This is a genomic window from Curtobacterium sp. DN_7.5, assembly GCF_022655355.1.
Lineage (GTDB): Bacteria > Actinomycetota > Actinomycetes > Actinomycetales > Microbacteriaceae > Curtobacterium > Curtobacterium luteum.
Map to the genome: position 1 here is coordinate 510,808 of NZ_CP093378.1, position 225,032 is coordinate 735,839.

General features: G+C 72.2%; 224 protein-coding genes, 1 tRNA gene and 1 pseudogene (2 of these 226 only partly in view). 120 read left to right on the forward strand and 106 right to left on the reverse strand.

The annotated features are described in order from the left end of the window. Positions 1-671, forward strand: partial view of a PTS fructose transporter subunit IIABC gene (locus MON03_RS02425; RefSeq protein ID WP_242090299.1) — the 3' end only. It extends 1,459 nt beyond the left edge of the window; the window shows 671 of its 2,130 coding nt (coding positions 1,460-2,130); its start codon lies off the left edge, out of view; its stop codon occupies positions 669-671. Between the two features lie 205 nt (positions 672-876). Here MON03_RS02425 and MON03_RS02430 read toward each other — a convergent pair whose 3' ends face one another. Beyond that, positions 877-2,595, reverse strand: coding sequence for a beta-N-acetylhexosaminidase (locus MON03_RS02430; protein ID WP_242090300.1), 1,719 nt, complete (start codon positions 2,593-2,595; stop codon positions 877-879). A gap of 48 nt (positions 2,596-2,643) precedes the next feature. Between MON03_RS02430 and MON03_RS02435 the strand changes: the two genes are divergently transcribed. Then, the gene (locus MON03_RS02435) at positions 2,644-3,774 is read left to right on the forward strand and encodes an ROK family transcriptional regulator (protein ID WP_242090301.1); all 1,131 of its coding nucleotides are present in this window, start codon (positions 2,644-2,646) and stop codon (positions 3,772-3,774) included. 51 nt (positions 3,775-3,825) lie between these two features. Then, positions 3,826-4,611: a DedA family protein gene (locus MON03_RS02440; RefSeq protein WP_083882147.1), complete on the forward strand. Its 786-nt coding sequence runs from the start codon at positions 3,826-3,828 to the stop codon at positions 4,609-4,611. A gap of 4 nt (positions 4,612-4,615) precedes the next feature. Here MON03_RS02440 and MON03_RS02445 read toward each other — a convergent pair whose 3' ends face one another. Next, positions 4,616-4,819, reverse strand: coding sequence for a hypervirulence associated TUDOR domain-containing protein (locus tag MON03_RS02445; RefSeq protein ID WP_022904363.1), 204 nt, complete (start codon positions 4,817-4,819; stop codon positions 4,616-4,618). 196 nt (positions 4,820-5,015) lie between these two features. On the opposite strand from MON03_RS02445, the gene MON03_RS02450 reads away from it, so the two are divergent. Further along, the gene (locus MON03_RS02450; RefSeq protein ID WP_049976596.1) at positions 5,016-6,068 is read left to right on the forward strand and encodes a serine/threonine-protein kinase; all 1,053 of its coding nucleotides are present in this window, start codon (positions 5,016-5,018) and stop codon (positions 6,066-6,068) included. Positions 6,069-6,168: 100 nt separating this feature from the next. Further along, positions 6,169-6,792: a phosphoribosylanthranilate isomerase gene (locus MON03_RS02455; RefSeq protein ID WP_242090302.1), complete on the forward strand. Its 624-nt coding sequence runs from the start codon at positions 6,169-6,171 to the stop codon at positions 6,790-6,792. A gap of 108 nt (positions 6,793-6,900) precedes the next feature. On the opposite strand, the gene MON03_RS02460 is transcribed toward MON03_RS02455, so the two are convergent. Both MON03_RS02460 and MON03_RS02465 read right to left on the reverse strand, forming a co-directional pair. Continuing rightward, positions 6,901-7,659: an HAD-IIB family hydrolase gene (locus tag MON03_RS02460; protein WP_242090303.1), complete on the reverse strand. Its 759-nt coding sequence runs from the start codon at positions 7,657-7,659 to the stop codon at positions 6,901-6,903. Between the two features lie 181 nt (positions 7,660-7,840). Beyond that, positions 7,841-8,428: a nitroreductase family protein gene (locus MON03_RS02465; RefSeq protein ID WP_022904361.1), complete on the reverse strand. Its 588-nt coding sequence runs from the start codon at positions 8,426-8,428 to the stop codon at positions 7,841-7,843. A gap of 81 nt (positions 8,429-8,509) precedes the next feature. Here MON03_RS02465 and MON03_RS02470 point away from each other — a divergent pair, with 81 nt between their 5' ends. After that, a complete protein-coding gene (locus tag MON03_RS02470; protein ID WP_242090304.1) occupies positions 8,510-9,433 on the forward strand; it encodes an AEC family transporter in 924 nt (307 codons plus the stop codon). Positions 9,434-10,007: 574 nt separating this feature from the next. Here the strand turns inward: MON03_RS02470 and MON03_RS02475 are convergent. Beyond that, positions 10,008-10,271 (reverse strand): hypothetical protein, encoded by a 264-nt coding sequence (locus MON03_RS02475; protein ID WP_242090306.1) that lies wholly within the window; start codon positions 10,269-10,271, stop codon positions 10,008-10,010. Between MON03_RS02475 and MON03_RS17460 the strand changes: the two genes are divergently transcribed. Beyond that, the gene (locus MON03_RS17460; RefSeq protein ID WP_502798704.1) at positions 10,153-10,443 is read left to right on the forward strand and encodes a four-helix bundle copper-binding protein; all 291 of its coding nucleotides are present in this window, start codon (positions 10,153-10,155) and stop codon (positions 10,441-10,443) included. The two genes, MON03_RS02475 and MON03_RS17460, sit on opposite strands and share 119 nt — an antisense overlap. Before the next feature lie 44 nt (positions 10,444-10,487). Here MON03_RS17460 and MON03_RS02485 read toward each other — a convergent pair whose 3' ends face one another. Next, positions 10,488-10,736, reverse strand: coding sequence for a hypothetical protein (locus MON03_RS02485; RefSeq protein ID WP_022904358.1), 249 nt, complete (start codon positions 10,734-10,736; stop codon positions 10,488-10,490). A 152-nt stretch (positions 10,737-10,888) separates the two neighbouring features. After that, a complete protein-coding gene (locus tag MON03_RS02490) occupies positions 10,889-11,725 on the reverse strand; it encodes an exodeoxyribonuclease III (RefSeq protein WP_242090311.1) in 837 nt (278 codons plus the stop codon). Between the two features lie 76 nt (positions 11,726-11,801). Between MON03_RS02490 and MON03_RS02495 the strand changes: the two genes are divergently transcribed. From MON03_RS02495 to MON03_RS02515, 5 genes are read left to right on the forward strand one after another with little or no spacing between them, the layout of a single operon-like run. Beyond that, positions 11,802-12,245 carry an Asp23/Gls24 family envelope stress response protein gene (locus MON03_RS02495; protein WP_031273832.1) on the forward strand — a complete coding sequence of 148 codons (444 nt, stop codon included), beginning with the start codon at positions 11,802-11,804 and terminating at the stop codon, positions 12,243-12,245. Then, positions 12,242-12,433, forward strand: coding sequence for a DUF2273 domain-containing protein (locus MON03_RS02500; protein ID WP_022904355.1), 192 nt, complete (start codon positions 12,242-12,244; stop codon positions 12,431-12,433). The genes MON03_RS02495 and MON03_RS02500 overlap by 4 nt, the downstream gene beginning before the upstream one ends. Continuing rightward, entirely contained in the window at positions 12,430-12,801 is a 372-nt protein-coding gene (locus tag MON03_RS02505; protein WP_242090313.1) for a hypothetical protein, read from the forward strand. The genes MON03_RS02500 and MON03_RS02505 overlap by 4 nt, the downstream gene beginning before the upstream one ends. Next, positions 12,798-13,421, forward strand: coding sequence for a hypothetical protein (locus MON03_RS02510; protein WP_242090315.1), 624 nt, complete (start codon positions 12,798-12,800; stop codon positions 13,419-13,421). Before MON03_RS02505 ends, MON03_RS02510 begins: the two co-directional genes overlap by 4 nt. Further along, entirely contained in the window at positions 13,418-14,014 is a 597-nt protein-coding gene (locus MON03_RS02515; RefSeq protein ID WP_242090317.1) for a hypothetical protein, read from the forward strand. The genes MON03_RS02510 and MON03_RS02515 overlap by 4 nt, the downstream gene beginning before the upstream one ends. A gap of 247 nt (positions 14,015-14,261) precedes the next feature. On the opposite strand, the gene MON03_RS02520 is transcribed toward MON03_RS02515, so the two are convergent. Together MON03_RS02520 and MON03_RS02525 are read right to left on the reverse strand one after the other, a co-directional pair. Continuing rightward, the gene (locus MON03_RS02520) at positions 14,262-15,620 is read right to left on the reverse strand and encodes a M23 family metallopeptidase (RefSeq protein ID WP_242090319.1); all 1,359 of its coding nucleotides are present in this window, start codon (positions 15,618-15,620) and stop codon (positions 14,262-14,264) included. Between the two features lie 63 nt (positions 15,621-15,683). Next, positions 15,684-17,342, reverse strand: a complete 1,659-nt coding sequence (locus MON03_RS02525; protein ID WP_242090322.1) for a hypothetical protein — start codon at positions 17,340-17,342, stop codon at positions 15,684-15,686. A gap of 98 nt (positions 17,343-17,440) precedes the next feature. Between MON03_RS02525 and pyrE the strand changes: the two genes are divergently transcribed. Then, positions 17,441-17,992, forward strand: coding sequence for an orotate phosphoribosyltransferase (gene pyrE, locus MON03_RS02530; protein WP_242090323.1), 552 nt, complete (start codon positions 17,441-17,443; stop codon positions 17,990-17,992). Then, complete coding sequence (locus MON03_RS02535; protein ID WP_242090325.1) at positions 17,989-20,241, forward strand: septum formation family protein; 2,253 nt, start codon at positions 17,989-17,991, stop codon at positions 20,239-20,241. Before pyrE ends, MON03_RS02535 begins: the two co-directional genes overlap by 4 nt. A 153-nt stretch (positions 20,242-20,394) precedes the next feature. Here the strand turns inward: MON03_RS02535 and MON03_RS02540 are convergent, their stop codons facing one another. Continuing rightward, complete coding sequence (locus MON03_RS02540) at positions 20,395-21,348, reverse strand: aldo/keto reductase (protein ID WP_242090327.1); 954 nt, start codon at positions 21,346-21,348, stop codon at positions 20,395-20,397. Positions 21,349-21,454: 106 nt separating this feature from the next. Between MON03_RS02540 and MON03_RS02545 the strand changes: the two genes are divergently transcribed. Together MON03_RS02545 and MON03_RS02550 are read left to right on the forward strand one after the other, a co-directional pair. Then, entirely contained in the window at positions 21,455-22,099 is a 645-nt protein-coding gene (locus MON03_RS02545) for a HEAT repeat domain-containing protein (RefSeq protein WP_022904345.1), read from the forward strand. A 341-nt stretch (positions 22,100-22,440) separates the two neighbouring features. Next, positions 22,441-23,745: a calcium:cation antiporter family protein gene (locus tag MON03_RS02550; protein WP_242090329.1), complete on the forward strand. Its 1,305-nt coding sequence runs from the start codon at positions 22,441-22,443 to the stop codon at positions 23,743-23,745. A 161-nt stretch (positions 23,746-23,906) separates the two neighbouring features. Here the strand turns inward: MON03_RS02550 and MON03_RS02555 are convergent, their stop codons facing one another. Beyond that, positions 23,907-24,596, reverse strand: coding sequence for a metal-dependent transcriptional regulator (locus MON03_RS02555; RefSeq protein WP_022904343.1), 690 nt, complete (start codon positions 24,594-24,596; stop codon positions 23,907-23,909). Positions 24,597-24,619: 23 nt separating this feature from the next. On the opposite strand from MON03_RS02555, the gene MON03_RS02560 reads away from it, so the two are divergent. Further along, on the forward strand, positions 24,620-25,498 hold the full coding sequence (locus tag MON03_RS02560; protein WP_242090331.1) for a CPBP family intramembrane glutamic endopeptidase: 879 nt from the start codon (positions 24,620-24,622) through the stop codon (positions 25,496-25,498). A 118-nt stretch (positions 25,499-25,616) separates the two neighbouring features. Here MON03_RS02560 and MON03_RS02565 read toward each other — a convergent pair whose 3' ends face one another. After that, positions 25,617-26,414, reverse strand: a complete 798-nt coding sequence (locus tag MON03_RS02565; protein WP_022904341.1) for an HAD-IIA family hydrolase — start codon at positions 26,412-26,414, stop codon at positions 25,617-25,619. Positions 26,415-26,598: 184 nt separating this feature from the next. Here MON03_RS02565 and MON03_RS02570 point away from each other — a divergent pair, with 184 nt between their 5' ends. The 6 genes from MON03_RS02570 to MON03_RS02595 all read left to right on the forward strand — a co-directional run bounded on the left by MON03_RS02570 (position 26,599) and on the right by MON03_RS02595 (position 31,393). Then, the gene (locus tag MON03_RS02570; protein ID WP_242090333.1) at positions 26,599-27,276 is read left to right on the forward strand and encodes a TetR/AcrR family transcriptional regulator; all 678 of its coding nucleotides are present in this window, start codon (positions 26,599-26,601) and stop codon (positions 27,274-27,276) included. Positions 27,277-27,421: 145 nt separating this feature from the next. Next, positions 27,422-27,676: a hypothetical protein gene (locus MON03_RS02575; protein ID WP_031273824.1), complete on the forward strand. Its 255-nt coding sequence runs from the start codon at positions 27,422-27,424 to the stop codon at positions 27,674-27,676. A 313-nt stretch (positions 27,677-27,989) separates the two neighbouring features. Then, positions 27,990-28,499 (forward strand): hypothetical protein, encoded by a 510-nt coding sequence (locus tag MON03_RS02580; RefSeq protein WP_242090336.1) that lies wholly within the window; start codon positions 27,990-27,992, stop codon positions 28,497-28,499. Further along, positions 28,492-29,256 carry an ABC transporter ATP-binding protein gene (locus MON03_RS02585; protein ID WP_242090339.1) on the forward strand — a complete coding sequence of 255 codons (765 nt, stop codon included), beginning with the start codon at positions 28,492-28,494 and terminating at the stop codon, positions 29,254-29,256. The genes MON03_RS02580 and MON03_RS02585 overlap by 8 nt, the downstream gene beginning before the upstream one ends. Continuing rightward, positions 29,244-30,677 (forward strand): hypothetical protein, encoded by a 1,434-nt coding sequence (locus MON03_RS02590; RefSeq protein ID WP_022904336.1) that lies wholly within the window; start codon positions 29,244-29,246, stop codon positions 30,675-30,677. Before MON03_RS02585 ends, MON03_RS02590 begins: the two co-directional genes overlap by 13 nt. A 53-nt stretch (positions 30,678-30,730) precedes the next feature. Beyond that, the gene (locus MON03_RS02595; protein ID WP_242090340.1) at positions 30,731-31,393 is read left to right on the forward strand and encodes a TrmH family RNA methyltransferase; all 663 of its coding nucleotides are present in this window, start codon (positions 30,731-30,733) and stop codon (positions 31,391-31,393) included. 8 nt (positions 31,394-31,401) lie between these two features. On the opposite strand, the gene MON03_RS02600 is transcribed toward MON03_RS02595, so the two are convergent. The 5 genes from MON03_RS02600 to MON03_RS02620 form a co-directional block, all read right to left on the reverse strand. Then, positions 31,402-32,562, reverse strand: coding sequence for a PP2C family protein-serine/threonine phosphatase (locus tag MON03_RS02600; protein ID WP_242090342.1), 1,161 nt, complete (start codon positions 32,560-32,562; stop codon positions 31,402-31,404). Positions 32,563-32,616: 54 nt separating this feature from the next. Beyond that, positions 32,617-33,639 (reverse strand): LacI family DNA-binding transcriptional regulator, encoded by a 1,023-nt coding sequence (locus MON03_RS02605; protein ID WP_242090344.1) that lies wholly within the window; start codon positions 33,637-33,639, stop codon positions 32,617-32,619. Positions 33,640-33,871: 232 nt separating this feature from the next. Next, the gene (locus MON03_RS02610) at positions 33,872-36,106 is read right to left on the reverse strand and encodes a YhgE/Pip domain-containing protein (protein WP_242090346.1); all 2,235 of its coding nucleotides are present in this window, start codon (positions 36,104-36,106) and stop codon (positions 33,872-33,874) included. A 1-nt stretch (position 36,107) separates the two neighbouring features. Further along, positions 36,108-36,794: a P-loop NTPase family protein gene (locus tag MON03_RS02615; RefSeq protein WP_242090348.1), complete on the reverse strand. Its 687-nt coding sequence runs from the start codon at positions 36,792-36,794 to the stop codon at positions 36,108-36,110. Further along, complete coding sequence (locus MON03_RS02620; protein WP_242090350.1) at positions 36,791-37,444, reverse strand: TetR/AcrR family transcriptional regulator; 654 nt, start codon at positions 37,442-37,444, stop codon at positions 36,791-36,793. Before MON03_RS02620 ends, MON03_RS02615 begins: the two co-directional genes overlap by 4 nt. 160 nt (positions 37,445-37,604) lie before the next feature. On the opposite strand from MON03_RS02620, the gene MON03_RS02625 reads away from it, so the two are divergent. From MON03_RS02625 to MON03_RS02650, 6 genes are all read left to right on the forward strand, one after another. Continuing rightward, the gene (locus MON03_RS02625; RefSeq protein ID WP_242090352.1) at positions 37,605-41,261 is read left to right on the forward strand and encodes a S8 family peptidase; all 3,657 of its coding nucleotides are present in this window, start codon (positions 37,605-37,607) and stop codon (positions 41,259-41,261) included. 75 nt (positions 41,262-41,336) lie between these two features. Next, a complete protein-coding gene (locus MON03_RS02630; RefSeq protein ID WP_022904330.1) occupies positions 41,337-41,507 on the forward strand; it encodes a hypothetical protein in 171 nt (56 codons plus the stop codon). 184 nt (positions 41,508-41,691) lie between these two features. Then, a complete protein-coding gene (locus MON03_RS02635) occupies positions 41,692-42,984 on the forward strand; it encodes an adenylosuccinate synthase (protein ID WP_031273819.1) in 1,293 nt (430 codons plus the stop codon). A 2-nt stretch (positions 42,985-42,986) separates the two neighbouring features. Further along, a complete protein-coding gene (locus tag MON03_RS02640; protein ID WP_175328768.1) occupies positions 42,987-43,544 on the forward strand; it encodes an arsenate reductase/protein-tyrosine-phosphatase family protein in 558 nt (185 codons plus the stop codon). Between the two features lie 393 nt (positions 43,545-43,937). Continuing rightward, a complete protein-coding gene (locus MON03_RS02645; protein ID WP_242090355.1) occupies positions 43,938-44,267 on the forward strand; it encodes a hypothetical protein in 330 nt (109 codons plus the stop codon). A gap of 157 nt (positions 44,268-44,424) precedes the next feature. Next, positions 44,425-44,757: a hypothetical protein gene (locus MON03_RS02650; protein ID WP_022904327.1), complete on the forward strand. Its 333-nt coding sequence runs from the start codon at positions 44,425-44,427 to the stop codon at positions 44,755-44,757. Positions 44,758-44,892: 135 nt separating this feature from the next. Here the strand turns inward: MON03_RS02650 and MON03_RS02655 are convergent, their stop codons facing one another. From MON03_RS02655 to MON03_RS02665, 3 genes are all read right to left on the reverse strand, one after another. Continuing rightward, entirely contained in the window at positions 44,893-45,621 is a 729-nt protein-coding gene (locus MON03_RS02655) for an SOS response-associated peptidase (protein WP_242090356.1), read from the reverse strand. Positions 45,622-45,802: 181 nt separating this feature from the next. Then, the gene (locus MON03_RS02660; RefSeq protein ID WP_242090357.1) at positions 45,803-47,395 is read right to left on the reverse strand and encodes a GMC family oxidoreductase; all 1,593 of its coding nucleotides are present in this window, start codon (positions 47,393-47,395) and stop codon (positions 45,803-45,805) included. Continuing rightward, positions 47,392-48,750 (reverse strand): alpha/beta hydrolase, encoded by a 1,359-nt coding sequence (locus tag MON03_RS02665; RefSeq protein ID WP_242090358.1) that lies wholly within the window; start codon positions 48,748-48,750, stop codon positions 47,392-47,394. The genes MON03_RS02660 and MON03_RS02665 overlap by 4 nt, the downstream gene beginning before the upstream one ends. Before the next feature lie 91 nt (positions 48,751-48,841). Here MON03_RS02665 and MON03_RS02670 point away from each other — a divergent pair, with 91 nt between their 5' ends. Then, positions 48,842-49,456, forward strand: a complete 615-nt coding sequence (locus MON03_RS02670; protein ID WP_242090359.1) for a hypothetical protein — start codon at positions 48,842-48,844, stop codon at positions 49,454-49,456. A 2-nt stretch (positions 49,457-49,458) separates the two neighbouring features. Here the strand turns inward: MON03_RS02670 and MON03_RS02675 are convergent, their stop codons facing one another. Further along, a complete protein-coding gene (locus MON03_RS02675; RefSeq protein WP_242090360.1) occupies positions 49,459-50,127 on the reverse strand; it encodes a hypothetical protein in 669 nt (222 codons plus the stop codon). Between the two features lie 31 nt (positions 50,128-50,158). Between MON03_RS02675 and MON03_RS02680 the strand changes: the two genes are divergently transcribed. Further along, positions 50,159-50,551, forward strand: coding sequence for a YchJ family protein (locus MON03_RS02680; RefSeq protein ID WP_242090361.1), 393 nt, complete (start codon positions 50,159-50,161; stop codon positions 50,549-50,551). On the opposite strand, the gene MON03_RS02685 is transcribed toward MON03_RS02680, so the two are convergent. Continuing rightward, positions 50,538-51,407, reverse strand: a complete 870-nt coding sequence (locus MON03_RS02685) for a shikimate dehydrogenase family protein (protein ID WP_242090362.1) — start codon at positions 51,405-51,407, stop codon at positions 50,538-50,540. The two genes, MON03_RS02680 and MON03_RS02685, sit on opposite strands and share 14 nt — an antisense overlap. Positions 51,408-51,461: 54 nt before the next feature. Between MON03_RS02685 and MON03_RS02690 the strand changes: the two genes are divergently transcribed. Beyond that, on the forward strand, positions 51,462-52,469 hold the full coding sequence (locus MON03_RS02690; RefSeq protein ID WP_242090364.1) for an iron-siderophore ABC transporter substrate-binding protein: 1,008 nt from the start codon (positions 51,462-51,464) through the stop codon (positions 52,467-52,469). 160 nt (positions 52,470-52,629) lie between these two features. Here the strand turns inward: MON03_RS02690 and MON03_RS02695 are convergent, their stop codons facing one another. Beyond that, positions 52,630-52,947, reverse strand: coding sequence for a DUF1304 domain-containing protein (locus MON03_RS02695; RefSeq protein WP_350355074.1), 318 nt, complete (start codon positions 52,945-52,947; stop codon positions 52,630-52,632). Between the two features lie 152 nt (positions 52,948-53,099). Here MON03_RS02695 and MON03_RS02700 point away from each other — a divergent pair, with 152 nt between their 5' ends. The 3 genes from MON03_RS02700 (at position 53,100) to MON03_RS02710 (ending at position 55,189) form a co-directional block, all read left to right on the forward strand. Then, on the forward strand, positions 53,100-53,420 hold the full coding sequence (locus tag MON03_RS02700) for a chorismate mutase (protein ID WP_242090365.1): 321 nt from the start codon (positions 53,100-53,102) through the stop codon (positions 53,418-53,420). Further along, the gene (locus MON03_RS02705; RefSeq protein WP_242090366.1) at positions 53,417-54,568 is read left to right on the forward strand and encodes a lactonase family protein; all 1,152 of its coding nucleotides are present in this window, start codon (positions 53,417-53,419) and stop codon (positions 54,566-54,568) included. The genes MON03_RS02700 and MON03_RS02705 overlap by 4 nt, the downstream gene beginning before the upstream one ends. A 207-nt stretch (positions 54,569-54,775) precedes the next feature. Continuing rightward, the gene (locus MON03_RS02710; RefSeq protein ID WP_175328757.1) at positions 54,776-55,189 is read left to right on the forward strand and encodes a GNAT family N-acetyltransferase; all 414 of its coding nucleotides are present in this window, start codon (positions 54,776-54,778) and stop codon (positions 55,187-55,189) included. Between the two features lie 19 nt (positions 55,190-55,208). Here the strand turns inward: MON03_RS02710 and MON03_RS02715 are convergent, their stop codons facing one another. From MON03_RS02715 to MON03_RS02730, 4 genes are read right to left on the reverse strand one after another with little or no spacing between them, the layout of a single operon-like run. Then, positions 55,209-56,129: a 2-hydroxyacid dehydrogenase gene (locus MON03_RS02715; RefSeq protein ID WP_242090367.1), complete on the reverse strand. Its 921-nt coding sequence runs from the start codon at positions 56,127-56,129 to the stop codon at positions 55,209-55,211. A gap of 58 nt (positions 56,130-56,187) precedes the next feature. Continuing rightward, positions 56,188-58,590, reverse strand: a complete 2,403-nt coding sequence (purL, locus tag MON03_RS02720; protein WP_502798705.1) for a phosphoribosylformylglycinamidine synthase subunit PurL — start codon at positions 58,588-58,590, stop codon at positions 56,188-56,190. Between the two features lie 17 nt (positions 58,591-58,607). Next, the gene (gene purQ, locus MON03_RS02725; protein ID WP_022904800.1) at positions 58,608-59,303 is read right to left on the reverse strand and encodes a phosphoribosylformylglycinamidine synthase subunit PurQ; all 696 of its coding nucleotides are present in this window, start codon (positions 59,301-59,303) and stop codon (positions 58,608-58,610) included. Positions 59,304-59,307: 4 nt separating this feature from the next. Beyond that, entirely contained in the window at positions 59,308-59,559 is a 252-nt protein-coding gene (locus tag MON03_RS02730; RefSeq protein WP_022904799.1) for a phosphoribosylformylglycinamidine synthase subunit PurS, read from the reverse strand. A gap of 145 nt (positions 59,560-59,704) precedes the next feature. Between MON03_RS02730 and MON03_RS02735 the strand changes: the two genes are divergently transcribed. Then, positions 59,705-60,319 (forward strand): PadR family transcriptional regulator, encoded by a 615-nt coding sequence (locus MON03_RS02735; RefSeq protein ID WP_242090369.1) that lies wholly within the window; start codon positions 59,705-59,707, stop codon positions 60,317-60,319. Beyond that, complete coding sequence (locus tag MON03_RS02740; protein WP_242090370.1) at positions 60,316-61,938, forward strand: DHA2 family efflux MFS transporter permease subunit; 1,623 nt, start codon at positions 60,316-60,318, stop codon at positions 61,936-61,938. Before MON03_RS02735 ends, MON03_RS02740 begins: the two co-directional genes overlap by 4 nt. A 143-nt stretch (positions 61,939-62,081) precedes the next feature. On the opposite strand, the gene MON03_RS02745 is transcribed toward MON03_RS02740, so the two are convergent. Together MON03_RS02745 and MON03_RS02750 are read right to left on the reverse strand one after the other, a co-directional pair. Then, complete coding sequence (locus tag MON03_RS02745) at positions 62,082-62,900, reverse strand: cytochrome c oxidase assembly protein (protein WP_242090371.1); 819 nt, start codon at positions 62,898-62,900, stop codon at positions 62,082-62,084. A 141-nt stretch (positions 62,901-63,041) separates the two neighbouring features. Beyond that, the gene (locus tag MON03_RS02750; RefSeq protein WP_242090373.1) at positions 63,042-64,346 is read right to left on the reverse strand and encodes an acyltransferase family protein; all 1,305 of its coding nucleotides are present in this window, start codon (positions 64,344-64,346) and stop codon (positions 63,042-63,044) included. A 181-nt stretch (positions 64,347-64,527) separates the two neighbouring features. Between MON03_RS02750 and MON03_RS02755 the strand changes: the two genes are divergently transcribed. Continuing rightward, entirely contained in the window at positions 64,528-65,052 is a 525-nt protein-coding gene (locus MON03_RS02755) for a Fur family transcriptional regulator (RefSeq protein WP_229728025.1), read from the forward strand. A gap of 104 nt (positions 65,053-65,156) precedes the next feature. Continuing rightward, positions 65,157-66,683: a catalase gene (locus MON03_RS02760; RefSeq protein WP_277927270.1), complete on the forward strand. Its 1,527-nt coding sequence runs from the start codon at positions 65,157-65,159 to the stop codon at positions 66,681-66,683. Positions 66,684-66,782: 99 nt separating this feature from the next. Here MON03_RS02760 and MON03_RS02765 read toward each other — a convergent pair whose 3' ends face one another. Beyond that, positions 66,783-67,349 (reverse strand): GNAT family N-acetyltransferase, encoded by a 567-nt coding sequence (locus MON03_RS02765; protein WP_242090374.1) that lies wholly within the window; start codon positions 67,347-67,349, stop codon positions 66,783-66,785. A 34-nt stretch (positions 67,350-67,383) separates the two neighbouring features. Beyond that, on the reverse strand, positions 67,384-68,253 hold the full coding sequence (locus MON03_RS02770) for a VOC family protein (RefSeq protein ID WP_502798685.1): 870 nt from the start codon (positions 68,251-68,253) through the stop codon (positions 67,384-67,386). A gap of 109 nt (positions 68,254-68,362) precedes the next feature. Here MON03_RS02770 and MON03_RS02775 point away from each other — a divergent pair, with 109 nt between their 5' ends. Genes MON03_RS02775 through MON03_RS02785 form a run of 3 tightly spaced genes read left to right on the forward strand, consistent with a single transcriptional unit; the run spans position 68,363 to position 70,376 of the window. Further along, complete coding sequence (locus tag MON03_RS02775; RefSeq protein ID WP_242090378.1) at positions 68,363-68,887, forward strand: hypothetical protein; 525 nt, start codon at positions 68,363-68,365, stop codon at positions 68,885-68,887. Beyond that, positions 68,884-69,513, forward strand: a complete 630-nt coding sequence (gene lepB, locus MON03_RS02780; RefSeq protein WP_242090380.1) for a signal peptidase I — start codon at positions 68,884-68,886, stop codon at positions 69,511-69,513. Before MON03_RS02775 ends, lepB begins: the two co-directional genes overlap by 4 nt. Before the next feature lie 53 nt (positions 69,514-69,566). Then, a complete protein-coding gene (locus MON03_RS02785; protein WP_242090382.1) occupies positions 69,567-70,376 on the forward strand; it encodes a helix-turn-helix transcriptional regulator in 810 nt (269 codons plus the stop codon). A gap of 57 nt (positions 70,377-70,433) precedes the next feature. Here MON03_RS02785 and MON03_RS02790 read toward each other — a convergent pair whose 3' ends face one another. The 5 genes from MON03_RS02790 to MON03_RS02810 are packed head-to-tail and all read right to left on the reverse strand — an operon-like array spanning position 70,434 to position 74,432. After that, a complete protein-coding gene (locus tag MON03_RS02790; protein ID WP_148286083.1) occupies positions 70,434-70,760 on the reverse strand; it encodes a hypothetical protein in 327 nt (108 codons plus the stop codon). A 9-nt stretch (positions 70,761-70,769) separates the two neighbouring features. Further along, on the reverse strand, positions 70,770-71,396 hold the full coding sequence (locus MON03_RS02795; protein ID WP_175328747.1) for a response regulator transcription factor: 627 nt from the start codon (positions 71,394-71,396) through the stop codon (positions 70,770-70,772). Beyond that, positions 71,393-72,637 (reverse strand): sensor histidine kinase, encoded by a 1,245-nt coding sequence (locus MON03_RS02800; protein WP_242090384.1) that lies wholly within the window; start codon positions 72,635-72,637, stop codon positions 71,393-71,395. The genes MON03_RS02795 and MON03_RS02800 overlap by 4 nt, the downstream gene beginning before the upstream one ends. A gap of 53 nt (positions 72,638-72,690) precedes the next feature. Beyond that, positions 72,691-73,512, reverse strand: a complete 822-nt coding sequence (locus MON03_RS02805; protein ID WP_242090386.1) for an ABC transporter permease — start codon at positions 73,510-73,512, stop codon at positions 72,691-72,693. Next, positions 73,509-74,432, reverse strand: a complete 924-nt coding sequence (locus tag MON03_RS02810) for an ABC transporter ATP-binding protein (protein WP_242090388.1) — start codon at positions 74,430-74,432, stop codon at positions 73,509-73,511. Before MON03_RS02810 ends, MON03_RS02805 begins: the two co-directional genes overlap by 4 nt. A 161-nt stretch (positions 74,433-74,593) precedes the next feature. Between MON03_RS02810 and MON03_RS02815 the strand changes: the two genes are divergently transcribed. Continuing rightward, on the forward strand, positions 74,594-75,790 hold the full coding sequence (locus MON03_RS02815) for a PP2C family protein-serine/threonine phosphatase (RefSeq protein ID WP_242090390.1): 1,197 nt from the start codon (positions 74,594-74,596) through the stop codon (positions 75,788-75,790). A gap of 48 nt (positions 75,791-75,838) precedes the next feature. Here the strand turns inward: MON03_RS02815 and MON03_RS02820 are convergent, their stop codons facing one another. Beyond that, positions 75,839-76,711: a phosphoribosylaminoimidazolesuccinocarboxamide synthase gene (locus MON03_RS02820; protein ID WP_022905141.1), complete on the reverse strand. Its 873-nt coding sequence runs from the start codon at positions 76,709-76,711 to the stop codon at positions 75,839-75,841. Continuing rightward, positions 76,708-77,976: a phosphoribosylamine--glycine ligase gene (gene purD / locus MON03_RS02825; RefSeq protein ID WP_242090392.1), complete on the reverse strand. Its 1,269-nt coding sequence runs from the start codon at positions 77,974-77,976 to the stop codon at positions 76,708-76,710. Before purD ends, MON03_RS02820 begins: the two co-directional genes overlap by 4 nt. 144 nt (positions 77,977-78,120) lie before the next feature. Here purD and MON03_RS02830 point away from each other — a divergent pair, with 144 nt between their 5' ends. Continuing rightward, on the forward strand, positions 78,121-78,483 hold the full coding sequence (locus MON03_RS02830; RefSeq protein WP_031274612.1) for a sterol carrier family protein: 363 nt from the start codon (positions 78,121-78,123) through the stop codon (positions 78,481-78,483). 15 nt (positions 78,484-78,498) lie between these two features. Here MON03_RS02830 and MON03_RS02835 read toward each other — a convergent pair whose 3' ends face one another. Then, the gene (locus MON03_RS02835; protein WP_242090394.1) at positions 78,499-79,281 is read right to left on the reverse strand and encodes a DUF4184 family protein; all 783 of its coding nucleotides are present in this window, start codon (positions 79,279-79,281) and stop codon (positions 78,499-78,501) included. A gap of 344 nt (positions 79,282-79,625) precedes the next feature. Continuing rightward, positions 79,626-82,226, reverse strand: coding sequence for a helix-turn-helix transcriptional regulator (locus MON03_RS02840; RefSeq protein ID WP_188889163.1), 2,601 nt, complete (start codon positions 82,224-82,226; stop codon positions 79,626-79,628). Between the two features lie 126 nt (positions 82,227-82,352). On the opposite strand from MON03_RS02840, the gene MON03_RS02845 reads away from it, so the two are divergent. Continuing rightward, complete coding sequence (locus MON03_RS02845; RefSeq protein ID WP_148286313.1) at positions 82,353-82,748, forward strand: hypothetical protein; 396 nt, start codon at positions 82,353-82,355, stop codon at positions 82,746-82,748. Between the two features lie 78 nt (positions 82,749-82,826). Here MON03_RS02845 and purF read toward each other — a convergent pair whose 3' ends face one another. Then, positions 82,827-84,284 carry an amidophosphoribosyltransferase gene (gene purF, locus MON03_RS02850; protein WP_242090396.1) on the reverse strand — a complete coding sequence of 486 codons (1,458 nt, stop codon included), beginning with the start codon at positions 84,282-84,284 and terminating at the stop codon, positions 82,827-82,829. 70 nt (positions 84,285-84,354) lie between these two features. Between purF and purM the strand changes: the two genes are divergently transcribed. Further along, on the forward strand, positions 84,355-85,458 hold the full coding sequence (gene purM / locus MON03_RS02855; RefSeq protein ID WP_242090398.1) for a phosphoribosylformylglycinamidine cyclo-ligase: 1,104 nt from the start codon (positions 84,355-84,357) through the stop codon (positions 85,456-85,458). A 369-nt stretch (positions 85,459-85,827) separates the two neighbouring features. On the opposite strand, the gene MON03_RS02860 is transcribed toward purM, so the two are convergent. Further along, entirely contained in the window at positions 85,828-86,043 is a 216-nt protein-coding gene (locus tag MON03_RS02860; RefSeq protein ID WP_022905133.1) for a DUF3073 domain-containing protein, read from the reverse strand. A gap of 160 nt (positions 86,044-86,203) precedes the next feature. Between MON03_RS02860 and MON03_RS02865 the strand changes: the two genes are divergently transcribed. Next, positions 86,204-87,325, forward strand: a complete 1,122-nt coding sequence (locus MON03_RS02865; protein ID WP_242090400.1) for an FAD-dependent oxidoreductase — start codon at positions 86,204-86,206, stop codon at positions 87,323-87,325. Between the two features lie 201 nt (positions 87,326-87,526). Here MON03_RS02865 and MON03_RS02870 read toward each other — a convergent pair whose 3' ends face one another. The 4 genes from MON03_RS02870 to MON03_RS02885 all read right to left on the reverse strand — a co-directional run bounded on the left by MON03_RS02870 (position 87,527) and on the right by MON03_RS02885 (position 91,514). Further along, on the reverse strand, positions 87,527-87,967 hold the full coding sequence (locus MON03_RS02870) for a DoxX family protein (RefSeq protein WP_242090401.1): 441 nt from the start codon (positions 87,965-87,967) through the stop codon (positions 87,527-87,529). Between the two features lie 120 nt (positions 87,968-88,087). Then, complete coding sequence (locus tag MON03_RS02875; protein WP_031274603.1) at positions 88,088-88,366, reverse strand: DUF3072 domain-containing protein; 279 nt, start codon at positions 88,364-88,366, stop codon at positions 88,088-88,090. 93 nt (positions 88,367-88,459) lie between these two features. Next, positions 88,460-89,215 (reverse strand): hypothetical protein, encoded by a 756-nt coding sequence (locus MON03_RS02880; RefSeq protein WP_242090403.1) that lies wholly within the window; start codon positions 89,213-89,215, stop codon positions 88,460-88,462. A 37-nt stretch (positions 89,216-89,252) separates the two neighbouring features. Beyond that, positions 89,253-91,514: an APC family permease gene (locus tag MON03_RS02885; protein WP_242090405.1), complete on the reverse strand. Its 2,262-nt coding sequence runs from the start codon at positions 91,512-91,514 to the stop codon at positions 89,253-89,255. A 130-nt stretch (positions 91,515-91,644) separates the two neighbouring features. Here MON03_RS02885 and MON03_RS02890 point away from each other — a divergent pair, with 130 nt between their 5' ends. Next, positions 91,645-92,433 (forward strand): MerR family transcriptional regulator, encoded by a 789-nt coding sequence (locus MON03_RS02890; RefSeq protein WP_242090407.1) that lies wholly within the window; start codon positions 91,645-91,647, stop codon positions 92,431-92,433. A 140-nt stretch (positions 92,434-92,573) separates the two neighbouring features. Here the strand turns inward: MON03_RS02890 and MON03_RS02895 are convergent, their stop codons facing one another. From MON03_RS02895 to yczE, 3 genes are all read right to left on the reverse strand, one after another. Next, positions 92,574-93,155 (reverse strand): PadR family transcriptional regulator, encoded by a 582-nt coding sequence (locus MON03_RS02895; protein ID WP_242090409.1) that lies wholly within the window; start codon positions 93,153-93,155, stop codon positions 92,574-92,576. Beyond that, positions 93,152-94,000, reverse strand: coding sequence for a DUF4097 family beta strand repeat-containing protein (locus MON03_RS02900; RefSeq protein ID WP_242090411.1), 849 nt, complete (start codon positions 93,998-94,000; stop codon positions 93,152-93,154). The genes MON03_RS02895 and MON03_RS02900 overlap by 4 nt, the downstream gene beginning before the upstream one ends. Before the next feature lie 80 nt (positions 94,001-94,080). Beyond that, complete coding sequence (gene yczE, locus MON03_RS02905; RefSeq protein WP_242090413.1) at positions 94,081-94,749, reverse strand: membrane protein YczE; 669 nt, start codon at positions 94,747-94,749, stop codon at positions 94,081-94,083. Positions 94,750-94,809: 60 nt separating this feature from the next. On the opposite strand from yczE, the gene yczR reads away from it, so the two are divergent. From yczR to MON03_RS02920, 3 genes are all read left to right on the forward strand, one after another. Beyond that, entirely contained in the window at positions 94,810-96,252 is a 1,443-nt protein-coding gene (yczR, locus tag MON03_RS02910; RefSeq protein WP_242090415.1) for a MocR-like transcription factor YczR, read from the forward strand. A 107-nt stretch (positions 96,253-96,359) separates the two neighbouring features. Next, positions 96,360-97,016, forward strand: coding sequence for a DUF6518 family protein (locus MON03_RS02915; RefSeq protein WP_242090417.1), 657 nt, complete (start codon positions 96,360-96,362; stop codon positions 97,014-97,016). Positions 97,017-97,050: 34 nt separating this feature from the next. After that, positions 97,051-100,509, forward strand: a complete 3,459-nt coding sequence (locus MON03_RS02920) for an efflux RND transporter permease subunit (protein WP_242090419.1) — start codon at positions 97,051-97,053, stop codon at positions 100,507-100,509. A gap of 79 nt (positions 100,510-100,588) precedes the next feature. On the opposite strand, the gene MON03_RS02925 is transcribed toward MON03_RS02920, so the two are convergent. Next, entirely contained in the window at positions 100,589-100,831 is a 243-nt protein-coding gene (locus MON03_RS02925) for a hypothetical protein (protein WP_175327383.1), read from the reverse strand. A 354-nt stretch (positions 100,832-101,185) separates the two neighbouring features. After that, entirely contained in the window at positions 101,186-102,235 is a 1,050-nt protein-coding gene (locus MON03_RS02930; protein WP_022903331.1) for an alpha/beta hydrolase, read from the reverse strand. Positions 102,236-102,351: 116 nt separating this feature from the next. On the opposite strand from MON03_RS02930, the gene MON03_RS02935 reads away from it, so the two are divergent. Together MON03_RS02935 and MON03_RS02940 are read left to right on the forward strand one after the other, a co-directional pair. Further along, entirely contained in the window at positions 102,352-103,206 is an 855-nt protein-coding gene (locus MON03_RS02935) for a PPK2 family polyphosphate kinase (protein WP_022903332.1), read from the forward strand. 270 nt (positions 103,207-103,476) lie between these two features. Then, positions 103,477-105,561, forward strand: coding sequence for a DEAD/DEAH box helicase (locus MON03_RS02940; RefSeq protein ID WP_242090421.1), 2,085 nt, complete (start codon positions 103,477-103,479; stop codon positions 105,559-105,561). Positions 105,562-105,634: 73 nt separating this feature from the next. Here the strand turns inward: MON03_RS02940 and MON03_RS02945 are convergent, their stop codons facing one another. Then, positions 105,635-106,144 carry a mycothiol transferase gene (locus MON03_RS02945; protein WP_242090423.1) on the reverse strand — a complete coding sequence of 170 codons (510 nt, stop codon included), beginning with the start codon at positions 106,142-106,144 and terminating at the stop codon, positions 105,635-105,637. 10 nt (positions 106,145-106,154) lie between these two features. Next, the gene (locus MON03_RS02950; protein WP_242090425.1) at positions 106,155-106,670 is read right to left on the reverse strand and encodes a MarR family winged helix-turn-helix transcriptional regulator; all 516 of its coding nucleotides are present in this window, start codon (positions 106,668-106,670) and stop codon (positions 106,155-106,157) included. 257 nt (positions 106,671-106,927) lie between these two features. On the opposite strand from MON03_RS02950, the gene MON03_RS02955 reads away from it, so the two are divergent. The 4 genes from MON03_RS02955 (at position 106,928) to MON03_RS02970 (ending at position 112,961) form a co-directional block, all read left to right on the forward strand. Next, complete coding sequence (locus tag MON03_RS02955; RefSeq protein ID WP_022903336.1) at positions 106,928-107,527, forward strand: M73 family metallopeptidase; 600 nt, start codon at positions 106,928-106,930, stop codon at positions 107,525-107,527. Between the two features lie 45 nt (positions 107,528-107,572). Further along, complete coding sequence (locus MON03_RS02960; RefSeq protein WP_242090428.1) at positions 107,573-108,736, forward strand: S24/S26 family peptidase; 1,164 nt, start codon at positions 107,573-107,575, stop codon at positions 108,734-108,736. 71 nt (positions 108,737-108,807) lie between these two features. Then, positions 108,808-109,971 carry a metallophosphoesterase family protein gene (locus MON03_RS02965; protein ID WP_175327390.1) on the forward strand — a complete coding sequence of 388 codons (1,164 nt, stop codon included), beginning with the start codon at positions 108,808-108,810 and terminating at the stop codon, positions 109,969-109,971. Then, the gene (locus tag MON03_RS02970) at positions 109,971-112,961 is read left to right on the forward strand and encodes an AAA family ATPase (RefSeq protein ID WP_242090430.1); all 2,991 of its coding nucleotides are present in this window, start codon (positions 109,971-109,973) and stop codon (positions 112,959-112,961) included. Before MON03_RS02965 ends, MON03_RS02970 begins: the two co-directional genes overlap by 1 nt. Before the next feature lie 123 nt (positions 112,962-113,084). Here MON03_RS02970 and MON03_RS02975 read toward each other — a convergent pair whose 3' ends face one another. Both MON03_RS02975 and MON03_RS02980 read right to left on the reverse strand, forming a co-directional pair. Then, a complete protein-coding gene (locus tag MON03_RS02975) occupies positions 113,085-113,261 on the reverse strand; it encodes a hypothetical protein (RefSeq protein ID WP_022903036.1) in 177 nt (58 codons plus the stop codon). Continuing rightward, positions 113,258-114,052: a class E sortase gene (locus MON03_RS02980; protein WP_242090432.1), complete on the reverse strand. Its 795-nt coding sequence runs from the start codon at positions 114,050-114,052 to the stop codon at positions 113,258-113,260. The genes MON03_RS02975 and MON03_RS02980 overlap by 4 nt, the downstream gene beginning before the upstream one ends. 94 nt (positions 114,053-114,146) lie before the next feature. Between MON03_RS02980 and MON03_RS02985 the strand changes: the two genes are divergently transcribed. After that, on the forward strand, positions 114,147-114,596 hold the full coding sequence (locus tag MON03_RS02985; RefSeq protein WP_242090434.1) for a GNAT family acetyltransferase: 450 nt from the start codon (positions 114,147-114,149) through the stop codon (positions 114,594-114,596). Positions 114,597-114,726: 130 nt separating this feature from the next. Here the strand turns inward: MON03_RS02985 and MON03_RS02990 are convergent, their stop codons facing one another. Further along, on the reverse strand, positions 114,727-115,704 hold the full coding sequence (locus tag MON03_RS02990; RefSeq protein ID WP_242090436.1) for an EamA family transporter: 978 nt from the start codon (positions 115,702-115,704) through the stop codon (positions 114,727-114,729). Between the two features lie 36 nt (positions 115,705-115,740). On the opposite strand from MON03_RS02990, the gene MON03_RS02995 reads away from it, so the two are divergent. From MON03_RS02995 to MON03_RS03020, 6 genes are all read left to right on the forward strand, one after another. Beyond that, a complete protein-coding gene (locus MON03_RS02995; protein ID WP_242090439.1) occupies positions 115,741-116,880 on the forward strand; it encodes a CPBP family intramembrane glutamic endopeptidase in 1,140 nt (379 codons plus the stop codon). Between the two features lie 10 nt (positions 116,881-116,890). Then, on the forward strand, positions 116,891-118,732 hold the full coding sequence (recQ, locus tag MON03_RS03000; RefSeq protein ID WP_175327396.1) for a DNA helicase RecQ: 1,842 nt from the start codon (positions 116,891-116,893) through the stop codon (positions 118,730-118,732). A gap of 105 nt (positions 118,733-118,837) precedes the next feature. Beyond that, a complete protein-coding gene (locus MON03_RS03005; protein ID WP_242090441.1) occupies positions 118,838-119,584 on the forward strand; it encodes a lysophospholipid acyltransferase family protein in 747 nt (248 codons plus the stop codon). A 103-nt stretch (positions 119,585-119,687) separates the two neighbouring features. Continuing rightward, positions 119,688-119,954 (forward strand): hypothetical protein, encoded by a 267-nt coding sequence (locus MON03_RS03010; RefSeq protein WP_242090443.1) that lies wholly within the window; start codon positions 119,688-119,690, stop codon positions 119,952-119,954. Between the two features lie 10 nt (positions 119,955-119,964). Continuing rightward, entirely contained in the window at positions 119,965-120,945 is a 981-nt protein-coding gene (locus tag MON03_RS03015) for a M23 family metallopeptidase (RefSeq protein WP_242090446.1), read from the forward strand. 65 nt (positions 120,946-121,010) lie between these two features. After that, positions 121,011-121,853 carry an NAD(P)-dependent oxidoreductase gene (locus MON03_RS03020; RefSeq protein ID WP_242090448.1) on the forward strand — a complete coding sequence of 281 codons (843 nt, stop codon included), beginning with the start codon at positions 121,011-121,013 and terminating at the stop codon, positions 121,851-121,853. Positions 121,854-121,974: 121 nt separating this feature from the next. Here MON03_RS03020 and MON03_RS03025 read toward each other — a convergent pair whose 3' ends face one another. Together MON03_RS03025 and MON03_RS03030 are read right to left on the reverse strand one after the other, a co-directional pair. Next, entirely contained in the window at positions 121,975-122,187 is a 213-nt protein-coding gene (locus MON03_RS03025) for a hypothetical protein (RefSeq protein ID WP_022903235.1), read from the reverse strand. A 9-nt stretch (positions 122,188-122,196) separates the two neighbouring features. Continuing rightward, positions 122,197-122,727 carry a MarR family winged helix-turn-helix transcriptional regulator gene (locus tag MON03_RS03030; protein ID WP_175327400.1) on the reverse strand — a complete coding sequence of 177 codons (531 nt, stop codon included), beginning with the start codon at positions 122,725-122,727 and terminating at the stop codon, positions 122,197-122,199. Between the two features lie 131 nt (positions 122,728-122,858). Between MON03_RS03030 and MON03_RS03035 the strand changes: the two genes are divergently transcribed. Further along, positions 122,859-123,749 (forward strand): alpha-E domain-containing protein, encoded by an 891-nt coding sequence (locus tag MON03_RS03035; RefSeq protein WP_242090451.1) that lies wholly within the window; start codon positions 122,859-122,861, stop codon positions 123,747-123,749. Positions 123,750-123,860: 111 nt separating this feature from the next. Here MON03_RS03035 and MON03_RS03040 read toward each other — a convergent pair whose 3' ends face one another. Further along, positions 123,861-125,198 carry an MFS transporter gene (locus tag MON03_RS03040; RefSeq protein ID WP_502798686.1) on the reverse strand — a complete coding sequence of 446 codons (1,338 nt, stop codon included), beginning with the start codon at positions 125,196-125,198 and terminating at the stop codon, positions 123,861-123,863. A 5-nt stretch (positions 125,199-125,203) separates the two neighbouring features. Continuing rightward, positions 125,204-125,635: a MarR family winged helix-turn-helix transcriptional regulator gene (locus MON03_RS03045; RefSeq protein WP_175327402.1), complete on the reverse strand. Its 432-nt coding sequence runs from the start codon at positions 125,633-125,635 to the stop codon at positions 125,204-125,206. Positions 125,636-125,766: 131 nt separating this feature from the next. Here MON03_RS03045 and MON03_RS03050 point away from each other — a divergent pair, with 131 nt between their 5' ends. Next, a complete protein-coding gene (locus MON03_RS03050) occupies positions 125,767-126,519 on the forward strand; it encodes an SDR family NAD(P)-dependent oxidoreductase (protein ID WP_022902264.1) in 753 nt (250 codons plus the stop codon). Positions 126,520-126,605: 86 nt separating this feature from the next. Here MON03_RS03050 and MON03_RS03055 read toward each other — a convergent pair whose 3' ends face one another. Genes MON03_RS03055 through MON03_RS03065 form a run of 3 tightly spaced genes read right to left on the reverse strand, consistent with a single transcriptional unit; the run spans position 126,606 to position 129,034 of the window. Further along, positions 126,606-127,556 (reverse strand): acetamidase/formamidase family protein, encoded by a 951-nt coding sequence (locus MON03_RS03055; RefSeq protein ID WP_242090454.1) that lies wholly within the window; start codon positions 127,554-127,556, stop codon positions 126,606-126,608. Positions 127,557-127,615: 59 nt separating this feature from the next. Beyond that, entirely contained in the window at positions 127,616-127,885 is a 270-nt protein-coding gene (locus MON03_RS03060) for a hypothetical protein (protein WP_242090456.1), read from the reverse strand. A 12-nt stretch (positions 127,886-127,897) separates the two neighbouring features. Beyond that, a complete protein-coding gene (locus MON03_RS03065) occupies positions 127,898-129,034 on the reverse strand; it encodes an inorganic phosphate transporter (RefSeq protein ID WP_242090458.1) in 1,137 nt (378 codons plus the stop codon). A gap of 99 nt (positions 129,035-129,133) precedes the next feature. Between MON03_RS03065 and MON03_RS03070 the strand changes: the two genes are divergently transcribed. Beyond that, the gene (locus MON03_RS03070) at positions 129,134-130,003 is read left to right on the forward strand and encodes an alpha/beta hydrolase (RefSeq protein ID WP_242090460.1); all 870 of its coding nucleotides are present in this window, start codon (positions 129,134-129,136) and stop codon (positions 130,001-130,003) included. 71 nt (positions 130,004-130,074) lie between these two features. Next, a complete protein-coding gene (gene lplAB / locus MON03_RS03075) occupies positions 130,075-131,124 on the forward strand; it encodes a lipoate-protein ligase LplAB (protein WP_175327407.1) in 1,050 nt (349 codons plus the stop codon). Positions 131,125-131,137: 13 nt separating this feature from the next. Here lplAB and MON03_RS03080 read toward each other — a convergent pair whose 3' ends face one another. After that, positions 131,138-131,848 carry a TetR family transcriptional regulator gene (locus tag MON03_RS03080; protein WP_242090463.1) on the reverse strand — a complete coding sequence of 237 codons (711 nt, stop codon included), beginning with the start codon at positions 131,846-131,848 and terminating at the stop codon, positions 131,138-131,140. Between the two features lie 82 nt (positions 131,849-131,930). Here MON03_RS03080 and MON03_RS03085 point away from each other — a divergent pair, with 82 nt between their 5' ends. Then, on the forward strand, positions 131,931-132,545 hold the full coding sequence (locus MON03_RS03085) for a GNAT family N-acetyltransferase (RefSeq protein WP_242090465.1): 615 nt from the start codon (positions 131,931-131,933) through the stop codon (positions 132,543-132,545). 190 nt (positions 132,546-132,735) lie between these two features. Beyond that, the gene (locus MON03_RS03090) at positions 132,736-133,053 is read left to right on the forward strand and encodes a hypothetical protein (RefSeq protein WP_022902257.1); all 318 of its coding nucleotides are present in this window, start codon (positions 132,736-132,738) and stop codon (positions 133,051-133,053) included. A 29-nt stretch (positions 133,054-133,082) separates the two neighbouring features. On the opposite strand, the gene MON03_RS03095 is transcribed toward MON03_RS03090, so the two are convergent. After that, positions 133,083-133,370 carry a GNAT family N-acetyltransferase gene (locus tag MON03_RS03095; RefSeq protein WP_022902256.1) on the reverse strand — a complete coding sequence of 96 codons (288 nt, stop codon included), beginning with the start codon at positions 133,368-133,370 and terminating at the stop codon, positions 133,083-133,085. 69 nt (positions 133,371-133,439) lie between these two features. On the opposite strand from MON03_RS03095, the gene MON03_RS03100 reads away from it, so the two are divergent. Continuing rightward, the gene (locus MON03_RS03100) at positions 133,440-134,315 is read left to right on the forward strand and encodes a DNA-methyltransferase (RefSeq protein ID WP_022902254.1); all 876 of its coding nucleotides are present in this window, start codon (positions 133,440-133,442) and stop codon (positions 134,313-134,315) included. Positions 134,316-134,336: 21 nt separating this feature from the next. On the opposite strand, the gene MON03_RS03105 is transcribed toward MON03_RS03100, so the two are convergent. The 8 genes from MON03_RS03105 to MON03_RS03140 all read right to left on the reverse strand — a co-directional run bounded on the left by MON03_RS03105 (position 134,337) and on the right by MON03_RS03140 (position 143,398). Next, the gene (locus tag MON03_RS03105) at positions 134,337-136,814 is read right to left on the reverse strand and encodes an MDR family MFS transporter (RefSeq protein WP_242090467.1); all 2,478 of its coding nucleotides are present in this window, start codon (positions 136,812-136,814) and stop codon (positions 134,337-134,339) included. Between the two features lie 165 nt (positions 136,815-136,979). Further along, positions 136,980-138,599: a phosphoglucomutase (alpha-D-glucose-1,6-bisphosphate-dependent) gene (gene pgm / locus MON03_RS03110; protein ID WP_242090468.1), complete on the reverse strand. Its 1,620-nt coding sequence runs from the start codon at positions 138,597-138,599 to the stop codon at positions 136,980-136,982. A gap of 142 nt (positions 138,600-138,741) precedes the next feature. After that, positions 138,742-139,008: a hypothetical protein gene (locus MON03_RS03115; RefSeq protein WP_242090471.1), complete on the reverse strand. Its 267-nt coding sequence runs from the start codon at positions 139,006-139,008 to the stop codon at positions 138,742-138,744. 43 nt (positions 139,009-139,051) lie between these two features. Then, positions 139,052-139,714, reverse strand: a complete 663-nt coding sequence (locus MON03_RS03120; protein ID WP_022902250.1) for a class I SAM-dependent methyltransferase — start codon at positions 139,712-139,714, stop codon at positions 139,052-139,054. Then, the gene (locus MON03_RS03125; RefSeq protein ID WP_242090472.1) at positions 139,711-140,346 is read right to left on the reverse strand and encodes a TIGR04282 family arsenosugar biosynthesis glycosyltransferase; all 636 of its coding nucleotides are present in this window, start codon (positions 140,344-140,346) and stop codon (positions 139,711-139,713) included. The genes MON03_RS03120 and MON03_RS03125 overlap by 4 nt, the downstream gene beginning before the upstream one ends. Beyond that, on the reverse strand, positions 140,343-141,146 hold the full coding sequence (locus MON03_RS03130; RefSeq protein ID WP_242090474.1) for a glycosyltransferase family 2 protein: 804 nt from the start codon (positions 141,144-141,146) through the stop codon (positions 140,343-140,345). Before MON03_RS03130 ends, MON03_RS03125 begins: the two co-directional genes overlap by 4 nt. Before the next feature lie 360 nt (positions 141,147-141,506). Continuing rightward, the gene (locus MON03_RS03135; protein WP_242090476.1) at positions 141,507-142,574 is read right to left on the reverse strand and encodes an NAD-dependent epimerase/dehydratase family protein; all 1,068 of its coding nucleotides are present in this window, start codon (positions 142,572-142,574) and stop codon (positions 141,507-141,509) included. After that, positions 142,571-143,398 carry an MTAP family purine nucleoside phosphorylase gene (locus MON03_RS03140; protein WP_242090478.1) on the reverse strand — a complete coding sequence of 276 codons (828 nt, stop codon included), beginning with the start codon at positions 143,396-143,398 and terminating at the stop codon, positions 142,571-142,573. The genes MON03_RS03135 and MON03_RS03140 overlap by 4 nt, the downstream gene beginning before the upstream one ends. Positions 143,399-143,526: 128 nt before the next feature. On the opposite strand from MON03_RS03140, the gene MON03_RS03145 reads away from it, so the two are divergent. The 7 genes from MON03_RS03145 (at position 143,527) to MON03_RS03175 (ending at position 149,400) form a co-directional block, all read left to right on the forward strand. Then, positions 143,527-144,771 carry a molybdopterin molybdotransferase MoeA gene (locus tag MON03_RS03145; RefSeq protein ID WP_277927271.1) on the forward strand — a complete coding sequence of 415 codons (1,245 nt, stop codon included), beginning with the start codon at positions 143,527-143,529 and terminating at the stop codon, positions 144,769-144,771. After that, positions 144,772-145,245, forward strand: a complete 474-nt coding sequence (gene moaC, locus MON03_RS03150) for a cyclic pyranopterin monophosphate synthase MoaC (protein WP_242090483.1) — start codon at positions 144,772-144,774, stop codon at positions 145,243-145,245. Beyond that, positions 145,242-145,754, forward strand: coding sequence for a MogA/MoaB family molybdenum cofactor biosynthesis protein (locus tag MON03_RS03155; RefSeq protein WP_031272311.1), 513 nt, complete (start codon positions 145,242-145,244; stop codon positions 145,752-145,754). The genes moaC and MON03_RS03155 overlap by 4 nt, the downstream gene beginning before the upstream one ends. Then, positions 145,751-146,191 carry a molybdenum cofactor biosynthesis protein MoaE gene (locus tag MON03_RS03160; RefSeq protein ID WP_031272310.1) on the forward strand — a complete coding sequence of 147 codons (441 nt, stop codon included), beginning with the start codon at positions 145,751-145,753 and terminating at the stop codon, positions 146,189-146,191. Before MON03_RS03155 ends, MON03_RS03160 begins: the two co-directional genes overlap by 4 nt. Positions 146,192-146,225: 34 nt before the next feature. Continuing rightward, on the forward strand, positions 146,226-146,807 hold the full coding sequence (locus MON03_RS03165; protein WP_242090484.1) for a hypothetical protein: 582 nt from the start codon (positions 146,226-146,228) through the stop codon (positions 146,805-146,807). A gap of 113 nt (positions 146,808-146,920) precedes the next feature. Continuing rightward, on the forward strand, positions 146,921-147,319 hold the full coding sequence (locus MON03_RS03170; protein WP_049976494.1) for a PLD nuclease N-terminal domain-containing protein: 399 nt from the start codon (positions 146,921-146,923) through the stop codon (positions 147,317-147,319). Positions 147,320-147,477: 158 nt separating this feature from the next. Further along, a complete protein-coding gene (locus MON03_RS03175; RefSeq protein ID WP_242090487.1) occupies positions 147,478-149,400 on the forward strand; it encodes an ABC-F family ATP-binding cassette domain-containing protein in 1,923 nt (640 codons plus the stop codon). Between the two features lie 32 nt (positions 149,401-149,432). Here the strand turns inward: MON03_RS03175 and MON03_RS03180 are convergent, their stop codons facing one another. From MON03_RS03180 to MON03_RS03190, 3 genes are all read right to left on the reverse strand, one after another. Continuing rightward, positions 149,433-150,026: a hypothetical protein gene (locus tag MON03_RS03180; RefSeq protein WP_242090489.1), complete on the reverse strand. Its 594-nt coding sequence runs from the start codon at positions 150,024-150,026 to the stop codon at positions 149,433-149,435. 56 nt (positions 150,027-150,082) lie between these two features. After that, positions 150,083-150,514 (reverse strand): VOC family protein, encoded by a 432-nt coding sequence (locus MON03_RS03185; protein WP_242090491.1) that lies wholly within the window; start codon positions 150,512-150,514, stop codon positions 150,083-150,085. A gap of 71 nt (positions 150,515-150,585) precedes the next feature. Beyond that, positions 150,586-151,080 (reverse strand): MarR family winged helix-turn-helix transcriptional regulator, encoded by a 495-nt coding sequence (locus MON03_RS03190; RefSeq protein WP_022902239.1) that lies wholly within the window; start codon positions 151,078-151,080, stop codon positions 150,586-150,588. Positions 151,081-151,174: 94 nt separating this feature from the next. On the opposite strand from MON03_RS03190, the gene MON03_RS03195 reads away from it, so the two are divergent. Beyond that, a tRNA-Gln gene (locus MON03_RS03195) sits at positions 151,175-151,246 on the forward strand. Positions 151,247-151,490: 244 nt separating this feature from the next. Here the strand turns inward: MON03_RS03195 and MON03_RS03200 are convergent. The 5 genes from MON03_RS03200 to MON03_RS03220 form a co-directional block, all read right to left on the reverse strand. After that, positions 151,491-152,525: a hypothetical protein gene (locus tag MON03_RS03200; protein ID WP_242090493.1), complete on the reverse strand. Its 1,035-nt coding sequence runs from the start codon at positions 152,523-152,525 to the stop codon at positions 151,491-151,493. Beyond that, positions 152,522-153,532 (reverse strand): IS110 family transposase, encoded by a 1,011-nt coding sequence (locus MON03_RS03205; RefSeq protein ID WP_242090495.1) that lies wholly within the window; start codon positions 153,530-153,532, stop codon positions 152,522-152,524. Before MON03_RS03205 ends, MON03_RS03200 begins: the two co-directional genes overlap by 4 nt. Before the next feature lie 345 nt (positions 153,533-153,877). Further along, a complete protein-coding gene (locus MON03_RS03210) occupies positions 153,878-154,687 on the reverse strand; it encodes an SDR family oxidoreductase (protein ID WP_242090497.1) in 810 nt (269 codons plus the stop codon). Between the two features lie 81 nt (positions 154,688-154,768). Then, positions 154,769-155,518 carry an SDR family NAD(P)-dependent oxidoreductase gene (locus MON03_RS03215; RefSeq protein ID WP_242090500.1) on the reverse strand — a complete coding sequence of 250 codons (750 nt, stop codon included), beginning with the start codon at positions 155,516-155,518 and terminating at the stop codon, positions 154,769-154,771. Continuing rightward, positions 155,518-156,468, reverse strand: a complete 951-nt coding sequence (locus MON03_RS03220) for an SDR family NAD(P)-dependent oxidoreductase (RefSeq protein ID WP_295787010.1) — start codon at positions 156,466-156,468, stop codon at positions 155,518-155,520. Before MON03_RS03220 ends, MON03_RS03215 begins: the two co-directional genes overlap by 1 nt. A gap of 63 nt (positions 156,469-156,531) precedes the next feature. Between MON03_RS03220 and MON03_RS03225 the strand changes: the two genes are divergently transcribed. From MON03_RS03225 to MON03_RS03280, 12 genes are all read left to right on the forward strand, one after another. Further along, on the forward strand, positions 156,532-157,113 hold the full coding sequence (locus tag MON03_RS03225) for a TetR/AcrR family transcriptional regulator (RefSeq protein WP_042726335.1): 582 nt from the start codon (positions 156,532-156,534) through the stop codon (positions 157,111-157,113). A gap of 219 nt (positions 157,114-157,332) precedes the next feature. Then, complete coding sequence (locus tag MON03_RS03230; RefSeq protein WP_242090502.1) at positions 157,333-157,632, forward strand: recombinase family protein; 300 nt, start codon at positions 157,333-157,335, stop codon at positions 157,630-157,632. Positions 157,633-157,928: 296 nt separating this feature from the next. After that, positions 157,929-158,210 carry a barstar family protein gene (locus MON03_RS03235; RefSeq protein ID WP_083881889.1) on the forward strand — a complete coding sequence of 94 codons (282 nt, stop codon included), beginning with the start codon at positions 157,929-157,931 and terminating at the stop codon, positions 158,208-158,210. 135 nt (positions 158,211-158,345) lie between these two features. Continuing rightward, positions 158,346-158,570 carry a hypothetical protein gene (locus MON03_RS03240; protein WP_148286035.1) on the forward strand — a complete coding sequence of 75 codons (225 nt, stop codon included), beginning with the start codon at positions 158,346-158,348 and terminating at the stop codon, positions 158,568-158,570. An 89-nt stretch (positions 158,571-158,659) separates the two neighbouring features. Beyond that, entirely contained in the window at positions 158,660-158,905 is a 246-nt protein-coding gene (locus tag MON03_RS03245) for a hypothetical protein (protein ID WP_022902230.1), read from the forward strand. 155 nt (positions 158,906-159,060) lie between these two features. After that, positions 159,061-159,357 (forward strand): hypothetical protein, encoded by a 297-nt coding sequence (locus MON03_RS03250; RefSeq protein ID WP_242088516.1) that lies wholly within the window; start codon positions 159,061-159,063, stop codon positions 159,355-159,357. 35 nt (positions 159,358-159,392) lie between these two features. Beyond that, on the forward strand, positions 159,393-159,833 hold the full coding sequence (locus MON03_RS03255) for a hypothetical protein (protein WP_148286033.1): 441 nt from the start codon (positions 159,393-159,395) through the stop codon (positions 159,831-159,833). 95 nt (positions 159,834-159,928) lie between these two features. Next, a complete protein-coding gene (locus MON03_RS03260) occupies positions 159,929-160,468 on the forward strand; it encodes a hypothetical protein (RefSeq protein ID WP_242090505.1) in 540 nt (179 codons plus the stop codon). An 852-nt stretch (positions 160,469-161,320) separates the two neighbouring features. Continuing rightward, complete coding sequence (locus MON03_RS03265) at positions 161,321-164,167, forward strand: aminotransferase (protein ID WP_242090507.1); 2,847 nt, start codon at positions 161,321-161,323, stop codon at positions 164,165-164,167. Between the two features lie 170 nt (positions 164,168-164,337). Beyond that, positions 164,338-164,757: a BLUF domain-containing protein gene (locus MON03_RS03270; RefSeq protein ID WP_242090510.1), complete on the forward strand. Its 420-nt coding sequence runs from the start codon at positions 164,338-164,340 to the stop codon at positions 164,755-164,757. Between the two features lie 208 nt (positions 164,758-164,965). Beyond that, a complete protein-coding gene (locus tag MON03_RS03275) occupies positions 164,966-165,607 on the forward strand; it encodes an AmiS/UreI family transporter (protein WP_242090512.1) in 642 nt (213 codons plus the stop codon). Positions 165,608-165,632: 25 nt separating this feature from the next. Further along, a complete protein-coding gene (locus MON03_RS03280; RefSeq protein WP_242090514.1) occupies positions 165,633-166,856 on the forward strand; it encodes an acyl-CoA dehydrogenase family protein in 1,224 nt (407 codons plus the stop codon). A gap of 116 nt (positions 166,857-166,972) precedes the next feature. On the opposite strand, the gene MON03_RS03285 is transcribed toward MON03_RS03280, so the two are convergent. Next, on the reverse strand, positions 166,973-167,551 hold the full coding sequence (locus tag MON03_RS03285; RefSeq protein ID WP_242090515.1) for a TetR/AcrR family transcriptional regulator: 579 nt from the start codon (positions 167,549-167,551) through the stop codon (positions 166,973-166,975). A 77-nt stretch (positions 167,552-167,628) separates the two neighbouring features. On the opposite strand from MON03_RS03285, the gene MON03_RS03290 reads away from it, so the two are divergent. Next, positions 167,629-168,516 (forward strand): NAD-dependent epimerase/dehydratase family protein, encoded by an 888-nt coding sequence (locus MON03_RS03290; RefSeq protein ID WP_022902220.1) that lies wholly within the window; start codon positions 167,629-167,631, stop codon positions 168,514-168,516. Positions 168,517-168,633: 117 nt separating this feature from the next. Here the strand turns inward: MON03_RS03290 and MON03_RS03295 are convergent, their stop codons facing one another. Continuing rightward, a complete protein-coding gene (locus tag MON03_RS03295) occupies positions 168,634-170,097 on the reverse strand; it encodes a cation:dicarboxylate symporter family transporter (RefSeq protein WP_022902219.1) in 1,464 nt (487 codons plus the stop codon). 191 nt (positions 170,098-170,288) lie between these two features. Here MON03_RS03295 and MON03_RS03300 point away from each other — a divergent pair, with 191 nt between their 5' ends. Both MON03_RS03300 and MON03_RS03305 read left to right on the forward strand, forming a co-directional pair. Further along, positions 170,289-171,992: a sensor histidine kinase gene (locus MON03_RS03300; RefSeq protein ID WP_242090517.1), complete on the forward strand. Its 1,704-nt coding sequence runs from the start codon at positions 170,289-170,291 to the stop codon at positions 171,990-171,992. After that, the gene (locus MON03_RS03305) at positions 171,989-172,669 is read left to right on the forward strand and encodes a response regulator (RefSeq protein ID WP_242090519.1); all 681 of its coding nucleotides are present in this window, start codon (positions 171,989-171,991) and stop codon (positions 172,667-172,669) included. The genes MON03_RS03300 and MON03_RS03305 overlap by 4 nt, the downstream gene beginning before the upstream one ends. A 158-nt stretch (positions 172,670-172,827) precedes the next feature. Here the strand turns inward: MON03_RS03305 and MON03_RS03310 are convergent, their stop codons facing one another. After that, on the reverse strand, positions 172,828-173,850 hold the full coding sequence (locus MON03_RS03310; protein WP_242090521.1) for an LLM class flavin-dependent oxidoreductase: 1,023 nt from the start codon (positions 173,848-173,850) through the stop codon (positions 172,828-172,830). A gap of 396 nt (positions 173,851-174,246) precedes the next feature. Here MON03_RS03310 and MON03_RS03315 point away from each other — a divergent pair, with 396 nt between their 5' ends. Continuing rightward, positions 174,247-175,194, forward strand: coding sequence for a TerC/Alx family metal homeostasis membrane protein (locus tag MON03_RS03315; protein ID WP_242091500.1), 948 nt, complete (start codon positions 174,247-174,249; stop codon positions 175,192-175,194). On the opposite strand, the gene MON03_RS03320 is transcribed toward MON03_RS03315, so the two are convergent. Then, positions 175,111-176,445 carry a lipopolysaccharide biosynthesis protein gene (locus MON03_RS03320; RefSeq protein ID WP_242090523.1) on the reverse strand — a complete coding sequence of 445 codons (1,335 nt, stop codon included), beginning with the start codon at positions 176,443-176,445 and terminating at the stop codon, positions 175,111-175,113. The genes MON03_RS03315 and MON03_RS03320 overlap by 84 nt on opposite strands. A 378-nt stretch (positions 176,446-176,823) precedes the next feature. Next, on the reverse strand, positions 176,824-178,494 hold the full coding sequence (locus MON03_RS03325) for an HAD family acid phosphatase (RefSeq protein ID WP_242090525.1): 1,671 nt from the start codon (positions 178,492-178,494) through the stop codon (positions 176,824-176,826). A 245-nt stretch (positions 178,495-178,739) separates the two neighbouring features. On the opposite strand from MON03_RS03325, the gene MON03_RS03330 reads away from it, so the two are divergent. The 4 genes from MON03_RS03330 (at position 178,740) to MON03_RS03345 (ending at position 184,144) form a co-directional block, all read left to right on the forward strand. Then, positions 178,740-179,381 carry a hypothetical protein gene (locus MON03_RS03330; RefSeq protein ID WP_242090528.1) on the forward strand — a complete coding sequence of 214 codons (642 nt, stop codon included), beginning with the start codon at positions 178,740-178,742 and terminating at the stop codon, positions 179,379-179,381. Positions 179,382-179,542: 161 nt separating this feature from the next. Continuing rightward, positions 179,543-180,220, forward strand: coding sequence for a response regulator transcription factor (locus tag MON03_RS03335; RefSeq protein ID WP_242090530.1), 678 nt, complete (start codon positions 179,543-179,545; stop codon positions 180,218-180,220). Beyond that, complete coding sequence (locus tag MON03_RS03340) at positions 180,213-182,048, forward strand: HAMP domain-containing sensor histidine kinase (protein WP_242090532.1); 1,836 nt, start codon at positions 180,213-180,215, stop codon at positions 182,046-182,048. Before MON03_RS03335 ends, MON03_RS03340 begins: the two co-directional genes overlap by 8 nt. An 89-nt stretch (positions 182,049-182,137) precedes the next feature. Then, entirely contained in the window at positions 182,138-184,144 is a 2,007-nt protein-coding gene (locus MON03_RS03345) for a potassium transporter Kup (protein WP_242090533.1), read from the forward strand. Positions 184,145-184,208: 64 nt separating this feature from the next. Here MON03_RS03345 and MON03_RS03350 read toward each other — a convergent pair whose 3' ends face one another. From MON03_RS03350 to MON03_RS03355, 3 genes are all read right to left on the reverse strand, one after another. Continuing rightward, complete coding sequence (locus MON03_RS03350) at positions 184,209-185,084, reverse strand: DUF808 domain-containing protein (protein ID WP_031273742.1); 876 nt, start codon at positions 185,082-185,084, stop codon at positions 184,209-184,211. A 149-nt stretch (positions 185,085-185,233) separates the two neighbouring features. Continuing rightward, on the reverse strand, positions 185,234-185,359 hold the full coding sequence (locus MON03_RS17355; RefSeq protein WP_268239146.1) for a hypothetical protein: 126 nt from the start codon (positions 185,357-185,359) through the stop codon (positions 185,234-185,236). A gap of 75 nt (positions 185,360-185,434) precedes the next feature. Then, the gene (locus MON03_RS03355) at positions 185,435-185,647 is read right to left on the reverse strand and encodes a hypothetical protein (protein ID WP_022904157.1); all 213 of its coding nucleotides are present in this window, start codon (positions 185,645-185,647) and stop codon (positions 185,435-185,437) included. 63 nt (positions 185,648-185,710) lie between these two features. On the opposite strand from MON03_RS03355, the gene MON03_RS03360 reads away from it, so the two are divergent. Then, a complete protein-coding gene (locus MON03_RS03360; RefSeq protein ID WP_175327309.1) occupies positions 185,711-185,974 on the forward strand; it encodes a hypothetical protein in 264 nt (87 codons plus the stop codon). Positions 185,975-185,977: 3 nt separating this feature from the next. Here MON03_RS03360 and MON03_RS03365 read toward each other — a convergent pair whose 3' ends face one another. The 4 genes and pseudogenes from MON03_RS03365 to MON03_RS03380 form a co-directional block, all read right to left on the reverse strand. After that, positions 185,978-186,412, reverse strand: coding sequence for a VOC family protein (locus tag MON03_RS03365; protein WP_242090534.1), 435 nt, complete (start codon positions 186,410-186,412; stop codon positions 185,978-185,980). Continuing rightward, positions 186,409-186,882, reverse strand: a complete 474-nt coding sequence (locus tag MON03_RS03370) for a VOC family protein (protein WP_242090535.1) — start codon at positions 186,880-186,882, stop codon at positions 186,409-186,411. The genes MON03_RS03365 and MON03_RS03370 overlap by 4 nt, the downstream gene beginning before the upstream one ends. Before the next feature lie 177 nt (positions 186,883-187,059). Next, positions 187,060-187,659 (reverse strand): TetR/AcrR family transcriptional regulator, encoded by a 600-nt coding sequence (locus MON03_RS03375; protein ID WP_022904161.1) that lies wholly within the window; start codon positions 187,657-187,659, stop codon positions 187,060-187,062. Positions 187,660-187,749: 90 nt separating this feature from the next. Further along, a pseudogene (locus MON03_RS03380) lies at positions 187,750-189,914 on the reverse strand (MDR family MFS transporter). A gap of 119 nt (positions 189,915-190,033) precedes the next feature. Between MON03_RS03380 and MON03_RS03385 the strand changes: the two are divergent. The 3 genes from MON03_RS03385 (at position 190,034) to MON03_RS03395 (ending at position 194,288) form a co-directional block, all read left to right on the forward strand. Further along, positions 190,034-190,510 (forward strand): MarR family winged helix-turn-helix transcriptional regulator, encoded by a 477-nt coding sequence (locus MON03_RS03385; protein ID WP_022904162.1) that lies wholly within the window; start codon positions 190,034-190,036, stop codon positions 190,508-190,510. A 207-nt stretch (positions 190,511-190,717) separates the two neighbouring features. Then, positions 190,718-192,589 carry a DEAD/DEAH box helicase gene (locus tag MON03_RS03390; RefSeq protein WP_242090536.1) on the forward strand — a complete coding sequence of 624 codons (1,872 nt, stop codon included), beginning with the start codon at positions 190,718-190,720 and terminating at the stop codon, positions 192,587-192,589. A 379-nt stretch (positions 192,590-192,968) separates the two neighbouring features. After that, the gene (locus tag MON03_RS03395) at positions 192,969-194,288 is read left to right on the forward strand and encodes a fibronectin type III domain-containing protein (protein ID WP_242090537.1); all 1,320 of its coding nucleotides are present in this window, start codon (positions 192,969-192,971) and stop codon (positions 194,286-194,288) included. Positions 194,289-194,360: 72 nt separating this feature from the next. Here the strand turns inward: MON03_RS03395 and MON03_RS03400 are convergent, their stop codons facing one another. Both MON03_RS03400 and MON03_RS03405 read right to left on the reverse strand, forming a co-directional pair. Then, entirely contained in the window at positions 194,361-195,992 is a 1,632-nt protein-coding gene (locus MON03_RS03400; RefSeq protein WP_242090539.1) for a ParB/Srx family N-terminal domain-containing protein, read from the reverse strand. 171 nt (positions 195,993-196,163) lie between these two features. Further along, positions 196,164-197,156 (reverse strand): NAD-dependent epimerase/dehydratase family protein, encoded by a 993-nt coding sequence (locus MON03_RS03405; RefSeq protein ID WP_242090541.1) that lies wholly within the window; start codon positions 197,154-197,156, stop codon positions 196,164-196,166. A gap of 125 nt (positions 197,157-197,281) precedes the next feature. On the opposite strand from MON03_RS03405, the gene MON03_RS03410 reads away from it, so the two are divergent. From MON03_RS03410 to opgC, 4 genes are all read left to right on the forward strand, one after another. After that, the gene (locus MON03_RS03410; RefSeq protein WP_242090543.1) at positions 197,282-198,010 is read left to right on the forward strand and encodes a TetR/AcrR family transcriptional regulator; all 729 of its coding nucleotides are present in this window, start codon (positions 197,282-197,284) and stop codon (positions 198,008-198,010) included. 141 nt (positions 198,011-198,151) lie between these two features. Next, positions 198,152-200,176, forward strand: coding sequence for a glycosyltransferase (locus MON03_RS03415; RefSeq protein ID WP_444880182.1), 2,025 nt, complete (start codon positions 198,152-198,154; stop codon positions 200,174-200,176). Further along, entirely contained in the window at positions 200,173-200,580 is a 408-nt protein-coding gene (locus MON03_RS03420; protein WP_242090546.1) for an ATP-binding protein, read from the forward strand. Before MON03_RS03415 ends, MON03_RS03420 begins: the two co-directional genes overlap by 4 nt. Beyond that, positions 200,577-203,072, forward strand: a complete 2,496-nt coding sequence (opgC, locus tag MON03_RS03425; protein WP_242090548.1) for an OpgC domain-containing protein — start codon at positions 200,577-200,579, stop codon at positions 203,070-203,072. Before MON03_RS03420 ends, opgC begins: the two co-directional genes overlap by 4 nt. A gap of 210 nt (positions 203,073-203,282) precedes the next feature. Here the strand turns inward: opgC and MON03_RS03430 are convergent, their stop codons facing one another. From MON03_RS03430 to MON03_RS03450, 5 genes are all read right to left on the reverse strand, one after another. Beyond that, positions 203,283-204,401, reverse strand: a complete 1,119-nt coding sequence (locus MON03_RS03430; protein ID WP_277927272.1) for a Gfo/Idh/MocA family protein — start codon at positions 204,399-204,401, stop codon at positions 203,283-203,285. Then, positions 204,398-205,192 (reverse strand): ThuA domain-containing protein, encoded by a 795-nt coding sequence (locus tag MON03_RS03435; RefSeq protein ID WP_242090550.1) that lies wholly within the window; start codon positions 205,190-205,192, stop codon positions 204,398-204,400. The genes MON03_RS03430 and MON03_RS03435 overlap by 4 nt, the downstream gene beginning before the upstream one ends. Before the next feature lie 43 nt (positions 205,193-205,235). Continuing rightward, entirely contained in the window at positions 205,236-206,123 is an 888-nt protein-coding gene (locus tag MON03_RS03440; protein WP_242090551.1) for a carbohydrate ABC transporter permease, read from the reverse strand. Continuing rightward, positions 206,120-207,091: a carbohydrate ABC transporter permease gene (locus tag MON03_RS03445; RefSeq protein ID WP_229727932.1), complete on the reverse strand. Its 972-nt coding sequence runs from the start codon at positions 207,089-207,091 to the stop codon at positions 206,120-206,122. The genes MON03_RS03440 and MON03_RS03445 overlap by 4 nt, the downstream gene beginning before the upstream one ends. A 63-nt stretch (positions 207,092-207,154) precedes the next feature. Next, positions 207,155-208,387: a sugar ABC transporter substrate-binding protein gene (locus MON03_RS03450; protein ID WP_175327673.1), complete on the reverse strand. Its 1,233-nt coding sequence runs from the start codon at positions 208,385-208,387 to the stop codon at positions 207,155-207,157. Positions 208,388-208,571: 184 nt separating this feature from the next. On the opposite strand from MON03_RS03450, the gene MON03_RS03455 reads away from it, so the two are divergent. Continuing rightward, positions 208,572-209,582, forward strand: a complete 1,011-nt coding sequence (locus tag MON03_RS03455) for a LacI family DNA-binding transcriptional regulator (protein ID WP_175327696.1) — start codon at positions 208,572-208,574, stop codon at positions 209,580-209,582. Between the two features lie 125 nt (positions 209,583-209,707). On the opposite strand, the gene MON03_RS03460 is transcribed toward MON03_RS03455, so the two are convergent. Beyond that, positions 209,708-209,863 carry a hypothetical protein gene (locus MON03_RS03460; protein WP_175327674.1) on the reverse strand — a complete coding sequence of 52 codons (156 nt, stop codon included), beginning with the start codon at positions 209,861-209,863 and terminating at the stop codon, positions 209,708-209,710. 161 nt (positions 209,864-210,024) lie between these two features. Continuing rightward, positions 210,025-210,471, reverse strand: coding sequence for a MarR family winged helix-turn-helix transcriptional regulator (locus MON03_RS03465; protein ID WP_022903060.1), 447 nt, complete (start codon positions 210,469-210,471; stop codon positions 210,025-210,027). A 122-nt stretch (positions 210,472-210,593) separates the two neighbouring features. Here MON03_RS03465 and MON03_RS03470 point away from each other — a divergent pair, with 122 nt between their 5' ends. Beyond that, positions 210,594-211,565, forward strand: coding sequence for an AraC family transcriptional regulator (locus MON03_RS03470; protein ID WP_242090552.1), 972 nt, complete (start codon positions 210,594-210,596; stop codon positions 211,563-211,565). Positions 211,566-211,599: 34 nt separating this feature from the next. Further along, positions 211,600-212,499, forward strand: a complete 900-nt coding sequence (locus MON03_RS03475) for an NmrA family NAD(P)-binding protein (protein ID WP_022903061.1) — start codon at positions 211,600-211,602, stop codon at positions 212,497-212,499. Between the two features lie 37 nt (positions 212,500-212,536). Here the strand turns inward: MON03_RS03475 and MON03_RS03480 are convergent, their stop codons facing one another. After that, positions 212,537-212,890 (reverse strand): hypothetical protein, encoded by a 354-nt coding sequence (locus MON03_RS03480; protein ID WP_022903062.1) that lies wholly within the window; start codon positions 212,888-212,890, stop codon positions 212,537-212,539. Between the two features lie 88 nt (positions 212,891-212,978). Between MON03_RS03480 and MON03_RS03485 the strand changes: the two genes are divergently transcribed. Further along, positions 212,979-213,938 (forward strand): helix-turn-helix domain-containing protein, encoded by a 960-nt coding sequence (locus MON03_RS03485; RefSeq protein ID WP_175327677.1) that lies wholly within the window; start codon positions 212,979-212,981, stop codon positions 213,936-213,938. Positions 213,939-213,956: 18 nt separating this feature from the next. Here MON03_RS03485 and MON03_RS03490 read toward each other — a convergent pair whose 3' ends face one another. Next, positions 213,957-214,994, reverse strand: a complete 1,038-nt coding sequence (locus MON03_RS03490) for a LacI family DNA-binding transcriptional regulator (RefSeq protein WP_175327678.1) — start codon at positions 214,992-214,994, stop codon at positions 213,957-213,959. Positions 214,995-215,141: 147 nt separating this feature from the next. Here MON03_RS03490 and MON03_RS03495 point away from each other — a divergent pair, with 147 nt between their 5' ends. The 4 genes from MON03_RS03495 (at position 215,142) to MON03_RS03510 (ending at position 220,953) form a co-directional block, all read left to right on the forward strand. Continuing rightward, the gene (locus tag MON03_RS03495) at positions 215,142-216,437 is read left to right on the forward strand and encodes an ABC transporter substrate-binding protein (protein WP_242090553.1); all 1,296 of its coding nucleotides are present in this window, start codon (positions 215,142-215,144) and stop codon (positions 216,435-216,437) included. 3 nt (positions 216,438-216,440) lie between these two features. Then, positions 216,441-217,457 carry a carbohydrate ABC transporter permease gene (locus MON03_RS03500; RefSeq protein ID WP_242090554.1) on the forward strand — a complete coding sequence of 339 codons (1,017 nt, stop codon included), beginning with the start codon at positions 216,441-216,443 and terminating at the stop codon, positions 217,455-217,457. Beyond that, positions 217,454-218,329, forward strand: a complete 876-nt coding sequence (locus MON03_RS03505; protein ID WP_242090555.1) for a carbohydrate ABC transporter permease — start codon at positions 217,454-217,456, stop codon at positions 218,327-218,329. The genes MON03_RS03500 and MON03_RS03505 overlap by 4 nt, the downstream gene beginning before the upstream one ends. Before the next feature lie 206 nt (positions 218,330-218,535). Further along, positions 218,536-220,953, forward strand: a complete 2,418-nt coding sequence (locus MON03_RS03510) for a beta-glucosidase family protein (protein ID WP_242091502.1) — start codon at positions 218,536-218,538, stop codon at positions 220,951-220,953. 67 nt (positions 220,954-221,020) lie between these two features. Here the strand turns inward: MON03_RS03510 and MON03_RS03515 are convergent, their stop codons facing one another. Then, positions 221,021-221,980, reverse strand: a complete 960-nt coding sequence (locus tag MON03_RS03515; protein ID WP_022903078.1) for an AraC family transcriptional regulator — start codon at positions 221,978-221,980, stop codon at positions 221,021-221,023. A gap of 227 nt (positions 221,981-222,207) precedes the next feature. Further along, a complete protein-coding gene (locus MON03_RS03520; RefSeq protein ID WP_242090556.1) occupies positions 222,208-222,960 on the reverse strand; it encodes an alpha/beta fold hydrolase in 753 nt (250 codons plus the stop codon). A gap of 51 nt (positions 222,961-223,011) precedes the next feature. Between MON03_RS03520 and MON03_RS03525 the strand changes: the two genes are divergently transcribed. The 5 genes from MON03_RS03525 to MON03_RS03545 form a co-directional block, all read left to right on the forward strand. Further along, positions 223,012-223,467: a MarR family winged helix-turn-helix transcriptional regulator gene (locus MON03_RS03525; RefSeq protein ID WP_242090557.1), complete on the forward strand. Its 456-nt coding sequence runs from the start codon at positions 223,012-223,014 to the stop codon at positions 223,465-223,467. Between the two features lie 13 nt (positions 223,468-223,480). Beyond that, complete coding sequence (locus tag MON03_RS03530) at positions 223,481-224,119, forward strand: immunity protein CdiI family protein (RefSeq protein WP_502798706.1); 639 nt, start codon at positions 223,481-223,483, stop codon at positions 224,117-224,119. 179 nt (positions 224,120-224,298) lie between these two features. After that, a complete protein-coding gene (locus tag MON03_RS03535; RefSeq protein ID WP_022903074.1) occupies positions 224,299-224,508 on the forward strand; it encodes a hypothetical protein in 210 nt (69 codons plus the stop codon). Next, complete coding sequence (locus MON03_RS03540; RefSeq protein ID WP_242090561.1) at positions 224,505-224,681, forward strand: hypothetical protein; 177 nt, start codon at positions 224,505-224,507, stop codon at positions 224,679-224,681. The genes MON03_RS03535 and MON03_RS03540 overlap by 4 nt, the downstream gene beginning before the upstream one ends. Before the next feature lie 13 nt (positions 224,682-224,694). After that, positions 224,695-225,032: the 5' portion of a TetR/AcrR family transcriptional regulator gene (locus MON03_RS03545; protein ID WP_242090563.1), read on the forward strand. Its footprint extends 268 nt past the window's final position; the window shows 338 of its 606 coding nt (coding positions 1-338); it begins with the start codon at positions 224,695-224,697; the stop codon falls past the right edge of the window.

The window sequence follows — 225,032 nt, forward strand, 5'->3', positions numbered from 1 at the left end:
TCGTGCTCGGTGGTCCGATCGCCTGGGTCATGACGCAGCTCACCGCGTGGCTGAACTCGCTGTCCGGTGCCTCGGCGATCCTCCTCGGCATCATCCTCGGCCTGATGATGGCGTTCGACCTCGGTGGCCCGGTGAACAAGGTGGCGTACGCGTTCGCCGTCGCAGGCCTCGGTGCGGGTTCGGCCACCAACGTCGTCCCGTTCGAGATCATGGCCGCCGTGATGGCCGCGGGCATGGTCCCGCCGCTGGCCCTCGCCCTCGCCTCGACCGTGCTCTACCGCAAGGGCTTCACGAAGCCGGAGCGCGAGAACGGCAAGGCTGCGTGGCTCCTCGGTGCGTCGTTCATCTCCGAGGGAGCGATCCCGTTCGCCGCGGCCGACCCGCTGCGGGTCATCCCGGCGTCGATGGTCGGCGCCGCGGTGACGGGCGCGATCTCGATGGCCGCCGGTGTGACCTCGCGAGCCCCGCACGGTGGCATCTTCGTCTTCTTCGCCATCGGGAACATCGGGATGTTCGTCGTCGCGCTGCTCGCCGGCACGATCGTCTCGGCACTCGTGCTCGTCGGGCTGAAGAAGTGGGTGCGGCGTCGTCCGGTGGACGAGGCGGCGGCCTCCAGCGAGGCAACGGTCGCGGCCGAGACGGTCGGGCAGCGCGCGCCGGTCGCGGCGTAGTCGTCCGGACGTGACGACCCCGCGTCACGTCCCCACCTGACGGACGGGAGGCACGGTGCCAGCTGGCACCGTGCCTCCCGTCCGTCGTCGGGTGCGGTACGCGCGCGACGCGCGAGCGTGTCGGTCGCAGGACGTGTCGCCCGGGCGGTGAACCGGGCGGCGGGTCGTGCGACCGGCGCGGACCTGCGCGGCAGGCCGCCCGCGCTCACTCCACGATGTTCGAAGTCACCGCGTCGATGTAGGCCGCGCGCTCTTCGCGCGAGTGCGGCCGCCCCGGCACGCCCGGCCGCTGCTCCCACGGGAACGGGCCCGCCTCGTGCCGGTACTCGATCCCCATCGCCTCGAGTCGCGCCGTGTGCTCGGCCAGGCGTCCGCGGAACTCTGCCACGTCGCGCGGCCCGGTCGTGTCCGCTGACCAGAGCGCCTCGGCCAGCGCCGCGACCCGGGGGAAGAGCTGGTAGTCGAGCTTCCGCGCGGTGTCGACGTGCTCGGTCCACATGTTGCCCTGGCCGCCGATGACGTGCGCGCGCTCGGCGTCGGTCAGCCCCGACGGCACGGGGTCGAACGCGAACACGTCGTCGACGCCCAGCACGATCGACACCGGGATCGGCTCGGTGGGCAGGTCGCTCTGCCGGTAGTCGAGGTAGGCCTGGTCGTCGGGTGAGGAGATCACGTCGTGACCGCGCTTTGCCGCCGTCCGCGCTCCGGTCAGGCCACGCCAGGACAGCACCGTCGCCGACTGCGAGAGCGTGCCGCCCTCGAGGATCTCGTCCCACCCGAAGGCCCGCCGACCGTGCGACTCGACGTGTGCCGCGAGCCGGCCGATGATCCACGCCTGGAGCTGTTCCTCGTCCGCGAGGCCGAGCTCCCGGATGCGCTCCTGGGTCCGGGGGTCCTGCTCCCACTGCACCTTCGGGCACTCGTCGCCGCCGATGCCGATGTACGGGCTCGGGAAGAGCGCGACGACCTCGTCGAGGACGTCCTGGAAGAACGCGATGGTGGACTCCTCCGCGTTGAGGACGTCGTCCGCGATGCCCCACTCCGTCCAGACCTCCACCGGGCGGTCCGGGTGCACGCCGAGCTCCGGGTACGCGGCGAGCGCGGCCCGGACGTGCCCGGGTGTCTCGATCTCCGGCACCACGGTGACGAACCGGTCGGCCGCGTAGGCGACGATCTCGCGGATGTCGTCCTGCGTGTAGTAGCCGCCGTGTGGTCGTCCGTCGAACTCCGCGGGGCGGAGCGCACCGTCGGCGTCCGGCACGTGGGCACCGACCTGGGACTCGCGGCGCCACGAGCCGACCTCGGTCAGGCGCGGGTAGCGCAGGATCTCGATGCGCCACCCCTGGTCCTCGGTGAGGTGGAAGTGCAGCCGGTTGATCCGGTGCGCCGCGAGCTGGTCGACCACGCGCATGACCTCGTGCTTCGTGCGGAAGTGTCGGCAGACGTCGAGCATCACGCCGCGCCACGCGAAAGCCGGGGCGTCCTCGACCACGACGGCGGGGACGGTCCAGGGTCCGGTCCCGACCCGTCCGCGTCGGTACACGTCGGCGGGCAGCGACTGCAGCAGGGCCTGCACGCCGTAGAACACGCCCGCCGCCGAGCCGCCGAGCACCTCGACCCGGTCGGGTGTCACGGTGAGGCGGAAGGCTTCGCTCCGGTCGTCCGGGGCGGTCTCGGGGCCGGTCGGCAGGCCCACGACCTCGGCCGGGGAGGCGACGCGGAGGGAGACGACGTCCGGCCCGGTGTGACGCTCGGCGTCGCGCGCCGGCAGGCCGGTGGAGCCCCGGAGGGTCTGCTGGAGGTACAGTCGCACCGACTCCGTCCCGGCGTCGGCCGCGATGCGCGTCGCCGGGGTGAACTCGAAGGCGCCGGGTCCCGCTTCGGAACGGCGCGGTCGGGGGATGAGCATGTCGGAGTCCACCATTCCTCAACGGTCTTTCGTAATATGGAGGCTATGGCCGTGGAAGAGACCGTGTCAACGCTCCCGAGCACCGTGGTGGGGACGACGCCCGGCGTGCTCCGGCTCATCAACTCGCGCGCCATCCTCGACGAGCTCTTCCGCGAGGACGCCTCCCGCACCGTGACGGAGCTGAGCCGTGCGGTCGGGTTGTCCCGTCCGACGGTGGAGGCGGCGCTCGCGGACCTCGTCGACGAGGGCTGGGTCGCCGAGGCGGAGGCCATCGCGACCCCGAACAAGGCCGGGCGGCGCGCCAAGCGGTTCGCGGCGGACGCCTCGGCCGGTGCCGTCCTCGGCGTCGACCTCGGGCTGCACGGCATCGTCGGGCTCCGGGCCGACCTCCGCGGTGCCACGACGGCTCGGGTCGAGGAGCACTACGCGGACCTCACCTCCGCGGACCAGGCGTGGGCGAGCGTGCAGGACGTCGTGCAGCGACTGACCGACGGTGTCGATCCCGACCGGGTCCTCGCGGCGACGTTCGGCGTGCCCGCGGTCGTCGACCGGTCCGGGGCGATCGACTACACCGTCGCCGTGCCGCAGTGGGTGGAGTCGCGGGTGCCCGGGCGCATCCAGGACCTCTTCCCGGGTGCCGCCACCTTCTTCGACAACGACGCCAAGCTCGCCGCGACGGCCGAGGCCATGTGGGGTCGCTTCCGCGGCGTCGACGACGCGCTCTACCTCGTGATGGGGCGGCAGATCGGTGCGTCCTACCTCGTCGACGGCTCGCTGGCGCGGGGTGCCCGCGGTGCGGCGGGCGAGATGGGCGGCCTGGCATCGACGGGGTGGCCGACCGCTCCGGCCCGACTGGAGGCACGGATCGCCGCCGACACGGACCTCGAGTCGGTCTTCGCGGCGGCCGGGCGCGGGGACGCCGAGGCGGTCGCGGTCGTACGCGCCTTCGCGGAGGACGTGGTGCCCGGGGTCGTGCAGCTCGTGACGACGCTCGACCCGGAGGTCGTCGTCGTCGGTGGCGAGGTCCTGCCCGCCGCCGAGGTCTTCGCCGCGGCGCTCCAGGACCTCGTGTCGCCCCGGCTCCGGCACCCCGTCGCGGTGACACCGTCCACCGTCGGCCGTGACGCCGTCGCCCGCGGCGCGCTCGCCCGGTCGCTCACGCACGTCCGGACGTCCCACATGGGACTCGGTTGACATCCAGGTCGCGCGCCGGACTCTGACAGGGCGCTCAGGGATGATCGGAGCATGACGACTGCCCTGACCCGCCCCGTGGCGGCCGCCGACCCCGAGATGGGCGGGCTCTCCGGGCTCGTCCTGCAGCTCATCGACGCGCTCGGGGAGTGGGGCGTCGCACTGATGCTCTTCGTCGAGACGGTGTTCCCGCCGATCCCGTCGGAGGTGATCCTGCCGCTCGCCGGGTTCCTCGCCGGCGCGGGGCAGATGAACCTCGTCCTCGTGCTCGTCGCCGCGACGTTGGGCTCCTACCTCGGCGCGCTCGTGCTCTACTGGCTCGGCGCGGTCATCGGGTTCGAGCGGACCGTCCACCTGCTCGGCAAGCTGCCGCTGGTCGACGAGGACGACTTCCGGAAGGCGGCCGACTGGTTCCACCGGCACGGCAGGAGTGCGGTGTTCTTCGGCCGGTTCGTGCCGATCGTGCGCAGCCTCATCTCACTGCCCGCCGGAGCGGACCGGATGCACCTCGGCACGTTCTCGGTCTTCACGATCATCGCGAGCGGGATCTGGAACGGCGCGCTGGTCCTGCTCGGCGCCGCGTTCGGGACGCAGTACGAGCGGGTCGAGCAGTACACCGAGTGGATCGACCGCGTGCTCTACGTCGCGATCGTCGTCGTCGTCGTGACGTTCGTGGTGCGCCGGGTCCGACGGATCCGGGCCGAGCGGGCCGGTCGCGCGACGCAGCCCGACGGCGCCGGGCGGGTCGAGCGTGCCGGGCGGGTCGAGCGTGCCGGGCGGGTCGAGGGCGCCGGGCGGGGTGGGCGTGGACGACGCCGCGCCACCCCGGCCGGCGACTGAGCCGTCACGCCTTGGTGAGCGACGACTCCTTGTGGGCGGCCTTGCTGCCCGACTTCTCCGACTCGACGATCCAGTAGGGGTCGTCGTCCTTCGGCTTGAAGTCCTGACCGTCGAACGTGAAGTCCTTGGTCTTCTTCTCGACCAGCTTGCCGGTCGTCTTGCCCTGCGAGGTGTTCCAGTGCACCTCGTCGCCCTTCGACAGCGCCATCGTGTCCTCCTTGCGCGTGAACGCTCATCCGTTGCAGCAGTGCCTACACCCGGCGCATCGGCGTGATCACAGGGAAGTACGGGGTGTCACGATGTCGTAACGGGGCCGCGGTCCGTCTCGCGGGCGCGTACCGTACTCGGTGAGTCACCATGTCGGCAACTGCCGCGTTCCCGGCTCCCGACAGAACGACGTGCACATGACCCTGCTGGACAGCCCCCGGGCGGAGACCGTCCTCGCCGGACGGTACCGGCTGGTCCGGCTCATCGGCACCGGCGGCATGGGCACCGTGTACGAGGCCCGGGACGAGCACACGTACCGGCTCGTGGCGGTCAAGCTGTTCGCGACGCCCGACACCATGACGACGGCCGACCGCGTCCGGCAGGAGCGCGAGATCCGGCTGCTGAGCATGCTCTCGCACCCCGGGCTCATCCCGCTCTACGACGCCGGGACCCACGAGTTCGAGGACGGCCCGCACCGGTTCATCGTGATGGAGCTCATCGCCGACACGACCCTGTTGCGCCGACTCGCCGAGGGGCCGCTGCACAACTACGAGGTGGCCGACCTCGGCGCCCAGCTCGCCGACGCGCTCGCGTACGTGCACTCCCGGGGCATCGTCCACCGTGACGTCAAGCCGGCGAACATCCTCATCAGCGACGAGGGCTCGTCCGGCTTCGCACGCACGGTCAAGCTCACCGACTTCGGCGTCGCGCACTTCGTCGACGGCTCCCGACTGACCAACGACGGCACGATCATCGGTACGGCGGCGTACCTCAGCCCCGAGCAGGTCGCCGGCGAGCCGATCGGCTTCGCGACCGACGTCTACTCGCTCGGACTCGTCCTGCTCGAGGCGCTGACCGGCAAGCAGGAGTACTCCGGCACCCTCATCGAGGCGGCGCTCGCGCGACTGCGTCGTGACCCCGAGGTCCCGGACGGCGTCGCGTCGGAGTGGCGGGACCTGCTCGAGCGGATGACCCACCGCGATCCCGCCCGCCGCCCGACCGCGGTGGCCGTGGCGAACGCCCTGCGCGGCGGCTCGACGCAGATCACCGGCCCGTTGCCGCTCGGCCCGGACCGCGAGCGCCACAAGCACGCGCACAAGCTGCACCGCGCGGCGCACCGGCACGCCAAGCGAGGCACGTTCTCGGCGACGAAGCGCTGGCGTCGGCGGAACGTCCTCATCGCGTCGTGCACGACGGTCGCCGTCATCGCAGCGTGCGCCGCGTCGTACGTGGTCGGCGCGTCGCACTGATCGGGCCGGCCCCCACCGGCGCCGTACCGACGGCCGCCGCCCGCGCCGTGCTGCACCGACCCGGCGGAACGGGCCGGTGCTCCCTGGCAGGATGGACGGCATGACCGATCAGCGCTGGATCAAGATCTGCGGCCTCTCCACCCCCGAGACGGTGGACGCCGCCGTGGACGCCGGTGCCGACGCGGTCGGGTTCGTCTTCGCGGCGGGCAGCCCCCGCACGGTGACGGCTGACCTCGCCAAGGAGCTGGTCGAGCGCGTGCCCGAGGGCGTCGACGCCGTCGGGGTCTTCCGTGACCAGCAGATCGACGAGATCGTCGGCATCGCCTCCGCGGTCGGACTCACCACGCTGCAGCTCCACGGCGGCGAAGCGGCCTCCGACTTCGCCCGGGCGCGCGACGCCGGGTTCTTCACCATCCGGGCCGTCAGCGCCGAGGACTACCTCCGCGAGACCCCCGAGCAGCGCGCCGCGTACGACCACGACCTGCTGCTGCTCGACGCCGCGGTGCCGGGGAGCGGTCGGCTGGTGGACCCCGCGACGATCGCGGGCGGGGTCGACGAGGCCTGGATCCTCGCGGGCGGACTCACGCCCGCGAACGTGGTCGCCGCGGTCGAGGCGCTCGATCCGGACGGTGTCGACGTGTCGAGCGGCGTCGAGTCCGAGCGCGGGGTGAAGGACGAGGCGAAGATCCGCGCCTTCGTCGAGGCGGTCCGCAGCATCCCCTGACGACGGGCCTCGCGCCGAGTCGCGGGCTCGTGTACTGGGCGCGACCCGACGACGGACGGGAGGCGCGGCACCAGCCGGCACCGCGCCTCCCGTCCGTCTCGGTGCGCGTCAGCGCAGCGTCGGGACGAGCTCCGTCAGGAACGCGTCGGTGTCCTCCCAACCCTCGACCGCGTGGCAGGGGACGCCGAGCGCCTTCACCGGGTAGTCGTTGCCCTCGGGGTCGAGCCGGTCGCCGACGAACAGCATGTCCTCGAGCGCGATGCCCGTGATCTCGGCGAGCCGGCGCATGCCGTACGCCTTGTCGATCCCCTTCCGGGTGATGTCGATGCTCGTCGAGCCGCCGGAACGGACCTCGAGGTCGGGGAGCTGCTCCTGGACCAGACGACGGAGGTGGTCCTTCTTCTCGCCGGTCGGGTCCCACTGCTTCTTGACGTCGACCGGGGCGGCCTGGCCGAGCGCCGAGAACGTGATCTGCGAGCCGCGGTCCTCGAGGATGTCGCCCCAGGTCCGCTCCTCCCAGTAGCCCGCCTGCTTCGCCTGCTCCTCGATCGCGGCGAGGGCACGGGTCTTCTGCTCGTCGGTGAGGTCCTCGGCGTACTGCAGCGCCCAGTCGTCGTCCTGCCACCGGTAGTAGCGCGTCCCGCAGGTCGGCAGGAGGTGGAGGTCGTCGAGCGTGAGGTCCTCGCGGTCACGGAGCGGGGTCACGAGCTGCTGCTCGAACTGGTGGAAGTTGCCGCCGGAGATCACGGCGACCGGCACGACCTCGAGCAGGGACGCGAAGGTCTCGAGCATGCGGGGGTCGAGCGGCGACTTCGACGGGGCGAGGGTGTCGTCCAGGTCGAAGGCGACGAGGCGGGGCGTGGTCATGTGCACGATCCTGCCAGAGCCGCGCCGACGAGACGCCGGGTGCGACGGGTGTCGGCTCAGGGCCGGTGCGACGCCGGCACCCGGTCGCGGGCGTCCGTGATGTCCGTGTACCCGTGTCCGTACATGCCACGCGGCCGCACCCCTGGACCCGGGGTGCGGCCGCGCACGGTGGACGCGGGGCTCACTCCTTGACGAGCACGACCTCGTCGAGCGGCAGCCGCGTGCGCGGGGCGACCTCGCGCTCCGCAGCCTTGTCGTCGAGCTGCGACGGGTCGGTCACCGTACCGATCGCCGACACCGTGTACGGGAGGAAGCGCTCCGGCAGGTCGAACGCCGCGCGGAGACCGGCCGCGTCGATGCCCGCCATCTGGTGGACGTGCAGTCCCTCGGCGTGCGCCTGGACCGTCAGCGCCGCGAGGGACTGGCCGAGGTCGTACTGCGCGAACGGACGCTCGTCGCCGTCCTCGGTCACGGTCTCGAGCACCCCGACCACGAGGGCGCTCGCACGGAAGGCCCACGCGGCGTTGAAGCCGAGGAGGTTCTCGTTGATCTTCCGGAAGGTCTCGGTGCCGCGGCGTCCCGCGATGAAGCGGCGGGGCTGGTGGTTCATCGCGGACGGTGCCCAGCGAGCAGCCTCGAGCAGGGCGTCGAACGGTGCGTCGTCGATCGTGGCGCTCTCGTCGTAGGAGCGCGGGCTCCACCGTTCCTCGAGGAGCGGCACGAGGGGCTGGCTGGAGTCGGTCGAGCGGGTGAGCGTCTGCGAGGTCATGGTGCGTGCAACGGTATCCGGCGCGGACGCATTTCCGGGCTGAACGACGTCACATGAAGCCGGGGTGCCAGGATGGTCGGGATGGGTGGCGTGTTGACCGGGTTCGCGATCATCGGCGCGATCATCGCCGCCGGGTACGTCGTCGGGCGCACCGGGCTGCTCGGGCAGCACGCGCAGTTCGTGATGGGGCGCCTGGCGTTCTTCGTGCTCATGCCGTGCCTGCTGTTCCACACGATCGCGACCGCCGACATCGCCTCACTGCTGTCCCCGATGCTCTGGGTGTCGCTCGTCAGCGCGCTCGTCGTGGCGCTCGGGGCGGCGCTCGTCTTCCGGCTGGTGCTCCGCCGTCCGGTGGCGACGACCACGGTGGGCGCACTGGCGTCGAGCTACGTGAACGCGAACAACATCGGCCTGCCCGTGGCGGTGTACGTACTCGGACAGGCCACCGCGGTCGTGCCGGTGATCCTGCTCCAGCTCATCGTGCTCGCACCGATCGCCCTGACCGTCCTCGACACGGCCACCGCGGGCGCGGGGAGCCTCGCGCGTCGGATCGCCGGGCCGTTCCGGAACCCGATCATCATCGCGTCGCTCGTCGGCCTGGCGTGCTCGGCGCTGCACGTCGAGCTGCCCGCTCCCGTGCTCGAGCCGTTCTCGCTCGTGGGAGCTGCCGCGGTGCCGGTCGTCCTGCTGTCCTTCGGCATGAGCCTGCACGGTGCGACGCCGCTGCGGGACCCGTCGATCCGGACGGACGTCCTCGTCGCCTCGGCGATCAAGCTCGTGGTGATGCCGACGGTGGCGTTCGTCCTCGCCCGGTCGGTGTTCGGGCTCGGCGACCAGGACGTGTTCGTGCTGACGACGCTCGGGGCGCTGCCGGCCGCGCAGAACGTGTTCAACTACGCGCAGCGGTACGGGGCGGCCGTGCCGGTGGCGCGGGACGTCGTGCTCCTCACGACCGTCGGGTCCGTGCCGGTGCTCGTCGCGATCGCGGCGCTGCTGCACCCGTAGGCCGCTGCGCCGCGCAACGCGCGCGTGTGCGCGCGCGCGCGCATGGTGCGGCGGCGCGTGCGCATGGTGCGAGGTTGAGCACACGGTGCGGGGGTTTGTTCCTCGCACGGTGTGGGGAAGCTCGCACGGTGCGGACTGGAGGTGCGTGGCGGGGTCGCACCGTGCCTCCCGTCGGGTGGTGGGCGCGGATGCGCCGGGGGCGAGCGGGTGCTGCGGACGGTGCGAGGTTGCGCACACGGTGCGGGGGTTTGTTCCTCGCACGGTGTGGGGAAGCTCGCACGGTGCGGACGGGAGGTGCGTGGCGGGGTCGCACCGTGCCTCCCGTCGGGTGGTGGGCGCGGATGCGCCGGGGGCGAGCGGGTGCTGCGGACGGTGCGAGGTTGCGCACACGGTGCGGGGGTTTGTTCCTCGCACGGTGTGCGGAAGCTCGCACGCTGCGGACGGGAGGCGCATGGCGGGGTCACACCGTGCCTCCCGTCGGGTGGTGGGCGCGGACGCGCCGAGAGCGAGCGGGTGCTGCGGACTCTTCACGCGCTCGTAGGCTGCGCCGCGGACGGCGCGCGTACCGTGGCGGTCACGACCACGAGGAACGGGAGACCACGATGGACACGATGGCGATGATGAAGACCATGTCGACGGACGCGATGCCGATGGCGATGGACATGGAGATGATGCAGGACACGATGATGGCGATGAACGCCGCGTCGATGGCCGCGACCATGTGCTCCGCCTCCGACATGCGCACGGGCGGCGAGATGGCCACCTGCGCGGCGATGTGCTCGAACACGGCGATGCTCGCGGACACCGGCATGCGCATGATGATGCGTCCGATGGGCATGGACGCCGAGGCCATGCGCACGATGCTCGCCGCCTGCGTGGCGATGGGCACGGCGTGCGCAGCGGAGTGCCGGCAGCACGCGGACATGGACGAGTCGTGCCGCTACTGCGCGATGGCGTGCGACGAGATGGTCGCCAAGTGCCGGGCGATGATGGACGCGATGCCCGTCTGACGACGTGACCCCCGCGTTCGGCGGGCCGTGCTCAGCCGAGGCGGTCAGGCGGCCCGAGCGGTCGTGCGGACCCCGCCGGAGCTGAGGAGCTCAGCCACCGGATGGTGGGCGACCGGGGCCCCGACGGACGCGAGGGCGTCGGCGTCCGCCACCCGGAGCCGGGTCACCGCGCCGTCGAGGAACGCGACGACGAGGTGAGCCTCGTGCGCCTCGACGACGATGCCGTCACGCCACGCGGCGGGGTTGGCGTCGGCCATGACGCGCTGGATCGGGAGGACGGTCGTGCGGGACATGGCTTCACCTGCTCTCGAGAGCGGCGACGGTGCGTCGCCGGTGCAGGAAACCTACGTCCGCCCCGGGCCGTCGACAACGGCGGCGGACGCCGGGCGTAACAGAGCAGCACGCGGTGCGGTGTCGCTGTGCTCCGAGCGGTGCCGCTCGGGCGTCAGAAGATCATCGGCCGGTCGTCGTCGAGCGAGGTGTCCAGGTCGAGGTCGACCGACACCGGCACGTGGTCGCTCGGCGCGTCGCCCTTGCGCTCGTTGCGGTGGATCGCGGCGTCGGTCACCACGTCGGCGAAGGCCTGGGAACCGAGCACGAAGTCGATGCGCATGCCCTCGTTGCGGGGGAAGCGGAGCTGCTTGTAGTCCCAGTACGTGTAGCCGTCCGGCACGATCGGCCGGACGACGTCCTGCAGCCCGCGCTCCTCGAACGCACGGAACGCGGCGCGCTCGGGTTCGCTCACGTGCGTGGCGCCCTCGAACACCCGCACGTCCCAGACGTCCTGGTCGAGCGGCGCGACGTTCCAGTCGCCCATGAGCGCCAGCGGCAGTTCCGGGTCGTCGGACAGCCACTCCGCGGTGCGGTCGGCGAGCTGCGCGAGCCAGTCGAGCTTGTACGTGTAGTGCGGGTCGCCGAGCTCGCGACCGTTCGGCACGTAGAGGCTCCAGAGGCGGACACCGTCGACCGTGACGCCGATCGCGCGGGCCTCGACGGGGAGGTCCGGGCCCTCGTGGCCCTTGAGGAAGCCGGGCTGCCCGGGGAAGTCGCGCGCGACGTCCTCCATCGGCAGCCGGCTGGCGAAGGCGACGCCGTTCCACTGGTTCAGGCCGTGCGCCTCCACCTGGTAGCCGGCCGCCTCGAACGCCTCGGTCGGGAACTGCTCCGGCTTGCACTTGATCTCCTGCATGCCGAGGACGTCGACGTCCTCACGCACGAGCCAGTCGACGATCCGCCCCACTCGGGTGCGGACGGAGTTCACGTTCCAGGTCGCCACGCGCATGGTCCGAACCTACCGGTCCCTCCCCGGCCGGATGGTGTTCGCTGGGGTGCACCACCGGATCAGATCGGAGACCACCATGGCACCCACCACGGACCGCGTCGACGGGCCCACCACCGGCTCGCCGACGACGCAGGTCACCACCAAGGGCAGGACGATCATCGACGACGCGGTCGTCGCGAAGGTCGCCGGCATCGCCGCCCGCGACGTGCCCGGCGTGCACGCCCTCGGCGGCAACGCGGCCCGGGCGTTCGGCGCGATCCGCGACGCCATCGGTTCCAGCGCCCTCGGGCAGGGCGTCCGCGTCGAGGTGGGTGAGACGCAGGCCGCGGTCGACGTCACCATCGTCGTCGAGTACCCGGTCCCGATGATGGAGGTCGCCTCGGCCGTCCGTGCTGCCGTGACCACCGCCGTCACCGACCTGGTCGGGCTCGAGGTCACCGAGGTCAACGTGGCGATCAACGACGTCGAGATCCCCGGACTGCCCGCCGCGACCGAGGACGCCGAGGGCCGCGTGCGATGAACGCCACCGTGGTCGGCGCCGGGGTCGGCGCCGTGCTCGCGATCGTCGCCGTCACGCTCGGCTTCTGGGCGTTCGTGGTGGTGGCGGTCGCCATGCTCGTCGGGGCCCTGGTGGGTCGGATCGTGAGCGGCGACCTCGACGTCCGCCGCCTCGCCGACGTCCTCCGCGGACGCCGGAGCTCGTCGTGAGTCACGCCGTCGTCGCCGGCGGTCCCGGCAGCGGCGGCGTCGTCCCCGGTTGGGACCGCATCGGTTCGGCCGCGCTCGTGCACACGGCCCAGGCCGTCGCCGCCGAGGCGCTCCGCGCGCCCCTCCGGGACGTTCGCGCCCGGGTCACCGGCGACGGGCGCGGTTCGCTGTCGGTCGAGGTCACCGCCCCGCTGCGCGTCCCCGTGCTCGGCTCCGGCGCGGTGCCGACCGAGCCCGTGCTCGTCACCACGCACCGCGCCCGGGGCACCATCGCGGACCGGGTCCACGCCATCACGGGACGCCAGGTCGACCGGGTCGACGTCACCTACGCCTCGTCGGTCGTCGACGTCCCCCGGAGGGTCCGGTGAGCGCCGCCGCTCCACGCGACGTCGACGTGCCGCGCGCCGCCCCGGACGACCGGATCCACCGCCGCGTGCTCCGTCGCGAGACGACGGCGTCCCGCTCGGGGACCGTCGTCGTCGCGATGCTGCTCGTCGTACTCCTCGCCGCCGTCGTGGTGGTCGCCGCGTCGGCCGTCCTGCTCGGCCAGGGGGTGCTCGGCGTCGACCCACGCGCGGTCGTCGACGCGGCTGCGCGGGCGCCCGGCGGGCTCGACACGACCGTCGTCGTCACCGTCGGCGCCGTCGTCGCGGTCCTCGGGCTGACCCTGCTGCTCCGGGGTCTCCTGCCGAAGCGCCTGCCCCGGCACACGATGCCGTCCGAGCGGCTCGCGGTCATCGTGGACGACGAGGTGCTCGCCTCCGCCGTGGCCCGCGCCGCCCGCTCGGCGACCCGGCTCGGACCCGACGCGGCCGTCGGCACCGTCGGGCGCCGGACCGTGGACGTGGTCCTCCGCCCGGCCGCCGGCGTGGACGTCCCCGTGCTCGACGCCACCGACGCCGTGCAGCGCGAGCTCGACGCCGTCGCCGCACAGCCGACCGTCACCGCGCACGTCCGTGTCCAGCCGACCGGGAGGGTGGACGGGTGAACGCGACGAACCGTGTCCTCGGACGCATCGCCCTGGTGCTCGTCGGGCTCGCCCTGCTGGGCGTCGGGGTCGTGACCGTGCTCGTGCCGACCGTCCCGGCCGTCGCGGCGGTGTGGCAGGACGTCGCCCGGGCGGGGCTCGCCGATCTCGGCCCCGGAGTGGCACGGCAGGCCTCGATCGCGGCGTGGACGGCGCTCCTCGGCGGGGCCGTCGTGCTCGGCGTCCTCGCCCTCGTGGTGCTCAGCACGCTCGGCGGCGGGCGGACCGGCACGGTCGTCGAGGACGACGGCGGCGCGGACGGTGTCGCCGGCTCCGTGCGGATCGAGGCCGCGGCGGTCCAGCACGCGCTGTCCTCGGCGATCGGCGACCTGCCCCAGGTGGCCTCGCTCGCGGTCGACGTCTACCGGGTCCGGGGGCGTCGGGCCGTCCGCATCCGTGTCCGGCCCCGCCGGGGTGCGGGACCGCGGGAGCTCACCGAGCGTGTCGAGGCCGTCGTCGCGGACCTCGACGCGGTGCTCGGGGAGCGGCTGCCCGTGCTGCTCGAGATCGCGCGTGGGGGAGCGGGGTCGGGGAAGCCGGACCGCGTGCACTGACGCCGGTGCCGGTGCGGTGGCGCCTGCCGGTGCCGGTGCCGGTGCCGGTGCGGTGTGCTGGCGCACAACCGAAAGCACCCCGAACCACGCGATCACGCGGTTCGGGGTGCTTTCCGTTGTGCGAGCGCGGGCGCGGGCGCCCGCGCGCGCGGCCGGGCGCGGGCGCGAGCGCGCGGCGACGGGGCGCTGCCCGCGCGCGCGGCCGCCCGCGCGCGGCGGCCGCCCGCCGCCTGCGCGCGGCGCTCGGCTAGAACGCGACGCCGCGGGCCGCGAAGAACGGCACCGGGTCGGTGGTGGTCCCGCCCGTGTGCACCTCGATGTGCGAGTGGCAGCCCGTCGAGTTGCCGGTCGACCCCACGAGCGCGATGAGCTGTCCGGCCGAGACCTGCTGGCCGGGCGACACCCGGAACCCGCCGTTCACGATGTGGCCGTAGGCGGTCTGGTAGCCGCCCGCGTGGGAGATGCGGACGTAGTTGCCGTAGCCGCCGTACCACCCGACGTAGTCGACCGTGCCGGCAGCCGCCGCGACGATCGCACTCGAGCACGCACTCCCGAGGTCGACGCCCTCGTGGAAGATCACGCCGCCGTGGATCGGGTGCACCCGGTACCCGTACGGGCTCGTGATCCAACCGCTCGCGGGCCGCACCCAGCCGGTGCCGGAGCCGGACCCGGCGGAGCCACCGGACGACCCGCCGCTCGACCCGCTCGACCCACCCGACGAACTCCCGCTCGACCCGCCGCCGCTGTTCGCCGCGGCTGCCCGCGCGCGTTCGGCGGCCGCGGCGCGCTCGGCTGCTTCACGCGCTGCCTTCTCCTCCGCGGCCTTGCGGACGGCCTCGCCCTTCGCGAACTCCTTCTCGGAGCGGACGCGCCCCGAGGTCAGGGTCGCGAGCTGCGCGTCGAGCCTCGCCTTGTTCGACTGCTGTTCGTCGTAGGCCGTCTGCACTCGGTCGGACGCCGCCTGCGCCTCGTCCATGCGGTCCTGCGCCGCCTGCGCGAGCTCGTCGAGCTTCTCCGCGGCGCGGTCGGCCTGCGCGGTCAGCGACCGGGCCACCGCGGCGTCGGCGGTCGCCGCGGCCTCGACCCGTTCGGCCTGCTCCGACAGCTTGCTCAGGGCGCCGAGGTTGTAGAGGAGGTCGGAGGCGTCCTCGGTGCTCCCCACGACGGAGGCGGTGACGTCCGCACCGCCGGAGCGGGCCATCTGCGCGGCGAGCTGGCCCGCCTGTGCGGCGCTCTGCTCGGCCACCTCCGCGTGCTCATCGGCATCGGCGCGGAGGCGCTGCTCGCGTTCGGCTGCCTGCTGGGCTGCGGTCTGGGCGTCGTAGAACTCGTCGCCGAGCCGCTCCGCCTCGTCCTGCGCCGCCTCGAGGTCGGCGGACAGCCCGTCGATGATGCCGCGGATCCGGGTGATCTGGCCCTGCTTGTCGGACTCCTTGCCGCGGGCGGCGAGGACGTCGTCCCACGAGGGGTACGTCTTCGCCTGCGCTGCCGGGGCGTCCAGCACGACGGTGCCCACGAGTCCGGCGAGCGCCAGGCCGGTCACGGCGAGACGGAGCGGGAGGACCGGGAGCCGGCGGGCGGGACGGTGGCGGGTGGCGCGGGTCACGGTGGCGAGCCTATACATCCGTACAGGCAGGACCGGCTGTCGGCGCGCCGCTGTGGACGACTCTCAGAAGCCGCGGTCCCGGAGCGTCTGCTCGGCGCTCTGCACCACGCGGTCGCGGAGCACGGCCGCCCCGGTGGTCCCCGCGTAGTCGTAGACGTCGAAGCCCGTGCAGTGGGTGATCGACGCGGGGCTCCCGAGCGAGTCCTCCACAGCCCGGGTCCACACGTCCCCGGACCCGATGACGACGAACGTCGGCCGTGCCCCGCGGTACGCGCCGAGGTCGACGAGCCAGGGGTAGGTGTCGAACGTGTCCCGGACCTGCAGGAGTTCGACGTTCGGGGCGGCGTACGTCGCGAGCGGCCGCACCGTCCAGAACTGGCCGACGCCCGTGACGTCCCGCCCGGCCGCCCACCGGTCGAGGCAGCGGGCAGCGGTGTAGCGCGCGTCCGTGACCGTCCGGACCGTGCCCGGGACGGCCGCGACCCCGGCGACGAGCACCGCCGCCGCGCCGATCGCGAGGACGGTCCGCACCGCCCGCGACGGTCGGTGCACCCGTGTGGCGCGGACCGCGGTGCGGGTGAGCTCGGCGACCGCGACGATCGCGAGCAGCGGCGCGGTGACGATCGGCTCGAGGTAGCGCGGGGTCTCCGATCCGGCGACGACGACCCCGACGGACACCGCCACGACCGTCACCAGCGGCAGCACCGTGGCGACGAGGACCGTCCGTGCGGTCCGGACCCGCCACGCCCACACGGTGCCGCCGACGGCGAGCAGCACGCCGACGAAGAGCAGCAGCAGCCCGGCGTCGCCCGCCGCGGATGCCGCACGGTCGTCGGTGAGCTGCGCGAAGAACGCCAGGGTGTCGACCGCACGGGACGGGTGCACGTACGTCGCGGGGTCGAGGGAGACGAACGGGCGCAGCGGGATCCGGACGAGGTACCCGGCCACGGAGCCGACCACGAGGACCGACCCGAGCAGCAGCGACGGCCGCCACGGCACCCGGCGCGCGAGCGCGAGCAGCACCAGCGTCACGATCACCGGCCCGGCCGACCACGGGACGTACAGGGGGTTCGACGCCGTCGTCAGCGCGGCGACGAGCCCGAGCGTGACGAGGACGGGCACGGACGCCCGGCCGGTCCGCACCGCGCGGAGCACGAGCACGGCCGTGCCGAGCATGGCGAGCACCGCGCCGTAGTAGTAGGTGGTCGTGAGCAGCAGGGAAGCGAGCTCGAGCGAGGTCGCCGTCGCCGTCGACTCCGTGAGCACGAGCGCCGTCACGAAGGCGAGCGCGAGCGCGGCGACCGCGATCCGTGCCGGGCGCCCGGCGGCTGGCATGAGCTCGTTCGCCGCCGCACGGAGGAGCGCGTACACGGCGAGCAGCACCAGCAGGCCGTTCAGCGCGAGCGCCTGCTGCGGCGTCGCGGTCACGACCGAGCACAGGAGGTAGACGGGCAGCTCGGGGAAGAAGAACAGCGCGGGGGACATCGCCCACTCGAAGGGCTGCCCGGCGTCGAGCGAGCGCCGGACCAGCGGCAGGAGCACCGAGTCGCCGTCGTACCAGAGGAGCGCGACGCGCGGCGTCGCGATGACGTGCCGCAACGCGATGACGGACAGGGCCAGCGCGACCAGCGCGCCCAGTGCCTCCCGGCCGACCGCGACCCACCTGCCCGCGGGGGCCGCGCGCCCGGCCTCGACTGCGGGCGACGGTGCGGAGCGGGACATGCTCCGGAGCGTACCGAGGCGGGCTCGGCGCAGGCCTCCCGGCGTGCAGCGGGCGATCAGCAGCGGCGTACCACCCCGACCGGCTACTCTGGTGCGCTGTGACGGACGTGCGTGCCCAGTTGATCGACCACATCAAGGCCGATGCCGTGTTCCACGGCGACTTCACCCTGACGAGCGGGAAGCAGGCGTCGTACTACATCGACCTGCGCAAGGTGAGCCTCGACCACCGGGTCGCGCCGCTCATCGGACAGGTGATGACCGACCTCATCGCCGAGGTGCCGGACGTCGCCGCCGTGGGTGGGCTGACCATGGGTGCCGACCCGATCGCGAGCGCGGTGCTGCACCAGGCGGCCGCCCGCGGACTCGCGTACGACGCCTTCGTGGTGCGCAAGGAGCCGAAGGACCACGGGCGCGGCCGCCAGGTCGAGGGCCCCGACGTCGCGGGCAAGCGCGTCATCGTGCTCGAGGACACCTCCACGACCGGCGGCTCGCCGCTCAAGGCCGCCGAGGCGCTCGAGCGCGAGGGCGCGATCATCGCCGCCGTGGCCGTCGTGGTGGACCGCGACACCGGGGCGAAGGAGAAGATCGAGGCCGCCGGGTACCCCTACTACGCCGCGATCGGACTGGCCGACCTGGGGTTGTCCGCGTGACCGGGGAGCGTCCGGACGACGCGCAGCGCCCCGGGGACACCGCCGGTTCCGGAGACGGGACCGACGGCCTGGAGGCACGGCGCGCGTCGGACGCGGACGCTCCGTTCCACGGTCTCCGCAGCGCTGCGGACATCTTCGGCGCTCCCCGCTCGGCCGACGACTGGCCGTCCCGACGGGAGCGTCGAGAGGCGATCAAGGCCGCGCAGGAGACGGGTGCACCGCTGCCGGAGCCGTTCGCCGCTCCGGAGGAGGAGCCGACCTCGGCGCCGGAGCCGACCTCAGCGCCGGAGCCGGACGACGCGACGTCGTCCGGTGCCGACCGCGACGGCATTGCCGTTCCGGGTGCCGTGGCCGACGACGCCGCCACCCAGGCGATCTCGATGCCCGAGCAGCTCTCGGCACCGTCGCAGCACGCACACCCGAGCTCGATCCAGCTCCCGACGGCCCGGTCGAACCGCGACGCCCGTGCGGCCGAGGCGCGGGCACTCGACGACGAGCGTCGACGGGTGGACCCGACCGGGACCGGACGCGAGGACGTCGACTGGCTCGGCCGCGCCACCGGGACGGGTACCGGCGCGGTGACCGTGGGCGAGCCGATGGCCCGCCAGCCGCTCGGGGTCGAGGACGCGCTGCCCTCCTCGGACGAGCCGCCGAGCTTCACCGAGCTGCTCGGGCTGGAGTCCTCCGACCGCGACGTCGACGCTCCGGGCCCGGACCGCCCGTTCGACTGGGCGGTGCGGGACGACGCGACCGGTGAGGTGCCGACGGCGCTCACCTCGGACGCCTTCGCGACGAAGGCCTTCGAGACCGTCGCGCTGGCGGGGGAGCAGCCCGCGTCCGCGCCGGGTGCGGGTGGCATCGCTGCGGCCGGGGCGGGAGCGGCTGCGCTGGCCCCGGGCGAGCCGGCTTCGGGTGCGGCTCCTGCGGGTGCGCCGGCTGCCGGAGCGCCGTCGGGCGGGGACGACCCCGACGCGCCGACCACGCGACTGTCCGTGCCGGACGCGGCCACGGGCTTCCCGGTCGAGCCGTCGCGCCCCGCGACACCGGTCGCGGCGGCACCGGCCGAGCCCTCCGCGACGACGCCGGCCACGAGCTGGTCGCTGTCGGACGAGGCCGAGGACACCCCCACCGTCGCCTTCGAGCCGCCCCGCTCGGCCACCGCGTCGCCCTGGTGGGCCGAACCCGACGACGTGGCCCCGCCGACGGCCGCTCCGCCACTCGTCGAGCCCACCCCCGAGACCTACCCCGCGCATCTGCCGCCCGCCGTCGGGCAAGACTTCGACGGCCTGCTCGGATCCGAGGACGACCGTCCCGTCACCGAGCCCGTCGCCGCGCCCGCTGCCCGCCCGCTGCGCCCGGAGGACATCGACCAGTCGGAGTGGACCGACCGCGAGACGAGCGACACGAGCGCGATCAAGGACCTCTTCGGCACCGCCGCCGTCGACCAGCTCGGCGCGACCGGCTACGACCCGCACGACACCGGCACGGCGATGCTGCCCGCCGTCGGTGCGGCGTCCGGAGCCGCCGCCGGCTCCTCCGGCCGTGGGACCGGTGCCACGACCGCGCCGTCGTCCTCGCCGGCGAAGCAGGGCGTCATCAACCAGCAGTTCGCCCGGCTCCAGGGCGAGGGCAAGCGCGGGAAGCAGATCCTCATCGGCGGCTCGGTCGTGCTCATCGTCGTGCTGCTCGTGCTGGTGTTCCTCTTCGCCCGGTGGATCATGGGCAACACCGTCGCGGACCACCTCACGCCGACCTCGTCGCCGAGCGCTGCGGCGCAGTCCGCCGAGTCGTCGAGCTCGCCGTCGACCACACCCTCCGCCGAGGCGCAGCCCGCCCAGACGCAGCCGGCGGGCATCGTGTTCGCGACCACGCAGGCGACGCCCGGGGAGCACTCGTGGACCGAGCTCGCGGGCGGGGAGTGCCTGGCGGCGCCGTACACGGACGCGTGGGCCCAGACCTACACCGTCGTCGACTGCTCGACGCCGCACGTGGCGCAGCTGACCGCGCGGCTCCCGGTGCAGGCGGATGCGTGGCCGGGGGCGGACGCGCTCGCGGCGCAGGCGAGCGAGCAGTGCCAGACCTCGGCGGCACTCGACACGGCGGCTGCGGCGTCGTACGGCGACGTGCAGGTGCAGGGGTCGTACGCGCCCGATGCGTCGACGTGGGACCGCGGGGACACGTTCATCGCGTGCTTCGTGACGCGGTCGTCGGGGCAGACGCTCACGGGGTCGCTCGCGCCGACGTCCTAGGCCGCGTGCGCGGTGCCGGGGCGCGGTGCCGGGGCGCGGTGCCGCTGTCGGGGACGCCGCTGTCGGGCGACGGGGTCGTCGTCGTGCGACGGCGGCGGTGTCGTTCCGCGTCGGCGAAGCGAGCCCGAGCCCGCGCCCGCGCCCGCGGCCGGGTCAGCGCGCGGCGGGGACCTTCGCGGACGCGTCCGTCAGGGTCTGCAGCTCCTCCGGCGTGAGCTCGAGTTCCGCCGATGCCAGCAGGGCCGGCAGCTGCTCGGTGTTCCGCGCACTCGCGATCGGCGCGACCACGTCCGGCTGCGCCTGCAGCCAGGCGAGGGACACGGTCGCGATCGCCACGCCGTGGGCGTCGGCGATGGTGTCGAGGGCGTCGACGACCGCGAGCCCCGCGTCGGTGAAGTACCCCGACACCTGCCCCTCGCGGTCCGCGCCGGCGAAGTCCTCCTTCGTGCGGTACTTGCCCGTCAGGAAGCCGGCCGCGAGCGCGAAGTACGGCACGACCCCGAGGTGCTCGGCGGCGGCGAGCGGCGCGATCTCCGACTCGTACGGCTCCCGCGTCACGAGGTTGTAGTGCGGCTGGATCGCGACCGGCTTCGCGAGCCCGTTGTCGGACGCGATGCGGATCCACTCCTCCGCGCGAGCTCGGGAGTAGTTCGAGATCGCGGTGTAGCGGACGAGCCCCTCGCGGACGAGCTGGTCGAACGCGCGGACGGTCTCCTCCAGCGGCGTCGACTCGTCGTCGAAGTGCGCGTAGTAGAGGTCGATGCGGTCCGTCCCGAGCCGCTCCAGGCTGGCACGCGCTGCCGCCGCGACGGTCGACGCCGACAAGCCCTTGTACTCCGGGTGCTGCGAGACCTTGGTCGCGATGACGACGTCGTCGCGCTTGCCCGACGCCCGGAGCCACGATCCGATGACCCGCTCGGACTCGCCGCCGCTGTTGCCCGGCGCCCAGGCCGAGTACACGTCGGCGGAGTCGACGAAGTCGCCGCCGGCGCCCGCGTAGGCGTCGAGGACACGGTGTGAGGTCTCCTCGTCAGCGGTCCAGCCGAAGACGTTGCCGCCGAGGGCGAGGGGGAACACGGTCAGGTCACTGGTACCGATGCGGGGCATTGCGGGTCCTCTCGTGGTCGTTGCCGCGGCGGACCGTCGCGACCCTCCCACGCTATGCCCGGCGACCTGTCGCCCGACCAGAGGCTTCGCAGTGTTGCATGAGGGGATGCCCACGCTCACCGACCACCTCGCCGACCCCCGCTCCTCCGTCCGGCTCCGGGCGGTCATGGCGGCCGGGACGACCGCGGACCCGGCCGACCTCGACGTCCTCCTCGAGCAGTGCGCGACAGACCCCGACCTGCAGGTGCGCGAGGCCCTGACCTGGTCGCTCGTCCGGCTCCCGGCGGAGCTCGTCGTGCCCCGGCTCGTCGCGGAGCTCGACCGCCCCGAGGCGCAGGCGCGTTCGCAGGCGCTGCACACGCTCTCGAAGATCCGCGACGGCTCGGTGTTCGACGAGGTCGCGGAGCGGATCGGGGACACCGACCCCGGCGTCCGCCGGACCGCCTGGCGTGCGGCGGTGGTCCTCGCCCCCGACGCGGAGCGTCCGGCCCTTGCCCGTCGACTCGCCCTGGAACTCGGCGAGGGCGACCGCGACCGGCGCCTCGCGCTGAGCCGCGCGCTCGTGTCGCTCGGCGAGGACGTCGTCGCACCCGTCCTCGCGGAGGCGACAGCACGACGCGGCGACGCGGTCCGTGCGCACGTGGCCGAGACGGAGCGGCTGCTGCACGACCCGGACGCCGCCTCCTCGCTGGCGCTGGAGCGCGCGCGACGCGAGATGGCGCTGGGACGCAGCAAGCGCGCCTCCGGCTGACGAGGGCCGCTGCGGTGACCCCGTGACGGCCTGGAGGCGCGTGGCGGGCCCGTCCCGTGCCTCCAGGCCGTTCCGCGCCAGCGCTGGGCGGGTGACGGAACCCGCGGATTCGACGTCTCGAACACCCCGGATCGGCTTGCGTGTCGGCGTCGACACCGGCCAGGGTGGGTGTCGAAGGGGAGTAGCTCCCAGCGCGTGCATCGACACACTGACCATCACGACGATCGGTCCGGTGCACCACCCGCGGCCGTCCGGCCCGGGCGAGCGAGACCTTCGGCCGTTCCGCCGTGGCCGAGGTCCTCCCGTGATGCTCCGCCGTGGCTCCGACCAGGAGACCCACCATGACCGACACCCTGTCGAACCCGACACCGCGCACCGCGTCGACATCGACCGCAGGCGCCTCCCGCATGGGCCGCAGCGCCTGGGGCCGCGTCGCGATCTGCGTCGTGCTCGCCGTCCCCGCCGTCGTATTCCGGCTGACGGGCTTCGCGCCGAACCCCGTCGTCGACCTCCTCGTCTTCGGCGGTGCGGTCGTCGCTGCGTCGTTCCTGCTCGCGTGGGCCGCCGAGGCTGCGCAGAAGGACATCGCGGGAGCCCTCGCCATCGCGATCCTCGCGCTCATCGCGGTGCTGCCCGAGTACGCCGTCGACCTCTTCTACGCGTTCCGCTCCGGCTCCGACCCCGCGTTCGAGCAGTTCGCCGCCGCGAACATGACCGGGTCGAACCGGCTCCTGCTCGGGTTCGGCTGGCCGCTCGTCGTGGTGATCTCGCTGCTCGTCGCCCGCCGGTACGTCCGTGCCGGCTCGCTGCCCGCCTCGGCGACGAAGGTGCTGCAGCTCGAGCAGTCCTCGCGGCTCGACATCGGGTTCCTGGCGCTCCTCGCCGTCGTCGCGTTCCTCATCCCGCTCCTCGGCTCGATCCCGCTGTGGTTCGGGTTCGTGCTGCTCGCCGCGTTCGTCGCCTACCTGTGGCGCGCGTCGAAGGTCGCCGACGGTGACGACGACGAAGAGGAGATGGTCGGCATGGCGGGGAACATCGCCTCGATGCCGACCCGTGCCCGGCGCTGGACGATCGTCGCGCTGTTCGTCGCCGCCGCCGCCGTGATCCTGTCGTCCGCCGAGCCCTTCGCCGAGGCGCTCGTGTCCTCCGGCAGCGCACTCGGCATCGACAGCTACTTCCTCGTGCAGTGGCTCGCGCCCCTCGCGACCGAGGCGCCCGAGTTCATCGTCGCCGCGCTCTTCGCCCTGCGCGGCATGGGCGGCGCGGCCATCGGGACGCTCATCGCCTCGAAGGTGAACCAGTGGTCGCTGCTGGTCGGGTCGCTGCCGATCGCACACGTCCTCGGCGGCGGGACCACGGGCGGGCTGCCGCTCGACGGTCGGCAGGTCGAGGAGTTCATGCTCACCGCGTCCCAAACGGTGCTCGGCGTGGCGATCATCATCGCGCTGCGGTTCCACCGGTGGTCGGCGATCGCGCTCGTGGCCCTGTTCGCGGTCCAGTTCGTGGTGACGGACACGAGCGGACGGTGGGTGCTCAGCATCGTGCACCTCGTCGCCGCGGTGGTCGTGTTCTGGATCAACCGGCGGGACATCGCGCCGACGCTCGCGGCACCGTTCCGGCGGCAGCCCGCGGTCGAGCGCGGCTGAGCGCGGGGCGGGCGGCGGGGCGCGGGGTCGAGGCGGCGCGGGGCCGAGTCTTGCGTTGAGCGACAGATCTCGCGCCGTTCCGCGCGAGATCTGTCGCCGACCCCGAGTCTCGGGGCTGCGCCGGGGCCGCGCGGCTGCCGCGCGGCCGCGGCGGCCGCGCGTCAGTCGCCGTCGGGGGCGAGCCAGATCGCGGTCGCGGCCGCTGCCGGCAGGTCCACGAGCGACTCCGAGCCGTCGGACGAGCGCCGAGACACCGCGATCACGCCCGCGTAGTCCCGGACCTGCTCGACGCGCAGGTGCGTCCCGAGGGCGACTCCGAGCTCGTCGAAGTACCGCAGGAGCGAGGGGTCGTCGTCCGACACCCGGTCGACCGTGCCGCACGCCCCCGGGGCCACGGTGCCGAGGAGCGCACCCGGCGAGTCCGGCACGGAGCCGTCCGCCCGTGGGATCGGATCGCCGTGCGGGTCGTGCGTGGGGTGCCCGAGATCGACGTCCACCCGGTCGAGGAACGTCTCCGAGACCGCGTGCTCGAGAGCCTCGGCCTCGGTGTGCACCTCGTCCCAGCCGTACCCGAGCCGCTGCACGAGGAACGTCTCGATGAGCCGGTGCCGCCGGACCATCGCCACGGCGACCTGCTGGCCGAGCGGCGTGAGGACGACACCGTAGTACGGGGTGTGCTCGATGAGCCCGTCACGGTCGAGCTTCCGGAGGTTGCCCGACACCGTCGACGCCGAGACCCGGAGCGCCGCGGCGATGTCCCGCGTCGCGAGTCCGCCGCCGCCGCGTTCGCTCGCCTTCCAGATGAGCTTCACGTAGTCCTCGGCCATGGTGCTGAGGGAGGGAAGCCGCATGTGCCAATGGTACAAACGCAGACGTGACGTCAGCAGCCCCGGTCCGCAGACGGCGCTGGCCGGTCCCTCCGTCGCTGCTGGTCGGCCTCGCACCGCTCGTGCTCTTCGCCGCGGTCAGCGCCTGGCGGGCACGGCCGAGCGACGACTACCCGACCCTCGGCCAGACCGTCGACAGCGTCGTCCGTTCCCTGGTCGTCCCCGAGGGGATCGCGGTCGTGGCGCTCGCCGTCGTGGTCAGCGGCCTCGGCTGGTGGCGCATCGCGACCGTCGACCCGACCCGCACCCCGCTCCGGTGGACGATGATCGCCCCGCTGGGGATCCTGCTCGTCTGCCTCGTCCGGCTGCCGCTCATCGACTGGAGCGCGCTGCCCGTCCGCTACTTCCTCCTGCTCACGGTCGGGGTGCTGTTCGTCGGCGTGTTCGAGGAGCTGATGACCCGCGGTGTCCTGCTCGTCGGCCTCCGGCGACGCGTGCCCGAGTTCGCCGTGTGGGCGGTGTCGTGCGTCCTCTTCGGCCTGCTGCACCTGCTCAACGTCCTCGCCGGTGCCGGTCTCGGGACGACCGCCGTGCAGGTCGTCTTCGCGGCCTCGTTCGGGTCGACGCTGTACGTGACGCGGCGGCTCACCGGCTCGCTGGTCCCGGCGATGCTGCTGCACGCGTTCTGGGACTTCGGGTCGATCGGCTTCTCGGCGACGGTGCGGCCGGGCGACACGAGCCTGCTGGTCCCGGCCGGGATCATCGGGCTGTTCTCGTTCGCGGTCCTCGCGTTCGGCATCGTCGCCGGCGGGGTGGTCGCGTGGCGGGACGACCGGCCGCGCCGCCTGCGGCGCCGGTGGCGGACGGTCCCGCCCATGGCGGCCGACGCGGTGCGCGGGGACGAGCCGCGCCTCCAGGCGGTCTGACACCGCGCCACACGCGCAGCGCTCGGGCCTGCGCCCGCACGCGCCGCGCTCGGGCCTGCGCCCGTCCGCAACGGGCGCGCACGCCGCGTTCCCGCCCGCACGCGGCGGGCGCGCGCTGCTACAGCTCGACCTCGAACGGCTCGGTCCGGACGAGCTCGTGCACCCCGGAGATGACCTCGCTCGGGCGGAACGGGTAGCGCTCGATCTCGGCCTGGTCGCTGATGCCGGTCATGACGAGCACGGTGTGCAAGCCCGCCTCGATGCCCGCCTGCACGTCGGTGTCCATCCGGTCGCCGATCATGCCGGTGTTCTCGGAGTGCGCCCCGATGCGGTTCATCGCGGAGCGGAACATCATCGGGTTCGGCTTGCCGACGACGTACGGCTGCTTGCCGGTGGCCTTCTCGATCATCGCGGCGATGGCCCCGGTCGCCGGCAGCACGCCCTCGGCGCTCGGGCCCGTCGCGTCCGGGTTGGTGACGATGAAGCGGGCGCCGTCACGGATGAGCCGCACGGCCTTGGTGATCGCCTCGAACGAGTAGTTCCGGGTCTCACCGACCACCACGTAGTCGGGGGCGGTCTCGGTCATGATGAACCCGGCCTCGTGCAGGGCCGTGGTCATGCCGGCCTCGCCGATCACGAAGGCGGAGCCGCCGGGCATCTGCGAGCGGCAGAAGTCCGCCGTCGCGAGCGCGCTCGTCCAGATGCGCTCCTCGGGCACGTGGAGGCCCGAACCGCGGAGCCGGGCGCTGAGGTCGCGCGGGGTGAAGATCGAGTTGTTCGTCAGGACGAGGAACTCCGTGCCCTCGTCGAGCCACTGCTGGATGAGCTCGGGGGCCCCGGGGAGGGCCTGGTTCTCGTGCACCAGCACGCCGTCCATGTCGGTCAGCCAGCACTCGACTTCGTCGCGGGTCGCCATGGCCTCACCCTAGCGGGCGGGTCCGACCCGGCGCGGGTCGGGCCCGCGGCGTCAGGGAGCAGGCCGGGAGGCCCGGTGCGGCTCTTGTGCACCGGCCGCGGTGTGCGGGATGGTCGGTTCACCGAATGTCGTTCGGCTTTGCCCTAGGCTTTTCGGTACACGTACCAGAACAAGGAGTCCCACCGTGCTCGTCGACCCCGCCGTCCCCACCACCGCACCCCGGTCCGCTCCCGCAGCGGGCGAGGCCGAGGTGGCACCGCGACGACGCCGGGGCCGACCGAACGTGCTCTCCCGCGAGCAGGTCATCGACGCCGCGACCCGGATCGCCAACGAGGAGGGACTCGACCGGCTCTCCTTCCGCGCCCTCGGTGCCGCGCTCGGCGTCGCGCCGATGACGGTGCACCGCACGATCGGCGGCCTCGAGGACCTGCACGCCGAGCTGGTGCGCCGCACGGTGGACGAGTTCGCCTCGACGTTCGTGTGGCCGTCGGACTGGCGCGAGGTCGTCCGGGTCTTCGCGGTCACCTTCCGCGACCTCATGACCACCCACCCGCTCGTGCTCGAGTCGCACAGCCGGCACGCGCCCCTGGCGTCACGCGAGTCCGACGGGGTCGTCCGCACCGTCGTGGGCGCGCTGCGGTCGGCCGGGCTGCCGGACCGCGAGGCGATGTACGCGTTCTTCGTGGTCTACGACTTCGTGGTCGGACACGTCGGCGTCCTCGTGGGCCGGGGCTCCTCCGAGGCCGGGCGCCCGGAGCGGCACGCCCTCGTCGGGGAGATCCTCGGCGAGCACTCGTACGACGAGCGCTTCGCCCTCGGCATCGACGTGCTGCTCGCCGGGATCGAGGCGCGGGTGCGCTGACTCCGAAGGTGCACGACGCCGGCGGGGAGCGTTCGCGCGCCCTCGCGGCGATCGGGCACCGTGCGCACCGTCTGTTCTGCCCGACTTGACACCGGAGAAGTGACACCGGCAGAGTTCGGTATGTCAGATAGAAGGGGGTCACGACATGACCACATTGTCTCCGCTCGCCACGGCCGCGCGCCTCCGGTTGCTCGAAGCCTGGCGATCCGGTGATCCTGCCGTCCGCGCGAACGGGATCATCCCGATCATCATCGTCGTCGCGATCGTCGTGGTGCTGGCTCTGGGGGCGACCGTCGTCCTCGGGGCGATGGTGATCTGCAATCAGCACGGCGGTGTTCTCGACGGGTACGTCAGTCTCTCCACCTGGACGGTGAAGATCACATGCCACAAGCTGAAGTGAGCGGCGCGAGGCAGCGGCGGGACCGGACGCGGGCAGGTCTGGGAGTCATCCTCGGAGGAGCGCTCGGAGCGCTCCTCGGGGTCGTCATCGACGGGGCGATCTGGCTCTGGCTCCTTGCGTCCGCACTCAGCGGGGGCGAGCTCGGAGACGCTGGACCGATCGCGACGGTGTCGGGCGTGGGGGAGTCGGTGTCGGTGACGGGAGGCCCCGGGTTGCTGGTGCTTCCGCTGCTCCTCGCGGTGGTTGCGGCGGTCGCCGGGGCCTTCCTCGGGCGTCTGAGCAGTCCGCGGGGCACGCCGGGGTCTTCGAGAGCATGATCCAACGCCGTGAGGCGTGGTGGGCGTCGGTCGTCGCGGCCCATCACGCCTCGTGGCGGTTGGTCCTCGTGCTCTGCGCGATCACAGCTGTACCCGCGCTCGTCACCGTCGCTCTCAGCGAGGTGATCTTCGGTGCTGCGACCGCAGGTTCTGTTGCCCTCATCTTCGCCCTGTTCACCTTGTCGCCGTTCGTCCACGAGTTCTCGCACGCCGTCGCGCACCTCCTGATCGCAGCTGAGGGACGGGCGGTGGTCGTCGGCGTCGGCGCATGGTCATCCGCGCGCATCGTCCGTTGGCGAACCATGCCGGAGTCCGATGCCTTCATCGCGGCGATCGGTCCCGTCGCGGCGACGGCCAGTGGGCTGATCGGCACCGCGGTGTTGCCGGTCCCGTTCGTCATCGGCTACCCGATGACGCTGCTGTTCGGACTCCACATCCTCAGCCTGCATCCGTCGGCGACGGACGGTCGGGACGTGTGGAGCGTCCTCAAGGAAGCACATGCTTGAAATCGACGCGGTCACCAAGCGCTACGGACGTGCAGTCGTGCTTGATTCGGTGACTTCCCGAGTTCGTGAGGGCGAAGTCGCGGCGCTCGCAGGACCGAACGGGGCAGGGAAGAGCACGCTCATCCACGTGATCACCGGCCTCACCCGTCCCACCCGGGGCCGCGCTCTCCTCGACGGCGTTCCCGTCCTCGCGGGGCGACGGAGGGACGTCGGCTTCTGTCCGGATGATCTTCCGATACCGGAACTCCTGACCGGTCACGAGTACCTCGATCTGGCCGAGGCGCTCCACGGCACGACGCTCGGGCGGCGACATCGGCGCCGCTTGCTCGACTGTCTCCACCTCGATGCTGCCGCTTCTCGGCTGATCGGTACGTACAGCCACGGCATGAAGCGAAAGCTCCAACTCCTCGCAGCGGTCGCGCGCAGGCCCCGGCTGCTCGTTCTCGACGAGCCACTCCGCGGACTGGACCCGGAGTCCGGTGCGCTGCTCCGCGCGGTCATCCGCGACTTCGCGGACCAGGGTGGAGCGGTGTTGCTGTCCACCCATGATCTCGCGAGCGCGCAATCGATCGCCTCGCGGCTTCTCGTCCTGCAACGGGGAAAGCTCCTCACCGACGTGGACGTCGATGCGATCGCCGGGAAGGGCCAGTCGCTCGAGACAGCCTTCCTCGAGATCACCGGGATCGGTGCGGCGGCGGCGCGGTCGAGCGAGCGGTTCCTCGACGCGATCGCGCGAGCGGATCAATGGCGGTGTTGAGAGGAGCAGCGGCCGTCTCGCGGGCGTCCTGGATCGTGCTTCGGCGACACGTCGTCACGTCGCTCGGCGGTCGATCGATCGCGTTGCTCGTCGCGATCGTGCTCGGGGTCGCGGGGGTCGCCTACAACGTCTCCGTCTACCGTTTCCTCGCTCGGTTCCTCCCGTCGGAGTCACTCGCGCCGGGCAGCCGAGATCAGGTCGTTGCGATCCTGACGACCGCACAGGTCACCAGCGCGGGCGGTGTGGCCGTGTTGATGCGGGTGTTTGCTCCTGGACGATCCGCTCTGCGCGTCGCTGTCCAGGTCCTCTCCGCTCGGAGACTCGACGCGCGTGTGGGCGAAGCGCTTCCGTACCTCGTCGTCCTCTCCGTGGCTTCGCTCGGGGTGTCGTACGGGCCGGCTGTCTACCTCACGAACCTCATCGGGGACGGCGTACGGGTGTTCACGGAAGTCGCAGCAGTGACGATCGCGACGTCGTTCGGCGTCACGCTGGCGGCAGAGCTCACGGTGGCACTGCTCCGAAGGTGTGACGCGTCAATCGTCCAGCTCCTGTCCGTCGTGTGCGTGACGGGTGTGCTCGGCTGGCTGGTTGCTGATTCGGTGGACGCGGCCCGACTGGGAAGGACCTCGGCCGCGGCGCACTGGGTGCGACTCCTCACAGCACGTGCGACGATCGACGGTTCTGCCTCGGCGATCACCAGTGTTGTGACGGCTGCGATGTGTCTGGGCTCGTGCATCATCGCCGTGCGGCTCCTCCAGGTACACGAAGCCGCAGGCCGAACGTTCCGGGTCCTTGCTTTCGGCCGACAGCTTCCTCGCTCCCTCGGCGGCTCTCTTCGAGAGCTGTCGATGGCGGTGCGGCAGCCCCTCGGCCAGGTGTCGCTCGTCGTCACCGTCTCCTGTGTCGTCCTCGTCGGGCTCGGATCTCGAGCCGCCGTGATCCCGGCGCCGACGGCGATGCTGCTCGCCGGGATGCTCGCGGCCGCTCCCTCGGAACTCGCATGGGCCCGGACCAGTCCGTGGGTCTGGCTCCATCGGCACAACGGAACGGTAGCGGGACGGATCGCAGCAGCGCAGCTCGCGGCGGGCGCATGCCTTGCCGTCGCGATGACAGGGATCTTCATGACGTCCTCCGGGTTCGTGCCCGGGCCGGCTGCGCTTGCACACCACGCGGTCGTGGTCTTCATGGCGGTGTCGATCGCTCATCTCGCCGGAGTCGTCGCGCCAGCCTCCGCTGATTCGCCCATCTCCGTGGCGGTGACGTCCGTCCTCGCGATCCTCTGCGAGTGCCTTGCGGTGTGGGGAGCGACCGCAGCTGATGAACGGGCACCAGGAACCGGCGTGATCGTGTTCGGGGTCATCGGGTTCCTCGGCGTCCTGTGTTCGATCGTGCGCATCGACTCTCGTCTGCGCGAGGACTGAGCCGTGCTGCGCCGCGTCGGAGCGCGTGGCGGACGGGCCGTACGCTGGAGCGCGTGACCGAGCGCCTCCCGTCCGACCCCGGTGCCGCGCCGTCGCCACAGCCCTCCCACGAGCGCACGACCAACGGCGTCGGACCCCACCCCGAGCCGTGGCCGGACGACCCGCGACTCGACCCGGAGCTCCTCGCCGAGGGCGACTCCCGCAACGTCGTCGACCGCTTCCGGTACTGGTCGATGGAGGCGATCGTCGCCGAACTCGACACGCGCCGCCACGCCTTCGACGTCGCGATCGAGAACTGGCAGCACGACCTCAACATCGGGTCCATCGTCCGGAGTGCCAACGCGTTCCTCGCCGGCACCGTGCACATCATCGGCCGGCGACGCTGGAACAAGCGCGGCGCCATGGTGACCGACCGCTACCAGCACGTGCGGTACCACCCGGACGTCGCCGCGTTCCTCGAGGCCATGCGCGCCGAACGGCGGCCGGTCGTCGCGATCGACAACACCGACGGCGCCGAGCGCATCGAGACGGCGGCGATCCCGGAGCACTGCGTGTTCCTGTTCGGTCAGGAGGGGCCGGGGCTGACCGACGAGGCGGTGGCCGGGGCGGACGCGCACCTCGAGATCACGCAGTACGGGTCCACGCGGAGCATCAACGCGTCGGCGGCCGCGGCCATCGTGATGCACAGCTGGATCGTGCAGCACGCCGTCGACTGACCGGGGCGTCAGGCGTCGCGGGTCAGCAGCACCACGGTCACGTCGTCCTCCGCCCGCTCGGCGGCACGGAGCCGGACGGTGTCGAGGAACGCGTGGTGGTCCCGCGTGCGCTCGAACGTGCGGGCGAGTTCGGTGAGGGTGTCGATCGTGCCGTCGCCGAGGTCGAGCGCTCCGTCGCTGGCCACGAGCAGCGCATCGCCGGGGTCCAGCGTCAGCCGGGTCACCGCCCTCGGCGCACCGCCGGGGTGGAGGCCGAGCGGGAGGTCGTGCGACCGGACGACCCGGTGCTGTCCGTCGGCCGCCAGGTGCACCACGAGCCCGTGCCCGGCGTCCACCGCCTCCACGGCACCGCTGTCGAACGCCACCCGGGCGTGGAAGAGCGTGGCGAACGCACTCGTCGCCACGAGGTCCTCCGCGAGCGCCGGCTCCGCGGCCCGGACGGCATCCGCGGGGGCCGCGTCCCGGTGCTGGCGCAGAGCCGCCCGGATGCCGGCCGCGAGGATCGCCGCGGGCTGCTCCTTGCCCATGACGTCGGCGAGCGTCACCGTGAGGTGGTCACCGTCGCTCGACCAGTCGTGCAGGTCGCCGCTCGTGTCGCCGTACGGGACGGACACGGCGGAGACCCGGAAGCCACGGACCGCGACGGACGCCGGCGTGAGCGCACCGACGACGTCGAGCAGACGGTCGTGGTGCAGACCCTGGCCGAGGGCCCGCTCCGCCCAGCGCCCGAAGTCGATCAGTGCGGCCTCGTCCGCGAGCGAGAACTCGCGCGGTCGGGTGTCCATCAGGCAGAGCGTGCCGACCGGGACCCCGCCGGGCATGGTCAGTGGGACGCCCGCGTAGAACCGGATGCCGCGGTTCGTCACCCCGGGGAGACCGGCGGTCCGCGGGTCGGCGGTGGTGTCGGTGATGACCGTCGGTTCGACCTGCCGGACGGTGAGCTGGCAGAACGACCAGCCGATCGGCCCGGACACGATCTCGTCCGGGATGTTCGGGGTGAGCGTGTGCAGGAGGTCGTCGTCGAGGACGTTGACGTAGGACAGCGGCACGTCGAAGACCTCGCGCGCGACGCGGACGATCCGCTCGAAGCGCTCGGACGGTGCCGCCCCGACCACGTCGAGGGCCGCCACGAGCGCAGCACGCGTCGAGGCCGTGTCTCCGGTGTCCATCGCCCGCTCTCCTGATCCGTCGCGAACCAGGTCAGGCTACCTCTGGGGTCCGTGTCAGCGCCGTGCGGTCGTGCGCCGCGCCACCAGCCGCGGCTCGACCAGGATCTCCCGCGCCGGGGCACCCGGGTCGGCGATGCGCGCCAGCAGCCGCTCCCCGGCGCCCCGACCGATCTCGACACTGCGGTCGTCGATGCTCGTCAGTCCGACGTAGCGGCTCGCCGCGACCGGGGTGTCGTCGTAGCCGATGACCGACACGTCCTCCGGCACGCGCAGGCCGCGCTCCGCGAGACCGGACAGGGCGCCGATCGCCATCACGTCGTTCGCGGCGAACACCGCGGTGACGTCGGGGTGCTCGTCGAGGAGCACGCCGACGGCCCGCACGCCGGCCTCCTCGGTCGGCTCGCCGGAGAGGACCGCACTGACGACGGACGCACCGGGCCCTGCGGCGGCGATCCGTGCCTCCAGGCCGGTCCGCCGTTCGTCGGAGGCGGCTGACCGCGCGCCCACGAAGCCGATGCGACGGTGGCCGAGGTCGAGGAGGTGCGCAGCGGCGATCGCGCCGCCGGTGCGGTCGTCGTTCGCGACGGTGTCCGCTCGGGGGATCGTGACGCGTCCGCCGGCGACGACGAGCGGCATCGACGCGGGGACCGCGAGGTCCGTGTCCGGCTCGCCCGCGATCACGATCCCCTCGACCCGCATCGACAGGAAGCCCTCCACGGGGGATGCGTCGAGCCCGGTGTTGAGGAACCGGTCGGCGACGACGAGCCGGTGGCCCTGGTCCTGCAGGGACTCGCGGAGGCCGGTGAGCAGGTCGACGAACCACTGGTTCCGGAAGTCGTCGAGGACCACGCCGATCGTGCGGCTGCGCGTGCCGGCGAGGGCGACGGCCGCGGTCGAGGGACGGTAGTCGAGCTCCTGGATCGCCCGGAGGACGGCGGCACGCCGCTGGTCGCTGACCCGGGGGGAGCGCTGGAGCACGAGGGAGACGAGCGACTTGGAGACGCCCGCCCGCGCGGCGACGTCGTAGATGGTCGCCGGCTTGCCGCCGGCGCGCTTGCCGTCGCCCATGATCGGCATCGACCTCCTGGTGTCCGTGTCGATCCTAGCGGGGGTGCCCCGGGTGCTGTCGGCGTGACATTTCAGTTCCACCGCCCGGCTCGTGGCCTGTCCGTCGACCGGACGGCGGCGTCCCGCGGGTGCTGATCGGCGGCGCACAACCGAAGTCACCTCGAACCGGACGGATGCGCGGTTCGAGGTGACTTTGGTTGTGCGGCGGCCGAGCGTGCGGCGGCCGGACCCCGCGGCGCTGCTAGCCGATCAGGCTCGGCCGCAGGTCGCGCAGCGTGCGGCTCCGGGTCTGCCGGGCCGTCACGACGTACGACACGAGCAGCGCGCCGAGCAGCCAGCAGAGCAGGATGCCCGTGTCCGACCAGGCAGTGGCCGCCGAGCCGCCGTACATCGTCTGCCGGATCGCGTCGACCGAGTAGGTCATCGGCAACGCGAAGTGCAGCGCCGCCAACGGCCCCGGCAGCGTCTGCCACGGGAACGTCCCGCCGGCGGTCACGAGCTGGACGAGCATGAGCACGAGGCCGAGGAACTGCCCGACCGACCCGAGCAGCACGTTGAGCGCCATGATGATCGCCGCGAACGTCGCCGAGGCGAGCACCATGATGCCGATCGTCGGACCGGCCTGGACCACGTTCAGGTCGAGCGCGAACCGGACGATGAGGAACAGCGCCACCATCTGCACGACCCCGAGGAGTGCGGGGGTGAGCCAGCCGCCGAGCACCACGCGGAGCGGCTTCCGCACGGCGGTGATCGCCCGCTTCGAGATCGGCTTCAGGATGAGGAACAGCGCGTACATGCCGATCCAGGCCGCGAGCGAGATGAAGAACGGTGCGAGGCCCGCGCCGTAGTTGCCCGCCGACGCCACGTTGTCGTCGCCGACCTTGACCGGGTCGGAGATCACGGACGCCTGGGCTTCCCGCGACGACGCGGTGGACGACGGGATCTTCGTGCGACCCTCGTCGAGCTCGTCCGCGAGCTTCGTGGACCCGCTCTCGAGCTTCGTCAGGCCGGACGCGAGCGACTTCGCGCCGTCGTCGGCCGATGCCGCACCGGTGGCGAGCCGGGAGGCGCCGCTCGACAGGGTCGGGGCCGCTGCCGCGAGCTTCGACGTCCCCGCTGCGACCTGCGACGCACCGTTCGACAGGGTCGACGCGCCGTCGGCCGCCGAGGCGATGCCCGACGAGAGCTCGGGAGCCTTCGCGGCGAGGGTGGAGGTGCCCGCTGCGAGCCGGTCCGACCCGTCGGAGGCCTGCTGGATGCCCGAGGTCAGGGCCGGGGCCTTCGCCGCGAGGTCGGATGCGCCGGCGGCGACCTTCGCGCTCCCGGTCTTCAGGTCCTCGATGCCGGTCGACACCGCGGACGCGCCCGTGCCGAGCGTGGTGGAACTCGTCCGCAGCTGTTCCAGCGCGGCCACCAGCTGCGCCTTCTGGTCGGCGTCGAGCACGGTCGACGCCTCGACCACCGGCTCGAGCTGGGATGCCAGCGCGGGGGACTGCGCCGCCAACTGCTGCACGCCGGCGAGGAAGGGCGCAGCGTCGTCGGCCAGCTTCGCGTTGCCGTCCGCGACGGCCGTGGCGCCCTCGGACAGCGTCGATGTCCCCGAGGGCAGCGCCGCGCTCGCGTCCCGGAGCTGGTGCAGCCCGCTCTGGAGCTGCTTCGCGCCCGTGTCCAGCTGCTTCGTCTGCGACGGCAGCGCGGCCGTCTGCCGCTGGGCGTCGGACAGACCGGACGCCAGCTTCGACGCGCCCGTGGACACCTGCTGCGCGCCGCTGTCCAACTGCTGCGTCTGCGACGGCAGGTCCGCGGTGCCGGCGGCGAGCTGCGCTGCCCCGGACGAGAGCTGCCCCGTGCCGTCCGCGAGCCGGTCGGCCCCGTCCTTCGCGCTCGTCGCACCGGACGCGAGCTGCCCGGCACCGTCGACGGCGTCGCCGAGGCTGTCCCGCACGTCCGCGAGGCCGACGAGCAGGGACTTCGCCGCCTGCTTGCCGACCCGCTCGGCCACGGCGGTCCGCATGGTCTTGCCCGCTTGCTCCGCGATGGTCGACGCGAGGTACGAGTTCGTGTCGGCGGTCGTCATCGTGAGCTTCGCCCGGCGAGGGTCGTCCGACTGCGCCGAGACGAGCGCGGCCGAGAAGTCGTGCGGGATGGTGACGACGAAGTCGTACGTGCCGTTGCGCACGCCCGAGCGCGCGTCGGCCGCGGAGGTCTCGGTCCACTTGAAGTCGCCGCCGTCGATCGCCTCCTTCGCGACGTCCTTGCCGTAGTCGACGCGGTCGCCGTCGAGCGTGGCCCCGGCGTCCTGGTCGACGATCGCGGCGGGGACCTGGTCGAGCTTCGCGTACGGGTCGCGGTTCGCCCACAGGTAGGCGCCGCCGTAGAGCAGCGGCACGCACATCAGCGCGATGAACGCGAGTCGGGCGAGGGGGGTGGCGGTGAGCCGCGCGAGCTCCGCGCGGACGAGCGAGGTGGTGGTCACGTCAGGACGCTTCCTGGAGGCGCGGGTCGTCTCCGTCGTTCCGGGCCGCGTCGTCGGGGCTCTGGTCTTCCGTTGGGGTGGGGATGGTGTCGAGGAGGGCGGAGGCGGTCTGGGCCGCCGCCTTCGAGGTCACGAGCAGGACGGTGACGCCGCGGAGGGCGACGTCGCGCACGACGGCGAACCAGTCGTCGACGGCGCCGCCGTGCCGCTCCGGCGAGGTGATCACGAGTCCGGTGACGCCCTCGCGCAGCAGGGCGAGCTCGACGAGCAGGCGCACGCGGACCTCCGTCGGGACGCGCTGGACGTGCGTGTCGGCGAACCGGGTGATCCCGAGCGAGTCGAGCACGGTGTCGACGTGCTCCCGGGACGGGCGCTGCCCGGCGTACGCCAGTTCTTCGCGCACGATGCGGCGGCAGCTCATCACCGGGAAGGGCTCCGCGACGCCGGGGGTGTCGACGAGGGCGAACGCGCGTCGGACGGCTGCTGGGTCCTCGTGGCCGTCGACGAGCACGCGCCCCCGGTCGGGACGCATCCGGCCGCCGGCGACGAGCGAGGCGAGCACCGGCGCCTGTTCGGTCTCGACGGCGACGATGCCCGGTCGTCCGGGGCCGGCCACGGCCGACACGGTCGGCAGTGCGGCACCGGGCTCGTCGCCGATGCCGACGTGGTCGAGTTCGAGCGTGGTCATGCGGCGGGCTCCTGGGTGGTGGTGTGCGCGGGGGCGGGTTCGGAGAGCAGCGCGGTACGCCAGTCGATGCCAGCCATGCCGAGCGCCGAGAGGACGACCATCCGGCGGCCGTCCTCGTCGCTCGTGCCGGACCGGGTCGCCTCGTCGAGGACCGCGATGCAGGCGCCCTCGACGAGGCGACCGAGGGTCGCCGCGTCGACGTCGTCGCGCATGCTGCCGTCGGCGATCCCGAGCGCGCAGGCGTCCCGGACCTGGGCGCGCAGCGGTTCGAAGACGGCGGCGACCGCCTCGATGAACGGACCGCGGACGGCGACGCGCGCCATCGAGCGGACGTGCGAGACCTCGCTCCAGAGCGTCACGGCGATCGCCGCGACCCTGGCGGCCGGCGGGAGGTCGGCGAGGTTCGAGGTGGAGGGCATGGCCGCGGCGATCCGTGCTGCCCCGGCGGTGACGACCTCGCGCACGAGGTCGTCCCGGGACGGGAAGTGTCCGTACACCGCACGGCGGGAGAGTCCGGCGGCCGCGGCGATCGTCTCGAGGCCGGCGTCCGGGTCGCGCTGGAGTTCGGCCTTCGCCGCCTCGATCAGTGCGGCCCGGTTCTCGGTGGCGTCGCGGCGGGGCGCGCGGATGGGCGGGACGGGGGTGTTCACGGGCCCATCGTAATAACTTGCACAGTGCTGTGCAAGTTGTTCTACGCCGTCCCCCGAACGGGTGTCGGTCCTCCGAAGTGGGGACTAGGCGGCCTGAGAGGAACCGCATAGCTTCACAGGAATTCCACGAGAACCACGGACAGAGCCAGGAGTGCGCCCTTTGAACCGTGCAACACCGAACCCCGACCCGACACCACGCCGACTCACCCGCGTCCTGACCGCCGGCATCGCCGCCGCGGCCCTGGCGTGCGGTGGGCTCGCGGTCGGCGGCGCAGCAGTCGCCGCGCCCGCCAGCCACACCGGCGTGTCCATCCCCGGGCTGAAGCTCGCGCAGCCGCTGCGTGACGCCAAGCCCACCAAGACGGTCACCGCGTTCGTGCGGACGACCGGCAAGGGCGCGCTCGAGGTCGACGCCCAGGCGAAGGGCGGGGACCTCACCCGCTCGAAGGCCCCGTCCGCACAGGCGAAGCAGCGCGTGCAGGCGATCAAGTCGACGACCGAGGCCGTGCGCGCCGCCGTGCAGAAGGCCGACAAGCGCTCGACCGAGCTGTACACGACCGAGTACACCGTCCCCGGTGTCGCCGTCGTCGCGGACGTCGCGGCCCTCCAGGAGATCGCGAAGCGCTCCGACGTCGAGAGCATCATCCCGCTCACGCCGAAGAAGATCGTCGAGCCGACCGTCAACGCCGACGCCTCGGCCGCGCCCTCCGGCGTCGACCCGAGCACGGCCAAGGCCGGTGCCGACGGCGTCGCGCCGAAGAACGCCGCGAGCGACGTCTACACCCGGGCGCTCAACGCCTGGACGCAGACCGGCCACACGGGCAAGGGCGTCAACGTCGCGGTGCTCGACACCGGACTCGACTACACGCAGGCCGACTTCGGCGGCCCCGGCACGGCCGAGGCCTACCAGGCCGCGCTCGACTCGACCGCGGCGCCGGCCGACGGCTCGTACGACCCGCAGAAGTTCCTCGGCGGGTACGACTTCGCCGGCCCGACCTACAACGCGGACCCGAGCGACCCGGACAGCTACCAGCCGGTCCCCGAGCCGGACGACAACCCCATCGACGGCAAGGGCGGCGACCACGGGACGCACGTCTCCGGCACCGTCGCCGGGTACGGTCTCACCGCCGACAAGCAGACCTTCGACGGCGACTACACGAAGCTCACCGCCCAGCAGGTCCAGGACATGTGGGTCGGCCCCGGCACCGCGCCCGAGGCGGGCCTCTACGCCCTGAAGGTGTTCGGTGACGGCGGCGGTTCGACCGACCTCACCGGTGCCGCGCTCGACTGGGTCGGCCAGGCGCTCACCGAGGGCAAGGACATCAACGTCCTGAACCTCTCGCTCGGCTCCGACTACGGTGCGCCGGACGACCCCGACAACGCCAAGATCGACGCCCTCACCGCCCGCGGTGTCCTCCCGGTGATCGCCTCCGGCAACGCCGACGACTTCACCGACATCGGTGGTTCCCCGGGGACCGCCGAGGGTGCGCTGACCGTCGCCGCGAGCGCGACCGGCCAGTCCCTCTACGACGGCGTCGAGGCCACGGCCCCGAGCGACGTCGCGAAGACCTGGCGCGGGCAGTACTCGCAGGACTACCAGGGCACGCTCCCGGTCGAGGGCGACGTCGCCGTCCCGACCACGGACATCGACGGCTGCAAGCCCTTCACCGGGGCGGACGCCGCGGCGATCGCCGGCAAGGTGGCGTGGCTGAAGTGGACCGACGGCGCGCTCGAGTGCGGGTCGAAGACCCGCTTCGACAACGTCGCCGCCGCAGGCGGCGTCGGCGTGCTCCTCGCGGGCACGGTCAACACCTTCGACTCGGGCATCGCCGGGAACGCGACCATCCCGGGAGCCGAGCTGACCAAGGACAGCGTCACGGGCCTCCAGGCCGCCGCGAAGGCGGGGACCCTGCACGTGCGCTTCGCGGACGAGCTCGAGGGCTTCGAACTCGCCACCGACCCCGAGGCCGTGAACACGCTCGCGTCGTTCACCAGCCGGGGTGTCCACGGTTCCTTCGGTGACATCGTCAAGCCGGACATCGCGGGCCCTGGCGTCAACGTCATCTCGGCCGCCAACGGCACCGGTGACGGGCGCATGTCGATGAGCGGCACGTCCATGGCGACCCCGGACGTCGCGGGCATCGCGGCGCTCACGTTCGAGGCGCACCCGACCTGGTCGGCACCGGACGTCAAGGCAGCGCTGATGAACACCGCGACGCACGACGTCAAGGACGGCTCCACCACGGCGACCCTGCTCCGCCAGGGCACCGGCCGGGTCGACGCGCTGCAGGCGGTCAACGCCGACACGACGGTCCGGAGCGTGCAGAACGGCCAGCTCGTCACCGCCTCGTTCGGTGTCGTCGAGGTCGCGGCCAGCACGTCCGAGAAGCGGTCGCTGCTGATCGAGAACACGGACTCCGTGGCGCACACCTACGACGTGGCCTACCAGTCGCGCGTGGCACAGCCCGGCGTCGCGTTCTCGCTCAGCACGAAGCGCGTCACCGTCCGTGCCGGTGGCGGTGCCGTCGTCGACCTGACGATGACGGTCGCCGACCCGACGAAGCTCCGCCGGGTGATCGACCCCACGCAGGAGGCCGTCCAGCTGGGCTACCAGCGCGAGTTCGTCGCCGCGGCGACCGGGCTCGTGACGTTCACCCCGACCGACTCGTCGCTCGACGCGCTGCGCGTCGGCACCTACGCGGCGCCGAAGCCGACGAGCTACGTCAAGGGCCACACGGCGACCTTCACGAAGAACCGTGTCGCGGACGTCGAGCTGACCGGGCGCACGCTCGACCAGGGCGGCCTCACCACCGGGTACCACGCGGCCGTCGCGCCGTTCGTGCTCGGCGGCACGGACGCTGCGGAGTCGTTCCCGGACGGGTCGGCGAAGCAGTCGCTCCAGGCTGCCGACGTGCGCTCCTACGGCGCCAGCTACGACAAGGCCTCGGACGTCCTGTCGTTCGGTGTGCAGACGGCCGGTCCCGACGCCAACCCCGGCGCCGTGACCAACGTCGAGGTGTACATCGACGTGGACGGTGACGGCACGGACGACTTCCTGGTCTACGACGCCAAGTCCTCCGCGGTCGACGCCACCTTCGTCACGACGATCGACCTCGCCAAGGCCGCGTCCGACGACCCGGACGTCGACCCCGTGGTCGACGCCTACCCGCTGAACGGCGGCGCGCCCGGTCAGGACGTCAACACCTTCGACAGCTCCGTCAAGGTGCTGCCGGTGACGGCCTCCCTGATCGGTGCGACCGGCAAGCTCACCTACCGGGTCGAGACGGAGTCGGCGTACGCGCCGGGTGCCGCGACGACCGGCTCGTCCGTGGTGGACGTGACCGAGCCGACGGCGTTCGACGTCGCGAAGCCCGCGCTCACCTTCGCGCAGGGCGGCACCGGTGGGACGCTCTTCGCCGACCAGGGCTCCCTCCAGGTGACCCGTGCCGCCGGTGTGACCGACGCCCAGGTCCTGCTCCTGCACCTCGACAACGGGGTCAGCAAGCAGGCCCAGGTCGTCGCCACGAAGGTCGTGCCGAAGCTGACGCTCGTGAAGGGCAGCAGCGTCACGATCAGCGGCAAGGCCAAGGTCGGGCAGCGCCTGACCGCGGCCCACGGCACCTGGGACGCGAAGGGCGTCACGTACCAGTACCAGTGGTTCCGGAACGGGAAGGCCATCGGGAAGGCGACCGCGTCGAGCTACAAGGTCGCCTCGGCCGACGTCGGCTCGACGCTGACGGTGCGCGTGTACGCCAAGGCCAAGGGGTACGTCGACGGATCGTCCACCTCGAAGCCGACCGCGAAGGTCACGAAGTAGTCGGACGGTTCGCCCGGAGTGCGCTGACGGGACAGGTAGTTAGACAAACTAGTTGTTCTCTGGGATGGTGATCGCATGCGAACGCAGAGCGAGATCAAGCAGCTCCGGGCGAACCCCATGGAGTGGCGTCGACGGGGACTCACCCCGCCCGACGTGATCCAGGCCATGGTCGAGGAACGGCTCCGCGAGCCGGGCCACAGCCAGCCGGTCGGGGATCCCGCCTACGCGGACTTCTTCCGCAGCTGACGCTGCGGCAGCGGTCGCGATCCGGGCGCGACCGTGCAACCAACGGGAGGCGCGGTGCCAGGTGGCACCGCGCCTCCCGTCCGTCTGTCCGGACGGTGGCGGGCAGGTGGCCAGCCGATAGACTCGGGTGGACCACCGGCCGGAACGGCCGCGTGCGGTCCTCCGCCAACGTGAGGAGAACCAGATGCCCGCAGCAGTCATCATCGGCGCCCAGTGGGGCGACGAGGGCAAGGGGAAGGCCACCGACCTCCTCGGGTCCCGCATCGACTACGTCGTCAAGTTCAACGGCGGGAACAACGCCGGCCACACGGTCGTCGTCGGCGGCGAGAAGTACGCGCTCCACCTGCTGCCGTCCGGCATCCTCACGCCCGGCGTCACCCCGATCATCGGCAACGGCGTCGTCGTCGACCTCGAGGTGCTGTTCCAGGAACTCGACGCGCTCCGCGCCCGCGGCGTCGACACGTCGAGGCTGCTCGTGTCCGCGAACGCGCACGTCATCACGCACTACCACCGCACCATCGACAAGGTGACCGAGCGGTTCCTCGGCAAGCGCCAGATCGGCACCACCGGTCGCGGCATCGGCCCGACCTACGCCGACAAGATCAACCGCGTCGGCATCCGCATCCAGGACATCTTCGACGAGAACATCCTGCGGCAGAAGGTCGAGGCGGCCCTCGACCAGAAGAACCACCTGCTCGTGAAGGTCTTCAACCGCCGGGCGATCGACGCGGACGAGGTCGTCGAGTCGCTCCTGTCCTTCGCGGACCGGCTCCGCCCGATGGTCGCGGACACCGCCCTCGAGATCCACCGCGCACTCGAGCGCGGCGACACCGTGTTGTTCGAGGCAGGCCAGGCGACCATGCTCGACGTCGACCACGGCACCTACCCGTTCGTGACGTCCTCGTCCGCGACGGCCGGTGGTGCCGCGACGGGCTCCGGCATCGGCCCGGGCAAGCTCGAGCGGATCATCGGCATCGTCAAGGCCTACACGACCCGCGTCGGCGCCGGGCCGTTCCCGACCGAGCTGTTCGACGAGTCGGGGGAGTTCCTCCGCGCCAACGGCTTCGAGTTCGGCACGACCACCGGCCGCCCGCGTCGCTGCGGTTGGTACGACGCCCCGATCGCCCGGTACACGGCGCGCATCAACGGCGTGACCGACTTCGTGCTGACCAAGCTCGACGTGCTCACCGGCCTGGAGACCATCCCGGTGTGCGTCGCGTACGAGGTCGACGGGGAGCGCGTGGACGAGGTCCCCGTGAACCAGTCGGACTTCCACCACGCGAAGCCGATCTACGAGGAGTTCCCCGGCTGGACCGAGGACATCACCGGAGCCCGGTCGTTCGAGGACCTGCCGGCGAACGCGCAGTCGTACGTCCTGGCGGTGGAAGCGATGTCGGGCGCGCGGATCTCGGCGATCGGGGTCGGCCCCGGCCGTGACGCGATCGTCGTGCGGCACGACCTGCTCGGCGCCGCCTGAGCATGCGGGTCCTGTTCGTCTGCAGCGGCAACATCTGCCGGTCGCCGCTCGGAGCACAGGTACTCGTCGCCCGGCTCGGCCCGGACGCTCCGGCGTTCGAGGTCGAGTCGGCGGGCACCATCGCCGATGACGGCGCCCCCATGGACGGTGCCGCTGCCGAACAGTCGCGCCGACTCGGCGGCGACGCGGCGTCGCACCGTTCGCGGTACCTGACGCCGGAGATCGTCGAGTCCGCCGACCTCGTGCTCACCGCCGAGCGCTCGCACCGGGCCGCCGTCGTCTCGCTGGCGCCGCGTGCCACGAAGCGGGCGTTCACGATCAAGCAGTTCGCGCGGGTGCTCGACGGGCTCGAGCCCGGTGACCTCGCCGGGGTCTCGACGCCCGAGGAGCTCGTCGAGACGGTCGCGCGGCTCCGGGGGACCGTGGCGCCGCCGGCGGACCCGGCCGACGACGATGTCGACGACCCCTACCGGCGCTCGGCCGCCACGCACGCGCGGGTCGCGGACGAGATCGACGCCGCGGTCACGGTGATCGCGGACGCAATGCGCGCGGTGCGCTGACGGCGCGGGCTGCGGCCCGCGTGCTGCGGGCTGGTTGGGCGCGTGGCGCGAGTCTCGTCGTGAGCGACATGGCTCGCGGCGACCGTCACGAGAGATGTCGCTGACGGCGAGTCTCGGCGGCACGGGGGCGAGTCTCGGCGGCACGACGGCGAGTCTCGGCGGCACGGGGGCGCGTCTCGCGCGTACCCCGAAAGCAGTTCATCCGCGGAACGAGTACCCCATCGGGGGACGTGTACCCCGAAGTGCCGTCGTCGCCCCCCGGAAATCCGGGCTTCGGCGATGGGCCGCATTGACGGAACCCGTGAATCGACGGGGCTGGCTGGCGAGTGGCCCCTCGCTCCCCGTAGCGTTCAGGTGTCAGCACATGTACCCCGGAACGCGAAGGAGCACGACATGAGCACCACTGTCCAGACCGACTCTCGGGCCGAGGTCACGCTCGACACGGACACCGTGGACACCATCGCCATCCTCGAGGCGGACGCCGCCGTGCACGGTCGTCCGGCTCGCGCCAAGCTCACCTGGTCTCAGGAGGACGACGGCGAGTGGGTGGCGAACTACGGCGGCTACTTCGGCGGCTCGGTCGACAAGCGCGATGGCCGGTACGTCGCCTCGGACACGTTCGGCCTCGTCGTGGGCGACTTCGCCTCGCTCGAGGAGGCGCAGGGCCGCCTCGCCGACCAGCTCCACGTCATGCTCCCCCCGGTGATCCGTCCCGTGGAGTGACGCGACCCGTCACGAGCACCGCTGCGGCCGGCAGCACCGCCGTGGCCGGCAGCACCTGTACCACCAGCACGCCCCGCACCGCCAGCAGCACCCGTACCGCCAGCACGTCCCGTACCGCCAGCAGCACCTGCATCGCAGCACCACCCGAAGGAGCACCATGAGCACCACCGTCACCCACCGCCCGCAGGCCGAGGTGACCCTGGACACCGAGACGATCGAGGTCATCGCCGAGATCGAGGCGCAGGTCATCGCGACCGAGCCGGTCCGGGCAACGGTGTCCTGGAACGTCGCCGACGAGGGCCTGTGGGTCGCTGACTACGCCGGCTACTACGGCGGCACGGTCGACCGGCAGGGTGCGCACTACTTCGTCGCGGACACCTTCGGCGCGTACGTCGGTGACTTCCGGTCGCTCGAGGTCGCGCAGGCCAAGCTGGCCGAGCGCCTGCACGTCGTGCTGCCGTCGGTGCTCCGCCCGGTCGTCCAGGGCTGACGACCGACCGCAGCGCAGCGCGCCTCGACCACACCGCGCCCCGTCCGGACCTCGTCCGTTCGGGGCGTTCGTGCGTCCGGCAGCTCCGACGACGGACGTGCAGCGTAGCTGGCGTCAGCGCCCCCGCGTCCGGGATCACACGGGCTCGATGAGCTGCGGACCCTGGTTCCGCACGCTGTTCACGGCACGGGAGACCTCGTACTGCTCCAACCCCGCAGCGACCGCCAACGACTCGTGGTCGAGCAGGGCGAGCAGGTCGTCCGTGCCGAGGCCCCCGTCGAGCCAGTCGTCGTAGCCGCCGGGCGTGAGGAACGCCGGCATGCGGTCGTGCACCTCGCCCGGGGCGACATGGGCGTCGCGCGTGATGATCGCGAGGGACAGCCGCCACTTGTCCGGGTCGTCCTCGGGCTTCGTCGGGTCGGGCCAGGCGCTCACCACACCGGCCATCGCGAGGGCACCGCCGGGCTCGTGGACGAAGTGCGGCTCCTTGCCGTCCTCGCGCACGACCCACTCGTAGTAGCCCTGCGCGGGGACGATGCACCGGTTCGCGGCGAACGCCCGCTTGAACATGCCGCTCGTCGCGACGGTCTCGATGCGGGCGTTGATCGGCTTCGGCCGCTGCTTCTGGAAGTCCTTCGCCCAGCTCGGCACGAACCCCCAACTGATCTGCGGGAGCTCGCGCTGCCCGTGACGCTGACGCACCGCGTACACGGGGTCGGTCGGTGCGACGTTCCAGCTCGGGGCGAGGCCGGGACGGACCTCGCCGGTGTCTTCGTCGACGTGCTCGGTCCGCGCGGCGAGTTCACCGACGAGCTCGGGGAGCAGGTCGGCGGTGGTGTCGGAGACGACGAACCTTCCACACATGCCGCCAGTCTGCCCGCCACCGCCGACAGGCGCGCACGGCACCCGCGCACGCGCACACGCGCACACGCGCACACGCGCACACGCGCACACGCACGCACACGGCACACGCGCACGCGCACGAACGCACGAGCGCACGCGCACGAGCACGCGAGCACACGAGCGCCCGAGCCCCCGCCGCGCCTCAGGCCTGCGCGCCCGCCATCCCGCGCGCGCCGCTGCCGTCCGGCGCCTCGGCGAGCATCCGGTCCGCCGTCCGCAGCGACAGCGCCATGATGGTCAGCGCCGGGTTCGCGATGACCGAGCTCGGGAACACCGAGTTGTCGCACACCCACAGGTTCGGCACGTCCCACGAGCGGCCGTCCCGGTCCACGACCGACGACCCGGCGTCGGTGCCCATCCGCGCGGTCCCGATCGTGTGCGCGGTGCGCGCGAGGACCCGGACGTCCGTACCGCCCGCGGCCTCGACGATCGCGGTCATCGTCCTGATCGCGTGGCGCTCGATGGCGTCCTCGTTCTCCCCGGCGCTGAACGTGACGCGGACCCGCGGGACCCCGTGTGCGTCGAGCTCGTCGGTCAACTCCAAGCGGTTGCGGTCCGACGGCAGGCACTCGGCGTTGATGCCGACGCCGGCCATCCGCGGGTAGTCCCGCATCGCGTCGACGAGCGCCTTGCCGCGCAGCCCGCCGCCGCGCACGAGGGTCGTGGCGAAGGTCTGCGGCTGCACGCCGAGGCTCTGGATGAGGTAGCCACCCGCGAAGTCGGCGTCGGCGGGCCGGACGAAGTCCTCCGTGATGATCGAGGACGGGTACCCCCGGTAGGAGCGCATCGACTCGTCGAACGTCGCCCAGACCTGGGTCGCACCGTGCGCGGTGAAGTTCCGGCCGACCTGGCCACTGGAGTTCGCGAGCCCGGTGTGGAGCAGCAGTCGCGGGGTCTCGACGCCACCGGCGGCGAGCACGAGCGACCGAGTGCGCTGCCGGTGGTCCCGACCGCCCTGGTGGTAGACGACGGCCTCGACCCGCCCGCGGGCGTCGAGCTCGATGCCGTGCACGAACGCCTCCGGTCGGATCTCGGCACCGAAGGCGACGGCGGCGGGCAGGTAGGTCGTGTCCATCGACACCTTCGCCCCGTTGCGGCAGCCCTGGTGGCACGAGCCGCACGAGACGCAGGCCTGGCGCAGGCCGTGGTGCTCCTGGTGCCGGTCCTCGGTCGTCAGGCCGACGGGTGCGTCGGTGGCGGTGATGCCGAGCGCAGCGGTGCCGCGCATCATCATGTCCGACGACGCGTTGCGCGCCGGCGGTCGCATCCGGTACCGCCGCGACGGGTCCCACGGGTAGTACTCGGGTCCGGCGACGCCGACGTCGTGCTCGACCTGCTCGATGTACCCGGTCAGCTCGTCGTGGTCGATCGGCCAGTCCTCGCCGACGCCGGACTCGGTGCGCAGCTGCAGGTCGTGCCGACTCGGCCGCGGCGTGAAGGCACCCCAGTGCAGCGTCGAGCCGCCGACCCCGGTCCCGCTGTTGTTCGGGCCGAACGCGGTCGGGGCCTCGCCACCGCTGATGCGGTCGTCCATCCAGTTGATGTCCGCGGGGGCGAGCACCTCGTCCGGCGTGTGGTGCCCGGGCTCCGTGTTGCGACCGGCCTCGAGGGCGACGACCGAGAGGCCGCGCCGCGCGAGGGCTGCCGTCAGGGGAGCCCCTCCGGCCCCCGTGCCGACGACGACCACGTCGACGACCTCGTCCTCGTCCCAGTGCCGCTGTCCGTCGAGTCTCATCGGGCTGCCTCCGCGTCCGTCGTCGGGGCGGCTTCCGGCGCCCCTGCTTCCCATGCCTCGCGCTGCCCGGCCCCGAGCAGCTGGAAGCCCTGCTTCCGCGCGCCGTCGCCGCCGTTCGCGTAGCCGTCGTAGTCGATCGCCGCCATCGTCGCCGGGTGCGCGAGCCACTGCTTCGCGAGGTCCACGGCGGCGTCCTCGGCCCACGCCGCGAGCTGGTCGACGGTGAGCGACCCGCGCGGCTCGTACGTCCCGTCCTCGACGGCCGTGAGCGTCGCGTCCACCGCGCCGGCACCCGCGAGCTCGTCGAGCGCAGCGCGGTAGGCCTCGACGTCCGTCGGGAGTCCGTCCGGACGCCACCCGTCCCCGGCGCCCTCGGCGAGCTGCGCGTCGACCCGGAGCGCCACGTCGACGGTCCGGTCACCGGGCTGCGGCACGACGACCGCCGCGACCGCACGGAGGGTCGCGAGCTGCTGCCGGTCGAGCGCCTGCGGCTCCGCGTCCGGGTCGTCGGCGAGCGACCGGACGGCCAGTGCACCCCGCGTCGTCGCACTCACCCGAGGGGAGGCGATGACCCGGGCGTGGTCGGCCGGCACGACGGGGCCGTTGTCGGCGTGGTGCTCCCAGAAGCGCCGGACGCGGTCGGCGACGGCGTCCGGCTGCTCCCACGGCAGCAGGTGCGCGGCGCCGGGAACGACGTCGAGGGACCCGTTCGACCAGTGCGGGAGCACGAGCTCCTGCTGGGCCGACGGACCGAGGTCGCCGTCCTCCGCTCCGGCGAGCACGAGCGCGGGCACCGGGTTCGTGACGTCGTCGGACCAGTCCTCGCGGCTGCCGCGTTCGAGCCAGGCGCGCCAGGCCTCCGGATCGGCGCGCTCGACGTCGTGCAGCGCCGACCGGAGTCGCTCGTGGGGGAGCGGGGCGGCGGTGTTCGCCTCCACGAACTCGCCGGCGTGGTCTGTGGAGATGTGTCCGGAGTCGACCCAGTCGAGCATCGAACGCCGACGGTCCTCGCCCATCGGCTCCGGTGACCGAGGCGACGCGGCCAGCAGCACGACGCCACGGAGGCCGAACAGGCCGTTCGCGCCGGACACGGTCCGGTCGGCCACCACGGCGGCGATCTTGCCGCCCATCGAGTGCCCGACGAGCGCCCACTCGGTGGCCCCGCTGCGCCCGATGGCCCGCTCGACGAGTTCGACCATGTCCTCGACCGTCGTGCCGGAGGTGGCCGGGCTCGTCCCGAAGCCGGGCAGGTCGATGCCCACGAGGTCGAGCGTGCCCTCCAGACGGTCGTGCAGCAGTGCGAACTCCTCGGAACTCGAGCCGAGGGCGTGGAGGCAGAACGCGGTGGCGGGCATGCGTCCGTTCCTACGCGCCGCGCCATGTGGACTTCGAACAGCGCTGTACCCCTCGTGGCGGGATCGGGTGACATCCGGTAGAACGTGAGGAGTGTTCCAACTCGGCTGCTCCGTCCTCCGTCGCCACGCGGGCGACGTCTTCGACCCCGCGCGGGTCCGGCGCGCGGTCGGCATCGCCGCGGCGGCCGTCGTGATCAGCGTGGTCGCGATGGTCGGCCTGGAGGCACGGCTCGGCTGGACCCACACCGGTCCGGTCCGCAGCGTGGTCGCGATCGCACTGCTCGCGCTCGGCGTCGGGCTCTTCGTCCTCGGGTGCGTCCCGACCCGTCGCCCGCTCGACCCGGCCGCGACGATCAACGGCCGACAGGTCCGGATCGACTGGCGACTCGCCGCCCGGCCGGCCACGAAGCGGTACTTCGGCTGGCGGGCCGTCCCCGTCGACCCGTCCGACCGCGACGCCGTGCTCGCCGACGCGGTGCTCCTCCGACGCGGCCTCACCGGACTGATCGGCCGCGCGGCCCCGCTCCTCGGTGCACTCGCCTTCGCCGTGGTCGGGTTCCGCTCCGCGGGGTTCGAGTACTGGCTCCCGGTGTTCTGGGTGGTGCTGTACGGGTGCTCGCTGGTCGGGTACGTCGCCGACCTCGGCCGGACCGAGCGCGCCCGGCTCGCGGCACGCGCGCTGCCGGAGCCCGCGACGACGGACTGACCTCACTCACCCGGCAGCGCGAGCTTGCTCCCGCTCGGGCCACCGGGTCGTCCGCGCTTCGGCGCTGCCGGCGGGACGGGTGGGAGCGCCGACGCCTCTGCGCGCAGCTGCTCCTGCCTGCCGAGCGTCCAGATTCCGACACCGCCGGAACTGCCGGCGAGCAGCGGCCACAGCGGAGCCCACAGGAAGACCGGACCGTGCACACTCGATCCGGAGACGGCCACCAGGACCGCGGCGACCACTGCCAGCAGCCAGGAGGCCAGGAGGAACGAACTCTGGAACGTCGTCCGGACGATCCGGTCACGTGCGTCGTCCATCCCCGCGAGCACGGCGTCACGGTGCTCCGGAGCGACCGGCTGCGCGCTGCGCCGGTAGTACCGCGCCACGGCATCCTGTGTCCGCCAGCCGATCGAGGGCACCGCCGGGATCGACCAGCCCTTCGGGCCCAACCGGCAGAACAGCATCGAGAAGGCGCCCGCCGCGGCCGCGTACTCCGCCGACGCGGCCACCGACGCGACCGAAACATCATCGGTCAGCACGACCACGACGACCAGCCCGACGAACACCACGGGCGCGACGATCGACGCCACCACCACGAGCCGCCGTCGATCACGATCGGAGACCAGCTCGGGCAGCCGAGCGCGGAACACCTGCCAGCCGAGTCGGAACACCGCTCCTGCCTACACGCGCTACCGTCGTCCGGTGATCGCCGACACCGACCGCTGCCCGTGCCTGAGCGGCAACCCCTACGGCGAGTGCTGCGGACCCCTGCACGCCGGCGCTCCCGCACCGACCGCCGAACGCCTCATGCGCTCCCGGTTCACCGCGTTCGCGCTCGGCCTCCCCGAGTACCTCCTCGCCACCTGGCACCACAGCACCCGCCCGACGTCGCTCGAGCTCGACACGGCGCAGCGCTGGACCCGACTCGACGTCATCGGCACCCGAGCGGGTGGCCCGTTCGACACCGAGGGCAACGTGGCCTTCCGAGCGTGGTGGCGCTCCGACACCGAGCGCGGCGTGCTCGAGGAGACGAGCACGTTCGTCCGCGAAGGCGGTCGGTGGTCCTACGTCGACGGGGTCGTCAGCGCGGGCTGATCACCGGCTCGAGGCCGACGGCGCTGCGCATCGCCCGTCGCACGGCGGCCTCGTCGGGCAGCATGGCGTCCTGGTCGCCCGTCAGGAAGAACCGGATCTGGCCGATCGCCTGCTCGGTCAGCATGTCCAGGCCGTTGAGCACCCGGCCGCCGGCGTCCGCCCAGCGCGTGGCGGCCGCGGTCGGCCACGGCTCGTAGGCGACGTCGAAGAGCACCGCGTCCGGACCGGACGGGAGCAGTTCCAGCTCGTCGGCAGCCCCGCCGGGGAGTGTCGACAGGACGAAACCGTGGTGCGTGCCCGCCAGCTCCGCGAGGGGGTGCACCTCGAGGGTCACCCCGAGCCGGACGGCGAGGTCGACGAGCTTCCGGGACTTGGCCGGATCACGCAGGAATACCCGGACGAGCCGGGCGCCGAGTCGGACCGATGCGGTCAGGGCGCTCGCCGCGGTCGCGCCGCCGCCGAGGACCGTGGCCTCGCCGGGGAGGTGTCCGAGGGCCTCGACCGGTCGCACGAGTCCCTCGACGTCGGTGTTCGCCCCGACGAGCTCGACCCGGTCGCCGACCGTACGGAACGCGACCGTGTTGGCGACGCCGAGCTCGTCGACGAGCGGGGTCGTGCAGTCGAGGAGGGGCAGCACCTCGCGCTTCAGCGGCATCGTCAGGCTCAGGCCGCGCCACTCCGGACCCAGCCCCGCGACGAACGCGGCGAGCCCGTCGGAGGCGACCTCGTGCCTCCCGTACGTGAACGGCACCCCGAGCGCGTCGTAGGCCGCTGCGTGCAGCGTGGGTGAGAGCGAGTGCGCGATGGGGGAGCCGAGCACCGCGAGGTGGGAGCGGCGCGGGTCGGTGTACTGCACCCCGTCAGCGTACTCAGGCCGATCCCGCAGAAGTCTTAGGGTAGCCTTACCTACGTGACCCGCTCTCCTTCCCGACTCCGCCGCGTGCTCGCCGCCGCGGGCGCCGTCGTCGCAGCTTCCCTCGTCCTCGCCGGGTGCGCCTCCGGTTCCGGCGCCACCGGCGACCCCTCGTCGTCCGCGAAGGCCGACGGCCAGTTCCCGGTGTCGATCACCACGGCACTCGGCACCACCGAGATCCCCTCCGCGCCGAAGCGCGTCGTCGCGCTGGGCTGGGGCGACGCCGAGACGGCGCTCGAACTCGGCGTGCAGCCGGTCGGCGCGAGCGACTGGCTCGGGTTCGGCGGCGACGGGGTCGGCCCGTGGCTCAAGGGTGCCTACACGAAGTCGCCGAAGATCATCCAGACGCTGGAGCCGAGCTACGAGGACATCATCAAGCTCAAGCCGGACCTCATCCTCGACGTCAAGAGCTCGGGTGACGAGGACCGCTACGCGAAGCTCTCCGCGATCGCGCCGACCGTCGCGGTGCCGAAGGGCGGTGCGAACTACCTCACGACCACGAAGCAGCAGGTCGAGATGATCGCGAAGGCGCTCGGCAAGGAGTCGGAGGGCAAGAAGCTCCTGTCCGGACTCGACGACGCCTACGCCGCCGCGCGCAAGGCCCACCCGGAGTTCGCGGGCAAGACCGCGGTCGTCGGCTCGTACTCGTCCGAGGGCTTCGGTGCGTACGCCTCGTCGGACAGCCGGTCGCAGTTCATGCAGAACCTCGGGTTCACCGTCCCGAAGGCGATCGACCAGCAGGCCGGGAAGCAGTTCTCGGTGCAGCTCTCGGACGAGAACCTCGACCTGCTCGACGCCGACCTCACGCTCGTCCTGCCGATCTTCGTGGACGCGTCCGAGGTGACGTCGAACAAGCTCTTCCAGAAGGTGCCGTCGGTCGAGGCCGGGCACGACATCGTGTTCCAGGACACGGACGTGTCGAACGCGTTCTCGATCGGTACGACCGCCGCGATCGAGTGGGCGCTCGACAAGCTGCCGTCGCAGTTCGCGGCGAAGCTCGGCTGACGTTCCGCGCCCGGCTGGGACGGGCGGAGCAGGTCGAACCGGGCGGAGCTGGTCGTTCGTTCCGATCAGCTCCGCCCGTTTCCCGTTCCGATCAGCTCCGCCCGGTTCCGCCGTCCACCACGGCCGTGATGGGAAGGACCGTGCCGCGCCGCGCAGCGCGTCAGCCGCCGAAGGTCGACCCGAGCAGCGCGAAGAGCAGGGCGAGGAACGGCAGCGAGCCCTGCGCCACCGCGGCGCGGAGGTAGCGGCGACCCGTGCCGAGCAGCACCACGGCGGCACCGAGCATCGACGCCGTCGCGAACACCGTGATCGGCCACCCGACGGCGCCGTTCCCGGCCGCGACCAGGACGACGCCGAGGACCGCCCCGATCGCGAGGAACAGGTTGTAGAAGCCCTGGTTGAACGCGAGCGAGCGGGTCGCGAGGGCATCCGACTCCGTCTCGACGCTGAAGATCCGGCGGACACGGGGCTCGTCCACGCGATCGACTCGAGGAAGAAGATGTACACGTGCACGAGTCCGGCGAGGACTGCGAACACGCTCGAGATCACGAGGAGGGCCGTCATGCCCACCATTCTGGCAGTCCCGTCACCGACGCGAGGACGGGCGCAACCGGCCAGTAGGCTCGGGTCATGAGCGACGACCAGAGGCCCGCGTACGACCAGGCTGCGGTCGCCGAGCTGCAGAGCATCCGGCAGAGCATCGACAACATCGACGCCGCCGTGATCCACATGCTCGCCGAGCGCTTCAAGTACACGCAGCGCGTCGGGTACCTCAAGGCCTCCGCCGGGATGCCCGCCGCAGACCCGGCCCGCGAGCAGGTGCAGGTGTCGCGGCTGCGGTCCCTCGCCGCCGACGCCCACCTCGACCCCGCGTTCGCCGAGAAGTTCCTCAACTTCATCGTCGCGGAGGTCATCCACCACCACGAGCGCATCGCCGGCGGCGACGAATGAGCCAGCCCGAGCTGCCGGACCTGCCCGACCTGCCCGACCTGCCCGACCTGCCCGACCTGCTCGTCGGCTCCTACACGGCCACCGGCGGAGGGAACGCCACCGGCATCTCGGCCGTGCACGACGGAGTCGCCACGACGGTCGCGGTCATGGACGACCCCTCGTTCCTCGCCGTCTCCGGTGACCGGGTCTACGCCGTCTCCGAGACGGCGGACGGCGGCGTCTCGGCCTTCCGCCGGTCGGGTTCCGGCCTCGAGCACCTGTGGGACGCCCCCGCCGGGGGCGACGCGCCGTGCCACGTGCGGGTCGACCCGTCCGGCGCGCTCGTCGTCACCAACTACACCTCCGGCACCGTCACGGCCGTCTCCCTGGAGCAGGCCGAGTCGCACGCCGCCTCCGTACTCGCGAGCGACGGCGTGGTCGGGGCACACACCGCGGACCGGCGCGGCGGGCCCGACACCGCGGACCGGCTGGGGGCGCACGGTGCGGGGGATCGGCTCGTCGTGCCGGACTCGGCGATCGTCACCGAGGTCCTCCCGGACGTCACGGGCCCCGTCGAGGACCGCCAGGAGGGCCCGCACGCCCACCAGTCGGTCGCCACCCCGGACGGCACGGTGCTCGTCGCCGACCTCGGGGGCGACGCCCTCCACGAGTTCCGCGTCACCGCCGACCCGGGCCTCGCCCTCGTCCGGGTCCACCACGTCGCTCCGGGCGTCGGTCCGCGCCACATGGCCTGGTACGACGGCGACCTCATCGTCGCGGGGGAGCTCGACGGTGCGGTGCACCGGCTCCGTCGTGACGAGTCGGGATCGTTCGTCGTCGTCGCGTCGGAACCGACCTTCGACGGGGAGGTCGGTGACTCGCTCCTCAGTCACATCGAGGTCGACGACGACGGCCGCGTCTGGGTCGCCGTGCGCGGGCGTGACCTCATCGTCGTGCTCGATGCCTCGGCCGGCGGGCTGTCGGTCGTCGGGTCGGCACCGTCAGGAGGCGTCTGGCCACGACACTTCGCTCGCGTGCCGGGGTACCTGCTCGTCGCGAACCAGATGTCCGACGCGATCGCGGTCCTGCCGCTCGACGCCGACGGGCTGCCCGGTACTGCGGTCGCGCAGATCGCGGTCGGCACGCCGGCCTGCATCGTCCCGGTCTGAGCGGTCCGCGCGCCGGGCTGCGCCGGGCGCTGGCGCGCCCACGCCCCGCTGCGCGGGAGGCGAGACTCGGGCTGAGCGACCGGATCCGCGCTTCGGAGCGCGAGAATTGTCGCCTGCGCCGAGTCTCGGGGCGAGGACGCCGAGTCTCGGACCCCGCGCCGGCCTGGAGGCACGGTGCGCGTCACCGGGATCGACCAGACTGGGCGCATGGATGCGTCCTACACGCTCGTCAGCGGTCCGCCGCCGCTCGCCGACTACCTGCGGCTGCGCCGCGACTCCGGACTGACGCCGAAGACCGCCGAACAGGGCGCCGGAGCGATCGCGGGCAGCTGGACCGCCTGCCACGTCGTCGCCGCCGACGGGAGCGTCGTCGCGATGGGACGGGCGATCGGCGACGGCGGCTGGTACTTCCACATCGCCGACATCGCGACCGATCCGGCGCACCAGCGTCACGGCATCGGCCGGTCCGTCGTGGAGTGGCTCGTCGCGGACATCAGGGCTCGGGCCCCGGAGGGCGCGTACGTCACCCTCGTCGGGGACCCGCCCGGCCAGCGGCTCTACCGGTCGCTCGGGTTCGAGGACGTCGCACCGAGCCTCGGGATGGCGCTGCCGAACCACTGACCGGCGCGCACGACCGGGCTCAGCGCTCGATGACGTTCTCGAACGGCTGACGTTCCACGAGGGCTGCCACCTGCCGGCGCACCAGCTCGATCGACCGCGGCACGCTGAGGTCGGTGTTCCCGCCCACGTGCGGCGTCAGCACCGTGTTCGGCGTCGTCCAGAGCGGGTGACCGGCCGGGAGCGGCTCCGGGTCGGTGACGTCGAGCGCTGCCGAGAGCCTGCCGGACCGCAGCTCGGCGACCAGGGCATCGGTGTCGACCACCTTGCCGCGCGCGACGTTCACCACGAGGGCGCCGTCGGGCAGTGCGGCGAGGAGCTCGGCGTCGACCAGCCCCGCGGTCTCGTCGGTCAGCGGGGTGATGAGCACGAGCACGTCGGTCGTCGCCGCGAGGGTGCGGAGTTCCGCGAGGGCGTGCACCTGCCGGCCGTCCTGCTCGCGTGCCGTCCGTGCCACCACCGTGACCTCGGTGCGGAACGCCTCGAACCGGGTCGCGATGGCCGAGCCGATCGCCCCGTACCCGACGACGGTCACGCGTCGGTCGGCGAGGGACCGCGTCGTCCGGGAGTCCCAGACGCCGGCTGCCCGGTCAGCCTGGAACGCCCCGAGCTCCCGCAGGCTCGTCAGCGCGAGGCCGACCGCGAGTTCGGCGGTCTCGTCGTCGTGGATGCCCCGACCGTTCGCGAGCAGTGCGTGCCCGGGGACGTGCGGGACGGCGTGCTCGTAGCCCGCGCTCGGCAGCTGCAGCAGCGCGAGGTTCGGCAGGTCGTGCACGAACTGCCACCGGTGGCGTCCGGCGAAGTAGAACGGCAGGAGCGTGATCGCGACCTCGTCCGGCCGGTCGAACGGCTGCTCGACGTCCCACACCGCGAGCTCGACGCCCTCGGGCACCGGGCCGAATCGGTCGACGAGCTCCTGGAACGGGAGGGTGACGACGGGCATCAGGCGATGCCCGTCGTCATCACGCCGGCCGACGCCTGCGCGCCAGCGGACGACCCGCTCAGGAGTCGGTCCGGGGCGAGAAGGACCCGTGGTCGTCGAGCGGGCCGCGGCCGACGTAGCCCTCGGTGACGTCCTCGGTGATCACGTCGCCGAAGCGTGCCGGGAGCGTCGCCGCGTGCGTGCCGCGGAGCTCGTCGACGGTGGCCTCGAACGCGCCCTGGACCTCGAGCGACCCGCTCGCGGCGTCGGTCACGCCGATGCGGAGGACCGGGAACCCGCGGCCGTCGCACAGGCCCTGGAACCGGACGTCGTCCTCACGGCGGACCGTCACGATGACGCGGCCCGTCGACTCCGAGAACAGCGCGGTCGCGGTGTCCACACCGTCACGGGTCTCGAGCTCGTCCAGGACGACGCGCGCGCCGATGCCGAAGCGCAGCACGGACTCCGCGAGGGACTGGCCGAGGCCGCCGTCCGCGAGGTCGTGCGCACTCGTCAGCAGCTGCTCGCCCGATGCCGCGTGCAGGAGGTCGGCCAGGGCCTTCTCCTGCTCGAGGTCCACCGCCGGAGGACGGCCACCGAGGTGCCCGTGCACCGTGCCGGCCCAGGCGGAGCCGTCGAGCTCGAGCGCGGTGGTGCCGAGCAGGTAGATGTTGTGGCCGTCGTCCTGCCAGCCGGACGGGACGCGCAGGGCGACGTCGTCGATGATCCCGAGCACGCCGACCACGGGGGTCGGGTGGATCGGGGTCGTGCCCGTCTGGTTGTAGAACGACACGTTGCCGCCGGTGACCGGGATGCCGAGCTCCATGCAGCCGTCGGCCAGGCCCTCGACGGCCTCGGAGAACTGCCACATGACCTCGGGGTTCTCCGGCGAGCCGAAGTTGAGGCAGTCCGTGACCGCGGCCGGGACGGCGCCCGTGACGGCCACGTTGCGGTAGGCCTCGGCCAGCGCCAGGCGGGCGCCCTGCTTCGGGTCGAGCTGGCAGTAGCGGCCGTTCGCGTCCGTGGCGATCGTCACACCGAGCCCGGTCTCCTCGTCGACGCGGATCATGCCGCCGTCGTCGGGGAAGGACAGCGCGGTGTTGCCGAGCACGTACGTGTCGTACTGGTTCGTGACCCAGTTCTTCGACGCGAGGTTCGGCGACCCGAGCAGCTGCAGGAACTGCGCCTTGAGCGCGGGGCCGTCCGCCGGGCGGTCGAGCGAGGCGGCCGTGTCGGCCTGCAGCGCATCGATCCACGTCGGGTAGGCGACGGGGCGGTCGTACACGGGACCGTCGACGGCGACCGTGCGCGGGTCGACGTTCACGATCTCCTGACCCTGCCAGTCGATGACGAGGCGACCGGTGCCGGTGACCTCGCCGAGGACGCTGGTCTCGACCTCCCACTTGCCGACCACCGCGAGGAAGTCGTCGAGCTTCTCGGGCCGCACGACCGCCATCATGCGCTCCTGGCTCTCCGACATGAGGATCTCCTCGGCGGTGAGCGTGGGGTCGCGGAGCAGCACGTCGTCGAGCGAGATGTGCATGCCGCCGTCGCCGTTGCTCGCGAGCTCCGACGTGGCGCAGGAGATGCCGGCCGCACCGAGGTCCTGGATGCCCTCGACGAGCTCCTCCTGGAACAGCTCGAGGCAGCACTCGATCAGGACCTTCTCGGCGAAGGGGTCGCCGACCTGCACGGCCGGACGCTTCGTCGGGCCGCCCTCGGTGAAGGTGTCGGACGCGAGGATCGACGCACCGCCGATGCCGTCGCCACCCGTGCGGGCACCGAAGAGCACGACCTTGTTGCCCGCGCCCGAGGCGTTCGCCAGGTGGAGGTCCTCGTGCCGGAGGACACCGACCGCGAGCGCGTTGACGAGCGGGTTGCCCTGGTACACCGGGTCGAAGTAGGTCTCGCCGCCGATGTTCGGCAGGCCGAGGCAGTTGCCGTAGAACGAGATGCCGCCGACCACGCCGTGCACGACACGCTGCGTGTCCTCGTGCTCGATCGCGCCGAAGCGGAGCTGGTCCATCACGGCGACCGGGCGGGCCCCCATCGAGATGATGTCGCGGACGATGCCGCCGACACCGGTCGCGGCGCCCTGGTAGGGCTCCACGTACGACGGGTGGTTGTGCGACTCGACCTTGAAGGTGACCGCCCAGCCGTTCCCGACGTCGACGACACCGGCGTTCTCGCCCATGCCGACCATGAGGTTCTTCGTCATCTCCGGCGTGACCTTCTTGCCGAACTGGCGGAGGTAGTTCTTGCTCGACTTGTACGAGCAGTGCTCCGACCACATGACGGAGTACATCGCAAGCTCGCCCGAGGTGGGGCGACGGCCGAGGATCTCCTTGATGCGGGCGTACTCGTCGGCCTTGAGCCCGAGCGCCTCGTACGGCTGCTCCTTGTCGGGCGTCGCGGCGGCGTCCTGGACGGTGTCGGGCTTCGGGCGAACGTGTGTCGTCACGGTGGTGTCGTTCCCTGTCACTGGAGTCGTGTCCGTCGTCACTTGACGAGCGTCGACTCGATCACGGAGGTGAAGAAGGTGAGGCCGTCCGTGCCGGAGGCCATCGCCGCGGGGGTGTCCGGGCCGAACCCGGGCTCCGTCGCGTGCTCGGGGTGCGGCATGAGCCCCACGACGTTGCCGCGCTCGTTCGAGACGCCGGCGATGTCGTCGATCGATCCGTTCGGGTTCACGCCGACGTAGCGGAACACGACCTGGCCGTTGTCCTCGATGCGCTTGATCGTGTCGGCGTCCGCGACGAAGCGGCCGTCGGCGTTCTTCAGCGGGATGGTGATCTCCTGCTGGGCCGTGAAGCCGCTCGTCCAGGCGGTCGCGGTGGTCTCGACGCGGAGCTTCTGGTCGCGGCGGATGAACTGCTGATGGGCGTTCCGCGTGTGCGCGCCGGGGACGAGGCGGGCCTCGGCGAGCATCTGGAAGCCGTTGCAGATGCCGAGCACCGGCATGCCCTTGCCGGCGGCGTCGATCACCTCGGCCATGATCGGGGCCTTCGCCGCGATCGCGCCGGCGCGGAGGTAGTCACCGTAGGAGAACCCGCCGGGGAGGACGATGGCGTCGACGCCCTGCAGGTCGTGGTCGCCGTGCCAGAGCGCGACGGGCTCGGCACCGGCGAGTCGGACCGCGCGCTGGGCGTCGCGGTCGTCGAGGGATCCGGGGAAGGTGATGACGCCGATCTTCATCGGGTCACTGGCCCTCGACGCTGACCGAGACGACGTCCTCGATCACGGCGTTCGAGAAGACGTCGGCCGCGATCGCGCGGACCTCGGCGAGCTTCGCGTCGTCGACCGGGCCGTCGACGGCCACCTCGAAGCGCTTGCCGATGCGGACGTTGGTCAGGTCGGCCTTGCCGAGACGGGCGAGCGCGTTGCCCACCGCCTTGCCCTGGGGGTCGAGGATCTCGGCCTTGGGCATGACCTCGACGACGATCGTTGGCACGTGTTCACTCCAGCACTTCGGGGATGGGTGGGACGAGACCAGTCTAGGCGGCGGGCGCGACGCGCCCGACCGCTTGTGGAGAAGTGTTCGGGAGCGTATATTCCAAGTCGAATAGTCGCATTCGAACACCGGACTGGAGGCACGGATGGCGTCGCTCACACCGCTCGCGTTCGCCGCGCTCGGGCTCCTCGCCGAAGCGCCCATGCACCCGTACGAGATGTTCCAGACGATGCTGCAGCGTCGCGAGGACCAGAACGTGAAGGTCCGGCCCGGCACGCTGTACCACCAGATCGGTCGCCTCGTCGACCTCGGCTACGCCGAGGCGCTCGGCACGGCGCGCGAGGGCAACCGCCCGGAACGCACCACCTACGCGATCACCGACCACGGGCGCGCGGCGCTCGAGGACGGACTCCGGCGCATGATCGCGGAGCCGGCCGACGAGTACCCGGAGTTCCAGCTCGCCGTCTCGCACGTCGACAACCTGAGCGCCGCGGATGCGGTGACCGCCCTGCGGGCACGCGCCGACGCACTCGCCGTGGAACGCGACGTGTACGACCAGGCCGCCACGGGCCTCCAGGCCAAGCGCCTGGCAGACCGCTACTGGCTCGACGTGTCGTACGTCCGTGCCATGCTCGCCGCGCAGATCGAGTGGCTCACGGCGACAGCCGACCGCATCGAACGCGGCGACGTCCCCTGGGACGGCCCGGCCGTCCCGCCGAACTCCGCAGACCCCCACCACGACAAGGAACGCTCTCGATGACAACCGCCGAAAAGAAGCCGTGGCCCGCCCTGTGGGCCCTGGTCGTCGGCTTCTTCATGATCCTCGTCGACTCGACCATCGTGTCGGTCGCCACCCCCACCATCGCCGCGAAGCTGCACGCGGACATCAACGCGGTGATCTGGGTGACGAGCGCGTACCTGCTCGCCTACGCCGTGCCGCTGCTCATCACCGGGCGGCTCGGTGACCGCTTCGGCCCGAAGGCGCTCTACCAGATCGGTCTGGTCGTGTTCACGCTGTCGAGCCTCTGGTGCGGTCTCGCCGGGTCGATCGAGGTCCTCATCCTCGCCCGCGTCGTGCAGGGGCTGGGCGCCGCGATGATGACGCCGCAGACCATGGCCGTGATCACGCGCATCTTCCCGCCGCAGAACCGCGGCGCGGCGATGGGGCTGTGGGGTGCCGTCGCCGGTGTCGCCTCGCTCGTCGGGCCGATCGTCGGCGGCCTGCTCGTGGACGGCTTCGGCTGGGAGTGGATCTTCTTCGTCAACGTGCCGGTCGGCGTCGTCGCGTTCGTGCTCGCGCAGCGGTTCGTCCCGTCGTTCGAGCGGCACGGACACCGGTTCGACTACCTCGGCATCGTATTGAGCGCGCTCGGCATGTTCCTGCTCGTGTTCGGCATCCAGGAGGGCGAGACCTACGACTGGGGCACCATCACCGGGCCGATCTCGGTCTGGTCGCTGATCGTCGCCGGCGTCGTCGTCCTCGCGGGCTTCGTGGTCTGGCAGGGCGTGCAGAAGGGTGAGCCGCTGCTCCCGCTCGGCCTCTTCAAGGACCGCAACTTCACGCTCGCGAACATCGCCATCACCTCGGTGGGCGTCGCGATCTCGTCGTTCGCGCTCCCCATCATGCTGTGGGCGCAGGACGTCCTCACGTTCAGCCCGACCCAGGCCGCGCTGCTGCTCGTCCCGCAGGCCGTCCTGTCCGCCGGGCTCGCGCCGCTCGTGGGCAAGAACCTCAACCGGTGGAGCCTCCGCTGGGTCGCCGCGTTCGGACTCGCGTGCTTCTCGGGCGCGCTGTTCTGGTTCGGCTCGCTGCTCGCCTCGGGTGCCGCGTGGGGCTGGGTGCTCCTGCCGTCGACACTCCTCGGCCTCGCCAACGCCTGCATGTGGGGTCCGCTGTCGGTCTCGGCCACGCGGAACCTGCCGCCGAAGCTCGCGGGCGCCGGCTCCGGCGTCTACAACACCACGCGGCAGATCGGCGCGGTGCTCGGCTCGGCCGGCATCGCGGCGCTGATCGAGGCCCGGATCACGGCGAACTTCCCGGCGTCCACCGGTGGGTCGAGCGCCGGCGGTGCCGAGCAGCAGGTCGGCGCGCTGCCCGCGTTCCTGCAGCAACCGTTCTCGACGGCCATGGGGCAGTCGCTCGCGCTGCCGGCGCTGGTGCTGCTGGTCGGCATCGTCGCGGCACTGTTCCTCGCGAAGCCGAAGCAGACCGTCGCGTGGCAGCAGACCGGGGCCGTGGCGACGCAGGGCTCAGCCGGAGCGGCGCACGAGTCGGCTCCCGGCGATCGGCGCGGGGTGCACGCTGCCGCGCCGGCACCGGAGACCCCGGAGGCCGAACTCGCGGCGACCGACCACCACGGGCGGCACGCGGACGCCTAGGCCGTCGGGCACGGCCCGGGTTGCCCTGGAACGACGTCCCCGTTGTCGTACGACGACGGGGACGTCGTTCCACGTCGGCGCCGCCGCCCGACGCGCCGCCGCCCGACGCGCCCGCCGCCCGCCGCCCGACGCGCCCGCGACCGCTACCCGCGGCGCTCGAGGTGCGCCCGGGTGAGGGCGTCCATCTCCTCGTCGCTGAGGTCGTCGACCACCCGGGCCTCCCGACGGTCCGTCCGCTGCCACCGCACGAACAGCGAGATCAGCACCGGGATGTCCGCGACCTCGGCGATGAACCACAGCAGGTCACCGGCGAGGTGCTGGTCCTGGAGCGGTGACGGGTACCAGGCCTTCCCCACGAGCGTCGTCGTCGCTCCGTCGAGCACGTGGTTCGTGATCCGCAGCACGATGCCCGGGACGGCATCGAGCATGAGCTCCACGAAGGCGAGCAGGAACTCCGCCGTCACGAACGTCGACGACCGCAGGATGCCCGGTTCGGCCAGGGGCGCGAGCAACCCGAAGCCGAGCACCGGCACGAACACCGTGATGGCGACCGCCCAGACCGGCGACGTCCTGATCGCGGCCGACAGCGGCGTGAGGAGGACGCAGAACATCGCGAGGGCGATCAGCGGCGAGACGATCGCGTTGCCGAGGACCCGGACCGGGCGCGACCCGAGGGCGGCGGTGGCGGCGCGAGCGAGGCGATCCGGGCCTCCCGTCCGGAGCAGGGAGACCGGAGCGGCCAGCGCCGCGAACGTCGGCACGGCGAAGAAGAGGAGGGCGAGCCGGAGGACGAACGCCCACCGGAGCCGTTCGGCGTAGACGCCGACGATCCCGAACTGCAGGACCCCGAAGAGCAGGAGCGCGGCCACGAACGCGAGTGTCCGCCACCACGGCCAGCGCGCGCCGCGTCGGGCGGCACCGACCGACCACCACCCGTAGGCGACGGCACCGACGAGGATCATCGCGGCCGCCAGGGGGTCGAAGCGCCACGTGGACCAGAACTCGGGTGTCGACGGCGTGGGGTGCCTCCTGGTGCTCGTGCTGCAGGAGCCATCCTCCGCCCCCGGCAGGGGCACCGAGGTCCCGCGTCCGTGAGAACCGGTTCAGATCCGGGTCACGCCCCGCGCCGGGGTCGTCCGGGTGAGCAGCCACACCCCGATCGGGACGAGCACCGCGCCCGTGACGGCGACCGGGAAGGAGAGGTGCAGCTGCATGACCGCGAAGGCCGGTCCGACCGTGCACAGCGCCGCCACGACGAGCACCGGCCACGCGGGCCGGTCGGCTCCGGGGACGAGCCGGGGGAGTGGCCGATCGAAGGATCGGAGCGCCCGGGCGACCACGATCGCGGCGCCGAGCAGGAGGACGAGCGCGAGGGGTCGCGTGGCCCACCACAGCGCGCCGCCCGGCTCCGGGAACGGCACCCCGACGAGCAGGGCGACCCCGTTGAGCGCGATGAAGAGCGGCAGGTGCCAGAGGTAGACCGCCATGCCGTCGCGCCCGAGCACGAAGACGACCGCCTGGGCGCCGCGCGTCCGCATCAGGGACGCCAGCGGCCGGTGGACCAGCTGGACGAGACACGCCTGCGCGATCGCGAGGAACGCGAGCGGCACCATCGGCGGGTTGAGGTCCTGGAGCATGTCGGGTGCCCAGAGCCCGATCGATGTCAGGGGCACGAGGACCACGTACGCGGCGACGGCGACCACGGCGAGGAGCAGGCGCGATCGCCGCGCGAACCAGCCGTCGGCCCAGAGGAACCCGAGCTGCTGGGCGAACAGCCAGACCGGGCCGAGGTTGAGCAGCCCGACCTCCGCGACACCCGTCGCCAGGCGAACGGTGTCGACGAGGACGGCCGCGCCGAGCAGCACGGCCAGCGTCCTCCACGGCGCCCGTTCGTGCAGGCGGACCATGAGGGGGACGCAGCACTGCGTGATGCCGTACGCCGCGAGGAACCAGAGCGGGGAGCCGATGCCGAACGCGACCTCCGCCAGGAGCCCCGGCGGCGTCCCCAGCGCCGTCGCGATCCCCAGTCCGAGCGCGAGCACGACGAACAGCGGGACGGCGGGGCGGAACAGACGGACGAGGCGGGTCGACCAGTAGTCGCGCGCGCCGCCGCCCCGCGTCACCGTGCTCCGCCACCCGACGATGCTGGCGAACCCGCCGACGACGAAGAAGAGCGGCATGACCTGCCCGACCCAGGTCGCCGGCACGTACCAGGCGAGCTCCTGGAGCGGGCTCGTCACCTCGATCCCGTCGGCGGTCCCGACCCCGACCATCGTCACGTGGACGAAGACGACGAGGACGACGCACGCGGTCCGGATGAGGTCGACGACCAGGTCGCGCTGCGCGATGATCCCCCGGACGTCCCGTGCTGTGTGTGCCTGCTCCGGCACGCTCTGCTGCGAGGACATGCTGGGACGGTACCCGGCGCTGCGGCCGTCCCAGCGGAGCTCCAGCAGATCGCGGCCGTTTCGTGACCCCTCACATGCCGCGTCCGGCATGCGACGGCACCGCGCCGACATGGGCTCGAAGGCCCGGTGCCTGGTGCTAGGGTGAACCCGTTGTCTTGATCACTGCAAGAGAAGGGCCCCGATGGAAGACGCAGAGCTGCTCCGCACCGCGGGCCTGCGGGTCACCACACCGCGGTTGGCCGTCCTCCGCGCCACCGGATCCATGCCCCACGCGACCGCGGACGACATCGTCACCGCCCTCGCCGCCGAGCTCCCGACGACGAGCCACCAGGCCGTGTACGGCGTCCTCGCCGCGCTGACCGGGGTCGGGCTCGTGCGCCGGATCGAGCCAGCCGGCAGTCCGGCGCGGTACGAGCGGCGGACCGGGGACAACCACCACCACATCGTCTGCACCATGTGCGGCGCGATCGAGGACGTCGACTGCGCCGTCGGGCACGCTCCGTGCCTGACGCCGTCCGAGACGCACGGCTTCGCGGTCACCACGGCCGAGGTCACCTACTGGGGGATCTGCGACCGATGCGCCGCAGCGGAGCGCGAGGACGCGACCCCCGCCGGAGCACCCGCGGCCCCTGCGGCCCCCGGCGGAGCACCCGCGGCCCCCGCGACCCCCGCGGGAGCACCCGCGACCCCCGGCGCAGTCGTCTGACGCGCCCGGCGCGACCGCCGCAGTCGATCCCTCTCCCGGCACCGAACCGGGACCACGAGCAACCTCGAGCATCCCTGACCGAACCAACGTTCCGAGGAGGAACCGTGTCCGACCAGAACACGACCGGCAAGCCCGCCGGCACCCCCACCACCACGACCAACAGCGGAGCGCCCGTCTCCAGCGACCAGCACTCGATGGGGGTCGGCGCCGACGGGCCCCTCGCCCTGCACGACCACTACCTCGTCGAGAAGCTCGCCCAGTTCAACCGTGAGCGCGTGCCGGAGCGCGTCGTCCACGCCAAGGGCGGCGGCGCCTTCGGTACCCTCACCGTCACCCACGACGTGAGCCGCTACACCCGCGCCGCGTTCCTCCAGCCGGGCAAGCAGACCGAGGTGCTCGCCCGCTTCTCGAGCGTCGCCGGCGAGCAGGGCTCCCCGGACACCTGGCGCGACCCCCGCGGCTTCGCACTGAAGTTCTACACCGAAGAGGGCAACTACGACCTCGTCGGCAACAACACCCCCGTCTTCTTCATCCGCGACGGCATCAAGTTCCCGGACTTCATCCGCTCGCAGAAGCGCCTGCCGGGTTCGCACCTCCGCGACCACGACATGCAGTGGGACTTCTGGACGCTCTCGCCCGAGTCCGCCCACCAGGTCACGTGGCTCATGGGCGACCGTGGCCTCCCGGCGTCGTGGCGTGAGATGGACGGCTTCGGCTCGCACACGTACCAGTGGATCAACGCCGACGGCGAGCGCTTCTGGGTGAAGTACCACTTCATCACCCAGCAGGGCCACAAGACCCTCACGCAGGAGGACGCCGACCGCATCGCCGGTGAGGACGCCGACTTCCACATCCGTGACCTCCACGCCGCCATCGAGCGCGAGGACTTCCCGAAGTGGACGCTCAAGGTGCAGGTCATGCCGTACGCGGACGCCGAGTCCTACCGCTTCAACCCGTTCGACCTGACGAAGGTCTGGCCGCACGCCGACTACCCGCTCATCGAGGTCGGCGAACTCGAGCTCAACCGCAACCCGGAGAACTACTTCGCGCAGATCGAGCAGGCGACCTTCGCGCCGTCGAACTTCGTGCCCGGTATCGCCGCGAGCCCGGACAAGATGCTCCTCGCGCGCATCTTCAGCTACGCGGACGCCCACCGCTACCGCGTCGGCACGAACCACGCGCAGCTGCCGGTGAACGCGCCGAAGAACGAGGTGCACTCGTACTCGAAGGACGGCGCGATGCGCTTCGACTTCCAGAAGGCCGAGGTGCCGGTGTACGCGCCGAACTCGCTCGGTGGTGCGCACGCGGACCCGCAGGCGACCGACGACGTGCCGGGCTGGGAGTCCGACGGCGCGCTGCAGCGCTCCGCGGCGACCCTGCACCCGGAGGACGACGACTTCGGCCAGGCCGGCACGCTGTACCGCGAGGTCCTCGACGACGCCGCCCGTGAGCGCCTGGTCGGCAACATCGCCGGGCACGTCTCGAAGGTGACCCGCGACGACCTGCGCGAGCGGGTGTTCGCCTACTGGACGAACGTCGACGCGGACCTCGGCGCGCGCGTGCGCGCCGCTGTCGCGCCGAGCGCGCCGGGTTCCAACGAGGACCCGGAGAAGGTCGCGGTCGAGGCGTAGGCCGGTCAGCGGAGGGGCGTGAGCCCCACCCCGCCACCTGACGGACGGGAGGCACGGTGCCAGCTGGCACCGTGCCTCCAGTCCGTCGTCTGGTTGCGTTCAGACCTGCTGGGCGTTCAGGCGGACCGGACCGGCCGGCCAGTCCTCGAGGGGTGACGCGACGGGCAACACCATCCAGCCGCCCTGTTCGGTCATCGGCATGCCCGCGCCCTCCGCGGTGAAGGCGGTGTAGTCGGTCACGACCTCGTCGAGGTGGTGCCAGCCGAGCTTCGCGTAGAACGGCACGCGGTCCTCGCCGGTGCCGAGGAAGCCGAACGGGACGTCGAGTCCCTCGAGCACGCTCCGGGCGCGTTCGAGGAGGTCGCGGCCCATGCCGGCTCCCTGCAGTCGTGGCGAGACCGCGACCAGGCCGGTGTCGCCGACCAGGACGTCCTCGCTGCCGACGCTGATGAACATGCGTCGGATCCCGACATGTGCGAGAGCGACGCCGTCGGCGTCCCGGGCGAGCACGCGGCGCTCCGGTTGCATGCCGCTCCAGCTGCGGCTCCCGAGGAACCAGTGCGACCAGTCCGGGAAGGCCTGCGCGAGCAGCGCCGTGATCGCCTCGTGGTCGGCGAGCGTCAGCGCACTCTCCTCGACCACCTCCCAGCGGATGTCGTCAGTCACCCGACCATCCTGCCGGAGGGGCAGCCGGCGGGGTTCAGCCGCGTCCGGGCGCCGTCACCTCGATGCGGTTCGCCCACGGATCCTCGAACGCGACCGTCCTGCCGTCGTCTGCGAGCTGCAGGCCGTGGTCCCGCATCCGTTCGGTCAGGGAGTCCAGGTCGTCGAGCGCCGGTACCTCGATGCGGACGAGGCCGAGCCCGAGTGCGAGCTGGCGACGCCCCGCGCCCCGGGAGTTCCACGTGTTCATCGCCATGTGGTGGTGGTAGCCGCCGGCGGAGACGAACAGCGCCTCGCCCCACCCCGCGGTCGTGGCGAAGCCGAGTCGATCGACGTAGAACGTCTTGGCCGTGGCGACGTCACCGACCGACAGGTGCACGTGCCCGACCCGCCCCGGACGGGCCGTGGCACCGTCGAGTGCCTCCTGCGTGAGGTGCTCCTGGAGGAACGCGTTCGGGTCGAGCGCGATCGTGGCCATGTCGACCATGCCGTGCGTCCACGACCATCCGGACCGGTCGCGGTCCCAGTAGAGTTCGACGCCGTTGCCTTCGGGGTCCGTGCAGTAGAAGGCGTTGCTCACGAGGTGGTCGGCGCTGCCCGTGAACGACTGCGGGTACCGCGTGGCGACGGAGTACAGCGCGGCCGCGAGGTCGGCACGCGTGTCGAAGAGGACCGCGGTGTGGAACAGCCCGGCCTCGTGCGCGCCGGCGTGCCGGAGTTCGGGCGCGTGCTCGAGCACGACGATCGGCACCGACCCGCGGCCGAGGACCGTGCGTCCGGGCGACGAGGAGACGACGCTGAGCCGGACGCCCTCCGTGTAGAACGCCGTCATCCGGTCGAGGTCGGCCACGCGGAGGGTGACCGCGCCCATGCCGGTGTCGGCGGCGAGGAGGTCCTGGGTGTGCATGCCACCAGTGTCCATCCATTTGGTTGACGCGTCAACCAAATGGATGACGATCGCATCGCACTCGGCGTCCTGTCGGCGGAGGGCACCACCAGGAGGCCATGATGGACGGATGCCACGACGTCCGGACCCGCGCGACCTCCCCGTCGAGCACGTCCGTGACCGCATGTCGTCGTACATCTACGGCAACATCACCGTGCTCAGCGCCGCGATCGCCGCCGACCCCGAGCAGATCGAGCGCGGGGCGGCCGTCCTCACCGTGCTCGCCACGGCGGTGCTCACCTACCTCGCGCACGTGCTCGCCCACCTGGTCGCCCACGGCATCGGCGCCGACCGGGGTGCGGACGACGTCGCCCGTCGCGAGAGCGCGGTCGTGATCGTCCGGAACGCGAACCCGATCGCGACCTCCGGGCTCATCCCCGCCGTGCTCTACGCCGCGGCGTGGGTCGGGTGGCTGCCGTCCGTGTGGGCGCAGGTCGCGGCGGTCGTCATTCTCGTCGTCCGCATCGGGCTCGTCGGGGTGTTCATGCAGCGGTTCTCGGGGACGCGTCCGACGTTCCTGGGGCTCTGGGGCGGCATCGTGCTCGCCGCGGTCGCGTTCGTGATCGGACTCGTGAAGGTGGTGCTGACGCATTGAGTGACGAGACGACCTCGGGCGGGACGAAGCAGCGGGGTGGCTGGCGGTTCATCCGCGACCTGGCGATCATCGTCGTGGCGGCGTTGATCGCGTCGTTCCTGGTGAAGACGTTCCTGGTCCGGTCGTTCTACATCCCCTCCGAGTCGATGGAGGACACCCTGCTCGTCGGCGACCGCGTGCTCGTCAACGAACTCGTCCCCGGGCTGGTCCCGGTGCGGCGCGGCGACGTCGTGGTCTTCACCGACCCGGGTGGCTGGCTGGGCACCGGCCAGGGCGACGACCTCATCAAGCGCGTCATCGGGCTGCCGGGCGACCGGGTGTCCTGCTGCGGGACCGACGGCCGGCTGTCGGTCAACGGCAAGGAGGTCGACGAGCCCTACGTCGTCCTGGAGCCGGGCTCCGACCGGGTCTCCGGCACGGACTTCGACGTCACGGTGCCGAAGGGGCACCTCTGGGTGATGGGCGACAACCGCTACGACTCCGCGGACAGCCGGGCGCACGGTTCGGTCCCCGTGGACGACGTCGTCGGCCGCGCGTTCGTCACCACCTGGCCGGTGTCCCGGTGGACGGTGCTGTCGCGGTACGGCGACGACTGGGATGCCGTCCCGGACCACCCCACCCGCTGACGACCTCCTCCGGGGGAGTCGCTCCGCCCGGAGCAGCGGAGTACCGTGCTCGCATGCCGACGGACGACGGGTGGTTCGAACTGCGGTCCGGCGACGACGAGCTGTGGGTCCACCGGATCCGCACGGACGGGCCGCAGTCGGGGACGATCGGCCCCCGGCCCGACCACGTCGTGTTCTGGCTCGCGGACGGGCACGCGACGGTGACCGCCGAGGACGGCGCCCGGTGGGACGTCCGCCCCGGCCAGCCGATGGTGCTCTCGGCACCGGCGGCCTACGGCTTCGACACCGACGCCACGCACATGACGCTCCTGCACGTCGCACCGTCGCTGCTCGGTGACACCGACGAACCGCACCGGTTCGTGCAGCCGGACCCGACGGACAACCGGCTCGACCCGCTCCGGGCGCTCCTCCGGGACGTCGTCGACCGACTGCTCGACCCCGCCCTGCCCGAGGAGCACCTCCGGGCGCTGAAGCACCGCGTCGCCACGGTCGTCCTGTCGACCTACACCCGCGCCAGGACGGACGTCGAGCAGCGGATGCGGCGAGCGGTCGCGTTCGTGGACGAGCACGCACGCGACCCCATCACGGTCGCGGACGTCGCCGACGCGTGCGGGCTGAGCGAGCGGGGTCTCCAGGACCTCTTCCGCCGCCGGTTCGGCGTGACACCGACCCGCTACCTGCGCGAGGTCCGGCTGGACCGGGTGCACCTGGAGCTGATCGTGCGTCGGAGCGGGGTCGTCACGGTGCACGACGTGGCACACCGGTGGCACTTCGCGCACCTCGGGCGGTTCGCTGCGAGCTACCGGGCACGGTTCGGGGAGCAGCCCCACGAGACGCTCGAGCGGGGTCGGGGTCGTCGCTGAGCCCGCGTTCCGGTCACGCCGTACCGCCACACCACGACCCGGTCGTCACCCGCCGGCTCAGCACCCCGTGGTCGTGAGCGTCACGTCGGCGACCGACCCGTCGGTCACCGTTGCACGCTCGGGGCAGAGGTCCCCGGCCCGGACCGTGACCGAGCCGAGCGGCACCCCCGCGAACGACGCGGTCCCGCCGGGGAACACCCGCTGGTGCTCCGAGAGCTTCCCCGTGGCCGCGTACACCTTCACCTCGTAGGGGTGGTCGGCGGCGTTCTCCGACACCGTGACGGCGATCTGCCCCGTGGAGTCGTGTGCGCCGCACCCCGTGAGGGTCAGCGATGCGGTGATCCCGAGGAGGAGCACGGGGAGGGAACGGCGGGGGCGGAGCACCGGCCCAGGTTACGCCGTCCCGAGGAGCCACCCGTTGTCCGCCGCCACCCGGAGCGCCTCGGTGGCGTTCCGGGCGGTCGTCTTCCCGATGGCCGCGGAGAGGTGGTTCCGGACGGTGCCCTCCGACAGGTGCAGGGCGGCGGCCACCCCGGCCACCGTCGGGTTCGTGCGGAAGGCGATGAGCACGTCGGTCTCCCGCCGGGTCAGCGGCGAGGGGCCGGCGGCGAGCGACTCCGCGGCGAGGACGGGATCGACGACCCGGAACCCGCCCGCGACCCGGCGGACGGCGTCGGCGAGCTGTTCCGCTGGCGTGTCCTTCACGACGAACCCCGACGCGCCGGACTCGAGGGCTCGCCGGAGGTACCCGGGCCGCCCGAAGGTCGTCACGATGAGCGATCGGCAGGCGGGGAGCTCCCGGGCGAGCGCGGCGGCCGCGGTCAGTCCGTCGGCACCGGGCATCTCGACGTCGAGCAGGGCGACGACGGCGCCTGCCGAGCGTGCCGCCTCGACGACGCCGTCCCCACGAGCCACCTGCGCGACGACCTCGATGTCGGGCTCGAGGGACAGCAGCGAGGCGAGGGCACCGCGGACGAGCGCCTGGTCGTCGGCGAGCAGCACCCGGATCGTGTCGGTCATCGTCGGCCCTTCCGTTCGACGCGCAGCAGGAAACCGCCGAGGTCGCTCGTGCCGGTGGCGACGGTCGCACCCACCGCGTCGGCCCGCTCACGCAGCCCCCGGAGCCCGTTGCCGCCGACGCGGCCGCCGACGGACGGGAACCCGGGTACGTCACCGGCGCCCGCGACGTCCCCGGTCCCGTCGTCCTCGATCGTCAGTGTCGACCGGGTCAGCGTCACCCGCACCCGGGTCGCGGCCGCGTGCCGGACGACGTTCGTCACGCCCTCCCGCAGCACCCAGGCGAAGAGGCTCCGGACGTCCCGGGCCGCCGCGGCACCGTCGGCCGGCAGGTCCGCGTCGACCTCAGCGGCCGCCAGCGCCGCACGGGCCGACACCAGCTCGGCATCGAGGTCGGCCTCCCGGTACCCGCCGACCGCCTGCCGCAGACCCTGCAGGGCCTCGCGGGACAGCCGCTCCACGTCCAGCATCTCGGACCTGGCCCGGGCGGGGTCGACGTCGACGAGCCGGACGGCGAGCTCGGACTTCATCGCGACGACGGTGAGCGAGTGCCCGAGCACGTCGTGCAGGTCGCGGGAGAACCGGGCTCGTTCCTCGACGACGGCGAGCCGCGTGAGTTCGTCCTGCGCGACGTCGAGCCGGTCCTCCGCCTCGCGCTGCCGACCGAAGAACAGCATCGACGCCCCGACCGAGACCGTCACGATCGGCGCGAACAGCAGGCCGGTGCCCACGGCCTCGTCCCATCCGAGCGTCCCCGCGACGACGAGTTGCGCGGCGATGACGGAGAGGACGCCCACGCCGGCGATCCAGGCCCGTTCGGCGACGAAGCCGGTGAGCGCGGCGACGAGCAGCCAGGTCCAGACGGCGAGGGGCCCGACGGCGAGCAGGAGCAGTCCGGCGAGGGTCGCGATCCCGGCGAGCACCAGGACACGGGTCCGCATCCCGCTGCGCCACATCAGCTCGGGGGCGAAGAGGTACGCCGCGTAGAGGACGAACAGCGCGAGCGTCGACCAGACGTGCGCCTCGACCGACCGGCCGTCGTTCCAGACGGCGACGAGTTCGAGCACCTGCCAGAGCAGCGCGAACACGGCGCCGCCGTACCAGCGGCGCCGGCCGGCGCGGATCACGTCCTCGGTCGCGCCGGGCGGGACGGCCCACGGGAACGAGCGGGGCGACGGCCGGGAGGCACGGCGCGCGCCCGCCCCGTCGCTCGCGGCGACGGGGCGGGTGCGGGAGTCGGTCATGTCGGTCAGCGTAGGGGCACCGGTCGCCGCGCCGCCGGTCTCGGCGTCGCGCACTACCGGCGCGCCGCGTCGCGGCGGTACCGCCACACGATGACCGCGGCGAGGGCGACCGCCCAGCCGGTCAGGACGAGGGCGGGCTCGAGCATGCCGGTGCTCCCGGTGGCGCCCGCCCCCATCTGGCCGATCCGGTTGAGCCAGTACGACGGCAGCAGGTGCGCGACCGACCCCATCCAGTTCGGCATCACCGACAGCGGGACCCAGAGGCCGCCGAGGATCGCGAGGCCCATGAACACGACCATGAACAGCGGCTGGGCGAAGGACGGCCCCGCGAACTGCCCGATGAGGATCGCGATGAGCGCGAAGGGGACGACGCCACACCAGATCCCGACCGCCGCCGCGAGCCAGTGCCCGGCGTCGAGCGACGCGTGCAGGGCGACGACGGACACGGTGACCGTGATCCCGATCGACACGGCGGCGAAGGCCATCGCGGCGATCAGCTTCGACACCATGAAGCCCCAGCCGGACAGCGGCGTGACGCGGAGCTGGCGGTTCCACCCGATCGAGCGTTCGGTGACGATCGCGAAGGCCTGGCCGAGCGCGGCCATCATCGCGCCGTACGACGCCATCTGCAGCGTGGTGACGGTCAGGTATCGGAGCCCGGTCGCCTGGTCGAGCTGGGAGCCGTAGGCGGCGCCGAACACGAGGAGCATGACCACCGGGATCGCGAAGGTGAACACCATCGCCTTGACGTTGCGGAGCTGTCGGACGGTCTCGAGCGCCACGTACCGGAACGGCAGACGGCCGCGGACGGTCGGGCTGGTGCGGGGACGGTCGGGAGCCGTGGCGACGTTGGTGGTCGCGGTCGTGCTGGTCATGCGGAGACCTCCTGCGGGTCGGCGGTGATGGCGAGGAAGGCGTCGTCCATGGTCGAGGCGACCACCTGGACGTCGTGCACCTCGGGGAACGTGGTGAGCAGTGCACGGAGCGTGTCGTCACTGCGGTCGGTGCGCAGCGTGACGGAGCCGTGTCGTGCCTCCAGGCCGGTGACGCCCGGCAGGGCGCGGAGCGCGGGGTGTCCGTCGGGGCCGACCCCGTCGAAGCGGACCGTCCGGCTCGACGCGATGGCCTTGACCTCGGTCGGCGTGCCGTCGGCGACGACCCGGCCGGACCGCATGATGACGATGCGGTCCGCGAAGGTGTCGGCCTCGTCGAGGTGGTGGGTGGCGAAGACCACCGTCCGGCCGGCGTCGGTGAACTCGCGCATCGACGCCCAGAAGGTGTGCCGTGCCTCGACGTCCATCGCCGCGGTCGGCTCGTCGAGCACGAGGAGTTCGGGGTCGGAGACGACGGCGACCGCGAAGCGGGCCCGCTGCAGCTGCCCGCCGGAGAGCTTGGCGACCCGGCGGCCGGCGATCTCGGAGCAGCGTGCGCGGCGCAGGGCCTCGTCGACGGGCATCGGCATCCGGTGCGCTGCGCCGACGAGGGCGACCACGTCCCGGACGGTCATGTCCGGAAGGAGCGCACCGCCCTGCAGCATCGCGCCGACCCGGCCGTCGACGACGGCTCGGCGGGGATCGTCGCCGAAGAGCCGGACCTCGCCGGAGCCGGGGGTGGCGAGCCCGAGGGCCAGGTCGACCGTGGTGGTCTTGCCGGCGCCGTTCGGTCCCAGGAGCGCGACGACCTCGCCGCGCCGGACCGTGAGGTCGACGCCCTCGACGGCGTGCACCGCGCCGAAGCGCTTGTGGAGACCGCGCAGTTCGATGACCGCGTCGTCCTGGTGTCCTGTGCTGTTCATGCCACCACTGTCGCGCCGATCGGCCGCCGGCTCCGCTGCCGTCCGTCACGACGTCACCGTGACGATCGTCACGGTCGGGACGGTCCGACCCTCCGAACGGGGGTCCTGTCCTCCGTTGTGGGTACGCGCCGGTCGCCGTCAGCGGGGTTACCGTGGTCAGCATGAGCCTCACCACCTCGTCGTCGATCGCCCACGCCTCCCCGGAGGCCCGGAGGGCCGCGCTCCTCGCCGCGCTCGACGTCGTCGAAGGCGGTCCGGAGGAGCGCTTCGAGCGCATCACCCGCATCGCGCGCGAGGCGTTCGGCGTCACCGGCTCGTTCCTGAACCTGGCGGGGGAGTCCGTGCTCACGATCAAGTCGCAGCAGAGCGACCAGCACTTCGGTCCGACGATCCCGCTGCAGGACACCTTCTGCGGACGCACCCTCGGCGAGACCGGTCCCGTCGTCGTCGAGGACGCCACCGCCGACACGCGCTACGCCGACATGCCGATGGTCGTCGACGACCCGAACGTCCGGTTCTACGCGGGCGTGCCGCTGCGGCTCGGGGACGACGAGGTCAAGGTCGGGACGCTGTGCCTCGTCGACCAGGTGCCGCGCACCCTGAGCGACGACGACCTCGCGCTGCTCGAGGAGCTCGGCGTGTGGGCCGAGCGCGAACTCGCCGCCGGTGCCGACGAGGACCGGCTGCGCGCCGTGCTCGCCGGACTCGAACCGGCCGCGGTCGCCCTGCCCGGGTACCGGATCGCCGGGATGAGCATCCCGCACGGTGTCGTGTCCGGCGACCTGCACGAGTGGCACCGCTCGGGGGACGACCTCGTGGTGACCCTCGCCGACGTCATGGGCAAGGGGATGTCGGCCGGACTCCTCGCGGCGAACATCCGCGGCGCGCTGCTCGCCCGCGGCGACGACCGCCCCGACGTCGCTGTCGCGGGCCTCGAGGCGCAGATCACACCGGACCTGGGCCGAGCCGAGTCGTTCGCCACGCTCTTCCACGCGCGGCTCGCGCCCGCGACCGGCCGCCTCGACTTCACCGACGCCGGGCACGGTCTCGTGCTGCACCTGCGGGCGGACGGGTCGGAAGCCGTGCTGCGGTCCTTCGACCTCCCGCTGGGCCTCCACCCGGCGGGGCTCGGACGGACCCCGGGCTCGCTCGACCTCGGCGCCGGCGACGTCCTCGTCCTGGTCAGCGACGGCGCGCTCGAGCTGTGGGACTCGACCCTCGCCTCGCTGTCCCGTCTGGGACACCTCTACCGGGAGGCGGCGGACATCGAGGACTTCCTGGCCCGGGTCCGCGCGCGGGCAGCCGAGCACGACCCCGGCGACGACCTCACCGTCGTGGTCGTCGCGCGGGACGCCTGAACCCTCACCGGCGCTCCGGCGTCGACCGGTGCTCGCGTGCCGGCTGCGTCAGGCGCCGAGGCGCTCGATGAGCTCGCGGTAGCGCGCCGCGGTGCGCTCCACGATCGTGTCCGGTAGCACCGGCGGGGTGCCCTGCCGGTCCCAGTTCGCGCTGAGCCAGTCGCGCACGATCTGCTTGTCGAACGACTCGGTCCGGTTCCCGGAGCGGGCGTCCCAGTAGCGGCTGGAGTCGCTCGTGAGGACCTCGTCCGCGATGCGGACCACACCGTCGGCGTCGCGGCCGAACTCGAACTTCGTGTCGGCGATGACCACGCCGTGCTCGAGCGCGATCGCGGCAGCCTCGGAGTACACCCGGAGCGACAGGTCGCGCAGCACCTCGGCGTCGTCTCGACCGACGAGCTCGACGGTCTGCTCGAACGAGATGTTCTCGTCGTGCTCACCCTGGGGCGCCTTGTACGCGGGCGTGTAGATCGGCTCGGGCAGCCGGTCGCCGTTCGCGAGGCCGGCGGGGAGCGCCACACCGCAGACGCTGCCGGACTCCTGGTACTCAGCCCAGCCGCTGCCGACCAGGTAGCCGCGGACGACGCACTCGACCGGGAACATCGCGAGCGGCATCACGTGCATCGACCGCGGAGCGACCTCGGCGGGCACGGGGGTACCGCCGCTGGTGGCGGGCAGGATGTGGTTCGGGACGTCCGACAGCCGGTCGAACCAGAACCGGGACAGCCGGGTCAGCAGCTCGCCCTTGCCGGGGATCGGCGGCTCGAGCGCGAAGTCGTAGGCGCTGACGCGGTCGGATGCGACGAGCAGGAGTTCGGTGGCGCTTGCGACGTCGTCGGTGCCGCTCGGCACGTACAGCTCGCGGACCTTGCCCGACGAGACGTGCCGCCAGCCCGGGACGACCGGGACCGCGGCGGTCACCGCGCGACCTTCGCGGCGATGTCGGTGCGGAACTGCGCGCCCTCGAGCGTGATGTCGTGCAGGCCGGCGTACGCGCGGTCGCGTGCTTCGGCGAAGTCCGCCCCGGTCGCGACGACGCTGAGGACGCGGCCGCCGGTGGCGACGAGCTCGCCGTCGAGGAGGCCGGTGGCGGCGTGGGCCACCGAGACGCCCGGCCGGGCGCCGGCCGCGTCGATCCCGGTGATCCGACGCCCGGTCTTCGGGTTCTCCGGGTAGCCCTCGCTCGCGAGCACGACGGTGACGGCGGCGTCGTCCCGGAACTCGGGCGCGGGGACCGAGCCGAGGCGGCCGGTGGCGGCGGCGAGCATGAGTCCGCTCAGCGGTGTCGCGAGGCGGGGGAGCACCACCTGGGTCTCCGGGTCGCCGAAGCGCGCGTTGAACTCGATGACGCGGACGCCCTGCTCGGTGACGATGAGCCCGCAGTAGAGCAGCCCGACGAAGGGCGTGCCCTCGTGCTCGAGGCGACGGACGGTCGGGAGCGCGACGAGGTCGGTGACCTCGGCCACGAAGGCCTGCTCCGATCCCCAGCGGTCGGCGAGCCAGGGCAGCGGCGAGTAGGCGCCCATGCCGCCCGTGTTCGGCCCGGTGTCCCCGTCGCCGAGGCGCTTGTAGTCCTGCGCGGGACTGAGCGGGCGGACGTCGTGCCCGTCGCTCAGGAAGAACAGCGAGACCTCCTCGCCGTCGAGGAACTCCTCGACCACGACGTGCCCGTGCTGCAGCCAGTACGTGGCGTGGTCGATCGCGGCCCGACGGTCCTCGGTCACCAGGACGCCCTTGCCGGCCGCGAGCCCGTCGGCCTTCACGACGTACGGGGCGCCGAGCTCGTCGAGCGCGGCGACGGCCTCGTCGACCGTGCCCGCGTACACCGGGCGGCCGGTCGGGACGCCCGCCTCGGCCATGATCCGCTTCGCGAACGCCTTCGAGCCCTCGAGCTGCGCGGCGGCCTTCCCCGGGCCGAACACCGGGATGCCGCGCGTGCGGACCGGGTCGGCGACGCCGGCGATGAGCGGCGCCTCGGGTCCGACGACGACGAGCTCGACGTCGTTCTCGATGGCGTAGTCGGCGACCAGCGCGCCGTTCGTCGGGTCGATCGAGACGGTCTCGACGTCGGCGGCGATGCCGGCGTTGCCGGGCGCGACGGTGATGACGTGCCCCGCCTGCTCCGCGAGGAGGGCCGTGACGATGGCGTGCTCGCGGGCACCGGAACCGAGGACGAGGATTCGCACCCGATCACCCTACCGAGCCTCGTGCCCGCGTTGCGATGCGGGTGGTCCGCGGCCGCTCGGTGCGAGGTTCCACGCTCCGTGCGAGGTCTGAGGCGCCGCACGGTGTGCGATTCCTCGCACCGCACGGGTCGCTAGCCTGTGGGCATGCCGCGCAGGACGATCGACGACGGGGACGGGCGGTCCGCGCTCGCGGCGGTGCAGGGCGGCAGCACGGCGCGGGCGGACGTCGCCACCGCCGTGCGGTGGACGCTGCAGCGCCTCGCGGAGGACGTGCCGGGCAACAGCGTGGAGGTCCGCGTCCCGCCGTACGCGGCGGTCCAGGCGATCCCCGGGCCGCGGCACACCCGCGGCACCCCGCCGAACGTGGTCGAGACCGACGCCGCGACGTGGATCGCGCTGGCGACCGGCACGCTCCGGTGGGACGAAGCGGTCGAGGCCGCCCGGGTGAGCGCCTCCGGCTCGCGCGCGGACCTCACGGGGTTCCTCCCCGTCCGCCTCGCCGGCTGATCCACGCCGGCGCGGTCACCCTGCGGTCGTGAGGTCCACCGAGCCGTGCGACCGGCGGACCACCTCGAGCACGACCGCACCGACCACGAGCACCACGGCGACCACCGGAGGGACCGTGAAGGCCGCTGCCACGACGACCGCACCCGCGCCCCCACCCGCGAGGGCGACGGCCCCGCAGCGTCCAGCGGTGACCAGCACGACGGCGGCGACACCCGTGGCGGCGGTGAGTCGTGCCTCCCGGCCGGTGCGGCCGCCTCCCGGGACGCGCCGATCACCCTCGGGACGCGACCGGCCCCACCACACCACGGCGACGACGAGCAACGCGAGGAGGCCGAGCGCACTGGAGCCGTCCTGCACGAGCGCCCACACCGGGTGCCCGGCGACGCTGCCCCGCAGCACCGGGACAGCCTCCACGACCCACCCGTCGCGGTGCGAGCACGCGTCCCAGAGCACGTGCGTGACGCTCCCGAGCACGCACCCGACGAGCGTGGCGGCGACCCCCCGCGCCGACGATCGCGGTCGGGTCGTCCACCCCGTGGGCGCACGGACAGCGAGGGCGGGCAGGGCGCGCGTCCACGCGGGACGGACCAGCCACCACCAGACCGCGACCAGGACGAGCGCGACGGCGAGGTCCACGGTGACGACGCCCGTCCACGAGTGGCTCACGGCGTACGGCGGCAGCAACGGCACGAAGAGGACCGCGTCCGGGGCCATCGACCCGACCGCGACGGCGGCGACGGGCAGCGGCGTCCGGCGGGCGGCGAACGCGACGACGGCGTGGCTCACGGTGAAGGGCACACGACGATGGTGGCCCGAGGAGCGGTCCGAGCGCGTCAGCCCGGAGGACGAACACCCGGCCGAGGAGATCGCTCGCCTGGCGAAGCGAATTAGGTAGGTCCTACCGATGTGCCCCGCGCAACCGGTTGCCTATCGTGGAAGTCGCCGGGATTCGGACCCGACCCGAACGGGTCCGAACCCGGCGACACCCACACGCTACGCGATTTTCGGCGAGCTGTGTGCACCATCCGGCGAGTCGTGCTGCATCCCGCAACAGATGCGCGCAAAGTGAGCGCTCCTGCTGCCGGGCGCGCGAACGGAAAGACGGGCGGTACCGACCGGGCACGCCGATCCGAGCGGACGGCTCAGAGCAGCTCGACGAGCTCGGCCCGGGCGTGCAGGTCCCACTTCTGGAACACCCGCGACAGGTGCGCGTCGATCGTGCGGACCGACAGGCCGAGCGTCTCGGCGATGCGGCGGTTGCTCAGCCCCTCCGCCGCGAGCTTGGCGACCTCGTACTCGCGGTTCGTGAGCGGCGGCTTCGTGTGGCCGGCGCTCACCGCCATCCCGTGCGAGGCGAGGACGCCCTGCGCGACGATCACCCGCGGTCGGTCGCGGGCACGGACCGCATCCGCGTACTCGACGATCGCCCCCGCCAGCGGACCGTCCACCCGTTCCGCCGCGGCACGCATCCGGTCCAGCGTGGGACCGTCGTCGCGACCAGCCTGCAGGTCGATCGCGTAGTGCAGCGTGTGCCCGTACATGACGTGCGTCCACGAGCCGGCCGCCGTCGACCGCTCGATGACCTCGTCCATGTGGCGCGGACCCTCCGGGTTGCCGAGGATCCACTCCGTCCACGCGATCGACACCGCGACCTGCTCGCCCGTGATCCGCATCGCGCGGAGCGGCGTCGTCCGGGCACGGTCCAGCGCTGCCGCGGCCTCCTCGAGCCGACCCGCGTAGGCGTACGCCATCGCCAGTCGTGCCCAGGGGTACGCGGCGAACCCGCCGTGGTCGGCGATGTCGTAGCGCTCGCACGCCGCCGAGAACGCGACGATGGCGTCGTCCCAGCGCCGCTGTCCGATCGCGTGGTTGCCGTCCCCGATGAGCTCGAGGGTGAAGTCGTACATGAGGTACGGGCTCGACCGGCGGACCGGCACCTCGGTGAGGAGGTCGGCGATGTCCCCGCGCCAGACCTGCACCTGGTGGAGCACGGAGACGATCTCGCCGACGCTCCACGGCGCGTCCTCGAGGTTCACGACGGCGGTCTGCAGGGCCTTCCGTCCGAGGGCGGCGGCGTCGTCGAGCCGTCCGGCGGTGGCGAGTCCCATCACGGCGCACGGCGCGAGGCAGAGGAAACCGAGCGGCACGGTCGGGGCGTGGACGATCCCGGTGGCGTCGACCTCGGCGCGCACCTCGGCGAAGCGCCCGGCCCAGCCGAGGTGGGCGAGCCGCAGCAGACGGAGGCGCTCGGCGGCTGCGGGCCCCACGCGCCGCACCGCCTGGTCGGTCAGGGCCACGGCGGCGTCCACGTCGTCGTCGTGGAACTGCCGGATGTTCGCGAGCGTCTCGCACGCCTCGATGACCGCGGCGTCCTCGACGTCGTCGGAGTCCCGAGCGATCGCCCACGCCGCCTCGGCGTCCGCCCGGCCGGCCTCGCGTCCGGCGCTGTAGGAGTGCGCCAGCGACCGCAGCACGTGCGCCGCGATCCGCTGCGTGCACGGCAGCGACGTCCGGAGTGCGGCCGAGGTCAGGGCGACGGCGCTCTCGAGCTCCTGCAGACGGACCGCGACCTCGGCGGCGTCGAGGAGCGCCTCGGTCGCGGGCAGCACGCCGCACTCGAGCGACCAGAGGGTGGCCCGGAGCCGTGCGGCCGGCGGGGCGCCCTCGGGCCGGTCCGTGCGGAAGGCGTTGGCGCGCGCGAACAGCATCGTCCGTCGGGCCACCGGGACGAGTGCCCGGACGACCTCGCCCACGAGCGGGTGCGACGGCCGGACGACCGCGGTGCCGTCCTCGGTCGAGTCCATCCGGACGAGCCCGAGCGCGACGACCCGGTCGATGTCCCCGCCGGCGACGAGCGCGAGGAGCCGGGGGAGCGGGATCGGGTCCGCGAGGGCGACGATGTCGACGACGTCGCGGAGGTCCTCGGGGAGCGTGCCGAGCTCCGTCCGGTACATGTCCGCGAGGCTGTTCGACGCGGTGACCCGGCCCCGCCAGTACCAGCCGGACGCGGTCTGCTCGAGGGCGCCGGACGCCAAGGCGGCCCGCACGACCTCCCGGACGTAGAGCGGGTTGCCGGCGGTCGCCCGGTGCACGCGCTCGGCCGAGGCGTTCTCGAGCTGGGCGCCGAGCGCCGTCGCGATGAGGTCCGAGGTCTCACGGAGGTCGAGCGGGGCGAGGTCGATGCGCTCGAGCAGGTCGTCCTGCCAGAGCGCACGGAGCGGCTCCGGCAGCGCCGTGAAGTCGCGGCAGGTGAGCACGAGCCGGGCGTCCTGGTGCCGGACGAGCCACGCGACGTACCGGGCGGAGATCGCGTCGAGGTGGTCGGCGTCGTCCACCCGGAGCAGCACGTCGCGGTCTGCGCCGCCGAGGGACCGGAGCCGCTCCTCGGCCTGGTGCTCGTCCGCGAGCTCGGCCAGGGTCGTCGGGAGTTCGCCGAAGTGGCCGGAAACCGCATCGAACGGCATCGACCGACCCGCGGCGACCGCGGTGATCGGGACGACGAGCGTCCGACCGGACGCGTCCCGCCCGGCGACGCGGTCGGTGATCCGCTCCGCCGCGGTCGTCTTGCCGAGGCCGGGGGCGCCGACGAGGGCGACGCTCCACCGGTGCTCCGCGACCACCGCGACGGCCCGGTCCTCCTCGTGCCGGCGGGCGATCGGCCAGGCGATCCGGGCGGGCGGCCGTCGGTGCGGACCGGAACGGTGACCGCGCTCGGCGCGGCCGTGCTGCGTGCGTCCGCGCATGCCCGTCACCTGCCTCTCCGGTCGCCGCCAACCGTCAGGGGTGCCGGTGCGGTGCCGTCCATCCTGCCCGGTATCGCGTTCTGCGCACAGGCCGGAGCACGTCCCACAGTGGGGGACAATGGGGTGGTGAGCACCACCGACGGACCCGAAGAACGACCGGCCCCGAACGCCGTCTCCACCGCCGACGCGGTCACGATCCGACGTGCGCCGAAGTTCGGCGTCTTCATCGTCGGTGGCGCGGTCGTCGGGTTCCTCGTCACGCTCGTCGTCGTTTCGGCGACGATGAACATCGACCGAGGCGACCAGCAGGAGACCGCGAGCTTCGGCTCCCTGGTGGGGTACTTCTCGCTGTGGGGCGTGACCATCGGCGCGTTCGTCGGTGCCGTGGTCGCCGTCGTGCTCGACCGCGTGTTCGCCCGGCGGGCGGCGGAGCTCACCGCCGAGCGCGTGGACGTCGAGCCCGCGCCGGAGACGGTCGACGGCGAGATCGAGGAGCACGGCGACGACGTCGCCGGTCGCTGAGGCGACCCAGGTCGGACGGGAGGCCCGTGGCGGTGTCGCCACGGGCCTCCCGTCTGTCTGCCGGTCGCGTCGAGCGACCTAGCTGAGCTGGTTCGCCTCGACCCAGGACAGGTACTCGGGGCTCACGGTGCCCGTGACGTACTCGCCGGTGAAGCAGCTCATCTCGAGGTCGGTGACGTCCGAGCCCTCGATGATCGCGTCGCGCATGTCGGCGATCTCCTGGTAGATCAGGTGGTCGCTGCCGAGGACCCGGTTGATCTCCGGGATCTTCCGGTCGTGCGCGATGAGCTCCGCCCGGGTGGGCATGTTGATGCCGTAGACGTGCGGGAACCGGACAGGCGGCGCCGCGCTCGTGAACGTCACCTCGTTCGCGCCGGCGGCACGGGCCATCTCGACGATCTCCTTGCTCGTCGTCCCGCGCACGATCGAGTCGTCGACGATGAGGATGTTCTTGCCCTTGAACTCCGACGACATCGCGTTGAGCTTCTGCCGCACGGACCGCTTGCGCTCCGCCTGCCCCGGCATGATGAAGGTGCGACCGACGTAGCGGTTCTTGTAGAAGCCCTCGCGGTACTCGATGCCGAGCTTCTGCGCCACCTGCATGGCCGCAGGTCGGGACGAGTCGGGGATCGGCATGACCACGTCGATGTCGCCGGTCGGGGCGTACTGCTCGATGGTGTCCGCGAGGCGGTTGCCGAGCCGGAGTCGGGCGTCGTACACCGAGATGCCGTTCATGACCGAGTCGGGGCGGGCGAGGTAGACGTACTCGAACGAGCAGGGCACGAGGCGCGGGTTCTTCGCGCACTGCCGGGCGTGCATCTGGCCGTTCATCTCGATGAAGACGGCCTCGCCGGGGGCGATGTCCCGGACGATCTCGTAGCCGCCGGACTCGAGGACGAGCGACTCCGACGCGACGACCCACTCCGGCTGACCCGCCTCGTCGAACTTGTGCCCGAGGATGAGCGGGCGGATGCCGAACGGGTCGCGGAAGGCGAGCAGCCCGTGCCCGGCGATCGTCGCGATCGCGGCGTAGGAGCCCTCGACGCGCTCGTGCACGCGCTCGACGGCGTCGAACACCTGGCCCGGGTCGAGGTCCTTCCCGCGGACCTGGCCCTGGAGCTCGTGCGCGAGGACGTTGACGAGCAGCTCGGTGTCGGAGCTCGTGTTGAGGTGCCGGCGGTCGATGTCGAACAGCTCGCGGGTGAGTTCCCGCGTGTTCGTCAGGTTGCCGTTGTGCACGAGGACGATGCCGTAGGGCGCGTTCACGTAGAAGGGCTGCGCCTCTTCCTCGTTGCTCGCGGCGCCCTTCGTGGCGTAGCGCACGTGGCCGAGGCCCATCGTGCCGAGCAGGGACCGCATGTCACGCGTGCGGAAGGCCTCCCGCACGTGTCCACGCGTCTTGTGCATGTGGTGGATGTGACCCTCGACCGTGGCGATGCCGGTCGAGTCCTGTCCTCGGTGCTGCAGGAGGAGCAGAGCGTCGTAGATGGATTGGTTGGCAGGACTCTGGGCGACGAGCCCGACGATGCCGCACATTCGCGGTGTGCTCCAGACCGTAGAATCGGGGGGACCGAACAAGTCTGCCATGCCCTGCGGAGGACGACGCATGACGAACCCGTACGCCGAGGCCGGCGTCGACACAGCAGCCGGCGACCTCGCGGTCGAACTCATGAAGTCGGCCGTCTCGGCCACGCACAACGCCTCGGTGACGGGCGGTGTCGGCGGGTTCGCGGGGCTCTACGACGTCTCGTTCCTGAAGGGCTTCGAACACCCGCTGCTCGCGACCTCGACCGACGGCGTCGGCACGAAGGTCGCCATCGCCCAGGCGATCGACAAGCACGACACGATCGGGCAGGACCTCGTCGGCATGGTCGTCGACGACATCGTCGTGGTCGGCGCTCGTCCGCTGTTCATGACCGACTACATCGCGTGCGGCCGGGTCGTGCCGAACCGCATCGCCGACATCGTCGCCGGGATCGCCCGCGGCTGCTCGGCCACCGGGACCGCCCTCGTCGGCGGCGAGACCGCGGAGCACCCGGGGCTCCTCGGCCCGGACGACTACGACGTCGCGGGAGCGGCGACGGGTGTCGTCGAAGCCGGCGCTCAGCTCGGCGCGCACCTCGTCGAGGACGGGGACGTCGTCGTCGCCATCGCCTCGTCGGGCCTGCACTCGAACGGGTACTCGCTCGTGCGGCACATCCTGTCGACGCGCGGCGTGCAGTACACCGACCAGCTGCCGGAGTTCGGCGCCGGGGTGTCCGTGGGGGAGGCCCTGCTCGAGCCCACGCGCCTCTACACGACGCCGCTGCTCTCGCTGCTGTCCGCGCACCCGGGCGCCGTGCACTCGCTCTCGCACGTCACCGGTGGCGGCATCGCGGCGAACCTCGCACGTGTGCTCCCGGTCGGCTCGTGGGTCGAGGTCGACCGGTCGAGCTGGTCCCCGCTGCCGGTCTTCCGTGTGCTCGCGGAGATGGCGAGCACGCCGCTGGAGGACACCGAGGGCACGTGGAACCTCGGCATCGGGATGTTCGCCGTGGTCGCGGCCGGGGCTGCCTCGGACGTCATCGCCTCGCTCGGAGCCGCCGGGCTGCCGTCGTGGGCGGTCGGGACGATCTCGACGGCGGCGCGCGAGGACCTCACCGGGTTCGAGCAGGGCGCCAAGGGCGTCGACGGCGGCGCCGTGCGGCTCGTCGGGTCCTACGCGGCCTGACGTCGGCTGCGCCTGACGCCGGCGCGCGGCCCCGCCGCGACGCGTCGGCCGCCCCCGCCTGCCGCGTCGGCCGCCCCCGCCTGCCGCGTCGGCCGCCCCGCCTGCCGCGTCGTCGGTCGGGACACCCCGTCCGCGGATCGTCCAGCGGTCAGGAAACGTCGCGTCCGCCCCGACGGAGAGACGTCCCGTGACCTTCGGGCATGCTGCACGCGGGGTGTCGCGACCGCACGGAGACGCCGCCCATCAGGGTGGCTGACCTCAGCCACCGCCGAGCACACGCGCGCGGCGCACTCCGACGCGCCGGGCACGCCCGGGACACGCGCAAACGCCGCGCACCCGAGGGTGAGCGGCGTGTCGCACGAGGGCGGCTCAGGCGGACTTGTTCTGGTCCTCGTGTTGCTCGAGCTCGAGGTCGTCCTCGTCGTCACCGTACTGGTCCGCCCAGCGGTCGACGTACGAGTTCTCGTCCGAGTGTTGCCCGGCGGAGAGCTCTCGCTCGAGTGCACCGTAGTTCGTCTCCGGGCTGAAGTACTTCAGCTCCCGAGCCACCTTGGTGTGCTTTGCCTTCTGACGGCCGCGCCCCATGCGTGACCCCCTCGTGATCGGCTCTGGTCCGATCCTGGCGGGTGTCGGTGGACACCCGGGGAATCGGACGGTTCGTGGTTTGAAATCTGCCGATCACTCTACCATGTACCCCGATCTGGACGTCGCCGCGAGGGCGGAGCACCCAGGAGAATCGGATGTGATGAGCGACGCCACGAACCCCGTTCCCGACCAGCTCGCGCGTGTCGTCGTCATCGGCGCGGGGCAGGCCGGGCTCTCGGTGGCCTACCACCTGCGTCGCCTCGGCCTCGTGCCCGGGTCGGACCTCGTCGTCCTCGATCGTGGGCCGGGCTCCGGCGGGGCATGGCAGCACCGGTGGGAGGCCCTCCGGCTCGGCGCAGCGCACCGGGTGCACGACCTCCCGGGCATGCACGCGATGGGTCTCCGGTTCGACGATGCCGACCGCTCCCGTCCCGCGCGGGACGTCGTCGGCGAGTACTACCGCCGGTTCGAGCAGCACTACGAGCTCCGGGTGCGGCGCCCGGTCGCGGTGACCTCGGTGACGCGTGTCCTCGGTGCCGACCGACTCTGCACGACCGTGCGGACGCCGGACGGGAGGACGAGCCGGATCAGCTCGGATGTCATCGTCAACGCCTCCGGCACCTGGGGCACCCCGTTCGTGCCGTGGTACCCGGGCCGGGACGTGTTCGCCGGTCGGCAGCTCGACACGACGGAGTACCGGAGCGCCGCGGAGTTCGCCGGGCAGGACGTCGTGGTGGTCGGCGGCGGGACGAGCGCGATCGGCTTCCTGCTCGAGCTCGACGGTGTGGCCCGGTCGACGCGGTGGTTCACCCGGCGACCCGTCGTCTGGTCCGACACGGCCTCGCTCGACCTCGAGTCCGCGGTCGCGGCGGTCGACGAGCAGGACCGGGCAGCTCGGACGGGACGGGTCCTCCCGAGCATCGTCAGCGGCACCGGCATCCCGGTCACGCGTCGGATCCGCGCCGGCATCGACCGCGGGACGCTCGTGGCCGCCCCGATGTTCGCACGCCTCGACGAGTCCGGGGTGGTCACCGCGGACGGCGAGCACGTGCACGCCGACGCCGTCGTCTGGGCGACCGGCTTCCGGGCCGACCTCCGGCACCTCGCTCCGCTCCGGCTCCGGACCGCTGCGGGTGGCATCGTGGTCGCCGACGGCCGGTCCGAGGACGAGCCGCGCCTCTTCCTCGCCGGCTACGGCCCGCAGGCCTCCACCATCGGCGCGAACCGCGCGGGCCGGCGCATCGCCCAGCAGGTCTCGGACGTGCTCACCGGCACCGCCTGACGACCCGGCCGGCGTGGACGGGACGCACGGTGCGAGGTTGCACGCACGGTGCGGGGGCAACGGCCTCGCACCATGTGCGCAACAACGCACGCCGACGCGCCAGGACGCCACGCCGTCAGGCGGGCGGACGGCCGGGAGGCGCGGTGCCGGTCCGCCCAGCGCCTCCCGGACGCCGGCGGTCGCGCCGGGGACGCGGGTGGCTCAGGCCGGCAGCGGCTCGTCCACACCGCGCCGACGACGCGTCGCGCGCAGCAGCAGGGCATCGAGCGAGAAGCGCCCCGGCCCGGTCAACGCGACGGCCAGCGATCCGACGGCGAGCACGAGGACGTACTCGAAACCGCCGTCCTGCGAGAAGAACCCGGCCGTCGCGTGCGCGAGGAGCCCCGCCACGACCATGTCGACCGCGAGCAGCGCCCCGACCACGCGCGTCGCGACACCGACCACGAGGAACACCCCGCCGACGAGTTCGAGCCCCGCGACGAGCGGCGCGGCGACCTCGGCGAGCGGGACCCCCATACCCGCGAAGCCCTGGGACACGGTCGGGATGCCCTGCGCGAACTTCTGCGCGCCGTGGGCGATGAAGACCACGCCGAGGACGACGCGGAGCACGGTGAGGCCGATCGAGGTCGATGTCGTTCGCATGCCCGGGACGGTAGCGGTTGACGCGTCACCGAGCACCCCCGGACGGGGGCCTCGGCGGAGTTCGCCAGGGCATCGCCAGGACATGCCCAGTCTGGGGTCCGCCGTTCAACGGACCCGCGCTCAGGATGCGGAGTCGGTACCGCGGCCGGTCTGCTGCTGCAGTCGGTCGATGTGCTCCGAGGCCTCCGCCTTGGTGAGGTCGGCGGGCAGTTCCTCGCCGGCCTCGCGGGCGAGGGTGTCGAGGTAGCTGCGCTGCGGACCGGTCATGGGCTCGTCGCCGGTGACCCAGTCCTCCGGGTCCTTGCTCGCGGTCGTGGAGGGGTCGGGGCGGGGACCGCCGAGGGTCTCGCCGGTGTGGTCGGCCTTGCCCTGCTGGTCGGTCTGGTCTGCATCGCTCATGGCGCGGACGCTACGCCGGGCCACCGACGGGGACCCCAGCGCGGCGTCCCCCGGACAGCCCGACGACGCCGGTCCCGGACGGCCGGAACGGGGTCAGGCAGCCGCGACGGCGTAGCGCACGAGGTCGGGACCGACGGTGCTCAGCGCGATCGGCACGACCGACCCCTCGCGACGGATCCACATGCTCGCCGCACGCTCGTCGATGCGCTCGACCTCGTACAGCGTGCCGTCGATCAGGACCGACGCCGAGACCAGGACCGTCCCGGTGGCCGGGCGGGGAGGCAAGCCCGGGACGTCGGCGTCGTACGCCGTGTGGGGCCCGGGCGTCAGGAACGGGGACACCGGGGTCGTCACGATCTCCAGCCCGTCGGCGACGTCCGACACCGCGACGAGCCGGACGGCCTGGTCCTTCGGCAGCGGGACGTCGACCACCGGAGCGTCGTCGGGGCCGGCCAGCGCGCGGAACGCGGGCCGACCGTCGGGGGCGAGTAGTGCCTCCCGGCCGTCGATGCGGACGCGACCGCGCCCGCGCGAGTCGGCGTAGAGGCCCGGGACGATGCCGGACCTGCGCGCTTCGAGGCGGGTGATGACGACGCGGTCGGGCCGGTACCAGTCGCGGAGCGTGGCGGGGTCGACCCACCCGATGGCGCGCGCACCGCGCGACAGCGCGGAGGAGTGGTCGGCGGCCCGTTCGTCGACCGCTCCGAGGGGGTGTTCGCCCAGCACGGCGACGAGGCCCTCGAGCGGGCTGCCGGCCGGCGGTTCGTGGTCGAGCACCTCGACGCGCTTCGACACCTTGCCGCCGTGCGCGTCGAACGTCGCGAAGGTCCGGAGGTCGGTCGGGGTCATGGCGTCACATCGTACGACCGGCCACCGTCACGCGGTGTCATCCGCGGTCGGCGTCGCGGGGCGAGGTCGGCGACGAGGGCGTGCGGCCCGTCGGGGGCGACGCCACGAGGGTCCGCAGCTCGCCGGTGCACCGTGCCGGGTCCACGCCCTCCGCGGGGCCGGCGGGTCGCGTCGCCCGCCGGGGCGCGGGCGCGGTCTGCGGGGCGAGGCTGTTCCGCTGGTCGGACCGGAGCAGGCGGTCGTCGCTGCGCTCGGCGTGGAAGACGCCGTGCGGCGACCGGCGGAGGGGCGGACGCACGGGCTCGCCGCGGCGTTCCTGGCCGGGCAGCGGGCGGGAGCGGCGTCCGTACAGGAGCTCCGACGAGTCGAGCAGCCACGGCACCAGGGCGACGGTCACACCGTGCACGAGCAGGAGCTTCTTCCGGATCCGACGTCCGCGGTGGTTGTGGAGCAGGTTCTCCCACCAGTGCCCGACGACGAACACCGGCGTGTAGACCGTGACCACCTCGGAGCCGTGCTCCAGTCGGTGCGCCTTGATGTACTTGATGAGCGGCATCGAGATGTCGCGGTACGGGCTCGGCACGATCGTCAGCGGGACCTCGATGCCGTGCTCCGCCCACTGCGCCCGCAAGCGCGCCGCCTCGGCGTCGTCGATCGCGACGTGCACGGCCTCGAAGCTCGCGTGCTTCGCAGCGATCGCGTAGTCGAGGGCCTTGAGCACCGGCTTCTGGAGCTTGTTCACGAGCACGATCGCGTGGTCGCCGGTCGCGCCGAACTCGGTCTCCTCGTCGGCGGCGATCTCGTGCTGGACGTCGCGGTAGTAGCGGTTCACCCCGAGCATGAGCACGAAGAGCACCGGCATGATCACGAACACGAGCCACGCGCCGTGCGTGAACTTCGTGATGGTGACGATCACGAGCACCACGAACGTGAAGCTCGCGCCGACGGTGTTGATGAGCCGCGAGCGGACGACCTGGCCGCGGTTGACGGGCTCGGTGGCGGTGCCCGCGCGGTCCTCGCGGAGCAGGCGCGTCCAGTGCACGACCATGCCGGTCTGACCGAGCGTGAACGACACGAAGACGCCGATGATGTACAGCTGGATGAGGCTCGTGACGTTCGCCCGGTAGACGATGAGCAGGGCGGCCGCGACGAGCGCGAGCACGATGACGCCGTTCGAGTAGATGAGGCGGTCGCCGCGGGTCGAGAGTGCCTTGGGCGCGTAGGAGTCGCGGGCGAGGATCGAGCCGAGCAGCGGGAATCCGTTGAACGCCGTGTTCGCCGCGAGCAGCAGGACCGCCGCCGTGGTGGCCTGCACGACGAAGAACAGCACCGAGTTGTCCCCGAACGTGGCAGCGGCGATCTGTGCGATGAGCGAGCGCTGCGGTGTCGTGGCGCAGTTCGCGAACCCCTGGAGGTCGCAGGCGCTCTCGGCGTAGTGGACACGGGCGACGAGCGCGAGCGTGATGAGCCCGATGAACAGGACGATCGCGATGCCGCCCATCGCGACGAGGGTCTTCTGTGCGTTCTGGATCTTCGGACGGCGGAACGCCTGCACGCCGTTCGCGATCGCCTCGACGCCGGTGAGCGCAGAGCAACCGGAGGCGAAGGCACGGAGCAGGAGCAGGACGAAGGCGGCCTGGGTGGTGTGCTCGACGTTCTGCACGGTGTACTGCGCGGATTCGGCCACGGGGGTGTGCCCCGTGGCGACCCGCACCAGGCCCGTGACGACCATCACGAACACGGACGCGACGAACAGGTAGGTCGGGATCGCGAACGCCTTGCTCGACTCGCGGACCCCGCGGAGGTTCACCGCCGCGAGCAGCACGACGAAGAGCAGCGCGAGCTCGACCCGGAACTCGTTGAGGACCGGCAGCGCCGAGATGATGTTGTCCACGCCGGAGGCCACCGACACGGCGACGGTCATGACGTAGTCGACGAGCAGCGCGCTCGCCACGACGAGGCCGGCCTTCTCGCCGAGGTTGCGGTGCGCCACCTCGTAGTCGCCGCCACCCGACGGGTACGCCTTGATGAGCTGCCGGTAGGACGCGACGACCACGACGAGCAGCAGCACCACGAGTGCGGCCACCCACGGGGCGAAGGTCAGGAAGGCCATGCCGCCGAGCAGCAGGATCATGAGGAGCTCCTGCGGCGCGTAGGCCACGGAGGAGAGCGGGTCACTCGCGAAGATCGGCAGTGCCAGGTGCTTCGGGAGGAGCTGTCCCTCGAGCTTCTCGGAGGGGAGGGGGTCCCCGATCAGCCGCGCCTTCAGCGACCGGATCTCGTTCGTCACGACGGGCAAACCTACTCATTTCGGACCCGGAGTCAACACGGGGGCACCCGCCGGTATTCCGTGTTCGTGCACATCCGTGCAACCTGTGCAGGGCGAGGGGGTTGTGGTTGACGCTGCGTCAACCTCTAGCGTGTCCTGCATGAGTGATCGGACAGACAACGCATCCGTCGCTGCGAAAGCGCCGCACGGCATCTCCGACGTGGCACGCGCGGCCGGCGTGTCCAGTCGGACGCTCCGCCACTACGACGCGATCGGTCTGCTGCCGGCGACCGCCGTGGGCGAGGGCGGGCTCCGTCGCTACGACGACAGCGCGCTCGTCCGGCTCCAGCGCATCCTGCTCCTCCGCGGACTCGGCCTCGGACTGTCCGAGATCGCCCGGGTGCTCGACGGCGAGCAGGACGACGTCGCCGCACTCCGGGCGCACGTCACCTGGCTCGAGCAGGAGCGCGACCGGCTCGCGCGGCAGCTCGCAGCCGTGCGCACCACCATCACCAGGATCGAACAAGGAGACGACATGACCACGCAGGACACCTTCGACGGGTTCGACCAGACCCGGTTCCGTCAGGAGGTCGAGGAACGCTGGGGCGCCGACGCCTGGCAACGCGGGCAGGACTGGTGGTCGGCGAACGACCCGGCCGCCAAAGCGGCCTTCCAAGCAGAACAGCGCGCGATCGCCACGGACGCGGCGGCGCTCGCCGTCTCCGACGACACGCCGACTTCGGCCGCGGGCACGGCCCTCGCGCGCCGACAGCTCGCCTGGCTCGCACAGGCGCCCGGGCCCGCCCTGACGGCCGACCGGTTCCGCACGCTCGCCGACATGTACGTGCACGACGAGCGCTTCACGCAGGCGTACGAGTGGGCCGGCCCGGGTGCGGCACGCGCGCTCCGGGACGCCATGCACGCCCTCGCCGACGCGGGCGCGGTGTAGGAGCGGCGGACACGGCCGCTGCGGGGGCGGGCCGACCGGGAGGCGCGGTGTGCGCCCGCCGTGTCGGCCCGCCCCGGTCGGTGCTCGCGTCCGGTGCTCCCTCGGTGCTCGCGTCAGGTGCTCGCCTCCGCTGCTCACCGTCAGAGCGAGCGGCGCACCGCCTCGAGTCCGTCCCGCAGGCGGCTGACGGTGTCCGCGGTGAGCGTGCCCCGCGTCGCCTGCCGGCGGAGGTCCGCCCGGACCTGCTGCCGGAACGACGACAGGACCATCTCGACCTCGCGCAGGGCACTGGCACCGGCGGTCGGGACGTCGACCGGCTCGTCGGCGGTCTGTCCGCGCGGAGCCTGAGCGCTCGCGGCGAGGTCGGCGCGGAGGGACCGCATGGCCTCGCCGACCGAGGCCCGTACGCCGTCCGCGAGGGACTTGACCGAGTCGGTCACCCCGTCCTCGAGCGCGGCGACCTCCTCGGCGCGGGCGTCGAGCTCGGCGCGTCCGGCGTCCGTGATCGCGTAGACGGTCTTCCGGCCGTCGGCGGTCCCGGTCACGAGTCCCTCGTCCTGGAGCTTGGCCAGGCGCGGGTAGACCGTGCCGGCGCTCGGGACGTACGTGCCGCCGAAGCGGTCGCCGAGGGCCGTGATCACCTCGTACCCGTGCATCGGGTGGTCGGCGAGGAGGACGAGCAGGTAGAGGCGCAGGTGGCCGTGCGCGAAGACGGGGCTCATGCGGGCACCTCACCGTCGGTCGTCGGGGTGGTCGCGGGCTCGTCGGCGACGGGCGGTGCGTGGAGCACCGCGATGTCGCCGGACACCGAGTTCACCTTGAGGTCGAGCCACTGGCCGGAGAGCTCCCCGCCCTGCTTGACGTAGGAACCGCGCACGCCACGGATCTCCGAGTCGTCGAACTGCAGCTTGCCCGAGGCCGTCGAGACCGTGCACCGGTAGGGCACGCCGTCCTCGAGTCGGACGCTGACCGAGCCCGACACCGTGTTGACGCGCGCGGAGTCCGGCGTGCCGTGCAGGTCGAGCACGACGTCGGCGTTCACTCCGTCCGCCTGGAACCGGGGGATCGCGCCGGTGGCCACGACGTCGCCCGAGACCGTGTGCACCGTGAGGGCGCCGTCGAGTTCCCGGACGGTGGTCGTGCCGGAGACCGCGTTCACGGTGACGTCGCCCGCGACCCCGTCCACGACGACGTCGCCGGAGACGGTGTTGAGCGTCGCGCCGCGGTTCGTCCCGGACAGGAGCGACCCGGCCGAGACGACGCCGAGCGTCACCGGAGCGTCCCGCGGCACGAGGATGCTCACGTCGGCGTGCGCCTTGCCCCGGAAGGACTTGAGGAAGCCGATCGGGTCGTCCCACCGGATCTGCGGGTGGTCGACGGTGAGGGTGTCGCCGTCCACCTCGACCATGAGCGGCTTGCCCGACACGCTGTGGACCTCCACCCGGGCGGTCGGTTCGTCGTGCGCGACGACGTCCACCTGCCCGCCGACGAGTCCGACGCGCAGGCGACGGACGATGCCGGTGTCGATGACCTTGGGCTCCTCGACGAGCCACTTCTCCTGAGCCATGTTGCCTCCTCGAACTCGTGATGTATCGCGTCTGGTGACGTCACGATACATCGCGAGTTCCGACGGCGGCAAGCGAACGCTCAGGAGGTGGTCCGCGCCTCCAGGCCAGGGGCGGTGAGCGAGTTCGGAACCGCGACCCGCGTGCGCTCCGGGCTCCACGGGAACCGGCGGAAGAGCGGCATGAGCGGCTGCACCAGCGGGCCGATCGCGAACGCGGCGACCACCGTGCCGGCGCCCACGTCGCCACCGAGCAGCCACCCGACGATGACGACGGTGACCTCGATGACGGTCCGGGCGACCCAGATCGGCCACCCGAAGCGCTGCGAGACCCCGACCATCAGCCCGTCGCGCGCGCCGGTGCCGAACCCGGCGCCGATGTAGAACGCCGTCGCGACGGCGAGCAGCAGGAGCCCGGCCACGAAGAGGCCGACGCGGGGGAGCAGCCCGCCGGGCGCCGGGACGAGCCACAGCACGAGGTCCGCCGACGGGCCGATCGCCAGGGCGTTGAGCAGGGTGCCGATGCCGGGCTTCTGCCGCAGCGGGATCCAGAACAGCAGGATGACCCCGCTCGACACCACGGTGATGACCCCGAACGACCACGGCACGACGTGCTCGAGCCCCTCGGTGAGGACCGTCCAGGAGGCGACGCCCACCACCGCACGGACCTGGAGCGCGGTCGAGGCGCCGTAGAGGAACAGACCGACCATGAGCTGTGCGAACCGGAGGGTGAGGGCGGGGGTGCGGGACATGCTCCGATCGTGCGGCAGATTGGCCTGCTGGTCGAGGGCCAATCGCGCTACCGTGGACCCATGACCCCCGTCCAGCTGAGCGCCCGGTCCGCAGCGCTCCTCCTCACCGACTGGCGTGCCGGCACGGACGCCGCCGCGTACGAGGCGCTCTCCGACGCCCTCCGGGTCCTCGCGATCGACGGCCGCATCCCGCAGGGCGTCCGACTGCCCGCCGAGCGCGGCCTCGCGTCGGCCCTCGGCGTCTCACGGACCACGGTCGCCGGGGCGTACGCGCGCCTCCGCGAGGACGGGTTCCTCGTCTCCGTCAGGGGATCCGGCAGCGTCGTGCGCCTGCCGCGCGACCTCGTCGGCCGACCGGACCCCGAGCGGCTCGGCGGCGTGGTCGGCGGCGACGTCCTCGACCTCCGCAAGGCGGCCCTGCACGCGGCCCCGGGCATCGCCGAGGCCGTCGAGCGGGCGATGCGGCACGTGCCCGCGGCGCTCGCCGGGATCGGCTACGACACCGTGGGCGACCCCGGACTCCGCGCCGCGATCGCCGACCGGTACACGGCCAGGGGGTTGCCGACCGACCCGTCGCAGATCGTCGTCACCATCGGCGCGCAGCACGCGATCGCCCTGCTCGCCCGCGTGCTCGTCCGACGCGGCGACGCGGTCCTCGTCGAGTCGCCGACCTACCCGCACGCGCACGAGGCGTTCCGCGAGGTCGGCGGCCGGCTCGTCGGCGTGCCCGTCGACGCGCGGACGGGATGGGACACCACCGCGCTCGAGCACACGCTCCGTCGCACGGCACCGGCGGTCGCGTACGTCATGCCCGCGCTGCACAACCCGACCGGCGCGACGATGACCCCGGACGCCCGCGACCTGCTCGTGTCCGTCGCGGCCGCGGTCGGCACCACCGTGGTCGCCGACGAGACGATGGGGGAGCTCCGCATCGACGGGCCCGCGGCGACGCCGCTCGCCGCTGCGTCCGACGACGTCGTCATGATCGGTTCGGCCGACAAGGTGTTCTGGGGTGGGCTCCGGATCGGATGGGTGCGGGCCCGACCCGAACTGCTGCAGCGGCTGCTGCTCGCCCGTCCGACCGGTGACCTCGGGACGCCCGTGCTCGACCAGCTGGTCGCGCGGGAGCTCGTACCGCGCACGGCGGCCGTCCTGGAGGAACGGCGTGCGTACCTGGCGCAGGCCCGCGACGACGTCGTGGGCGCGTTGCGCGCGCGACTCCCCGAGTGGGACGTCCCCTCACCGGCGGGCGGGTTGACGACGTGGGTCGGGCTCGGGCGGCCGGTGTCGAGCGCGCTCGTCCTGGCAGCGCGGGCCGAGGGGGTCGTGCTCGCCTCCGGCGGGGTCTTCGGCCCGGACGGCGGCTTCGAGCGGTTCCTCCGCGTGCCGTTCACGATGCCCGCTGCCGACCGGTCGCGGATGGTCGACGTGCTCGAGCGGGCCTGGGCGCGGGTCGGCGGGGAGTCGGTCGGCCCGAGCGGGTCGCTCGCAGCCGTCGTCTGAGCCGGCCGGGCGGCCCTGGGCGGTCCTGCGGGGATCATCCTGTGGGTGGAGGCCGTCGGGTCTCCGGGGTGATGTCCGCCGGACCCGGAACCGGGATCGTGGGATGCATGGAGACGATCGTGCACACCGCGCAGACCGGGACCGCGGGCCGGGAGACCGACCCCCACGCCGTGCCACCGGCGATCCGCGTGACGATGGCGACCGGGCTCGCCCTGCTGGCGGGTGTGCTCTGCTCGTTCGGGCAGGCGGTCCCCGGGCTCGGACAGCTCGCGAACTCGGCCGGGCCGTGGTTCGTGGTGGCGGCGCTCCTCGTGCTCCTCGCGGGCCTGCACCGGCGCCCGGTGCTGCCGATGGTGCTCGGGGTCGTCTTCCTCGAGCTCATGCACGTCGGGTACTGGGCCGCGACGAACCTCCGCGGCTACCCGGACGTCCTGTCCGTCACGAACTTCTGGGTCCTCATCGGGATCCCGGCCGGGCTCCTCGCGGGCGCGGTGGTCTGGGCCGTCCGGTCGACGTCCGCGTGGTGGCGTGCGGCGGCGGCCGGGGTGACGGGCGCCGTGCTCGTCGGTGAGGGCGTCCGGGCGCTGCTGCAGGTCGCCGCGACGACGGGCACGACGTTCTGGACGATCGAGATCGTCGTCGGCGCCGCGGTGGTCGTGGCCGGCGTGTACTCGGCCCGGACGGCGACGGCGCGGGTGGTCGCGCTCGGGACCGGCGTGCTCGGTGCCCTCGGCGTCCTCGCCGTCTACCTGTTGCTCGGCTGAGCCTCCAGCGTCGCGGGCCTGCGAGGATCGGACAGTGCACCTCCTCTCGGTCTTCAGCATCCGGAACCGGTCCCTCATCGCGCTCGTCACGATCGTGGTGGCGATCTTCGGTGGCATCTCGCTGACGAGCCTGAAGCAGGAGCTCATCCCGAGCGTCGAGTTCCCGCAGGTCGCGATCGTCAGCGCCTACCCGGGAGCGACGCCGGAGGTGGTCTCGAACGACGTCTCGACGAAGATCGAGCAGGCCATCCAGGTGGTGCCGAACCTCGAGTCGACGAGCGCGACCTCGTCGACCGGGCAGAGCGTGGTGTCGGCGTCGTTCGACTACGGCTCGAACCTCGCCAGCGCCGAGGACAAGATCCAGACGGCGGTCAACGCGCTGTCGCTGCCGGACACCGTGCAGACGCAGATCGTGACCGGCTCGTTCGACGACCTCCCCGTGCTGCAGCTCGCGGTCACGGGCTCGGGGAACCAGGAACAACTGGTCGACCGGCTCAACGCGACGGCCGTCCCCGACCTCGAGAAGCTCGACGGGGTCCGGCAGGCCGACGTGTTCGGCAACCCCGGCCGCCGGGTCGTGATCACGCCGGACGAGGACGAGCTCGCGGCGAAGGGGCTGACGACGCAGTCGATCTCGGACGCGCTCGACGACAACGGGACGCTGATCCCGGGCGGCACGATCACCCAGGACGGCTCGACGCTCTCGGTGCAGACCGGTGAGCGCATCGCGTCGATCAAGGACATCGAGGCGCTGCCGCTGACGGCGTCGTCGAGCGGCAGCGGCTCCAGCTCGAACGGTTCCGGTTCCGGGGGCGGGAGCGCGACCGGCGCGACCAGCGGCACCGGCACGACGAGCGGGGCGGGCGCGACCGGCACGACCAGCGGGACCGGCGCTGCCGGCGGGAGCAGTGCCTCCAGTCCGGCCGCGACCGGGACCACGGGCGCCACCGGCGCCTCCGGGACGGGCGCCACCACCACGACCACCACGCCGACGGAGCTCGGCGACGTCGCGAAGGTCGCCATCGAGGAGTCGCCGCGCACCTCGATCAGCCGCGTCGACGGCAAGACGGCGCTGACGATCGCGATCACGAAGACGCAGGAGGCGAACACCGTCGACGTCTCCGAGACGGTGAAGAAGGCGCTGCCCGACATCGAGTCGAAGGTCGCGGGCAACCCGCAGTTCACGGTCGTGTTCGACCAGGCGCCGTACATCCAGCAGTCGATCGACTCACTCGCCGAGGAGGGCCTGCTCGGCCTCGGGTTCGCCGTGCTCGTGATCCTGGTGTTCCTGCTGTCGGTGCGGTCGACCCTCGTCACGGCGATCTCGATCCCGACGTCGGTGCTCCTCGCGGCGATCGGCATGCGTGCCGCCGGGTACACGCTCAACATCATCACGCTCGCCGCGCTCACCATCGCGATCGGCCGCGTCGTCGACGACTCGATCGTCGTCATCGAGAACATCAAGCGGCACATGCAGCCCGGGGTCGACCGGTCCCGGGCGGTGCTCGACGCCGTGCGTGAGGTGGCGGGCGCGGTCACCGCCTCGACGCTGACCACCGTCGCGGTGTTCCTGCCGGTGGCGTTCGTCGCGGAGCTGGTCGGCGAACTGTTCCGGCCCTTCGCGCTCACCGTGACCATGGCCCTGGTCGCGTCGTTGCTGGTGTCCCTGACGATCGTGCCGGTGCTCGCGTACTGGTTCCTCCGACCGCCGAAGACCCACCGGCACGCCGGGACGGGCGCGGACGCCCCGGGCGCCGACGCCGCGACGGCCGCGGACGCCCCGACGAGCGGAGCCGCGACCGGTGCCCTGGCCTCGGCGGCCGACCTGCACGACGCCGGTCGCACCGACCGGCTCCAGCGCGGCTACCGGCCGGTCCTCGGCTGGGCGATGCGCCGCCCCTGGATCGTCCTCGCACTCGCCCTCTTCGTCCTCGCCGGGACGGCTGCCGCCGTGCCGTTCGTGAAGACGAACTACCTCGGCGACTCGGGGCAGAACACCTTCACCGTCACCCAGGACCTGAAGCCGGGCACGAGCCTCGACGACCAGTCGACCGCCGCGGCGAAGGTCGAGGAGGCCCTGCGTTCCGTCACGGGCGTCGAGACCGTGCAGACGACCATCGGGTCGAGCGGCCAGTCCATCCAGGCGGCCTTCGGCGGCGGTGCCTCGGCGTCCGTGCAGTACAACGTCACGACCGACGCCGCGGCCGACCAGCCCACGATCCAGTCCACCGCGCGCGACCGCATCGAACGGATCGCGGACGTCGGCGAGGTGTCGCTGTCCTCGGCCGGTGGCGGCTTCGGCGGCTCGAGCGACATCGAGGTCGACGTCACCGCGCCGACCCAGGCGGAGCTCCGGACCGCGGCCGACACGGTGCTGCGGAAGATGCGCGGCGTCGACGGCACCACGGCGGCGACGAGCAACCTGTCGGCGGCCGAGCCGTACCTCGCCGTGCAGGTCGACCGGCAGGCGGCGGCGGAGCGCGGGCTCACCGAGCAGCAGGTCGGCGCCCTCGTCGCGGCGGCCGTCTCCCCGCGGGACACCGGCAGCGTCGAGATCGACGACGCCACGCTCGACGTGTACATCGCCGACCCGAACCCGCCGGCGACGATCGCCGCGTTGAAGAAGCTCGCGATCCCGACCTCGACGGGCGAGGTCCCGCTGTCCGACCTCGCGACGGTCGAGCGCTCGGAGGGTCCCACGACCATCACGACCTCGAACGCGGTCCGCACGGCGACGATCACCGTGACCCCGGACGCCACGAACCTCGGGGCGGCCGTGCAGAACGTCACGGCGGCCGTCGACGCGCTGCAGCTCCCGCGCGGTGCCTCGGCGTCGATCGGCGGTGTGGCGTCGAGCCAGTCGTCCGCGTTCAGCCAGCTGTTCCTCGCGATCCTCGTCGCGATCCTCATCGTCTACGTGATCATGGTGGCCACGTTCCGGAGCCTGCTCCAGCCGCTGCTGCTCCTGATGTCGGTGCCGTTCGCCGCGACCGGGGCGCTCCTGCTGCAGATCGCCACCGGCATCCCGCTCGGCGTCGCGTCGATCATCGGCCTGCTCATGCTCGTCGGCATCGTCGTGACGAACGCGATCGTCCTCGTCGACCTGGTGAACCAGTACCGCCGTCGGGGACTCCGCGTCGCCGAGGCCCTGGTCGAAGGCGCGACGCGACGACTCCGCCCGATCCTCATGACCGCCCTCGCGACGATCTTCGCGCTCGTGCCGATGGCGCTCGGGCTGACCGGCAAGTCCGGGTTCATCTCGCAGCCGCTCGCGCTCGTGGTGATCGGCGGCCTGGTGTCGTCGACACTGCTGACCCTCGTGGTGCTGCCGTCGCTCTACTTCGTGGTCGAGCGGGCCCGGGAGCGTCGGGCCGACCGGATCGCCGCCGGGATCACCCGCAAGGAGGCGCGGCAGCAGCGTCGCGAGGACCGGAAGCGACGTCGCGAGGAGCGTCGCGGGGCCCGCGGCCGGACGACCGCGTCGGCGGACTGAACCGGCGACGCACGGACGGTCGCCCGAGCACGGGGTGAGGCGCTCGCCCGCACCGTGCGAGGGTTCGCCCGCGGGCGGGTCAGTGCTCGGAAGCCTCCACGGCACGGAACCAGTGCACGAGGACGACCACCAGGGTCGTGATGAACACGATCGCCGCGCCCTGCGACAGCACCTGCATGTGACCGGTCGCAGCGGCGTACCCGCCGAACGCGACGGTCGCGCAGAACGACAGCCCGAGGAGCAGCTCGACCACGGACCACATCGCAGAGGCGTGGTGCCAGGTGGTCGGGGCGGTCATCGGGCGCGTCGAGGTGTCGGTCACCCCGGAAGTCTGCGCCGACCGCGCCACGACCAGCAGTCCCGACTCCGGGTGGCACCCGGGCAGGGGACGCGGCGCCGACACCGCCAGACCGGCAGGTCCTGGTGTGCGTGGCCGTTCCGGTGCACGTCGCGCCGGGACCAGCGAGATCCGTTGCGCCGCTGGCAGTTCCGGTACGCAGAACCCGGGTCCGTGGCACCGGAACTGCCACATCGCGAGGCGACGTCTGCCACGCATTCCGCGCGACCCCGGCGCAGCGGCATCGATCCGTCGCGCAGGCGACCCGACGGCGGACGGGAGGCGCGGTGCGGGCCGCCGGCGTGCCTCCCGTCCGTCAGGGTGGCGCGTCGGGACCCGTCAGCCGAGCCGGTCGCGCAGGAACGCGACGACCCGCTTGCTCATGGCCTCGTCGAGCTGGGCGATCGAGTGCGCCGTCCCCTCCACCTGCACGAACGTGACCGGCACGTCGTGGTCCCGGAGCGCGGTCGCGAACTCCGTCGACTCCCAGAGCGGGATGAACTCGTCGGTCGAGTGCCCGATGAAGAACGGCGGGGTGTCCGCCGTCACCTGCGACGTCGGCGATGCCCGCTCGGCCGCCGGACAGCGCGAGTACGTCCGGCAACCGAGGTAGAGCAGCTGCTTCCGCTGGAACGACGCGGACACCCCGTCGGCCTCGGTCGAGCGGCTCGTCAGGTCCGTCGGACCGCTCAGGTCGACGACGGCCCGGATCCGGTCGCCCTCGGCGTACGCGGGTGACTCGTGGTCGGTGACCGCGAGCAGGGCGGCGAGGTTGCCCCCGGCGCTCCCACCGAACAGCCCGACGCGGTCCCGGTCGACGTCGTAGGTCTCGAGCGTCGCCGGCCGGAAGACCCAGTCGAGGGCGCGGCGGACGTCGTCGAAGCCGGCCGGGAACGGGTCGGTCGGAGCGAGCCGGTAGTCGACGTTGAAGGTGACGAAGCCCTCCGACGCGAGGTACTGGCAGACCGACCGGTAGGCGGCGGTCGCCTTGTCGCCGTGCGACCAGCTCCCGCCGTGGATCATCATCACGGCGGGCCTGGCGGTGCTCGATGCCCGGGCGAGCGCCCGCGGGTCCGCCGAGGCCGAGGCCGAGGCCCCCGAGGTCGTGGCTCCCGCGGACGGCGCAGCGGTGGCCGTGGGCGTGGCGGTGGTGTCGGGAGGACTGTCCGCGGGCAGGCACACGTCGAGTCGCTGCAGCGGGGCGGACCCGTACGGTACGTCCGCGACGACGTCGATCCCGTGGTACCGGAGCGACAGCGGGTAGATGACCGGGTCCGCGGTGACGGTCGTGTTCCGGTCGCCGGTCGGGTCCGCGCTGCAGGCGGCCACCGTCAGCAGCGCCGCGAGCACGCCGACGACTGCGAGCACGGTGCGGCGTCCGGTTCCCATCCCGACAACGCTAACCCGGCGCCCCGGCCCGCGCGCCCGCCTCCGGTGCCAGGACGGGGTCCCGGTGCCAGGATGGGACCAGACCCGCAGTGGGACGAGACCCCGCAGGAGGACCCGTGAGCCGTCGCAAGGCCTGGAACGCCGACCCCGAACCGCTGCTCCGCGTCGAGGAGGGCTTCCGCCTCGACCGCGTCGACCCCGACGCCACCCCGGGGTTCCCCGGCCGGAAGATCGACGGGCTCGAAGCGCTCGCCGCCGGCGCCGCCCGGCTCTCCGCGCTCCAGGAACGCCTGCACGCGTCGTCCACGGCGGGCGACGAACGCCGGGTGCTCCTCGTGCTGCAGGCGATGGACACGGCGGGCAAGGGCGGCATCGTCTCGCACGTCGTCGGTGCCGTCGACCCGAACGGTGTCCACTACGCAGGCTTCAAGGCCCCGACGGCCGAGGAGCGCGAGCACGACTTCCTCTGGCGGATCGAGCGCGAGCTGCCCGGAGCCGGACAGCTCGGGGTGTTCGACCGCTCCCACTACGAGGACGTCCTCATCCAGCGCGTCCGGTCGTTCGCCCCGCCGGAGGAGATCGAGCGGCGCTACGGGGCCATCGTCGACTTCGAGGACCGCCTGGTCGCGGCGGGCACCACGATCGTCAAGGTCATGCTGCACATCTCGAAGGACGAGCAGCGCGAACGCCTCGGCGACCGACTCGACCGGCCCGACAAGCACTGGAAGTTCAACCCCGGCGACATCGACGAGCGCCTGCTGTGGGACGACTACCAGGAGGCGTACCAGATCGCCCTCGAGCGGACGTCGACCCCGCAGGCGCCCTGGTACGTCGTGCCGGCGAACCGGAAGTGGTACGCCCGGCTCGCGGTGCAGCAGCTCCTGCTCCGCGCGCTCGAGGACATGCAGCTCACGTGGCCGCCTGCGGACTTCGACGTGGCCGAGCAGCGTCGTCGGCTCGCCGAGTCCTGACCGGGCTCCCACCCGGCCGGGAGGCACGGCTCGCCCCCGCCACGCGCCTCACCTCTGCACGGGCTGGCCACGCGTCGCCGGATCGCGTAGACTCACTCGGTCGGCTCTCGACGCCGTGACATTGTGATCACGGAGTGTTCGTCTGGGTGTGTGTTGCTCGAGGGCTGGATTCACGTCGATCCGCGACGGGAAGAACCCCCTCTCCGCACGCTGCCTGCGCCGATGTCGCTGCCGGGCCCTGCGGACGTTCTGCACCCCAGGAAAGTAGCCATGGCCCCGTACAACAAGGGCGGCGCGGACAACCGTGCCTCCGACCGCGTCCGCCACCCGAACGGCACCCCCGCCGCTCGCAGCAGCAAGCACCGCGGCTTCCGCGCCGCCGATCCGTCGCAGCCGCGCCAGAAGCAGCGCTGGGATGCCGAGGAGCGTCGCGGCCGCGGCGCGCAGGGCGACCGTCCCGCGCGCCCGAACTGGGAGCCCCGCGAGGGCGGCCAGAGCCGCTGGAACCGTGACGACCGCGGGCCCCGCCGCGATCAGGACGACCGCGCTCCGCGTCGGTTCGACCGCGACGATCGTGACCGTGCGCCGCGTCGTGATCGTGACGACCGTGCCCCGCGTCGCTTCGACCGTGACGACCGTGACCGTGCACCGCGTCGTGACCACGATGACCGTGCACCCCGCCGCTTCGAGCGCGACGATCGCGCGCCGCGTCGGTTCGAGCGCGACGAACGCGCGCCGCGTCGGTTCGACCGCGACGATCGCGCGCCGCGTCGGTTCGACCGCGACGACCGCGACCGTGCACCTCGTCGTGACCAGGACGACCGTCCGCGTCGCTTCGACCGTGACGACCGTCCCCGTCGCTTCGACCGTGACGACCGTGACCGTGCGCCACGTCGTGACCAGGACGACCGTGCCCCGCGCCGGTTCGACCGTGACGAGCGCGCCCCGCGCCGCTCCTTCGACGAGGACCGTCCCCGCCGCGAGCGCTTCGACCGCGACGACCGCGACCGTGCCCCCCGTCGCTTCGACGACCGCCCGCGCCGCTCGTTCGACGAGGACCGTCCGCGCCGCGACCGCTCGGACCGCGACGAGACCCGCACGCCGTACGTGCCGGCCGACGACGTCAAGCTCGAGAAGCTCCAGGCCGAGGCCACCGTCGCGGCCGACGTCGAGGGCGTGACCTTCGGCGACCTCGGCATCGGCGGCAACATCTCCCGCGCACTCGCCGAGCTCGGCGCCGCGACCCCGTTCCCGATCCAGGCCGCCACGATCCCCGACGTCATCGCCGGCAAGGACGTGCTCGGCCGTGGTCGCACGGGTTCCGGCAAGACGATCGCGTTCGGTGCGCCCCTCGTCGAGAAGCTCATGGAGCACGGCGGCGGCACCAAGCGGAAGATGGGTCGAGCCCCACGCGCGCTCATCCTCGCGCCGACCCGCGAGCTCGCCCTGCAGATCGACCGCACGGTGCAGCCGATCGCCCGCTCGGTCGGGCTCTTCACGACCCAGATCTACGGCGGTGTCCCGTACGGCCGCCAGGAGGGCGCCCTCGAGCGCGGCGTCGACATCATCGTCGGTACGCCCGGTCGCGTCCAGGACCTCATGAACAAGGGGAAGCTCGACCTCAGCGAGGTCATCATCTCCGTGCTCGACGAGGCCGACCACATGTGCGACCTCGGGTTCCTCGAGCCGGTCCGCGAGATCCTCTCCGCGACCGCCGAGGTCACGCCGCAGGGCAACCGCGCGCAGAAGCTCCTGTTCAGCGCGACCCTCGACGCCCAGGTGGCCTCGCTCGTGTCGGAGTTCCTGCACGAGCCGAGCGTCCACGAGGTCGCCGGTGAGGACCAGGCGTCCTCGACGATCGACCACCGCGTGCTCGTGGTCGAGCAGCGCCAGAAGGACCAGCTGCTCGAGGAGCTCGTCGCAGGCTCCGGCAAGACCATCGTCTTCGCCCGCACCCGCGCGTACGCCGAGCGGCTCGCCGACCAGTTCAAGGACGCCGGCATCCGCGCGACCTCGCTCCACGGCGACCTCAACCAGTCGCGGCGCACCCGGAACCTCGGGCTGCTGACCAGCGGCCGGGTGAACGTGCTCGTGGCGACCGACGTCGCGGCCCGAGGCATCCACGTGGACGACGTGTCGCTCGTGGTGCAGGCAGACGCACCGGACGACTACAAGGCGTACATGCACCGCTCCGGCCGCACGGGCCGCGCCGGAGCCGAGGGCACGGTCGTGACGATCGTCACCCGGAACCGTCGTCGCAAGATCGAGGGCATCCTCGACAACGCCGAGATCGAGGCCGACCTCGTGGAGGCCGCCCCCGGCGACCGCCTGGTCGCGGAGCTCGCGGCGCGCTGACGCACGGACGGACCGACGGGAGGCACGGTGCCAGCTGGCACCGTGCCTCCCGTCGGTTGCTGGAGCAGCCGCGTCAGCGGTTGCAGAAGAGCAGACCGCGCACGTACCCGGCCTGACCGGCGTGCTGGACGCAGTCGTCGAGGATGCTGACGAGCCGGACGCCCGCCGTCACGGGCGGGTCCCAGGCGTCGTCCACGACCGCGTCGAGGTCCTCCGGGGTCAGCGTGCCGAGGTACGCGACGGTGCGGACGGTGACCGCGTCGAGGTAGCCGGACAGCAGGTCCGCCGACGCACGGACACGACCGACGTCGTCCCGGGACATGCCGTACCCGAGCGCCTCCGCGGGGAACGGCAGGCCGAACCGCCGGGCCCAGCCGTCCGCGGTCCAGACCTGCTCGGAGCCCGCGAGGTCCGCGACCTGTGCGTCCTGGCCCCGGGCGATGTGCCACGCGAGCCAGGCCAGCGTGTTCGCTCCCGCCGCGGGCCGGGCGGCGAGCTGGTCCTCGGACAGGCCGTCGAGGGCGCGGCCGACGGTCGCCGGGACGCGGGAGAACGCTTCGGTGAGGAGTGCAGCGGGTGTCATGCCCGCGACGCTACGCGCGGTGCGCGAGGGCGTCGCCGACCTGCTCGAAGACCTCCGCGAGCGCCGTGCGTGCGGCCGGCGCGACGGCGTCGGCGAAGGCGGTCCGCCACGGTGCGCTGAGCTCCTCGGCGATCCCGGCGCCCGACGGCGTGAGGTGCAGGAGGATGCTCCGGCGGTCGTTCGGGTTCGGACGGCGCTCGAGGTGCCCGCGCTGCTCGAGGCGGTCGATGAGCGACGTCATGGCGCCGGTCGACAGCTGGAGGAACGCCCTGGCGTCCTTCGGGGTCATCCCCTCGCCGTCCGCGGCGGCGAGGTGGAAGACGAGCCGTGCGTCGGTCGGGCCGAGGTCACGCGCCGCGCTCGCACGGTCCAGGGCCTGCGTGTGTCGGGCCTGGAACCGCCGGAACGCGTCGACGAGTCGATCGAGCTCGGCGTCCGACGCGAGCACGAGGACGTCGGGGGAGGCCGGCGCCGGCGGCAGTTCGGTGGCTCTGCGTCCGGGGAGGACGGGGGTGGTGTCCGACATCGCGGTTCTCTCGGGTGGGGGTGGCCGACGCGGTGGGATCCGCGTTCATCCAGTGTACGCAAGTACCTCAACGATCAAACTACCCCGACGGGGGGGGGTGTTCCGTGTCTTGTGTGTCGCACGGCGATCGAGTAGCTTGACGATCGTAACAACACGACGGTCGCTCACCTCGACCGCCGCCACGGCACGCAGCGCGACCAACCACCGCGGGTCCGGGCCGGCCACCGATCAGATCACTTCTCCGCTGGAGCACACCCATGTCCCGTGTCACGCCTCGCGCTGCCCGTCTCGCCGCCTGGATCGCCGTCCCCGCCGCACTCGTCGCCTCGGGCGTCGTCGTCTCGACCGCCTCCTACTCCGCGTTCTCCGCCACCACCGTCAACCCGACGAGCAACTGGACCGCCGGCACGGTCGCACTCTCCGACGACGACGCCAACACCGCGCTGTTCACCGTGACAGGGCTGAAGCCCGGGTCGACCGGCACCAACTGCATCGCGGTGACGTCCACGGGGTCGCTGCCCTCGACCGTCAAGCTGTACGGGACGAACGCGGCGACGACGAACGCGCTCGCGACCAACATCAACCTCACCGTCGAGCAGGGCACCGGCGGCGGCTTCGGCTCGTGCACGGGCTTCACCGCCGCGGCGACGAGCGGCACCCTCTACACGGGCACGGTCGGCGGCTTCGGCTCGACGTCGACGAACTTCGCCTCCGGCGTCGGCACGTGGGCCCCGACCGGCACCGCGTCCGAGACCCGCGTCTACCGGTTCACGTACACCGTCCCGACCTCGGCGCCGAACTCGATCCAGGGCGGCACGGCGGCCCTCGGGTTCACCTGGGAGGCCCAGAACAGCTGATCCGCCCGCACGGTCCCGTCGTCGCACGCCAGGTCGGAGGTCCTCGTGGTCAGCACCGCGGTGCCCGGTGGTCACCTGCCCCGGGCCGTGCTGCGTGACGCCGTCGACTGGGGGCGGGTGGTCGTGGCGACCGCGGCCCGCGCGGTCGTGGCCGGGCTCCTCGGGCTCGCGCTCTGGGCGGCTGCGCCGGCGCTCATCGGCTGGCAACCCACCACGGTGATGACCGGGTCGATGGCGCCGCGGCTGGCGCCCGGTGACGTCGTCGTCTCCCGGCCGGTACCGCCCGACGAGGTCCGGCCGGGCCGGATCCTGCTCGCCGACGACCCCGACGTGTCCGGCCACCTCCGGATGCACCGGTTCGTGGAGGAGGGCCCCGGCGACAGCATCGTCACGAAGGGCGACGCCAACCCGCAGGCGGACTCGACGCCGCTCGAGCGGTCCGCGGTGCACGGTGTGGCCTTCCTCCGCATCCCGTTCATCGCCGCGCCGGTCACCTGGCTCCACGACGGCGACTGGGTGCGGCTCGTGCTCCTCGGGCTCGGCCTCGCGGCGGTGCTCGCCCTGTGCACGGTGGACGGCTCGCTCCGGCGGCTCGTCGACGAACCCGCGGACCCCGGCGACCCACCGGACGACCCCGGGGGCGACCCCTCGACCGGCCTGGAGGCGCGGGGCGGGCCCGTCACGTCCCTCCAGGCCGACGGATCCCCGCCCGGCACACGCCGGTCGCCGCGCGGACACGGGCGACGACGCCGTCCGCAGCACCGGCTGCGCCGGCTCGGCGGCACGGCCGCCGTGGTGCTGCTCACCGTCGGGGTCGGGACCCTGGCGCCACCGTCCGCGGTCGCGGCCCCGTTCTCGCGGACGACCGGCTCGGCGTCGAACTACGGGGCGGGGACGCCGCAGGCGGTCCTGACGCTGTCGTGCGCCCCGGCGAGCAGTGACAGCGTCACGATCTCCTGGACCTACCCGACCACGCCCGGCATCGGCGAGCCGTACAGCTTCGACCTCGTGTCCGGCGGGACGCAGGTCGCGACCGCGGACGGCGGTGCGACCTCGCTGACCTACCGCGGCGGCGGCCTGCTCGTCGTCGGGACCTACGACCTCCGCCTCCGCACGAACCTCGGGGGCACGTGGACGGTGCTCAGCCCGCAGACGGTACGGGTGCGGGTGCTCTCGGTCGTCGGCCTGGGGTCGGCTGCCTGCGCCTGACCACGACGGCTTCCGTCCACAGGGGCCGCGGGGCGCCGGGGGATGTCCGTGGGCGGCGCTACCGTGACCGCATGCGGATCCTGCACACCGGCGACTGGCACCTCGGTCGCACCCTGCTCGGAGCCGACCTGCTCGACCACCAGGGGGCCTTCCTCGACCACCTCGTCGACGTCGTCCGGGCACGCGCGGTCGACCTCGTGGTGGTCGCCGGCGACGTCTACGACCGGGCGATCCCGCCGGTCGAGGCGGTCCGCATGCTCTCGCGCGCACTCGAGCGCCTCGCCGAGCACGCCACCGTCGTCATCACCCCCGGCAACCACGACTCGGCCGCTCGGCTCGGGTTCGGCGCCGGGGTGATGGGCCAGCGGGTGCGGATACTCGCCGAACCCGCGGGCATCGGCACGCCGGTGCTCGTCGACGACCCGGACGGCACGGTCGCCGTCTACGGCATCCCCTACCTGCACCCCGATCTGACGCGGTGGGCCCTCGCCGACGTCCCGGACGAGCCGCTCGCCCGCTCCCACCAGGCCGTGGTGGGTGCCGCCACCGACCGCATCCGGGCCGACCTGGCCGGCCGTCCCGGCACGCGGAGCGTCGTCGTGGCCCACGCCTTCGTCGGTGGCGCGCAACCGAGCGACAGCGAGCAGGACATCCGCGTCGGCGGGGTCGACATGGTCGCCCGGTCCGCCTTCGACGGGTTCGACTACGTCGCCCTCGGCCACCTGCACGGACCCCAGCGGGTGGGCGACGGGGACCGCGTGCGGTACGCCGGGTCCCCGCTCGCGTTCTCGTTCGGCGAGCGGCACCAGGCGAAGTCGGTCACGCTCGTCGACCTCGCCGCCGACGGCACGGTCGCCGTCGAACTGCTCCCCGCCCCGGTGCCGCGACGGCTCGTCGACGTCCGGGCGGCCATCGCCTCGATCGAGTCCGGCGACTTCGCGGCGGACGCCGACGCCTGGGTCCGTGTCGCCGTCACCGACACGGTGCACCCCGAGCGCATGTACGCGCGGGTGAAGGACCACCTGCCGCACGCCCTCGCGATCACCCACGAGCCGGCCGACGCCGTCGCGCGACCCGCGGCGCGTGCGGTCACGGCGACGTCCGACCCGGTCGAGGTCGCCGCGGACTTCGTCGCCTTCGCCACGGGCGCGCTGCCGGACGACGACGACCGCGCCGTCCTGACCGAGGCGTACGAGGCGGCCGCACGGGTGCTGCAGACCGAGGGGGACCGCTGATGTACCTGCACCGCCTGGAGCTCCGTGCCATCGGCCCGTACGCGGACACGGTGACCATCGACTTCGCCGCGCTCGCGGCATCCGGGGTCTTCCTGCTCGAAGGGCCGACGGGATCCGGCAAGTCGACGATCATCGACGCCGTCGTGTTCGCCCTCTACGGCGGTCTCGCGGGGTCGGACGCCAGCAGCGACCGCCTGCACAGCCAGCACGCCGACCCGTCCGTCGAACCGTACGTCGAGCTGGTGTTCGAGACCGGCGCCGGGGTGTTCCGCGTCCGGCGGACCCCGCAGTACGACCGGCCGAAGCAGCGCGGGTCCGGCACCGTGAAGCAGCAGGCGTCCGCCCAGCTCGTCCGGCTCGCCTCCCCGACCGACCCCGCGGGGGAGCCCCTGTCCGCCCGGATCCCGGAGGTCGGCGCCGAGGTCGTCCGGATCGTCGGGCTCGACCGGGCACAGTTCCTGCAGACGGTCGTCCTGCCCCAGGGCGAGTTCGCGCGGTTCCTGCGGTCGCCCGGGGAAGACCGCCGGAAGCTCCTGCAGTCCCTGTTCGGCACCCAGGTCTACGACCGCACCGCCGAGGAGCTCGCGGCCCGCCGCCGCGCGGTCCTCGCCGAGGTCGAAGGCGCCGATGCGCGCGTCCGCGATGCACTCGCACGGTTCTCCGAGGCGGCCGGGGTCGAGTCGGCGGCCGAGTCGGACGTCCCGGGCACGGTCGACCACCTCGCCGCAGCAGCGTCCGCCGCCGAGGCCGCCCGGGTCGAGGCCGCGACGACGGCGACCACGGCGTCCGAGCAGGAGACCCTCCTCCGGGCCCGCGCGGCAGCGGTGGGCCGGCGTCGCGAGCTCCTGGCCCGCCGGGCGACGCTCGAGCAGCAGTCCGAGTCGGTCGAGGCCGCACGTCGGCGACTCGACCGGTCGGCCCGAGCGGCTCGGGTCGTCGGCTTCGCGGACAGCCTCGACGCCGCGCGCGACCGTGCGGCCGCGGCCCGAGCCGACGCCGCGACCCTCCGCGAGCGACACGGCCTCGACCACGAGCACGACGTCGAAGGGCTCGCCGACCGGCTCCGGACCGCCGCCGACGCCGAACGGCACCTGGTCGACACGGCGTCGCGACTCGACGCCCGGGCAACCGCGCTCGACGCCGCACGCGCCGACCGGGCCGCCCTCGACGAGCGACTGGCCGACCTCCAGCGGCAGCTCGCGGACCGGCCTGCCGACCGCCTCGCGCTCGTCGCCCGCGCGACCGACGCCGCGGCGCTGGCCGCCGGAGCGACGGGGGCGGCACACGAGGTCGAGCGCCTCGCCGGGCTCCTGCGCGAGCGCGATGCGCTGGCCGTCGCCACTGCACAGGTGTCGGTCGCGGAACAGACCGTCGTGGCCGCCCGCACGGCGGCGGAGTCCGCGCTCGGGATCGAGCGCGACCTCCGTGACCGCCGCATCGCCGGGCTCGCCGGGGAACTCGGCGCCGCGCTCGCGGACGGCACGCCGTGTCCGGTCTGCGGTGCCGTCGAGCACCCGGCGCCGGCCGCCCCGCAGGACGACCACCCGACGGCGGAGGCGATCGACGCTGCGGCCGAGCGGGCGCGGCGGGCGGAGCAGACCCTCGCGGACGCTGCGGCCGACCTCCGGGTCGCGCAGGCGGAGCACCGGCGGCTGACCGTGTCGGTCGGAGCCCTGGACGACGCTGACCTGGCAGCCGCCGTCGAGCGCGCCGCCGCGGCGGTGCAGGCAGCCCGCGCGGCGGCGGACCTCGTGAGCGGCCTCGACCGCGAGCTGACCGCGCACGACGAGACCACCCGGGCGCTCGAACGGACCCGGAGTGACGTCGACACACGTCGCGCCGTCCTCGCCACGTCGATCGACGCGGACGCCGAGCGCCTGGAGCACGACCTCGGAGCGGTCCGAGCTGCCGTCGAGCGGCTGACCGCGCTGCCCGTCCCGGGCTCGCCGGAGCTGCCGGACACGGCCGGGATCGCCGTGGCCGTCCGCACGGTGGACTCGGCGGTGGCGGTGCTGCAGTCGATCGCACGCGCGGACGCCGCGGTGGAGCAGGACGACCGCGTCGTCGCCGACCGCGCGGTGGAGGTCGACGCCGCGCTCGAGGAGCACGGGTTCACCGACGTCGTCGAAGCCCGGGCAGCGCTCCTCGACGAGTCGACCGAACACGCCCTCCGACGCACCGTCGAGGACGCGACCACGGCCTGGGGGATCGTCGACGCGGGGTTGGCCGAGCCCGCTGTGCTGGCCGCGGCGGACGACATGGACACCGACTTCGACCTGGACGCAGCCGCGGCCGACCGGGCCAGCGCTGCCGCCGTGCTCGACGAGGCCACCCGGGCGGCGGTGACCGCCACCGACCGGGCCGCCGCAGCGCGTCGCTGCGCCGCGGACCTCGCCGCCGCGGTGCGAGCACGCGACGAGACGAGTGTCCGGAGCCGAGCCGTCGTCCGGCTCGCCGACGTCGCGAACGGTGCGACCGCGGTCAACCCGTCCGGGATCACCCTCGGCACCTACGTGCTCATGCGCCGCTTCGAGGACGTCGTCGCGGCGGCGAACGACCGGCTCCGGAACATGCTCGCGGGACGCTTCACCCTCGAGACCTCGGATGAGCGAGAGTCGGGGTCACGTGCACGCCGGACCGGGCTCGCCCTCGCCGTCCACGACCACACCACCGACACCGTGCGCGATCCGCGCAGCTTGTCGGGCGGCGAGACGTTCACCGTCTCGCTCTGCCTGGCGCTCGGGCTCGCCGACGTCGTGCAGGCCGAGGCCGGCGGTGTGTCGCTCGGCACGCTGTTCGTCGACGAGGGGTTCGGCACCCTCGACCCGGAGGCGCTCGACGGCGTGCTGGTGCAGCTCGCGCGCCTGACCGCGGGCGGACGGCAGGTCGGGATCGTCAGTCACGTCGACGAGCTGAAGCAGCGGATCCCGGAGCGCATCGCGGTGCGTCGGACCGCGTCGGGCGCCTCGCGGGTGACGACGACGGTCTGAACGGGCCAGCGGGTGCTCCGGCGAGCAGCCGCGTCCGCGTCCGTGTCCGCGTCCGTAACCGCGTCCGCGTCCGCGTCCGTAACCACGTCTGTGTCCGTAACCGCGTCTGTGTCCGTGTTCGCGTCAGGGTGACGGTGTCGAGTCGACGGTGCCGTCGGGTGGCGGCAGGATGTCGGCCGCGATCCACGGGAACACCCACGTGAAGAGCACGAACACGATCGCGGCGAGCAGGACGACCAGCTCGATCACCTTGAGCGCTGTCGGACCCGGCAGGATCCGCCACACGAGCGGGAAGATCACTTGGCGAGCTCCTTCGGCGTGCCCTCGGACACCGGCATCCAGTAGTCGAGCTTGGCGTGCACGACGTAGCGCTGGGCAGCGGACCACATCGGGTGGCAGGCCGTCAGCGTCAGCCAGCGGTCGTCGGCCGAGGGTTCGACCCCGGGCTTGTTCGGGACCGGCGCGATCGTCTCGATCTTGTCCGGGGTGACGATCTGCGAGTCCGTGACCTTGTAGACGTACCAGACGTCGAACTTCGTCGCCTTGTCGGTCACCCGCACCACGACCGCGTCGCCGTCCTGGAGGTCAGCGATCTGGTTGAGCGGCTTGCCGTACGTGACCCGGTGGCCCGCGACGGCGAAGTTGCCCTCGGCTCCGGGCATCGCGGTGTCCTGGTAGTGCCCGAGGCCGATGGTGTTGAGGACCTTCTCGCGGTCGGTGCCCTCGCCGATCGGGCGGTCGTAGTCCGCCCCGAACCGGGGGATCTGCATCGTGCCGAAGACGTCCTCGATGTCCTTCGGTTCCGCGAGCACCGGAGCCGGTCCGCGGTGCTCGGTGCCGCCGCGCGAGGGGGGTTCGACCTGACCGAGGCCCTCGACGAGCTTCGTCTGCCCCTGCACGGCCACGACATCGGTCCACCACGCCGTCCACACGACGTAGAGCCCGGTGCCCGCGCCTGCGATGATGAGGAGTTCGGCGATCAGCGAGACGATCGCGCCGCCGACGGTCTGGCGTCGTCGCGGGGAGCGGTGCGTGGGCGCGTCGCTCGCCTGGTCGCCGGAGCGCGACGGGATGGTGTCGTGCGCGGTCACGAGGCTCCTGATCCTGTGGTGGTTCGGACAGTTGTACCATCCCATGCCGACGGCAGGGTGTCGGCGCTCTCCACAGGACCGTTACCGTGTGGAGATGGAGCACGCCATCCGGCCGTTCGCCCGACCCGACACCGAGGCGGTCGTCGCGCTGTGGGAGGCGTGCGGGCTCGTCCGCCCGTGGAACGATCCGCGGCGGGACATCGAGCGCAAGCTCTCGGTGCAGCCGGAGCTCTTCCTCGTCGCCGTCGAGGCGGGCGACCGGTCCGTCGAGACCGTCGACCGGGTCGTCGCGGCGGGCATGGCCGGCTTCGACGGACACCGGGGCTGGGTGAACTACCTCGCCGTCCGTCCCGACCTGCAGGGCTCCGGGCTGGGTCGGCGGCTCATGGAGGAGTTCGAGCAGCGGCTCGCGGCGATGGGCTGCCCGAAGCTCAACCTGCAGGTGCGGGTCGGCAACGAGCAGGTCATCGGCTTCTACGAAGCGCTCGGGTACGCGGACGACCGCACGGTGTCGCTCGGCAAGCGCCTCATCCCCGACGCCTGACCGCCCGCCGCCGCCGCCCGCCGCCCGCCGCCGTGTGCCCGAGTCTCGCGCTGGGCGACCGTTCTCGCGGCCGTCCGCGCGAGAACGGTCGCTCACCCCGAGTCTCGCGGCCGCCCGGCGCCCGCCCGCCTCACACCAGCGCGAGCCCGACGGACGCGCCGAACGCCAGCACGATCCCGACGAGCTGGAGCGGCGTCAACCGCTCCCGCAGCACGACCCCCGCCAACACCACCGTCCCGATCGGGTAGAGCGCGTTCAGGACGCTCATCACCGGGAGCGTGAGGGGGTCGTCGCTCGAGTGCAAGCCGGCCTGCACGAAGACGTTCGCGAGCGCGTCGAAGAACCCGCACGCCACGACGGTCGCGACGAGCCGACCGGACCAGTGCGCCCGCCCCGCGGCCAGCAGGGGCACACGACCGACCGCAGCCGGCGCGGACAGCCGGCCCGGGCCTCCAGGCCGACCCGCGCCGTCACGTCGAACAGACGCGCCGGCGCCGCCACCTGCGTCCCCGCCTCCGCGCCGCACCACCACGACCGCGGCCACCCCGAGCAGCACCACCTGCAGCGCCCGCGCCACCACGAGCGGCGCCACGCCCGAGTCGGCGGGCGTCATGTCGTACGCCAGCACGATCCCACCGAACCCGCACCCCGCGACCGCCGCCGCGGCCACCCCTCGTGCCGTCAGCCGTGCCCCCGATGTGTCCCGCACGGAGGCCACGAGCACGACCGCCACCACCGCGACGACGAGCATGCCCACCGCGAGCGGCGAGAGCGCCGTCCCCCGGAGCACCGCGACCACGACCGGGACGCACGCGGCGAACACGGCGGTGACCGGCGAGAGGACGCTCATCGGCCCGATGGCGAGCGCCGTGTAGAGGAGGAGGACGGCCGCGCCGCCCGCGAGGCCCGCGACCGCGCCCCACACGACCGCACGGCCCGAGAACGCCGAGTCCACGACGACGAGCCCCACCAGGAGCGGCACGACCCCGACGAGCGCCGCCACCGCCGTGACGACGACGGGGCGGAGGCGACGCGAGGCGAGGCCGCCGAGGAAGTCGGCGAACCCGTAGACGAGGGCGCCGGACAGGCCGAGGACGACGGTGAGCACGGCTCCCATCCTGCCCGCACCGGTACCCTGCACGGCGTGAGCGTTCCCTACCAGCGACTTCCCCGCATCGATGGCCGGTGGCGGTGGTGGCGTCCGCTCGTGGCGCTGGCGGTCCTGGCGGGTTGGTACCTCGTGTCCCAGGTCCTCATCGTCATCGCGTTCACGATCCCGATCGGCGCGACCTCCGGGGCGGACGGCCTGATCGACTTCGAGCAGAAGCTCTCGAGCGGCGCGCTCGACCCGACGGACCCGCTGACGCTGTCGGTCTCGCTCGTGTCGCTCGTGGTGCTGCTCCCCGGGATCGTGGTCGCCGTGCGGATCGCGGGGCTCGGGCGGGGCGTCCTGTCGTCGGTGCGTTTCCGGGTCCGCTGGGGCTGGACCGCGTGGTGCCTGATCCCCACCCTCGTGATCGCGGCGATCATGTTCGCGGTGCAGGGTCTGCCGATGCTCACGCTGGACGGCGGCTTCGGTTGGGACCACGACGCCATCGGGCAGTCCACCGTCACGCTGTCGACCCTCGTGCTCACGATCGCCCTCGTCGTCGTGCTGGTGCCGTTCCAGGGCGCCGCCGAGGAGTACATCTTCCGCGGCTTCCTCATGCAGACGATCGCGTCGTGGATCCCGCGCCGCGCCGGGACCGTCATCGCGGTCGCGGTGTCGACGGTGGTCTTCGCCTCGCTGCACATCCCGAACGGCTACAACGTCTGGGGCATCCTCGACGTGGGGTCGTTCGGCCTCGTCGCCGCGATCATCGTGCTCCGCACCGGTGGGCTCGAGGCCACGGTCCTGCAGCACGCGTTCAACAACATCATGATCTTCGTGTTGCAGGCGCCGGGCTGGTCGAGGATCGACCTGCAGTCGCAGGACGCGAACGGCACCTGGCAGGGGTGGCTCGTCACGCTCGGCACGTCGCTGGCGTACTGGGGCATGGTGGAGCTCCTCGCGCGGTGGCGCCGCCTCGATCGTCGCTTCGCCGGGCGCGAAGCACCCCGCTTCCGCGGTCCGGTCCCCGCCTGGGCGGGCGGGTCGCGCTGGGTCCGGCCGGGAGGCACGGGCTGGGAAGGCGCGCCGACCCACGCCGACGGGGTGGCCGGGTCGGCAGACGCCGCGGACGCTCCGGGCGACGCCGGCGCGGGACCTGTGGACGCGACCGCGGGTGTCGCCGGCCGATCGTAGGCTTGGGGGCATGAGCACGACGGCCACGACCTCCCCGTCGCGGTCCGCCGCGCTCGACGTCCTGCACCGCGTGTGGGGCTACGACGACTTCCGCGGCGAGCAGGCCGCGATCATCGACCAGGTCGTCTCCGGCGGCGACGCCCTCGTGCTCATGCCGACCGGTGGCGGCAAGTCGCTCTGCTACCAGGTGCCCGCGCTCGTGCGGGACGGCGTCGGGGTCGTGGTGTCGCCGCTCATCGCGCTCATGCAGGACCAGGTCGACGCCCTCGCCGCCAACGGCGTGCGCGCGGCGTTCCTCAACTCGACGCAGGGGCCCGACGAGCGCGCCCGCGTCGAACAGGCCGTCGTGTCCGGGCAGGTCGACATGCTCTACCTCGCGCCCGAGCGGCTCCGGCTCGAGAGCACGCGGGCGCTGCTCGACCGTGCCCGCATCGCGCTGTTCGCCATCGACGAGGCACACTGCGTCGCCCAGTGGGGGCACGACTTCCGGCCGGACTACCTCGAACTGAGCGTCCTGCACGAGCGCTGGCCCGCGGTGCCCCGGATCGCGTTGACGGCCACGGCGACCCCGCAGACCCACCGCGAGATCTCCGCGCGCCTCGGCCTCGACGACGCCGCCCACTTCGTCGCCGACTTCGACCGGCCGAACATCCAGTACCGGATCGAGCCGAAGACCGGGGCGCTCCAGCAGCTGCTCACCTTCATCCGGACGGAGCACAGCGGCGACGCCGGCATCGTCTACTGCCTCTCGCGGAACTCCGTCGAACGCACCGCCGCGGCGCTGGCCGAGCAGGGCATCCCGGCGCTGCCGTACCACGCCGGCCTCGACGCCCGGGTGCGCGAGCGCAACCAGTCGACCTTCCTCCGCGAGGACGGCGTCGTCATGGTCGCGACGATCGCGTTCGGCATGGGGATCGACAAGCCGGACGTCCGCTTCGTGGCACACCTCGACCTGCCGAAGTCGGTCGAGGGCTACTACCAGGAGACCGGTCGTGCCGGCCGCGACGGACTGCCCTCGACCGCGTGGCTCGCCTACGGGCTGAACGACGTGGTGCAGCAGCGTCGGATGATCGACCAGTCCGAGGGCGACGCCGCGCACCGACGCCAGCTCAGCGCGCACCTCGACGCCATGCTCGCCCTCTGCGAGACCATCGAGTGCCGACGCGTCCGGCTGCTCGCCTACTTCGGGCAGGAGAGCACGGCGTGCGGCAACTGCGACACGTGCATCGCGCCGCCCGAGTCGTGGGACGGCACCGTGCCCGCGCAGAAGCTCCTGTCCACCGTGGTCCGGCTCGAGCGTGAGCGCGGCCAGCGGTACGGCGTCGCGCACCTCGTCGACATCCTCGTCGGCAAGCAGTCGCCGCGCGTGCAGGAACTCCGGCACGACTCGCTCGCGACGTTCGGCATCGGCGCCGACCTGTCCGAGGGGGAGTGGCGCACGGTGGCCCGGCAGCTCCTCGCGCAGGGGTTCATGGCGGTGTCGGGCGACGGCTACGGCACGATCATCCTCAGCACGACGAGCGCCGACGTCCTCGCCGGGCGGGTGGTGGTCCGCATGCGCCGCGACCCGGTGAAGAGCCCCCGAGCCGGCCGCTCGCGTCGTACGGTCGTGACGGACATGCCCCAGGAGGCGGTCGGGCTGTTCGAGGCCCTCCGGTCGTGGCGCGCGGCGCAGGCACGCGAACAGGGTGTGCCCGCCTACGTGGTGTTCAACGACGCCACGCTCCGGGGCATCGCGGCGGTGAAGCCGGCCGACGTGGACGAGCTCGGCGAGATCTCCGGTGTCGGCGCCGCGAAGCTCGAGCGGTACGGGCGTGCGGTGCTCGACGTCGTCGCTGCCGCTGCCGACTGACCGTTCTCCGCGCGCTGCGTCTGCACGCGTGGATCGCATGCCGTGTCGGGCATGTGCCGCGGAGGACGCTCATTACACTCGGAACCCCGTCACGAGGAGGCCCGGGTGTCCGGTTCGACGAAGTTCGCCACCGTGCTGAGCCGCGCTGTGGTCACACCGCTCGCGCGACTGCTGTGGCGCCCGCGGATCGTCGGTCGTCGGAACGTCCCGAAGCACGGCGCCGTCATCCTCGCGAGCAACCACCGTTCGTTCATCGACTCGCCCGCGATCACGCTCATGGCGCCGCGGAAGGTGTCGTTCCTCGCGAAGCAGGAGTACTTCACCGGGACCGGTCTCCGCGGTGCGGTGTCGCGAGCGTTCTTCGGCGGCATCGGCGCGATCGGCGTCGAGCGTGGTGCGGGGTCCGCGGCGCAGCACGCCCTGGACCTCGGGCTCGAACGACTCGAAGCGGGCGAGGCCTTCGCGATCTACCCCGAGGGCACCCGCTCGCTCGACGGTCGCCTGTACAAGGGCCGGACCGGTGTCGCCTGGCTGGCGCTCACGAGCGGTGCCCCCGTCGTCCCGGTCGCCCTGACCGGCACCGAGGACGTGCAGCCCGTCGGCTCGAAGGTCCCGCGGTTCGCGAAGGTGACGATCGAGTTCGGGAAGCCCCTCGACCTGTCGTCCTTCGGTGAGGCTTCGTCCGGCCGTGCTCGTCGCCATGCGACCGACGCCGTGATGGCCGCGATCCAGGAGCTCAGCGGGCAGGAGCCCGCGAACGCGTACAACAACCCGCCGGCCTCGATCGTCGAGCGCGTGAAGCAGGTCCTCCGTCGGGACGACCCCACGACCGCCGCCGTCGAGCCCGACTGAGTATTGCGCATACCAAATATCAGTGCTTCAATGGAGGCGTGCCGTCGGCACGCCGGACCGACCGAACGGTCCGCCCAACCGCACTGACCGGAAGGCAAGCAGCATGTCCTCCACACCCCTCTTCGACGCCGTCACCGCCCGTCGTCGCGAGCCCTCGCCGGCACCGTCCGCGTCCGTCCCGGCGTCGCTCGTCGCCGCGATCGACGCGATCCCACAGCGCCTGACCGCGGACCTCGGTGTCGGCCTCCCCGTCGCCGAGGAGCAGCTCGCCCTCGTCGAGGCCGTCGCCGACGCAGTGACCCGCGCGGTCGTGGACGCCGTGGCCGCGGAAGTCGAGCGGATCACCCGCGACGGCCGCGTCCGCGTCTGAGCCGCAGGTCGTGTCGAACCCGACCGAGCTCCCGACCCGTCGTTCCCGCCGAACGACGGACCGCGGGCGGACCCCCGAACCCACCGGGGCGGCGGTGTCCCCTCCTGCCGCCTCGGTGCTCCACCCCGAGCTCCCGACCCGCCGGGACGACCGGAGTACCGTGCTCCCGACCCGACGGAGCCTCCGCGCGGCCGAGCACGACGCCCGACGGCGCGATCGCGTCCGGGCGCTGACGGAGGCGGTCACCGTCCCGCTCCGCGTGGTCACCGTCCCGCTCCGCGTGGTCACCGTCCCGCTCCGCGTGGTCACCGGCACCGTGTCCTCCACGCGGGCGGTCCCCGTCACGGCGACGGCGGTCGCGGCGTGCATGGTCGTGGCGCTCGGGTCGCCGCAGTCCGCCCTCGCCGCGACGCCCCAGGTCGTGACGCCGGGCGTCGGCGCCGTCGGGCAGCAGTACGTCGCTCCCGACGGCAGCACCGTCGTCGGTCACCGTGACACCTTCGGCGTGGCCCTCGTCCGGCCCGTGCCCGAGCCCACCCGTGCCACGGCGGCGGCTCGTCCCGCCACACCGCGTCCCGCCGCGTCCGGTGTCGTCCGGCCCGTCGTGGGCACCGTGCCCGTGGCCGGCGGTTTCGGTGGCCGCCAGGTCGTGGGCTGCGGCGCCTGCTCGACCGACCACCAGGGTCTCGACTTCGCCGCTGCCGAGGGCACGCCGGTCGTGGCCGTCCTGCCCGGTCGGGTCCTCGCCGCCGGGGTCCTCGGCGGGTACGGCAACCAGGTCCTCGTGCAGCACGCCGACGGAACGCAGACACGGTCCGCGCACCTCTCCCGCATCGACGTCGTCCCCGGGCAGACCGTCGCCGCGGGTCAGCAGCTCGGTGCCGTCGGCAGCACCGGTGTCTCGACGGGTCCACACCTGCACTTCGAGGTGCTCGTCGACAGTGTGCCGGTCGACCCGGCGGCTTGGCTCGCGGCCCGGGGCATCCGCTGATCGGAGCGGCGTAGCGTCGGATCGGTCGCGGCACGGTGCCGCACAGGACGGAGGCGCTCGTGCGCGTGTCGGTGTTGGGAACGGGTGCGATGGGTGCCGGTGTCGCGGGGTCGCTCCGCCGGGCAGGGCACGACGTGACGGTGTGGAACCGGACCCGCGAGCGGGCCGAGCCGCTCGCCGACGCCGGGGCGACCGTCGTGGACACCCCCTCGGAGGCGGTCGCGGACGCCGAGGTCGTGCTCCTCACGCTGTTCGACACCGACGCCGTGGTCGACGTCCTCGAGCAGGCAGCCGGGGACGCTCCCGAGGAAGCCGTCTGGGTCCAGGCCTCGACGATCGGCACCGCGGGGACCGAGACGGTCGTGCAGCTCGCGGCCAAGTACGACATCACCCTGGTGGAGGCGATGATGCTCGGCACCAAGGCCCCCGCCGAGCAGGGCAAGCTGACGCTCCTCGCCGCCGGACCGGCCGACGTGCTGGACGGGCTCGGCTCCGTGTTCGAGGCGATCGCGGTGAAGACCGTCCGCGCGGGCGAGCAGGTCGGGCAGGGCACCGCGCTCAAGCTCGCGGCGAACGCCTGGATCGCCTCCATCACCGCCGCGACCGGACAGTCCCTCGCGATCGCGCGGTCCCTGGGTCTCGACCCGGCCCTCTTCCTCGAGGCCATCGACGGCAGCGCCAGCGACTCGCCGTACGCCCACACCAAGGGGGAGTCGATGATCGAGGGCACCTTCCCCGCGCAGTTCGCGCTCGACGGGCTGCGGAAGGACATCGGGCTCATCACGGAGGCCGCGCGCGCTGCAGGCGTCTCGACGGTGCTGCTCGAGGCGCTCGGCCGGGTCTACGCCGACGCGAGTGCGGCGGGCCACGGCGGCGACGACATCGCGGCGGTCGGCACCGCCTTCTGAGCGGCTGAGCCGAGCCCGGCGACGGCTGAGCCGGGCCCGGCGACGGCACGGGCCCGGTTCCCCGCGAGGGGCGCAGGACGACGTCGTGACGCCAGCGCGCCGTAGCGCCGCCGGAACCGCCTCAGCGCCGCCGGAACCAGCGTCGGACCGCGCCCGAGAGCCGACCGACGGCCTCGTCGTTCATCGTGTTCGCCAGGTCGAAGGCCTCGCGCGTGGGGTCGGCGCCCGCTCGGATGCGACGGAGCGCGGCGTCCGCCCGGGCACGCGCGTCGAGCTCGGCGAGCGGCATGTCGTCCTCGGGGTCGTGCCCCTCGGTACTCGCCGCCGTCGTCATGCGGTGAGGCTACGCGACGGCGACGTCGTCCGCCTGGGACTCCTCCGGCGCGATGTGGTCGACCACCCGGGTCATGTCCTCGAGGAAGGCGACGATCACCCGGATGTCCCGTTCGTCGAGGGTCGAGGCCACAGCGGCGCCGCTGTCGTCGAGCTGGTCGAGGACGCTCAGCGCCTGACGCATCGACTCGCCGGACGCCGTGAGGAACACCCCGCGACGGTCGTGCGGATCGGGGTGGCGTTCGACGTGACCGCTCCGGACGAGCCGGTCGACGAGCGCCGAGGTCGAGGCCGCGGTGATGCCGAGCTCCTCGGCGAGTTGCTTCGAGTTGACGTGCCGCCCGGCCTGTTCGGCATCGAGCAGCACCCGGAGCGCGAGCAGGGCGTTCTCCCCGACGCCGAGCGCTTCGCGGGCGCGACGCTGTGCGGCGTTCTCGGCGCTGCGGTACCGCCGGAGGGCGTTCAGCACGTCGACCGCGTCGACCCTCGTGCGCTCGTCGTACCAGAACCCCGCGGAGTCTCGTGCTTCCTCGGTGGTCATACCACGATGCTAGACGCTCTAGTTAGATTGTCTAGCGAACACGCGTCGATCGGCCATGCAACACCGGTGACGCGCGCCCGAAACACTCCGGCAACGACCGCTCAGTAGGTTCGCCGCATGCGGGTGCGGACGTGCTGAGCCATCTCGCCGGGAGCGTCTACCGCCTCGGCGCCGCCGTCGAGCACACCGACGTCGTCGCCCGGCTCCTCGACGTCTACGTCGTCCGACGACAAGCGGTGGCCGGCGCGCAGGCCCAGGACGTCTCGGCGGCGCTCCGCGCGGTGGTCGGGGCCACGGTGCTCCGGGACACCGAACCGGCCGTGACGCTCGACGCGCTCGCGCTCGACCGGCACGAGCCCGCGTCCATCGCGAGCGCCGTCGCCGTCGCACGCGACAGCGCCCGGAGGGCTCGCGAGGTCGTCTCCACCGAGCTCTGGGACTGCCTCGACGTGACGAGGTCCCGGATGCCCCGCAAGGTCGGCGGTGACCGGGCCCACGACTTCCTCACCTGGGCGAAGGAGCGGAGCGCCCTGGCCGTCGGGGTCGTCGACGGCGACGCCAGCCGCGACGAGGTCTGGGCGTTCTTCACGCTCGGCCGCTCGATCACCCGCTGCCGGTCGACCGCGGCGCTGCTCGGGTCGGCGCTCCTCGACGACGAGTCCGCGGACTCCTGGTCGGACGCGCTGCGCGGGTGCGGCGCGCGCGAGGCGTTCCGCCGTGGGTCCCACCCCGAGGTCGAGCCGGCCGAGGCCGCGGCGTTCCTCCTCCTCGACACCAACAGCCCGCGTGCGCTGGCGTTCCTCGCGCACCGCGCCGCGGACGGCCTGGCCGGGGTGGCGCCGGCCTGCGTGGCCGAGCAGGTGGCCGGGTTCCGCCGGGCCGTCGCGGCCCTGGACGCGGTCGCACCGGGCGATGCGCTCGCGGCGCTCGCCGGGGTCACGGCGCAGCTGGCCTCCGCGGCGGCGGCCGTCGACGCCGCGCTCGAGGAGCGCGTCTTCCAGGCACCCGCTCCCGTCTCCTGACCCGGGTGCCGGACAGGTCCGTCCACCGGCCTGGAGGCGCGTGGCGGCGCCGCACCGTGCCTCCAGGCCGGCGGCGCGCACCGTCGGTCAGCGTGTGACGCGACCCGTCCGTCAGACGCCGCTGGACCGGTTGGCGACGGCTTCGTCACGGGAGAGCTCCTGACGGAAGGCGGCGCGTGCCGCGCGCGGGCCGACGACCGGCACCGCGTGCGTCACCGCGAGGTGCAGTCGTGTGTCCGCGTCGTAGCGGAGGCGGAACCGCTCGAACCGGACGAGCCAGACCAGGGCGATCGCCAGGGCGACGAACCCGGACGTCGCGCCGACCCCGATCGCCCACCGCGGTCCCCAGGCGTCCGCGATGGCGCCGACGATCGGCGCGCCGATCGGGGTGCCGCCCGCGAAGATCGCCATGTAGAGCGCCATCACGCGGCCGCGCATCGCGGGCTCGGTGGTGGTCTGCACGAGCGCGTTCGCGGTCGTCATGAAGGTCAGGGACGCGAGCCCGACGAACACGAGGACGACCGCGAAGCTCCAGTACGTCGGCGCGAAGGCCGCGGCGGTGCACGCGAGACCGAACCCGGCGGAGGCGATGACGAGCGTGCGCATCCGCGGACGCTCCCGGCGTGCCGACAGCAGGGCGCCGAGCACGGAGCCGATCGCCATGACCGAGTTGAGCAGGCCGAACTCGCCGGCGCCCCGGTGGAACTCGACCTTGGCCATCGTCGAGGTGAAGATCGGGAAGTTCACGCCGAACGTCCCCACGACGAAGATCATGCAGAGCACGACGATGATGTCCGGTCGGGTCCGCACGTAGCGGAAGCCCGCCACGATCTGGCCCTTGCCGCGCTTCGGCCGGACGCGCTCGGCGAGCTGTGCGGGGTCGACGAACCGCAGCGCGACGAGGACGGCCAGGAACGACCCGGCGTTGATCACGAACACCCAGCCGGAGCCGATCGCGGCGATGAGTACCCCGGCGACGGCGGGGCCGATGAGCCGGGCGGCGTTGAACGAGGCGGAGTTGAGCGCGACGGCGTTGGCGACGTCGCCGCCCTGCACGACGTCGGACACGAAGGCCTGGCGGACCGGGGTGTCGAACGCGGCGACGATGCCGAGTGCGAGGGCGAACCCGTAGAGCGACAACAGGGTCGCGGTGTGGGTGAGCACCATGACGCCGAGCCCGAGTCCGAGCGCGCCCATGAGGCCCTGGGTCAGCATGAGCACCATGCGGCGGTCGAACCGGTCCGCGACGAGCCCGGTGAGGGGGAGGAGGAGCAGCTGCGGCCCGAACTGGAGGGCCATCGTGACGCCCACGGCGACGGCGTTGTTGTCGGACAGTTGGGTGAGGACGATCCAGTCCTGTGCCGTGCGCTGCATCCAGGTGCCGACGTTGGACACCAGGGCACCGGCGAACCAGATGCGGTAGTTGCGTCCCGCCAGGGACCGGAACATGGCCGTCACTGTTGTGCGAGCCTCCTCATGATCTCGGTGGCCTCGGTGAGCGTCGCGCGCTCCGCCGGGGTGAGCGCCGTCAGACGCGGGGTGAGCCAGTCGTCGCGGCGCCGTCGGGTCTCCTCGACGAAGGCCGCGCCCGTTGCGGTCGCGCCGATGAGGACCTTGCGGCGGTCGTCGCCGTGCAGGTGCTTCGACACGAGGCCGCGGTCCATCAGGACGGCCACGGTCTTGGTCATCGACGGCGGGGTGACGCCGTCCTGCCGGCTGAGGTCGGCGAGGGTCATCGCCCCGTCGCGGTGGAGTCGGGCGAGGGCGGAGAACTGCGCGTCCGTGACGGTCGTGTCCGCCTTCTGGTTGCGCAGGGTCCGCGAGAGGCGGTTCACGGCGATCCGGAGGTCCGTCGCGAGCGACGGACGGGTGGCGAGGGCGGGCATGGTCGTTAGCCTATCAAATTAGTTCAGCGAACGAACTGGTTCCGCGCCGGGCGGACGGGAATGCGTGTCACCGGTGTACCGTTCGGACTGTAGACAACAGGTGTTGTTCAGAACGAAGGGAGCAGGAGCACATGTCCGAGTTCGAGGGCAAGGTCGCCGTCGTCACCGGTGGTGGCAGCGGCATCGGCGAAGCGATCGCGAAGGAGCTCGCCGCGGCGGGCGCAGCGGTCGTCGTCACCGACGTCAACGAGGACGCTGCGCGGCGCGTGGTGTCCGAGATCGAAGCGGCCGGCGGGACCGCGAGCGCGTTCGAGGCCGACTCCGCGCTCGCCGCCGACAACGAGCGGATGGTGCAGTTCGCCGTCGACACGTACGGCGCGCTCCACCTCGCCGTGAACAACGCCGGCATCGGCGCCGCTCCGCAGCCGATCGGCGAGTACGACGTCGCCGCCTGGGACCGCGTGCGTGCGGTGGACCTCGACGGCGTCTTCTACGGCCTCCGCTACGAGATCCCGGCGATGCTCGCGGCCGGCGGCGGGGCGATCGTGAACATGGCCTCCGTGCTCGGCTCGGTCGGCATCGCGCAGAACGCCGCCTACGTCGCGTCGAAGCACGCGCTCGTCGGGCTCACCAAGGTCGCCGCGCTCGAGTACACGGCGCAGGGCGTCCGCACGAACGCGGTCGGTCCGGGCTTCATCGACACGCCGCTCGTGCGGTCGTCGTTGTCGGCCGAGGCCCTCTCCGCCCTCGAGCAGGAGCACGCGGCCGGCCGGCTCGGCACCGACACCGAGGTCGCGGCGCTCGTGCTGTTCCTCCTGAGCGACAAGGCGTCGTTCATCAGCGGGAGCTACCACCTGGTGGACGGCGGCTACAGCGCCCACTGACGTGGGCAGACGGACGGGAGGCCCGGATCACGTGACCGGCGTCGGTCGCGTGATCCGGGCCTCCAGTCCGTCCGCGTCGCGGTGCGTCAGCGCGCCACCGCGACCGCATCGCGACTGATCGCCCCCTCGGGGAGCAGGGCGTGGACACCCCAGGTGCGGTTCGCGACCTGGGTGATGCGCATGCTCACCGCAACGCTCACCATCGCGAGCGCCTCGGCGCGGCCGATGTCGAACAGGCCGGCGATCCAGTCCACCATCGCGTCGAGCGCGATCGTCGTGGCGGTGTTGAGGTCCGGGTCGAAGCCGAACGTGATCCGTCCGGCCGGGGTGTCCGCGTGGATGCCGGCGACCGGTGTCTCGTCGAGCAGCGACAGCGTCATCGTGGTGGTCATCCCGCACTCGATCGCCGTCCCGGACACCTCGCCGTCCCCCTGCGCCGCGTGGCCGTCGCCGACCCAGAGCAGGGCGTCCGGCACGGTGACCGGCAGGAACAGCGTCGACCCGGCGACGAGCTCCCGGCAGTCGACGTTGCCACCGCCGACCGGCCGCGGGGGGATCGTCGAGTGCTCGCCGGTCGGCTCCGGGGGCAGGCCGACGACCCCGAGGAACGGTGCCGTCCGGACCGCGAGCCCGAGCTGGTTGACCGCCCGGCCCGCGGCAGCGTCGACGTCCCACAGCAGCGGGCCGCGGGACGCCGGGTCCGTCAGACCGAGGGCTCGGTTGACGGGTGTGTCCACGCCGCCGGAGCCGGTGTAGCCCCAGTCGTCCGGCACGAGGTCGTCGAAGTGCACGGCGAGCACCTGACCCGGACGAGCGCCGGCCACCGCGACCGGTCCCACGAGGCAGTGACCGCGTCGGGACGGCAGGAGCGTCGGCGCCTCGGCTCCGGGCTCGGGCTGGCGCTCGGTGTAGCCCGCGGCGCTCAGTGTCCGGACCGTGACGGTGTCGCCCTGTTCGACCCGGAGCACCGGAGGACGCTCGGCGTCGAACACGTCGGTGACGGTGGCGGGCGTGGCGTCGATGCGGTGTGAGGTCACCGGTCGATCCTCGCACCTCGGCCCGCAGCCGAGCGGGCCCTGCCGGTGGGCAGCGCTCGTCAGTGGAACTGCGGGATGGTCAGCCAGATCCCGAACAACACCGCAGCACCGCACACCGCGAAGCACGTCCACGCACCGACCACCGCGGCGGCGGGCGTGTGCCCGGAGCGCGGGGTCTCCTCCGAGTACTGCGTCCGCTCGCCGCCCGCGTCGACCGGCTGCCCCGTCCCGAGCAGCCGCAGCCCGAGCGTGTAGAGGAGCACCACACCCACCGCTGCGACGAACCCCACCCACGCGACCGTCGCGATCGCACCGAAGTCGATGTCCATCTCGTCCTCCGATCAGGCGGCCACCGGCTGCGACGCCGGCTGGTCCTCGTTGACGTTGTCCTGCGTCACCGGTTTGCGGCGCGCCAGGACGAAGAAGCCGATCCCGGCCGCGAGGGCCAGCGCGGCGACGACCACCAGGCCGATGGTCGAGGTCGCCGCGACCGCGGTGGCGAGGGCGCCGACCACCGCAGCGGCGGGCAGCGTGATGACCCACGCGACCACGATCCGGCCGACGACCGACCAGTGCACGTCGGCGAGCTTCTTGCCGAGTCCGGACCCGATCACCGAGCCGCTCGTCACGTGCGTCGTCGAGAGGGCGAACCCGAGGTGCGACGACACCAGGATCGTGGCCGCCGAGCTCGCCTCGGCGGCGAAGCCCTGCGGCGACTGCACGTCCGAGATCTTCTTGCCGACGGTGCGCATGATGCGCCAGCCGCCCATGTACGTCCCGAGGCCGATCGCGAGCCCGCACGCCAGGATCACCCAGAGCGCCGGCCCGCTGCCGGACGGCTGGTAGTCCGCGGCGACGAGGGTCAGGGTGATGACGCCCATCGTCTTCTGTGCGTCGTTCGTGCCGTGGGCGAGCGAGACGAGCGACGCGGAGATCGTCTGGCCGTGCCGGAAGCCGGTCGCGGCACCGTGCGTGGTCGCGTTCTTCGTCAGGGAGTACGCCAGGTAGGTCGCGACGAGCGCGATGACGCCCGCGATGACCGGGGAGAGCAGGGCCGGTAGCACGACCTTCGACACGACGGTCGCCCAGTCGACGGAGTTGAGCCCGGCGCCGATGATGGACGCGCCGATGAGGCCGCCGAACAGTGCGTGCGTGGACGACGACGGCAGGCCGAAGTACCACGTGGCGAGGTTCCAGAGCACGGCACCGACGAGCCCCGCGAAGATCATGACCGGGGAGATGTGGATGCCGTCCTGGCCCTCGCGGATGATGCCCTGCGAGACGGTCTTGGCGACCTCGGTGGAGAGGAACGCGCCGACCACGTTGAGGACGGCGGAGATGAGCACGGCGGTCCGGGGCTTGAGGGCTCCGGTGGCGACCGAGGTGGCCATGGCGTTCGCGGTGTCGTGGAAGCCGTTCGTGAAGTCGAACACGAGGGCCACCACGATCACCAGCACGACGGTGACGAGGACGTCCATGCGCGACAACGGTAGGCCGGCTCGGAACCCGCTGCGTGAACGCCGGGTGAACACGTCACGGAACCCGTGCGGCGCCCGGCCGTCTGCGAGGATGCAGAGGTGCCGACCTTCTCCGCAGCCCGAGGGGACTCCTCGTTCACCGACGCGCACGGCGTCGAGATCGTCTACTCCACCTGGCGTGCCGGCAAGCCGAAGGGCATCGTGCAGATCGCGCACGGCGTCGGCGAGCACTCGCTGCGGTACGAGCCGCTCGCGCAGGACCTCGTCCGCGCCGGGTGGACGGTGGTCGCGAACGACCACCGCGGGCACGGCCGCACCGGGCTCGCGCAGTGGGACGGCGACCACGCCAGGCTCGGCCGGCTCGGACCCGGGGGCCTGCGGGCAGCCATCGCCGCGGTCGAGCAGCTGACCGCCCTCGCCCGGGAGGACACGCCGGGGGTGCCGCTCGTGCTGCTCGGGCACTCGTGGGGGTCGCTCATGGCGCAGCGGATCGTGAACACGTCGAGCGCGCGCTACGACGGGATCGTGCTCTCCGCCACGGCGTACCGGCTGCCCGGGTGGATGAACAGCGGCGACCTGAACGCCCGGTTCGCCGGGTCCGGTCCGACGAAGTACGAGTGGATCAGTCGCGACCGGGCGGTGATCGACGCGATCGGGCTGGACCCGCTCGCGGTCGAGGCCGACGTCATCAAGCTCTTCGGTCTCCCGGACACCCTGCGGCTGCTCGGGGTGCCGCGTCGGGGCATCCCGCACGACCTCCCGATGCTGCTGCAGGTCGGATCCGACGACACCCTCGGCGGCCCACGGTCCGTCGAGCGCCTGGCCCGGGCGTACCGGACGCGCGGGAAGCTGTCGGACGTCGAGGTCCGGGTCTACGAGGGCGCACGGCACGAGGTCTACAACGAGACCAACCGGGACGAGGTGGTCGGGGACCTGCTCGGGTGGCTGGGGCGCGCGGTCGCGCGCTGACGCGGCCTGGAGGCCCGTGGCGGGCCCGCCACGCGCCTCCAGGCCGTCGCGTCGCGGCGTAGGCTCGTCGCGTGCACGGTGAGTACAAGGTCCCAGGCGGGAAGCTGGTCGTCGTCGACCTCGAGGTCGTCGACGGGAAGATCCGCGAGTTCCGGCTCGCCGGCGACTTCTTCCTCGAGCCCGACGACGCGCTGCCGCTCATCGACCAGGCCGTGGACGGCCTGCCCGCCGCGACCGACGCAGCCGGCATCGCCGCTGCCGTGCGGGGTGCGCTGCCCGACGGGGCGCAGCTCCTCGGCTTCACGCCGGAGTCCGTCGGCGTCGCGGTCCGCCGGGCGCTCTCGCGGGCGTCGTCGTGGCTGGACCACGACTGGGAGGTCATCCACGAGGGGCCGATCTCCCCGAACGAGCACCTCGCGCTCGACCAGGTCCTCACGGAGGAGGTCGGCGCAGGTCGCCGCGGACCGACCCTCCGCATCTGGGAGTGGGACGAGTCCGCCGTCGTCATCGGGTCGTTCCAGTCCCTCCGGAACGAGGTCGACCCCGAGGGTGCCGCGAAGTACGGCGTGCAGGTCGTCCGTCGCATCTCCGGCGGCGGCGCGATGTTCATGGAGGCGGGCGCGATCATCTCGTACTCGCTGTACGTGCCGGCCGACCTCGTGCAGGGCATGACCTTCGCCGACTCGTACGCCTACCTCGACGAGTGGGTGATCGAGGCGCTGAAGTCGCTCGGCATCGACGCGTACTACCAGCCGCTCAACGACATCACCTCGGCGAAGGGCAAGATCGGCGGGGCCGCCCAGAAGCGCCTCGGCACCGGTGCCGTGCTGCACCACGCGACCATGAGCTACGACATGGACGGCCAGAAGATGGTCGAGGTGCTCCGGATCGGTCGCGAGAAGATGAGCGACAAGGGCACGACCTCGGCGGCGAAGCGGGTCGACCCCCTGCGGTCGCAGACCGGCCTGTCCCGGGCGGAGATCATCGACCGCCTCGTCGACACGTTCACGAAGCGCTACGGGGCGCACGAGGGGCACGTGACCGAGGCCGAGCGGCAGCGGGCGCACGAGCTCATCGAGACGAAGTTCGCGACGAAGGAGTGGCTCGAGCGGGTGCCGTGAGCTCGGGCTCGCCTCAGTCCCGCTCCGCTCGGTCCCGCTCGGCTCGAGCCGGCGCGCCTCGAGCCGGCTCGCCTCGGTCCGGCTCGCCTCGGTCCGGCTCGCCTCGGTCCGGTTCGGAGAGGACGTGCGCGAGCCCACGGACGAGGAGCGCACGACTCCGGTCGGTCGCCGCACCGTCGGGGTCGCCCACGGAGGACCGTGTCAGGCCGTCGACCACGGCGATGACCGCGTCGGCCGCGTCCGGCGTCGGCACCGCGAGCACGATCCCGTGCGCGGCCGACCACCGGTCGAGGCCCGCAGCCACCGCGTCGCGCCAGAGCCGTCGTTCCGCGTCGACCAGCGCGCCGTCGCCGTCCGGGTCGAGGCCGCTGCTGCTCACGGCTTCCAGCAGCCGGAACCGCTCCGGTTCGCTCCGCACGAGGTCGATCCACGCGCCGACCGCGGCGTCCAGCGCACCCCGGACGTCGTCGTGGGCGTCGGCGGCGGCGAGCACTCGGGGGAGGGACGCCCGGGCCTGCCGCTCGAGCAGCGCGACGACGAGGTGGCGTCGAGCCCCGAACACGTAGTGCACCACGCCGTGGGCGACCCCGGCCCGGGCGGCGACCGCCCGCGTGGTCAGCCCGGGGAGGCCGTCGTCCCGGACGACGAGGGCGGCCGCGTCGAGCAGCTCCTCGCGGCGGTCGGCGCGACTGCGGTACCCGCGCGGTCCCTCGTCCTCGGTCATCACAGGAAGCGTACGGCGCATGTGCAGCACCACCCGGCAGGATCGTGATCTGGCCATGTGGCCGAATACGGGAGGAGTCGCCATGCAGATCGTCGTCCGTGCAGCAGCAGACCACGAGGTCGAAGCCGCCGCAGCCGTCCTGGCCGAGGCGTTCGCGGAGGATCCGGTGCTCGCCGAGATCCGGCCCGGTCGCCCGGGGGAGGACCGGACCGCCGTGCTCGGCCGGCTCTTCTCGGCGCTGGTCCGGTCGGTCCCGCCGCACGCCAGGGCGCTCGACGTCGCGGTGACCGGCGACCGTGTCGTCGGCGCGGCGTTCTGGCAGGCGCCGCTCCCGCACCGTGGTGGACTGCGGGCGTTCGTGTCCCAGGTGCCCGAGCTCGTCCGGGTCCTCGGGATCGCGGGCGGTCTGCGGGCGCTCGCGCACCTCCGTCGGATGGAGCGTGCCCGTCCGGACGCGCCGCACTGGTACCTGGCCGAGATCGGGGTGTCCGCCGCAGCGCGCGGCCAGGGCGTCGGCGGGATGCTCCTCGAGCACGCGCTCGACCGGGTGGACCAGCGCGGGCAGCACGCCTACCTCGAGTCGTCGACCCCGGACAACCGGCGGCTGTACCGACGGCACGGCTTCGGCGACGGAGCACCGATCACGGGCTTCCGGGCGGCGGCGCCGGTGTCGATGTGGCGGCCCGCGGTGACGTGACGCGCAGTCGTGCAGCAAGCCGGGCAGGGGCGGGGTCGCCGGGCCGGGACAGGGTCGGCGGCCCGGGAGGGGGGAACCGGGCCGCCGCTCGACCAGTCTCGGTGTCCTCCCCAAGAACGACGTGTGTGGATCAGGAGAATCCCCCGCGCGGCTGATGTCGCCGCCACCGGTCCGACGTACCGTCGTACGCGTGAACTGGTTGATCCTCCTGGGGGCGGTGGCCGCCGCGGTCGTCGCGATGTGGATCGCCGATCGCGTGGGATGGATCGACCTGTCGAACAAGGCCACGCGGAGCGGTGGGTCCGGTGGGGTCGTCTCGATGATGGACGAGGTGTTCGCGCCGACCCGCCACGAAGCCCAGGCCGAGTACGAGCGGCAGTCGCGGCTCCCGCGGGAGGCGCCGACGCCGGCGGACGACGACCACGACCTCCTCAGCGGGCACGTCCTCATCAAGCTGCCCGGCGGACCGCGCGAGGTCCGCGCCGGCACGCACGACCGCACGTACTAGGCACGCGCGGCTCCGGCCACGGTTCGCCGTCAGCGCGCCGTGAGCTCCTGGTAGTCCGGGTGCCGCTCGATCCACGCCTTGACGTAGCTGCACAGCGGTACGACGGTCCGCGACGAGTTCGCCCGCACGTCGTCGAGCGCCGCCTGCACCAGGATCGACGCGTGGCCGCCGCCGCGGTGCTCGGGGTCGACCTCGGTGTGGGTGAAGCGGATCTCCTCGTCGTCCAGCTCGTACGCCGCGAAGCCGATCACCTCGCCGTCCTCGACCAGGGAGTACTGCTGCTGCGCGGTGTCGTTCCGTACCTCAGGTGTCGCCATGCATCGACGCTACGCCCGGCCCGCCGGTGCGCGGCCTGTGAGTCCGTGGTCGTGCGCGAGGATGGACCCGTGCACGACGACCGCGGACCGGACCGGGTGGTCCACGGGGACAACCTCGAGGTCCTCGCGACGCTCGACGACCGCTCCTTCACGCTCGTCTACCTCGACCCGCCGTTCAACACCGGACGCAAGCAGCGTCGGCACGCGAGCACCGCGGTCCGGAGCGCCGACGTCGACGCCGACTCGGCACGCGGCCGGCGCGAGCGGGTCACGGGCTTCCGCGGCAGCTCGTACGAGCGGGTCCGGGGTGACCTGCTCCGCTTCGACGACCGCTTCGACGACTACTGGTCGTTCCTCGAACCGCGGCTGCTCGAGGCGTGGCGGGTCCTGGCCGACGACGGCACGCTCTACCTCCACCTGGACTACCGCGAGTCGCACTACGCGAAGGTCCTCCTCGACGCGCTGTTCGGCCGCGACTCGTTCCTCAACGAGCTCGTGTGGGCGTACGACTTCGGCGCGAAGGCGAAGACACGCTGGCCGACGAAGCACGACACGATCCTGGTCTACGTCAAGGACCCCGACCGGTACCACTTCGACTCCGCGGCCGTCGACCGCGAGCCGTACATGGCGCCGGGTCTGGTGACGCCGGAGCAGCGGGAGCGCGGCAAGCTCCCGACGGACGTCTGGTGGCACACGATCGTGTCCCCGACGGGCCGTGAGAAGACCGGCTACCCGACGCAGAAGCCCGAGGGCATCCTGCGGCGCATCGTCCAGGCGTCCTCGCGGGAGGGCGACTGGGTGCTCGACTTCTTCGCCGGCAGCGGTACGACCGGTGCGGTTGCCGCCGCGCTCGGCCGCCGCTACGTGCTGGTCGACGACAACGCGACCGCGATCGAGGTCATGCGCCGGCGCCTGCCCGGCGCGACGTTCTCCGCCGTCGGCTGACGGCGGAGGACGTCGGGTTCGTCACTCGGCGGAGTGGCGGCCGTGCGAGTGGTCGCCCTGGACCGGCCGGGAGGCGCGGATCGCCTCGGCCGGGTCGCCCTGCGTCGACGCCGTGGTCGCGCCCACGTCCGTCGTCGTCGGCTCCGCCGCGGGTGCGGCGTGCGCCGGACGGGTCCGGATGGCGCCCGTCGTGGTCGGCGGCTCGTCGACGGGGGCGGCGGCCGAGTGCGCTCCGTGGGTCGTGGCACCGGGGAGCGGTGCCCGCGTGTCGGTCGCGCCCGGCGACGCGGGAGCCGAGCGTCCGTCCGACGCGACCGGCGTGGCGGGGGAGGCCGCGCCTCCCGGCCGGTCACGCGTCGGGACGGTCACGTCCGGCGAGGTCGGGACCACCGGGACGGACCCGGTGTGCGGCGTGACCAGCGAACCCGTGTTCGCAGCGGCCTGCTGTGCGTCGGCGGCGAGTCGGTCGCTGTCGTCCTTCGCGGCGTTCGCCTGCTCCTGGAGGGCCGAGACCTTCCGGAGCGGCGGGACCCGGAAGAACCAGGTGAGCACGAACGCCAGGAGGATGACGCCGAGGCCGACGGAGTAGACCGTGACGGCCGAGCTGCTGAAGCCGACGAGGAACGACCGCGTGAGTCGCGGGTCGGCGCCGTTGAGGAACGACGTGTCGCTGGTGGTGGAGGAGCTCGTCGAGCTCGTCGACCCCTTCTCGAGCTGCTTCTTGATCGTCGGCGCGACCTCGTCGACGACGTTCTTCCGCTGTGTGGCGTCGGCGTAGTCGACCTGGAGCGTGCCGTCCACGACGTCGGCCTTCGCCTTGGCGGCGACGGTCTCGAGCGCTTGCTGCTCGGCGTCGGACTTCGCGGCGGCGACCTGCTGCGCGATGACGGTGTCCGCGGACGCGGCGGGCACCTGGCCGGCGGCGACCGCCTGCTCGACCTTCGCGGTGACCTGCTTCGTGACGGCGGCGTCGGCGGCCTCCTTGGCCTGGACGGCGGCCGAGTTCAGCTGGTCCTGCACGTTCGACTGGATGGGGTCGACGATCTTGTTCCAGATCTGGTCCATGACGGCCTTGTTCTCCGAGGCGTTCGCGACGGAGGGCGTGAGGGCCGCGTTGAGGCTGGACTTCAGCGTGGTCTCGTTCTGCAAGGCCGTGGTGATGTTCGTCGGCATGAGCGAGAACAGGACAGACAGCAGCACGGCGGTGCCCATCGTGCCGCCGATCTGGCGGAAGAAGGTCGCGGCGCTCGTCGCGACCCCGATGTCCCGCGGCGAGACCGAGTTCTGCGCGGCGAGCGTCAGGGTCTGCATGAGCTGCCCGAGCCCGAGGCCGATCCCGAACATGCCGAGCATGAGGAACCACAGCGGGCTGTCCGCCGTCAGGAACGTGAGGACGGTGAACCCGATCGCGGTGAACGCCGTGCCGGTGACCGGGAAGACCTGGTACTTGCCGGTCCGCGAGATGATCTGGCCGGACGCGATCGAGGCGATCATCAGGCCGAGGACCATCGGTAGCATCGAGAAGCCGGACTCGGTGGGGGTGACGCCCTTCACGATCTGCAGGTACAGCGGGATCGTGAGCATCGCGCCGAACATGCCGAAGCCGACGAGGACGCTGAGGACCGCGGCCATCGAGAACACGCGCGAGTGGAACAGCTTCAGCGGCAGGATCGCGTCGTCGCCCATCGCACGCTCGACGATCACGAACGCGATCAGACCGGCGGCACCGATGCCGTAGCAGGCGAACGCGCCGGGGGAGCTCCAACCCCAGTCACGGCCCTGTTCGGCGATGAGGAGCAGCGGCACGAGGGTGACGATGACGAGCGCCGCGCCCCACCAGTCGATCCGCGGCTTGCCCCGGTCGCCGAACTTCGGCAGGTGCAGGAACGTCAGCACCATGACGAGCGCGATCACGCCGATCGGGACGTTGATCAGGAACACCCAGCGCCAGCCCGCGATGAAGACGATCTCGTTCGCGCCGGCGAACAGGCCGCCGACGAGCGGGCCGATCACGGAGGAGATGCCGAACACGGCGAGGAAGTAGCCCTGGTACTTCGCGCGCTCGCGGGGGGCGAGCATGTCGCCCATGATCGCCAGCGGGAGCGACATGAGACCGCCGGCGCCGAGGCCCTGCAACGCGCGGAACCCGGCGAGCATGAGCATCGAGGTCGAGAAGGACGCGAACAACGACCCGACGATGAAGATGCCGATCGCGGTGAGGAACAGCGGGCGTCTGCCGAAGATGTCCGAGAGCTTGCCGTAGATCGGCGTCGTGATCGTCGACGCGATCAGGTAGCCGGTCGTCACCCACGCCTGCTGGTCGAGCCCGTGCAGGTCGTCGCCGATGGTGCGGATCGCGGTGCCGACGATCGTCTGGTCGAGGGCACCGAGGAACATGCCGGCCATGAGGCCGTAGATCACCAGCAGGATCTGCCGGTGGTTCATCACGGCGTTCGAGGACGTCGTGGGAGCCGCGGGTGCGGTCGCGGTCTGGGTCATGAGCAGGTCTCCCGGAAACTTTGCGCTGCGTGCAAAGTTACAACCTCCGCAAGGCGGAGGTCCGCCCGGAGTCCGTTCCTGAGTGGATCGGCAGTCCTCCGGCTGCTGCCGACCAGCCGGAGGCTACGCCCGTGTCCCTCGGCACCGCGTCGGGAGCGGTCGGCGTCAGGCGCCGAGTGCGGCGTCGACGATCTCCTTGGCCTCGCGCTGCACCTGCTCGAGGTGCTCCTGCCCGACGAAGCTCTCCGCGTAGATCTTGTAGACGTCCTCGGTGCCCGACGGACGTGCGGCGAACCAGGCGTTCTCCGTCACCACCTTGACGCCGCCGACGGCCGCGTCGTTGCCCGGGGCCCGCGACAGCTTCGCCGTGATCGGGTCGCCGGCGAGCGTGTCGGCCGTGATGGCGTCGCCGTCGAGCTTCGACAGCCGCGCCTTCTGGTCCTTGCTCGCGGCAGCGTCCACGCGCTGGTACACGGGGGCGCCGAAGCGCTCCGTGAGCTCGGCGTAGAGCTGCGACGGGGTCTTGCCCGTCACGGCGATGATCTCCGACGCGAGGAGGGCGAGGATGATGCCGTCCTTGTCGGTCGTCCACGCGGTGCCGTCCTTCCGGAGGAAGCTCGCGCCGGCGGACTCCTCGCCGCCGAAGGCCACCGAGCCGTCGATGAGACCGGGGACGAACCACTTGAAGCCGACCGGGACCTCCCACAGGCGGCGACCGAGCGACTCGGCGACGCGGTCGATGATGCTCGACGACACGAGCGTCTTGCCGATGGCAGCGTCCTCGCGCCACTCCGGCCGGTGGGCGTAGAGGTACTCGATCGCGACCGCGAGGTAGTGGTTCGGGTTCATCAGGCCGCCGTCCGGCGTCACGATGCCGTGCCGGTCGGAGTCGGCGTCGTTGCCCGTGAGGACGTCGAACTCGTCCTTCCGCGCGACCACGGAGGCCATGGCGCTCGCGCTGGACGGGTCCATGCGGATCTTGCCGTCCCAGTCGAGCGTCATGAACGCCCAGGTCGGGTCGACCTCGGGGTTCACCACCGTGAGGTCGAGGCCGTAGTGGTCGCGGATGCGCTCCCAGTAGGGCAGGGAGGCGCCGCCGAGCGGGTCGGCCCCGATCGTCACGCCCGCGCGCTTGATCGCGTCGATGTCGATGATGTGCTCGAGGTCGGCGACGTACGAGTCGAGGTAGTCGTAGCCCTCCGCCGCGGTTTCGTCCTGTCGGCGGACCTCGGCGTTCCCGCCCGCGATGATCGCGTTCGCACGGTCGGCGATCCAGGAGGTGGCGTCGCTGTCGGCCGGGCCGCCGTGCGGGGGGTTGTACTTGAAGCCGCCGTCGCGGGGCGGGTTGTGGCTCGGCGTGATGACGATGCCGTCCGCGGTGTCCGGGTTGCCCGCACGGTTGTAGGCGATGATGGCGTGGCTCAGGGCCGGGGTCGGGACGAAGCCGTCCTGCGCGTCCGCGAGGACCCGGACGCCGTTGGCGGCGAGCACCTGGAGCGCGGTCTGCTCGGCGGGTGCCGAGAGGGCGTGGGTGTCGCGGCCGATGAACAGCGGGCCGTCGGTGCCCTGTTCGGCGCGGTACTCGACGATGGCCTGCGTGATCGCGGCGATGTGGGTGTCGTTGAACGCGGTGTCGAGGGACGAGCCGCGGTGGCCGGAGGTGCCGAACACCACCTTCTGCTCGGGGATCGACACGTCCGGGACGCGCTCGTGGTACGCGGCGAGCAGGGCGTCGAGGTCGACGAGGTCGTCGGCGGTCGCGGGGGTTCCGGCGCGGTCGTTCATGTGCCCATCCTGGCACCCGCTCCCCTCCGGCGTCCCGAGGGCGTGTCGTGGACCGGGAACGGCACGAGCGGCCGCCCGGCCGGGTCGGTAGGGGGAGACGACCCGGGGGCGACCGCTCGCGGTCTGGGGGGGAGTGCGGCGCTCAGGCGGTGCGGAACGAGCCCGTCGCGGTGCGGAGCGAGCCGGTGGACGTGCGGAGCGAGCCCGTGGCCGTGCGCACCGATCCGGTCGCCGACGTCCGGCGGGTCGCCTGTCCGTCGACGAAGCGCCCGAGCCGTCCGGTCACGGGGACGCCCGTGTAGGTGCCGAGCGCGCGCCGGGCCGTGGTGCCGGTGAAGGTGCCGCGCTCGTCACGTCGCGCGGTACCGCTCACGAACGAGCCGCCGAGGGGGGAGTCGATGTGCTGCATGACCCCGACTCTACCGTTCTTTCTTGCATCATGCAAAAGAACGTCAGGCGATGAGCTCGCAGAACGTGCGTCCCTCGGCGGTCCAGCTCTGGCGTGCGAGCAGGCCTGCGTCGGCGGCGTGGGCGTGCAGGGCGTCGAGCCCGACCTCGGCCCACGGGAACGCGGCGCTCTCGTGGCCGTCGGTGTCGACCACGCGGGCCGTGTACGTCCGGTCGGCCGTGCGGTCGGGGTTCGTCTCGACGAGCACCCGCCCGCCGAGTCGGACGATCGCGCGACACCGGGCGAGCAGCGCCGTCGGGTCCCCGCCGATGCCGATGTTCCCGTCGATGACGAGTGCGGTGTCCCAGTGGCCCTCGTCGGGGACCGGGTCGAAGACGGAGCCCTGCACGGCGTGACCACCGGAGCGCCGGGCGATCGCGACCGCCTCGGCGGAGACGTCCACACCGAGCGACGGCAGGCCGACGGCACGTGCGGCGACCAGCATCCGGCCCGGGCCGCACCCGATGTCGATGACGGGACCGTCGGCGTCGTCGAGCAGGGAGCGGTCGACCCGGTCGGCCGCGGCGCTCCAGCGACCGACGTCCATCGTCACGACGGTGCCCGGCCGGCTGGGGTCGGTGAGGCGGAGTCGGCCGTCCGAGCGGAGGGCCCGCGCGTACGGCTCGCCCCCACCGGCCCCGAAGGTCATCGGTGCGTGCATGGTCATCGGACACCTCCGGAGGTCGTGCGTTCGGCGGTCAGGGCCGCGGCGAACGCGGAGCCCGGAGCGAGTGCGGCCACGCGGTCGGCGTCGGCGATTTCGTCCACGTCGAGGAGCGGCACGAGGTCGTCCACGTCGAGGCCGGCGTCCACGAGCCGGGCGCGCTGCACCGCACCGGTGTCCGCTCGGGACATCGGCACACCGCGGATGAGGGACCCGTCCGGGTCGTGCATGTACAGCGACCAGAAGCCGCCGTCCTCGGCCGGGCCGAACCAGGCGTCCCGCTCGGGGTGCTCGAACACCGGCGCGACGTCGGCCGGGCGGACCTGCGGCGTGTCCATGCCGACCAGGAGGAGCGGGCCCTGCACGGCGTCGAACAGCGTGCCGAGGCGCGCGTCGAGGTCACCGCCGGGCTGCGGCAGCACGTGGAAGCCCTCGGCTGCGTCGGGGACGACGTCGCCGTCGAAGAACAGGATGCGCCGGGCGGCGGGCAGAGCGCGGACCGTGGCGAGCGTGTCGGCGAGGCTCGCTGCCGCTACGCGTGCGGCACCCTCGGGCCCAAGCGCCGGGATGAGCCGCGTCTTCACCCGACCGGGCAGGCACTCCTTGGCGACGACCGCCACCGTGACCGCGGTCACGACCGGACCTCCGCGGTGGCGGTGCCGACCACGCGCTCGAGGGGAGCGGTGTCGGCGGGGGTGGGACGGGCCTCCAGGCCGGTGGTGGTTCCGGACCGGCTGGTGTCGCTGTCGCGCGCAACGGTGCCGGGTCGGCGCTCGCCGGAACGGTACGCGCGGAGCAGGCGCGACATGTCGCGGACGGCGTTGACGGTGCCGCGGAGCGTGCCCGTCACCTTGCTGTCGCCGATGCGCTGGGCGTAGCCGATGTCGCTCTCGTCGACCCGGAGGCCGGCGGCGTGCGCGGCGAGGACCATCTCGAGCGGGTAGCCGCTGCGGCGGTCCTGCAGGTCGAGCGCGACGAGCTGCTCGCGGCGCATCACCCGCATCGGACCGAGGTCGCGCAGCCGGTAGCCCGTCGCCCGGCGCATCAGGACCGCGAGGACGCGGTTCGCGAAGCGTGCGTGCGGTGCCCACGCACCGCGCGAGGTCGGCACCCGGCGCCCCAGTGCGAGGTCGGTGCGACCGGACGCGACCCGGTCGAGGAGGCCGGGGAGTTCGGCGGGGTCCATCGAGGCGTCGGCGTCGCAGAACGCGACGTAGTCGGCCGTGGCGGCGGCGAGTCCGGCGGCGCACGCCGAGCCGAAGCCGCGGCGGGGCTCCGTGACGACGAGTGCTCCGTGCGCGCGGGCCACGTCGGCCGAGCCGTCCGTCGAACCGTTGTCGACCACGATCGCGCGGTAGCCCTGCGGCAGGCGGCCGATCACGCGGGGGAGTGCGTCGGCCTCGTCGAGGCACGGCAGGATCACATCGACGTTCATGCCGTCTGTTCGGTGCGGACGCCCGGATCGACGGGGATCGCGGTGCGGCTCGTGGTGCGAGGGACTCGCTGACGTCGACGACATGGGGACCAGGCTGCACGGGTGGCCTGACCGGATGCGGGTGGCGGTGTACCCCGCTGTCCACTCGGGCGTCCCCCGATCTGGGGTGCCGACGGGTGGGCGGCGGCGAGCTGGCGAGTCTCGCGCTGGCGGGTCTCGCGCTGGCGGGGCGAGTCTCGCGCTGGCGGGGGCGGGGTGGGGCGAGTCTCGCGCTGGCGGACATTTCTCGCGCGCCGGGGCCCGAGAAGTGTCCGTCAGCCCGAGACTCGGGGCGCGGTGGGCGAGACTCGGGGTGCGCCGTCAGCGCACCGCGGCCCGCAGCGGCGCGGTCGCGAACTCGCGCATGCCCCGTTCGAAGTCGACCTCGGCGTGCCAGCCCAGCTCCCGCCCGATGCGCTCCGACGACGCGGTCACGTGCCGGACGTCCCCGAGCCGGTACTCGCCCGTCACGACCGGCTGCGGCCCGTCCGGCCCCGCGATCGCCGCGGCCATCTCGCCGATGGTGTGCACCGTGCCCGAGCCGACGTTGTACGCCCGGAAGGAGTCGTCCGGCAGGTCCGCCGTCGCCGCGATCGAGGCCGCGTTCGCTCCCGCGACGTCGTCGACGTGCACGAAGTCCCGCCGCTGTCGGCCGTCCTCGAACACCCGAGGGGCCTCGCCGCGCGCGAGAGCCGAGCGGAACAGTGACGCGACACCGGCGTAGGGGGTGTTCGCGGGCATGCCCGGTCCGTACACGTTGTGGTAGCGGAGCGCGATCGCCCGACCCCCGGTTGCCCGGGCCCACGAGGACGCCAGGTGCTCCTGCGCGACCTTCGTCTGCGCGTACACGTTGCGGGGGTCGAGCGCGGCGTCCTCGTCGATGAGGCCGGGCACGAGCGGCTCGCCGTCCGGGCCGATCGGGTCGAAGCGCCCGGCGTCGAGGTCCTCGCGCCGACGTGCCGACGGACGGGTCGGCTCACCGGATGCCGTCGCGTACGCGCCCTCGCCGTAGACCACCATCGAGCTCGCGACCACCAGCCGGCCGATGCCGTGGCGGTCCATCGCGGCGAGGACGTGCGCCGTGCCGGTGTCGTTCGAGGAGACGTAGTCGGGGGCGTCCTGGAAGTCGACGCCGAGCCCGACCTTCGCGGCCTGGTGGCAGACGACGTCGACGCCGTCGAGTGCTGCGTCGAGGACGGCGTCGTCCCGGACGTCGCCGAGCACGAAGGCGACCCCGTCCGGCACCGGGGTCCGCCCGTCGGCCGCATCGCCGTGCACGTCAGCACGGAGCGAGTCGAGCACGCGGACCTCGTGCCCCTCGGCCAGTGCCCGGCGCACGATCGCCGAGCCGATGAACCCCGCGCCGCCGGTGACGAGCAGCCGGCTCACGCGGCACCGCCGACCGGCAGCGACAGGACGGCGGCGCTCGCGCCGGCCGGTACGAGCTCGCGCGGCGTGAAGTCCTCCGGGACCGACCCGACGATCGACCCGATGGCGCGCACGATGACCTCGTTCGCCCGCGCCAGCCGTTCCATCACGGCCTGGTGCGTCACGGGCTCGTCGTCCGGACCGGACGCGGACGCGAGGCCCGCGTCGGCGTCGGTGACGAACGACAGGTTGACCGTGCCCATCCCGAGCTCGGCCGCCAGGGGCACCTCCGGCGTCATCGTCATGTTGATCGTGTGTCCGCCGGCCTCGCGCATCCACACGGACTCCGCGCGTGTCGAGAAGCGCGGGCCCTGGATCACGACGCACGTGCCGGTCGGGCGGTGCGGCACGCCGAGCGCGGCCACCGCGTCGACGGCGGCTGCACGCAGCACGGGGTCGAACGGGTCCGCGAACGACAGGTGCTGCACGTCGTCCTCGAAGAATGTGTCAGCACGACCCCAGGTGCGGTCGATGAGCTGGTCCGTCACGACGAAGGTGCCGGGTGCGTAGTCGGGGTGCAGGCCGCCGACGGCGCTCGAGGACACGACCGCACGGACGCCGAGCGAGCGGAGCGCCCAGGTGTTGGCGCGGTGGTTGATGCGGTGCGGTGCCACGGAGTGGGAGCGTCCGTGGCGTGTGAGGAACGCGACACGGCGGCCGGACATCGTCCCGATGCTGATCGGGCTGGACGTCGCACCGAACGGCGTCGGGACGGTGCGCTCCTCGGCGCTGCCCTCCTCGAACAGTCGGTACAGGCCAGATCCACCGATCACGCCGATGGTCACGTCGTTCTCCACAGGTCCTCCGAATGGTCCTCGGCGCGGGGTGCGCGCTGGATACGCTACTGACGCGCCCCGACGGCGGTTCCGTCGGGCGCACGTCCAGGCTTGCATGCACGACTTCGGAGGGCACCGTGCGAACGATCGGTCAACACGCCGGAGCGGTGGCTGCCCTGCTCGCCCCGGTGATCGCCCGGCTCACGCCCGGCACGTCCGATCCCACCTGCCTGGAGGCCCGGGGCACCGCCGACCTCGCCGCCGGGGCCGGCGCCGGAGCACGTCGTCGGCTCGCCACGCGCATCGTCGCACCCGTGCCGCTCCCCGCCTTCGACAACAGCCAGATGGACGGCTTCGCCGTCCGTGCCGCGGACGCCGGCAGCGACGTCGCGGTCGTCGACCCGATCCCCGCCGGGACGGTCCCGGAACCGCTCGTGCCCGGCACGGCGGCGCCGATCATGACCGGTGCGCGGATCCCCGACGGCGCCGACGCCGTCTTCCCCGTCGAACGGACCGAGCCGGGCACGTTCCCCGCGGCCCTGGCGCTCGCCACGGTCGCCGTCCCCGCCGACCTGACGGCCGGCACGTTCGTCCGGACGGTCGGCTCCGACGTCCCGCTCGGCGGCGTGCTGGCGGACGCCGGGGCACTCGTCACCCCCGCGCTCCTCGGGGCCTTCGCGGCTGCCGGCGTGGACCGCGTCGACGTCGTCCGTCGGCCGCGGGTGCTCGTGGTCAGCACGGGCTCCGAGCTCGTGGGGGTGGACGCCGACGGCGCCGGCATCGGTGACGCCAACGGCATCGCCCTCTCCGCCGCGCTCGCCGAGGTCGGGGTCGAATCACGCACGGTCGTGGTGCCGGACGACCCGGACGCCTTCGTCGACGCCGTCACGGCGGCGGTCGGGGACTGGGCGGACCTCGTCCTCACGACCGGGGGCATCAGTGCGGGGGCGTACGAGGTAGTTCGCCAGGCCCTCGAGCCGCTCGGGCTCGCCGTCACACCGGTCGCGATGCAACCGGGGGGTCCGCAGGCGCTCGGCACGGTGGCGTTCGGCGACCGCCAGGTGCCCGTCGTCGCCTTCCCGGGCAACCCGGTGTCGGCGCTCGTCTCGTTCGAGGTGTTCCTCCGGCCCGTGCTCGCGCCGCTCGCCGGGCTGCCGGCCGACCGCCCGTCGCAGGTGCTCCCCGCCGCCGAGGCCGCCACGTCGCCCGCCGGCAAGCACCAGGTCCGCCGCGGCCGGGTCGAGGACGGCCGCGTGCACCTCGTCGGCGGCCCGGGTTCGCACCTCCTCGTGCACCACGCCGCCGCAACGCACCTCGTCCACGTCCCGGTCGGCACCGCCGTCGTCGAACCGGGGGACCCCCTGACCGTCTGGAGCCTGTAGATGACCGACCTCTCCCACGTCCGCGCCGACGGATCAGCGCACATGGTCGACGTCTCCGCCAAGAACGTTACCGACCGTTCCGCGACCGCCACGGCGACCCTCGTCACCCGGCCCGACGTCGTCGCGCGCATCCTCGACGGCTCCCTGCCGAAGGGCGAGGTCATCGGCACGGCCCGCATCGCCGCGATCATGGCGGTGAAGAAGACCTCCGACCTGGTGCCGCTGTGCCACCCCCTGCCGATCGCCGGCATCGAGGTGGACATCACCGGCGCCGACGACCGCGTCGTGGTCGAGGTCTCCGTGCGCACGACCTCGCGCACGGGCGTCGAGATGGAGGCCCTGACCGGCGCGAGCGTCGGCGCGCTCACGGTCTACGACATGGTGAAGGCCGTCGACCGGGCGGCTGTGATCACCGACGTCCGGGTGCTCGAGAAGCACGGCGGACGCTCGGGCGACTGGAAGGCGGAACGATGACCTCCGAACCCACCAAGGGCCGTGCGGGGGTGCTCGTCGTCTCGACCCAGGCCGCGGCCGACCCGGCACTCGACCGCACCGGCCCGGTGATCGCGTCCTGGCTCCGGGAGCGGGCGTTCACCGTCGCCGAGCCGATCATCGTCCCGGACGGCGGCCCGATCGCCGAGACCGTCACGGGCGAGGTCCTCGCCGGAGCCCGCGTGGTCATCACCACGGGCGGCACCGGTGTCACGCCGACCGACCGGACGCCCGAGGCGGTGGCGCCCCTGCTCGACCTCGAGCTCCCCGGCATCGTCGAGGAGATCCGCCGCCGCGGTCTCGCCGGTGCCGGACCCACCGCGCTGCTGAGCCGTGGCGTCGCCGGGATCGCAGCCGGCGGCACCGTCGTCGTCACGCTGCCCGGCTCGCGCGGGGGCGTCGCGGACGGCCTCGACGTCCTCGACGGGCTGCTCGACCACGTGCTCGCACAGCTGCACGGTGCCGGCCACGCACCTCGGAGCGCCTCGTGACCGCGGTGGAGGGGTCCGGCCGGGTCCTCCTCGCCGACGTCGTCGACCGCGACGTCACGGTCGAGGAGACCTCCGTCGCGGTGAGCTCGGAGCGCGACGGGGCGGTCGTCACCTTCGCCGGGGTCGTCCGCGACCACGACGGCGGCAAGGGCGTCACGGCGCTCGACTACGAGGGTCACCCCACCGCAGCAGCCGTCCTGCGCGACGTCGCCGAGACCATCGCGGCCGAGCATCCGGACGTCCGCATCGCCGTGCTGCACCGCGTCGGCGCCCTCGTCGTCGGGGACGTCGCACTCGCAGCCGCCGTGGCGTCACCGCACCGGGCCCAGGCCTTCGCCGCGTGTGCAGCCCTCATCGACCTCGTGAAGGAGCGGACGCCGATCTGGAAGCACCAGCGCTTCCGCGACGGCACCGACGAGTGGGTGGCTGCGCTCTGACGGATCCTCATGCCGCTGTGCCAGGATCGACGGCATGACCGACACCGTGCACCGGGCCGAGCAGCGCTGGGCCGTGGCGGACGCGCGGGCGCAGGACGTGCTCGCGCTGCCCCCGCCCCGCCGGTTCCCGGTCGTGCGGGCGTCGGCGATGCTCGTGCTGCCCGCCGCGATCGTCCTCGTCGTCGGGTTCGCGTTCCCGGCCGGTTCCACGGGTCGCGACGTCGTCGCCTGGACGGGTGCCGCCGGTGCCGCGCTGCTGCTCGTCGCCGTGATCGTGGCGGCGATCCGGGGTCGTCGATCCCCTGCGGGGATGCTCCGGGTCGACGAGGTCCTGCTGCCGGCCGAGCGAGCGGCGCTCCGCCGGGTGGTCCGCCTCCGCGAGCGCGCGCCCGAGGACCGGCTCGACGTCGTCCGAGCCGTCGCGACCCAGCGCGTCCGCCGCCCGGTCCTCGGGGTCTGGTCGGTGTACTCGCTCGTCGCTGCGGGCGCCGTGGTGGCCGGCAGTGCCGTGTGGGTGCTCTGGCTCGCCTGGATCGTGGTGGCGGTCGTCGCGGCAGCGGCAGCGATCTGGTCTGCTGCCGTCGCGCAGCGCTACCTCGATCTCGGACCGTCCTGACGTGACCGGACCGGCACCCTGTACGCCGTCGCAGGAGACCGTTGCCCGATCGCAACCGCGGCACGCGTTCGGGGCGTAGCCGGGCTCTCGGCCGCTCCATAGAATTCGGCACCATGAGCGTGCTGCTGTACGGGGCGGGGACACTCCTGCTCGTCTTCGCCCTGATCGACATCCTGACGAAGACCGACTCCGAGGTCCGGGGCCTCCCGAAGATCGCGTGGGTCCTCCTCTGCATCTTCGTGCCCGTCGTCGGTCCCATCGTCTGGTTCGCCGTCGGGCACGACTGGGCACCGGGGGAGCGGAACCACGGCCGTTACCTGGACCCCGTCCGGCACGAGGACCGCTACGCCACCCTCGGCGAGGCCCGTTCGGCGCACGGGGACAAGCGCGTCACCGGGACCGAGCAGGAGCTCGCCGACCTCGAACGCGAGATCGAGTACTGGGAGGCCCAGGCGCGCCTGAAGCGCGCGAAGGAAGCCGCCGGGGAAGGCGACCCGACCCCGTCGAGCTGAGCCGCGCCTCCAGGCCGGCCGCGCAGCGACCCCACCCCACCCCGCTTCGCCGATGCGGAACGACCGGACCGCTGTCGCACGACATCGGTCCGGTCGTTCCACGTCGACCGCGGACCCGACCGACCGGAGCGCCCCACGCGCCCCCGTACCCTTGACAGGTGGCTCATCTCCTCGGCGCCGAGAACGTGCATCTCGAGTTCCCCACCCGTGTCGTCTTCGACAGCGTCACCCTCGGCATCGACGAGGGGGACCGCATCGGCGTGGTCGGCCGGAATGGTGACGGCAAGTCGACGCTCCTCGCCCTCCTGTCGCAGCGCATCGACCCGGACGACGGCCGTGTCACGCACCGCCGCGGCCTGACCGTCGGGTACCTCGACCAGCGTGACGTCCTGCCGGCCGGAGCGACGGTCGGCGCCACGGTGGTCGGCGACCGCGCGGAGCACGAGTGGGCCGGCGACCCGAAGATCCGCGACGTCATCGGCGGTCTCGTCTCGGACATCCCGTGGGAAGCCAACGTCGACGACCTGTCGGGAGGCCAGCGGCGCCGGATCGCCCTCGCGAAGCTCCTCGTCGGCGACTGGGACGTGCTGTTCCTCGACGAGCCGACGAACCACCTCGACGTCGAGGGGATCCAGTGGTTGGCCGACCACATCAAGCGCCGCTGGTCCGCGAACCAGGGCGGCCTCGTCGTCGTGACGCACGACCGGTGGTTCCTCGACGCCGTGTCGACGGACACCTGGGAGGTGCACGACGGCATCGTCGAGCCCTTCGAGGGCGGCTACGCGGCGTACATCCTGCAGCGCGTCGAGCGAGACCGGCAGGCCGCCGCCTCCGAGCAGCGCCGCCAGAACCTCGCGCGCAAGGAGCTCGCCTGGCTCCGCCGCGGTGCACCGGCCCGCACGAGCAAGCCGAAGTTCCGCATCGACGCGGCGAACGCCCTCATCGACGACGTCCCGCCGATCCGCGACACCGTGGCGCTGTCCCAGATGGCGACCGCCCGGCTCGGGAAGGACGTCGTCGACCTGCTCGACGCCGGGGTGGCCTTCGGTGACGACGTGATCCTGCGCGATGTCGAGTGGCGGATCGCGCCGGGGGAGCGGACCGGCATCCTCGGGCCGAACGGCGCGGGCAAGTCGACGCTCCTCAACCTGGTGTCCGGCACGCTCCAGCCGACGACCGGCCGCGTGAAGACCGGCAAGACCGTGCAGGTCGCCGTCCTCGACCAGCAGCTCGCCGATCTCCAGCAGTACGCGGACGACCGCGTGCGTGAGGTCGTCGCGCGCAAGAAGACCTCGTACGTGGCGGACGGCAAGGAGATGACGCCGTCGCAGCTCCTCGAACGCCTCGGCTTCACGTCCGCGCAGCTCCCCACCCCGGTCAAGGACCTGAGCGGTGGGCAGAAGCGTCGCCTGCAGCTCATGCTCATCCTGCTCGACGAGCCGAACGTGCTCATCCTCGACGAGCCGACGAACGACCTCGACACCGACATGCTCGCCGCGATGGAGGACCTCCTCGACACCTGGCCGGGCACGCTCCTCGTCGTGTCGCACGACCGGTACCTGCTCGAGCGCGTCACCGACCAGCAGTACGCGGTGCTCGGTGGCCACCTCCGTCACCTGCCCGGAGGCGTCGACGAGTACATGCGCCTCCGCGCGTCGGGTTCCGTCCCCGCGACCGCGTCGGCGGCTGCCGCCGCAGCTGCCGGGAGGCCCGACACGGCGGGCGGGACCGGCTCGGCAGGCAGCGTGGCTGGGTCGGGGACGGTGGGCGGCTCGGGGCGGCCGGCGGCCGGTGGCGCTGGTGGCGCGGCCGGTGCGGGCGCCGCTCCGGCGGCCGGCGCCGGTGTTGCGGTGCTCTCGGGTGCGGAGCGTCGGGCGGCGGAGAAGGAGATGTCGGCGCTCGACCGCCGGATCGCCCGCATCGGGGCCGACCGGCAGGAGGTCCTCGACGCGTTCGCGGCGCACGACCAGTCGGACTACGCGGGCCTCGGGGCGCTGCAGGCGCGCCTGGCCGGCCTCGAGGCCGAGGTCGAGCAGCTCGAGGAGCGGTGGCTCGAGGTCGCGGAGCAGCTCGGGGTGTAGGGCGCGGTGGCGCCGATCCTCGGCGGGCCGGCTCAGGCGGCGTCGTCGGGGTCGTCGTCGCCGAAGTCGGGACCGCATCCGATCGCTGCACCGTGCTGCTCGCCGCCGATGCCGACGTTGAACGACCGGTCGAGCGTCACCGTGTGCGTCGTCCACAGGGGCCCACTGGAGGTCGCGGTGAAGCCCCGGACGTGGCCGGCGCTCGCGCCAGGGCGCACGACCATGCGCCCGACGACGTCGAGCTTGCCGTGAGCCGGGACGGTGACGCCGTCACGCAGCGGAACGGTCCGCCCGTACTCGCTCGGAGCGACGGGGTCGTCGGTGACCCACAGTCCGGAACTCGTGTCCCCAGGGTCGAGCGCGACGGCGAGCGGTGTCACGTCCGCACCCTCGACATCGTCCACTCGGACGTCGACCACGCGGACGCCCCGGTCGGACGCGTTGTCGAACTCGACCATGAACCATGCCGCCGCGGTCGTCGTGCCGTCCGGGTAGGAGCCGCAGGCAGCACCTCGGTCGGGGTCCGTCGCGAGCGTGTGTCCCGGCGCGATCACGATCCCCAGTCCGACGGCGAGCACGAGTGCCCCCGCCGCGCTCACGCCCAGAACGGCCCGCCCCGTGTCCATGCCACCATCGTAGGGGACGGCAGGTACCGGGCGCGCCCCCTGTTCGCGGCCGGACGTCAGCCGACGGACGCCGGATCGCCACCGCCCGGGTTCGCGACGACCTCCCAGAGGTGTCCGTCGGGGTCCTGGAAGAAGCCGGAGTACATGCCCCACGGCCGCGTGTACGGCGATGCGAGCATGGTCGCCCCCGCGCTGCGCGCCCGCTCGAGGAACGCGTCCGCCTCGGCCCGCGAGTCCACGAAGTGTCCGATCGTCGACGTCGACCCGTGCGGGAGGTCGACACCCGAGTCGAGCGCCATGTCCTCGCGGGCGTAGACGCTGACGATGAGTCCGTCGTCGAGCGTGAACATCGCCGTGGTGCCGCCGGCCTGGTCGGCTGAACGCGGGTACTCGGTGCCGATGATGCCGCTGCCCTCGACGTCGAGCAGGGCGCGGTAGAACTCGGCCGATCGCTCGACGTCGGCCACGGCCAGGTTGATCGCGTGCATGGCCCGGAGGGTAGTCCGTCCGGTCTCGGTCTCGGTCTCGGTCTCGGACGCGGTTTCGGTCTCGTTCGCGGTCAGTCGCCGAGGCCGAGGATGAGTCGCCGCAGGAGCCCGGAGAGCTGCGCCTGCTCCGTGCCGGACACCTCGTCGAGGATCGTGCGCTCGGCATCGAGCAGGTCGGCGATCGCCGTGTCCACCGCGGTCCGTCCTGCGCCGGTGAGGGCGACCAGGATCCCGCGGCCGTCCTTCGGGTCCGTGCGTCGGCTGACGAGCCCGCGCGCCGCGAGCCGGTCGACCCGGTTCGTCATCGTGCCGCTGGACACGAGCGTCTGCTGCAGGAGCGTCTTCGGGCTCAACTCGTACGGCTCGCCCGCGCGCCGCAGCGCCGACAGGACGTCGAACTCCCACGGCTCCACGCCGCTCGCGTCGAACGCCGCCCGCCGTGCCCGGTCGAGGTGCCGCGCCAGCCGGTCGACCCGCGAGAACACCTCGAGCGGGGCGAAGTCGAGGTCGTCGCGCTCACGACCCCACGCCGCGACGATGCGATCGACCTCGTCCTCCTGCGGCATCCCCCCATCTTGGCCGAACCGGCAGCGCACGGCCACCGGCCGCGACATGGGAGGATGGTCGGGCGCCGGGCGGGCTCCACTCCGTCAGGCGTGTTCCGCCTTGGTGTAACGGCAGCACGACGGCCTTTGGTGCCGTTAGGTCCGGGTTCGAATCCTGGAGGCGGAGCGGGGGGGTGATCCGAGTTTTCGGCGTTCGGGTTGTGACTTTTCGCGGCTGGGGGAGCTTGGTGACGCGGAAACCGGATTGGGAGCCCCAGGGACGAACTGCGAGACGTCGAACGCGACTGCACCCCTAGGCCGAAGGTGCTCTGCGCCAACGACAGTACCCCCTGCCCGAAAAACGGGCAGGGGGTACCGCGGCCGGGGCGGCCGTCAGGAGGGTCGATTTTCAGTTCGGAGCGAGCAGTGCGCTACGCGATGAGTCTGAGTTGCTCTATCTCTGCAAGTCGGTTGAACGGGTTGCGACGATCGTGCTCTTCGACCGTGAGGCTCTCGAGGCCGGGCTCGAAGAGCGCGGCGCTCGAGCGGTTCATGCGGTTCATCCCCCGGAGAGCGAGGCGGGCCTTGAGCCAGTCGATGATGCGGGAGATGTTGGCGCTCGCTGCTGCCATGGCGCCGGCCATCTCGACAATCCAGGGGCCACGCATGCGTCGCTTCATCGGAACTCCGAGCGCCTCGCGGTCCGCGTCCTTGAGACACGAATTACCGTTCTCGACGTTGTTGCGCTTGCCGAACCAGGCGCGCCACACGTCGGACTTGTACTCGTACTCCTGACCGTACTTGAGGTGGTTCTGGTTCTTGACGCCGTTCTTGTCGCTGAGAACCCCAGGGACTTTCACGGTCTTGCCCGGGATGACAACGTCGATCCAGGTGTCGGACTCTGCGTCGTAGACCTTCGGGTCGGTGAATTCCGGGTAGGAGTACTGGCGCGCGCCGGTGGCGTCGTAACCGCTACGGGGGATGAGCCGGTAGCGGGAGCGCTCCTTGCGGCGCTGACGGAGAAGCGCGTGGGCTTCGTCTCGAAGTTTGGAGCGCTCGGCCTCGGGCTTGCTCGTGATGGTCTTGAGGTAGTCGAGGTATGTCTTCTCGGCGTCAATGAGGGCGGCTGGCATGAACCGCAGGTGCCAGCTACCCGTGACCAAGACCAGGTTGTGCCGGCCATCGGCGCTTGCATAGAACGCTTGCTGACCGAGCTCCTCTTCCTCGTTTTTGTAGTCCATGACGACCTTGACGCCTGCTTGCGCGAGAGGGCGCTGCAAGTCCTCGGGCTTCGCTCCAGGGAAGTAGGCGCGGTCGCCGACAACGGTCTTGATGGCGTGACCGCATTCAACGGCAGACTGGTAGAGGAACAAGCCGTGACCCGTGAGCGCGCCAGGCTTGTGACCGCTGGTCGAGAGAAAGAGCAGGGGATAGCTCGCCTCAGTCTCGTTCGGGTCGCGGGTCATAACCGCGTACTCGAGCTCCCATCCGAACGCGTACTTATCGCCGCCGTCCTGGTCAGGGTCGTGGCTGCCCTGCCGGCCGTACCAACCGCAGTCGTAGTTCGTGGAGACCTTATCGCCCGGCTTGATGTTCTTGGCACTCTTCTGCTTGCCCGAGACTTCCGCGAATGTGGCATCGATGGCAATCGCGCCCTTGAATCGCCCGCGCCGCCGAGGGACGCGAACGCGGCCTCGCTGCGGACTCGGCCGACATGCGAGTACGCGGTGAGGAACACAGCCGCTGAGACCGGCCCGACGCCAGCAATGTCGAGCACCGTAGGCGCGAGAGCGGAGACGTATCGCTCGAGTGCATGGTGGTTTGCGTTGAGCTTGCCGGTCAGGTCAATGACGTCGCGAGCAAGGCGGACCGCTTCGGCTCGCGCGATGACCTCATCGATGTCGTCACTGGGACGGTGCCGCCACGCTGCGATCGAGGCGATCTGCGTGTCCTTCAGCGGGTGCCGAACGTCGATACCGAGATTGATCGTGCGCAGCAGCGCGGTGAGCGCGTTCCGGCTCGCGGTGCGTTGACCGTCCATCGATCTCCGCGCCGCCAGCAACACGCGCAACGCCGACCGGATCTTGCCGGTCCTCGGCCAGGAGAGCAGCGCCGTGTCGGTGCGCAGCACGGCACGAGCCGCGGCTTCGGCATCGATTGGGTCGGACTTCCCGCGAGCTCCGCGGTCGGCTCGTCGTGGTGGTCGCGCTTCGACCACGGGAATGTCGGCCTGCTGCAGCGCTTCGGTCAGGGATGCTCCGTAGGAGCTGGTCCCCTCGACAGCCGCGAGCCGTCCAGCGGCTGTCCGACGATCGATCCAAGCCAATGCGCGGGCGAGACCAGTCGGACTCGTCGGGAACGACGCGGTGTCGACGACGCCGCCAGTGCGGGTGTCGAGGATGACGTAGGTGTGCGTTTTGGCGTGCGTGTCGACGCCGATGACATGCGTGTACTCGTCTGCGACGATGGGCATTGCGGGACTCCTTCCAAGACGGGAACCGTGTTGGCGCCCGGCCCGGGAGAGTCGTTGCGGGGCGGATCTCTAACGAGTCACAACCAGGTGGCTGGTTCGACGACCTTCTATCAAGCCATCGCAGCGGACGGGCCGGCACCAGCCCCGCCACCCGCAGCGGACGAGTCGAGACAATGCCACGTCATGACGACAGGCAGATAGCCGAAGAGTCACACCACGAGCCGGGACCGGTGCCAGCCTGTCAGCCGACCCCAGGCCGACCAAGAACCATTAGAGATAGCCGATCGTCTACCGAGGCACAGTGCGACCTGGCGGTATGCAGTGCGGTCGCGTGAGCGTCGCCGGTCAGGCGAATATGTCGCCGGTACGCAGCGATGCGTCGGCTCCGCCGTCGACGAAGATGACTTGTCCTGTGACATGGGTGTTTGCAGGGCTGGTCAGCCAGGTGAGTAGTTCAGCTGGTGCTGCTGGTTCTGATGGGCCGTGAAGCGGCATCGGCACCACCTGCAGGAGGGCGTCGCGCTGTTCGGGGTTATCGAGCATCGGCTGAGTCATCGGACTTATCACGATGCCGGGGCCGACCGCGTTGAGGGGGACACCTGCTTCGGCCCACTCGGGACTGATGGCTGCTCGTCGCACCCACCGTGAGATGGCCCGTTTCGATGAGGCGTACAGCGTCTGGCCTCCATCGCGGGCAACAGCCGTCTCGGCGGCATTGACTGCTGCTGCTTCGTCTCCCTGCAGGCACGCTTCGACGACGTCGTCATCGGTGGTTTGCAGTGTGGAGAACGACGACACGATCGCTGCGCGTGGAGCGTCGGAGTGCACCAGCAGTGGTCGGAGGCGTTCGAGCGTGGCGACAGCGCCGAAGTAGTTCACCGTGATCGTGACCGGTGCGGGAGCTGCGACGCCAGCAACCGCGATGACCGCGTCGATGCGGCCGCCGCTGGCTTGGTCGACCGCGCCGGCGAGGGTGTCCCGGCCGTCGGCCGTGCTGAGGTCGGCAATGATGTCCGCGTTTCGGATGTCGATGCCGATGACGCGGTGCCCGCGCGTGCGAAGGAGAGCGGCGGTGGCTGCGCCGATGCCTGAGGCTGCTCCGGTGACGACGTAGGTACGGGCAGTGTGCTGAGGTTCGGAGGGTGTGGCAGTCATGATGCTTCTTCCTGGCTGCGCCCCGTGTCCTGTTGCGGGGCGCAGCCGTCGGAGCGGGTGTGGTGTCGGGTGATGAAGCGGTCAGCTCTTCTGCATGAAGCCGCCGTCGACGCTGTGGGTGATGCCAGTGACGAATCCTGCGTCGTCGGAGAGCAGCCATGCGACGGTGGCGGCGACCTCTCGTGGGGATCCCATGCGACCCATGGGCATCTGCTCCGCGTACATGGCTCGAATTCCCTCGTCGAGGGCTGCCACTGCGGGGGTGTCGATCAGACCGGGGGCGACAGCGTTGACGCGGATGCTGTCCCGCGCGTACTCGAGTGCGGCTTGCCCGGTGAGGGAGATGACGCCTGCCTTCGCTACGGCGTAGGCGGGCTGACCGATCGTGGCGCGGAGGCCGGCGCCGGATGCCATGTTCACGATCGAGCCGCCGCCGTGTTCCAGGAAGTAGCTGATCTCGGCTTTCATCGACAACCACATGCCCTTGAGGTCGATGTTGTGGATGCGGTCCCACCATGCCTCGTCGAGATCGTGGATGCGTGCAGCCGGGTGGCCGATCCCAGCGATGTTCGCGGCGTAGTGCAGCGCGCCGAACGTGTTCACGGCGTGGGCGACGAGGGCGACTGTGTCCTCGGCACGTGATACGTCGATGCGGATGAACGACGCGGTGCCACCGGCTGCGGTGATCTCCTCGACCACTCGGGCGCCGGCGGTGTCGACAACATCACCGATGACGACTTTGGCGCCGCGTTCGGCGAGCAGCTTCGCGGTTGCTTCTCCGATGCCGGATGCGCCGCCGGTGACGGCGACGACCTTGTCCTTGAAAGTCATCAGCGGACCAACGCAAACTCTTCGTTCATTGACCCGGGGATTGCGTACCCGTCCAGATCTCGTATCTGGTCGATGTGCGCAGCGACGTCGTCAGGTGTGGCGACCGGTTCGTCGGCGGTGACGTGCCAGCCCGGCGTGACACCCATGAAGACACGTGCGTACCGGCCGCGTGCGATCGAGTAGAGCTCGTGCGAGCGGGTGTTCGATTCGCTGGCCAGGTATGCGACCAGGGCGCTGATCATTTCGGGTTCGGCGTGCGCCGGGGTGGTCGGCATGCCGACGAACTGGTCCGCGTTCATGTCCGCTCCCATCCGGCTGACCGCCGCGGGGAGGATCGTGTTCGCGAGGATGCCGTGCGGTGCCCCTTCGAGCGCGACCACGTTCGCGAGACCGAACACTCCACCCTTTGCGGCTGCGTAGTTGGCCTGTTGGATCGACCCGAACAGCCCAGCCGCCGAGGAGGTGAACACGATGCGTCCGTAGCCGTTCTCGCGCATGTTCGCGAAGGCAGGCTGAGTGACGTAGAACGCTCCGTTGACGTGCACAGCCAGCAGGGCGTCGATCGCTGCCGGAGTCAGATCGGTGAAGGCGGCGTTGCGGATGTTGCCGGCGTTGTTGACGAGGATGTCGATCTTGCCGAACGCGTCGAGAGCGGTCTGGATGATTGCCTGACCGCCCTCGGGCGTGGCGACGGAGTCGTAGTTCGACACCGCCTCGCCGCCGCCAGCGCGGATCTCGTCGGCGACCTGATCGGCCATCGCGGTCCCGCCGTTCTCACCGCTGATGTCACCGCCGAGGTCGTTGATTACCACCTTTGCTCCGCGGCTCGCGAGCTCGAGGGCATGCGCCCGACCCAGCCCTCCGCCAGCTCCTGTCACGACCGCCACGCGGCCAGTGAACGACACTGCAGACATGTTCTCTCCTTTGAGACTCGGTCGCTCCGAGCACATGGCACAGTCTGCCACTTAGCGGACGAGTGCCAGTGGCGATCGCGGGATACTTGGAGCGTGGACATGCAAGGGGCCGACGACGAGATCCGGCAGATCGCTCCACTTCGGGTGCGCCGCCGGACGGCGACGCAGGCCGAGATCGCGGAGGCAGCGGCGTCGCTGTTCGAGCGGTACGGGTTTGAGAACGTCACCGTTGAGCAGATCGCGACGGCAGCGGGGATCTCGATGCGCACGTTCTATCGACACTGCTCGGGCAAGGATGAAGCGCTCTCCGTGGGTTTGAGCGCGGGTCCGGAGGAACTGGCGGCGGCAATCGGAAAGCATCAGGACCTGCCGCTCCTGGAAGCGGTGGTGGCAGGGCTCGTGGAGGTGTCGGACAGCCCGGTCCGTCGCAGCGAACTGCGGCTGATCCTCGGAACACCAGCGCTTCGTGTGTCGTGGTTGGCAGCTGGCCGCGCCGCTCAGGAAGATCTGGTTGGCATTGTGCGGCAGCACTTCCCAGCCATCACCGTGTTCGAAGCCCAAGCCCGGGCAGCTGCAATCATCAGCATCCTCACCGTGGTGCTTGAGGCATGGACCGCCGCAGAAGACGATGATCTCCCGCTCCGCGCTCAGCAGGCCCTCCGCGTGCTCACTGACTGGTAGGTCTGTCCGCAAGGACCCGCACCACCGGTACCTGTGAGCCGGCCCACTCTGCCGAGGAGGGTCTGTCTTGGTCTGACACAGAAACGACCGTTTGTGGCACAAGGGCTGGCCTCGGATCGAGGAAGTTGCTTGGAGCGGCGAGTCGTGTAGCGATACTCAGTGCCGGTATCCATGAGTCGTTACCAGCTGTGCGCGGCGAGTTCCGTTACGTGCTCGAGCATGGGAGAGCTCCTCGGGTGCGCGCGAGTGTCGACGACCGATCAAGATGCGTCGCTGCAGCTTGACGCGTTGAACGCAGCGGGCTGCTATCGAGTGTGGGTCGACACGATGTCAGGCCCGCTCGGGCATCGCCCCGAGCTGACAAAGCTCCTCGACCAGCTCCGCCCAGGCGACACGCTCGTCGTCTGGCGTCTTGATCGCCTGGGCCGCTCGAGCCGGCACCTCATCGGCCAGCTCCAGGCGCTGGGGGAGCGGGGAAACACGACAGGGCGATCGCCACGTGGCTTGCCACTCAGGTGAACCTGATGAACGCCGCGTCCACACAGAACCAGGTTTTCAGGGTCGCCCTCGAGGCGAGCAGCCGCATCGCGAACTGGCACATCGGCGAAGTGCCAACGTCGTGGTTCGAAAGCGCGGTTCGCGCACACTCACCGCGCAAGCCACGCGGGAACCTCAGAGTGCTCATGACCAGCATCGCGGCCGCAGCCGGGCTGGTAGCGACTGGCCTCCCTGCCGGCGCGGTCGCGGGAATCGGAGCCGGACTGGCGCAGCTCCGCGTTCGAAAGGCAGCCGACAACGGCTGACGTCGCGGTGCCGTGGAACAGAATCCCGATACCCGTGGAACGCCCGTCAGCACTGGGATCCGCGACCCGCGCCATCACTGGCATCCGCGAATAAGCCGAACACCTCGCGGGGGCTATCCGGTCTTTGCGGAAGTCGCCTTCGTGACGGCCGTCCATTTCGCCAGCCACTTTGGGAAGAACCTGGCCGCGCTCAACGACTGCATGTCAGACGTAGCCGAGGCGGAATACGGGTGGGACGCGACCGAGACCGGCCTCGTCCTGATCCTCTCTGGCTTCGCCCGGTTCGCTCAATGACTCCCACGGATCGCCGACCACGTACGGCACATCCTGGGGAGGCAGGGACGCTGCCCAGCGCTCTTCGGGAACCGACTCCTCACGATCCTGTCCCGAAGATGAGCGCCGCGCGGACACTTTCGTTAGGTTCGCGACATGCGAGCAACCAGAGCCGAACGGCGGCTGCGCAACTTCCAAACCCTGCTTCTACTCGGGGCTCTCGTGGCAGACGTCCTCGCGGCCGTGCTACTCGTGCTCGCGGGCATCCCTCAACCCATCGCCATAGCAATCGGCCTCGTGGTGTATCTCGCCAGCTGGAGAGCGATTCTCCAAGCTGTTCACCGGCGCAGAGATGCGTCAGACGACACCGACGACCGCTAGCCGATCGGCTTCTGGGTCCGCGCGGAAGTCCGGTGAGCAGCGCGGTTGAGCCAAAGGGTCGGCCCTCGCCGGCGACTAAGGTGCGTGTTGTGTCCGCGACTCCTGAGAAGCCGAAGGTCTGGGCGATCGCAAGCTTTTATGTCGGCGGTTCGGCCGCGCTGATCTTCGGTGTCGCTCGATGGGCGATGCAAAGTCGTGCGGAGCTAGCCGCGCTCTCGTCAGGTCGCAGGCTGGTCTTACCCGCGTGGGCGTGGAACCTGTTGTTCGTGGTGCTGGGGCTGGCGATGTGCGGCTTCGCGATTCAGGCGACGGTTCGTCTCCGTCGTTTCCGGTGAAGCAGAGCTCGCACTGCACCCAGATTGCCTCCGTGCGGCAATGGCGGACAGCTCGGGACAAACCCCCTTGCGTGTCCGATAGACGATCGGTTGACGAGACAGCCCCTCTGCGCCATGTTCGTGGGATGCCTGAGTGGAACGGTCTTCAGATTCCGGTGACTGATCTCCGTCTCGTGTTCGATCGGATCCTTCAGCACATCGAACGTGCGAACGGGGAGTCGGTCGTGCTGCGTGAGGACTACTTCTACTCGTTGCCCGCTCCGGGCCTCTACGACGTGTCGAGCGATCCACCCGAAGCCACGATCGGTCAGCTGACCGAGTCGTGGGACAACCTGACGACGGCGCCGGCCGCCGATCGGACGTTGAACTGGGAACTCGTTTGGCTGGGCGACGTCCTACGAGCCATCGGGCATCTTCTGCCCGAGGGCAAGCAGCATTCGACAGGCCGGTAGCCGATCGGCCACCGGCCGCGTGGGAGGATCCGGTCATGCTGAGTGACGATGCCATTGTTGAGGTTCTGCGCCGGGAAACAGCATGGCGTCTGCTCGACCCTCGGAAGAGCAGTCGGCTGGACTACCGACTCACGGACGTCCGCGTACGAGACGGACACGTGCTCGACGTGCGCATCACACAGCGCGACGGCGAGTCCGCTCGTCTGCTCATCAGGATGCCCGCCTCCGGGGCGCCTCAGTACTGGGTCTACGCCCGACCAGAGGATGCTACCGACTGGGTCGGTCAACTCCTCACCTGGATCGACGAAGAGGTGTTCACCGACGGCTTGGGACCGGGACGCCTCCGTGAAGATCGCGGCGGCGAGAGCTACGTCGTCGTCGCGAACTACGGATGGCATCAGACCGACACCGAAGAACACGCACGCCTCACCGCTGCGGCCGGACCCCGGGGATGGCACGGCTGCGGCGCCGTCTGACTGAGCGTCCTGAGTCGTTCCGGTAGACGATCCTCATCCGGGGTACTACTCGACCCTCTGGGACGGCTTCAACGGCATACCCGTAGAGTCCGCGGATGGAAGCCTCGTTTGCGATCTTCATTAACGGCTCCTACGGCGCTGGCAAGACAACCGTTCTCGATCACATCGGCAACCTGCTCGCAGCCGAGGGGCGCCCTTTCAGTCTGATCGACGTCGACTGGTTTCATCGGTCCTCTCCAGTTGCCGCCTTCGACCCGCAGAACCAGGTCATCGAGGCGAGGAACATCGCTGCCGTGTGGGTGAACTACAAGACCGCCGGACCGCGCCAACTCATCATGAGCGGCGTGATCGCCAATGAAGCCGACAAGCATCGATACTCAGAAGCCGTCGCGCTGCCGCTTCGATCTGTCCGCCTGACCGCGCAGCGATCAACTGCCGAGGCACGCCTGCGGGCACGCTACGACTCCTCCCGACAGACCGAGCTACGCTGGCAAGTTGACCGCTGGGAGGACCTCACCCAGCGTCTCACCGCAGCTGACTTGGATGAAGTCGCGATCGCCACGGACAGGTTAGATGCGCTGTCAGTAGCTCGCCGCATCGCGCAGCACTTCGAGCTCCTCGACGTGTCTCGATAGCCGGTCGTCCAACGAACAGCGGGACTCGCTGTCGCTCGCTCGCAGGTTGGCGCGTCGCAGATAGCCCGTCCGATTTGATTCTCACCGGGCTGCCTCGAACGGACGCCGGTGAGCACAAGACCCGAGCGTTTCAGCTGAGCACGTTGTGTCGTAGGTCGTGTCCGGTGTCGGCGCGGGGTGAGGCGATATGGCTGTGTGTAGAACGGTGGGGTCGCGGGGTCGTAGATCCGAGAGTGCGGGTCTCGCCCCGCGGCTTCAAACTGCACGCTCGGCGTACGATCCCAGCATGTCCAGGGCGAGACGACGACAACGCGTCCTGCGCACCGTGTCCTTCGCTGTGCTTCTCGCCGTCGCCCTTACCGGCTGCGCTCCACGGGCGGTGGACCATCGTCGGGAACAGGGTCCGACAGCCGCGCCCGTGCAGTCCTCTCGCATCCCGACGGTCGCGACATCGGAGGGGCTGCGTCAGCTCCGTTGGACCGACACCGGGCATCGACAGAAGGGCCTGCCGGTGCTGGCGGTGCAGAACACCGACTGCGTCACACCAGTCGGGGTCAGCCTGCGCGAGACATCGACGGCCGTGACGGTGACAGCGTGGGGACGCCGACAGACGGAGCCGTGCGCAGCGATCGGGTACGCGATCTAGGGCGCGGTCCCACTCGACGGGCCGCTCGGGCACCGCACGCTCCGGCACGGGTAGAGCCGGACCGGACCCCCGTCGAGCCCGGGCGCGGTCCGCTCAGCGGCGCTCCATGCCCAGGACGATCGAGCGTCCCGCCCAGGGGCCGTTCGGCCCTACGCTCGGACTGTCCCGTCGGTCGGACGCCCGCCGTCCCTCGCCCAGGAGTCCTCGTGCACAGCGCCGTCTTCGACTACTTCTCCCAGCCCGAACTCCCGTCGCCTGTGCTGCCCACGGCCGAGGCCACCGCGCTCCTGGCCTCCGAGTTCGGCATCGACGCCACGCTCGAGTCGCTCGGGAGCCAGCAGGACCAGAACTTCCTGGTGCGCACGACCGGCGCGGCCGGCACGACCGACTCCGACCAGCCGCTCGGTGTCCTGAAGATCAGCAACCCGTGCTTCACCGAGGCGGAGATCGACCTGCAGGGCGTCGCGGCGGCCCGGGTCGCGTCCGAGCAGCCGGAGGTCCGCGTGCCGACCGTCCTGGCGTCCGGCTGGTGGGACACGAGCGCCGGGCGGCTGCACGCACGGGTCATCTCGTTCGTGTCCGGCAACACGCTCACCGGGTCCGGGTACCTCCGGCCGGCCGTGGTCGCGCGGCTCGGGGCCCTGGCCGCGCGGGTGCAGCTCGCGTTGGCGGGGCTCGAGCACCCGGCAGCGCACCGCACGTTGCAGTGGGACCTCCGGCACGCGGTGCGGGTCGCGCGGACGATCGCGGAGACCGAGCCGGACCGGGCCGTGGTCGACGAGGTCCTCGCCGCGGTGGACAGCGCGGCGACGGTGGTCGAGGCGCTCGGTGACCGGCTCCCTCGGCAACTCGGGCACTTCGACGTCACGGACGACAACGTCCTGCGACCTGACGGTCCGGTGACCCTCCCGGACGCAGTCATCGACTTCGGCGACGTCGCCGACTCGTGGGCCGTCGGCGAGCTCGCCGTGACCCTGTCGAGCGTGCTGCACCACGACGGGGCGACGGTCTGGTCGGTCCTCCCGGCGGTCCGGGCCTTCCACGCGCTCCGACCGCTGTCCTCGGACGAGGTCGACGCGCTGTGGCCCCTCGTGGTCCTGCGCGGCGCGGTCCTCGTGCTGAGCGGACGGCAGCAGGTCCGACTCGACGACGACAACGCCTACGCGTCCGGCGCCCTCGACCGGGAGTACCGCGTCTTCCGCCAGGCCGTGTCGGTGCCGTCCGCGGTGGTGACCGGGGTGCTCCGCCGTGCCCTCGGGTTCCCGCCGGCGACGGGTCTGACCTGGACACGGCGGGTCCTGGACGTCGAACCGGTGCTGCTCGACGGCGGCACGACGAGCCCGGTCCACGACGACGGCCGGTGGACCGCGCCCGACGCGCTCGCGGCCGAGGCGCGACGGCTTCTCGACGCCGGCGCGCCCGCTGTGGTCCTGCCCGCGTGGACGCCGGTGCTGACGAGTGCCGCGATCGGTGCCGAGGAGGCGCCGGCGAGCGTCCCGACGGGGGCGACCCTGTGGCTGGCGGAGCCGACCACGATCGCACGCGAGCGGTGCGACCAGGGTGGGGCGGTCCTCCAGTTCGACCCTGCCGACCGGGTCGATGACGGGCTGGTGCTGCCTGCCGGGGTGCCGGTCCACGTCCGGGTCGTCGCGGCGGAGCACGGTGACGCCGATCTGCCGAGGGCGGTACCCGCCGTCGCCGCACCGGGGTGGCGGACGCTCCTCGGCGACCCGGCCGTCGCGCTCGGCGCGCCGCAGCAGGCCCCGCCCGCTCCCGACGACCTCCTCGCCCGCCGCGACCGTGTCCTCGCGGAGGTCCAGGAGCACTACTACGCTGAGCCGCCCCGGATCGAGCGCGGCTGGCGCGACCTGCTGGTCGACGTCGACGGCCGCGTGTACACGGACCTCGTCAACAACGTCGCGAGCGTCGGGCACGCACACCCGCACGTCGCCGCGGCAGCCGCACGCCAGCACCGCCTGCTCAACACGAACTCACGCTTCCACTACGCCGGCATCGTCGAGTACGCCGAGCGGGTCGCCGCCCTGCTCCCGGACGAGCTCGACACGGTGTTCTTCGTCAACTCCGGGTCCGAAGCGACCGACCTCGCCCTCCGGATCGCGATGGCCGCCACCGGCCGGACGGACGTCGTCGCCATGCGCGAGGCCTACCACGGGTGGACGTACGCGAGCGATGCCGTCTCCACGTCGATCGCGGACAACCCGAACGCGCTCGCGACCCGTCCCGCGTGGGTGCACACGGTGGACGCGGCGAACGCGTACCGCGGTGTGCACCGGGGAGCGGACGCCATCCGCTACGCGCCCGAAGCAGCTGAGCGGATCCGGGCGCTCGCCGCGGCGGGACACGGGATCGCCGGGTTCATCTGCGAGCCGGTGTACGGCAACGCGGGCGGCATCGCGCTGCCGGACGGCTACCTGCGCGAGGTCTACGACGCCGTGCACGAGGTCGGTGGTCTGACCATCGCGGACGAGGTGCAGGTCGGGTTCGGGCGACTCGGACACTGGTTCTGGGGCTTCGAGCAGCAGGGCGTCGTGCCGGACGTCGTCGCGGTCGCGAAGTCGGTGGGCGGCGGGACACCGATCGGCATCGTCGTGACCCGCCGCGAGATCGCCGACCGGTACCGCACCCAGGGGTACTTCTTCTCGTCGACCGGCGGTTCGCCGGTGTCGGCGGCGGTCGGTGCCGCGGTGCTCGACGTCATCGAGTCCGAGGGGCTGCAACAGAACGCGGTCGTCGTCGGCGAGCACCTGGCCGACCGGCTCCGGGCGCTCGGCGACCGGCACGCCCTCGTCGGTACCGTGCACGGCTCCGGGCTCTACCTCGGGCTCGAGTTCGTCCGCGACCGGACGACGCTCGAGCCGGCGACCGAGGAGACCGCGGCGATCTGCGACCGGTTGCTCACGCTCGGCATCGTGATGCAGCCGACGGGGGACCACCAGAACGTCCTCAAGATCAAGCCACCGCTGGTGGTGACCCGGGAGTCGGCGGACCGGTTCGTCGACGCGCTCGACCGGGTGCTGACGACGGGCTGGTAGTCGGCGCGGGCGCGGCGGGCGCGGCGGGCGCGGCGGGCGCGGCGGGCGCGGCGGGCGCGTCGCACGCGATCCAAGCGACGGGCGCGGGCCCGCCCGGAGCACGCTCGGACGCGCAGGACACTCGTGGGTCCGGGGGAGTTGACTGGCGGCCCGCCCCGGAGAGGAACCCGATGCTGTCCCTGATCTACTCGAGCGTCGCGACACGACCGCTCGGCGACGACGACCTCGCGAGCCTGCTCGACCAGAGCCGCCGATCGAACGAGCGCGAGGACGTGACCGGCGTGCTGCTGTTCCGGAACGGCTACTTCCTGCAACTGCTGGAAGGGCCGGACGCTGCTGTGCGGGCGAAGCTCGACCGCATCAAGCACGACGACCGGCACACGAAGGTGCGGGTGATCCTCGAGGACCACGTCGAGGAGCGGCAGTTCCCGGAGTGGACGATGGGCTTCCCGGCCGCGGACGCCGACCTCGTGGACGTCCCGGGCTACCGATCGACGTTCGAGGACCTCGACGCGGCACCCGGTACCGAGGCGCCATCCGCCGCTGCCGTCCGGGAGCTCATCCGCTGGTTCCGGCCGAACGGCCGCTGACGGGTCGCCGACGGGCCGGCACGCCCCGGTCGCCGACGGCGGAGGCCCCGCGCCGTCACCGGCGCACGCGACCGCCGACCGCGGGGGCACGCACCCCGGACGACTCGCAACGTCACACCGCGCACCCGCACCCGTCATCGTTCGTCACGCCCGGTCACCTCCGGACACAACGTGGCACCGCCGAGCCCGCCGGTGCCATCGTCCGTCCATGGCCTACATCTGCTTGATCCTCTCCGGGGCGGCGCTCCTCATCAACGGGCTCACCCTGCTCGGCCGCGTCCCCGGACGGGACAGCGGCGTGTTCAACGTCCTCATCGGCAGCGTGCAGCTCGTCCTCTGCGTCGCCGTCGCGGTCTCCGCTGACGGGTCCCTGCCGGCCCTGCTCGCGATCTCGGGCACGTTCCTCTTCGGGCTGACCTACCTCTACGTCGGCCTCGACGCGCTCGCCGGCCTCGGGTCGACCGGGCTCGGCTGGTTCTGCGGTCTGGTCGCAGTCGTCGCGGTCGTCTTCGCCGTGACGAACGCCACCGTCGACCCCGTGCTCGCCGTCCTGTGGGCGACGTGGGCGGGACTCTGGTCGCTCTTCTTCGTGCTGCTGGCGCTCGGCCGACCGATCGGCCGCTCCACGGCGTGGGCGCTCGTCCTCGCGAGCCAGACGACGACGACCGTGCCGGCGCTGCTCGGCCTCGCGGGCCGGTGGCCGAGCGGGACCGGGTGGACGGTTGGCGCTCTCCTCGTCGCAGCGCTCGTCTTCGTCGGCGCCGCCGTCCTCGCACGCCGCCCACGGCAGCAGGAACCCGCGTCCGCCACCCCGGCCGTCGTCACCCCCGCACCCACCGCCACCGCCTGACCACCGCCCGACCGGAGGAACCACCGTGACCACCACCGCCACCCCCGACACCGTCGTCGACTACGAGACCCTCGCGGGTCGGTTCCGGCCGATCTTCGACCGGATCGCCGCCGGCGCGAGCGCCCGCGAGCAGGAGCACCGCCTGCCCCACGACGAGATCCGCGAACTCGCGGCCGCCGGCTTCGGCGCCGTCCGGGTCCCCGTGGCCTTCGGCGGCGCCGGCGCGACGCTGCCCCAGCTGTTCCGGCTGCTCACCGAGCTGGCCGCCGCCGACAGCAACATCCCGCAGGCGCTCCGTGGCCACTTCGCCCTCGTCGAGGACCGTCTCGTCGGCCGCTCCGGGGAACGCGACGCCTGGCTCGAGCGCTTCGGGCGCGGCGAGATCGCGGGCAACTCCTGGACCGAGGTCGGGGCCGTGCAGATCGGCGACGTCATCACGAAGGTGACCCCGCAGCCCGACGGCACCTTCCGCATCACCGGCCAGAAGTACTACTCGACCGGCAGCATCTTCGCGGACTGGATCGACACGTACGCCGAGCGCACCGACACCGGCGAGCGGGTCATCGCCATCGTCGACGCACACCAGCCCGGGGTCACGCACGGCGACGACTGGGACGGCTTCGGGCAGCGCACCACCGGCTCCGGCACGAGCACCTTCACCGACGCGGTCGTGCAGGCCGACGCGGTCATCCCGTTCGACGACCGGTTCAAGTACCAGACCGCCTACTACCAGGCGGTGCTCCTCACGGTCCTCGCGGGATCGGTCCTCGCCGCCGAACGCGAGATCGCCCTGCAGGTCCGGAACCGCAACCGGGTCTTCTCGCACGGCAACGCCGACACGTTCGCCGCGGACCCGCAGATCCTGCAGGTCGTCGGTGAGGTCTCCGCGGCCGGGTTCGCGGCGGCGGCCATCGTGGACCGTGCCGCCGAGGCGCTGCAGTCCGCGTACGAGGGCGCCGCGCTCGACGAGGCCGAGGACGAGCGCCGCAACGACCGCGCCGAACTCGCGACCGCGCAGGCGCAGGTCGCGCTCACGTCGCTCGCGACGACGGCGACGAGCCACCTGTTCGACGCGCTCGCCGCGTCCGGTGTGAGCGCGACGAAGAACCTCGACCGGCACTGGCGCAACGCCCGGACCGCTGGCAGCCACAATCCGTGGGTCTTCAAGGCGCGCATCATCGGCGACCACGCCGTCAACGGCGTGGAACCGCCGCGCGTCTGGGCGATCGGCGCGACCCGCCGCGCCTGAGCCGCGGACGGACCGGACGCCAGGCCCGGATCACCGCCGCCGGTCGGCGCACGGTGATCCGGGCCTGGCGTCCGTCGTCACGCGCCGCCCCACCGGCGTCCGCCAGGTCGGTGCCGTCAGAGCCGGGCCACCTCCGTCGCGGCCTCGCGCACGGCGCGCACGGCATCGTGCACGAACGGGCCGAGTGCAGCCCCCGCCCGAGCGGTCGTCCACACCGTGAACCCGTCCCAGTACGCCCGGATGCTCGTCTCCGCGAGCAGTGCGGCGCGGGGGGCAGGGACGCCCCGTCCGCGCAGCGCGACCTCGAGGGTCTCCGTGACGACGAACCGCTTGTACACGTACCGCTCCCGGAGTGCCTCGTGCGCTCGCGTCAACGCGGTGATCGCGGCACCGATGTCCTGCTGTTCCGGGGTGTGGGCGGCGGTCAAGGCATCGAGCACCGCGTCGACCACGGCCAGGTCGGTCAGTTCCGCAGGGGCGTCGCGGACGACACGACGGATGGTCTCGAGCGTCGCGGCCTGACCCTGGAACAGGATCTCCCGCTTGTCCGGGAACTGCCGGAACAGCGTCGCCTTCGTCAGGCCGGCGCGTTCGGCGATCTGCGCGGCGGTCGTCGCGTCGTAGCCCTGCTCGGCGAAGAGGTCCAGCGCTGCGCGGAGGAGTCGACCTCGCGGATCCGGTTGCCATCGTGCCACGCCCTCATGCTAACCGATGCGACTCGGTCTCATCAGGTGTACGGTGACGATACCAAGTCTCATGGACAGGAGTCATCATGCAGGTCTTCGTCACCGGCGCTTCCGGATGGATCGGCCGTGCCCTCACCGCGGACCTCGTCGCCCACGGGCACGAGGTCGTCGGACTCGCCCGGTCGGATGCCTCCGCGGACCGCATCCGCGCGGTCGGGGGTGAGGCCGTCCTGGGCGACGTGGCCGACCACGACCTGGTCGTCGAGCACGCTCGTCGTGCCGACGCGGTCGCACACCTGGCGTTCACGCTCGACTTCGACGAGTTCGAGGCGACCATCGACAACGAGGTCGCGCTGTCGGCTCGCCTGGGTGCGGCCCTCGCCGGCAGTGGGACGGCCGTCTTCGCGGCGTCCGGCACGCCGACGAACGCGGACGGGATTGCGACCGAGGCCGACGCGCTCGACCCGGACGGACCAGCCGGTGCCAGGGCCCGCACGACGACCGCTGTCCTCGCGCTCGCGGAGCAGGGCGTGCGGGCCGGCATCGTCCGGATGCCGCGGACGGTCCACGGCGCAGGGGACCGCAACGGGCTGATCGCGTCACTCGTGCAGCTCGACCGCCAGCTCGGGGTCGCCGCGTACGTCGGCGAGGGCGCGAACCGGTGGCCGGCGGTGCACGTCACCGACGCCGCACGCCTGTTCCGGCTCGCACTGGAATCGGCTCCAGCGGGTTCCGTCCTGCACGCGGTCGCGGAGGAGGGCGTCCCGATGCGGGCCGTTGCCGAGTCGATCGCTCGCCGGACCGGCCTGCCGCCGGCAGCGGTCGACCCGTCCACCCTCGGGGTCTTCGGCGCGCTGCTGGGCGGTGACCAGCCGGCATCGAGCGCGCGGACGCGCGCCCTGGTCGGGTGGGAACCGACCGGGCCCACGCTCATCAGCGACCTCGACGCCGGCCACTACACGGCGACTGCCTGACGGCCGGCGGAACGGACGCCAGGCCCGGATCACCGCCGCCGGTCGGCGCACGGTGATCCGGGCCTGGCGTCCGTGATCACGCGCCGCGGCGCGTGCCGACGGCGTGCCGCTGGCCGGTCACCGTCGGTCCGCGGAGGCGGTGGTCCGCGCGGTGGTGGTCCGGTCGGGGTCGACGATCGTGCGGACGGCCTCGGTCGAGATGCGCTCGTCGGCCGGGGACCCCGCGGCCTCGGGCGCCGACCCGGCCCCCGGTGCGCCGTGGCCGTCGGCGGACATCGTGCGCTCGTCGAACGGCACCGCACCCGAGAGCACCCGCTCCACCTGCTGCTTGTCGATCTGCCGCGTCCACGTGCCGACGAGCACCGTGGCGACGGCGTTGCCGGTGAAGTTGGTCAGGGCACGCGCCTCGGACATGAACCGGTCGATGCCGACGATGAGCCCCACGCCGTTCACCAGGTCCGGGCGGTGCGCCTGCAGACCGCCGGCGAGGGTCGCGAGCCCTGCTCCGGTGACCCCGGCAGCGCCCTTCGACGCGATGATCATGAAGACCAGGAGCGAGATCTGCTCGGGGAGGTTCAGCGGCGTGCCGAGGGCGTTCGCGATGAAGAGCGACGACATCGTCAGGTAGATGGCCGTGCCGTCGAGGTTGAACGAGTACCCGGTCGGCACCGTGACGCCGACGACGGGCTTCGACACCCCGAGGTGCTCCATCTTCGCGATGAGGCGCGGCAGACTGACCTCGCTGGACGAGGTCGAGACGATGAGCAGGTACTCGCGGCCGAGGTACTTCATGAGCCGGAAGATGTTGATGCCCGTGACGACCCGCAGCAGGACGCCGAGCACCCCGACGACGAACACGATGCAGGTGATGTAGAAGGCGACCATCAGCGTGCCCAGGGCGACGAGCGCGGCGACGCCGGTCGCACCGACCACGGCGGCGATGGCTCCGAACGCGCCGATCGGCGCGGCCCACATCACCATCGCGAGGATGCGGAACACGAGCGCCTGGAGGTGCCGGATGCCGGTGAGGATCGGCGCACCCTTCTCTCCCATCGCCTGCAGCGCGAAGCCGACGAGCAGGGCGACGAAGAGCGTCTGCAGGATGCTGCCGCTCGTCAGCGACGACACGAGCGTCGCGGGGATGATGCCGAGCAGGAAGCCCGAGGTCGACGACGCGTCCTCCTCGGAGCCGGCGGGCAGCTCGTACGTCGCCTTCGACATGTCGAGGTGGTCGCCGGGGTGGATGAGGTTGCCCACGACGAGGCCGATCGCGAGCGCGAACGTCGACATCGCGATGAAGTACCCGAGGGCCAGACCGCCGACCTTGCCGACGGTGGCCGCCTTCGCGATCGACCCGACACCGAGCACGATCGTGCAGAAGATCACCGGCGCGATCATCATCTTGATGAGGGCGATGAAACCGTCGCCGATCGGCTTCAGCCCCACCGCGAAGGCCGGGGCCGCGAGTCCGACCACGATGCCGGCCGCGACCGCGGCGATGACGGCGATGTAGAGCCAGTGCGAACGGTCCAGACCGCGACGCCGCACGGGGCGGGTGTTGGACGGGTGCGTCGATGCCATGAGACTTCCTTGTCGTCAGGACCGGTGCGTCGTCGCTCCGGTCGGCTCGTCCTGTTCGGGGACGCAGCCACCCTCGCGCGGGACGGCCGCGCACGTCGACTTGTGTTCATTGCGTTCACGCCGGTGCTGCGGGAACGCCCGGCGTACGCGAGGATGGGGTGTTCCCGCGACGAGGCGAGGAGGGCTGGACAGTGGCACCGAGACGGTGGAGCATCGCGACGCGCCTCTTCGCCCTGCAGCTCGTCTTCGTGGTCGTCGGCGTCGTCGTCGGCGGTGCCTGGAGCTGGGCGTCCGCCCGCGCGGACCTCGAGACGGACGCCGCGGAGAAGTCGACCGCGGTCGCCGTCTCGATCGCCCGCAACCCGTTCGTGGTCGAGCAGGCGCGCTCAGCGGACCCGTCCACACGGCTGGAGCCGTACGCCCTCGACCTGATGCGTCGGACCCACACCGACTTCATCACGATCATGGCGCCGGACCGCACCCGGTGGACCCACCCTGACCGCGCCGAGCTCGGTCGACCGTTCCGGGGCACGATCGCGCCGGCCCTCGCGGGGACCACCTTCACCGAGACGTTCGCGGGGACCCTCGGTCCGTCCGTCCGTGCCGTCACCCCGATCACCGACGACGACGGCCGGGTCATCGGGCTGGTGGCTGCGGGCGTGACGGTCGCGAACATCTCTTCGGCCCTGCTGCCCCGGCTGGTCTCGGTCGTGCTCCTGGCGCTCGCCGTGGTCGCGGTGTCGGCGCTCTTCTCGTGGCTGCTCAGCCGGTACCTGGCCCGGGTCACCGCCGGGCGCGGGCCCGAGGAGCTCGCACGGGTGTTCGCCTCGTACGAGGGCGTGCTCCACTCCGTCCACGAGGGCCTCGTCGTCATCGACCGCTCCGGACACGTCGTGCTGCACAACGACCGCGCGGCGGAGCTGCTGCACCTGCCGGCACCGGACGAGGCCCGGGGACCGATCCCGCTCGCCGCACTGGACGTGCCCGACGGCCTCCGGACGCTGCTGGCGTCGGGGGACCGCGCCGTCGACGAGACGTACGTCGCGCCCGACCGGGTGCTCGTCGTCAACCAGGAGATGGCGTTCTCCCGGGCGTCCTCCAGGCCGCTCGGCACCGTGGCGACCATCCGCGACCAGACCGAGCTGCTGCACCTGTCGGGCGAACTCGCGGCCACCCGCACGCTCACCGACGCGCTGCGCTCCCAGACCCACGAGTTCGCGAACCGCCTGCACACGGTGGTCGCGCTCCTCGAACTGGGGCGGGTCGACGAGGCCGTCCGGTTCGCGTCCGACGAGATCGACCGTCACGCGGACACCCGGACGGCTCCCTCGCCCAGGCACCCGGGCAGCGACGACGCAGACGCAGGCGACCTCGACGCGCCGGCGCGCGCCGGCGCAGCCGCCGTCCGGGCGCCGGGAACCGACACCGGCCACGCGCCGGACACCGGCACCGCACCCGAGGTGATCGCCGCCGTCCTCGATGGCAAGCGGGCACAGGCCCACGAGCGCGGTGTCACCCTGACGATCGACACCGCCGGTCTGGCCGATCCCGTCGACGCGCAGCCGAACGACGTCATCACCGTGCTCGGCAACCTGGTGGACAACGCCGTGGACGCCGCGGGTGCCGACGGCCCGGGTCGGGTCTCGGTCTCGGTGTGCTCCGCGGACGGGAGCAGCCGGTTCGTCGTGCGCGACGACGGGGCCGGCATCCCCGACGTCGAGGCCGCCTACGCGCGCGGATGGTCGACGAAGCCGTCCGGTCCGGAAGGACGGGGGATCGGCCTCGACCTCGTCCGCTCCACCGTGACGCGCCTCGGCGGCCGGGTCGGCGTCACCACCGGCCCGGACGGAAGCACCTTCGTGGTCGAGCTCGACCCCGGACGCGTCCGGACGTGAGCGGGGCGATCCGGGTCCTCATCGTCGAGGACGAGCCCCTGACCGCCGAGGCCCACGCCGCGTACGTGGCGCGCCTCGACGGCTTCACCGTCGTGGGCTGGGCCGCCACCGGGCGGGCGATGCTGGCCGCGGTCGCGGCCGAGCAGCCGGACCTCGTGCTGCTCGACTTCGACCTGCCCGACGCGCACGGGCTGCAGCTCGTCCGCGCGCTCCGCTCCGCGGGGTCCGCCGTCGACGTCATCGCGGTGACCGCCGCCCGGGACGCCCGCGGCGTGAAGAACGCGATCGCGCTCGGCATCGTGCAGTACCTCGTCAAGCCGTTCAGCTTCCGGACGTTCGCCGAACGCCTGACCACGTACCGCGAGTTCCGCCGCCGGTTCGAGGACCGCCGGACGCTGACGCAGGCCGACATCGACCAGAGCCTCGGGTCACTGCGTCCCACCACGCCACCGGACCACGAGAAGGGCATCGCCCGCGAGACCCTGGACGCGGTCCAGCAGGTCCTGGTGCGCGCCACCGAGGCCGCCTCGGCGTCCGAGGTCGCCGAGGTGGTCGGCATCTCCCGGGTCACGGCGCGGCGGTACCTGGAGCACCTCATCGCGGCGGGGCAGGCCGGGAAGGACGTGCGGCACAGTGGTCCGGGGCGACCGGAGTACGCGTACCGCTGGTTGCGGTGACGGCGCGCGCCGTCGTGGGCTGACCGGCAGCGCCGGTCGCGGTCGTCCGGCCGACCACGGCCGGGAGGCGCGGTGCGCGTCGGACGCGTGTCGTGCCTCCCGGCCGGGTCGCGCGGGCGACGGGGCGCTGCGCGCCACGGGGGCCGCTGTTCGGACCGTCAGCCGCGTTGCGGGGTCCACCCGAGCGCCGGGCCGAGGTGCTCGGCCATGTCGCCGATGATCTGGGCGTACTCCTCGGGACCGAAGGAGAACGGCAGTGCGAAGGCGACCTCCGTCGCCACCTGGTAGCCGGCGTCGGCCCGGAGCCGGTCGGCGATCTCCCCCGAGGTCCCGACGAGGTCCGCCGCGAAGAGCAGCCCGGCGGGACCCTGGGGCACGCCGACCCGTCCGGACCGCGCGTCGGCGTACGCGCGGTACCGCGCGGCCTGCTCGGGCGTCGCGCTGTCGGTGGGGATCACGACGAGCCCCTGGGAGACGCGCGCGTTCGCCGGGTCCGGGTGCGCGTCGAGGTAGGCCTCGACCTGCGCCCGCTGGTTCGTCGCGAAGTCCGTGCCGACCTCGCTGCGCGTGACGCTCGAGGTGAGCAGGTGGAAGCCGTGCTCCGCCGCCCACACGGCCGACCGCGTGCTGCCGGTGCCGTACCAGAGGCGGTCGACGAGCCCGGAGCTGTGCGGCTGGACCGAGGTCGCGAACTCCTCGATGCCACGGCGCTCGGTCGACGCGGTGACGGCGTCGCCGCGGACGAGGTCGCGGAAGCGCAGCAGTCGGGTGTCGCCGAAGTCCTCCCGATCGGCGGTGTCGGGGTAGATCGCCTCGCGGTAGAGGTCGAAGTGCATCGGCGTCCCCGAGGAGAACCCGGGCTGCAGCCGTCCGCCGAGGAGGACGTCGACGGTCCCGAGGTCCTCCGCGAGCCGGAACGGGTTCTCGGCGCCGATCGGGGTGACCGCGGTGCCGAGCGCGATCCGCGAGGTCCGCTGCGAGGCGGCGGCGAGCAGCGCGACGGGGGAGGAGATGCCGTGCTGCAGGTGCCGGTGTCGCAGCCACGCGCTGTCCATCCCGAGGGACTCCGCGCGCTCGATGACCCGGAGCGTCTCCTCGTGGCCGGCAGCGGGGTCGGCGGGGTCGAACGACCCGATGGTGAGGAAGCCGAGTCGTTCGAGGGGACGTCCGTCGTGGGGCATGGTCCGATGGTGGCAGACCGCACCGACACGGACCGGCTGGACGGTGTTGCCCCCCGTTCTGGGTAGACAGGTCGGTCCGTCCGCCGTTCTGCGGACCGGTAGAGTCGGCGGTGGACGAGCCGACCGGCCGACCCGAACGCCCGGGGCTCGCCACCGCGATGCCGTCCCGGCCCTCGAGTCACCCTGCTCGGGCCGGGACGGCGCCCTCGGTTCCCGCGTTCCCCGTCGGTGATCCCGTCCCCGACCGTCCACGGCGATGGCCGCCGGTCGGACCTGAACGCTTCCACGGGTAGGATCGCGCAGGTGCCGGACGGCCCCCTGCTCGGGTGGAGCAGGTCGTCGGCCACGGAAGGACGTCGCGTGCCGGACCTGCCCATCGTGTTCGAGATCGGGTCGATGGTCGTCGTCGTCGCGATCCTGCTCGCCGACCTGGTGATCGTCGCCCGGCGGTCGCACGAACCGACGATGCGGGAGTCCGGGCTCTGGGTCGGCTTCTACGTCGGCCTGGCACTGCTGTTCGCGCTGGCGATGCTGGTCTTCGCCGGGGGCGACGCCGCCGGGCAGTTCCTCGCCGGCTGGTTGACCGAGTACAGCCTCAGCATCGACAACCTGTTCGTCTTCGTCATCATCATGGCGCGCTTCGCCGTGCCGAAGCCGATCCAGCAGGCCGTGCTCATGATGGGCATCATCATCGCGCTCGTCCTGCGCGGGGTGTTCATCCTGCTCGGGGCGCGCCTGATCGAGGACTTCTCCTGGATCTTCTACCTGTTCGGCGCGTGGCTGATCTGGACCGCGATCCAGCAGGTCCGCGAGGACCACGACGACGAGGAGCAGCAGCAGGACTCGTTCGTCGTCCGACTGCTGCGCCGACGCGTCCGGGTGACCGACACCTACGACGGCATCCGGCTCCGCACGCACGTCGACGGACACCGGCACTTCACGCCGATGCTCGTCGTGCTCATCGCGATCGGCACCACCGACCTGCTCTTCGCGCTCGACTCGATCCCCGCGATCTTCGGCATCACGGAGAGCGCGTTCATCGTCTTCACCGCGAACGTCTTCGCGCTCATGGGGCTCCGGCAGCTCTACTTCCTGCTCGGCGGACTGCTCGAGAAGCTGGTCTACCTCAAGTACGGCATCGCCCTGATCCTGGCGTTCATCGGCGTGAAGCTCGTCCTCCACGCCCTGCACGAGAACGAGCTGCCGTTCCTGAACGGCGGACACGGCGTCGCGTGGGCGCCGGAGATCGGGACGTGGACCTCACTCGCGGTGATCGTCGTCGCGATCGGCGGGGCCACCCTCGCGAGCGTGCTCCGGATGCGCCACCAGCCCGTCGAGCGCTGAGGCACCCGGGTCCCGGCCCGGGGCCGTCGGACGACGGAGGCCGAGGACGACGACGGCGACGAGGTTCACGGCGCTGCCCACGAGGAACCCGGCGCTGCCGGCTGCGACCCCGGTCGTCGGCGCGAGCACGGCCATGAGCACGACGCCGACGACGAACCCCGTCACCGACGCGAGTGCCACCTGCCGCGACCGTCCGGCCGCGAGCAGCAGGGCGGCGGGGACGAGCGACACCGTGAACACCCAGACGCCGAGCACGAGGAACGGCAGGTCGGCCACCGCGGCAACTCCCTCGCCGGGGTAGAACAGCGGCAGGAACCAGTCGGCGAGCAGCGCGACGAGGCCGAACAGGACGGCCGTCGCGGCCGAGAACCCTGCCACGAACCGCCACGCGCCCGGGCTCCGCAGTGTCGACTCCTCGGCCCGGTGCGCGAACGCCGGCACGACGACCTGGGCGACGGCCTGTCCGACCATCGAGGCCGGCGTGGCCAGGGAGAACGCGGCGGCGTACACGCCTGCGTCTCGGGGTGATGCGCTCACCTGGGCGGTGATCATGGCCAGCTGCAGCAGACCGTTCGTGGTGAGGCCGGCGAGGACGTTCCAGGCGGCGAACCGCAGCACGCCCCGGGTGGGTTGCTGCCCGGCGGTCCCTGCCGTCCCGCGCGGCCAGCACGCGACCGCGAACACCGTGTAGCCGATGCCGAGCGGGAGCAGCACGACGGGCTCGGCCCGGGTCACGCACGCGAGGACGAGCAGCGCGAGCGTCAGGGTGCTCGTCAGCGCGTCCCAGACCGCCACGCGCCGTGGGCGGTCGTGGCCGAGCTGCGCGCCGCGGGCGTACACGTAGAGTCCGTAGCCGACGACGACCGACACACCACCGAGGACCGTGCCGGGGCCGTTGCCCCATGCGATCGCGACCGGGACCGTCAGCGCTGCGAGCACGACGGACGCGAGCAGCATCGAGCCGCCGAGCCGTCGGTTCACGGCGGTGTCCGACCGGCCGTTGCGCATCGCGATCGCGAGGGAGCGGGACGCCGTGTTGCCCGCGGCGGACGGCCACAGCAGGGCGGCGAAGACGGCGAGCGAGAGGAGCGCCGAGGACTGGCCGAGCGCCTCCGTGCCGAACACCCGGCCGATGACGACCGTGAGGATCAGCTTCGCGGCACCCTGGACGCCGATCCCGACGGTCGACAGCAGTGCCGCGGAGGCGACGCCGGACCGCGGGCCCGGAGCGGTCGGCGGTTCGCTGCTCACGGGTACAGGAGCGTACCGGCCGACGGGTGCACCCGTCCGACGAGGGGGATCAGTGCCGACGTCGGCTGGACAGCAGTCCGCCGATGACGACGGCCGCCGCCACGCAGAAGATGATGAGCGTCGGGACGTCGAAGCCGTCCAGGTTCATGGTGTGTCCTCCAGGTCGGCTCCGACGGTAGGCCGCCGGACCTGTGGGCGACGGGTGCTTCCGAAGCGGAGCCTGAGGACTCGTGGAGCGTCGGTCGCGATGCGACCGTGGGACGGACGGGAGGGCCGCGACGGGACCGTGGGCCGGGAGGCGCGCGGCGCGACCGCGGGACGGACGGGAGGCCCGTGGCGGGTCCGCCACGGGCCTCCCGGCCGGTGCCTGGTCGCGGATCAGGGCAGGTAGTACGTCGGGTTCGGCAGCTTGACGCTCCGGTCGGCGGAGCCGCCGATGAGGTCGCTGTACTGGTCGCCGAAGTTCGCCACGACGTCGTAGTGCCCGCCGGCACGCGACTCGATGTGCGCGCGGGTCTGCGACTTGTACTCGATCGTGGTGCACTTCGCGGTCGCGCACGAGATGTACGACGGCTGCTGCGAGGCGCCCGTGCCGGTCCACTTCGTGTAGTACGTGCGGTTGCCGTCCTGCTCGGCGGCGAACTGCGGGTACCCGACCTTCTGGAGGTTCTCGATCGTGGCGGTCTGCTGCGCCTCGTTGCGGCCGGTGAGCCCGATGATCGTGCAGCCCGAGCGCTCCGCGACGGACACGAGGGAGGTCATCGACGGGGTCGCCGGGAAGCGCTCGTCCTGCACCCACTCGTCCTGGAGCGTCGGGTCGAACACGAAGTGCATGTCCGCGACCTCCATGTCGTACGTCCACAGGGTGGTGTCGTCGGCGTCGAGGACGATGGCCGGGTTGCGGTGGTGGCGCGACGCCACCGCGCACTGCGTGGCGACGATCGGCACCTGCTTCCGCACGATGGAGCGCATCTCGCGGATGTACGGGCTGTCGGCCTTGTCCGCGATCCCGGTGCCGGGGTCGCCGTAGTACGTGGCGATGGTCTTCTTGACGGAGTCGATGTTCGGGATGCCCTCGCCGCCCTGCGTCGCGCCGGAGGAGCCGTCGGCCGCCATCCGGAAGTGCGTGCGCGGTGCCAGCCGGGGCTCGCTGAGCCCGGGCAGGTCAGTGGACGGCAGGAAGTACGTCGGGTTCGGGAGCTTGACCTGCTCCTCGGCGTACCCGCCCTGCAGGTCGGACCACTGGTCGCCGAGGTTGTCGACGATCGTGTAGCCGAGGTCCTGCTCGATGTGCTTCCGGGTCAGCGCCTTGTACTCGACGGTGGTGCACGAGGCCGCGGCGCACTGCACGTACGACGGCTGCTGGGACGCACCCTTGCCCGTCCACTTCGTGAAGTAGTGGTCCGAGGTGAAGCCCTGGTAGCCGACCTTCTCGAGGTTGGCGATCGTCGCGGCCTTCTGGTCGTCGTTCCGGCCGGTGAGGCCGAAGATCGTGAAGCCCATCGCCTTCGCGGTGTTCACGTACGACACCATCGCGGGCACGGCCGGGAAGCGCTGGTCCTGGACCCAGACGTCCTGCTCGGTCGGGGAGAACACGAAGTGCATGTCCGCGACCTCCATGTCGTACGTCCACAGCGTGGTGTCGTCGGCGTCGAGGACGATCGCGGGCTTCTCGTGCTTCGCGACCGCGCGGCGGTACTCGCCCCGGAGCTCCTTCGTCTGCTTCGTCATGATCGACCGCATCTCGCGGACGTACGGGCTGTCGACCTTGTCCGCGATGCCGGTGCCGGGGTCGCCGTAGTACGTGGCGATGACCTTCTTGACGGAGTCGATGTTCGGGATGCCCTCGCCGCCCTGCGTCGCACCGGAGGAGCCGTCGGCCGCCATCGTGAACGAGGTGTGCGGGGTGAGGTGGCCGTCGTGGTGGCCGTGGTCGTGGTCGTGCGCAGGGTGTGCGCTGGCGGAGAGGCTGCCGGTCAGGACGGAGCCGGCGACGAGCGCGGCCGTGGTCGTGGTGACGAGCACGGTGCGGCGGATCGGGAAGGGCATCGGTGTCGCTTTCGATCGGTGGAGTGGCCCTCGAAGGGGGCACGACGACGACGGTAGCTGGGAGAACGCCCAGAGTCCAGTACCGGGGTGGTACTGGTTGCGGGCGCGATGGGGAGGAACGGCGGCCGCGGTTCGGTGCGCTGAAGCGGGCTTCAGTTCGCTTCAGCACGGGTTCAGTGCCTGCTCGCGATGGTTACGGCATCCCTTCCGGTTCGTCGGAGAACCGGTCCCGTCAGGAGGACGTCATGACCAAGCACATCGCACACGCAAGCCGCTGGATCGTCGGGGGCGTCGCTGCTGCGGCCCTCGCGTTCGGCGGCGCCGGAGTGGCCTTCGCCGCCCAGGGCGCCGACGACCCGGCGCCGAGGGCGACTCCCTCGACGATCAGCACCCCGGCTCCGCTCACCGCGACGACCTCGCCCGTCGCGACGGCATCGCCGACGGTGTCCTCGCCGGCACCGTCCTCGAGGTCGACGGCCCGACCGGACGACCACGGGGTGCACGCGCCGGGGACGGACGACCACGGGGTGCACGCGCCGGGGACGGACGACCACGGGGTGCACGCGCCGGGGACGGACGACCACGGGGTGCACGCGCCGGGGACGGACGACCACGGTGGCCGAGCGACGGCGACCGCGACGGCGGCCGCTCCCGGTGCTGGTGCTGGCGCTGTCGCTGGCGGGGAGGACCACGCGGCCACGGAGCGGCGCGGCCGGGATGGCGCGGAGGACGACGCGAGCCACCGGAGCGTCGAGCACGAGGCTGACGACGACCACGGCAGCCACCACAGCGACGATGACGGCGACCACCGCGGCGGCGATGACCGCGGTGGAGACCACCGCGGCGGCGATGACCACAGCGGTTCGGGCCACGGAGCCGACGACTGAACAGCAGTGCGGGGCGGTGCGGGGCGGTGCGCGGCGGGACCGGTTGCGGTGGTCCACCTCGGTCCGCCCCGCCCGTCGGGGCCTGGTCCGGTGGGCCCTGGACCAGCATGATGGTGGACGGGCGCCCCTCCGGGCAGTTCGTCGGCAGGAGGTGGTGACGGGTGCGAGTACTGGTGGTCGAGGACCAGGCCGGCCTTGCGGACGGTCTTCGGATCGGGTTCGAGGCAGAGGGCTTCGCGGTGGACATCGCGACGAACGGCACCGACGGCCTCTGGATGGCCCGTGAGACCCGCTTCGACGTCATCGTGCTCGATGTGATGCTGCCGGGCATGAGCGGCTACAGCGTCTGCCGAGAACTCCGCGCCGAGGGCAACTGGGTGCCGATCCTCATGCTGACCGCCAAGTCGGGGGAGTGGGACCAGGTCGAGGGGCTCGACACCGGAGCGGACGACTACCTGACGAAGCCGTTCTCGTTCGCCGTGCTCCTCGCACACGTCCGAGCGTTGATCCGACGCGGAGCACGTGAGCGTCCGGCCGAACTGCGTGCGGGCGACCTCTGCCTCGACCCCGCGCGACGCGAGTTGCGGCGCGGCGACGACCTCGTCGCGTTGACCGCCCGGGAGTTCTCGGTGATGGAGTTCCTCATGCGGCACGCGGGCGACGTCGTCACGAAGCGGGCCGTGCTCGAGGGGGTCTGGAACGACGACTTCGACGGCGACCCCAACATCGTCGAGGTCTACGTCGGCCACCTCCGCAACAAGGTCGACCGCCCGTTCGGACGGTCCGCCATCCTCACGGTGCGCGGCGCCGGGTACCGGTTGGCGGCCGACGGTGGCTGATCGTCCCCGGTTCCGCTTGCGGAACCCGTCCCTGCGCTTCCGGATCACCCTGTCGGCCGTCGCGGTGGTCGGGGTCACGCTCGTCGTCGCCTCGACGGTCTTCGCGGTCGTCCAGGCCGCGGTGCTCGACCAGGGGGTGACGAGCCGGGCGACCGCTGCCGCCGACCGGGTCCTGGCGCAGCTCGAGGCCGGAGCGTCACCGGCGTCGGCGGTCGGTGTGGCGCGCGCGTCGCTCGCGGAGGACGGGTTCGTCGTCGTGCAGTCGGCGGACAGCGCGCGGGTCCTCGCGTCCGGCGGCGACCCGGCAGCGGTCCGTGCCTACACGGCGCGGGCCGACGGTGATCCTGGGTCGTCGATGCGCTTCGGCTCGCGCGTCTACCGTCTCGCCTCCAGTGGCGCGACCGACCGGAGCACGCCGGCACCGACGGTCACCGTCGCACCACCCGGGTCTGAGGACTCCGGCGGCGGCCGGGGCGGGGGGAGCGGCGACTCCGGTGTCAGTGGGGCACCCAGCGGGGGCTCGGACGACACCGGCGGGTCCGGCGGGGGTTCGGACGACTCCGGCGGCGGCTCGCGTGGTGGCTCCGGCGGGGGCTCGGACGACACCGGCGGGTCCGGTGGGGGTTCGGACGACTCCGGCGGTGGTTCGGGTTCCGGCGGTGGTTCGGGGTCCAGCGGTTCGGGTTCCGGTGACGTGTCCGGGACGGCCGACACCTCGGGACACGGCGGTCACGGGAGCGACGACGCTGCCGCGGGGGACGGTGGGGCGACACGCCTGGTGTCGTTCGACCGTGCCACCGCGGCCACCGGGAGGCCGAGCGAGGACTCGGCGACCGCAGCATCCGACTACCTCGTCGTCGCCGGGCTCTCCACGGAGTCGACGGACGCGGTGACGAGCGCGACCCGGACGATCCTGGTCGTCGCGGTGCCGCTCCTCCTGCTCGTCATGGGAGCGACGACCTGGTTCGTCGTCGGCCGCGCCCTCCGCCCGGTCGAACGGATGCGCCGACAGGTCGCCGGCATCACCGCCGCACACCTCTCGGAGCGGGTCCCCGATCCCGGCGGCGCGGACGAGGTCGCCCGGCTCGCAGCGACCCTCAACGCGATGCTCGACCGGCTCGATGCGTCGGCGGCCGCACAGCGACGGTTCGTGTCCGATGCTTCGCACGAGCTCCGGTCGCCCCTCGCCGTGATGCGCCAGCACGCGGAGGTCGCGAAGGCGTACCCGGACCGGCTGCCGCAGGACCGCCTCGCGGACACCGTCCTGCACGAGGGCACCCGCCTCGCCGACCTCGTCTCGGCGATGCTCGTCCTGGCGAAGACGGACGAGGGCGCCCTGCCGGTGGCCCGCGAGGACGTCGACCTCGACGACCTCGTCGGCGCGGAGGCCGCCCGGCTGCGGACCACCGGCCGGCTGCGGGTCGACTCCGCACGGGTGCGCGCCGTCCGTGTGACCGGCGACCCGGGCCTCCTCGCACAGCTCCTCCGGAACCTCGCCGACAACGCCGCGCGGCACGCGACCTCGACCGTCGCGTTCGAGCTCGGCACCGCGGGAACCCACCTGGCGGTCCTGGCGGTCGAGGACGACGGAGCGGGCATCGCCGACACCGACCGCGAGCGCGTGTTCGACCGGTTCGTCCGGCTCGACGAAGCCCGCGCCCGGGAGTCCGGCGGCTCCGGACTCGGCCTCGCGATCGTCCGCGGCATCGTCGAGGCGCACGGCGGTTCCGTGCACGTCGAGCGAGCGGCGCTGGGCGGCGCGCGCTTCGTCGTGACGCTGCCGCTCGCCGAGGCCGATCCGGCGGCCGGGGACGACGCCGACGCCTGATGTGCGCCACCTGCGAGCGCACGGCCCGCGCTGGTGCGAGGATGATCCGCGGTCGTCGCCCGGGCGACCACGCAACGGAAGAGACGAGCGTGACCGAGACCCGCTCTCACACACCCGCGACCGGCTCCGGCCCCGCCGCCGGTACCGCCGCCGACAACGCTGCCGTCAACGCCGCGGGCGGCTCCGGCGACGACGCCGGACACGACCCCGGCAAGGGCGTCGCCGCACTCGCACTCGCAGCCCTCGGTGTCGTCTTCGGCGACATCGGTACCAGTCCGCTCTACGCACTCCGGACCGTGTTCACCATCGACGGCGGCATCGTCAAGGCCAACGAGGAGGACGTCTACGGCGTCATCTCGATGATGTTCTGGAGCGTCACGATCATCGTGTCGATCAAGTACGTCCTCGTCCTCATGCGCGCCGACAACAACGGGGAGGGCGGGGTGATGGCGCTCGCCGCCCTCGCCCGTCGGCTGTACGCGAAGCGGCGGGGCGGCGCGACGATCTTCCTCGTGATCGGCATCGTCGGCGTCTCGCTGTTCTACGGCGACTCGGTGATCACTCCAGCGGTGTCGGTGCTCTCCGCGGTCGAGGGGCTCCAGACCGCCACACCGAGCATCGAGCACCTCATCGTCCCGATCGCCGCGGTCATCCTGGTGGTGCTGTTCGCCGTGCAGCGCTTCGGCACCGGCAAGGTCGGCAACCTCTTCGGCCCGGTGATGCTGCTCTGGTTCCTCGTGATCGCCGCGGCCGGCGTCCCGCACATCCTGCAGGACCCCGGCGTCCTGCAGGGGCTCTCGCCGACCTTCGCGATCCAGTTCCTGATCGCCCATCCGTACATCACCTTCGTCGCCATGGGTGCCGTCGTCCTGGTCATCACCGGCGCCGAGGCGCTCTACGCCGACATGGGGCACTTCGGACGGAAGCCGATCCTCCGCGCCTGGTTCTTCGTCGTGTTCCCCGCGCTCGTGCTGAACTACCTCGGCCAGGCCTCGCTCGTCCTCCGTGACCCGTCGGCCGCGAAGGATCCGTTCTTCCTGCTCTTCCCCAGCGGACTGCAGCTGCCCGTCGTGGTGCTCGCGACCGCCGCGACCGTGATCGCCAGCCAGGCGGTCATCTCCGGGGCGTTCTCGCTCAGCCGCCAGGCCGTCCAACTCGGGCTGCTGCCGCCGCTGACGATCCGGCAGACCTCCCGGCAGGAAGGCGGCCAGATCTACCTGCCAGCCGTGAACCTGCTCCTGTTCATCGGTGTCATGGCCGTGATGCTCACGTTCCGCTCCTCGGCGAGCCTCGCGACCGCGTACGGCGTGTCGGTCACCGGGGCGCTCGTCGTCGACACCCTCCTGCTGCTGCTCGTGGTCAAACCGCTGTGGCACTGGGCGACGTGGAAGCTGGTCCTCGCGGCCGTCGTGTTCGGCGGGCTCGAGCTGACGTTCCTCGCGGGCAACCTCTCGAAGATCGTGCACGGCGGCTGGGTCCCGCTCCTCATCGCCCTGGCGGTGATCACGCTCATGACGACGTGGCGCCGCGGCCGGCAGCTCGTGCAGGAGGAGCGCAAGGAACGCGAGGGCTCGCTCGCCGACTTCATCGAGAAGATCAACACCAAGGGCATCCCGCGCGTCCAGGGCATCGCGGTGTTCCCGCACCCGAACAAGGAGACGACACCGCTCGCTCTCCGCGCGAACGTCGAGCACAACCACGTGGTGCACCGGACCGTCATCATCGTCTCGGTCATCACCGCGAACGTGCCGCACGTGCCGCACGCGAAGGCGTTCTTCCGCGACGACCTCGGCTACGAGGACGACGGCATCGACCACATCACGATCAAGTTCGGGTTCTCGGACGACCAGGACCTCCCGCGGGCGTTGCACGCGGCGTGCCTGGCCGAGGTCCTCGACCTGGACCCGGACGAGATGGAGCGTGCCTCGTTCTTCATCTCGCGCGGGGCGCTCCGACCGCAGCCCGGCAACCGCGGCATGGTGAGCTGGCGGAAGAAGCTGTTCGTCGGGCTCGCGCACAACGCCGCCGACCCGGCGGCTCGCTTCGGTCTGCCGGCGCAGCGCACGGTGACGATGGGCAGCGACGTCGAACTCTGACGCCCGCTCCGGCACGAGCGCCGCTCGGCACGCGCCCGCCCCGTCAGTGCACGCGCCCGCCCCGTCAGTGCGCGCGACCCCGCAGCCGCCCGAAGCCGAGCACGACCCCGACGACGACCATGCCGAGCGCGAGACCGAGGACGGCCGAGACCGCGGTGTCGACGATCCACGTCACCACGGGCCCTGCGGCCTCGATGGCGTGTTCGACGGCGTGCAGCAGGTCGTCGGGCCCGTGCCAGAACGTCTCCGCGAGGTTCTGGATCACCAGGTGCCCACCGACCCACAGCATCGCGACGGTCCCGACCACGCCGATCACCCGGAACACGGTGGGCATCGCACGGACCACCCGGGCGCCCGCACGCCGGGTCGAGCGCGACGGGTTCTTCATCATCTGCAGGCCGATGTCGTCGATCTTCACGAGCAGTGCCACGGCGCCGTAGACCGCGAGGGTCATCACCAGACCGATGACGAGCAGCGCGCCGACCGTCGGCCAGAACCCCAGGTCGGGGTCGAGTCCGGCGAGCGCGATGAGCATGATCTCGGTGCTGAGGATGAGGTCCGTGCGGATGGCGCCGAACACGAGCTTCGGTTCGGTCGTCGGGGTCTCGGCGCCGGACTCGTGGTGCGTGCCGAACCACTCGGTGACCTTCTCGGCCCCCTCGAAGCAGAGGTACGTGCCGCCGATGAGGAGCAGCCACGGCAGCACCCACGGCGCGAACGCGGAGAGCAGGAGCGCCAGCGGGATGATGATGACGAACTTGTTGAACAGGCTGCCGAGCGCGATGCGCCCGACGACGGGGAGCTCCCGTGCCGGCGCGATCCCCTGCACGTACTGCGGCGTCACGGCGGCGTCGTCGATGACCACGCCCGCCGTCTTCGCACTCGCCTTCAGTGCGGCGGACAGGATGTCGTCGACGACCGCGAGCAACCCCACTGACATGCTGATCTCCTCGTGCCGGACCAGCCGGTTGCTGTCCGACCGCTCAGCCTAGCGGCCGGGTGCTGCGCACGAACGGACGGGAGGCTCGGTGCCAGCCGGCACCGCGCCTCCCGTCCGTCAGGTGGTCGCGTGAGCGACCTCGGATCGCGTCAGCGACCGTCGTTGATGAGTCCGAGCCACCGACCGAAGCGCTGCTCCGGCGCGTCGTGCAGCGACGGCACGGGGCGGCAGCGCTTCTCGTCGCGGTCGGTCGGCTGGGGGTCGGTCTGGATCATGGCTCGCTCCTCGTGAGATCGGTGTTCATGTGTACGCCGGAGCGGCTGGGTCCATTCCCGGACCGTCCGACCGCGTCACTCGACGTGGTCGGACGGCTCCTCGGTCTCGACGCCGGTCTCGGCCGCGCGGTCGCGGAGGTGGTCGGCCATGGATGCCGCGCCCTCGTGACCGTGGTCGTGCTCGACCTGCTCGATGAGGCCGTGGAGCTTCTCCTCGTTGGTCGCCTCCTCGGCGCCGTCCATGACGGGGTGGTGCTGTTCTTCGGGTTCTCCGTGGTGTTCACTCATGCGCGGGACCGTACGCGCCGTGACCCTGGGGTCGGGGTACACCGCACTCCGTATGCTCGCAACATGGCTGACTTCACCGCTGACCAGGCCGCCGTCGTCCGGATCACGCGTACCGAGGAGGGGCGGTGGGACCTCGCCGTCGTGAGCGACAGCGGCGTCGCGATGGGTCGTGGCGTGTACCTCTTCGACGCCGAGCACGACGACGAGATGGACGAGATCGCCGCCGCACGCGAGTTCGTCGGCCAGTACGGTTTCGACTTCGCGCCGGACACCGTGCAGGAGGAGGCACCGGACACGTTCTGGGCGCCGCTCGTCGCCGCGGGGTGAGGGTCAGTCGAGGCAGAACTCGTTGCCCTCGACGTCCTGCATCACGATGCACGATTCGTTCATGCCGTCCGCCGTCATGCGCCGGACCTGGGTCGCGCCGAGGGCCACCAGCCGTGCGCTCTCGGCGTCGAGGGCGGCCAGGCGCGCTGATCCGACCAACCCCGTGCCGACCCGGACGTCGAGGTGCACCTGGTTCTTGACGACCTTGTCCTCCGGGACGCGCTGGAAGAACAGCCGGGGGCCGATGCCGTTCGGGTCGTGGCAGGCGAACGCCGATCCCTGGTGTCCGGGCGGGAGCGACGCGTCGAACGCCGCCCAGTCCGCGAAGCCCGGTGGTGGCGGCGGGATGACGTAGCCGAGGACCGCGCACCAGAACCGTGCGACGCGCTCCGGCTCCGCGCAGTCGAACGTCACCTGGACCTGGCGCACGACACTCATGCGTCGGAGTCCGACCCCGAGGGTGCCCCGGCCCCGGCCCCGGCCCCGGCCCCGGTGTCCGCCACCGCCGCCGCCTCGTACCCGATGAGCCACGTGACGCCGAACGCGTCGCGCACCTGCCCGTCCCAGTCGCCCCACGGACGGCGTTGCAGCGGGTCGAGCACGACGCCGTCGACCGAGAGTGCCTCGAACCACCGGGTCAGTGTCTCCGGGTCGGCCGCGCCGAGCAGGGAGAACAGCAACCCCGACGAGCTGAACGACTCCTCGCCCTCGGCGGTGTCGGCCGCGAACAGCTCCAGGTCGCCGGCCAGCTGCCCGTGCGCGACCGCGTCGGGAGGGCCGTCGGTGCGGCCGAAGTCGCGGTAGGTGGCGGTGCGGACCTCGCCGCCGAAGACCTCGGACCACCGCTCGAGGGCGGCCCGAGCGGTGCCCGGGAACTGGAAGTACGGCGACGGACCCTTGGCGCGCATGCTGGGAGGGTACCGCTGGTGCCATCGGGCCGGAAGCGGTCGTGCCGAGCTTCCTGGTGCCTCCTGGCAGTCCTGGTCCGCGGAGCCCGGTGTTCGCGAACCGGAACTGCCACGGCGCGGCGAGGCGTCGCGGTCATCCGCGGCTCGGAGGCTCCTCCGGGCGCCGCGGGGCCGGCGTCAGGCCGTCGCGAGCGCAGCCATCTCGGCCACGACGGCACGGAGCCGCTCCCCGAGCTCGGCGGCGCTGCGCACCGTGTCGCGGTGCGCGACCTCGGACAGCGCGGACATCACGAGCGTGACCACCGTGCGGGCGGTCTGCTCGTCCGTCCGGGTCGTGAGGACCGCGAGCATGGCGTGCCGCGAGTCCGCCATCCACCGCATCACCGTCGGCGTCATCTCGGGGCGGTGCACGAGGAGTTCCTTCGTCCGGCTCCGGTCGGACGGCAGCGGGACGCTCCGCGCGACGAGCGTGCACACGTCGTCCACGAGCCGCCCCTCACCGTCGCGGAACGCCTCGGCGACGCGGTCCGGCGTGACGACGGTGTCGAGCCCGAGCGCAGCGTGCGCCTTCGACGTGAAGTAGTTGAAGAACGTCCGCGGCGACACGTCGGCGTCGGCGCAGATCTGCTCGACCGTGACGCCGTCGAGCCCGTGCTCGAGGACACGGCCGAGGGCGGCGTCGTGGATGGCCTGCCGGGTCTGCTGCTTCTTGCGTTCGCGGAGGGTGCAGGGCCCGGGGTCGACGACGGTGTCGAGTGCGGGCGCCGGGGTGGTCACGAGGGTGCTCCTGACGAGGTCGTTTTGTTGGTGGTGGGGGGGTGTCGGGCCGTCCGTCCGCGTTGCGACCCGGACGGACGGCCCGGTCGGTCACCGGCGGGTCGGGGTGGACCCGGTCGTCGGTGCGGACGTGACCGGCACGGAGCCCGTCATCGGTCCGGTGAAGGACCCGGCCTCGGCGGCGGCGAGACCGGCCTCGGCCTCCAGCTCCGCCTCGGCGGACAGGTCGGCCCGCTCCTGCAACGCCGAACGCTGCCGCAGCGGCGGCACCCGGAAGAACCAGGTGAGCACGAACGCGAGGAGGATCACACCGAGCCCGACCCAGTAGATCGTCACCGACGAGGCGTTGAAGCCCGCCATGAACGGCCGCGTGAGTCGGCTGTCCGCACCGGTCAGGAACGAGGTGTCGTTCGCGCTCGACGCGGTGTCGCTCGTGCCCGATCCGTCCTCGATCTTCTTCGCCAGTGCCGGGGTGAGCTGGTCGACCCAGTACGAGCGCTGGGCGGCGTTCGACCAGTCGACGGAGACGGTGCCGTCCTGGACGGTGGCGTGCGCCTCGTCCGCGACGGCGGCGAGGGCCTGCTGCTCGGCGGCGGGGGTGGCCGCGGCGACCTGCTGGTCGATGACCTGCTGCGCTGCGGCGGCGGGCACCGCGCCCGCGGCGACCTGCTGCTGGACGGCCGCGGTCACCTGTTCCGTGACCGCAGCGTCGGCAGCGGTCGTCGCCTGCGCCGAGGCGTCGTCGAGCTTCGCCTGCACGCCGTCCTCGAGCGGGTTCACGATCGGCGTCCAGATCTTGTCCATGACGCCGCGGTTCTCCGAGGCCGAGGCCACCGTCGGGTTCGTCGCGGCTCCGAGCGCCGCGGAGAGGTCCTTCTGGTTCGCCGTCGCGTGCAGGATGTTCGCCGGCATCACGGAGAACAGCACGGAGAGCAGCACCGCGGTGCCGAGTGTGCCGCCGATCTGGCGGAAGAACGTGGCCGACGACGTCGCCACACCCATGTCCCGCGCCTCGACGGACCCCTGCGACGCGAGCGTCAGCGACTGCATCACCGAGCCGAGGCCGAGGCCGATCAGGAACATCCCGATCATGAGGAACCAGAGCGGCTTGTCGATCGTCATGAAGGTGAGGACGACGTAGCCGGTCGACACGAGGAACGTGCCGATCACCGGGAAGATCCGGTAGCGGCCGACCCGGGCCACGATCTGACCGGACGTGATCGAGGCGATCATCAGGCCACCGACGAGCGGCAGGGTCGCGAAGCCGGACTCGGTCGGGGTCAGGCCGACGACGATCTGCAGGTAGAGCGGGATGGTCAGCATGGCGCCGAACATCGCGAAGCCGACGAGGAACCCGATCACGGTGGCCATCGAGAACGTGCCGGAGCGGAACAGCTTCAGCGGGATGATCGCCGCGTCGCCCATCTTCGACTCGACGAGCAGCAGCCCGACCAGTCCGACGACGCCGATCACGTAGCAGGCCACGGCAGCCGGCGAGCCCCAGCCCCAGGTGCGGCCCTGCTCGGCGACGAGGAGCAGCGGGACGAGCGTGACGATGACCGCGGTCGCACCCCACCAGTCGACGACCGGCTTGTCGGACCCGCCGTGCACCTTCGGCAGGTGCAGGAAGACGATGACCATGATCAGCGCCGCGATGCCGATCGGCACGTTGATGAGGAGCACCCAGCGCCAGCCCGTGATCCACAGGATCTCGGAGGAGCCGGCGAGCAGACCGCCGATGAGCGGCCCGATCACGGAGGAGATGCCGAAGACCGCGAGGAAGTAGCCCTGGTACTTCGCACGCTCCCGGGGGCGAGGATGTCGCCCATGATCGCCAGGGGGAGGGACATGAGCGCACCGGCGCCGATGCCCTGCACGGCCCGGAAGCCGGCGAGCATGATCATCGAGGTCGACATGGACGACAGGACGGCGCCGAGGATGAAGACGACGATGCCGAAGATGTAGAGCGGCCGGCGGCCGAAGATGTCGGAGAGCTTGCCGTAGATGGGCGTGGCGATCGTGGAGGTGATGAGGTACGCCGTCGTGACCCAGGCCTGCTGGTCGAGCCCGTGCAGGTCGTCACCGATCGTCCGGATCGCGGTGCCGAAGACGGTCTGGCCGAGCGACGACAGGAACATGCCCGCCATCAGGCCGTAGATGACGAGGAGGATCTGGCGGTGGGTCATCAGCGGCTGCTGACCGGCCCCACCTGCGGCCGCGGGGGCCTGCACCGAGACGGGTGCGGTGGCTGTCATCGAGCTCCTTGGATCAAGCTGCGCGAACCGGGGTTACGCGCTGTGAAAGTTTGCAGACCGCGCAACGATACATCCGTTGCGTTCTGGAAGCAACTAAATCCTCCGGGTACGCTGGCGCAGTGAACGAGGACCGGGCCGCCGCCGAGCGACTCCTGCGATCCCAGCTCGACCGACTCTGGGTCCGGCAGACGATCCGCGCATCGCTCATCGAGTCGCGCGGGGGGCTCGACCCGACGGCGCGGGTGATCCTGCGAGCCGTCGAGCACATCGGTGCCGTGCGCTCCACGGCGATCGCCGACGCGACCGGGCTGTCGCGGCCGGTCATCAGCCGCCGGGTGGCGTCCCTCGTCGACGCCGGCTTCCTCTCGACCGCGCCGGACCCGGCGGACGGCCGCGCGGCGCTCCTCTCGCTCGCGCCGCTCGGCGTCGAGGTCCTCGACCAGCTGGACCTCGCCGGTGCCGAGGTGTTCGACGACCTCACCGGGGTCTTCGCCGCGGAGGAGCTCCGGCAGTTGGCAGGGCTGCTGGAACGGCTCAACGACCAGGCCGACGTCCTGTTCGGGGTGGGCGCGGCTGCACGCGACGCGGCCTCCTGACCGCGCGTCGCGACGGTCGGGCCGCGGCAGCGCCACGTCACCACGAGACGGACTGGAGGCGCGGTGCGGGCCCGCCCCTCCCTCGCGGGCTTGGTCGGCGCGATTCGCGTGCCGCTGGCGCGTCACCGCTCAGCGAATCGCGCCCGGCCGTCGCAGGGTACGCCCGGCATTCACTCTCCGTGCCACATCCGGGATACCGTTCTCCCCATGAGCACCGAGAACACCAGCACTGCCGAGACCGTCGACGAGGGGCCCGTGGTGACCTTCGCCGACCTCGGCCTGAGTGACCAGGTGCTCAAGGCCGTCAAGGACATCGGCTACGAGACGCCGTCCGCGATCCAGGAAGCCACCATCCCGACGCTCCTCGAGGGCCGCGACGTCGTCGGTCTCGCGCAGACCGGTACCGGCAAGACCGCCGCGTTCGCGCTGCCGATCCTGTCGCGGATGGAGTCCGGCGCGAAGGTGCCGCAGGCCCTCGTGCTGTCCCCGACGCGCGAGCTCGCGCTCCAGGTCTGCGAGGCCTTCGAGCAGTTCGCCTCGCACATGAAGCACGTGCACGTCCTGCCCGTGTACGGCGGTCAGGCGTACGGCGTGCAGCTCTCGGCGCTCCGTCGCGGCGTCGACGTCGTCGTCGGCACGCCCGGTCGCATCATGGACCACATCGCCAAGGGCACGCTCGACCTGTCCGAGCTGAAGTACCTCGTGCTCGACGAGGCCGACGAGATGCTCAAGATGGGCTTCGCCGAGGACGTCGAGACGATCCTCGCCGAGACGCCGGACGACAAGCAGGTCGCGCTGTTCTCGGCGACGATGCCCGCGCAGATCCGTCGCATCTCGCAGCAGTACCTCACGGACCCGGCCGAGATCACGGTCAAGACCAAGACGAAGACCGCGGCGAACATCACGCAGCGCTACCTCATGGTGTCGTACCCGCAGAAGGTCGACGCCCTCACCCGCATCCTCGAGGTCGAGGACTTCGAGGGCATGATCATCTTCGTCCGCACCAAGAGCGAGACCGAGACGCTCGCCGAGAAGCTCCGCGCCCGCGGGTACGCCGCGGCCGCCATCAGCGGCGACGTCGCCCAGGCCCAGCGTGAGCGGACCGTGAACCAGCTGAAGTCCGGCAAGCTCGACATCCTCGTCGCCACCGACGTCGCTGCCCGTGGTCTCGACGTCGACCGCATCACGCACGTCGTGAACTTCGACATCCCGGTCGACATCGAGTCGTACGTCCACCGCATCGGCCGCACCGGTCGCGCCGGCCGCAAGGGCGACTCGATCAGCTTCGTCACGCCGCGTGAGCGCCGCCTGCTCTCCGCCATCGAGCGCCACACGAAGCAGCCGCTCACGCAGATGCAGCTCCCGACGATCGAGGACGTCAACGAGACGCGCCTGACCCGTTTCGACGACGCGATCACCGCGGCGCTTGAGCAGCAGGACCGCATCTCGGCGTTCCGCGACGTCATCGCGCACTACGTCCGCAACCACGACGTGCCCGCCGAGGACGTCTCCGCGGCCCTCGCCGTGGTGGCGCAGGGGGACGACCCGCTCCTGCTCGACCCGGAGTCGGACGAGCTCAGTGCTCGGGTCGGCCGGGACGGCGCTGCGGGTGCCCGCCGTGACCGGGACGACCGTGGTGACCGCGCCGACCGCGAGGACCGGGGTCCGCGTCGCTCGCAGCCGATGACGGCGTACCGCATCGAGGTCGGGCGTCGCCACCGGGTCGAGCCGCGCCAGATCGTCGGTGCGCTCGCCAACGAGGGCGGGCTGCGCCGTGACGACTTCGGCGCGATCCAGATCCGCCCGGACTTCTCCATCGTGGAGCTCCCGGCCGACATGGACGCGGGCGTGCTCGACCGGCTGTCGGACACCCGGATCAGCGGGAAGCTCATCGAGATCAAGCCGGACCGTCGTGGCGGTGGCGGTGGCGGTGGCGGTGGCGGTGGCCGTCGGTTCGACCGGGACGACCGGGGCCCGCGTGGCGGCGGTCGCTCGTACGACCGCGACGACCGGGGCCCGCGTGGGGGCGGTCGCTCGTACGACCGGGACGACCGCGGGGGCCGCAAGCCGCGCCACTGAGTCGCGCCCGGTGCCGCGCCTGGCGCCGTCGTGCGCCGAGACTCGGTGTGGCCGACATGTCTCGCGCTCCGGGGCCCGAGACATGTCGGCCAGCCCGAGACTCGGGCACGCCAGCGCGAGACTCGGGCACGCCAGCGCGAGACTCGGGCACGCCGGCGCGAGACTCGGGCACGCCGGCGCGAGACTCGGGCACGCCAGCGCGAGACTCGGGCACGCCAGCGCCCGCCCGCGCGCCCTGCCCCGACCGCGCTTGCGGGGTCCCGCCAACCGCACGCCGACCCCGCACGATGGCCGCCGACCGTCCCACGCTCCGCGCCCGCGGTGCTTCGATGACCTGAGCCGTGGCCACCCGAAGGCCACGGGAACGAGGGGATCGATCGTGTACAGAGCAGTGCTCACCGCCGCAGCAGCCGCGGCGTTGGTGATCGGTGGTGTGACGCCCGCAGTGGCCGCCACGCCCGCGTCGAGGCTCCCCGGAGTCCCGACGTCCGTCCACGTCAGCGGCGCCGGCGACGCAGCCACGCTGACCTGGGGTGCGCCTCGGTCCGGCGGGGTCGTGCAGCACTGGCGTGTGTCGATCCGCCCGACCGAGGGGCAGCCCGGCAGCGGCACCGACGTCCTGCCCGCCACCGCCCGCTCGGACCGGTACGGCTGGATCCGGGCCGGCGTCCGCTACACGTTCTCGGTGCAGGCGGTCGGTGCGAAGGGCGACGGTCGCGCGGTCTCGGTCCGGTACACGGCCCCGGCCACGACGGCGGTCACGCAGTCCCTCTACGGTCTCGACGCGAGCGGTGCCGTGGTGCGGTTCCCGACGTCCGGGAGCGGCGCTCCGAAGACCGTCGTGAAGCACGGCGCCGGTTTCGCCGCGGACGACGTCGGCAACGTCTTCGTCCCGTCGAGCGACGGCACGAAGCTCCTGCAGTACCCGGCCGACGGGGGAGCGGCGCGGGTCCTCGCGAGCGGGCTGCACCTGACGAAGGACCTCCGTTCGGACGTCCCCGGCAACGTGTACTGGGAGGACTCGGTCACGGGGGCGATCGTGAAGCTGCCGATCGGCGGCGGCGTCCCGAAGACGATCCTGCCGTCCACCGGCACGGCGTGGACGGTCGGGCGTGACGGCACGGTCTCGACCTTCACGACCACCGCGAACGGCGGCACGGTGGTCAGCCGGAGCGTGCACGGCGACGTGACCACCCGGACCGTCGCGAACGCCGAGCAGCAGCCCATCGGCTACTTCGGCGGGCTCCTCGCCGACGGCCAGGGGACCCTGTACGTCGACTACCGCGCGTTCGGCGGCAGCGCCTACAACGGCTTCTGGTCGCTCGCGCCCGGCTCCTCGACGCTCGTGAAGGTCAGCAAGCGGACCGCGTACCAGTTCAGCGCGACGAACGACGACTCCCTGCTGCTCGGTCAGTCCGCCGGGTGGTGCGCCGCCATCTCCGAGGCGGACCCGTTCCACCCCTGCACCGCCGACCACGCGGTGGCGCACCTGTTCGTGCAGGACGCCTCCGGGGCGACCGAGGACCTCGCCGTCACCGGCGGCCCGAAGGTCTGGACGAACGGGTTCTACCCGAGCGCCGCGGACTCCGCCGGCGACCTGTTCGTCGACGCCGACTCCGGCCTGTGGCGGATCCCCGCCGAGGGCGGGGCCGCGCAGCGACTCGCGACGGGGCAGTACGACCGGCTCCTCGCGATCTGACGCGACCGACGACGGACGGGAGGCGCGGTGCCGGCTGGCACCGCGCCTCCCGTCCGTCGCACGCCGCGTGGACTACGCGCGCCGCGCCCGACGACGTCGCGCGACCACGATCCCTGTGCCGACGAGCACGGCGAGGAGCGCTGTCACCGCTGCCGGGACGAGGCCCTCGGCGCCGGTGAACGCGAGCTCGCCATCCGGGCCCGCCGCGGCGACGGTGACCGTGGTGGACCCGACGGTCACCCCGTCGACGACCACGACGACCGTGTGGGTCCCGGCCGGCAGCGACGTCGGGACGGTCGCCGCGAGGGTGAACGCGCCGGTGTCGTCGGTCCGGACGGCCCCGAGCAGGACCGGGTCGGAGTGGATCTCGACGCGGGCGGCGGTGTCGGCCGCGAACCCGGTGCCGCGGACGGTGACCGAGCCGCCCGCCACGAGGTCACCCTCGACCGTCACCGTGCCCCGGACGGTGGTCGGGTCGGTCGGCCCGTCGTCGCCGGTGCTCGGATCGGACGGTGCCGACGGCGTGGTGCTCGGCTCGGCGGGCTCGGTCGGGGTCGTGCCGGGGTCGGCCGGATCCGTGGGATCGGTCGGGTCCGTCGGGTCGCTCGGGTCGCTCGGGTCCGTGCCGGGCTCGCCCGGCTCGGCGGCCAGGGTCCTGCGGTACTCCGTCATGTAGGCGAGCTTCCCCGGCTTGTCGGACGAGTACGGCGCCGAGAGCTTCGCCCACTCGCCCTTCGTCACGGCCTTGCCGTCGTTCCAGGCGCTCAGGGTGCTGAGGTCGGCCGCGGTGTACCCGCTCTCGGCGTCGACGACGTCGTTCGGGGCGAGCGCGACCTGCGCCCTGGTGATCCGCTCGACGAGCGACAGCGATGCGGCGAAGTCGTCCTGGTCCCACGACGCGAGGCCCAGCTCGGGGTGCGCGCGGAGCCACGAGCCCCAGTAGAACTCCTGGAAGGGCACGGCGCCGTCGGCCGTGTAGCCGATGTCCCGACCGAAGTACATGATGCTGCGGGCGCTGTCGTCCTGGAACGCCGCCAACCCGACGTTCTGCGGCAGTCGGGCGGGCGTGATCGACCGGCCCGCGGTGTCCCGGAGCCAGACCCACCGGTTGTCCTGCATCGTCTGCCAGAACTCGGTGGTGCCCAGGCCGGAGAGGTTGCCGAGCACCCGCAGACGGACGTGCACGTCGGGCCCGCTGTCCTCGTCGAACGAGGTGAGCGTGTGGTGCCCGTCCGTGAGGTAGAGGGTGCCGCCGGGGCCGATCACGACGGTCTTCATCGGCGCGATCGTGTCCGGCGTCTCGGACCCGAGCGGGACGGCGCAGGTGAAGGACGACGGATCGGTGAGGGTCGAGGCGGCGGTGGTGGTCGCGGCCTCCTCCTGCCCGTTCGCCTCGCACCAGTCGTCGAACTTCTTGTTGACCGCGTCCTTGCTCAGCGCGGTCGAGTACCGACCGAGCTTGTAGTAGACCTCGTCGTAGCCGAGCGACGGCTGCGTCGGGTGGACGTCGCCGATCCGGACGTCGAGGAGCGTGTCGGGGGCAGCACAGAGCGCGGTCGTGCTGGTCGTGGTGCAGCTCGGGTCGCGTTCGTCGGTGATCGGGGCGGCGGCGGAGGCGGTCGCGGGTGCGACCACGGCGGCGCCGAGGCTGGCGGCCAGCGCGGCGGTGAGTGCGAGGATCCGCATGGTCCGGGGAGCGGGCACGGAGGACTTCCTGTCGGGAGGGGGAGCGGTCGAGGGCACCCGAAGCTGAGTGCCCTCGCATGTTCGCGACCCTGCCTGACCGGCCGGTGACGTCCCGGTGAACGACAGGTGTTGCCCCGCGCCCCTGCCCGCTCCGCGCCAACTCGACCCGCGCCCCTGCCCGCTCCGCCCTCAGAGCCCGGCGACCGTCCGGCGGCAGACCTCCTCCCACGGCGTCGGCTCGATGCCGAAGTGCGCGCGCGCCGCGGCGTCGTCGAGGACGTACGGCCGCGTCCACTGGTACGACATGTCGGCCATCTCCCGCATGAACGGCACCACGAGCCCGCTCGCCCGGATGGCACCGGCGGGGACGCGGCGGACCCTGACCGGCGGCTTCCCGGCGACGGCGAGCATCTCGGTGACGGCCTGCACCTGCGTCCGGGGCGCGTTGGACGGCACGTTCCAGACCCGGCCGTGCGCGGTCTCGTCGAGGGCGGCGGCCACGAGCGTGCGGGCGACGTCGAGCACGTCGGTGAAGGTGTGCGGCTGGTCGGTCCGACCCATCATCGTCACGGCCTTGCCCCGCAGCGCGGCCGGGAGGACCCGGGTGACGTGCCCGTTCGCCCCGACGCCCGGGCCGACGTAGTCCGAGCCGCGCACCTCGACCGCACGGATCCGGCCGGCCCGGTGCGCTGCGAGCGCGTCGCCCCAGAGCCTCGCGCGGAGGATGCCCTTGTGGTCGGTGGCCGCGTCCGGCAGTCCCTCGTGCATCGGCCCGTCGACGGGGCCGTACGGGTAGAGGTTCCCGGTGATCGCGTACACGGCGCCGGTGCGCTCGACCGCGGTGAGCACGGCCGACATCAGCGGAGGCCAGGTGCGCTCCCACTGGGTGTAGTCGCCGGGGTTCGCGCAGTTGTAGAGGACGGCGGCGCCCTCGGTCGCCCGGGTGAGCGCGTCGGCGTCGGAGGCGTCGAGGGCGACGTGACCCACCGCCTCTCCCCGCGGCCTCGGCCGGCCCGCCGCTCCGCGGGCTCCGCGGCGGTCCGGAACCGGGCCGAGGGGGCCCAGGCCGGTGTCGCGTCCCGAGCGGGTGGCGACGGTGACGTCGGCGCCGCGCTCCGCGAGGACGGCGGCGACGTGCCGGCCCACCGGGCCGGCTCCGATGACGAGGTGACGGTCGGACATGGGTTCCTCCTGGGTCTGATTCGGAGAGCGGTGCTCTCGCAGGAGCAGTCTGCACTGTGGACGGGTCTATTGCAAGAGCGGTGCTCTCGTTTGTGTGCAGTGCTCTCGTGTGGCACGGTGGGGGCATGCAGACGAAGCAGCCGACCGCCCGTGCGCTCGCGCGCGAGGCCGTGCACGCGAGCATCCTGGCTGCGGCCCGTGCACGGCTCACCGAGGAGGGCCCGAGCCAACTCGCCCTCCGCGCGGTCGCACGGGACGTCGGCATGGTGTCCTCCGCCGTGTACCGGTACTTCGCGAGCCGCGACGACCTGCTGACGGCGCTCCTCGTCCTCGACTACGACGAGCTCGGCGCCGCGGTCGAGGCTGCGGACGCCGCCGTCGACCGCGCCGACGTCGCCGGTCGCTGGGCAGCCGCGTGCCGGGCGATCCGGACGTGGGCGGTCGCCCACCCGGGCGACTTCGCCCTGCTCTACGGGTCGCCGGTCCCCGGCTACGTCGCCCCGCCGTCGACCATCGAACCCGCGTCGCGGACGACGCACGTGCTCATCCAGGTGGTCGCGGACGCGTGGACGGACGGGAGGCACGGGGCGCGTCCGGCTCCGGCCTCGCCTCCGGACGGGCTCCCGTCCGCCATCGGGGACGCCGTCGCGTACGTGCGGGAACGGGGTGTCGCCCCGGACCTCCCGGACGAACTCGTGCTGCGGATCCTGATGGCGTGGACGACCGTGTTCGGGGTGGTGTCGTTCGAGCTCTTCGGCCACACGGTCGGCGCGGTCTCAAACGGCGCGGTCTACTTCGACCACGTCGTGGCCCGGCTGGCGGACGACCTCGGCATCACCGCCCGGCGTCCCTGACCGGCCGCTCGGCGCGGTCGTCCCGATCCGCAGCGGGTGTCGGCTGACACCGGAGTGCTCCCTGCGGTAGACAGTCCTGTACGTGACCACTCACCAGGTCGCGCCATCAGGGGTGGACCACCTCCCGAGGGAAGGACGTGGATGAGCGCGCTCGACGCCAGCCGGCAGGACCGGCGGCGACTCGCCACCGGGACGCCGCGTCGACGGATGATCGCCGTCCGCACCGTCGCCCTGCTCGCGTCCCTCGCGGGCGTGAACTACATCGTCTGGCGGTGGGCGGCCTCGGTGAACTGGCACTCGTGGTGGATCGCCGTGCCGCTCATCCTCGCCGAGACCTACAGCGTCATCGACTCGCTGCTCTTCGCGTTCGGGGCGTGGCGGCTCCGTGAGCGCGGCGAGCCGCCGACGCCGCCCGGGGACCACGTCACCGTCGACGTCTTCATCACCACGTACAACGAGCCGGTCGACCTCGTCCTCCGCACCGCCCGCGCCGCGAAGGCCATCCGGCACCCGCACTCCACGTGGATCCTCGACGACGGCAACCGTCCGGAGATGCGCGAGGCGGCCCAGTCGCTCGGCATCGGCATCATCACCCGCGGCGCCGACTGGGTGGACCGTCCGCGGCACGCCAAGGCCGGGAACCTCAACAACGCACTGCTCGCGACGCAGGGGGAGTTCCTGCTCATCCTCGACGCCGACCAGGTGCCGGACCCGGCGATCCTCGACCGGACGCTCGGGTACTTCAAGGACGACCGGATGGCGCTCGTGCAGACGCCGCAGTGGTTCGAGAACGTGCCGAAGGAGGACCTCCTCGGCAGTCAGGCGCCCCTGTTCTACGGCCCGATCCAGCAGTCGAAGGACGGCTGGAACGCCGCGTTCTTCTGCGGGTCGAACGCGATCCTCCGGCGCGAGGCGCTCATGCAGCTCGGCGTCACCCGGTACGTGCGCGAAGTCGAGGCGTCCGTGCAGCGAACGATCAAGACCTCACGGCAGCTCCTCGCCCGCGCCCGCGAGACCGAGACGGACCCCCGCGTGCTCGAGGCGCTCGCCGAGGCGGAGGCGGTGGTCGACCGCGCCCGCGACCAGGTGGCGAGCGGCGAGCCCCTCGGGGACGTGACCTACGCGTTCCAGCGCGGGATCGACACGATCTCGTTCCGGTTCGCCGCGGCCGACCTCGAGTCCGTCCGGAACGACCTGCAGGAGCTCGCGGCGATGTCCGACGAGCCGGACACGTTCGCCGGACTCGACGACGCCGCGCTCGACGTGCTCGGGCGGCGTGACGCCTCGCCGGTCGCCGCCATCGAGTCGATCGCGGTGCTCGCCCGTGCCCTCGACGTGAACCGCGACGACGAGGCGCAGCCGATCATGCCCCTCGCGACGATCTCGGTCACCGAGGACATGGCCACCGCGATGCGACTGCACGGCCTGGGGTGGAAGTCGGCGTACCACGACGAGATCCTCGCCACCGGGCTCGCCCCGGACGACCTCCCGACGATGCTCGTGCAGCGCCTCCGCTGGGCACAGGGCACGATGCAGGTGTTCTTCCGCGAGAACCCGCTCGTGCAGAAGGGCCTGTCGTGGGGGCAGCGGCTCATGTACTTCTCGACGATGTGGAGCTACCTCTCCGGCTTCGCGGCGATCGTCTACATCGCGGCCCCGGTGCTCTGCCTGTCGTTCGGAGTGGTGCCGGTCCAGGCGTACAGCGTCGACTTCTTCGCCCGGCTCATCCCGTTCCTCGTGCTCAACCAGCTGCTCTTCTGGGTCGTGGCCGCCGGCCGGCCGACGTGGCGCGGCCAGCAGTACTCGCTGGCGCTCTTCCCGGTGTGGATCGAGTCGGTGACGAGCGCGTTCGAGAACGTGTTCCGCGGCAAGCCGCTCGGCTTCCGGGTCACTCCGAAGGTCCGCGACGAGTCCGACCAGAAGCCGCGGTGGGACCTCGTCAAGCCGCAGCTGTTCGCGATGGGTGCCCTCGTGGCCGCCCTCGTGATGATCGCCATCCGGTACGCCACCGGACAGGCCGACGGCATCGCACCGCTCGTGAACACCGCCTGGGTCGTCTTCGACCTGTTCATCTTCAGCATCGTCATCCGGGCCGTGCTCTACCGGGCGCCGGTCTTCACCCCGCCCGTCGCGCACGAGTCGAGCACCGTGGGAGGTCCCCTGTGAGCACGTCGTCGTTCGAGGTCGAGGCGACGGTCGAGTCGCTCGACGTCGTCCAGGACCACTTCGCCCGGTGGTGGGACGGCCTCGGGATCGACGACCCCGCCCTCCGCTTCAAGCTCGAGACGGCGCTCGCGGAGATCGCCGCGAACATCGTCGAGCACACCCGGCGGACCGACCGCGAAGCCGGCAGGCGCTACACGGTCGACCTCGACGCCACCGGCCAGGAACTCACCGCCGTGCTGACGGACAACGGCCGCCCGGCCGACGTCGACCTCGGCGCGGTCACGATGGCCGACGTGCACGAGGAGAGTGGCCGCGGTCTGGCGCTGGCGATCGCCGCGCTCGACCGGCTCGAGCACCGTCACGAGAACGGCCGCAACGTGTGGACCCTGGTGTGCGAACGGTGAGGCGCGTCCTCGCACTCCTCGTCGTCGTCGCCACGCTGGTCCTCGGCGGCGCGCTGCCCGCCTCGGCGACCACCGCCGCGGAGGACACCCCGGCCGGACCGGCCTCCGGCGAGCGCTGGTTCGGACCCGACCTCGACTGGGGCGACGACGCACCGGACGGGTACGCGGGCCGGCTCGGCGCCGTGCCGTCGATGTACGGCGTCGAGATCGACTACCCGATCGGTCGCACAGCCGAGCGCGAGCTCCTCCGCTCCACCCGGGCGGCGGCGGCACAGGGCGCCGTGCTCGTGGTGAGCCTCGAGCCCGACCAGGAGCTGTCGACCCTGACCACGGCCGATGCCCGGAAGGCGAACCGGCTGCTCGAGCAGGTCCGCGCCCAGTACGGCACGAAGGTGCTGCTCCGCTACGCACCGCAGATGAACGGCACGTGGGTGTCGTGGGGGCAGCAACCAACGGACTACGTCCGCACCTTCCGTGCCCTGGCGACCCAGGTGCACGACGGCTCGTCAGACGCCGCGATGGTGTGGGCTCCGTCGTACGGTGCGGGGTACCCGTTCGGCGAGTCCGCCGGCCGTCTCCGTGACCTGTCCGCGACGGACGTGCAGGCCGTCGACACGAACGGCGACGGCGAGCTCACCGCGGCGGACGACCCGTACGAGCCGTACTGGCCCGGCGCCGCGAGCGTCGACTGGGTCGGGCTGTCGATGTTCTCGTTCGGCAAGGGCAAGGCCACGCAGGCCGCCGGCCGCGACGTCCCGCTCACCCGGAACGACGCCCCGGAAGCCGGTGAGGTGCAGGCCCGGTTCGACGAGACCTGGGGCTACCAGCAGCCCGTCGCCGCCGGCACGTTCTACGACCGGTTCGCGAAGGACCGTGACCTGCCGATGCTCCTCGACACGGGCGCGCTGTTCGACCACTCGCTCCGCGGCGACGCCGAGCTCACCGTGAAGCAGGGCTGGTGGCGGCAGGTCATCGCCGCGCTCGACGACAAACCGCTCGTCGAGGGCGTCACCTTCCTCGAGACGAACCGCCGTGAGCCCGAGGCCGGCAACCGGGTCGCCGACTGGCGCGACACCGCGGTCCCCGGCATCGCGGGTTCCTTCCGGACGGACCTCGAACGCGCGGGCGACTTCGTCTTCGGCCCCGTCACCGAGCGCGTGACGCCGCAGGACGGCGCCGCGGCGACGAACCAGCAGTACGACACCGGCGGCGACCAGATGGCGTGGATCGTCTGGTTGGCGGTGGGTCTGGCCGCGGTGTTCCTCCTCAGCGGCCTGTTCGGTCGGCTCGTCCCGAGCTGGCGCTACCCGGACGACGGCAAGCCCGGACGCGACCTCCGGCTCGACCTGTTCCGCGGCTTCATCATCCTCGCCGTGGTGATCACCCACATCGAGATCGGCGGACCGTACTCGTACATCACGCTGCACGCGGTCGGCGCGATCACCGGTGCCGAGATGTTCGTGTTCCTCTCCGGCATGGTCCTCGGCATGACGTACCCGTTCGCCATCAAGAAGTTCGGCGAATGGGCCGCGGCGGTCGGCGCGTGGAAGCGCGCCCGGAAGCAGTACCTCGTGACCCTCGCGGTGATCCTCGTGGTCTTCGCGCTGAGCTTCGTGCCGTTCCTGAACACCGACGCCATCACGACCTTCACCGACCGGGGGACCGGCACCGGCGGGGTCGGGGCGGAGGGCCGCGTGTACGACCTCTACCCGAACGCGATGCAGCTGCTGGCCTACCCGCCGCCGTGGTTCGCGATCCGGCAGTTCCTGCTGCTCGAGATGGGCCCGTGGCCGTTCAACATCATGGGCCTGTTCGTGGTGCTGAGCCTGTTCATCCCGCTGTTCATGTGGGTGATCCGGCGTGGGTTCTGGTGGGCGCTCCTCATCGTCAGCTGGGCGCTGTACGTCTACCAGGCGCTCAACCCGGAGTTCCGTCCGCTGAACTCGCAGTTCGAGGCGGTCTTCCCCCTGCTCACCTGGCAGGTCGTGTTCACCCACGGCCTCGTCCTCGGCGTGTACCGGCGGCAGATCGTCGGCGCGCTGACCGGGCGGCTCGGGAAGGTGCTCGTCGGGGTCGGGATGGTCGGCTACGCGCTGTTCCTCGTGTACGTGTGGGCGGGCAACCACTTCGGGTTCACGCCCGCGCCGTTCCCCGCGACGATGTACGACCAGCTCTACAACACCGCGTACCAGCGTGTGGACCTGCAGTGGGGGCGACTGGTCGACATCGCGTTCTTCGCCGTCGTGTCCTACGCGATCCTCACCGTGTTCTGGAAGCCGATCGCAGCGGCCATCGGCTGGCTGTGGATCCCGCTCGGGCAGGCGAGCCTCTACGTGTTCGTGTGGCAGGTCTTCTTCGCGCTCGCCATCGCGTCGATCCCCGGCGTCGACTGGTTCAACGGGTGGATCGGCTTCGCTGCGCACACGGCGCTCATCCTGCTGGCCTGGTACATGGTGCGGAGGAAGTTCCTGTTCTCGGTCATCCCGCGCTGAGCGTCGCTGACGCGCGCCCGAGTCTCGCGGCCGCCGCCGCGAGACTCGCGGTCGCCGCTGCGAGACTCGCGGTGAGCGACGGTGCTCGCGCTCCGGAGCACGAGACACGTCGCTGACCGCGAGACTCGTGCACCGTGCCAAGGCACGGACAGACGAACGGGAGGCCCGTGGCGGATCCGCCACGGGCCTCCCGTTCGTGCCCCGGTCGCGTCAGCCGAGGGCGGCGGTGTCCGGTGAGCCCGTCGCCAACGCGCTCCGGACGGACCCCCACGCGGTGAGCCGCTCGCGGATCGCGGGGTCGTGCTCGTGCTCGATCGCGGTCGCGTGGGCCTGCTCGAGCACCTCGTCGATCACGATGCGCCGCCCGGACCGAGCCGAGGCGATCGCGGCGTCCACCATCGTCAGGCTCATGACGTTGCCGTGGACCTCGCCGTCCGGCACCTCGCCGGTCCGCACCGCCCGCACGAAGGACGCGAGCGAGCCCGCGATGTCGGTGCCGACGCTCGGCGCCGGGTCCGGCGAACCCGGGGTGCCGTCGAGGTCGCTCCACGGGTCGTGGTCGCCGTCCCACAGCGCCGTCCCCGCAGCCCCGGAGGCCCGCCAGTCGCCGTTCCAGGACGTCTCGGCGCCGGGCGCGCACCACGAGCCGTCGTACACGTACCGGACGTCGTCCTCGAAGGTGAAGACGGCCGCGGCGGCGGCGTCCCCGCGGTACCAGGACCACGACGGGTTCCACGATTCGCAGTAGACCGAGACCGGGTCGCGCTCGAGCACGTAGCGGGCGGAGTCGAACGCGTGGATCGCCATGTCCAGCAGGAGCACGTCGTCCATCTCCTCGCGGAAGCCCCCGAAGTGCGGCGCCTTCGCGAACCTCGTGTCGAGGCCGCCGATCGCTCCGAGGCCGCGCACGTGCTGCCGGAACGCCACGAGCTGGTCGTTGTAGCGCCGTGACTGCGACACCATGAAGAGCTTGCCGGTGGCCTCGGCGGCTGCAGCGAGCGCCAGGGCCTCCGCGACCGTCTGCGCCGCGGGCTTCTCGCCGAGGACGGGCAGCCCGGCACGGAGCGCTTCGAGCGTCACCGGGTGGTGGGCCACCGGGACGGTGATGTCCAGCACCGCCTCCGCACCCGTCTCGGCGATGAGCGCGGTGAGGTCGCGGTCGACCGGGATCGTCGGGTCGCCGGCGAGCTCGGCCCCGGCGCGCGCGGCGTCGAGGTCGAGGTCGACGACACCGACGAGCTCGACGTCCGGGTCCGCGGCGACGGTCGCGAGCCAGGCCCGGCCCATCCCGCCGGCGCCGACCTGGACGACCCGCAAGGGGGCGGTCACGCCGACACCTCCTCGTCGACCGGAGCGTCGTCGAACGGGCCACGGTAGTGCTGGCCGTCGAAGTACTCGCCGAGGTCGTAGCGGCGGAGGGTGGGGAGTTCGCGCTCCCGCTCCGGTCGGGCCCACTTGGCGCCGTTCGCGATGACGCGGCGGACGTCCGGGTGGTGGTACACGGGGAAGTCCTGGTCGCCCGGCGAGAAGTAGAAGATCTTCCCGAAGCCGCGGCGGTAGGTCATGCCGCTGCGGAAGACCTCGCCGCCGGTGAACCCGGAGATGAAGATCAGCTCGTCGGGCGTCGGCACGTCGAAGTACTCGCCGTACATCTCCTGCTCGGGGATGACGATCGGGTTCGGGACGCCGCGGGTGATCGGGTGCTGCGGGTTCACGGTCCAGACGAGCTCCTGGTCGTGCTCGCTGCGCCACCGGAGCGTGCAGGTCGTGCCCATGAGCTTGCCGAAGATCTTCGACCAGTGGCCCGAGTGCAGGACCACGAGGCCCATGCCGGCCAGGACGTGCTTGTGGACGCGGTCGACCACGGCGTCGTCGACGTCGGCGTGCGCGGCGTGACCCCACCAGGTGAGGACGTCGGTCTCCGCGAGGACCTCGTCGGTGAGACCGTGCTCGGGCTCCTGCATGGTCGCGGTGCGGACGACGGCGTCCGGCAGGTGCTCGCGGATGCCGTCCGCGATCGCGCCGTGCATGCCGTCGGGGTAGCGCTCGGCGACGTGCTGCTCGACCTGCTCGTGGACGTTCTCGCCCCAGACGGTGATGCGCAGGGGGGTGGAGGTCATGGTGTGCCTTTCTGGGCTGGGATCGGGGGTCTCGTGCAGGCCGTCACTTGACGGCGCCACCGAGCGCTCCCGCGGAGATGTACCGCTGCGCGACGATGAGCAGCACGGCGGCGGGGAGCGAGGCCAGGACCGAGGTGGCCATGACGGGCCCCCAGTCGGTGACGTTCGCGCCGATGTAGTTGTAGATGCCGAGCGTGATCGGGCGCACCGCCGGCGTCGAGGTCAGGGTCAGCGCGATGAGGAAGTCGCCCCAGGCCCCGAGGAAGGTGAACAGCGCGGCCGTGACGATCGCGTTGCGGCTGATCGGCAGCACGATCGACACGAAGGCGCGGAAGTCGTTCGCGCCGTCGACCAGCGCGGCCTCGACGAGGCTCGGCGGGATCGACTCCATGAACGCCCGCATGAGCAGGATCGCGAAGGGCACCTGCACCGCGCTGTCGGCGAGGATGAGCCCGAGGTAGCTGTTCAACAGCCCGATGTTGTTGAAGAGCGTGTAGAGCGCGTTCGCGATGACGATCGCCGGGATCATCTGCGTGATGAGCAGCACGAGCAGCAGCGGCCGGGTGCCGCGCATCCGGAACCGGGCGAGCCCGTAGGCGGCCGGCGTCGCGACGGCGAGCGTGAGGACCACCGTGCCGAGGCCGATGATCATGCTCGACACGAAGTTCTGCCCCTGCTGGGCGAACGCGGCCTGGTAGCCGGCGAACGTCGGCGAGAACGGGAACCAGGTCGCGGTCGCCGCGCCGGAGGTCGCCTGGAGGCTCGTGTTCACCATCCAGTAAACGGGGAACACCATGATCGCCAGGAACACGATGCCGAGGATCGTGAAGGGGATGCCCTTCACGCCGTGGGGCCGGCGGGACCTCGCCGTCCGGGCCGTGGTGACCGCCCGGGTCGCGGTGACGGTGCTGCTCGCGAGACCGACGCTCATTCGTCGACCGCCTTCCTGGAGATCGCGATGTAGACCATCGCGAAGACGAACGAGACGACGATGAGGACGTTGCTCACCGCGGCTCCGATGCCGAACTGGAAGTTGATGAAGGACTGGTGGTACGCGTTCGTGGCGAGCGTCTGGGTCGAGTTCGCCGGACCACCACCGGTCAGGCCGAGGATGATGTCCACGACCTTCAGCGTGTAGACGACGCCGAGGACGATCACCACGCTCACGACGCTCCGGATGCTCGGCCAGGTGATGTACCAGAACGCCTTGAACCCGGTGGCGCCGTCGAGCGCTCCGGCCTCGTAGAGCTCCGGCGGCACGGACTGCAGACCGCTGTAGAGGATCGTCGTGTTGAACGGGATTCCGAGCCAGACGTTCACGCCGATCACGGCGATGAGCGCGAGGCTCGGGCTGACCAGCCACGGCACCGGTGCGATGCCCACCAGCCCGAGGAGCTGGTTGAGCGCGCCGCTGTCCTGGTCGAGGAGCCACTTCCACACCGCGCTCGAGGCGATGAGGGGCAGCAGCCACGGCAGGAGCAGCAGGCCGCGGAGGAAGCCGGACAGCGGGAAGTGCCGTCGGAAGAACAGCGCGAGCCCGAGGCCGATCACGAACTGCAGGACGATCGACCCCGCCGTGAAGAGGGCGGTGTTCACGACGCTGGTCGTGAAGACCGCGCTCGTGAAGACCTGGACGTAGTTCGCGAACCCGACCCACGGTGCCTCGCCGGTGAAGAACGTGGCGGTCGTGTAGTCCTGGAACGACATCAGGATGTTCTTGACGACGGGGTAGCCGAAGAACACCGCGACGAAGATCGCCGCCGGGATGACGAACAACCAGCGGGTGATGCCGGTCCGGATGCGCGCGCGGCGCTGGCCGGGTCGGACGGGCGGGGCGACGGTGGACCGCGTCGCCGAGCGGGACGGTGTGCGTGCGGGTGCCTGCGTCGAGGCGCTCATGCGGGTTCCTCTCCTGTTCAGTGGTGGGAGGGAGCCGACCGGTCCGGCCGGCTCCCTCGTGCACTACTGGTTCTGGGACTGCGCCTGCTGGAGCGCTGCCTCGGGGCTGGCCTTGCCGGTGAGGGCGAGCTGGACGGCGGTGTAGATCTTCGTCGCGGCCTTGGGCCAGTCGGGTCCGAGCTCGCCGGTGCGGGCACGGGCGGTCTTGACGGTGGTGACGAACGAGGCGACCTGGGGGTGGTCCTCCGCCCAGGCGGCGCCGGCCTCGAGGTTGGTCGGCACGTTGCCGCTGAGCTTCGCGAGGGCTTCCTGCCCCTTCACCGAGTGGAGGCAGCCCACGAACTTGCCGGCGAGCTGCATCTTCGCCTTGTCACCGGTCTGCGGGACGGTGAACGCCTCGCCACCGAGCGGCGCGACCGTCGCCTCACCCGTGCGCGTCGGGATCGGGACGCTGTCGAACTCGAGCCCCTTCTTGGCGTTCAGGGCCGGCAGCTGCCACGGACCGTTGATCATCATCGCCGCCTTGCCGGCGAGGAACTGGTTGTTGACGTCGGCCTGGGCCCAGTTGATCGAGCTCTTCGACATCGAGCCGTCGTTCTGCAGGTCCTCGACGAGCTGCAGGGCCTGCGTCGCCTGCGAGGTCGCGATGTCCTTCTCGTTGCCGCCGTTCGACCAGAAGAACGGCAGGAACTGCCACGTGCCCTCGTAGGTGTTGATGTTGCTCATCGCGAAGCCGTAGGTCGAGCCCTTGGTGAGCTTCTTCGCGGCGGCCTTCAGCTCGTCCCAGGTCTTCGGCGGCTGGACGCCGGCCTCGGAGAGCAGCTTCTTGTTGTAGTAGAGCGCGATCGAGTTCGTGTTCGACTGGACGCCGTAGAGCTTGCCCTTGTACGTGCTCGCCGCCTTCACGCCGGGGACGTCACCGGAGGCGCTGAGCCCGTACGCGCTGAGGTCCGACAGCGCACCCGACGACGCGATCTGCTGCACGTCGGGGTTGTCGAGCATGAGGACGTCGGGGAGGGTCTTCGACGACGCCTGCTGCAGCACCTTCGAGATCAGGCCGGCGCCGGCGACGTGGTTGATGGTGACGGTCGCGCCGACCTCCTTCGCGCACTGCTTGTAGACCGGGTTGTAGCTCGCGTCGTAGTAGTCCTCGATCGTGAGGGCCTTGCTCCCGCCGGACGAGGCGGAACCGGAGCCGGAGCAGCCGGTGAGCACGAGGGGGACCGTCGCGAGGACCGCGACCGCGCCGAGCACGGCGCGGAGCCGGCGGGGCGACGAGGGGAACTTCTGCTTCATTGCACAGCTCTTCTCTTGGTGGAGTCATGGACTTCGGCGCACGACCACGACTCGCTGACGTCGTCGTCCCTGCGTTCCTTGGGGCGAGACGCTAACAGATAAGCGCTTCACTCGTAAAGCGCTTTTTTCTCGACGTGGGCTTATGCTGAGCGGGTCCTGAACGAGAGGGGGCGTCGTGGCCACGATGCAGCAGGTCGCCGACCGCGCCGGCGTCTCGATCGCCACCGTGTCCTTCGTCGTGAACGGGACGAAGTACGTCACGCCCGCGACGACCGACCGCGTGAAGGCCGCCATGCGCGAGCTGAAGTTCCGGGGCAACGTGGTGGCCCGTGCCCTGGCGAGCCGTCGGACCAGGATCATCGCCCTGCTCTTCCCGACCACGGGCAACCGCTTCAGCCCGACGACGTCGGAGTTCTTCATGAGCGCGGCCCAGCGGGCGTCCGAGCGCGGGTACCACCTCGTGCTCTGGCCGGTCGACCCCGCGGGCGACGACCTCGACGACCTCGTGTCCGGCGGGCTCGTCGACGGCGTCATCCTCATGGAGGTGCGGATGGACGACCCGCGGGTGGCCGTCCTCACCGACCTCGAGGTGCCCTTCACCCTGATCGGCCGCACCCGGGACAGCGCCGGCCTGCCGTTCGTCGACATCGACTTCGAGACCACGATCGTCGACAGCGTCGACCACCTCACCGCACTCGGGCACCGGCGGTTCGGTCTCGTGCTCGAGGACATCGAGGGGACGCCGATGGCCGGCTACGCCCCGCACCTCCGCGCCGAGTCGACCTTCCGGGAGCTCGTCGCCGAGCGGGGGCTCGCGGGGACCGTCGTGTACGCGGGGGCCGGCAGCGAGGGCGGTCGTGGTGCGGCCGAGGCACTGCTGACGGCGGACCCGGAGCTCTCGGCGGTGCTCGTGATGAAGGACGACTCCGCCGGCGGGCTCCTCGTCGGGCTGTTCGACGCCGGTCGCCGGGTGCCAGAGGACGTCTCCGTCCTGAGCATCGCGTCCTCGGCGGCGAACGCCGACCAGCACTACCCGCGGCTGTCCACCATGCTCGCGCCCGGCCGGGAGCTCGGCACGCGTGCGGCGGACGCCCTCATCGAGCAGCTCGACGGGACCTCCGCGGACCTGCCGCACTTCCTGCTGCCGTGCACGCTCCGGACCGCGGAGTCGACGGCGGCCGCACCCGCACGCTGACGCGGCCGGTCACGCGGCGGGCCCGGCGCGCGGCGCGCCGTCACGTCCCACGGTCGGCCGACACACGACGGACGGGAGGCGCGGATCGGACCCGACCCGTGCCTCCCGTCCGTCGTGTGGTGCCGTCAGCGACGGCGCGCGTCGCGTGCGGTGTCGCGGAAGAAGTCGTCCGGCGTCGCCGGTACTTCGCGCAGTTCGCCGTGCTTCCACCGACGCCGCATGCCGCGGATCGTCTCGATGCGCACCGGCTCGATGCCGGGTTCGGTCTCGTACGCGCCCATGGGTGCCTCCCCGATCGTCGGCGTCGGAGCGCTTGCCCCGACCGCGTCCGACGGTACGGGTCACGCCGGGGGCATGACCGGGCAAGTAGATAGCAAAGTTACCTTGTTGCGCTTGCTGGACAAACGGCCTGGGAGTTGGTCCAGACGCCCGTACTCTGCCGTCAGGCGCCCGGGGATCCGAGGTCGATCGCCGCGACGATGCGGTCGACGATCCGCACGAACCGAGCCCGCTCCCGATCCGAGAAGGAGGCCACCAAGTCGTGCAGGTGCTGGTTCGTGCCGTCCATCGCAGCGGCGTACGCCTGTCGGGTGGCCGGGGTGAGTTCGATGTGGCGGCTCCGGCCGTCGTCCGGGTTGGGGACCCGGCACAGGTGTCCTGCGCGTTCCAGGCGATCGACCACGCCGGTGACCGCCGGGCCCGTCAGTCCGAGGTGGCCCGCGAGGTCCTTCACGCGCACCGTCCGGTCGGCCGTCTCCGCCCGTGCGACGAACTGGATCACCGTGAGGTCTCCCGGAGACACCTCCAGACGCTCACGCAGGCGGCTCCGGAGGGCGGCGACCGAGCCCTCCAGCCGGGTGAGCGCGCCGATCAGGTCGAGGTCGCTCATGCGTTGACCACCTCACTGCGGATCGACTCCGAGCAACTGTACGTTGCGCTCACCCGACCACCGTATCCGGATAACGCGCGCCGGTGCGCAAGCGGGACAGACCCCCGGACGGCGGTCTCCCGATGAGCGAGGCGTTCCTCGACGACCAGCCCGTCGCGCCCGTCCGTTTCGAGCTGGCCGGGACGGAACCGGCGGCCGCCGTGCGCGACCTCGGCGGTGTCTACGGCGCCGAGGAGTGGGTCGCCCGGGCAGGCGAGCACGGGTTCTCCTACCGCTACACGGCCGTCGGCGACTCCGAGGTCACGGTCCGGCGCTCCCAGCTGACGGGGGCCATCCGCGGCCCGATGGTGCCCGCCGAGGAGTACGTCGTCGGGTGGCTGACCGAGGGGACGACCGAGCTCGACCTGACCGGTGAAGCCCTCGAGATGCGACCGGACGTCCCTGTGCTCTACCCGACCGACCGGTCCTACACCTTCGCCGCGGCGGACTACGACCAGCGCCTCGTGCACTTCGACCGGGCGTTCGTCGAGCACGTCGCGGCGGAGCACCTCGACCTCGGCGACCGATTGCTCCGCTTCGACCACCTCGCCGCACCGGTGCCGGACGCGATCCGCTCGTGGCGCGTCGCGATCACCGGGCTGACCCGTGCCCTCCGCGTCGCCGGTCCGGACAGCGACGCCTGGCGGACCGCGAAGGAGTCGGCCGCGCGGGTGTTCCTCGAGATGTTCCCACCGCACTCCGACCGGCTGCCGGCGGTGCTGTCCTCGCCGAAGAACGCCCGGTTGCGGGCCGCCGTCGAGCACATCCACGCCCACGCCGCCGAGGAGGTCACCGTGACGGACCTGTCCGCGGTGGCGGGGCTGAGCGTCCGTTCCGTGCAGGAGTCCTTCCGGCGGGTCTTCGACGTGTCGCCGCTGACCTACCTGCGTCAGGTCCGACTCGACCGCGTGCACGAGGAGCTGCTCGCACTCGACCCGCAGGCCGGGGCCGTCGGCGACGTCGCGCGACGCTGGGGGTTCGCGCACCTCGGACGGTTCTCCGCGTCGTACGCGGAGCGGTTCGGCGAGTACCCGAAGCAGACCCTGCGGCGCTGAGCGGTGTGGGAGCCCGGTCCGTAGCCTGGGGTGCATGACCACCACCGTGCTCGTCGCCGGCGCCTCGGGCGACCTCGGTGGACGGATCGTCCGCGCCCTGCTCGACCTCGACCTCGACGTCCGGGTCCGGGTGCTCTCCCGGGGCGGTGCTGCCGCCGAGCGACTACACGAGGACGGTCGTGTCGACGTCGTGACCGGCCGGTACGACGACCACGCAGCGCTCGTCGACGCGCTCCGCGGGGCCGACGTGGTCGTGTCCGCCCTCAGTGGCACCCGGTCCGTGATCGTCGACGCGCAGCGTGCACTGCTCGCCGCCGCCGTCGAGGCCGGCGTCCCGCGGTTCGTCCCCTCCGACTACTCGGCCGACTACCGCTCCGTGACGCCGGGGACGAACCGCAACTTCGAGCTCCGCCGTGAGTTCGCCGCGGTGCTCGACGCGGCACCGGTGCGGGCGACGTCGGTGCTCAACGGTGCGTTCACCGACATGCTGACCGGGCAGGCGCCGCTGGTGCAGTTCGACCGACGGCTGGTGCTCGCCTGGTCGAGCGCGGACCAGACGCTCGACTTCACGACGAAGGACGACGTCGCCCACGTGGTCGCCCGGGTCGCGCTGGACCCGGAGGCGCCCCGCGTGGTCGAGGTCGCGGGGGACCGCGTCACCTCGCGGAGCCTCGCGGACACGCTCTCGCGGCTGACGGGCGTGCGCCACCGGGTGCTCTTCGCCGGCACGACCGGCACCCTGTCGGCGATGGCCCGCGTCGGCCGGCGGCTGTCCCGCGACGACGACGAGCCGTTCCCCGCCTGGCAGGGCATGCAGTACTTCGTGTCCATGTTCAGCGGCGAAGGGCAGCTGCGGAACCTCGGCGGGGAGCGCTACGCGCCCGCGCGCTGGACCACCGCGGAGGACGTGCTGGCAGCACACCTCGGCGTCTGACGCGGCGAGGCGCGGTCAGCGCTGCGGCGAGGCGTGGTCAGCGCTGCGGCGGGTCCGTGCGGAGGCGTTTGGCCTCGGGCTCCTCGGAGTGCGAGGACGCGGCGTCCACGAAGCGGGCCCCGCCCACCGCCGCGGTCCGCCGCACCAGCTCGCCCACGAGGTCGTCGTCCTCCGGCTCGAGCTCGTCGTCCGGAGCGGTCTCGACCATGACCTGCGACGCCGGTCCGAGGAGCAGCTCCGCGTTGACCGCGGTGCCGGTGTCGTCCGCGGTCGGGATCTCGACGATGTCGGTCGTCCCGTTCTCCCCGAGGGCCGCCGCGTACGCGAGCACCGCGTCCGCGATCGCATCGCCGGTCATCACCTTGTTGTCCCCGTACACCACGTACTTCACGCCGACGAGCCAACTCCTCGACCCCGTGAATGTCCACAGTGCGCAGTACCAGCGGGGTCCCCGGAGAGGTCGACAGAATGAGCGCTGCATGACGACGGATGCTGAACCCCTGATCCACGTCGATCGCCACGGACTCGACATCGACGAGGCGGTCGCGTTCTACGAGGGTGTCTACTCGAGCCGGGACATCAGCGTCGGCCGCGCCGCGGACGGGCGCTTCTCGTGGCGCTTCCGGGCGGTCGGGGACGACGAGGTCGTCGCGGGCACCTCCTCCGTCGACGCACCCCGGTGGGGGACGATCGGGCAGTCGCCGACGTACGTGCTGGCCTGGACGACGCGGCCCGGCCTCGCGGTCGACGCCGCCGGCCGCGACCCCATCGTGATGGACCCGGGCGTGCCGGTGATGTGGCCGTCCGGCCGGGACATCGCGTTCGACGGAGCGCCCACGACGCTGCACACGGTGCGGTTCGCCGCGGCGTTCCTCGAGTCGGTGGCGGCGGCGCAGCGATCGGCCGTGCCCGGACCGCTGCGCTTCGCGACCCGGGCGGACGCCGAGGGCACGGACCGGCTCCGGGCCGTCATCCGCTCGGTCGCCCCCGAGCTCCTGCGTCCCGACACCTCCCGCGAACGGCGGGCCGCGCTGAACATGCTCGTCGCCGAGGCCGTGGTCGATGCCTACGACGCGGTCCCGGCCGCCGACGTCGTCCTCCACGAGGGCCCCGCGACGATGCGCTTCGCCCAGGAGTGGATGGTCCAGAACGCACACCGGCCGATCACGAGCACGGACGTCAGTCGCGCCACCGGCATCAACGCGCGGAGCCTGCAGGCGACCTTCCAGCGGCACGCCGGCACCAGTCCGATGGCCTTCCTCCGGGAGGTCCGGCTGCACCGGGTCCGCGCACAGCTCGTCGCGGCGGACCCCGGCGTCACGACGGTCGCGACGATCGCCGGGGCGTGGGGGTTCGCGCACCTCGGCCGCTTCGCGGGGTACTACGCCGACGCGTTCGGCGAGCTGCCGTCCGAGACGCTCCGGCGCGGGCGCCGCTGACCCGGCGGCACCGGCGCGTCAGCGGTCGGGCGTCGGCACCGGCCCGGTGCTCTGGCGCACCCGCAGTGTGGTCGGCAGCCGCACGTGGTCGGAGGTCTGGTCCCCGCGCAGCATCGCGAGCAGCATCTCGACCGCGTGCGACCCGAGCTCGACGAGCGGCTGCGCGACCGTCGTCAGCGGCGGGGTGGTCGTGGCCGCCTGCGGGACGTCGTCGAACCCGACCACCGACAGGTCCTCGGGCACCCGGAGCCCGAGGGCGGCAGCCGACCGCAGGACACCCACGGCCGAGGAGTCGTTCGCGGCGAAGACCGCGGTCGGCCGGTCCGGCCCGGACAGCAGCGCGAGCGCGACCTCGGCCGACCGGTCCTCCTGGTAGCCGCCGTCCTGCACGAGGGACTCGTCGACGTCGAGGCCCGCCGCCACGAGGGCCCGCCGGTAGCCCGCCTCGCGGAGCTGCGCGGACGCCAGGTCGGGTCGGCCACGGAGGTGCGCGATCCGGGTGTGCCCGAGCGCCACGAGGTGCTCGACGGCCTGGACCGCACCGCCCTCGTTGTCCGAGTCGACCGTGGCGTGGCCCTCGGGTCCGGTGTGCGGGTCGATGGCGACGACCGGGATCGACGAGGCGGACAGCGCGGTGCTCGGCGTCACGACGATCGCACCGTCGATGAGCGTCCCGGAGAGGCGTGAGAGCGAGCGGCGCTCCCAGCCCTTCTGCTCGGCACCGGTCACGAGCCCGGCGTAGGCGAGGAGTTCGTACCCGGTGCCCGTCGTGGCGCCCGACACCCCGCGCAGCAGCTCGGTCGAGAACGGCTCGAACTCGGTCACGAGGATGCCGACGACCCCGGTGCGTGAACTCCGGAGGCTCCGCGCCACGAGGGAGGTCTCGTAGCCGAGCTGCTCGACGACCTCCTGCACGCGGAGGATCGTGCCCTGGGCGACACCGTCGCGCTGGTTGATGACCTTCGACACGGTCGGGATCGAGACCCCCGCGGCACGCGCGACGTCCGCGATGGTGACCCGGCCGGCGCCGGGACGCGCGCCGATCGCCGTGTCCATCTGCACACCGTACCGCCGCTGCGGCCGCCGATCGGTAAAGAAAACGTTATCGATAACGATTGACAAGCCGTCTCGTGCCCTGGCACGCTCTCCGCAGCGGCAGTCGATGTCGCTGCGAGTCAACGACGACACTTCAGGAGTTCCACGATGACGAGGAAGATCCGAGCCGCGGCAGCCATCGCGCTGATCGGGGCCACAGCACTCACCGCCGCCGGGTGTTCGGCGAACAGCGACGCCTCGAGCGACGGCGGGAAGGTCACGATGACCTTCTGGCACAACTCAACGACCGGACCGGGGAAGGCGTTCTGGGAGAAGACCGTCAAGGACTTCGAGGCCGAGAACCCGAACGTCACCATCAAGATCCAGGCGATCCAGAACGAGGACCTCGACGGGAAGCTGCAGACCGCGCTGAACTCGGGCTCCGCTCCGGACGTGTTCCTCCAGCGCGGTGGCGGCAAGATGGCCGCCATGGTCAACGCCGGCCAGCTGCTCGACATCTCCGACTCCATCGGTTCGACCGCGAAGTCGCAGATCAGCGACGGGTCGTTCGCGGGCTACGAGCAGGACGGCAAGACCTGGGCGATGCCCGTCGACGTCAACCCCGAGGGCATCTGGTACAGCAAGGACCTCTTCGAGAAGGCCGGCATCGACGGCACGCCGACCACGATCGACGAACTGAACGCGGACATCCAGAAGCTCAAGGACGCGGACATCCAGCCGGTGGCCGTCGGTGCGAAGGACGCCTGGCCCGCCGCGCACTGGTACTACAACTTCGCGCTGCGCGCGTGCCCCTCGAGCGTGTTGACGAAGACCGCCCAGGACCTGAAGTTCACGAACGCGTGCTGGAAGCAGGCGGGCGAGGACACGAAGGCGTTCTTCGACACCGAGCCGTTCAACGACGGGTACCTCACCACCGCGGCCCAGCAGGGCGCCGGGAGCTCGGCGGGCCTCGTGGCGAACCACAAGGCCGCCATGGAGCTCATGGGCGCCTGGGACCCGGGCGTGATCTCCTCCCTCACCCCGGACGGCAAGCCGCTGTCCGACCTCGGCTTCTTCCCGTTCCCGGAGGTCTCCGGCGGCAAGGGCGAGACCGGGTCGATGATGGGCGCGGTCGACGGCTTCTCCTGCTCCGCGAAGGCCCCGAAGAAGGCGTGCACCGACTTCCTCAACTACATGACCGAGAAGCCGGTGCAGGAGGCCTACTACAAGGCGTTCAACGCCATCCCCGCGAACAAGTCGGCGCAGACGGTCGTCACGGAGCCCTACCTGAAGAGCGTCCTCGAGGCGTACAACAAGGCGCCGTTCGTCTCCAACTACCTGGACACCGTGTACGGCCAGAACGTCGGCAACGCGCTCAACACCAGCGTCGTCAACCTGCTCGCCGGCAAGGGGTCCGTCTCGGACATCGTGTCGACCGTCAACCAGGCCGCAGCGAAGGGCTGACACATGACCACCTCCGTCGCACCGCGCTCGAACGAGGCGCGGTCCGGGACGGGGCGTCGCACGGGTGGGGCCGACGGTTCGCCGTCGGCCCCGACCCGCCGGGCCCGCAAGGGCACCGACGTCCGAACCCGGGTCGAGATCGCCGTCCTCGCGGGCCCCGCGGTCATCATGTTCGTCGGGTTCGTCATCCTGCCAGTCGTGCTCGCCGCCTACTACGGCTTCTACAAGTGGCAGGGCTACGGCGCCCCGGTCGACTTCGTCGGCCTGCAGAACTACACGGTCATCTTCACCGACCCGGACTTCCGTGGTGTCCTCTGGCACAACCTCTTCATCGTCCTCGGGTCGCTCGTCGTGCAGGGCCCGATCGCGATCGTCCTCGCGCTGCTGCTCAACCAGCGCATCCGGGGTCGCGGACTCATCCGGGTCCTGATCTTCCTGCCCTACGTGATCTCCGAGGTGATCGTCGGCACCGGGTGGAGCCTGATGCTCCAGTCGAGCGGTGCGGTGAACGACCTGCTGCAGTCCATCGGCCTCGGTGCCCTGCGGAACGACTGGCTGTCGAACCCCGACATCGCGCTCTGGACCCTGCTCGGGATCATCTCGTGGAAGTACATCGGCTTCGCGGTGATCCTCTTCCTCGCCGGCCTGCAGAGCATCCCCGAGGAGCTGTTCGAGGCCGCCCAGCTCGACGGTGCGAGCTACTGGCAGATCCAGCGCCGCATCACGCTGCCGCTGCTCGGCCCGACCCTGCGCATCTGGGCGTTCCTGTCGATCATCGGGTCGCTCCAGCTGTTCGACCTCGTCTACATCATCTGGGGGCAGTACATCGCCTCCACCGCCGGCACCTCGACGATGGCGACCTACATGGTCGCGAACGGCCGACTGTCCGGCAACTACGGGTACGGCAACGCCGTCGCCGTGGTCATCTTCCTCATCTCGCTGGTCGTCGCCCTCGTCTACCAGCGGTTCGTCCTGCGTCGCGACACCGCCGGCGCCCTCACCGGGAAGGGCGACCGATGACCGCCACCGCCTCCCTCGTCGCGCCGAGGCGCCGTCAGCGGGACACCGGTCCCGTCCGGCGTGAGCGCAACCTCGGCACGTACTTCATCGCGCTGCTGTTCATCGCGGTGTGCGTCGGTCCGGTCGCGTACATCGTGCTCGGCGGGTTCCGCACCAACTCGCAGATCACGGCGAGCCCCGCCGGCCTGCCGAACCCGTGGCAGATCGGCAACTACGTCACCGTGCTGACGAGCGGCGTGTTCTGGCAGCAGCTCGGCAACTCCGTGATCGCCGGTGTCACCACCACGGTCGGCGTCGTCGTGCTCGGGCTCATGGTGAGCTTCGTCCTCGCCCGCTACCGGTTCCGCGGGAGCGGCGCGCTGTACTCCCTGTTCGCCGCCGGCCTCATGTTCCCGATCACCGTCGCGATCACGCCGCTCTACATCCTCGTGAAGGACCTCGGCCTCACGAACAACCTCGCCGGCGTCATCCTGCCGCAGATCGCCTTCGCGCTGCCGACGACGGTCATCATCCTCGTGCCGTTCCTCCGTGCGATCCCGGACGAGCTCGAGGAGGCGGCCGCGATCGACGGGGCCAGCCGTCTGGGGTTCTTCTTCCGCATGGTCGTCCCGCTGTCGCTGCCCGGCGTCGTGACGGTCGGCATCCTCGCGTTCATCGGCAGCTGGAACAGCTACCTCCTGCCGCTGTTCATCCTCAACGACGCGTCCACCTACACGCTCCCGCTCGGCGTCCAGGCGTTCGCCTCGCAGTACTCGGTCGACACGGCACGCGTGCTCGCGTTCACCTCGCTGTCGATGATCCCGGCGCTGGCGTTCTTCGCGGTCTTCCAGAAGCGCATCGTCGGCGGCCTCACCGGGGCGGTGAAGGGGTGAGCGCCCTCGGCCCGACGACGGAGGCGACCGACGGCGAGGCGGCGACGGACGGCCAGGAGGCGCGCCCCGCGTCGACCACGTCCGTCGCCACCGCGACCGGCGACGGCCCGGAGGCGCGGGGCGGGTCCGCACCGCGCCTCCAGGCCGAACGCACCCACCTGCCGGACGCGGCCGCGACGGACCGCGTGACCGCCCTGTTCGCCGCGATGACGCTCGAGGAGAAGACGGCGCAGCTCGTCGGCTACTGGCTCGACCAGAACGGCGTCGTCGCGCCCATGCAGGGCGAGATGGCGGCGGCGCAGGACGGCACCACGCTGGCGGACATCACCCGGCACGGCATCGGGCAGTTCACCCGCGTCTACGGCACCCGGCCGGTCGAACCCGACGAACGTGCCGCGTGGCTCTGGGCCGAACAGCGCCGCCTCAAGCGCGAGACCCGCCTCGGGATCCCCGCGCTGGTGCACGAGGAGTGCCTCACCGGGCTCGCCGCGTGGAAGGCGGCCACCTTCCCGACCCCGCTCGCGTGGGGCGCCGCCTTCGACCCGGACCTCGTCGAGCAGGTCGGTGCCGCCATCGGCGACTCGATGCGCCGACTCGGCGTGCACCAGGGCCTCGCGCCCGTGCTCGACGTCATCCGCGACCCGCGCTGGGGGCGGGTCGACGAGTGCATCGGCGAGGACCCGTACCTCGTCGGGACGGTCGGGACCGCGTACGTGCGTGGGCTGCAGTCGGCCGGGGTCGACGCGACCCTGAAGCACTTCCTCGGGTACTCCGCGTCGCAGGCAGGGCGGAACCACGCGCCCGTGCACGCCGGCCCCCGCGAGGTCGCCGACGTCTTCCTGCCGCCGTTCGAGATGGCGCTGCGCGACGGCGGCGCCCGGTCGGTGATGAACTCCTACGCCGAGGTGGACGGGGTCCCCGTCGCCGCGGACCCGGAGCTCCTGACCGGTCTGCTGCGCGACCGGCTCGGCTTCGACGGCACGGTCGTCGCGGACTACTTCTCGGTCGCCTTCCTCGAGGTCATGCACGGCGTCGCGGCCGACCGGGGCGAGGCCGCGGCACTCGCGCTCGCCGCGGGCATCGACGTCGAGCTGCCGACCGGCGACGCCTACCTGGCACCGCTCGTCGAGCGCGTCCGGTCGGGTGCCGTCGACGAGGCCCTCGTCGACCGTGCGGTGCTCCGGGTGCTCCGGCAGAAGGAGCGCCTCGGGCTGCTCGACCCGGACGTGTTCGAGGACGACGCCCCCACAGGGATCGACCTCGACACGCCGCGGCACCAGGCGCTCGCGCGGCAGCTCGCCGCCCGGTCGCTCGTGCTGCTGCGGAACGAGGCGGGCGGCGGCGCGGCGGGCGGTGCGGCCGCTGCGGTCGGCGGTGCAACCGTCGTGGCGGCCGACCGCGCAGCGGTCGACGGCGGGGCGTCCGGCGTGCCCGTCCTGCCGATCCGTGCGGGGTCCTCGGTGGCGGTCATCGGCCCGAACGCCGACCGAGCCGAGGCCCTGCAAGGGTGCTACTCGTTCGCGAACCACGTGCTCGCCGCGCACCCGGATCTGCCGCTCGGCTTCGCGATCCCGACCGTCCGCGAGGCACTCGCCGACGCCCTTGGGCACGCCGCCGTCCGGTTCGCCGGGGGCTGCGCGGTCACCGGCGACGACCGGAGCGGCATCGCCGACGCGGTCGCCGCCGCACGGGCATCGGACGTCGCGGTGGTCGTGGTCGGCGACCAGGCCGGCCTCTTCGGACGCGGCACCGTCGGGGAGGGCAACGACACCGACTCGCTCGACCTGCCCGGCGTGCAGCGCGAGCTCGTCGAGGCGGTCGTCGCCACCGGCATCCCGACCGTGGTGGTGCTCCTCACCGGACGGCCGTACGCCGTCGGGTGGGCGCTCGACGGCGAGGGTCCGCTGCCCGCGGCCGTCGTGCAGGCGTTCTTCCCGGGGGAGGGTGGCGGTCTCGCGATCGCCGACCTGCTCACCGGCGTCACGGCACCGTCCGGTCGCCTGCCCGTGTCCCTGCCGAGGGCCGCCGGCGCGCAGCCGTACACGTACCTGCACCCGCGGTTGGGCGGCCCCTCCGACGTGACCTCGGCGGACTCCACGCCCGTCCGACCGTTCGGGTTCGGGCTCGGCTACACGACGTTCGCGTACGAGGACCTGACCGTCGACGACAGCGTCCCGACCGGAGGCTCCTTCACCGTGTGCGTGACCGTCCGGAACACCGGCGACCGTGACGGCGAGGACGTCGTGCAGCTGTACGGGCACGACGTCGCCGCGTCGGTCACCCGGCCGCTCGTGCAGCTGCTCGGCTACGCGCGCGTGACCGTGCCGGCAGGGGCGTCCGTGCGGGTCCGGTTCGACGTGCCGGTCCAGCGGTTCGCGTTCTCCGACCGGGCGCTGCGTCGGGTCGTGGAGCCGGGGGACGTCCAGGTGTGGGTCGCGTCGCACGCCGCGGCGTCCCGGCCTGGAGGCGCGGTGCACACGGACGGGATCGTCGCGGTCGGTCGCGGTGCCGGTCCGGCGTCGCTGCCGGGGTCCGCCACCGAGCGCGCGGTCGTGCGCGTCACCGGGCCGGTCCGCGAGGTGCTGCCGACGGACCGTCGCACGGTGACGGCCGGCGTCGCCTGACGGCGCGCTGCGCGACGCCCCGGACCACGCTCCCTCGTGGTCCGGGGCGTCTCCCGTCGAGCGGCGGTCAGGCCGCGCGGCGGAGGGTCTCGCGCGGGTACTCGCCGTGCTGCTGCAGGTACGAAGCCGAGAAGCGTCCGGCGTGCCCGAACCCCCAGTGCTTCGCCACCTCGGCGATGCTCGTCGACGCCGGATCGCCCGCGAGCAGGTCGTCCCGCACCCGGTCGAGCCGCACCCGGCGGATGTACGAGTTCGGGGAGCAGTCGAAGGTCCGCTGGAAGGCGTGCTGCAGCGCCCGGAGGCTCAGCGACGCCACGCGTGCCAGGTCGGTGCTCGTGATCGGCAGGTGGCAGTGCTCGTGTACGTACTCGACCGCCCGCCGCAGGTGGGCGTTGCGGGGAAGGAGCAGCTCGTCCGGCAGGGTCTTCGACACCACCGGGTAGAGCTCGAGCAGCGCGAGCGCCCCGAGCCGGCCCATCTCCGCCTGCAGCAGCGGGGAGGCCTTGCCGTCCCCGACCGTGTGCGAGATCAGCCTGACCGCGTTCTGCCACACCTGCAGCGCCCGGTCGTCGGGGCGGACCCGGTGATCGAGCGCGAGTGCGTCCGGCGCGGTCCCGCGCTCCCCGGCCACCTCCTGCAGCGCCGCCCGGTTCACCTGCACGAGCCGCTGGTCGTAGTCGCGGTAGTCGAACGCCGCACCGCCCTGCGGCCACAGCTGCGGGCGGCCGGGTTCCATCACGATCGGGTCGTCGTCCTGTGCCGTGATCGTCGCCCGGCCCCGGGTGGTCCACTGCACCACGAAGTCGTCCGACGGCGTCATCACGCCCGAGAGGTGCCCGTCGAACCGGATCGAACGGAGGGTCATCGAGTCGTCGCCGACGGCCCGGAACCCGAAGCGGAACGGTGCGTCCGTCCGGTCGGCCTGCCACTCGTTGCCCGCGTACGCCTCCGCGAGGAAGTCGCGCGCGACCTCGAGGTCGTCGCTCTGCGACGCGACCTGGACTCGGGTGGGGGTGCGTTCGGTCATGGGGGTTCCGGTGCAGCCTGCCCGGCGGCGGCCCGTCTGTCCGCTGAGCGCCGGAAACGGCCAGGCGAGGACGCCCCCAGTCCGGGGGTGGACCGATCGGGATGCGCGATGGACCGTCGTCGCGGTCGCGGTCGCGGTCGCGGTCGCGTCCGGTCGGTGGCGTCCGGTCGGTGGCGTCCGGTCGGTCGGTGGCGTCCGGTCGGTGGCGTCCGGTCGGTCGCGTGCTGTCAGTGGCAGGCGAGGAACGGGTCGATCCGCGCCCACGTCGCATCAGGGGCCTCGAGGTGCGGCAGGTGCCCCGCCCCCGGCACGACCACGAACTCCGCCGCCGGGATCGCCGCCGCCACGGCACGCCCGTACTCCGGCGTCACGATCCGGTCGCTCTCCCCGAACACCACGAGCACCGGCACGTCGAGGTGACCCAGGCGTGCCAGGAGGTCGGGGTCGCTCATGGACCGGCCGGCGACGACCGCCATCGTCGCGCCGTTCGACTGTTGGACGGCGCGCTGCTCGTCGGTGAGCGACATTGGGTCGACGTACCCGCGATCGGGGTCGTGCCAGGCGGCCTCCGCCAGCTGGCGGGGGCTGAGCGAGAAGAAGTCCGCGATCGGCGCTCCGTCGACCACGGCCCCCACGCCGTCGATGTCGACCACGGCGCCGACGATGCCGGCGAAGCGCTCCTCGGACGCGGCGGTGATCGCCATCTCGAGCGCGATCCAGCCGCCGATGGACGAGCCGACCAGCACCACGTCCTGCTCGCCGTCCTCGCGCAGCTGTTCCAGGTAGGCGACCGCGAGGGCGTGGATCGAGTCGATCGCCGCGGGACGCTCCGTGCCGTCCCAACCCGGGTGCGTCGGTGCGACCACGCGGAACGCGGACGCGAGGTGGGCGACGAGCGGCGCGACGGTCCTCGGGCCACCGCCGCCGTGGAGCACGAGTGCGGTGCGGTCCTGTGTGATGCCGGTGCTGGTCGTGGTCATGGTGCCTCCCGTATCAACATGTTTATCTACTGATGTTGATACCGTAGCACCATGGCGATCGACCTGGCAGCACTCGGCCTCACCCTGAAGCGCGCGCAGTACCGCAACCACCGCGCGGCGGAGCAGGCCCTGAAGGAGCAGGTGGGCGTGACCCTCGTGCAGTGGGACGCGCTGCGCGCCGTGGACCGGATGCCCCACGCCTCGGGGCACGACCTGGCCCTCGCGACCTTCCAGAGCGACCAGGCGTTCGGCGCACTGGCGGGCCGGTTGGTCGACCGCGGACTCATCACCAGGCGACCCGGGGTCGGGCGGCGGATCGAGCACGCCCTCACCGAGGACGGCCGCGCTGCGCTCGAGGCGGGGACCCACGTCACCGAGGGTGTCCTCGCCGCGCTCTTCGCGCCGCTCACCGAGCGCGAGCACGAGGTGCTCGCCGGACTGCTCGCGAAGCTGCTCTCCGACGAGCCGGCCCCGTACCCGGCGAGCGGAGCGGACGCCGTACGCTGAGCCCGTGGTGGGCATGATCGTCCTCGTGGCGGCCGAGTACCTGGCCGACTTGCCCCTGTGGTTCCGCGGGGGATCCGAAGTGGGCCGATCGGACGTCGACGATCCTCCGGCGCTCGGGATCAGCGCCGCCCTGCGGAACGACCTCCGCGCGTGGAACGACCGCTTCGAGCAGCTGTCGAGCCACGTGTTCGACGACCGCCGCGACCCGGTCGTCGCTCCGGACCCGACGCCGCCCGAGCTCTGGGACGCGCACCGGGTCGAAGCGTTCGAGCTGGCGGCCCGGGTCCAGCTCGAGCTCGGCGACGACGTCCACGTCTGGTGCGGCCCTGGTGGCGGGATGGACGCGGTGGCCGAGTGGGGCCCAGTTGTCGTCGTGCCGAGCGGGCATCGGGGGACCGACGTCGAGGTCCTGCACCACGGCGTCCGCGAGGTGCGCTCCGCGCGTGCGGCCGGCGCGCGCGAGGGGACCGCCAAGGCGATCGTCCACTGGCGCGCCCTGACGGAGCGCGTCGGTCTGCCCTTCGGTGACGCGGCGACGCGGGCCCTCGGGCTCCGGACCGCAGGACGTGTGCAGGCGGACCTCGGCTCGCGTGCAGGGGTCGGCTGCTGGTCCGGCTGGACGGGTCCGTACCGGTACGACGACCACGACTGAGCCCGGCACGATCGGCCCCGGATGTCCGCGGAGTGACGCCGTGGGGTGGCCGGACATCCGACTTGCGACGACGATGTCCGGGGATGGTGCGTGACGATCCGGCACTTCGTACCGTCATGGTCGAGAGAGCCACCGGAACCACCGGGGCCACCACCCGAGGAAGACCCGAGGAACCAGCCGTGACCACGATCGCCGACACCGACCTCCTGGTCGGACCGAAGAACGCACACCAGTCCGTGTCCTTCTCCGGACGTCACCACCGGAGCTCGTTCAGCGAGGTCCGCGCGGCACGTCGGCAGCGCACGCTCGCCATCGTCGCGATCAGCACCGGGATCCTCTCGGTCTCCGTGGCCGCGTCGGCCGCCGTCGTGATCGGTCTCGGCGCGTGAGCACCCCGCTGCACGGTCGTCCGTCCCTCGAGGAACTCCGCCGCGATCCCCGCGAGTGGCACCGCCGCGGCATGACGCACCCCGCCGTGCTGCGGGCGATGGTCGTCGCGCGGGTGAACGGCCACGACCGGCCCGTCCAGGAACCGACCTACGCCGACTTCTTCAACGGCTGACCAGACAGAGCGCATGACGACTCCCACCCTGACCCCGGCACGCCCGGCACGCCCGGCGACCCCGACCGAGCACACTGCGGTCGAGGCCGCCGATGCCCTGTTCACCGAGCACGGCATCGTGCCGGTGGCCATGGAGGACGTCGCACGGCGGGCGGGTGTGTCCCTCGACGAGCTCGTGGCGGTGTACCCGACCCGGCACGACCTCGTCGTCGCGGTGCTGCAGCGGTGGCACGGGGCGTGGAGTGCGGCGCTCGACCGGATCGCGGCGGAGTCCGACGACCCCCGCGACGAGGTGCTCGGGGTGTTCGGGTACCTCGAGCAGTGCTTCGCCGAGGACGACTGGCGCGGCTG

What these genes read in the sequence shown, in the direction of transcription:
- MON03_RS02430 (WP_242090300.1), bottom strand. Translation starts at nt 2,595, where the DNA reads ATGGTGGACTCCGACATGCTCATCCCCCGACCGCGCCGTTCCGAAGCG.
- MON03_RS02440 (WP_083882147.1), top strand. Translation starts at nt 3,826, where the DNA reads ATGACGACTGCCCTGACCCGCCCCGTGGCGGCCGCCGACCCCGAGATG.
- MON03_RS02445 (WP_022904363.1), bottom strand. Translation starts at nt 4,819, where the DNA reads ATGGCGCTGTCGAAGGGCGACGAGGTGCACTGGAACACCTCGCAGGGC.
- MON03_RS02450 (WP_049976596.1), top strand. Translation starts at nt 5,016, where the DNA reads ATGACCCTGCTGGACAGCCCCCGGGCGGAGACCGTCCTCGCCGGACGG.
- MON03_RS02455 (WP_242090302.1), top strand. Translation starts at nt 6,169, where the DNA reads ATGACCGATCAGCGCTGGATCAAGATCTGCGGCCTCTCCACCCCCGAG.
- MON03_RS02460 (WP_242090303.1), bottom strand. Translation starts at nt 7,659, where the DNA reads ATGACCACGCCCCGCCTCGTCGCCTTCGACCTGGACGACACCCTCGCC.
- MON03_RS02465 (WP_022904361.1), bottom strand. Translation starts at nt 8,428, where the DNA reads ATGACCTCGCAGACGCTCACCCGCTCGACCGACTCCAGCCAGCCCCTC.
- MON03_RS02470 (WP_242090304.1), top strand. Translation starts at nt 8,510, where the DNA reads ATGGGTGGCGTGTTGACCGGGTTCGCGATCATCGGCGCGATCATCGCC.
- MON03_RS17460 (WP_502798704.1), top strand. Translation starts at nt 10,153, where the DNA reads ATGTGCTCCGCCTCCGACATGCGCACGGGCGGCGAGATGGCCACCTGC.
- MON03_RS02475 (WP_242090306.1), bottom strand. Translation starts at nt 10,271, where the DNA reads ATGCCCATCGGACGCATCATCATGCGCATGCCGGTGTCCGCGAGCATC.
- MON03_RS02485 (WP_022904358.1), bottom strand. Translation starts at nt 10,736, where the DNA reads ATGTCCCGCACGACCGTCCTCCCGATCCAGCGCGTCATGGCCGACGCC.
- MON03_RS02490 (WP_242090311.1), bottom strand. Translation starts at nt 11,725, where the DNA reads ATGCGCGTGGCGACCTGGAACGTGAACTCCGTCCGCACCCGAGTGGGG.
- MON03_RS02495 (WP_031273832.1), top strand. Translation starts at nt 11,802, where the DNA reads ATGGCACCCACCACGGACCGCGTCGACGGGCCCACCACCGGCTCGCCG.
- MON03_RS02500 (WP_022904355.1), top strand. Translation starts at nt 12,242, where the DNA reads ATGAACGCCACCGTGGTCGGCGCCGGGGTCGGCGCCGTGCTCGCGATC.
- MON03_RS02525 (WP_242090322.1), bottom strand. Translation starts at nt 17,342, where the DNA reads ATGTCCCGCTCCGCACCGTCGCCCGCAGTCGAGGCCGGGCGCGCGGCC.
- MON03_RS02540 (WP_242090327.1), bottom strand. Translation starts at nt 21,348, where the DNA reads ATGCCCCGCATCGGTACCAGTGACCTGACCGTGTTCCCCCTCGCCCTC.
- MON03_RS02545 (WP_022904345.1), top strand. Translation starts at nt 21,455, where the DNA reads ATGCCCACGCTCACCGACCACCTCGCCGACCCCCGCTCCTCCGTCCGG.
- MON03_RS02550 (WP_242090329.1), top strand. Translation starts at nt 22,441, where the DNA reads ATGACCGACACCCTGTCGAACCCGACACCGCGCACCGCGTCGACATCG.
- MON03_RS02555 (WP_022904343.1), bottom strand. Translation starts at nt 24,596, where the DNA reads ATGCGGCTTCCCTCCCTCAGCACCATGGCCGAGGACTACGTGAAGCTC.
- MON03_RS02565 (WP_022904341.1), bottom strand. Translation starts at nt 26,414, where the DNA reads ATGGCGACCCGCGACGAAGTCGAGTGCTGGCTGACCGACATGGACGGC.
- MON03_RS02575 (WP_031273824.1), top strand. Translation starts at nt 27,422, where the DNA reads ATGACCACATTGTCTCCGCTCGCCACGGCCGCGCGCCTCCGGTTGCTC.
- MON03_RS02580 (WP_242090336.1), top strand. Translation starts at nt 27,990, where the DNA reads ATGATCCAACGCCGTGAGGCGTGGTGGGCGTCGGTCGTCGCGGCCCAT.
- MON03_RS02585 (WP_242090339.1), top strand. Translation starts at nt 28,492, where the DNA reads ATGCTTGAAATCGACGCGGTCACCAAGCGCTACGGACGTGCAGTCGTG.
- MON03_RS02590 (WP_022904336.1), top strand. Translation starts at nt 29,244, where the DNA reads ATGGCGGTGTTGAGAGGAGCAGCGGCCGTCTCGCGGGCGTCCTGGATC.
- MON03_RS02600 (WP_242090342.1), bottom strand. Translation starts at nt 32,562, where the DNA reads ATGGACACCGGAGACACGGCCTCGACGCGTGCTGCGCTCGTGGCGGCC.
- MON03_RS02605 (WP_242090344.1), bottom strand. Translation starts at nt 33,639, where the DNA reads ATGCCGATCATGGGCGACGGCAAGCGCGCCGGCGGCAAGCCGGCGACC.
- MON03_RS02615 (WP_242090348.1), bottom strand. Translation starts at nt 36,794, where the DNA reads ATGACCACGCTCGAACTCGACCACGTCGGCATCGGCGACGAGCCCGGT.
- MON03_RS02630 (WP_022904330.1), top strand. Translation starts at nt 41,337, where the DNA reads ATGCGAACGCAGAGCGAGATCAAGCAGCTCCGGGCGAACCCCATGGAG.
- MON03_RS02635 (WP_031273819.1), top strand. Translation starts at nt 41,692, where the DNA reads ATGCCCGCAGCAGTCATCATCGGCGCCCAGTGGGGCGACGAGGGCAAG.
- MON03_RS02640 (WP_175328768.1), top strand. Translation starts at nt 42,987, where the DNA reads ATGCGGGTCCTGTTCGTCTGCAGCGGCAACATCTGCCGGTCGCCGCTC.
- MON03_RS02645 (WP_242090355.1), top strand. Translation starts at nt 43,938, where the DNA reads ATGAGCACCACTGTCCAGACCGACTCTCGGGCCGAGGTCACGCTCGAC.
- MON03_RS02650 (WP_022904327.1), top strand. Translation starts at nt 44,425, where the DNA reads ATGAGCACCACCGTCACCCACCGCCCGCAGGCCGAGGTGACCCTGGAC.
- MON03_RS02655 (WP_242090356.1), bottom strand. Translation starts at nt 45,621, where the DNA reads ATGTGTGGAAGGTTCGTCGTCTCCGACACCACCGCCGACCTGCTCCCC.
- MON03_RS02660 (WP_242090357.1), bottom strand. Translation starts at nt 47,395, where the DNA reads ATGAGACTCGACGGACAGCGGCACTGGGACGAGGACGAGGTCGTCGAC.
- MON03_RS02665 (WP_242090358.1), bottom strand. Translation starts at nt 48,750, where the DNA reads ATGCCCGCCACCGCGTTCTGCCTCCACGCCCTCGGCTCGAGTTCCGAG.
- MON03_RS02700 (WP_242090365.1), top strand. Translation starts at nt 53,100, where the DNA reads ATGAGCGACGACCAGAGGCCCGCGTACGACCAGGCTGCGGTCGCCGAG.
- MON03_RS02705 (WP_242090366.1), top strand. Translation starts at nt 53,417, where the DNA reads ATGAGCCAGCCCGAGCTGCCGGACCTGCCCGACCTGCCCGACCTGCCC.
- MON03_RS02710 (WP_175328757.1), top strand. Translation starts at nt 54,776, where the DNA reads ATGGATGCGTCCTACACGCTCGTCAGCGGTCCGCCGCCGCTCGCCGAC.
- MON03_RS02715 (WP_242090367.1), bottom strand. Translation starts at nt 56,129, where the DNA reads ATGCCCGTCGTCACCCTCCCGTTCCAGGAGCTCGTCGACCGATTCGGC.
- purQ (WP_022904800.1), bottom strand. Translation starts at nt 59,303, where the DNA reads ATGAAGATCGGCGTCATCACCTTCCCCGGATCCCTCGACGACCGCGAC.
- MON03_RS02735 (WP_242090369.1), top strand. Translation starts at nt 59,705, where the DNA reads ATGGCGTCGCTCACACCGCTCGCGTTCGCCGCGCTCGGGCTCCTCGCC.
- MON03_RS02740 (WP_242090370.1), top strand. Translation starts at nt 60,316, where the DNA reads ATGACAACCGCCGAAAAGAAGCCGTGGCCCGCCCTGTGGGCCCTGGTC.
- MON03_RS02745 (WP_242090371.1), bottom strand. Translation starts at nt 62,900, where the DNA reads ATGATCCTCGTCGGTGCCGTCGCCTACGGGTGGTGGTCGGTCGGTGCC.
- MON03_RS02750 (WP_242090373.1), bottom strand. Translation starts at nt 64,346, where the DNA reads ATGTCCTCGCAGCAGAGCGTGCCGGAGCAGGCACACACAGCACGGGAC.
- MON03_RS02755 (WP_229728025.1), top strand. Translation starts at nt 64,528, where the DNA reads ATGGAAGACGCAGAGCTGCTCCGCACCGCGGGCCTGCGGGTCACCACA.
- MON03_RS02770 (WP_502798685.1), bottom strand. Translation starts at nt 68,253, where the DNA reads ATGCACACCCAGGACCTCCTCGCCGCCGACACCGGCATGGGCGCGGTC.
- MON03_RS02775 (WP_242090378.1), top strand. Translation starts at nt 68,363, where the DNA reads ATGCCACGACGTCCGGACCCGCGCGACCTCCCCGTCGAGCACGTCCGT.
- MON03_RS02785 (WP_242090382.1), top strand. Translation starts at nt 69,567, where the DNA reads ATGCCGACGGACGACGGGTGGTTCGAACTGCGGTCCGGCGACGACGAG.
- MON03_RS02795 (WP_175328747.1), bottom strand. Translation starts at nt 71,396, where the DNA reads ATGACCGACACGATCCGGGTGCTGCTCGCCGACGACCAGGCGCTCGTC.
- MON03_RS02800 (WP_242090384.1), bottom strand. Translation starts at nt 72,637, where the DNA reads ATGACCGACTCCCGCACCCGCCCCGTCGCCGCGAGCGACGGGGCGGGC.
- MON03_RS02805 (WP_242090386.1), bottom strand. Translation starts at nt 73,512, where the DNA reads ATGACCAGCACGACCGCGACCACCAACGTCGCCACGGCTCCCGACCGT.
- MON03_RS02810 (WP_242090388.1), bottom strand. Translation starts at nt 74,432, where the DNA reads ATGAACAGCACAGGACACCAGGACGACGCGGTCATCGAACTGCGCGGT.
- MON03_RS02815 (WP_242090390.1), top strand. Translation starts at nt 74,594, where the DNA reads ATGAGCCTCACCACCTCGTCGTCGATCGCCCACGCCTCCCCGGAGGCC.
- MON03_RS02830 (WP_031274612.1), top strand. Translation starts at nt 78,121, where the DNA reads ATGCCGCGCAGGACGATCGACGACGGGGACGGGCGGTCCGCGCTCGCG.
- MON03_RS02840 (WP_188889163.1), bottom strand. Translation starts at nt 82,226, where the DNA reads ATGCGCGGACGCACGCAGCACGGCCGCGCCGAGCGCGGTCACCGTTCC.
- purF (WP_242090396.1), bottom strand. Translation starts at nt 84,284, where the DNA reads ATGTGCGGCATCGTCGGGCTCGTCGCCCAGAGTCCTGCCAACCAATCC.
- purM (WP_242090398.1), top strand. Translation starts at nt 84,355, where the DNA reads ATGACGAACCCGTACGCCGAGGCCGGCGTCGACACAGCAGCCGGCGAC.
- MON03_RS02860 (WP_022905133.1), bottom strand. Translation starts at nt 86,043, where the DNA reads ATGGGGCGCGGCCGTCAGAAGGCAAAGCACACCAAGGTGGCTCGGGAG.
- MON03_RS02865 (WP_242090400.1), top strand. Translation starts at nt 86,204, where the DNA reads ATGAGCGACGCCACGAACCCCGTTCCCGACCAGCTCGCGCGTGTCGTC.
- MON03_RS02870 (WP_242090401.1), bottom strand. Translation starts at nt 87,967, where the DNA reads ATGCGAACGACATCGACCTCGATCGGCCTCACCGTGCTCCGCGTCGTC.
- MON03_RS02875 (WP_031274603.1), bottom strand. Translation starts at nt 88,366, where the DNA reads ATGAGCGATGCAGACCAGACCGACCAGCAGGGCAAGGCCGACCACACC.
- MON03_RS02880 (WP_242090403.1), bottom strand. Translation starts at nt 89,215, where the DNA reads ATGACCCCGACCGACCTCCGGACCTTCGCGACGTTCGACGCGCACGGC.
- MON03_RS02890 (WP_242090407.1), top strand. Translation starts at nt 91,645, where the DNA reads ATGAGTGATCGGACAGACAACGCATCCGTCGCTGCGAAAGCGCCGCAC.
- MON03_RS02895 (WP_242090409.1), bottom strand. Translation starts at nt 93,155, where the DNA reads ATGAGCCCCGTCTTCGCGCACGGCCACCTGCGCCTCTACCTGCTCGTC.
- MON03_RS02900 (WP_242090411.1), bottom strand. Translation starts at nt 94,000, where the DNA reads ATGGCTCAGGAGAAGTGGCTCGTCGAGGAGCCCAAGGTCATCGACACC.
- yczE (WP_242090413.1), bottom strand. Translation starts at nt 94,749, where the DNA reads ATGTCCCGCACCCCCGCCCTCACCCTCCGGTTCGCACAGCTCATGGTC.
- yczR (WP_242090415.1), top strand. Translation starts at nt 94,810, where the DNA reads ATGACCCCCGTCCAGCTGAGCGCCCGGTCCGCAGCGCTCCTCCTCACC.
- MON03_RS02915 (WP_242090417.1), top strand. Translation starts at nt 96,360, where the DNA reads ATGGAGACGATCGTGCACACCGCGCAGACCGGGACCGCGGGCCGGGAG.
- MON03_RS02930 (WP_022903331.1), bottom strand. Translation starts at nt 102,235, where the DNA reads ATGGGAACCGGACGCCGCACCGTGCTCGCAGTCGTCGGCGTGCTCGCG.
- MON03_RS02940 (WP_242090421.1), top strand. Translation starts at nt 103,477, where the DNA reads ATGGCCCCGTACAACAAGGGCGGCGCGGACAACCGTGCCTCCGACCGC.
- MON03_RS02945 (WP_242090423.1), bottom strand. Translation starts at nt 106,144, where the DNA reads ATGACACCCGCTGCACTCCTCACCGAAGCGTTCTCCCGCGTCCCGGCG.
- MON03_RS02950 (WP_242090425.1), bottom strand. Translation starts at nt 106,670, where the DNA reads ATGTCGGACACCACCCCCGTCCTCCCCGGACGCAGAGCCACCGAACTG.
- MON03_RS02955 (WP_022903336.1), top strand. Translation starts at nt 106,928, where the DNA reads ATGTCCCGTGTCACGCCTCGCGCTGCCCGTCTCGCCGCCTGGATCGCC.
- MON03_RS02965 (WP_175327390.1), top strand. Translation starts at nt 108,808, where the DNA reads ATGCGGATCCTGCACACCGGCGACTGGCACCTCGGTCGCACCCTGCTC.
- MON03_RS02970 (WP_242090430.1), top strand. Translation starts at nt 109,971, where the DNA reads ATGTACCTGCACCGCCTGGAGCTCCGTGCCATCGGCCCGTACGCGGAC.
- MON03_RS02985 (WP_242090434.1), top strand. Translation starts at nt 114,147, where the DNA reads ATGGAGCACGCCATCCGGCCGTTCGCCCGACCCGACACCGAGGCGGTC.
- recQ (WP_175327396.1), top strand. Translation starts at nt 116,891, where the DNA reads ATGAGCACGACGGCCACGACCTCCCCGTCGCGGTCCGCCGCGCTCGAC.
- MON03_RS03010 (WP_242090443.1), top strand. Translation starts at nt 119,688, where the DNA reads ATGTCCTCCACACCCCTCTTCGACGCCGTCACCGCCCGTCGTCGCGAG.
- MON03_RS03025 (WP_022903235.1), bottom strand. Translation starts at nt 122,187, where the DNA reads ATGACGACGGCGGCGAGTACCGAGGGGCACGACCCCGAGGACGACATG.
- MON03_RS03030 (WP_175327400.1), bottom strand. Translation starts at nt 122,727, where the DNA reads ATGACCACCGAGGAAGCACGAGACTCCGCGGGGTTCTGGTACGACGAG.
- MON03_RS03040 (WP_502798686.1), bottom strand. Translation starts at nt 125,198, where the DNA reads ATGTTCCGGTCCCTGGCGGGACGCAACTACCGCATCTGGTTCGCCGGT.
- MON03_RS03045 (WP_175327402.1), bottom strand. Translation starts at nt 125,635, where the DNA reads ATGCCCGCCCTCGCCACCCGTCCGTCGCTCGCGACGGACCTCCGGATC.
- MON03_RS03050 (WP_022902264.1), top strand. Translation starts at nt 125,767, where the DNA reads ATGTCCGAGTTCGAGGGCAAGGTCGCCGTCGTCACCGGTGGTGGCAGC.
- MON03_RS03060 (WP_242090456.1), bottom strand. Translation starts at nt 127,885, where the DNA reads ATGGACATCGACTTCGGTGCGATCGCGACGGTCGCGTGGGTGGGGTTC.
- MON03_RS03065 (WP_242090458.1), bottom strand. Translation starts at nt 129,034, where the DNA reads ATGGACGTCCTCGTCACCGTCGTGCTGGTGATCGTGGTGGCCCTCGTG.
- MON03_RS03080 (WP_242090463.1), bottom strand. Translation starts at nt 131,848, where the DNA reads ATGACCGAGGACGAGGGACCGCGCGGGTACCGCAGTCGCGCCGACCGC.
- MON03_RS03085 (WP_242090465.1), top strand. Translation starts at nt 131,931, where the DNA reads ATGCAGATCGTCGTCCGTGCAGCAGCAGACCACGAGGTCGAAGCCGCC.
- MON03_RS03095 (WP_022902256.1), bottom strand. Translation starts at nt 133,370, where the DNA reads ATGGCGACACCTGAGGTACGGAACGACACCGCGCAGCAGCAGTACTCC.
- MON03_RS03105 (WP_242090467.1), bottom strand. Translation starts at nt 136,814, where the DNA reads ATGACCCAGACCGCGACCGCACCCGCGGCTCCCACGACGTCCTCGAAC.
- pgm (WP_242090468.1), bottom strand. Translation starts at nt 138,599, where the DNA reads ATGAACGACCGCGCCGGAACCCCCGCGACCGCCGACGACCTCGTCGAC.
- MON03_RS03115 (WP_242090471.1), bottom strand. Translation starts at nt 139,008, where the DNA reads ATGCAGCACATCGACTCCCCCCTCGGCGGCTCGTTCGTGAGCGGTACC.
- MON03_RS03120 (WP_022902250.1), bottom strand. Translation starts at nt 139,714, where the DNA reads ATGACCATGCACGCACCGATGACCTTCGGGGCCGGTGGGGGCGAGCCG.
- MON03_RS03130 (WP_242090474.1), bottom strand. Translation starts at nt 141,146, where the DNA reads ATGAACGTCGATGTGATCCTGCCGTGCCTCGACGAGGCCGACGCACTC.
- moaC (WP_242090483.1), top strand. Translation starts at nt 144,772, where the DNA reads ATGACCGACCTCTCCCACGTCCGCGCCGACGGATCAGCGCACATGGTC.
- MON03_RS03155 (WP_031272311.1), top strand. Translation starts at nt 145,242, where the DNA reads ATGACCTCCGAACCCACCAAGGGCCGTGCGGGGGTGCTCGTCGTCTCG.
- MON03_RS03165 (WP_242090484.1), top strand. Translation starts at nt 146,226, where the DNA reads ATGACCGACACCGTGCACCGGGCCGAGCAGCGCTGGGCCGTGGCGGAC.
- MON03_RS03170 (WP_049976494.1), top strand. Translation starts at nt 146,921, where the DNA reads ATGAGCGTGCTGCTGTACGGGGCGGGGACACTCCTGCTCGTCTTCGCC.
- MON03_RS03180 (WP_242090489.1), bottom strand. Translation starts at nt 150,026, where the DNA reads ATGGACACGGGGCGGGCCGTTCTGGGCGTGAGCGCGGCGGGGGCACTC.
- MON03_RS03185 (WP_242090491.1), bottom strand. Translation starts at nt 150,514, where the DNA reads ATGCACGCGATCAACCTGGCCGTGGCCGACGTCGAGCGATCGGCCGAG.
- MON03_RS03190 (WP_022902239.1), bottom strand. Translation starts at nt 151,080, where the DNA reads ATGCCGCAGGAGGACGAGGTCGATCGCATCGTCGCGGCGTGGGGTCGT.
- MON03_RS03200 (WP_242090493.1), bottom strand. Translation starts at nt 152,525, where the DNA reads ATGACCCGCGACCCGAACGAGACTGAGGCGAGCTATCCCCTGCTCTTT.
- MON03_RS03205 (WP_242090495.1), bottom strand. Translation starts at nt 153,532, where the DNA reads ATGCCCATCGTCGCAGACGAGTACACGCATGTCATCGGCGTCGACACG.
- MON03_RS03210 (WP_242090497.1), bottom strand. Translation starts at nt 154,687, where the DNA reads ATGACTGCCACACCCTCCGAACCTCAGCACACTGCCCGTACCTACGTC.
- MON03_RS03215 (WP_242090500.1), bottom strand. Translation starts at nt 155,518, where the DNA reads ATGACTTTCAAGGACAAGGTCGTCGCCGTCACCGGCGGCGCATCCGGC.
- MON03_RS03220 (WP_295787010.1), bottom strand. Translation starts at nt 156,468, where the DNA reads ATGTGCTCGGAGCGACCGAGTCTCAAAGGAGAGAACATGTCTGCAGTG.
- MON03_RS03225 (WP_042726335.1), top strand. Translation starts at nt 156,532, where the DNA reads ATGCAAGGGGCCGACGACGAGATCCGGCAGATCGCTCCACTTCGGGTG.
- MON03_RS03230 (WP_242090502.1), top strand. Translation starts at nt 157,333, where the DNA reads ATGGGAGAGCTCCTCGGGTGCGCGCGAGTGTCGACGACCGATCAAGAT.
- MON03_RS03240 (WP_148286035.1), top strand. Translation starts at nt 158,346, where the DNA reads ATGCGAGCAACCAGAGCCGAACGGCGGCTGCGCAACTTCCAAACCCTG.
- MON03_RS03255 (WP_148286033.1), top strand. Translation starts at nt 159,393, where the DNA reads ATGCTGAGTGACGATGCCATTGTTGAGGTTCTGCGCCGGGAAACAGCA.
- MON03_RS03260 (WP_242090505.1), top strand. Translation starts at nt 159,929, where the DNA reads ATGGAAGCCTCGTTTGCGATCTTCATTAACGGCTCCTACGGCGCTGGC.
- MON03_RS03270 (WP_242090510.1), top strand. Translation starts at nt 164,338, where the DNA reads ATGCTGTCCCTGATCTACTCGAGCGTCGCGACACGACCGCTCGGCGAC.
- MON03_RS03275 (WP_242090512.1), top strand. Translation starts at nt 164,966, where the DNA reads ATGGCCTACATCTGCTTGATCCTCTCCGGGGCGGCGCTCCTCATCAAC.
- MON03_RS03290 (WP_022902220.1), top strand. Translation starts at nt 167,629, where the DNA reads ATGCAGGTCTTCGTCACCGGCGCTTCCGGATGGATCGGCCGTGCCCTC.
- MON03_RS03295 (WP_022902219.1), bottom strand. Translation starts at nt 170,097, where the DNA reads ATGGCATCGACGCACCCGTCCAACACCCGCCCCGTGCGGCGTCGCGGT.
- MON03_RS03310 (WP_242090521.1), bottom strand. Translation starts at nt 173,850, where the DNA reads ATGCCCCACGACGGACGTCCCCTCGAACGACTCGGCTTCCTCACCATC.
- MON03_RS03315 (WP_242091500.1), top strand. Translation starts at nt 174,247, where the DNA reads ATGGTCGTCGTCGTCGCGATCCTGCTCGCCGACCTGGTGATCGTCGCC.
- MON03_RS03325 (WP_242090525.1), bottom strand. Translation starts at nt 178,494, where the DNA reads ATGCCCTTCCCGATCCGCCGCACCGTGCTCGTCACCACGACCACGGCC.
- MON03_RS03330 (WP_242090528.1), top strand. Translation starts at nt 178,740, where the DNA reads ATGACCAAGCACATCGCACACGCAAGCCGCTGGATCGTCGGGGGCGTC.
- MON03_RS03350 (WP_031273742.1), bottom strand. Translation starts at nt 185,084, where the DNA reads ATGTCAGTGGGGTTGCTCGCGGTCGTCGACGACATCCTGTCCGCCGCA.
- MON03_RS17355 (WP_268239146.1), bottom strand. Translation starts at nt 185,359, where the DNA reads ATGATCCAGACCGACCCCCAGCCGACCGACCGCGACGAGAAGCGCTGC.
- MON03_RS03355 (WP_022904157.1), bottom strand. Translation starts at nt 185,647, where the DNA reads ATGAGTGAACACCACGGAGAACCCGAAGAACAGCACCACCCCGTCATG.
- MON03_RS03360 (WP_175327309.1), top strand. Translation starts at nt 185,711, where the DNA reads ATGGCTGACTTCACCGCTGACCAGGCCGCCGTCGTCCGGATCACGCGT.
- MON03_RS03365 (WP_242090534.1), bottom strand. Translation starts at nt 186,412, where the DNA reads ATGAGTGTCGTGCGCCAGGTCCAGGTGACGTTCGACTGCGCGGAGCCG.
- MON03_RS03370 (WP_242090535.1), bottom strand. Translation starts at nt 186,882, where the DNA reads ATGCGCGCCAAGGGTCCGTCGCCGTACTTCCAGTTCCCGGGCACCGCT.
- MON03_RS03390 (WP_242090536.1), top strand. Translation starts at nt 190,718, where the DNA reads ATGAGCACCGAGAACACCAGCACTGCCGAGACCGTCGACGAGGGGCCC.
- MON03_RS03405 (WP_242090541.1), bottom strand. Translation starts at nt 197,156, where the DNA reads ATGTCCGACCGTCACCTCGTCATCGGAGCCGGCCCGGTGGGCCGGCAC.
- MON03_RS03410 (WP_242090543.1), top strand. Translation starts at nt 197,282, where the DNA reads ATGCAGACGAAGCAGCCGACCGCCCGTGCGCTCGCGCGCGAGGCCGTG.
- MON03_RS03415 (WP_444880182.1), top strand. Translation starts at nt 198,152, where the DNA reads ATGAGCGCGCTCGACGCCAGCCGGCAGGACCGGCGGCGACTCGCCACC.
- MON03_RS03435 (WP_242090550.1), bottom strand. Translation starts at nt 205,192, where the DNA reads ATGACCTCCACCCCCCTGCGCATCACCGTCTGGGGCGAGAACGTCCAC.
- MON03_RS03440 (WP_242090551.1), bottom strand. Translation starts at nt 206,123, where the DNA reads ATGAGCGTCGGTCTCGCGAGCAGCACCGTCACCGCGACCCGGGCGGTC.
- MON03_RS03445 (WP_229727932.1), bottom strand. Translation starts at nt 207,091, where the DNA reads ATGAGCGCCTCGACGCAGGCACCCGCACGCACACCGTCCCGCTCGGCG.
- MON03_RS03450 (WP_175327673.1), bottom strand. Translation starts at nt 208,387, where the DNA reads ATGAAGCAGAAGTTCCCCTCGTCGCCCCGCCGGCTCCGCGCCGTGCTC.
- MON03_RS03455 (WP_175327696.1), top strand. Translation starts at nt 208,572, where the DNA reads ATGCAGCAGGTCGCCGACCGCGCCGGCGTCTCGATCGCCACCGTGTCC.
- MON03_RS03460 (WP_175327674.1), bottom strand. Translation starts at nt 209,863, where the DNA reads ATGGGCGCGTACGAGACCGAACCCGGCATCGAGCCGGTGCGCATCGAG.
- MON03_RS03465 (WP_022903060.1), bottom strand. Translation starts at nt 210,471, where the DNA reads ATGAGCGACCTCGACCTGATCGGCGCGCTCACCCGGCTGGAGGGCTCG.
- MON03_RS03470 (WP_242090552.1), top strand. Translation starts at nt 210,594, where the DNA reads ATGAGCGAGGCGTTCCTCGACGACCAGCCCGTCGCGCCCGTCCGTTTC.
- MON03_RS03475 (WP_022903061.1), top strand. Translation starts at nt 211,600, where the DNA reads ATGACCACCACCGTGCTCGTCGCCGGCGCCTCGGGCGACCTCGGTGGA.
- MON03_RS03485 (WP_175327677.1), top strand. Translation starts at nt 212,979, where the DNA reads ATGACGACGGATGCTGAACCCCTGATCCACGTCGATCGCCACGGACTC.
- MON03_RS03490 (WP_175327678.1), bottom strand. Translation starts at nt 214,994, where the DNA reads ATGGACACGGCGATCGGCGCGCGTCCCGGCGCCGGCCGGGTCACCATC.
- MON03_RS03495 (WP_242090553.1), top strand. Translation starts at nt 215,142, where the DNA reads ATGACGAGGAAGATCCGAGCCGCGGCAGCCATCGCGCTGATCGGGGCC.
- MON03_RS03500 (WP_242090554.1), top strand. Translation starts at nt 216,441, where the DNA reads ATGACCACCTCCGTCGCACCGCGCTCGAACGAGGCGCGGTCCGGGACG.
- MON03_RS03505 (WP_242090555.1), top strand. Translation starts at nt 217,454, where the DNA reads ATGACCGCCACCGCCTCCCTCGTCGCGCCGAGGCGCCGTCAGCGGGAC.
- MON03_RS03510 (WP_242091502.1), top strand. Translation starts at nt 218,536, where the DNA reads ATGACGCTCGAGGAGAAGACGGCGCAGCTCGTCGGCTACTGGCTCGAC.
- MON03_RS03515 (WP_022903078.1), bottom strand. Translation starts at nt 221,980, where the DNA reads ATGACCGAACGCACCCCCACCCGAGTCCAGGTCGCGTCGCAGAGCGAC.
- MON03_RS03520 (WP_242090556.1), bottom strand. Translation starts at nt 222,960, where the DNA reads ATGACCACGACCAGCACCGGCATCACACAGGACCGCACCGCACTCGTG.
- MON03_RS03525 (WP_242090557.1), top strand. Translation starts at nt 223,012, where the DNA reads ATGGCGATCGACCTGGCAGCACTCGGCCTCACCCTGAAGCGCGCGCAG.
- MON03_RS03530 (WP_502798706.1), top strand. Translation starts at nt 223,481, where the DNA reads ATGATCGTCCTCGTGGCGGCCGAGTACCTGGCCGACTTGCCCCTGTGG.